The 230,686-nt window shown below is 59.3% G+C and carries 188 protein-coding genes and 3 tRNA genes (2 of these 191 cut by a window edge); 96 read left to right on the top strand and 95 right to left on the bottom strand.

Annotated features, from left to right (window positions below):
* The 7 genes from I2I05_RS03590 to I2I05_RS03560 form a co-directional block, all read left to right on the top strand.
* Positions 1 to 1,033 carry the 3' portion of a hypothetical protein gene (locus I2I05_RS03590; protein WP_196280811.1) on the top strand. 887 nt of this gene lie to the left of the window's left edge, so the window shows 1,033 of its 1,920 coding nt (coding positions 888–1,920); the start codon falls outside the window, past its left edge; it ends in the stop codon at positions 1,031 to 1,033.
* A 6-nt stretch (positions 1,034 to 1,039) separates the two neighbouring features.
* The gene (locus I2I05_RS03585) at positions 1,040 to 2,884 is read left to right on the top strand and encodes an ABC transporter ATP-binding protein (protein ID WP_196280810.1); all 1,845 of its coding nucleotides are present in this window, start codon (positions 1,040 to 1,042) and stop codon (positions 2,882 to 2,884) included.
* Between the two features lie 67 nt (positions 2,885 to 2,951).
* Entirely contained in the window at positions 2,952 to 3,182 is a 231-nt protein-coding gene (locus tag I2I05_RS03580; RefSeq protein ID WP_196280809.1) for a hypothetical protein, read from the top strand.
* A gap of 88 nt (positions 3,183 to 3,270) precedes the next feature.
* Positions 3,271 to 3,774: a hypothetical protein gene (locus I2I05_RS03575; RefSeq protein WP_196280808.1), complete on the top strand. Its 504-nt coding sequence runs from the start codon at positions 3,271 to 3,273 to the stop codon at positions 3,772 to 3,774.
* 46 nt (positions 3,775 to 3,820) lie between these two features.
* Positions 3,821 to 4,414, top strand: coding sequence for a D-sedoheptulose 7-phosphate isomerase (lpcA, locus tag I2I05_RS03570; RefSeq protein WP_317192312.1), 594 nt, complete (start codon positions 3,821 to 3,823; stop codon positions 4,412 to 4,414).
* A 242-nt stretch (positions 4,415 to 4,656) separates the two neighbouring features.
* Positions 4,657 to 6,192, top strand: coding sequence for a YifB family Mg chelatase-like AAA ATPase (locus tag I2I05_RS03565; RefSeq protein ID WP_196280807.1), 1,536 nt, complete (start codon positions 4,657 to 4,659; stop codon positions 6,190 to 6,192).
* A gap of 7 nt (positions 6,193 to 6,199) precedes the next feature.
* Positions 6,200 to 7,234, top strand: a complete 1,035-nt coding sequence (locus I2I05_RS03560; protein ID WP_196280806.1) for a quinone-dependent dihydroorotate dehydrogenase — start codon at positions 6,200 to 6,202, stop codon at positions 7,232 to 7,234.
* Between the two features lie 52 nt (positions 7,235 to 7,286).
* On the opposite strand, the gene I2I05_RS03555 is transcribed toward I2I05_RS03560, so the two are convergent.
* The gene (locus tag I2I05_RS03555; protein WP_196280805.1) at positions 7,287 to 8,414 is read right to left on the bottom strand and encodes an acyloxyacyl hydrolase; all 1,128 of its coding nucleotides are present in this window, start codon (positions 8,412 to 8,414) and stop codon (positions 7,287 to 7,289) included.
* 624 nt (positions 8,415 to 9,038) lie between these two features.
* Here I2I05_RS03555 and I2I05_RS03550 point away from each other — a divergent pair.
* From I2I05_RS03550 to I2I05_RS03535, 4 genes are all read left to right on the top strand, one after another.
* A complete protein-coding gene (locus tag I2I05_RS03550; protein ID WP_196280804.1) occupies positions 9,039 to 9,782 on the top strand; it encodes a porin family protein in 744 nt (247 codons plus the stop codon).
* A 281-nt stretch (positions 9,783 to 10,063) separates the two neighbouring features.
* Positions 10,064 to 10,642: a porin family protein gene (locus I2I05_RS03545; protein WP_196280803.1), complete on the top strand. Its 579-nt coding sequence runs from the start codon at positions 10,064 to 10,066 to the stop codon at positions 10,640 to 10,642.
* A 134-nt stretch (positions 10,643 to 10,776) separates the two neighbouring features.
* Positions 10,777 to 11,388 (top strand): porin family protein, encoded by a 612-nt coding sequence (locus tag I2I05_RS03540; RefSeq protein ID WP_196280802.1) that lies wholly within the window; start codon positions 10,777 to 10,779, stop codon positions 11,386 to 11,388.
* 111 nt (positions 11,389 to 11,499) lie between these two features.
* Positions 11,500 to 12,114 carry a porin family protein gene (locus I2I05_RS03535; RefSeq protein ID WP_196280801.1) on the top strand — a complete coding sequence of 205 codons (615 nt, stop codon included), beginning with the start codon at positions 11,500 to 11,502 and terminating at the stop codon, positions 12,112 to 12,114.
* 83 nt (positions 12,115 to 12,197) lie between these two features.
* On the opposite strand, the gene I2I05_RS03530 is transcribed toward I2I05_RS03535, so the two are convergent.
* The 4 genes from I2I05_RS03530 to I2I05_RS03515 form a co-directional block, all read right to left on the bottom strand.
* Positions 12,198 to 13,562 (bottom strand): dipeptidase, encoded by a 1,365-nt coding sequence (locus I2I05_RS03530; RefSeq protein WP_196280800.1) that lies wholly within the window; start codon positions 13,560 to 13,562, stop codon positions 12,198 to 12,200.
* Between the two features lie 77 nt (positions 13,563 to 13,639).
* Positions 13,640 to 14,221 (bottom strand): hypothetical protein, encoded by a 582-nt coding sequence (locus I2I05_RS03525; protein ID WP_196280799.1) that lies wholly within the window; start codon positions 14,219 to 14,221, stop codon positions 13,640 to 13,642.
* 57 nt (positions 14,222 to 14,278) lie between these two features.
* Positions 14,279 to 14,923, bottom strand: a complete 645-nt coding sequence (gene plsY, locus I2I05_RS03520) for a glycerol-3-phosphate 1-O-acyltransferase PlsY (RefSeq protein ID WP_196280798.1) — start codon at positions 14,921 to 14,923, stop codon at positions 14,279 to 14,281.
* Between the two features lie 191 nt (positions 14,924 to 15,114).
* Positions 15,115 to 20,604 carry a hypothetical protein gene (locus I2I05_RS03515; protein ID WP_196280797.1) on the bottom strand — a complete coding sequence of 1,830 codons (5,490 nt, stop codon included), beginning with the start codon at positions 20,602 to 20,604 and terminating at the stop codon, positions 15,115 to 15,117.
* A 404-nt stretch (positions 20,605 to 21,008) separates the two neighbouring features.
* Here I2I05_RS03515 and I2I05_RS03510 point away from each other — a divergent pair, with 404 nt between their 5' ends.
* On the top strand, positions 21,009 to 22,037 hold the full coding sequence (locus tag I2I05_RS03510; RefSeq protein ID WP_196280796.1) for a Gfo/Idh/MocA family oxidoreductase: 1,029 nt from the start codon (positions 21,009 to 21,011) through the stop codon (positions 22,035 to 22,037).
* Positions 22,038 to 22,068: 31 nt separating this feature from the next.
* Here the strand turns inward: I2I05_RS03510 and I2I05_RS22270 are convergent, their stop codons facing one another.
* Entirely contained in the window at positions 22,069 to 23,322 is a 1,254-nt protein-coding gene (locus tag I2I05_RS22270; RefSeq protein ID WP_196280795.1) for an O-antigen ligase family protein, read from the bottom strand.
* A 204-nt stretch (positions 23,323 to 23,526) separates the two neighbouring features.
* Between I2I05_RS22270 and I2I05_RS03500 the strand changes: the two genes are divergently transcribed.
* Positions 23,527 to 24,972: a hypothetical protein gene (locus tag I2I05_RS03500; protein ID WP_196280794.1), complete on the top strand. Its 1,446-nt coding sequence runs from the start codon at positions 23,527 to 23,529 to the stop codon at positions 24,970 to 24,972.
* A gap of 639 nt (positions 24,973 to 25,611) precedes the next feature.
* Here I2I05_RS03500 and I2I05_RS03495 read toward each other — a convergent pair.
* Positions 25,612 to 26,820, bottom strand: a complete 1,209-nt coding sequence (locus I2I05_RS03495; protein ID WP_196280793.1) for a porin — start codon at positions 26,818 to 26,820, stop codon at positions 25,612 to 25,614.
* 240 nt (positions 26,821 to 27,060) lie between these two features.
* Between I2I05_RS03495 and I2I05_RS03490 the strand changes: the two genes are divergently transcribed.
* Positions 27,061 to 28,566, top strand: coding sequence for a serine hydrolase (locus I2I05_RS03490; protein ID WP_196280792.1), 1,506 nt, complete (start codon positions 27,061 to 27,063; stop codon positions 28,564 to 28,566).
* A 57-nt stretch (positions 28,567 to 28,623) separates the two neighbouring features.
* Here I2I05_RS03490 and I2I05_RS03485 read toward each other — a convergent pair whose 3' ends face one another.
* From I2I05_RS03485 to prmA, 8 genes are all read right to left on the bottom strand, one after another.
* Positions 28,624 to 29,994, bottom strand: coding sequence for an MFS transporter (locus I2I05_RS03485; RefSeq protein ID WP_230688103.1), 1,371 nt, complete (start codon positions 29,992 to 29,994; stop codon positions 28,624 to 28,626).
* A gap of 30 nt (positions 29,995 to 30,024) precedes the next feature.
* The gene (locus I2I05_RS03480) at positions 30,025 to 30,681 is read right to left on the bottom strand and encodes a beta/alpha barrel domain-containing protein (RefSeq protein WP_196280791.1); all 657 of its coding nucleotides are present in this window, start codon (positions 30,679 to 30,681) and stop codon (positions 30,025 to 30,027) included.
* Between the two features lie 151 nt (positions 30,682 to 30,832).
* A complete protein-coding gene (locus tag I2I05_RS03475) occupies positions 30,833 to 31,843 on the bottom strand; it encodes a sugar kinase (RefSeq protein ID WP_196280790.1) in 1,011 nt (336 codons plus the stop codon).
* A 23-nt stretch (positions 31,844 to 31,866) separates the two neighbouring features.
* A complete protein-coding gene (gene uxaC / locus I2I05_RS03470; protein WP_196280789.1) occupies positions 31,867 to 33,300 on the bottom strand; it encodes a glucuronate isomerase in 1,434 nt (477 codons plus the stop codon).
* A 556-nt stretch (positions 33,301 to 33,856) separates the two neighbouring features.
* On the bottom strand, positions 33,857 to 34,711 hold the full coding sequence (locus I2I05_RS03465; protein ID WP_196280788.1) for a fumarylacetoacetate hydrolase family protein: 855 nt from the start codon (positions 34,709 to 34,711) through the stop codon (positions 33,857 to 33,859).
* An 87-nt stretch (positions 34,712 to 34,798) separates the two neighbouring features.
* The gene (locus I2I05_RS03460; protein ID WP_196280787.1) at positions 34,799 to 36,484 is read right to left on the bottom strand and encodes a sodium/sugar symporter; all 1,686 of its coding nucleotides are present in this window, start codon (positions 36,482 to 36,484) and stop codon (positions 34,799 to 34,801) included.
* Positions 36,485 to 36,898: 414 nt separating this feature from the next.
* A complete protein-coding gene (locus I2I05_RS03455; RefSeq protein ID WP_196280786.1) occupies positions 36,899 to 39,418 on the bottom strand; it encodes a TonB-dependent receptor in 2,520 nt (839 codons plus the stop codon).
* Between the two features lie 199 nt (positions 39,419 to 39,617).
* Positions 39,618 to 40,448 carry a 50S ribosomal protein L11 methyltransferase gene (prmA, locus tag I2I05_RS03450; protein WP_196280785.1) on the bottom strand — a complete coding sequence of 277 codons (831 nt, stop codon included), beginning with the start codon at positions 40,446 to 40,448 and terminating at the stop codon, positions 39,618 to 39,620.
* A gap of 433 nt (positions 40,449 to 40,881) precedes the next feature.
* Between prmA and I2I05_RS03445 the strand changes: the two genes are divergently transcribed.
* Positions 40,882 to 41,514 carry a hypothetical protein gene (locus tag I2I05_RS03445; RefSeq protein WP_196280784.1) on the top strand — a complete coding sequence of 211 codons (633 nt, stop codon included), beginning with the start codon at positions 40,882 to 40,884 and terminating at the stop codon, positions 41,512 to 41,514.
* Between the two features lie 68 nt (positions 41,515 to 41,582).
* Here the strand turns inward: I2I05_RS03445 and I2I05_RS03440 are convergent, their stop codons facing one another.
* The 4 genes from I2I05_RS03440 to uvrA form a co-directional block, all read right to left on the bottom strand.
* On the bottom strand, positions 41,583 to 41,966 hold the full coding sequence (locus I2I05_RS03440; protein WP_230688102.1) for a hypothetical protein: 384 nt from the start codon (positions 41,964 to 41,966) through the stop codon (positions 41,583 to 41,585).
* Positions 41,967 to 42,047: 81 nt separating this feature from the next.
* Positions 42,048 to 42,815 carry a triose-phosphate isomerase gene (gene tpiA / locus I2I05_RS03435; RefSeq protein WP_196280783.1) on the bottom strand — a complete coding sequence of 256 codons (768 nt, stop codon included), beginning with the start codon at positions 42,813 to 42,815 and terminating at the stop codon, positions 42,048 to 42,050.
* Positions 42,816 to 42,912: 97 nt separating this feature from the next.
* Positions 42,913 to 43,731, bottom strand: coding sequence for a hypothetical protein (locus I2I05_RS03430; protein ID WP_196280782.1), 819 nt, complete (start codon positions 43,729 to 43,731; stop codon positions 42,913 to 42,915).
* Positions 43,732 to 43,951: 220 nt separating this feature from the next.
* Complete coding sequence (gene uvrA, locus I2I05_RS03425; protein WP_196280781.1) at positions 43,952 to 46,792, bottom strand: excinuclease ABC subunit UvrA; 2,841 nt, start codon at positions 46,790 to 46,792, stop codon at positions 43,952 to 43,954.
* A 168-nt stretch (positions 46,793 to 46,960) separates the two neighbouring features.
* On the opposite strand from uvrA, the gene I2I05_RS21760 reads away from it, so the two are divergent.
* From I2I05_RS21760 to I2I05_RS03390, 7 genes are all read left to right on the top strand, one after another.
* Entirely contained in the window at positions 46,961 to 48,358 is a 1,398-nt protein-coding gene (locus I2I05_RS21760) for an alpha/beta hydrolase family protein (RefSeq protein WP_196280780.1), read from the top strand.
* Between the two features lie 341 nt (positions 48,359 to 48,699).
* Positions 48,700 to 50,109: an alpha/beta hydrolase family protein gene (locus tag I2I05_RS03415; RefSeq protein WP_196280779.1), complete on the top strand. Its 1,410-nt coding sequence runs from the start codon at positions 48,700 to 48,702 to the stop codon at positions 50,107 to 50,109.
* A gap of 152 nt (positions 50,110 to 50,261) precedes the next feature.
* On the top strand, positions 50,262 to 51,323 hold the full coding sequence (locus I2I05_RS03410; protein WP_196280778.1) for a ComEA family DNA-binding protein: 1,062 nt from the start codon (positions 50,262 to 50,264) through the stop codon (positions 51,321 to 51,323).
* A 169-nt stretch (positions 51,324 to 51,492) separates the two neighbouring features.
* Complete coding sequence (locus I2I05_RS03405) at positions 51,493 to 52,134, top strand: (2Fe-2S)-binding protein (RefSeq protein ID WP_196280777.1); 642 nt, start codon at positions 51,493 to 51,495, stop codon at positions 52,132 to 52,134.
* Between the two features lie 2 nt (positions 52,135 to 52,136).
* Positions 52,137 to 53,120 carry an FAD binding domain-containing protein gene (locus I2I05_RS03400; RefSeq protein WP_196280776.1) on the top strand — a complete coding sequence of 328 codons (984 nt, stop codon included), beginning with the start codon at positions 52,137 to 52,139 and terminating at the stop codon, positions 53,118 to 53,120.
* Positions 53,121 to 53,222: 102 nt separating this feature from the next.
* Positions 53,223 to 55,553 carry a xanthine dehydrogenase family protein molybdopterin-binding subunit gene (locus I2I05_RS03395; protein WP_196280775.1) on the top strand — a complete coding sequence of 777 codons (2,331 nt, stop codon included), beginning with the start codon at positions 53,223 to 53,225 and terminating at the stop codon, positions 55,551 to 55,553.
* Positions 55,554 to 56,198, top strand: a complete 645-nt coding sequence (locus I2I05_RS03390) for a nucleotidyltransferase family protein (protein WP_196280774.1) — start codon at positions 55,554 to 55,556, stop codon at positions 56,196 to 56,198. It abuts the gene before it with no gap.
* A gap of 22 nt (positions 56,199 to 56,220) precedes the next feature.
* Here I2I05_RS03390 and I2I05_RS03385 read toward each other — a convergent pair whose 3' ends face one another.
* On the bottom strand, positions 56,221 to 57,513 hold the full coding sequence (locus I2I05_RS03385) for an MFS transporter (RefSeq protein ID WP_196280773.1): 1,293 nt from the start codon (positions 57,511 to 57,513) through the stop codon (positions 56,221 to 56,223).
* A gap of 131 nt (positions 57,514 to 57,644) precedes the next feature.
* Between I2I05_RS03385 and I2I05_RS03380 the strand changes: the two genes are divergently transcribed.
* The 4 genes from I2I05_RS03380 to nth all read left to right on the top strand — a co-directional run bounded on the left by I2I05_RS03380 (position 57,645) and on the right by nth (position 59,976).
* A complete protein-coding gene (locus I2I05_RS03380) occupies positions 57,645 to 58,049 on the top strand; it encodes a hypothetical protein (protein WP_196280772.1) in 405 nt (134 codons plus the stop codon).
* Positions 58,050 to 58,335: 286 nt separating this feature from the next.
* Positions 58,336 to 58,971: an RNA polymerase sigma factor gene (locus I2I05_RS03375; RefSeq protein ID WP_196280771.1), complete on the top strand. Its 636-nt coding sequence runs from the start codon at positions 58,336 to 58,338 to the stop codon at positions 58,969 to 58,971.
* Positions 58,949 to 59,140, top strand: a complete 192-nt coding sequence (locus I2I05_RS03370) for a hypothetical protein (RefSeq protein WP_196280770.1) — start codon at positions 58,949 to 58,951, stop codon at positions 59,138 to 59,140. Before I2I05_RS03375 ends, I2I05_RS03370 begins: the two co-directional genes overlap by 23 nt.
* A gap of 158 nt (positions 59,141 to 59,298) precedes the next feature.
* A complete protein-coding gene (gene nth / locus I2I05_RS03365; protein ID WP_196280769.1) occupies positions 59,299 to 59,976 on the top strand; it encodes an endonuclease III in 678 nt (225 codons plus the stop codon).
* 119 nt (positions 59,977 to 60,095) lie between these two features.
* Here nth and I2I05_RS03360 read toward each other — a convergent pair whose 3' ends face one another.
* Both I2I05_RS03360 and I2I05_RS03355 read right to left on the bottom strand, forming a co-directional pair.
* Positions 60,096 to 61,304, bottom strand: coding sequence for a glycosyltransferase family 4 protein (locus tag I2I05_RS03360; protein ID WP_196280768.1), 1,209 nt, complete (start codon positions 61,302 to 61,304; stop codon positions 60,096 to 60,098).
* 12 nt (positions 61,305 to 61,316) lie between these two features.
* Entirely contained in the window at positions 61,317 to 62,342 is a 1,026-nt protein-coding gene (locus I2I05_RS03355) for a gliding motility protein GldB-related protein (RefSeq protein ID WP_196280767.1), read from the bottom strand.
* An 80-nt stretch (positions 62,343 to 62,422) separates the two neighbouring features.
* Here I2I05_RS03355 and I2I05_RS03350 point away from each other — a divergent pair, with 80 nt between their 5' ends.
* Positions 62,423 to 63,109, top strand: coding sequence for a porin family protein (locus tag I2I05_RS03350; RefSeq protein WP_196280766.1), 687 nt, complete (start codon positions 62,423 to 62,425; stop codon positions 63,107 to 63,109).
* A 90-nt stretch (positions 63,110 to 63,199) separates the two neighbouring features.
* Here the strand turns inward: I2I05_RS03350 and I2I05_RS03345 are convergent, their stop codons facing one another.
* From I2I05_RS03345 to I2I05_RS03335, 3 genes are all read right to left on the bottom strand, one after another.
* A complete protein-coding gene (locus tag I2I05_RS03345; protein WP_196280765.1) occupies positions 63,200 to 64,807 on the bottom strand; it encodes an Rne/Rng family ribonuclease in 1,608 nt (535 codons plus the stop codon).
* Between the two features lie 341 nt (positions 64,808 to 65,148).
* Entirely contained in the window at positions 65,149 to 66,111 is a 963-nt protein-coding gene (locus I2I05_RS03340; protein WP_196280764.1) for a tetratricopeptide repeat protein, read from the bottom strand.
* 186 nt (positions 66,112 to 66,297) lie between these two features.
* A complete protein-coding gene (locus I2I05_RS03335; RefSeq protein WP_046244842.1) occupies positions 66,298 to 66,606 on the bottom strand; it encodes an HU family DNA-binding protein in 309 nt (102 codons plus the stop codon).
* A gap of 187 nt (positions 66,607 to 66,793) precedes the next feature.
* Between I2I05_RS03335 and mutY the strand changes: the two genes are divergently transcribed.
* From mutY to recG, 4 genes are all read left to right on the top strand, one after another.
* The gene (mutY, locus tag I2I05_RS03330; RefSeq protein ID WP_196280763.1) at positions 66,794 to 67,876 is read left to right on the top strand and encodes an A/G-specific adenine glycosylase; all 1,083 of its coding nucleotides are present in this window, start codon (positions 66,794 to 66,796) and stop codon (positions 67,874 to 67,876) included.
* A 141-nt stretch (positions 67,877 to 68,017) separates the two neighbouring features.
* Positions 68,018 to 68,452, top strand: coding sequence for a single-stranded DNA-binding protein (locus I2I05_RS03325; protein ID WP_196280762.1), 435 nt, complete (start codon positions 68,018 to 68,020; stop codon positions 68,450 to 68,452).
* Positions 68,453 to 68,591: 139 nt separating this feature from the next.
* Positions 68,592 to 69,182 (top strand): gliding motility lipoprotein GldD, encoded by a 591-nt coding sequence (gene gldD / locus I2I05_RS03320; protein ID WP_317192310.1) that lies wholly within the window; start codon positions 68,592 to 68,594, stop codon positions 69,180 to 69,182.
* A gap of 10 nt (positions 69,183 to 69,192) precedes the next feature.
* Entirely contained in the window at positions 69,193 to 71,292 is a 2,100-nt protein-coding gene (recG, locus tag I2I05_RS03315) for an ATP-dependent DNA helicase RecG (protein ID WP_196280761.1), read from the top strand.
* Between the two features lie 35 nt (positions 71,293 to 71,327).
* On the opposite strand, the gene I2I05_RS03310 is transcribed toward recG, so the two are convergent.
* Positions 71,328 to 71,555, bottom strand: a complete 228-nt coding sequence (locus I2I05_RS03310) for a hypothetical protein (protein WP_196280760.1) — start codon at positions 71,553 to 71,555, stop codon at positions 71,328 to 71,330.
* Positions 71,556 to 72,087: 532 nt separating this feature from the next.
* On the opposite strand from I2I05_RS03310, the gene I2I05_RS03305 reads away from it, so the two are divergent.
* Positions 72,088 to 73,362 carry a hypothetical protein gene (locus tag I2I05_RS03305; protein ID WP_196280759.1) on the top strand — a complete coding sequence of 425 codons (1,275 nt, stop codon included), beginning with the start codon at positions 72,088 to 72,090 and terminating at the stop codon, positions 73,360 to 73,362.
* A gap of 80 nt (positions 73,363 to 73,442) precedes the next feature.
* On the opposite strand, the gene I2I05_RS03300 is transcribed toward I2I05_RS03305, so the two are convergent.
* The 5 genes from I2I05_RS03300 to I2I05_RS03280 all read right to left on the bottom strand — a co-directional run bounded on the left by I2I05_RS03300 (position 73,443) and on the right by I2I05_RS03280 (position 81,600).
* Positions 73,443 to 75,233: an acyl-CoA dehydrogenase family protein gene (locus I2I05_RS03300; RefSeq protein ID WP_196280758.1), complete on the bottom strand. Its 1,791-nt coding sequence runs from the start codon at positions 75,231 to 75,233 to the stop codon at positions 73,443 to 73,445.
* A 169-nt stretch (positions 75,234 to 75,402) separates the two neighbouring features.
* Complete coding sequence (locus tag I2I05_RS03295; RefSeq protein ID WP_196280757.1) at positions 75,403 to 76,587, bottom strand: acetyl-CoA C-acyltransferase; 1,185 nt, start codon at positions 76,585 to 76,587, stop codon at positions 75,403 to 75,405.
* 123 nt (positions 76,588 to 76,710) lie between these two features.
* Complete coding sequence (locus I2I05_RS03290) at positions 76,711 to 79,119, bottom strand: 3-hydroxyacyl-CoA dehydrogenase/enoyl-CoA hydratase family protein (protein WP_196280756.1); 2,409 nt, start codon at positions 79,117 to 79,119, stop codon at positions 76,711 to 76,713.
* Between the two features lie 58 nt (positions 79,120 to 79,177).
* Complete coding sequence (locus tag I2I05_RS03285; protein WP_092672544.1) at positions 79,178 to 79,654, bottom strand: MarR family winged helix-turn-helix transcriptional regulator; 477 nt, start codon at positions 79,652 to 79,654, stop codon at positions 79,178 to 79,180.
* Positions 79,655 to 79,821: 167 nt separating this feature from the next.
* Positions 79,822 to 81,600: an AMP-dependent synthetase/ligase gene (locus I2I05_RS03280; RefSeq protein ID WP_196280755.1), complete on the bottom strand. Its 1,779-nt coding sequence runs from the start codon at positions 81,598 to 81,600 to the stop codon at positions 79,822 to 79,824.
* 195 nt (positions 81,601 to 81,795) lie between these two features.
* On the opposite strand from I2I05_RS03280, the gene I2I05_RS03275 reads away from it, so the two are divergent.
* The 4 genes from I2I05_RS03275 to I2I05_RS03260 all read left to right on the top strand — a co-directional run bounded on the left by I2I05_RS03275 (position 81,796) and on the right by I2I05_RS03260 (position 84,737).
* Positions 81,796 to 82,953 carry an arginase family protein gene (locus I2I05_RS03275; RefSeq protein WP_196280754.1) on the top strand — a complete coding sequence of 386 codons (1,158 nt, stop codon included), beginning with the start codon at positions 81,796 to 81,798 and terminating at the stop codon, positions 82,951 to 82,953.
* A gap of 17 nt (positions 82,954 to 82,970) precedes the next feature.
* Positions 82,971 to 83,228, top strand: coding sequence for a cytochrome b5 domain-containing protein (locus tag I2I05_RS03270; protein WP_196280753.1), 258 nt, complete (start codon positions 82,971 to 82,973; stop codon positions 83,226 to 83,228).
* A gap of 10 nt (positions 83,229 to 83,238) precedes the next feature.
* Positions 83,239 to 84,033 (top strand): N-acetylmuramic acid 6-phosphate etherase, encoded by a 795-nt coding sequence (gene murQ, locus I2I05_RS03265; protein ID WP_196280752.1) that lies wholly within the window; start codon positions 83,239 to 83,241, stop codon positions 84,031 to 84,033.
* Positions 84,034 to 84,152: 119 nt separating this feature from the next.
* The gene (locus I2I05_RS03260) at positions 84,153 to 84,737 is read left to right on the top strand and encodes a hypothetical protein (RefSeq protein ID WP_196280751.1); all 585 of its coding nucleotides are present in this window, start codon (positions 84,153 to 84,155) and stop codon (positions 84,735 to 84,737) included.
* A gap of 57 nt (positions 84,738 to 84,794) precedes the next feature.
* Here I2I05_RS03260 and I2I05_RS03255 read toward each other — a convergent pair whose 3' ends face one another.
* The 3 genes from I2I05_RS03255 to era form a co-directional block, all read right to left on the bottom strand.
* On the bottom strand, positions 84,795 to 85,046 hold the full coding sequence (locus tag I2I05_RS03255) for a hypothetical protein (RefSeq protein WP_196280750.1): 252 nt from the start codon (positions 85,044 to 85,046) through the stop codon (positions 84,795 to 84,797).
* Positions 85,047 to 85,219: 173 nt separating this feature from the next.
* Complete coding sequence (der, locus tag I2I05_RS03250; protein WP_196280749.1) at positions 85,220 to 86,548, bottom strand: ribosome biogenesis GTPase Der; 1,329 nt, start codon at positions 86,546 to 86,548, stop codon at positions 85,220 to 85,222.
* Between the two features lie 147 nt (positions 86,549 to 86,695).
* Positions 86,696 to 87,592: a GTPase Era gene (era, locus tag I2I05_RS03245; RefSeq protein ID WP_196280748.1), complete on the bottom strand. Its 897-nt coding sequence runs from the start codon at positions 87,590 to 87,592 to the stop codon at positions 86,696 to 86,698.
* A 291-nt stretch (positions 87,593 to 87,883) separates the two neighbouring features.
* Between era and hemH the strand changes: the two genes are divergently transcribed.
* Positions 87,884 to 88,927, top strand: coding sequence for a ferrochelatase (hemH, locus tag I2I05_RS03240; protein WP_196280747.1), 1,044 nt, complete (start codon positions 87,884 to 87,886; stop codon positions 88,925 to 88,927).
* Here hemH and I2I05_RS03235 read toward each other — a convergent pair.
* The 3 genes from I2I05_RS03235 to I2I05_RS03225 are packed head-to-tail and all read right to left on the bottom strand — an operon-like array spanning position 88,924 to position 90,843.
* Positions 88,924 to 89,661 (bottom strand): hypothetical protein, encoded by a 738-nt coding sequence (locus tag I2I05_RS03235; protein ID WP_196280746.1) that lies wholly within the window; start codon positions 89,659 to 89,661, stop codon positions 88,924 to 88,926. The two genes, hemH and I2I05_RS03235, sit on opposite strands and share 4 nt — an antisense overlap.
* Before the next feature lie 42 nt (positions 89,662 to 89,703).
* Positions 89,704 to 90,153 carry a PRC-barrel domain-containing protein gene (locus I2I05_RS03230; RefSeq protein WP_196280745.1) on the bottom strand — a complete coding sequence of 150 codons (450 nt, stop codon included), beginning with the start codon at positions 90,151 to 90,153 and terminating at the stop codon, positions 89,704 to 89,706.
* Positions 90,154 to 90,174: 21 nt separating this feature from the next.
* Complete coding sequence (locus I2I05_RS03225) at positions 90,175 to 90,843, bottom strand: hypothetical protein (RefSeq protein ID WP_196280744.1); 669 nt, start codon at positions 90,841 to 90,843, stop codon at positions 90,175 to 90,177.
* A 245-nt stretch (positions 90,844 to 91,088) separates the two neighbouring features.
* Between I2I05_RS03225 and I2I05_RS03220 the strand changes: the two genes are divergently transcribed.
* Together I2I05_RS03220 and I2I05_RS03215 are read left to right on the top strand one after the other, a co-directional pair.
* Positions 91,089 to 92,129 carry a DUF2157 domain-containing protein gene (locus I2I05_RS03220; protein WP_196280743.1) on the top strand — a complete coding sequence of 347 codons (1,041 nt, stop codon included), beginning with the start codon at positions 91,089 to 91,091 and terminating at the stop codon, positions 92,127 to 92,129.
* A 251-nt stretch (positions 92,130 to 92,380) separates the two neighbouring features.
* Positions 92,381 to 93,322 carry a hypothetical protein gene (locus tag I2I05_RS03215; protein ID WP_196280742.1) on the top strand — a complete coding sequence of 314 codons (942 nt, stop codon included), beginning with the start codon at positions 92,381 to 92,383 and terminating at the stop codon, positions 93,320 to 93,322.
* A gap of 53 nt (positions 93,323 to 93,375) precedes the next feature.
* On the opposite strand, the gene I2I05_RS03210 is transcribed toward I2I05_RS03215, so the two are convergent.
* From I2I05_RS03210 to glmM, 3 genes are all read right to left on the bottom strand, one after another.
* The gene (locus I2I05_RS03210) at positions 93,376 to 94,056 is read right to left on the bottom strand and encodes a ferritin-like domain-containing protein (protein ID WP_196280741.1); all 681 of its coding nucleotides are present in this window, start codon (positions 94,054 to 94,056) and stop codon (positions 93,376 to 93,378) included.
* 136 nt (positions 94,057 to 94,192) lie between these two features.
* Positions 94,193 to 95,368 (bottom strand): cysteine desulfurase family protein, encoded by a 1,176-nt coding sequence (locus I2I05_RS03205; protein ID WP_196280740.1) that lies wholly within the window; start codon positions 95,366 to 95,368, stop codon positions 94,193 to 94,195.
* A 157-nt stretch (positions 95,369 to 95,525) separates the two neighbouring features.
* The gene (gene glmM / locus I2I05_RS03200) at positions 95,526 to 96,923 is read right to left on the bottom strand and encodes a phosphoglucosamine mutase (RefSeq protein ID WP_196280739.1); all 1,398 of its coding nucleotides are present in this window, start codon (positions 96,921 to 96,923) and stop codon (positions 95,526 to 95,528) included.
* Positions 96,924 to 96,996: 73 nt separating this feature from the next.
* Between glmM and mazG the strand changes: the two genes are divergently transcribed.
* The 8 genes from mazG (at position 96,997) to I2I05_RS03160 (ending at position 104,468) form a co-directional block, all read left to right on the top strand.
* Complete coding sequence (gene mazG, locus I2I05_RS03195; RefSeq protein WP_196280738.1) at positions 96,997 to 97,854, top strand: nucleoside triphosphate pyrophosphohydrolase; 858 nt, start codon at positions 96,997 to 96,999, stop codon at positions 97,852 to 97,854.
* 266 nt (positions 97,855 to 98,120) lie between these two features.
* Positions 98,121 to 99,014: a MotA/TolQ/ExbB proton channel family protein gene (locus tag I2I05_RS03190; RefSeq protein WP_230688101.1), complete on the top strand. Its 894-nt coding sequence runs from the start codon at positions 98,121 to 98,123 to the stop codon at positions 99,012 to 99,014.
* Between the two features lie 85 nt (positions 99,015 to 99,099).
* Complete coding sequence (locus I2I05_RS03185; RefSeq protein WP_196280737.1) at positions 99,100 to 99,732, top strand: ExbD/TolR family protein; 633 nt, start codon at positions 99,100 to 99,102, stop codon at positions 99,730 to 99,732.
* A gap of 54 nt (positions 99,733 to 99,786) precedes the next feature.
* Complete coding sequence (locus tag I2I05_RS03180; RefSeq protein WP_196280736.1) at positions 99,787 to 100,323, top strand: ExbD/TolR family protein; 537 nt, start codon at positions 99,787 to 99,789, stop codon at positions 100,321 to 100,323.
* Positions 100,320 to 101,147, top strand: coding sequence for an energy transducer TonB (locus tag I2I05_RS03175; protein ID WP_230688100.1), 828 nt, complete (start codon positions 100,320 to 100,322; stop codon positions 101,145 to 101,147). The genes I2I05_RS03180 and I2I05_RS03175 overlap by 4 nt, the downstream gene beginning before the upstream one ends.
* Positions 101,148 to 101,526: 379 nt before the next feature.
* The gene (locus I2I05_RS03170; protein WP_196280735.1) at positions 101,527 to 101,799 is read left to right on the top strand and encodes a hypothetical protein; all 273 of its coding nucleotides are present in this window, start codon (positions 101,527 to 101,529) and stop codon (positions 101,797 to 101,799) included.
* 13 nt (positions 101,800 to 101,812) lie between these two features.
* On the top strand, positions 101,813 to 102,781 hold the full coding sequence (locus tag I2I05_RS03165; RefSeq protein ID WP_196280734.1) for a PstS family phosphate ABC transporter substrate-binding protein: 969 nt from the start codon (positions 101,813 to 101,815) through the stop codon (positions 102,779 to 102,781).
* Between the two features lie 55 nt (positions 102,782 to 102,836).
* On the top strand, positions 102,837 to 104,468 hold the full coding sequence (locus I2I05_RS03160) for a tetratricopeptide repeat protein (RefSeq protein WP_196280733.1): 1,632 nt from the start codon (positions 102,837 to 102,839) through the stop codon (positions 104,466 to 104,468).
* Positions 104,469 to 104,535: 67 nt separating this feature from the next.
* Here I2I05_RS03160 and I2I05_RS03155 read toward each other — a convergent pair whose 3' ends face one another.
* The 14 genes from I2I05_RS03155 to I2I05_RS03090 form a co-directional block, all read right to left on the bottom strand.
* Positions 104,536 to 105,591 (bottom strand): RluA family pseudouridine synthase, encoded by a 1,056-nt coding sequence (locus I2I05_RS03155; protein WP_196280877.1) that lies wholly within the window; start codon positions 105,589 to 105,591, stop codon positions 104,536 to 104,538.
* Between the two features lie 77 nt (positions 105,592 to 105,668).
* Positions 105,669 to 106,310, bottom strand: a complete 642-nt coding sequence (locus I2I05_RS03150; protein ID WP_196280732.1) for an OmpH family outer membrane protein — start codon at positions 106,308 to 106,310, stop codon at positions 105,669 to 105,671.
* A 40-nt stretch (positions 106,311 to 106,350) separates the two neighbouring features.
* Complete coding sequence (locus I2I05_RS03145) at positions 106,351 to 107,034, bottom strand: OmpH family outer membrane protein (protein ID WP_196280731.1); 684 nt, start codon at positions 107,032 to 107,034, stop codon at positions 106,351 to 106,353.
* 38 nt (positions 107,035 to 107,072) lie between these two features.
* Positions 107,073 to 109,586, bottom strand: coding sequence for an outer membrane protein assembly factor BamA (gene bamA, locus I2I05_RS03140; protein ID WP_317192308.1), 2,514 nt, complete (start codon positions 109,584 to 109,586; stop codon positions 107,073 to 107,075).
* A gap of 18 nt (positions 109,587 to 109,604) precedes the next feature.
* Positions 109,605 to 110,351, bottom strand: coding sequence for an isoprenyl transferase (locus I2I05_RS03135; RefSeq protein WP_196280729.1), 747 nt, complete (start codon positions 110,349 to 110,351; stop codon positions 109,605 to 109,607).
* 133 nt (positions 110,352 to 110,484) lie between these two features.
* Positions 110,485 to 111,240: a type IX secretion system protein PorG gene (porG, locus tag I2I05_RS03130; RefSeq protein ID WP_196280728.1), complete on the bottom strand. Its 756-nt coding sequence runs from the start codon at positions 111,238 to 111,240 to the stop codon at positions 110,485 to 110,487.
* 41 nt (positions 111,241 to 111,281) lie between these two features.
* The gene (locus tag I2I05_RS03125) at positions 111,282 to 112,250 is read right to left on the bottom strand and encodes a DUF6089 family protein (protein ID WP_196280727.1); all 969 of its coding nucleotides are present in this window, start codon (positions 112,248 to 112,250) and stop codon (positions 111,282 to 111,284) included.
* Positions 112,251 to 112,389: 139 nt separating this feature from the next.
* On the bottom strand, positions 112,390 to 113,283 hold the full coding sequence (locus I2I05_RS03120) for an NAD kinase (RefSeq protein ID WP_196280726.1): 894 nt from the start codon (positions 113,281 to 113,283) through the stop codon (positions 112,390 to 112,392).
* Positions 113,284 to 113,361: 78 nt separating this feature from the next.
* Positions 113,362 to 114,822 carry a BamA/TamA family outer membrane protein gene (locus I2I05_RS03115; RefSeq protein ID WP_196280725.1) on the bottom strand — a complete coding sequence of 487 codons (1,461 nt, stop codon included), beginning with the start codon at positions 114,820 to 114,822 and terminating at the stop codon, positions 113,362 to 113,364.
* A gap of 6 nt (positions 114,823 to 114,828) precedes the next feature.
* Positions 114,829 to 115,503: a CBS domain-containing protein gene (locus tag I2I05_RS03110; RefSeq protein ID WP_196280724.1), complete on the bottom strand. Its 675-nt coding sequence runs from the start codon at positions 115,501 to 115,503 to the stop codon at positions 114,829 to 114,831.
* 135 nt (positions 115,504 to 115,638) lie between these two features.
* Complete coding sequence (locus tag I2I05_RS03105; RefSeq protein WP_196280723.1) at positions 115,639 to 116,421, bottom strand: alpha/beta fold hydrolase; 783 nt, start codon at positions 116,419 to 116,421, stop codon at positions 115,639 to 115,641.
* Positions 116,387 to 117,028 (bottom strand): anthranilate synthase component II, encoded by a 642-nt coding sequence (locus I2I05_RS03100; protein WP_196280722.1) that lies wholly within the window; start codon positions 117,026 to 117,028, stop codon positions 116,387 to 116,389. Before I2I05_RS03100 ends, I2I05_RS03105 begins: the two co-directional genes overlap by 35 nt.
* Before the next feature lie 95 nt (positions 117,029 to 117,123).
* The gene (locus I2I05_RS03095) at positions 117,124 to 117,657 is read right to left on the bottom strand and encodes a CvpA family protein (RefSeq protein WP_196280721.1); all 534 of its coding nucleotides are present in this window, start codon (positions 117,655 to 117,657) and stop codon (positions 117,124 to 117,126) included.
* 53 nt (positions 117,658 to 117,710) lie between these two features.
* Positions 117,711 to 118,172: a GatB/YqeY domain-containing protein gene (locus I2I05_RS03090; RefSeq protein ID WP_196280720.1), complete on the bottom strand. Its 462-nt coding sequence runs from the start codon at positions 118,170 to 118,172 to the stop codon at positions 117,711 to 117,713.
* A 453-nt stretch (positions 118,173 to 118,625) separates the two neighbouring features.
* Between I2I05_RS03090 and I2I05_RS03085 the strand changes: the two genes are divergently transcribed.
* The 3 genes from I2I05_RS03085 to I2I05_RS03075 all read left to right on the top strand — a co-directional run bounded on the left by I2I05_RS03085 (position 118,626) and on the right by I2I05_RS03075 (position 122,762).
* Complete coding sequence (locus I2I05_RS03085; protein ID WP_196280719.1) at positions 118,626 to 119,339, top strand: pyridoxine 5'-phosphate synthase; 714 nt, start codon at positions 118,626 to 118,628, stop codon at positions 119,337 to 119,339.
* An 87-nt stretch (positions 119,340 to 119,426) separates the two neighbouring features.
* Positions 119,427 to 120,458, top strand: a complete 1,032-nt coding sequence (gene mnmH, locus I2I05_RS03080; protein WP_196280718.1) for a tRNA 2-selenouridine(34) synthase MnmH — start codon at positions 119,427 to 119,429, stop codon at positions 120,456 to 120,458.
* A 189-nt stretch (positions 120,459 to 120,647) separates the two neighbouring features.
* Positions 120,648 to 122,762, top strand: a complete 2,115-nt coding sequence (locus I2I05_RS03075) for a T9SS type A sorting domain-containing protein (RefSeq protein ID WP_196280717.1) — start codon at positions 120,648 to 120,650, stop codon at positions 122,760 to 122,762.
* 88 nt (positions 122,763 to 122,850) lie between these two features.
* Here the strand turns inward: I2I05_RS03075 and I2I05_RS03070 are convergent, their stop codons facing one another.
* Complete coding sequence (locus I2I05_RS03070; protein WP_196280716.1) at positions 122,851 to 123,849, bottom strand: AAA family ATPase; 999 nt, start codon at positions 123,847 to 123,849, stop codon at positions 122,851 to 122,853.
* Positions 123,850 to 124,251: 402 nt separating this feature from the next.
* Here I2I05_RS03070 and I2I05_RS03065 point away from each other — a divergent pair, with 402 nt between their 5' ends.
* From I2I05_RS03065 to I2I05_RS03055, 3 genes are all read left to right on the top strand, one after another.
* The gene (locus tag I2I05_RS03065; protein WP_196280715.1) at positions 124,252 to 124,470 is read left to right on the top strand and encodes a PID-CTERM protein-sorting domain-containing protein; all 219 of its coding nucleotides are present in this window, start codon (positions 124,252 to 124,254) and stop codon (positions 124,468 to 124,470) included.
* Positions 124,471 to 124,555: 85 nt separating this feature from the next.
* Positions 124,556 to 125,113 carry an exosortase X gene (gene xrtX / locus I2I05_RS03060; RefSeq protein ID WP_196280714.1) on the top strand — a complete coding sequence of 186 codons (558 nt, stop codon included), beginning with the start codon at positions 124,556 to 124,558 and terminating at the stop codon, positions 125,111 to 125,113.
* A 15-nt stretch (positions 125,114 to 125,128) separates the two neighbouring features.
* Complete coding sequence (locus I2I05_RS03055) at positions 125,129 to 125,671, top strand: XrtX-associated membrane protein (RefSeq protein ID WP_196280713.1); 543 nt, start codon at positions 125,129 to 125,131, stop codon at positions 125,669 to 125,671.
* Positions 125,672 to 125,775: 104 nt separating this feature from the next.
* Here the strand turns inward: I2I05_RS03055 and I2I05_RS03050 are convergent.
* The 3 genes from I2I05_RS03050 to mutS form a co-directional block, all read right to left on the bottom strand.
* A tRNA-Leu gene (locus I2I05_RS03050) sits at positions 125,776 to 125,858 on the bottom strand.
* 67 nt (positions 125,859 to 125,925) lie between these two features.
* Positions 125,926 to 126,001 (bottom strand) — tRNA-Gly (locus tag I2I05_RS03045).
* 134 nt (positions 126,002 to 126,135) lie between these two features.
* Positions 126,136 to 128,820, bottom strand: a complete 2,685-nt coding sequence (gene mutS, locus I2I05_RS03040; protein ID WP_196280876.1) for a DNA mismatch repair protein MutS — start codon at positions 128,818 to 128,820, stop codon at positions 126,136 to 126,138.
* Positions 128,821 to 129,070: 250 nt separating this feature from the next.
* Here mutS and I2I05_RS03035 point away from each other — a divergent pair, with 250 nt between their 5' ends.
* The 5 genes from I2I05_RS03035 (at position 129,071) to I2I05_RS03015 (ending at position 132,072) form a co-directional block, all read left to right on the top strand.
* Positions 129,071 to 129,604 (top strand): RNA methyltransferase, encoded by a 534-nt coding sequence (locus I2I05_RS03035; RefSeq protein ID WP_196280712.1) that lies wholly within the window; start codon positions 129,071 to 129,073, stop codon positions 129,602 to 129,604.
* A gap of 47 nt (positions 129,605 to 129,651) precedes the next feature.
* Positions 129,652 to 130,089: a hypothetical protein gene (locus I2I05_RS03030; protein ID WP_196280711.1), complete on the top strand. Its 438-nt coding sequence runs from the start codon at positions 129,652 to 129,654 to the stop codon at positions 130,087 to 130,089.
* A gap of 18 nt (positions 130,090 to 130,107) precedes the next feature.
* Positions 130,108 to 130,905, top strand: coding sequence for a J domain-containing protein (locus tag I2I05_RS03025; RefSeq protein WP_196280710.1), 798 nt, complete (start codon positions 130,108 to 130,110; stop codon positions 130,903 to 130,905).
* A gap of 157 nt (positions 130,906 to 131,062) precedes the next feature.
* On the top strand, positions 131,063 to 131,278 hold the full coding sequence (locus tag I2I05_RS03020; RefSeq protein WP_196280709.1) for a hypothetical protein: 216 nt from the start codon (positions 131,063 to 131,065) through the stop codon (positions 131,276 to 131,278).
* 14 nt (positions 131,279 to 131,292) lie between these two features.
* The gene (locus tag I2I05_RS03015; protein WP_196280708.1) at positions 131,293 to 132,072 is read left to right on the top strand and encodes a J domain-containing protein; all 780 of its coding nucleotides are present in this window, start codon (positions 131,293 to 131,295) and stop codon (positions 132,070 to 132,072) included.
* A 22-nt stretch (positions 132,073 to 132,094) separates the two neighbouring features.
* Here the strand turns inward: I2I05_RS03015 and I2I05_RS03010 are convergent, their stop codons facing one another.
* Both I2I05_RS03010 and I2I05_RS03005 read right to left on the bottom strand, forming a co-directional pair.
* Positions 132,095 to 132,865 (bottom strand): TerC family protein, encoded by a 771-nt coding sequence (locus I2I05_RS03010; protein WP_196280707.1) that lies wholly within the window; start codon positions 132,863 to 132,865, stop codon positions 132,095 to 132,097.
* Between the two features lie 107 nt (positions 132,866 to 132,972).
* The gene (locus tag I2I05_RS03005) at positions 132,973 to 133,464 is read right to left on the bottom strand and encodes a YajQ family cyclic di-GMP-binding protein (protein WP_196280706.1); all 492 of its coding nucleotides are present in this window, start codon (positions 133,462 to 133,464) and stop codon (positions 132,973 to 132,975) included.
* Positions 133,465 to 133,570: 106 nt separating this feature from the next.
* Here I2I05_RS03005 and I2I05_RS03000 point away from each other — a divergent pair, with 106 nt between their 5' ends.
* Positions 133,571 to 134,029 carry a GNAT family N-acetyltransferase gene (locus I2I05_RS03000; RefSeq protein ID WP_196280705.1) on the top strand — a complete coding sequence of 153 codons (459 nt, stop codon included), beginning with the start codon at positions 133,571 to 133,573 and terminating at the stop codon, positions 134,027 to 134,029.
* Positions 134,030 to 134,042: 13 nt separating this feature from the next.
* Here the strand turns inward: I2I05_RS03000 and I2I05_RS02995 are convergent, their stop codons facing one another.
* Positions 134,043 to 134,348, bottom strand: coding sequence for an Mpo1-like protein (locus I2I05_RS02995; RefSeq protein ID WP_196280704.1), 306 nt, complete (start codon positions 134,346 to 134,348; stop codon positions 134,043 to 134,045).
* A 131-nt stretch (positions 134,349 to 134,479) separates the two neighbouring features.
* Here I2I05_RS02995 and I2I05_RS02990 point away from each other — a divergent pair, with 131 nt between their 5' ends.
* Complete coding sequence (locus I2I05_RS02990) at positions 134,480 to 134,968, top strand: PaaI family thioesterase (RefSeq protein WP_196280703.1); 489 nt, start codon at positions 134,480 to 134,482, stop codon at positions 134,966 to 134,968.
* A 182-nt stretch (positions 134,969 to 135,150) separates the two neighbouring features.
* Here the strand turns inward: I2I05_RS02990 and I2I05_RS02985 are convergent, their stop codons facing one another.
* Both I2I05_RS02985 and I2I05_RS02980 read right to left on the bottom strand, forming a co-directional pair.
* The gene (locus tag I2I05_RS02985; protein WP_317192306.1) at positions 135,151 to 136,152 is read right to left on the bottom strand and encodes an NYN domain-containing protein; all 1,002 of its coding nucleotides are present in this window, start codon (positions 136,150 to 136,152) and stop codon (positions 135,151 to 135,153) included.
* A 382-nt stretch (positions 136,153 to 136,534) separates the two neighbouring features.
* Complete coding sequence (locus I2I05_RS02980) at positions 136,535 to 137,275, bottom strand: metal-dependent hydrolase (RefSeq protein WP_196280701.1); 741 nt, start codon at positions 137,273 to 137,275, stop codon at positions 136,535 to 136,537.
* Positions 137,276 to 137,486: 211 nt separating this feature from the next.
* Here I2I05_RS02980 and mfd point away from each other — a divergent pair, with 211 nt between their 5' ends.
* The 3 genes from mfd to I2I05_RS02965 are packed head-to-tail and all read left to right on the top strand — an operon-like array spanning position 137,487 to position 142,085.
* Complete coding sequence (gene mfd, locus I2I05_RS02975) at positions 137,487 to 140,900, top strand: transcription-repair coupling factor (protein ID WP_196280700.1); 3,414 nt, start codon at positions 137,487 to 137,489, stop codon at positions 140,898 to 140,900.
* Positions 140,901 to 140,940: 40 nt separating this feature from the next.
* Positions 140,941 to 141,630: a DUF6624 domain-containing protein gene (locus tag I2I05_RS02970; protein ID WP_196280699.1), complete on the top strand. Its 690-nt coding sequence runs from the start codon at positions 140,941 to 140,943 to the stop codon at positions 141,628 to 141,630.
* Between the two features lie 5 nt (positions 141,631 to 141,635).
* A complete protein-coding gene (locus I2I05_RS02965) occupies positions 141,636 to 142,085 on the top strand; it encodes a GNAT family N-acetyltransferase (RefSeq protein WP_196280698.1) in 450 nt (149 codons plus the stop codon).
* A 160-nt stretch (positions 142,086 to 142,245) separates the two neighbouring features.
* On the opposite strand, the gene I2I05_RS02960 is transcribed toward I2I05_RS02965, so the two are convergent.
* Together I2I05_RS02960 and I2I05_RS02955 are read right to left on the bottom strand one after the other, a co-directional pair.
* Positions 142,246 to 142,950: a DsbA family oxidoreductase gene (locus tag I2I05_RS02960; protein WP_196280697.1), complete on the bottom strand. Its 705-nt coding sequence runs from the start codon at positions 142,948 to 142,950 to the stop codon at positions 142,246 to 142,248.
* 169 nt (positions 142,951 to 143,119) lie between these two features.
* Positions 143,120 to 143,614: a YciE/YciF ferroxidase family protein gene (locus I2I05_RS02955; protein ID WP_196280696.1), complete on the bottom strand. Its 495-nt coding sequence runs from the start codon at positions 143,612 to 143,614 to the stop codon at positions 143,120 to 143,122.
* 236 nt (positions 143,615 to 143,850) lie between these two features.
* On the opposite strand from I2I05_RS02955, the gene I2I05_RS02950 reads away from it, so the two are divergent.
* Both I2I05_RS02950 and I2I05_RS02945 read left to right on the top strand, forming a co-directional pair.
* Positions 143,851 to 144,849 (top strand): aldo/keto reductase, encoded by a 999-nt coding sequence (locus I2I05_RS02950; RefSeq protein ID WP_196280695.1) that lies wholly within the window; start codon positions 143,851 to 143,853, stop codon positions 144,847 to 144,849.
* A 33-nt stretch (positions 144,850 to 144,882) separates the two neighbouring features.
* Positions 144,883 to 145,368 carry a YdeI/OmpD-associated family protein gene (locus tag I2I05_RS02945; protein ID WP_196280694.1) on the top strand — a complete coding sequence of 162 codons (486 nt, stop codon included), beginning with the start codon at positions 144,883 to 144,885 and terminating at the stop codon, positions 145,366 to 145,368.
* A 91-nt stretch (positions 145,369 to 145,459) separates the two neighbouring features.
* Here I2I05_RS02945 and I2I05_RS02940 read toward each other — a convergent pair whose 3' ends face one another.
* Positions 145,460 to 145,906, bottom strand: coding sequence for a DUF2141 domain-containing protein (locus I2I05_RS02940; protein ID WP_196280693.1), 447 nt, complete (start codon positions 145,904 to 145,906; stop codon positions 145,460 to 145,462).
* A gap of 157 nt (positions 145,907 to 146,063) precedes the next feature.
* Here I2I05_RS02940 and I2I05_RS02935 point away from each other — a divergent pair, with 157 nt between their 5' ends.
* The 3 genes from I2I05_RS02935 to I2I05_RS02925 all read left to right on the top strand — a co-directional run bounded on the left by I2I05_RS02935 (position 146,064) and on the right by I2I05_RS02925 (position 148,551).
* Positions 146,064 to 146,498 carry an META domain-containing protein gene (locus I2I05_RS02935; protein ID WP_196280692.1) on the top strand — a complete coding sequence of 145 codons (435 nt, stop codon included), beginning with the start codon at positions 146,064 to 146,066 and terminating at the stop codon, positions 146,496 to 146,498.
* 76 nt (positions 146,499 to 146,574) lie between these two features.
* On the top strand, positions 146,575 to 147,906 hold the full coding sequence (locus I2I05_RS02930) for an NAD(P)/FAD-dependent oxidoreductase (protein WP_196280691.1): 1,332 nt from the start codon (positions 146,575 to 146,577) through the stop codon (positions 147,904 to 147,906).
* A 249-nt stretch (positions 147,907 to 148,155) separates the two neighbouring features.
* Positions 148,156 to 148,551 (top strand): hypothetical protein, encoded by a 396-nt coding sequence (locus tag I2I05_RS02925; RefSeq protein WP_196280690.1) that lies wholly within the window; start codon positions 148,156 to 148,158, stop codon positions 148,549 to 148,551.
* A gap of 82 nt (positions 148,552 to 148,633) precedes the next feature.
* Here I2I05_RS02925 and I2I05_RS02920 read toward each other — a convergent pair whose 3' ends face one another.
* Positions 148,634 to 149,230: a DUF4136 domain-containing protein gene (locus I2I05_RS02920; protein ID WP_196280689.1), complete on the bottom strand. Its 597-nt coding sequence runs from the start codon at positions 149,228 to 149,230 to the stop codon at positions 148,634 to 148,636.
* A gap of 111 nt (positions 149,231 to 149,341) precedes the next feature.
* A complete protein-coding gene (locus I2I05_RS02915; RefSeq protein WP_196280688.1) occupies positions 149,342 to 152,236 on the bottom strand; it encodes a TolB family protein in 2,895 nt (964 codons plus the stop codon).
* 218 nt (positions 152,237 to 152,454) lie between these two features.
* Between I2I05_RS02915 and I2I05_RS02910 the strand changes: the two genes are divergently transcribed.
* Complete coding sequence (locus I2I05_RS02910; RefSeq protein ID WP_196280687.1) at positions 152,455 to 153,006, top strand: YceI family protein; 552 nt, start codon at positions 152,455 to 152,457, stop codon at positions 153,004 to 153,006.
* 117 nt (positions 153,007 to 153,123) lie between these two features.
* Here I2I05_RS02910 and I2I05_RS02905 read toward each other — a convergent pair whose 3' ends face one another.
* Together I2I05_RS02905 and I2I05_RS02900 are read right to left on the bottom strand one after the other, a co-directional pair.
* Positions 153,124 to 155,619 carry a TonB-dependent receptor plug domain-containing protein gene (locus I2I05_RS02905; protein WP_196280686.1) on the bottom strand — a complete coding sequence of 832 codons (2,496 nt, stop codon included), beginning with the start codon at positions 155,617 to 155,619 and terminating at the stop codon, positions 153,124 to 153,126.
* A gap of 305 nt (positions 155,620 to 155,924) precedes the next feature.
* Complete coding sequence (locus I2I05_RS02900) at positions 155,925 to 156,323, bottom strand: hypothetical protein (RefSeq protein ID WP_196280685.1); 399 nt, start codon at positions 156,321 to 156,323, stop codon at positions 155,925 to 155,927.
* 168 nt (positions 156,324 to 156,491) lie between these two features.
* On the opposite strand from I2I05_RS02900, the gene I2I05_RS02895 reads away from it, so the two are divergent.
* From I2I05_RS02895 to I2I05_RS02875, 5 genes are all read left to right on the top strand, one after another.
* Positions 156,492 to 156,680, top strand: a complete 189-nt coding sequence (locus I2I05_RS02895) for a hypothetical protein (protein ID WP_196280684.1) — start codon at positions 156,492 to 156,494, stop codon at positions 156,678 to 156,680.
* Positions 156,652 to 157,326, top strand: a complete 675-nt coding sequence (msrA, locus tag I2I05_RS02890) for a peptide-methionine (S)-S-oxide reductase MsrA (RefSeq protein WP_196280683.1) — start codon at positions 156,652 to 156,654, stop codon at positions 157,324 to 157,326. The genes I2I05_RS02895 and msrA overlap by 29 nt, the downstream gene beginning before the upstream one ends.
* A gap of 154 nt (positions 157,327 to 157,480) precedes the next feature.
* On the top strand, positions 157,481 to 162,163 hold the full coding sequence (locus I2I05_RS02885; protein WP_196280682.1) for a PAS domain-containing sensor histidine kinase: 4,683 nt from the start codon (positions 157,481 to 157,483) through the stop codon (positions 162,161 to 162,163).
* A 96-nt stretch (positions 162,164 to 162,259) separates the two neighbouring features.
* Positions 162,260 to 163,411, top strand: coding sequence for a methionine aminotransferase (locus I2I05_RS02880; protein WP_196280681.1), 1,152 nt, complete (start codon positions 162,260 to 162,262; stop codon positions 163,409 to 163,411).
* A 100-nt stretch (positions 163,412 to 163,511) separates the two neighbouring features.
* Positions 163,512 to 164,294, top strand: coding sequence for an amidohydrolase (locus tag I2I05_RS02875; protein WP_196280680.1), 783 nt, complete (start codon positions 163,512 to 163,514; stop codon positions 164,292 to 164,294).
* Between the two features lie 10 nt (positions 164,295 to 164,304).
* Here the strand turns inward: I2I05_RS02875 and I2I05_RS02870 are convergent, their stop codons facing one another.
* A complete protein-coding gene (locus I2I05_RS02870) occupies positions 164,305 to 165,327 on the bottom strand; it encodes a hypothetical protein (protein ID WP_196280679.1) in 1,023 nt (340 codons plus the stop codon).
* Between the two features lie 215 nt (positions 165,328 to 165,542).
* On the bottom strand, positions 165,543 to 167,837 hold the full coding sequence (locus tag I2I05_RS02865; protein WP_196280678.1) for a T9SS type A sorting domain-containing protein: 2,295 nt from the start codon (positions 167,835 to 167,837) through the stop codon (positions 165,543 to 165,545).
* Between the two features lie 110 nt (positions 167,838 to 167,947).
* On the opposite strand from I2I05_RS02865, the gene I2I05_RS02860 reads away from it, so the two are divergent.
* Positions 167,948 to 169,243 carry a UDP-N-acetylmuramoyl-tripeptide--D-alanyl-D-alanine ligase gene (locus I2I05_RS02860; RefSeq protein ID WP_196280677.1) on the top strand — a complete coding sequence of 432 codons (1,296 nt, stop codon included), beginning with the start codon at positions 167,948 to 167,950 and terminating at the stop codon, positions 169,241 to 169,243.
* Between the two features lie 85 nt (positions 169,244 to 169,328).
* Here I2I05_RS02860 and rfbC read toward each other — a convergent pair whose 3' ends face one another.
* Both rfbC and I2I05_RS02850 read right to left on the bottom strand, forming a co-directional pair.
* On the bottom strand, positions 169,329 to 169,874 hold the full coding sequence (gene rfbC, locus I2I05_RS02855) for a dTDP-4-dehydrorhamnose 3,5-epimerase (RefSeq protein ID WP_196280676.1): 546 nt from the start codon (positions 169,872 to 169,874) through the stop codon (positions 169,329 to 169,331).
* An 83-nt stretch (positions 169,875 to 169,957) separates the two neighbouring features.
* Positions 169,958 to 171,070, bottom strand: coding sequence for a glycosyltransferase family 4 protein (locus I2I05_RS02850; protein WP_196280675.1), 1,113 nt, complete (start codon positions 171,068 to 171,070; stop codon positions 169,958 to 169,960).
* Between the two features lie 127 nt (positions 171,071 to 171,197).
* On the opposite strand from I2I05_RS02850, the gene I2I05_RS02845 reads away from it, so the two are divergent.
* The 3 genes from I2I05_RS02845 to I2I05_RS02835 all read left to right on the top strand — a co-directional run bounded on the left by I2I05_RS02845 (position 171,198) and on the right by I2I05_RS02835 (position 174,093).
* Positions 171,198 to 171,497: a c-type cytochrome gene (locus I2I05_RS02845; RefSeq protein ID WP_196280674.1), complete on the top strand. Its 300-nt coding sequence runs from the start codon at positions 171,198 to 171,200 to the stop codon at positions 171,495 to 171,497.
* A 61-nt stretch (positions 171,498 to 171,558) separates the two neighbouring features.
* Positions 171,559 to 172,878: a GTPase HflX gene (gene hflX / locus I2I05_RS02840; RefSeq protein ID WP_196280673.1), complete on the top strand. Its 1,320-nt coding sequence runs from the start codon at positions 171,559 to 171,561 to the stop codon at positions 172,876 to 172,878.
* Positions 172,879 to 173,007: 129 nt separating this feature from the next.
* On the top strand, positions 173,008 to 174,093 hold the full coding sequence (locus I2I05_RS02835) for a DUF6268 family outer membrane beta-barrel protein (protein WP_196280672.1): 1,086 nt from the start codon (positions 173,008 to 173,010) through the stop codon (positions 174,091 to 174,093).
* A 9-nt stretch (positions 174,094 to 174,102) separates the two neighbouring features.
* Here the strand turns inward: I2I05_RS02835 and I2I05_RS02830 are convergent, their stop codons facing one another.
* A complete protein-coding gene (locus I2I05_RS02830) occupies positions 174,103 to 174,726 on the bottom strand; it encodes a DUF6134 family protein (protein WP_230688098.1) in 624 nt (207 codons plus the stop codon).
* Positions 174,716 to 175,516, bottom strand: coding sequence for a DUF547 domain-containing protein (locus I2I05_RS02825; RefSeq protein WP_230688097.1), 801 nt, complete (start codon positions 175,514 to 175,516; stop codon positions 174,716 to 174,718). The genes I2I05_RS02830 and I2I05_RS02825 overlap by 11 nt, the downstream gene beginning before the upstream one ends.
* Positions 175,517 to 175,793: 277 nt before the next feature.
* Between I2I05_RS02825 and I2I05_RS02820 the strand changes: the two genes are divergently transcribed.
* From I2I05_RS02820 to arsS, 5 genes are read left to right on the top strand one after another with little or no spacing between them, the layout of a single operon-like run.
* Positions 175,794 to 176,486, top strand: coding sequence for a TIGR04283 family arsenosugar biosynthesis glycosyltransferase (locus I2I05_RS02820; RefSeq protein ID WP_196280671.1), 693 nt, complete (start codon positions 175,794 to 175,796; stop codon positions 176,484 to 176,486).
* Positions 176,486 to 177,490 carry an NAD-dependent epimerase/dehydratase family protein gene (locus I2I05_RS02815; RefSeq protein WP_196280670.1) on the top strand — a complete coding sequence of 335 codons (1,005 nt, stop codon included), beginning with the start codon at positions 176,486 to 176,488 and terminating at the stop codon, positions 177,488 to 177,490. The genes I2I05_RS02820 and I2I05_RS02815 overlap by 1 nt, the downstream gene beginning before the upstream one ends.
* A complete protein-coding gene (locus I2I05_RS02810) occupies positions 177,483 to 178,361 on the top strand; it encodes an SDR family oxidoreductase (RefSeq protein ID WP_196280669.1) in 879 nt (292 codons plus the stop codon). Before I2I05_RS02815 ends, I2I05_RS02810 begins: the two co-directional genes overlap by 8 nt.
* A 55-nt stretch (positions 178,362 to 178,416) precedes the next feature.
* On the top strand, positions 178,417 to 178,749 hold the full coding sequence (locus tag I2I05_RS02805; protein WP_196280668.1) for an arsenosugar biosynthesis-associated peroxidase-like protein: 333 nt from the start codon (positions 178,417 to 178,419) through the stop codon (positions 178,747 to 178,749).
* A 46-nt stretch (positions 178,750 to 178,795) separates the two neighbouring features.
* Positions 178,796 to 179,842: an arsenosugar biosynthesis radical SAM (seleno)protein ArsS gene (gene arsS, locus I2I05_RS02800; RefSeq protein ID WP_196280667.1), complete on the top strand. Its 1,047-nt coding sequence runs from the start codon at positions 178,796 to 178,798 to the stop codon at positions 179,840 to 179,842.
* Between the two features lie 134 nt (positions 179,843 to 179,976).
* Here arsS and ppk1 read toward each other — a convergent pair whose 3' ends face one another.
* The 5 genes from ppk1 to I2I05_RS02775 form a co-directional block, all read right to left on the bottom strand.
* Positions 179,977 to 182,064, bottom strand: coding sequence for a polyphosphate kinase 1 (ppk1, locus tag I2I05_RS02795; RefSeq protein ID WP_230688096.1), 2,088 nt, complete (start codon positions 182,062 to 182,064; stop codon positions 179,977 to 179,979).
* Positions 182,065 to 182,222: 158 nt separating this feature from the next.
* Positions 182,223 to 182,717: a SixA phosphatase family protein gene (locus tag I2I05_RS02790; RefSeq protein ID WP_196280666.1), complete on the bottom strand. Its 495-nt coding sequence runs from the start codon at positions 182,715 to 182,717 to the stop codon at positions 182,223 to 182,225.
* Positions 182,718 to 182,874: 157 nt separating this feature from the next.
* Complete coding sequence (locus I2I05_RS22265; protein WP_196280665.1) at positions 182,875 to 184,704, bottom strand: GEVED domain-containing protein; 1,830 nt, start codon at positions 184,702 to 184,704, stop codon at positions 182,875 to 182,877.
* Positions 184,705 to 184,991: 287 nt separating this feature from the next.
* Entirely contained in the window at positions 184,992 to 186,245 is a 1,254-nt protein-coding gene (locus I2I05_RS02780; protein WP_196280664.1) for a M43 family zinc metalloprotease, read from the bottom strand.
* Positions 186,246 to 186,666: 421 nt separating this feature from the next.
* Positions 186,667 to 190,656: a metallophosphoesterase gene (locus I2I05_RS02775; protein WP_196280663.1), complete on the bottom strand. Its 3,990-nt coding sequence runs from the start codon at positions 190,654 to 190,656 to the stop codon at positions 186,667 to 186,669.
* Positions 190,657 to 190,856: 200 nt separating this feature from the next.
* Here I2I05_RS02775 and I2I05_RS02770 point away from each other — a divergent pair, with 200 nt between their 5' ends.
* The 4 genes from I2I05_RS02770 to I2I05_RS02755 all read left to right on the top strand — a co-directional run bounded on the left by I2I05_RS02770 (position 190,857) and on the right by I2I05_RS02755 (position 195,394).
* A complete protein-coding gene (locus I2I05_RS02770) occupies positions 190,857 to 192,194 on the top strand; it encodes a Pycsar system effector family protein (protein ID WP_196280662.1) in 1,338 nt (445 codons plus the stop codon).
* A gap of 58 nt (positions 192,195 to 192,252) precedes the next feature.
* Positions 192,253 to 192,324: transfer RNA gene (locus I2I05_RS02765), tRNA-Arg, on the top strand.
* A 127-nt stretch (positions 192,325 to 192,451) separates the two neighbouring features.
* Positions 192,452 to 194,761 carry a GH92 family glycosyl hydrolase gene (locus I2I05_RS02760; RefSeq protein WP_196280661.1) on the top strand — a complete coding sequence of 770 codons (2,310 nt, stop codon included), beginning with the start codon at positions 192,452 to 192,454 and terminating at the stop codon, positions 194,759 to 194,761.
* Between the two features lie 15 nt (positions 194,762 to 194,776).
* Entirely contained in the window at positions 194,777 to 195,394 is a 618-nt protein-coding gene (locus I2I05_RS02755) for a hypothetical protein (protein ID WP_196280660.1), read from the top strand.
* Between the two features lie 172 nt (positions 195,395 to 195,566).
* Here I2I05_RS02755 and I2I05_RS02750 read toward each other — a convergent pair whose 3' ends face one another.
* A complete protein-coding gene (locus tag I2I05_RS02750; RefSeq protein WP_196280659.1) occupies positions 195,567 to 196,154 on the bottom strand; it encodes a YdeI/OmpD-associated family protein in 588 nt (195 codons plus the stop codon).
* A 746-nt stretch (positions 196,155 to 196,900) separates the two neighbouring features.
* Here I2I05_RS02750 and I2I05_RS02745 point away from each other — a divergent pair.
* Positions 196,901 to 198,451 (top strand): family 43 glycosylhydrolase, encoded by a 1,551-nt coding sequence (locus I2I05_RS02745; RefSeq protein WP_196280658.1) that lies wholly within the window; start codon positions 196,901 to 196,903, stop codon positions 198,449 to 198,451.
* 101 nt (positions 198,452 to 198,552) lie between these two features.
* Here the strand turns inward: I2I05_RS02745 and I2I05_RS02740 are convergent, their stop codons facing one another.
* The 3 genes from I2I05_RS02740 to I2I05_RS02730 all read right to left on the bottom strand — a co-directional run bounded on the left by I2I05_RS02740 (position 198,553) and on the right by I2I05_RS02730 (position 206,360).
* Positions 198,553 to 199,206 carry a hypothetical protein gene (locus I2I05_RS02740; RefSeq protein WP_196280657.1) on the bottom strand — a complete coding sequence of 218 codons (654 nt, stop codon included), beginning with the start codon at positions 199,204 to 199,206 and terminating at the stop codon, positions 198,553 to 198,555.
* Between the two features lie 109 nt (positions 199,207 to 199,315).
* The gene (locus tag I2I05_RS02735; protein WP_196280656.1) at positions 199,316 to 205,504 is read right to left on the bottom strand and encodes an alpha-2-macroglobulin family protein; all 6,189 of its coding nucleotides are present in this window, start codon (positions 205,502 to 205,504) and stop codon (positions 199,316 to 199,318) included.
* 259 nt (positions 205,505 to 205,763) lie between these two features.
* On the bottom strand, positions 205,764 to 206,360 hold the full coding sequence (locus tag I2I05_RS02730) for a DinB family protein (RefSeq protein WP_196280655.1): 597 nt from the start codon (positions 206,358 to 206,360) through the stop codon (positions 205,764 to 205,766).
* A gap of 385 nt (positions 206,361 to 206,745) precedes the next feature.
* Here I2I05_RS02730 and I2I05_RS02725 point away from each other — a divergent pair, with 385 nt between their 5' ends.
* Entirely contained in the window at positions 206,746 to 209,067 is a 2,322-nt protein-coding gene (locus I2I05_RS02725) for a M1 family metallopeptidase (RefSeq protein WP_394368722.1), read from the top strand.
* A gap of 72 nt (positions 209,068 to 209,139) precedes the next feature.
* Here the strand turns inward: I2I05_RS02725 and I2I05_RS02720 are convergent, their stop codons facing one another.
* Positions 209,140 to 210,465, bottom strand: a complete 1,326-nt coding sequence (locus tag I2I05_RS02720; protein WP_196280654.1) for a hypothetical protein — start codon at positions 210,463 to 210,465, stop codon at positions 209,140 to 209,142.
* Positions 210,466 to 210,707: 242 nt separating this feature from the next.
* Between I2I05_RS02720 and I2I05_RS02715 the strand changes: the two genes are divergently transcribed.
* On the top strand, positions 210,708 to 210,905 hold the full coding sequence (locus tag I2I05_RS02715) for a cold-shock protein (protein ID WP_196280653.1): 198 nt from the start codon (positions 210,708 to 210,710) through the stop codon (positions 210,903 to 210,905).
* A gap of 73 nt (positions 210,906 to 210,978) precedes the next feature.
* On the opposite strand, the gene I2I05_RS02710 is transcribed toward I2I05_RS02715, so the two are convergent.
* Positions 210,979 to 211,440: a gliding motility lipoprotein GldH gene (locus tag I2I05_RS02710; protein WP_230688094.1), complete on the bottom strand. Its 462-nt coding sequence runs from the start codon at positions 211,438 to 211,440 to the stop codon at positions 210,979 to 210,981.
* A gap of 137 nt (positions 211,441 to 211,577) precedes the next feature.
* A complete protein-coding gene (gene ricT, locus I2I05_RS02705; protein ID WP_196280651.1) occupies positions 211,578 to 213,347 on the bottom strand; it encodes a regulatory iron-sulfur-containing complex subunit RicT in 1,770 nt (589 codons plus the stop codon).
* A 379-nt stretch (positions 213,348 to 213,726) separates the two neighbouring features.
* Here ricT and I2I05_RS02700 point away from each other — a divergent pair, with 379 nt between their 5' ends.
* On the top strand, positions 213,727 to 214,545 hold the full coding sequence (locus I2I05_RS02700; RefSeq protein ID WP_196280650.1) for a M57 family metalloprotease: 819 nt from the start codon (positions 213,727 to 213,729) through the stop codon (positions 214,543 to 214,545).
* A 169-nt stretch (positions 214,546 to 214,714) separates the two neighbouring features.
* The gene (locus tag I2I05_RS02695) at positions 214,715 to 215,530 is read left to right on the top strand and encodes a M57 family metalloprotease (RefSeq protein WP_196280649.1); all 816 of its coding nucleotides are present in this window, start codon (positions 214,715 to 214,717) and stop codon (positions 215,528 to 215,530) included.
* Positions 215,531 to 215,668: 138 nt separating this feature from the next.
* Here I2I05_RS02695 and I2I05_RS02690 read toward each other — a convergent pair whose 3' ends face one another.
* The 7 genes from I2I05_RS02690 to rsfS all read right to left on the bottom strand — a co-directional run bounded on the left by I2I05_RS02690 (position 215,669) and on the right by rsfS (position 225,056).
* Positions 215,669 to 218,260 carry a S8 family serine peptidase gene (locus I2I05_RS02690; RefSeq protein ID WP_196280648.1) on the bottom strand — a complete coding sequence of 864 codons (2,592 nt, stop codon included), beginning with the start codon at positions 218,258 to 218,260 and terminating at the stop codon, positions 215,669 to 215,671.
* Between the two features lie 230 nt (positions 218,261 to 218,490).
* Complete coding sequence (locus I2I05_RS02685) at positions 218,491 to 219,657, bottom strand: zinc-dependent alcohol dehydrogenase (protein ID WP_196280647.1); 1,167 nt, start codon at positions 219,655 to 219,657, stop codon at positions 218,491 to 218,493.
* Positions 219,658 to 219,766: 109 nt separating this feature from the next.
* Complete coding sequence (locus I2I05_RS02680; RefSeq protein ID WP_196280646.1) at positions 219,767 to 220,714, bottom strand: hypothetical protein; 948 nt, start codon at positions 220,712 to 220,714, stop codon at positions 219,767 to 219,769.
* 154 nt (positions 220,715 to 220,868) lie between these two features.
* The gene (locus I2I05_RS02675; RefSeq protein WP_196280645.1) at positions 220,869 to 221,651 is read right to left on the bottom strand and encodes a UDP-2,3-diacylglucosamine diphosphatase; all 783 of its coding nucleotides are present in this window, start codon (positions 221,649 to 221,651) and stop codon (positions 220,869 to 220,871) included.
* A complete protein-coding gene (locus I2I05_RS02670; protein WP_196280644.1) occupies positions 221,648 to 222,307 on the bottom strand; it encodes a LutC/YkgG family protein in 660 nt (219 codons plus the stop codon). The genes I2I05_RS02675 and I2I05_RS02670 overlap by 4 nt, the downstream gene beginning before the upstream one ends.
* Before the next feature lie 128 nt (positions 222,308 to 222,435).
* On the bottom strand, positions 222,436 to 224,559 hold the full coding sequence (ftsH, locus tag I2I05_RS02665; protein WP_196280643.1) for an ATP-dependent zinc metalloprotease FtsH: 2,124 nt from the start codon (positions 224,557 to 224,559) through the stop codon (positions 222,436 to 222,438).
* 116 nt (positions 224,560 to 224,675) lie between these two features.
* Positions 224,676 to 225,056, bottom strand: a complete 381-nt coding sequence (gene rsfS / locus I2I05_RS02660; protein WP_196280642.1) for a ribosome silencing factor — start codon at positions 225,054 to 225,056, stop codon at positions 224,676 to 224,678.
* 67 nt (positions 225,057 to 225,123) lie between these two features.
* Between rsfS and I2I05_RS02655 the strand changes: the two genes are divergently transcribed.
* The 4 genes from I2I05_RS02655 to I2I05_RS02640 form a co-directional block, all read left to right on the top strand.
* The gene (locus tag I2I05_RS02655; RefSeq protein ID WP_196280641.1) at positions 225,124 to 225,882 is read left to right on the top strand and encodes a biotin--[acetyl-CoA-carboxylase] ligase; all 759 of its coding nucleotides are present in this window, start codon (positions 225,124 to 225,126) and stop codon (positions 225,880 to 225,882) included.
* Positions 225,883 to 226,153: 271 nt separating this feature from the next.
* Positions 226,154 to 226,615, top strand: coding sequence for a T9SS type A sorting domain-containing protein (locus I2I05_RS02650; RefSeq protein WP_196280640.1), 462 nt, complete (start codon positions 226,154 to 226,156; stop codon positions 226,613 to 226,615).
* 273 nt (positions 226,616 to 226,888) lie between these two features.
* The gene (locus I2I05_RS02645) at positions 226,889 to 229,900 is read left to right on the top strand and encodes a protein O-mannosyl-transferase family (protein ID WP_196280639.1); all 3,012 of its coding nucleotides are present in this window, start codon (positions 226,889 to 226,891) and stop codon (positions 229,898 to 229,900) included.
* Between the two features lie 260 nt (positions 229,901 to 230,160).
* Positions 230,161 to 230,686 carry the beginning of a GWxTD domain-containing protein gene (locus tag I2I05_RS02640; RefSeq protein WP_196280638.1) on the top strand. It continues 779 nt past the right edge of the window, so the window shows 526 of its 1,305 coding nt (coding positions 1–526); the start codon lies at positions 230,161 to 230,163; its stop codon lies beyond the right edge, outside the window.

Below are 230,686 nucleotides of genomic sequence, written 5' to 3'. Positions count from 1 at the left end.
CGGCAACGGCTACCGCTCGCTCATTCTCTCCGATTACAGCGCGCCTTATTTTTTCCTGAAGGTGAACACCCGTATCTGGAAGTTTAACTACCAGAACATTTTTGCCGAGCTGACTGCGCAAAAAGAAATTCAGGACCAAGTGTACCCCAAGAAGTACATGGCCATGCACCACCTGAGCTTCGATGTGACACCCAACCTGAACATTGGCGTGTTTGAAAACACCATTTTGGGTGGCCGCAATGCCGAACCGGACAGCGTGGTAGCGGGCGGCAAAATCGTACCAGGGCGCCGGGCCCGTGGCTTCGAGTTGCAATACCTGAACCCGATTATTTTCTACCGGGCGGTGGAGCAGAACGTCGGCTCGGCCGACAATGCCATTCTGGGCTTGGACTTCAAATGGAATTTCCTTCACACCGCGCAGCTTTATGGCCAAGTGGTACTAGACGAATTTAAAATCAGCGAAATACGCGCCGGCAATGGCTGGTGGGCCAACAAGCAAGCCTTCCAACTGGGCGGCAAATACGTTGACGTGGCGGGCCTGCGCAACCTCGATTTGCAGGTGGAATTCAACTATGTACGGCCTTTCACCTACCAGCACGAGGACATTTACACCAGCTACCAGCACTACCAGCAGCCGTTGGCCCACCCCATGGGTGCCAACCTGACCGAAGTGCTGGGCGTGCTCAGCTACCAGCCCCTACCCCGCCTGATGCTGGTGGGCAAGGCGTTCTACTCGCGCCAGGGCCTCGACGACCCCAGAGCGGACCCAGAAACTAACTATGGCGGCAACGTACTCAAATCCTACAACACCCGCGTGAGTGAATACGGCAACACCGTGGGCCAGGGCAACAAAAGCCGCTTGCTCCACGCCGATTTCACGGCCACGTACCAGCCGCGCCTGAACCTGTTCGTCGATGCCAAAGTCATTGCCCGCAACCAGACCTACTCCCTCACGCCGGAGCGCGACGGCAACCAAGTATTCGGCTCGCTGGCCCTGCGCTGGAACATCGCGCAGCGCCTCCACGAGTTTTAAGGGTTTATGAAAACCTACTTTCGCATCCTGCAGTATGCCCGGCCGTTTGCCAGCGTCCTGCCGCTGTACTTAGTGTATACGCTGCTGACCATTTTCTTCAGCATCGGCAACTTCACGCTCATCATTCCGCTGCTGGACGTGCTGTTTGACACGACCAAGGCTACCACCGCCGATGCCCCGACGGTGCTGCCCGATTTCGCCCTCAGCATTTCTTACATCACGGGCGCCTTCAAGTTCTATTTCGGACAGATTATCGCCGAGCACGGCCGCATTGGGGCGCTCACGTTTGTGTGCTCGGTGGTGGTGGCTTCGGTGTTTTTCAGCAATCTGTTTCGCTACCTCAGTCTGCGGCTCATTGCCAAGGTGCGGGCCCGCGTGATTCGCGGCCTGCGCCTCGATTTGTACCAGCGCATCCTGCAACTGCCGCTCAGCTTCTTCAGCGGCGAGCGCAAGGGCGACCTCATGTCGCGCTTCACCAGCGATGTGCAGGAGGTGGAAACCTCGGTGGTGAACACGCTCACCGGGGTCATCCGCGACCCGCTCTTCATCGTCTTCTACTTCGTGGTGCTGTTCACGATGTCGGCCAAGCTCACGCTGTTTTCGCTGATTTTGCTGCCGATTTCCGGCATCATCATCGCCACGGTTTCCAAGCGGTTGCGGCGGCAGGCCAAGCAAAGCCAGCAAACGCTGGGCACCATGCTATCGGTGATTGACGAAACGCTGGGCGGCGTGCGCGTCATCAAGGCGTTCAATGCCCAGAAGTACATTCTGGGCAAGTTCATGGACCAGAACGACCAGTATGCCCGCACGTCCCGCAACATCGACAACACCCGCGACCTGGCCTCGCCGTTTTCCGAATTCGCCGGGGTTTCGGTGGTAGCCGGCCTGCTTTTCTTCGGCGGTTCGCTGGTGCTCGGCGGGCAGTCGGACCTGACAGCGGCGAAGTTTATTGGCTACATCGTTCTTTTTTCGCAGGTCCTGACCCCGGCCAAGGCCTTGTCGTCGTCGTTTGGCAACATCCAGCGCGGCCTGGTGGCGGGCGAGCGGGTGCTGAGCATTATCGACATCGAGCCGGCTATCCGGGACCGGCCCAACGCGGCGGTGCTGCCGCCGTTCGAGCACGAAATCGAATTTCAAAACCTGCAGTTCAGTTACGGCGATACGCCGGTGCTGCACGACATTAACCTGAAAATCCGCAAGGGCAGCACGGTGGCGCTGGTGGGTTCCAGTGGCGGCGGCAAAAGCACGCTGGCCGACCTGCTGCCGCGCTTTTATGACCCTAGTGCCGGCCAAATCCTGATTGATGGCCACGACCTGCGCGGCTGCACGCTGCATTCGGTGCGCGACCAAATGGGCATCGTGACGCAGGAAAGCATTCTGTTCAACGACTCGATTTTTAACAACATCCGCTTCAATACCCAGGCCACGGAAGCCGAAGTAGTGGAAGCGGCCAAAATTGCCAATGCCCACGACTTCATCCTGGCCAGCCCCGAAGGCTACCAGACGGTGATTGGTGACCGGGGCTCGCGCCTTTCGGGCGGGCAGCGGCAGCGGCTGAGCATAGCCCGCGCCATTTTGCGCAACCCGCCGATTTTGATTTTGGACGAAGCCACTTCGGCCCTCGATACCGAAAGCGAAAAGCTGGTGCAGGAAGCCTTGCAACGCCTCATGCAAAACCGCACCTCGCTTGTCATTGCTCACCGCCTAAGCACCGTGCAGCACGCCGATGAAATTGTGGTGCTGCAGCACGGCCGCATTGTGGAGCGCGGCACCCACAACGACTTGGTGCAGCGCCCCGGCGGCGTGTACCAACGCCTGAGCTCGATGCAAACCAATGCCGCGCTGGTGTAATCTTCCTTTAGAAAAGTGCCTGATAATCATACCAAGCCGCTTTTCCTTGTTTAGCGATACCTAATTTATGCTTGGCAAAAATCCATTCCGCTGGTTTTTATTTCTAGTTGTGGCCATTGTAGTGGCGCGGCTTCTCTACAACCTGGGCTACCGGGCCGTCACTGAACGGCTCAATCCAACCACCGAAATGCCGGCCCCAACTCCCAAAGCCAGCCGCGAAGGCCAGGGGCTCCGGGGCATCATCCTCGACCCTGCCGACTCGGTCCAAATGGCCGATACAGCCACGCAGGCCCGATAGCTCGTTTAATAAGCGCTATTTTGCCGTCGTTTTCCCAAATCCGCTGCTTTCGGCGGTTGCGCTTCATCCACTTTATTCAATTCTAGCCATGCTCGCCCTCAAACGCATTGTTACCGTCGCAGTAATGGTTTACCTGCTGCTGGCGCTGTTGTTCATCCTCGCTCCGGCCGTGCGCACCTCCGTCATGGGCATGGGTACGGGCTTGTCTGAGTTAGCTCAGGAAAGCGCATTCTATCGCACCTTGTTCATCATAGGTGCCATCATTTTAGCCCTTCACTTGGTAACTGAAAATCTCGATAGCGTGATGCTGCGCCGCTCGGTGAGCCAGCATGAAATGAAAATCAACGAGCTCAAAGCCAAGCTTTACGACCAACAACAGCGGAATTCCGCAGGCACGCCCGTCGTAACGCAAACGAGCCGCACCATCGACGGGCGCAACCTGGATGCTCCCACCACTATAACTCAAAGCCAAGCCGCTGGCACCGTGAGCACCACCGAGCACCGGACCGCCGACCACCTCCCCCAGCCCACCTTTCCGCAGAGCGACCCCAGCCTGACCAACACCCCGCCGGCCGAACGGCCGCCGCTGTAGCCGTCCGGCCCTTCGCTCTTGCCTTCCTGAACCTGAATTCCTGTAAGTGCCCGACGCCCCCTTGCTCCCCGAACTCATCCGCGCCGAGCTGGCCGAAGCCCGCGACGTGCTCGACCGATTCCTGACCGACCCGGCCCACCTGGCCCGCATTGCCGAAGCCGCGGAGCTTTTTGCCCACAGCCTGCGCAACGGCGGCAAAGTCCTCACCTGCGGCAACGGCGGCAGCCTCTGCGATGCCCAGCACTTTGCCGAAGAGCTCAGCGGCCGCTACCGCAACGACCGTCGCGCCCTAGCCGCCATTGCCCTCACCGAAGCTTCGCACATGACCTGTGTGGCCAACGACTACGGCTTTGAATTCGTGTTTAGCCGCTTCGTGCAGGCCCTCGGCCGGCCCGGCGATGTGCTGCTGGCCATCAGCACCAGCGGCAACTCACCCAACATCCTCCGCGCCGCCGAAGCGGCCAAAGAAGCCGGTATGCTCGTCGTTTCCCTAACCGGCAAGGACGGTGGCCAACTGGCCAGCATCAGCGACGTGGAAATCCGGGTGCCGCATTTTGGCTACGCCGACCGGATTCAGGAGATTCACATCAAGGTGATTCACATCCTGATTCTGCTGATTGAGAAGCTGGTGATTGAATGATTTTTGCAAAAACCACAACGTCATGCTGAGCTTGTCGAAGCATCTCTACCGCGCAAGTAATTTATTTACTGCTGCGGTAGAGATGCTTCGACAAGCTCAGCATGACGTTTTAATAGCTTCATCATTACCATCCCGGAGTTCTTTTCGCTTGCAACTGATTCGGCATGAAGGCTTAGCAGGCAAACCTATCTAGCTTTGCAACTGCTTTTTGTTGTTTAGTTCGCTACCCGTCCAATACCACAATGCTCACCAAAACTTTCGGCTCGGCCGTACAGGGCGTCAATGCCTATACCATCACCATTGAAGTGGTGGTGACCGCCGGGACGAATTTCTTTGTGGTGGGCTTGCCGGATAATGCCATCAAGGAGAGCCAGCAGCGCATTGAGGCGGCGCTGAAGCTGCGGGGCTACCGCATGCCGCGCACCAAAGTGGTGGTAAACATGGCCCCGGCCGACATTCGCAAGGAAGGCGCGGCCTACGATTTGCCCATCGCGCTGGGCATTTTGCACGCTTCGCAACAGCTGAATACGGAGCGGCTATCGGATTACATCATCATGGGCGAAATGTCGCTTGATGGCAACCTGCGACCCATTCGCGGGGTGCTGCCCATTGCCATTCAGGCTCGCAAAGAAGGCTTCAAGGGCATCATCCTGCCTAAGGAAAACGCCGAAGAAGCTGCTATTGTGAATAACCTCGATGTCATTGCCGTCGGGAGCATGCAGGAAGCCATTGACTTTTTCGAGGGCCGCCTGGATATCACGCCGACGGTGGTGGACACGCGGGAATTATTCCAGCACTCGGTTAACAAATACACCGCTGATTTTGCCGATGTGCAAGGTCAGGAGAACATCAAGCGGGCCCTGGAAATAGCGGCAGCTGGCGGCCATAATGTGATTATGATAGGGCCACCCGGTGCGGGCAAGACCATGCTGGCCAAGCGCTTGCCCAGCATATTGCCACCCTTGAGCATGCAGGAGGCACTGGAGACTACCAAGATTCATTCGGTGGCGGGCAAGCTGGCGGGCGGCGGCTTGCTGAGTTCGCGGCCATTCCGGGCGCCGCACCATACCATTTCCGACGTGGCCTTGGTGGGTGGCGGCGGCAACCCGCAGCCGGGCGAAATCTCGCTTTCGCACAACGGAGTGCTGTTTTTGGATGAGTTGCCGGAGTTCAAGCGGACGGTGCTGGAGGTGATGCGCCAGCCGCTGGAAGAACGCCGCGTGACCATCTCGCGAGCCAAGGTCAGCATCGAATTTCCGGCCAACTTCATGCTCATTGCCAGCATGAACCCCTGCCCGTGCGGCTATTACAACCACCCCGAAAAGGAGTGTGTGTGCGGCCCCGGCGTGGTGCAGAAGTACCTGAACAAAGTATCGGGCCCGCTGCTTGACCGCATTGACTTGCACGTGGAAGTGACGCCCGTCACCTTCGACCAGATGACCGAAACGCGCAAGGCCGAAACCAGCGCCGACATCCAGCCCCGCGTAGACAAGGCCCGCCAGGTGCAGGAAACGCGGTTTCGGGACTATGCCGACATTCATTCCAACGCCATGATGCCGCCGCAAATGGTGAAGGACCTCTGCCAAATCAGCGAAGAAGGCCGCACGCTGCTGAAGACAGCCATGGAGCGCCTCGGCCTCTCGGCCCGCGCCTACGACCGGATTTTGAAAGTGGCCCGCACCATTGCGGACCTAGCCGGGACCGAGGAAATTCAGATTCAGCACTTGGCCGAAGCCATTCAATACCGCAGCCTCGACCGTGAAGGCTGGGCCGGATAAACTCTCCATGTACAAGGCATTCGTCAAACCCGCACTTTTCACCCTCGACGCTGAGCGCGCCCACCACTTCGTTTTCGATAACCTGCGCCGGGCGGCGCGCCTGCCAGGAGCCAAGGCCATGCTGCGGAGCCTTTATAATTTTCAGCACCCCAGCCTGGCCCGGGAGATATTCGGCCTGAAATTCCCGAACCCGGTGGGATTGGCGGCGGGATTTGACAAGAACGCAGCGCTCACTGATGAGCTGGCCACAATGGGCTTCGGCTTTGTGGAGATTGGCACGGTGACGCCCCGCCCGCAGTCCGGCAACCCGCAACCACGCCTGTTCCGGCTGCCGCAGGACGAAGCCTTGGTAAACCGCATGGGCTTCAACAACGATGGCGCGGCCGTGGTAGCCGCACGGCTGGCCCGGCGGCAGAACCGGCAGCTCATTATCGGCGGCAACATCGGTAAGAACAAGGACACACCCAACGAGCGGGCCGCCGAGGACTACGTAGCCTGTTTTGAGGCACTAGCGGAGGTGGTCGACTACTTTGTGGTCAATGTTTCTTCTCCCAATACGCCCAACCTGCGCCAACTTCAAGAGAAGAAGCCCCTAATTGACTTGCTCCAGCAAGTGCAGACTTGCAACCAGCGCCGCGCCAAACCGCGCCCGCTGCTCCTAAAAATCGCGCCTGACCTTACCGATTCGCAGCTCGACGACATCCTGGAAATAGCGCGTGAGACGCAGCTGAGCGGCTTAGTGGCCACGAATACTACCATAAGTCGTGACAATTTGGTGACCGATGCGGCTCAGGTAGCGGCGTTGGGTGCGGGCGGGCTGAGCGGCCGGCCGTTGCGGGCGCGGGCCACGGAGGTGATTCGCTACCTGCACCAGCGCAGCCAGGGTGAGCTTCCCATTATCGGCGCCGGCGGCATTCACTCCGCGGCCGATGCGCAGGAAAAGCTAGCAGCAGGAGCATCTCTGGTGCAGCTATATACCGGGTTTATTTACGAAGGGCCAGCCCTCGTAAGCCAGATAAATAAAGCCCTGGTGCGCGCTTAAATTGATTCGAGCCGAACGGGCAGTTTTAGCCTGTTTCGCCACGCTTGGCCCGCTACAGTTTCGCTCCTATTTTGAATTCAATTACATCGGCCGAGCCGCGGTGAATTTTTAGGTCGATGGCCCCGAAAAGCAGGTTGGTGAAGTGGTATTTCAAGCCCAGCCGCTCGTAATAAAACGTGCTTGACCGGTAGGGCTCGTACACGTAAATGCCCAGGTGGGAGACAAAAGACATGCGCCCAAAGAGCAATTCGTGGCCGACGAACACCCCTACCTTCTTCACGTCGGGCTGCTTGAGGCCGGCGCGGGTGGTGTCCTCCAGCATGGCTTCCAACGACCTGTCGTAGAAGCCTTCGGCCCCGGCCACCAAGGTGGATTTGCGGTTGATGCGCCGGCCCACGGCGGCCGTGATGGAATTGACCAAGTACTTCTGCCGGTCGCCCTGCGTGCGCTGCTTGTAGCCCAGGCTGGTGCTCACGTTGTAAAACGTGCGGCCCACATCGGCTGGGGTGGACGCGTTGGGGTTGCGTTGGGGCGGCGAGCGCTGCTCGTGGTAGTTGAGGCCCAGTACCACAGAAGGCAGGTTGACGCCCAAATTGGGCTTGGTGGTGGCGCCGTTGGAATAATGATTCAGGCCCAGGCCGGCTACCAGACCCAGGTGCGGCGTCAGGGCGTAGTCGTACTCAAACCGCAACTGGATGCTGGCGTTGAAAGCCGAGCTGGCAATGTTGTTTTTGTGGTTGGTGTCGCGGTTATAAGGATTGGTGAGATAGGCCAGCCCCGCACCCAGCCGAAAGCTAAAATCGTGCTTGGGACCCCGCCACAACGACTTGCTGAGGTAGGGGGTGGCCGCCACGGCATACCCCAGCACGGGGTTATGAAAATCGTAGTACGTGAGCGTGAGGCCCATCTTGGGGTACTTATACCACCCGTGCCAGGCTTCCGCCCCAGTGGTTTGCTGCTGGAAGTTCAGCTCAAACCCCGTAGGGTGCGACACCACCAAGTGCCGGAGCGCCGCAGTGTGCGACATGATGAAGCTGCCCTGGGCATACACGCCCACCGCGAGCGGCGCCCGCGGCGCCGCAACGGAGTCGGCCTGCGCGACCACGGCGTGCGGCAGCAAAGCGAGCAATAGCAAGGAGAGGCTGCTCAGCAGCAGCCGGGGTAGCACGTTAGGCCCCATACGTTAAGCACAAGCGGAAGCACTGATTTACAACTCAACCGTTGCATTTACAGTGCGTTACCGAAAAATAATTCCTGATTTTGGGCAACCCCGCCCCCTTAAAAGACGCTATAAGAACAATGTCCGAGAGCTAAATTCCGCGAATTAATCCATTTCCACGCTTTATTTTTTCGTTTGCTCTTCCCCTCCGCGCCAAGTAGCCGCTTGGGCAGGGCCTAACCACGGCGCGCGAGGTCCTTGGTATCGGCAATCAGTTCCCCTCCCCTGCATCAGGCGCGGGCCTCCCGCCAGCGCGGGTCCTCGCCCCCACACCACGCGCCCGCCACCGGCGGAATCCCGCAAATAACGCTCCTTGCGGCAGAGATTTTTTAAAGAAAAACGCCTCGCCAATCTGCTGTTCCGAACCGGCTGACCCCGTTCTATTTAGCCAGACCAGCTCTCCCGTCCGCTGGCCCGGGCACGCTGCCCAACCCAGGTCCAAAAGGCGGCGCGCCGCAACCTTCACCGCCGATTACACGCTAAGAGGCCCCAATTAACCTAAAGCACCGCATTTGACTATTGCTACTCTTATCTCATTCGTTCGTTCCCCATCCTTTTTCTAACCCTCAATAAGCACTATCTGTCATGAAAAAAATTGCAGTACTAGGCCTCTCCCTTCTGAGTGTTTCCGTGGCCCAAGCCCAAGATGCCGGCGGCCGCCGCATCGGCGTGAAAGTGGGCGCCACTTATTCCAGCATTTCCGGCGACAACGTGTCGCGCATCACCGGTCCTAACTTCGACAGCGACCTAGGCTCCTACAAGTTAGGCTACAACGTGGGCGTGGGCACCAGCTTTCCCATCAGCAGCGACGGCTTTTTCTCCATCGCACCCGAATTGCTCTACAACCGCAAGGGCTACGAAATTTCCTCGACCCGCACCACCGGCCTGCCCACGGGCGTGACGTCGATTGAGAGCGAGCAGCAGCGCGTGCTGCATTACCTCGACCTCCCGATTTTGGCCAAAATCAACGCCGGCGGCTTGTTCTTTGAGCTTGGCCCGCAGGTGAGCTACCTGTTTGGGTCGAAAAACAAGCAGCAAACCACCACCAAGTTCAGCAACGGCGACAAAGACAAGGTGGAGAACGACGGCAGCTTCCTGGACTACAGCGGCGTCTCGCGCGGCGAGCGCGACAAGTCCGACCTAGCCCAATTTGACATCTCCGGGGTGGCCGGCATCGGCTACCAGACCGAAGGAGGCCTCAGCTTGGGCCTGCGCTACGCCCGCGGCTTCAACTCACTGATTGATTCTAAGGATACGGATAACGAACCAAAGGCTTTCAACAACGCCTTCACCCTGCAGCTCGGCTACCTCCTGCCGCTGGGCCAATAAGGTGTTTGAGAAATAAAAAAGCGCTGGCTTCCCTCAGGAGTCAGCGCTTTTTTTATGCGTCAGCCGCCGCCCCCTTTATCCTAACCAGCCAGCAAACCCGCAGCAGGCCCTTATGGGCAATGGAAACCGTTCATTCCATCTAAAACAACTGCCGTCTGAAAAGAGAACTATAGGTTAATAAATACGCATGGTAATTACCAAGTATAAACGCCGGCCTATTCTTGAGCTTTTGCCCATATATTTGATGCGTCATTCCCTTTTCTCCCTTTTTTCTTCGCATTATGAAAAAAGTCCTTCTATCCCTTGGCCTGCTGATGAGCGTTGCAACCGCCGCCAGCGCCCAGGAAATCCGCTTCGGCGTGAAAGCCGGTGCTAACTACAGCTCCATAACCGCTAACAACACAGACGGGGTAGAAAGCAAAATCGGCTTGCATGCGGGCGCGCTGGCCAACTTCGCCCTCAGCGACCTGATTTCGATTCAGCCCGAAGTGCTATACTCGCAGAAAGGCTACCAGTCGGAAGAGTACAACGATATTAAATATAAAATTAACTACATCGACGTGCCTTTGCTGGTGAAAGTAAACGCCGGTGGTCTGTTCTTTGAAGGCGGTCCGCAGGTGGGGTTCCTCGCCGGAGCCAAGGTCACTAATGGCGACGCCGATACGGATATCAAGGGCCGTTATGATAGGGTTGATTTCGGCTATGTGGCCGGCCTGGGCTACCAAGCCACTAGCGGCCCAATGATTGGACTGCGCTACAATGGCGGCATCAGCACCATCAGCAAAGGTGATATTAATCCGAACAAAATCCGAAATAGCGTGTTCCAACTGTATGTGGGCTACGTGTTTGGCGGAAAATAACTAGACTCTGCGTTTCATACAAAAGCCCGGTTTCCGCTACGGAAGCCGGGCTTTTTTGGTGTTCCTACGCCGGATTATCGGCCCTGCCAAAACCCGAACTGTTGTAATTTGCGGCCGTATTTAAGTCGACCGCTATGAAAAAAAATATCCTTTGCCTTCTACTAATTGCCGGCCTGCACGGCGCGGCCCACGCCCAGCGCAACCGCAACCAAGTGTCCCTGGGCCTGAAAGCCGGTGGGTCCGTTTCCTCTTTCAGCGGGGCGCAAGCCCCGAACGACCGGGTTATCCCCGGTTTCCACGCGGGTGCCTTCGCCAATATTACCCTGTCGGACCTGTTTGCCTTTCAGCCCGAAATCCTGTACTCGCAAAAAGGCGCGGAGGTGCCCGACAACAACGTAACCACCCGCTTGGGCTACGTGGATGTGCCGCTGGCATTCCACGTGAACACCGGCGGTTTCTTTTTCGAGGCCGGCCCGCAGGTGGGCCTCCTCATCAGCGCAAAAAACAAAACCGGCACCACGTCAGTCGACCGCTCAAGCCGGTACAACACGGTTGACCTGGGCTACCTGGCCGGCCTGGGCTACCAGCGCAAACGAGGCCTGGGCGTGGGCTTGCGCTACAACGGGGGCATCACCAACATCGAGAAAGCCGCTACCAGCGGCACCACCACGGTCCAGCGCAACATCCGCAACAGCGTCTTTCAACTTTACCTGACCTACTCCTTCAGCAACGGTCGGCGGCGCTAAGGCTCCTCCTTTCATAGACCTAAAAAGCCCGGCTTCCTGCACAGGAAGCCGGGCTTTTTTGAGGGGGGCAGGCCATCAGTTGTTACTTGCAGGGTTATTTAAGTAGGCTGTATGAAAAAGGTAAAAATGACGATTCTCTGCTGCTTGCTGGTCGGCGGTTTCCAAAGCCTTGCCCAAGCACAAACCCGCGACGTTTCGCTAGGTTTGAAGGCAGGAGTCTCCTATTCTAAGCTGGTTGGGGCCGAAGCGGTGAATTACAGCAGCACCAGAGGATACCATGCTGGAATTTTTGCCACTATCGGTCTGCGGCAATGGTTGAGCTTTGGACCCGAACTGCTGTATTCGCAGAAGGGAGCCGCTGCCCAATCATCGGTCGGCGATTTTCAACTCCATTATATTGAGTTGCCGCTGCCTTTGCGGATGAACGTCAATGGTTTATTTCTTGAGGCCGGCCCCCAGTTTGCCTACTTAGCGAAAGTACAAGGAGAAAGTAGCAACCCTAATCCGCTTACCCGCAGCAACTTCAAGTCATTAGACATGGGCTATTTGGTTGGCTTTGGCTATCAGCGTCATACTGGCCTAGGCATTGGACTGCGCTATGTTGGCCAGTTTACCAAATGTCTGCTTAGCGTGAATTACGCTACGGCAGGTTACGTAGCTTCCCCACTTCAGGCACGCAATAGGGCTTTCCAAGCTTACCTCTCTTACACACCTAAGCTTCGATAGCGGGCTTATCCCCGGCAGAACCAAAAAGCCCGGCTTCCGCAATGGAAGCCGGGCTTTTTGCTGCCCCAAAGGGGGCACGACTTCTACTCCGCTGCCGCGTAGTTGCGGTAGAAGTACGGGATGGTTTCGATGCCTTTCAGGAAGTTGAACACCCCGAAATGCTCGTTAGGCGAGTGGATGGCATCGGAATCGAGCCCGAAGCCGAGCAGGACGGTATCGAGACCTAGCTCCGACTTGAACATGGCCACGATGGGGATGGAGCCGCCGCCGCGCGTGGGCACCGGGCGCTTGCCAAAGGTGGTTTCCATGGCATCGGCGGCCGCTTTATAGGCCACCGAGTTGGTGGGCGTCACCACGGGCTCGCCGCCGTGGTGGGGGCGCACCTCCACCGTCACGCCCTGGGGCGCAATGCTGGCGAAATGCTTATGGAAAAGCGCCGTGATTTCGGCCGAGGTTTGGTGGGGCACCAGGCGCATGGAAATTTTGGCGTGGGCCTGGGAGGCAATGACGGTTTTGGCGCCCTCGCCGGTGTAGCCGCCCCAGATGCCATTCACGTCGAGCGTGGGCCGGATGCTGGTGCGCTCCATGCTGCTATAGCCTTTTTCGCCGTAGCTGTCGGGCAGGCCGATGCTATTTTTGAATTCTTCTTCCGAGAACGGAGCTTTGGCCATTTCGGCGCGCTCGTCGGCGCTTAGCTCGTCCACGTTGTCGTAGAAACCGGGGATGGTGATGTGGCCGTTTTCGTCGTGCAGGCTGGCAATCATCTCGCACAGGGCGTTGATGGGGTTTTGCACGGCGCCACCGTAGAGGCCGGAGTGCAGGTCGCGGTTGGGGCCGGTCACCGTCACTTCGTGGTAGCTCAGGCCGCGTAGGCCCACTTCAATGCTGGGCACGTCATTGGCCAGCATGCCGGTGTCGGAAATGAGGATGACGTCGGCCTTGAGCTTCTCCTTGTTCGCTTTCACGAAGATTTCGAGGTTGTTGGAGCCAATTTCTTCCTCGCCCTCGAACATGAACTTGATGTTGCAGGGCACACCGCCCTGGCCGTCGCGCATCATCATCTCAAACGCCTTGACGTGCATGTACACCTGGCCTTTGTCGTCGCAGGCGCCGCGGGCGTAGATTTTCTCGTCCTTAATCACCGGCTCGAAGGGCGGCGAGGTCCAAAGCTCGTAGGGGTCGGCGGGCTGCACGTCGTAGTGGCCGTACACGAGCACCGTTTTGGCCTCGGGGCCGGCGATGTATTCGCCGTACACAATGGGATTGCCGGCCGTGGGGCAAATTTCTACGTTCTGCACGCCGGCTTCCTCGAGGCGGACTTTGAGGTAGTCGGCGGCCCGCAGTACGTCGTTGTGGAACTTGGGGTCGGCCGAAACCGAGGGGATGCGGAGCCAATCAATCAGCTCGTCGAGGAAGCGGGTTTGGTTATCGGACAGGTAATTGGCCATGCGGAGCGGGAGTTGGGATTGGGAATACGGGGGTAAAAGTAGCGGGCTGCGCCGGAACCCTCACTCCATACGTCCCGCTACTGCTTCGAATCGAGCACCAGCTCGCGCACCATCGTTTCCCCCAGCTGCCAGGCTTCGGCCCACTCCTTTTCGGGGCTTTCAAACACCATCATGTAGAAGGTGTCGGTTTTGGTGTTGGCAATGGCCCATTGGCAGATAATCTTGGGGCTGGCATCGGCCGGTGCGGCCCGGTAGCGCACCCGAAACAGGCGCAACGGTCCCAGCGCCTCCTCCTTCCGGTCGAGCACTTCCTGGGTGGGCGCCAGCCCGGCGCGGGCGCTGAAAGCCCGGGCGTAGTCGGCGGCCTTGCGGTTGGTTTTGGCCTGCACTTTTTGCACCACGTTCAGCGATAAGCCGGTTTGAAACTCGCCGCCTTCCACTATTTCTTCCTGCGTCAGGAAGTAGGCCTGGGTATCTTTTCCAAGCTCTGCCTTGTAGTACCAGCCGTCGGGCAGCAGCATGGCGGCCTTCACTTCGGGCAAGGGTTGCCAATGAAAGCCTGCCGGCGCAGTCGCCAGGGCACCATCAATCTTCTGGGCGGCAACTGGGCCGGCCAGCAGCAGGCAGCCCACCATCAGGGCAAATAGGGAACGGAACATGCGCTAAAAGTAACGTATGCTTAAGCCATGACTGATGGCAAGGCCCCTAGCACCTTTTTACTTCCGCCCAAACAGCGGCACGCGGCTCTCCGTGCCACTCCTTAACCGGCCGATGTTGGCGCGGTGGGTATAGATGAGCAGCACTGCCAGCACAAAGCCGACGTACACCATGAACGGCTGCGCCGGCCGGAACTGGGGCAGCAATTGCAGCAGCGCGAAGGTGAGGCCGGCCGTCATACTGGCCAAGGACACGTAGCGGAACAGCAGCAGCATCACAATAAACACGAGCATGCACACGCCCACCGTAGCGGGGGCCACGCCCAGCATCATGCCCAGCACGGTGGCTACGCCCTTGCCACCCCGAAACTGCGCGAACACAGGAAAAATATGGCCTACAATGGCCAACACCCCACACGCCAGCTTGAAATACAACTCGTGCTCGGGGGCAATGGCACCCTGCGCCACCAGCCACATGGGCAAGAAGTACGCGGCTACGAAGCCCTTCAAAGCATCAACTAGCAGCACGGCGGTGCCGGCTTTGGGACCGAGGACCCGGAAGGTATTGGTGGCGCCAGCGTTGCCGGAGCCGTGCTCGCGGATATCGGCCAAGCCAAAGAAGCGGCGGCCCACCCACAGAGCCGTGGGAATGGAGCCAAGGAGGTAGGCGGCCAGCAGTGCGAGGACAATGTAGAGATAGTTCATAGAGGGAATTGGGGATGATGCACAAAATAACAGCACGTGCTGCGGAGCGTCGAATAAAAGAACGTCATGCTGAGCGCCGCCGAAGCATCTCTATTGGGGCAGTAATTGATTTTACTACCACACGCGAGATGCTTCGGCGGCGCTCAGCATGACGTTCTTTTTTAATGAGTCACGCTGGTTTGGCCGGTAGCTTAGCTGTCGCCGAAGGGGTCTTCGGTGCCTTTTTTCTTGCGCTTCTCGGCTTCTTTTTTCTGTTTTTCTTCTTCCTTCTTGATGCGCTCCTCTTCTTTTTTGATGCGCTCTTCCTCCTTCTTGGCTTCGCGGTCGGCTGCTTTTTTGGCCTCGGCGGGGTCGGGAGCTGCATCAGGGGCGGGTGCGGCGGCTTTGTCCTTGGCCGCTTCCTTGGGGGCGGGCGTGGCCGGGGCGTTGGGGTCTTCCATCACGCCATCGCCGAAGGGGTCGTTGGCCTTGGCTTTCTTGCTCTTCTTTTTGGTGGGCTCGGCGGCGGCAGCGGCGGCTGGGTCGGCATTGGGGTCTTCGGTAAAGGCGTCGTCGTTCTTGCCTTTTTTCTTCTTCTTGCCGTCCAGGTTGTCGAAGTTTCCGGTCGAAACCGGCGCAGCCGGGCGGGCGGCCAGCTTACCGGACTTGCCCAGGTAGTCTTTCTGGAAATGCGCGCGGAAGGCGTCCACGTCCGAGAAGTCGCCCACGAAAGCGCCGTAGCTGGTGGCCGTGTTGTAGTCGTACTTGGCCTTGCCGCGGACTTCATTGTCGAAGTCCTCGCTTGACGACTTCGTCAGCAGCAGGTTGTTGGCGTATTTGAAGTAGTACCAAGTCTGGGCCTCGGGCTCAAGGTAGATTTCCACCACGTCGGTTTCGTTTTCACGACGAATCTCTACGTGGCCACTTACTAGGGCATTAAGCGGCTGCTTGCCCACGCCCGACAGGCCGAGTAGGCCCACCGAGTACCAAGCACGCCGCTTCTCGCTCCAGCGCAGGTTCACGCGGCTCAACAACAGGGTGTGCATCAGCTTAGGCGAGAGCTTCATGATGGATTCGGGGCTGCCCTTGCGCATGCTGTAGGCCTCCACGCCGCGGTCGCCGATGAACTGGCCCAGCTTGTAAAGCTCGTTGGTGGAGCCGTCCTGGGCTTCGGGCGAGCCCTTGGTCACCTTGGCCAACTCGGCGGCCATCACCTCCACGGCCTTGGGTGGCATCTCGATGTCAATGCCCAGCAGCGCGTCCACCGTGTAGCGGGCGCTGTCGGGGTTGGCCGTGCCCACGCCGCTGCCCACCATCTTGTAGTTTTTGTTGGAGTTGATGAACGTCATCGGGCCCCGGAAAGCCAGCGCGCTAGTGGAATCGGTGTAGGTGAGCACCGCGCCTTCGTAGGCGTTAATGTTGCTCAAGTCGTTGCGCGAGATGGTATAAATGCCTTTTTTATCGTCGTAGCGCAGGTCGCCATCCACTTTGAACAGGGTCACGTCGCTCTCGTTGGGCACGGTGGCGGCATACAAGGGGTACACCTTATTGGACTGGTCCGAAAGGAACAGGCCGGTAACCAGCGGCTTGCCGTTTTCAGACTTCACGTCGCGCAGGTTGAGGCTGAAATTCTTGGGGTCGATGGAGTCCTTGATGGCCACCCATTCGGCCAGGTTCCGCTCTTTGCCAAACTGCAGCTGCACCTGCCCGTCGAAGGCAAAGCCGCGGCGCTGCGAGTTCAGCTGCACGTTGCCGCGGTAGCCGATGCGGGGCGTGAGCTGAAACTTGGTGGCCGAGCTCACGGTGGCCGTGGCCACGGTGGCCGGGCCCGTGCCGCCGCTGCTGAACTCGTCTTTCTTGCCGCCAAGCAAGTTCCGGACGCTCCGGCCCTTGCCCGCCAGAATGGCGGCCGGGTCGGGCTCGAAGTTGGTGAAGCGCAGGGCCACCGAGTCGCGGGCCGTTTTGAAGGTGTACTCGGCGCTCCCGGTGAAGGCCAGCTTGGACAGCACTTCGATGCTGCCTTTGTTCAGGCGGTGGAACTTGCCCAACGAGTCCAGCTCCACGGTTGCGTTTTTGAAGCGCTGAATACGGCCGTTGGCCAGAATGTTGACCTTGCCCGAGTCGGGAATAATCCAGGCATCGGCGGCGGCAATATGGGGCACGCCGCCCACTTTCATCTGGTACTTTGCTAGGTCGTACACCGCACTCGAGGCCTTGAAGCGCAGGGCCTGCTCGGGGTTGGTGGAATAGAAATAGGAATTGGTGGAGTCCGCGTTGGCAGCTACGCGCAGCTGCACCTGTTTCTTTTTGAAGTCCCAACGGCCGCCGCTCAGGGTGGTTTTGAACTTGGAGTAGGGCAGGTCGATGCTGGCTTTGCTGCCTTCTTCGCGCTTGAAATCGGCGTAGCCCTTGGTCAGGTTGTAGTCAAAGGCCACCTCGTTGGCGGTGAGCGCCGGCTTGTTGACTTCGGCCGATTTGATGTTGACCGTGGCTTTGCTGCCCGAGTAGCTATCGGTTTTGAAGACAAACTCCGGCGACTTGATGAAGGACTGCGGCCCGTCGAGGGTGCCGCTGCCGCCCGTGGATTTGGGCGTGAGCAAGGCCGTGCCCTTGAAGGTGTAGGCCGACACCGTTTTGGTCTTGCGGTCGGCGGAGCTGTAGAGGCGAATGGGCTCGCCGGTGCGCGGCGTGGACAGGAACATGGAGTCCTGCTTCACGTTCCAGTTCATGAGGTAGCCCGGCGGCAGCGTCATCTTCGCAATGTCGACGCCTTCCCCCTTCTTGGCAGTAATCATGCCCGACCGGCCCACCGTCACCAACGAGTCGCGGTACATCACAAACTGATTGGACGTGAACGTGCCGGTTTGGTAGGTAATGGTGCCGTCGGCTTGCAAGCCCTTGGCGCTCATCTTCACCTTATTGAAGACGCGACCCCGGCCCTTGTAGAGCGGGAAGCCGTCTTTGGGCACGTCGTAGATGAAGCCCAGCGAGCCGTCTTCTTGCACGGTGAGCTTGGTTTTAATATCGGGAATGATGCCGCCGCTACGGAACGTGCCATCAAAACCCGACGCCGATTTGCTGATGCCGTTGAGCGAATCGAGCTTAAACGGCGGGATGTCGAATACCAGGGTCGAGTCGTAGGCACCGCCGAGCACGTCCTGCTTGCCGAAGTACACATTGGCGCCGCTCTTGGAGTCGAACGACGGGTACTGGCCCTTCTTTTTGCGGCCCGATTTGTTGTTGGGGTCGTTCAAATACAGGCGGCCGGTCGAAACCTTGCCCTTGTTGGTCAGGGCAAAGTCGGCGTGCTTGCCGGTGGGCTTGCCTTTGGAATCACGGGCCTCGCTGCGAATGACGATGGAGTCAATCTTGGCCATGTCGACGTAGAAGCCGTCGTAATCAAACTTGAAGTCGCGGCCCCGGAAGCGCATAGCCGACGCCACCACCGTGCCGCCGAAATCGATGTTCCGGTTTTTCTGAATGCGGATAATGGCACTGTCCGGCTGCACAAACACCGTGGCCGAGTCGTCGGAGAAATTGAAGCGCTCCACGCCCCGAACCAGCAGCTCGTTGGTGTTCAGATTGAGCGTGGCGTTGCGGCCCGTGCCCGATAGGGACTTAATAGCGATGTGGTCGTAGTCTTTGCGGTCGCGGGCGGAAGCCACGTAGTGCGAGCCCTTGGGCAGAATGGTCACCTCGCCGGTTTGGGGGTTCCACTGCACGTAGCCGTCGCGGGCCAGGCCGGCCATGGCGCTGCGCATGTTGGGCTCCGACGTTTTCAGGTCGGTGGCCAGGTCCTTTACATTGAGGATTTTGATGTTGTTGTGGCTCTGGCTGTAGCCCAGCAGCATTTGCAGCGGGTGCAGGCGGTTGATGCTCTTGAGCTGCTGGTAGCGGCTGTTTGTAAAGAACTCCTTGCTTTCAAAATCCGCCGACTGCTGGTTTTTGGACGACAGCACCGCGAAGTCGATGGTCGGCTCGCGCAGGTTCCAAGTCAGGGCCTCGGTGCGAATGTCCATCTGGTGGTAGGAGTCGCTGTACGGCGTGTTTTTGTACAAGCCTTCCTCGCGGGCCAGCTTGAGTTGCTGCTTGCCCTTCGAGAACTTGAGCTGCGCGCCCGGGTGCGTCACGGAATCCTTCGCCCCCTGATAAATGGTAACCGCCGCCCGACTGGCCGTAATCACGGAGTCGCCGAGCACGTAAGCCCGCGACGCCGCTTTGAATTTGGGCTTGCCGTCCAGGCTCACCGTGAGGTTGGAAAGCGAGCCGTCCAGCGCTGCGCTTAGCACCTTGCTGCCGGCCATCGACAAGCCGCCGCGGTACTGCAGGTTTTCGCCCAGGTTTTTGATGCGGGCATCGTTGGTGAGGGTGATGAAGCGCGGGTAGCCGGTTTCGGTGGCGCCGGGCTTGCGGCGCACACTCTTGTAGCTCAGGGCACCTTTCACGGGCGCTTCCAGCAGGGCCGGGTACGTCAGCGTTACCGGTTGGGCCGTGAACTCGGGCTTGGTCAGGTCGAAGTCGAACCCCGTCATATCCGCTGTCACCAGATTGGTTTTGATGGACCACACTAGCTGGCCGCCCGTGGCGATAAAGCGGTTGGAATTGGGCACGGCCGTGCCGCTTACTTTCTTCAGAAATATCGAGTCGCCGGCCGTGGCCATAAACAAGTCGGCGTCCTTCACCACTATCACCGCGCCGCGGGCGGGCGGCGCCATATAATCGTCGTAGGGCAAGGCCGACGGCGTAAATGATGCCGTGGGCGTCTCAAAATCGGCAGCGCTTACTACCGGCGCGGCTTCCTTGGCCGGCGCGGTCTTGGCGCTGCCCGCGGCGGGCTTGGCCGTGGTTTTGGCCACGGGCTTTTTGGCCGGCGCTTTCTTCACCGGTGCGCCCCAGCCATCGTCCGAGTCGCCCCAGCCCCCCCCCGAGGGCGACGACCACATGTCGGATGTATCCCAGCCGCTGCTGCTGGCTTTCTTTTTGGCCACGGGTTTCGAGGCGGCTTTGGCCGGCGCTTTCGCCACGGGCTTCGGGGCTACGGGCTTGGCGACGGGCAACGGTTCTTCTTTGGGGGCCGGCGTGGGCGCGCCAAAATCAAGGTTGGAAACGGGCGCCGCAATGGGCGAATACGCAAACGACACGGTGCCGTTGATGGCCCGCAGGGTGTTGTAGCCGGTGCGGTAGAGGTAGCCGCCGTTGAAAAAGCGGTTGGTCATGAAGATAAACTTCTCCGTTTCCTGGGGCGCTTCCTTTTCCAAGGTTTGGCCCAGCACGTCGAGGTACTGGTCCATCTGCTGGTCGCTGAGCTTAGCCGTAGTGGCGCCCCCCACAATGGCTCCAAACAAGTATTCGAAGTGCGGCCGGGGCCGGAAGCGCTTGGCCAGCATGGTTTGCGACAGCGCCACGATGCGCGCCTGCTGCGACGAGGTGAGGCGGTTGGAGCCCCACAGTTCCTTGAGGCGCGCCGCAACCGCGCGGGCGGCTGCATTGTTGGTGCTGGCCATCATGCTCTGCACATCAACCATGTACTGGGCGGGGTCAGTCGAGAGCTTGCCTACTTGGTAGCGCGGGGCCGTAGCCGCCGGGGCGTTGGCCGCTACCGGCGCGCCAGCGGGAACCGGCTTTTTGGTCTGGGCCTGGGCCGACGAATAACTACCCAGCAGTAGGCCCAGCCAGGCAGTAAGAATAACTAATTGCTTCATATCGTCTAGTTTTCGTCTGTAATACTGGTTTGCTTGGCAAACCGCGGGCCGCCCCCGATTTTGTAAATATTCCGGAAGTACCATCTACCGGTGCTGCACCGAAGAAATGACGCTTCCGCAAGCCGATGGGCTGCTTATTTTTAAGAGCAAACGCCTGACGGGAAGTATAGTGCCCAACGCTGCCTTAAAAAACCCGGTACAAGTTAGGCACAATCAAAAAAGCAATCTATCAAACGCAGTAGTTAAGGATTAATACCTGTTGATTATCAATAATTTTCTGAACAATGTCCTTTTTGCCGCTATTTAATTATTCCACTTTTGGGGTGATTGGTCAGTGGTGATTGGCAGGGGATGCGGTTCTGGAACCCGCCCGGTTTTGAGAAGGGGCGGTGTTACTTTGAGGCATGACCACTGCTCCCATTCGCACCGCCCTGCTGGCCTACGGCATGTCGGGCAAGCTATTTCACGCGCCGTTTCTTACCGCACACCCCGGATTCGACTTGCAGGCCGTGGCCGAGCGCAGCGAGCAGCGCATGCGCCTCAACTACCCCACCATCCGCAGCTACTCCAGCGTGACCGAGCTGCTGGCCGACCCGACCATTGAGCTGGTGGTGGTGAACACGCCCAGCAACACCCACTTCGAGCTGGCCCAGCAAGCCCTGCGCGCCGGCAAGCACGTGGTGCTGGAAAAACCCGTAGTGACTTCCGTGGCCGAAATGCAGGAATTATCGGCCCTCGCCCAGCAAATGGACCGCCACCTGCTGGCCTACCAAAACCGCCGCTGGGACAGTGACTTTGCGGCGGTGCGGCGCGTAGTAAACAGCGGACAGCTCGGCCACCTCATCGAAGCTCATTTCCGCTTCGACCGCTACAAACCGACGCTTAATATCAAGAAATTCAAGGAAGAACCCGTGCCGGGCAGCGGCTTGCTCTACGACCTGGGCCCGCACCTCATTGACCAAGCCCTCAGCCTGTTTGGTCAGCCCCTCAGCTTTCACAAATCGGTGGGCCAGCACCGGCCCGGCAGCCGGGTTACGGACTTTTTCTCACTGCACCTGCGCTACCCCCAGGGCCTGAATGTGTGGCTGACATCCAGCCTGCTCGTGGCCGCCCCGGGTCCGGCCTACGTGCTGCACGGCACCCTGGGCAGCTACCAAAAAGACCGCACCGACCCCCAGGAAGCCCAACTCCTGCACGGCATGTCGCCCCTAGTTGCCGAATACGGCCAGGAAACGCCCGGCCAGGAAGGCCGCCTCACCCTGGCCAGCCCCGACGGCACCCTCATTACAACGGCTGACCCCGCCGAACCTGGCGACTACTTGAGTCTATTCGAAGCCGTGTTCCAAACCATTCGCAACGGCGTGCCCTACCCCATTCGCGAAGAGCAGCTGCAGTGGCAGATGGAGCTACTGGAGAGCCCGGCTGCCGTGTAAATCGGCAGAGTTAAGACACAGGCCAGGGTCTCTATTGCCTAAGCGGCAGTTTGCGCTGCTCATCCGCCTCGCCGGCCACTACCAAGAAGCCATAGCCGAACACGAACATGTTGAGGCCGATTTGCAGGCTCAACGTGTCGGTGACCAGCATGGCCGTGGCTTGGATAAGAATAAAAAAGCAGACGTAAGGATTGCGCCGGGCCCAGCGACGGGTGAGGGGCCAAAACAGCACCGCGAGCCACAGCCCCAGCCCAATAAGGCCGCCGCCCAGTAGGGCGTTGAGGTACTGGTTGTGCACGTCAGCCTGGCTGGAGTCGCGCAGACCAAAATCTCGCCAGTCGTACTGCTCCCGCATGATGGCGTGCGCATCGGCCGGCCCAACGCCCAGCAGCCAGTGCTGCCGGATGATGACGTAAGCTGTTTCGGCCGCCGCCAGCCGTTTGGAAAGGGAATAGTTGTTGATGTCCTGGCCCATTTTGTACTGGTGCAGGTCCCAGAGCGTGGAATCGACGCGGTGTTGCACCGATTCAAGCGTGTGATAGGCAAGCACCGGCCCCAGGGCCAACAAAGCCAGCATTCCTAAGCCCCACAGTAGTCGTTTTTGAGTGAGCAGCCACCCCACGTAGGCGAGCAAGCCGGCGTAAAGCACCAGCAGGCCGGTACGGTAGGCCAGCACGTGCAGCGTGAGCACAGCCGCCGCCGCCGCGCCCAGCAGCGCGCCCCGCAACCACGGCGGCACTGCCATATGGCGCCGCAGCAGCAGGCCCCAAAAGAAGCTCAGCGCCAGCATCACGCCGAAATAAATATGGAACACGCGGGTGATGGACTGCATGTTCTGCCCGATGCGGATGGCGGCATTGGCACTGGCGGGGTCCAGCAGGTACTGGGCCAGGGTGGCCAGCCCCACGGCGGCCGTGCCCAGCACAAACAGCGAGCCCACTGCCAGCCGCTGCCGGCCGGACAGCGGCACCGCCAGCGTGAAGGCCAGCGGCACGCCCAGCCACGGCAAGCTGCGAAACACCTCGTGGCGCCACGTAGCCCACTCGCTGGTATACAAGCCACTTATTACCAAAAACACGAACAGCGCGGCGGCGCGCATGGCGGCTCCGTTGCGGAAATACCTGGGGCCCTCGCGCCGCAAATTCGGGTTGGCCAGCACGGCGCACACGCCCACCAACGGGGCCAGCGCCACCAACGCCCGCGAGGCCAGCAGGCCCGCCACGCCCGCCGCGCAGGCCAGCCACAATAAGTGCTGCGAAAGACGGCCAGAATAATAATACGGCACTGGAATCAGTCAGTATTGCGCGAATAGTCCTTCCTCACAATCTGGTCCACAAAGTACGCTTTCAAAAAACTTAGTGGGAAGGTGCACCAGCATACTCCTCGGCAGAAGCCTGTCCCCCGGTAGCGGATTCTGCCGAGGAGCTACTTTTGCCAAACGGCTTATGTTGTGCCGCCGGGCAATGAACTGCCGGTGACTTCCTGCTTTATGCGAACAATTATCTTCCCCCGCGGCGTCTACTATGCGGCCGTGGCGGTATTGGTGGCCTTACTCCTCAGCACCTTGCCACAGCGGGCGGCCCATTTCGACGATGCCTGGGGGGCCGAGCTGGCGTATTGGGTGGTGAAGGATGGCCACGCCCGCTCCGAGTTATTCCGGGGCATCGGCGATGGGTCGGAGCAGCACGCCTACGTGTTTCACAAGGCCTTCATTTACGTGGAGGCGGGCCTGATGAGTGTTTTTGGCTTCGGCCTGTACACGGTCAAAATGGTGGGCTTATTGTTCTCCCTGGTAGGCATGGGGCTGTTGCTGCGCTATTTCCGGGGGCAGGCCGAAGCCAGCTGGCTGGCAGTCTTTCTGTATCTAGGCTGCGGGGCGTTGGTGTCGGCGGCGTTTATTGGCCGGCCCGAACCTTTGGCCATGAGCGCCGGACTAGCGTCGTTTATGCTACTACGCGCGGCGCGGGGGCGTCCGGGCTTTCTGGCCTTGGCGGGGCTGCTGGGTGGCTTGGCCGGGCTGGCGCATTTGCACGCCCTCATCTACCTGATGGCGGGTGGCTTGTGGCTGCTTCTGCAGCGCACCCGCCTGCCGGGCGTGCTGGCCTTTGGCGCGGCCGGCACCGTCACCATGGCTTTGTATCCGCTCGATGCCGTGCTGAACCACGAGCTGCCGGTGCTGCTCTCCCAGTTTAGCAACGCCGCCGTTACGCAAGCCAACCAGGACGGCTGGGCCAAGCTGGCCATGCTGCTCAAGTACCAAGCGGTGTACTTCCACAGCGAGGGCGAAGCCGTGCTGACGGTGTTGCTGCTGGCGTTGGTGGCTCTCACGTGGCGGCGCGGGGCCGGGCGTCTCACCGGTCCCCAGCAGTATTTGCTGCTGCTGGTGCTCAGCTTCTGGATAATCTGCGCACGGGCCACGGGCTATTATTTTCTGTTGCTGATGCCGTTTTTCATCATTGTGGTGGTGGAGTTGGCGCTGGGAGCTTGGCCGCGCCTGGCGCCGTGGCGTCGCGTGGCGCTGCAGGTACTGCTAGTGGTGTACCCCGTTGGGGCCGGCGTGCGCGCCCACTACCTGTGGCGCACAAAGCAGGAAACGCCTTGGCCCGCCACCGAAAATGCCCAACTGGCGCGCTACATGCCAAAACGGGGCACGGTAGCGGTGGTGCCACTCGACTTTTTCTTCAACGAAGTGGGCAACTACCGCCTGCGGGGCCTCACGGGCTACGCCATGCGCAACACCCGGCACTACCACGACACGCTCTCGGTCCACGGGTTTTTCGCCCTGGTTGCCCGCGACTCGGCCGAATACGTCGTCACCGACCACAGTTACAACCAGGGTTTTCGGGTGCCGCCCACCGCGCCCAGCCGCATTGGGGCCTACGAGCGGGTCTTTCAGAACCCTTGGCACAGCGTGTACCGCCGCGTGGCGCACTGAGGGAACGTCTACCTTAATAGACGGTCAACGTTTATTTTGCTATTCATTTATCATTGATGCTGAAGGCACTGCCGATTCGCCCTTATGCCTTCGCCGCAATTTTCATGGTGTCGCTGGGAGCGTGTTTTTACGCGACGTTGCGCAGCCGGACAGGCCGGCGCCATCAACTGGAAATCTTGGCCCACGCCACGGTCGACAGGGTAAGCCATGTGGTACTCTACCCGTATAATCGGTCTCAGGCGTCACTCATTCGTGATTCGCTGGTCCTCCGCGACGGGCCTACAGTAGCGGCAATCATCGGTTCTTACCAACGCATGCAACCGCAGCAAGCAGGCGATGGGCGACCAACCGGCTCGTGGCAAGTAGAGGTCTGTTTCGTATTAAAAGACCACCACCGCATCCGGTCGTACGTGTGTCACACCGAGTACTCCGACCTAGTCTTTATCGTCACGCCCCAGCAACCGGATTTCTACGGCGTCGATGATTTTTTTTGCAAATCGCGACCTTTCAACTCTTTTGCAACAGGCAATTGGCCTTCTGCCACAGCCCCAACGCGTACCCGGTACCCGGTAGAAGAGCGCAAAGCTTAGGCTAGAATTCGCGCAAGCATTCCCACCCAATTATTTCTGCCGCAGGCTGCTAGAAGTTAATCTGAGCCTGGAGCCGTAGCAGGCCGCCGCGCTGCCGGTTGTCGGGCTTCTGAAAATCTTCGTAGCGCCTCGATGAAAGCGTGTACATGGCCACCAACTCAAAACTGCTGACGGGCTGCCATTCCACGCCCAGTTCGGCCTCGCGCACGCCGTAGCTGCGGGCGTCGCGCTCGTGCTTTTTGCCGCCTTCGTAGTACTGCGCCCGCAGGAAGGGGTAAAACTGCTGCTGCTGGTAGCGCAGGCGGTAGTTGAGCAGCAGGTAGCCGCCGTGCAGGCCCCGGGTTTCGATGCTGTCGGTGCGCGGGTTGAATTCGGGGCCGCGGCCCACGTTGAATTCCGCCTGCACGCCAAATGGCTGCGGGTACAGCACAAACGTAGCAGCCACGCGCTGGTCGAGGTAGCTACGGTCGGGGCGCACCTTCACGCCGGCCGACAGTTGGTCGGCCGCCATCACATAATCGCCGGAATACGCCTGGAGGCCAGGCTCGATAATGTGCCGGCCCACTGCCATCGGGTACGTGAAGCGGGCGACCACGTGCTGTTTGTCGTTCAGCTCCGGGCGATTGGCCGTTTGGCCGTTAAAGACGCCCAGGCCCACCATGCCGTAGTCGCCCGAGCCTTTCAGGCCCTCTTTCACCAGCGCGGCGAAGCGCTGGCGTACCGCCGTGGGCGCCCAATAGAAGAAGGCGCCCAGGTCCCGCTCGTTAGAGAAGGCACTGTTCAGGGCGTCGTTGCGGTCGAGGGTAAGCCGGTTTTGGCTCGACTGCATGTTCTCGAAGCCAAAAGGAATTTTGCTCTGGCCCAGGCGAATACGGAATTGGCTGGCCTTGTCGAGGCCCAGGTCGAAGTAGGCATCGCGCAACTGGCCGAACTGCAGCGAGGTGCTACCACTTGGCGTGCTGGCAAAATCGGGTTGGATGTAGAAATACACCCGCTCGTGCAGCTGCCCGAAAAAGATAATTCGCACCCGGCGCAGCGAAATCCCCCCGTTTTTTCCCCACGACCGGTCGCACTGCTCGCAGCCGAGGTCCGGGTTGGTTTCGAGCAGGCGGTTATAGCGGGCCTGTGCATACCCCCGAATGGCAAATGTTTCATACCACTTTTTAGTGGCGGGTGGCGCTTGAAATACAGAGTCAGCTGCCTGACTGTAAGCTCGTCCGGCAATCAGCAGGAGGAGGACTATTAATAGTTTATTCATCAAATGATAATGCTGGCACAAAGGGCGGGTTTTAGTATTACTTCCTCGTGTCCTTCATATGATGGGAATGTTACGAATTGGTTAGAGGCAGGAGTGAGCGCCGCCAAATTGCTCAGCCTTGGCACCACTTATTAAAATTGATATTATAATATTTGTGCAACCATTTACCGGCCCAACGCATCTGTCCGACTTGAGCGGCCCCCGGCACCCGCGCCTCATCCCTCACCCCATATCTGCAAGATGAACACCCAAACCCACCCCCTGCCCTTCCCAAAACTCACGGCCTGCATTCGCGGCTGGGCGCTGCTGTTGCTGTTCTTCAGCAGCGCTTTTCAGGCATCGGCCGCTACTCCCGCCGACAGCCTGGACCTGTTTCTTACCAGCAAAATGCGGCAGCTGCGCATTCCGGGACTGCAGCTGGCCGTGATTCGACACGGCCAAGTGGTGAAGTCGGCGCAGTATGGGCTGGCCAATGTGCAGGATTCGGTGCCGGTTAGCCGCCACACGCGTTTTTCCATCAACTCCATCACGAAGGCCTTTGTGGGCGTCGCCGTGATGCAGCTGGTAGAGGCCGGCAAGTTGGAGCTCACGGCGCCCGTGTCGCGCTACCTCACGAGCCTGCCCGCCGCGTGGCAGCCCGTCACGGTGCGGCAGCTGCTGACGCACACCTCCGGCCTGCCCGAAATTATGCCCGACGACGAAATGGTAACGGAAGGCAACGAAAACGCCGCCTGGGCGAAGGTGCAAACCCAACCGATGGACTTTCCGATTGGCGAAAAATTCGCCTACAACCAAACCAATTACCTGTTGCTCGGCAAAATCATCGACCAACTCAGCGGGCAGCCGTTCGGGCGGTTCATTCAGGAGCGGCAGCTCAACGTGGTGGGCATGCCCCGGACCACGTCGGGCGACGCCCACAATGTGCTGCCCAACGGTGCCCGGAGCTATACTTTTTACCACTTCGCCAACGGGCAAATGAGCCGCAGCAGCCAGCTGCGCAACGTTTTCGAGACCTTTCCGCCCTCGCTGCGCACGGCCGCGGGCATGAGCACAACGGCCGAGGAACTGGCCCAGTGGCTGCTGGCCCTGCAGCAGGGCAAACTACTGCGCGACCCCGGCAGCATCCCAACGATGTGGACGCCGGGCCGCCTCAACAACGGCACACAGCGGGGCTTCAGCAAACAACTGAACGGGTACGCCTTGGGCTGGCCCACCATCAGCCGCCCCGAGCACCCGGCCGTAGCGCCCGTGGGCGGAGGCCGCTCCGCAGTGTTCCTGTACCCCAAAGACGACCTGGCCATCGTGGTGCTGACCAACCTGCAAGGGGCAAACCCCGACACATTCGTGGACGAGATAGCCGGCTACTACCTACCCGACATGAAGGCGTCCAGCGGTTTTGGGCTGCCGCCCACCATCCGGGCGCTGCAGGCGGAATTGCGCAAGCGCGGCTTTGACCAGGCCCAGGCCTTCACGAAGAAGGAAAAGAAGAAAAACCCCGCCTACCAACTGCCCGAAGACGAAGTGAATGCCTGGGGCTACACGCTGCTGAAACAAGCGCAACCCAAAGAAGCGCTGGAGGTATTCAAGCTAAACGTGAGCCTGTACCCGCAAAGCGCAAACGCCTACGACAGCCTGGGAGAAATGTATGATGCACTGGGCAACAAGCCGCTGGCCCGCCAGAACTACAAACGCTCCCTCGAACTGAATCCCCAAAACACCGGCGCGGCCAAGTACCTGAAGCAATAACGGTTCACTTGGCAGCTGCACAATGCTTTTTACGACAGGGAGCCCAGCGCCATCGCACTAGGCTGCGGGTGGAGTGGTGGCGTCTAAGTCGATGGGCTTCATGTTGGCCGCCAGAAAGTGCATCAGCACCCAGGCCAGCAGGTAGGCCCCGCCGCAAATCAGAAACATGATGAAGTAGGCCTTGTCGAGCTGATTGATGCTTTCGTAGTACACAAACATGCGCTTCTGCACCAGCGCCGTGAGCAGGATGCCGCCCAGACCGCCGGCCATGCCCCCGATGCCCGTGACCGACGCCACGGCCCGCTTCGGGAACATATCCGATACCGTGGTGAAAATATTGGCGCTCCACGCCTGGTGCGCCGCCGCCGCAATGCCGATGACCAGCACCGCCAGCCACATGTTCAGCTGCCCCAAATACTGCGCAAATACAATTGGGAAAACGCACAGCGCAATGACCAACATCGACAGCTTCCGGGCCCGAAAAGCTGGCATGCCGCCGCGCATGAAACGCAGCGGAATGTAGCCGCCGCCCACGCTCCCGATGCTGGACAAAATGTATACGGCCGCTACCGGGAACGCCACTTGAGTGCCCTTCAGCCCGTATTGCTTGTTGAGAAAATCAGGCAGCCAGAACAAGTAAAACCACCACACCGGGTCGGTGATAAACTTGCCCAGTACGAAAGACCAGGTCTGGCGATACGTGAGCAGCTTAAACCAGGAAACCCTGGGTTCTGAACCCACGGCCACGGCCGCCAAGTCGTCCACATCGCTGTGGATGTAGTCGAATTCGGCTTTGCTCAGGCGCACCTGCCGGGCCGGGATTTCATAGAAGACAAACCACAGAAGCAACCACACAAACCCCAGCGCGCCAGTGATGACAAAGGCCCATTTCCAGCCAATGGTTTCGGCGATGAGCGGCACGGTGAGCGGCGCGATAATGGCGCCCACATTGGAACCCGAATTGAAAATGCCGGTGGCCAGCGCCCGCTCCCGCTGCGGAAACCATTCGGCGATGGTTTTGATGGCCGCCGGAAAGTTGCCGGCCTCCGTGACGCCCAGAAAGGCGCGGGCCACGCTAAAGCCCAGGGTGCTGCTCACGAAAGCGTGCCCGATGGCCGCCAAGCTCCACAGAAAAGTAGAAAGCGCGTACCCGATTTTGGTCCCCAGTTTGTCGATGATGCGGCCCACGCCGAGCATGCCCAGTGAGTAGGCCAGCTTGAAGGCAATTTCGATGTTGGCGTAGTCGCCCGAATTCCACTTGAATTCGGTTTCCAGGTAGGGCTTGAGCAGGGAAATAACGGCGCGGTCGAGATAATTGACCGTGGTGGCAAAAAACACCAGCGAGCAAATGGTCCACCGATATTTTCCAACCTGCGCGGCCATCATGGCGGCGGAAATGTCCGGAGTAAGTGGCTGGGAAGGCATCATGACGGGTGGGATTTGAAGGCAGGAGAGCGGCTATTTGCCCAGTTGGGCAACCAGGTGCATTAGCTCGCCGATGCGGGCGGCCAGGACGTCGGCATCGGCGGCATTTTTGAAGAGCTGCGAGCCCATGCCCACGGCATCGACGCCCGCCCCAAACCAAGCGCTGAGGCTCTCGGCGGTGGGCTCCACGCCGCCCGTCACCATGAGCTTGATGTGGGGCATGGGGCCGCGCAAGGCGTTCACATACTCGGGCCCGACGACGTTGCCGGGGAAGATTTTGACCACCGCCGCGCCCTGCTGGCTGGCGTTGTAGATTTCGGTGGGCGTGAGGGCGCCGGGCAGCCACGGTACGTCGTGCGCGCGGCACACTTCGGCCACCTCGGCAGTGGCCAGCGGCTGCACCACAAACTCGGCCCCGGCAGCAATAAACTGCTCGGCTTCGTCGGCCTTGTAAATGGTACCAATGCCGAGAACCATCTCGGGGCAGTGCTGCTGCACAAACGCCTGCAACTGCCTGAAAACGGCCAGGGCTTCGTCGCCCCGGTTCACAAACTCAAACACCCGAATACCGCCCGTGTAGCACGCCTGCACCATGCGTTGCGCGTGGGCCACATCGGCGTGGTAAAATACGGGCACCACCGGGTAGCGGAGCAGCGTAGCAAGTGTTTCGGCGGGCGTGTGGCGGGGCATTTGTTGGGTTTTGAGAGTAAGAGCTTGGACACAGCCCGTCATGCAGAGTGGAGCGCAGCAGCTCGCGTGGGGTAGTAATTCAATCGTTACTGATTAGTAGCTGCACGCGAGATGCTTCGGCTGCGCTCTGCATGACGTTCTTTTTTGTGTTTCATCGCAGCAAGCGGCCGCTGGTATTGCCGCGCATAATGTCTTCTACTTCGGCCACCGTCACCCGATTAATGTCACCGTGAATGGTGTGTTTCAAGGCCGACGCGGCCACGCCAAACGTCAGTGCCTGCTGCGGGCTGTCGTAGGCCAACGAGCCGTAGATGAAGCCGGCCATAAACGCGTCGCCCCCGCCGATGCGGTCCACAATGGGGTTGAGGTCGTAGGTGATGGTTTCGAGGAATTGCGTGCCGTCGTAGAACAAGCCCTTCAGGCCGTTGTGCGAGGCGCTGTGGGTTTTGCGGCGCGTAGTAACGACCTGCTTGATTTGGGGAAAGCGCTGCATCACCTGCTGGGCCACTGAGACAAACTTGCTGTCGGTGCCGGGCAGCGGGCGAATGCCGAACAGGTCGTCGGCGTCGTTTTCGGAGCACACCACCACGTCGCAGCCTTCCACCAGTTCCGACATCACGGCCTGGGCCGTTTGGCCGTACTGCCACAGGTTGCGGCGGTAGTTCACATCGGCCGATACGGTGAGGCCCAGGCGGCGCGCAGCGGCAATGGCCTGGCGCGTGGCCTCGGCCGCGCTGGCCGAAATGGCAGGCGTGATGCCCGTCCAGTGCAGCCAGCCGGCGCTTTTCAGAATTTCATCCCAGTCGAAAGCCCCCGCTTCAAGGTGCGCAAAAGCCGAGTTGGCGCGGTCGTACACCACCTTGCTGGAGCGCATCCCAGCCCCCACTTCCAGGAAATACAGCCCCAGCCGGTCGCCTTGGAATACGGTGGCCTCCATGTTCACGCCCAAGGCGCGAAAGTGCTGGGCTGCGGCCTGGCCCAGGTCGTTGTTGGGGAAGCACGTGACGTGGGCGGCGGGCACGCCAAAGCCCGCCAGCGAAGCGCCCACGTTGGCGTCGCCGCCGCCGTAGGTGATTTCCAGGCTCGGGGTTTGCGCGAACCGGTAGTTCAGCGGCGGCGCCAGCCGCATCATGATTTCACCAAACGTGACGACTTGCTTCATTCCTGACGTCCTTTTAGAATTAATTAGGCGGTTACTAGTGCCACGGCAGGCACTTTGTCGAAACCGAAATACTCCTTTGCGTTGCCGTAGCAGATATTTTGGACGGTGCGGCCCAGCAATTCCATGTCGGCGGGCAGCTCGCCGTTTTCCACGTCGTTGCCGAGCAGGTTGCAGAGCACGCGGCGGAAATATTCGTGGCGCGGATACGAGAGGAAGCTGCGCGAATCGGTGAGCATGCCCACGAAGCGCGGCAACAGGCCCATGTTCGAGAGCGAGTTGAGCTGCTTTTCCATGCCGTCCTTTTGGTCGAGAAACCACCAGCCGGAGCCGAACTGCATTTTGCCCGCCACCGAGCCGTCGTTGAAGTTGCCAATCATCGTGGCAATCAAATCATTGTCGGCCGGATTGAGGTTGTAAATGATGGTTTTAGCCAGCTTGTTCTGCCCGTCCAACCGGTCAAAAAACGTCGACATCGCGCGGCCCTGCGGAAAGTCGCCGATGGAATCCCAACCGGTATCGGGCCCGAGGGCGCGGAGCTGGCGCGAGTTGTTGTTGCGCAGCGCGCCGAGGTGAAATTGCTGGGTCCAGCCCTTCTCCCAGTCCAGCTCGGCCAGCAGCACCAGCACCGCCGATTTGAACTGCAGATTTTCCGTACTGGTCAGCTCGTTGCCGCCGCGAATTTTGCTGAAAATGGCTTCGATTTCCGCCGCCGTGTAGTCGGCTGCATACAGCTGCTCCAAACCGTGGTCCGACAAGCGGCAGCCCACGCTGGCAAAGAAGTCGTGCCGGCGACGCAGCGCCGTTTCCAGCGCCGCAAACGTGTGGATTTCCACATCGGCCGCCGCGCCCAATCGGTCGAGGTAGGCGTTGTAGCTGGCGGCCTCGTCCACGGCCATGGCCTTATCGGCGCGGAAGGTGGGCAGCACGCGCACCGCACAATCCGAAGCGGCGATGGCCTGGTGGTGCGCCAGCGAATCAGCGGGGTCGTCGGTGGTGCACAAGGTTTCCACGTTCATCCTGCGCAGCAGGCCCTGCACCGAATATTCGGGCGTCTGCAGTTGGGCATTGCACGCGTCGTAGATGCGGCGGGCGCTGCCCGGGTTCAGCAGCTCCGTGATGCCGAAGTAGCGCTGCAATTCCAGGTGCGTCCAGTGGTAGAGCGGGTTGCGCAGGGTGTAGGGCACGGTTTCGGCCCACTTTTCAAACTTCTCCCAGTCCGATGCGTCGCCGGTGATGTAACGTTCAGCAATGCCGTTGGCCCGCATGGCGCGCCACTTATAATGGTCGCCGTAGAGCCAGAGTTGGGTGATGTTTTCGAACTGCTGGTCCTCCGCAATCTGGTCGGGCGGCAGGTGGTTGTGGTAGTCGATAATGGGCATCGGCTTCGCAAACTCGTGGTAGAGCGTGCGGGCCGTGGCCGTTCGGAGCAGAAACTCGTCGTTCAGGAAAGGCTTCATAAATAACGCGGATGACAAGGCGAAAACCGGATATTATAATCAGCGGCGCGTTGCCGAAGATAACGGCAAAAACAGCCTGTAACGTTATCAGAAAAGGGTTTTGAACGGGTTTTATTTACGTAAACGATTGTGATAGGTAAGCGGGAACGGTTGTGATAGGTGGGGCGAGATTTTGGCGTGCGAGACGTCGGCAGCGCGGACGTGCCACAAGCCCGACACTCGGGTCAAAGTCCGGCATCGATACCCCACATTTCCCCGGAATAAAATCGGTTTTATGGCGGTGCGCGACGGCTAATTCCTCGCCTCTGCCCCCGCCGGATTACGTAGTCTATTGCCCGGCAACGAATTCATTTCGTACCGCCATGGCGCGCGGTCCACACGCTCTCATCAGGCTTCGGAACCGCTTAGCAATGGGCTGGCCCACGGCAATGTTCACCACAGTGTATGCTCCACGACGTAGCGTCCCGGAAATTCGGCCAGAATAATGGAAATGCGGGCACGTGGCAGGCCTAGTTGCGGCGTCTAAAAACACCCAAAAAAAGGCAGCAGGAGAGCATTAACCGGCGTACGCCTTCAACACTTGGCGGGACGAGCCCAGGTTGTCGATACCCAGTTCCAGTACGTCGCCGGGCTTGAGGTACGTGGGTGGCTTGAGGCCCGAGCCAACCCCGGCGGGCGAACCAGTGGAGATGATATCGCCGGGCAGCAGCGTCATGAACTGGCTGACGTAAGCGATGATGAATGGAATATCAAAAATGAGGTTGGCGGTGTGGCCGTCCTGCATTTGTTCGCCATTCACGGTCAGCCAGAGGCGCAGGTTGTTGACATCGCCAACTTCGTCGGGCGTAGCCAGGAACGGGCCCAATGGGGCAAAGGTGTCGCAGCTTTTGCCCTTGGTCCAGGTGCCGCCGCGCTCCATCTGAAACTCGCGCTCCGAAACGTCGTTGTGCAGCAGATAGCCCGCAATGTAGTCGGCAGCGTCGGCCTCCTTCACGTAGGAAGCGCGCTTGCCGATAACCAACGCCAGTTCTACTTCCCAGTCGGTTTTCACCGAGTTTTTGGGAATGACAATGTCATCAAAAGGGCCAGCCATTGCGGTGGTCGCTTTCAGAAAAATCACCGGCTCGGTGGGCGGCGTCAGGCCCATTTCGCGGGCGTGGTCGGTGTAGTTGAGGCCGATGCAGATGATTTTGGAAGGCCGGGCCACGGGTGGACCCAGGCGCTCGGTAGCGGCCACCACGGGCAGGTTGCCAGCGTTGGCGGCCACAAACTCCGCCAGTCGTTCCAGTCCGTCATTCTCAAAAAAGGCTTCGTTGTAGTCCTCGCCGAAGGTGGCAACATCGTAGCGCTGGTCGCCCTGCAGAATGCCGGGTTTTTCGTGGCCGGCCGGGCCGTGGCGGAATAGTTTCATAGCGTTAAACAGACAGGAACAAAAAGACCGTCATGCTTCGACTACGCTCAGCATGACGGTCAATTGGTTAAACAGACAAGGGGTTGCTTACCAGTAAACTGTGTAAAGCGTGGTGAGAATCACCATGATAGTCATGGCGCCGATAGCGAAACTGCGCGTGGTTTTAAACATGCTGCGGTCTACTTCCAGGCCGTTGGTTTTTACGCCGCGGCTGGTTTCATACAGACTGATGATGACCATGGCGGCCACGCAGATGACGAACACGAAGCCCATGCGGTCGAGGAAGGGAATCTCGTACACCCCTTCCGCATTTGGCACCGCAAAGCCGAAGGGCGCCAGAAAGGAAAGGTCGGCGTAATTGGGCAGGAACTTGAACATTACCGACAGCAGGAAGCCGCCGATGGTGGCAAACAGCGCCGCCGTGGAGGTCGTCTTTTTCCAGAAGAAGCCCAGAATGAACATGGCAAAAATGCCCGGCGACACGAAGCCAGTGTATTCCTGAATGTACTGGAAGCCGCCTTTCTTGTCGATGCCGAGGTGCGGGGCAATGAGCACACCCATAATCATGGCCACGATAACGGCGATTTTACCCACATTCACGAGGGTCTTTTCCGAAGCCTCGGGGTTGATGACTTTCTTGTAAACGTCGAGCGTGAAGATGGTGGCAATGCTGTTGGCTTTGCCAGCCAGCGAGGCCACCACGGCCGCCGTGAGCGCGGCAAAGGACAAGCCCTTCAGGCCGGGAGGCAGGATATTCAGCAGTACTGGGTAGGCACGGTCGGGGTTCAGGTCGGCGCCTTGGCCAAACTCGGCCGCACCAAACACGTCCTGCTTGTAGAGCACGTAGGCGGCAATGCCGGGCAGCACCACAATCACGGGCATGAGCAACTTCAGAAATGCCGCGAACAGGATGCCAGCGCGAGCCGTGGGCAGGTCGGCGCCGAGGGCGCGCTGGGTGATGTATTGGTTACAACCCCAGTAGTTCAGGTTCACTATCCACATGCCGCCGAGCAGCACGGTGAGGCCGGGCAGGTCGATGAAGTTGGGATTCTTCTGGTCAAAAATCATTTCGAAGTGGTCGCCGGCCTGAGACGTCATCAGATTGAAGCCGTTGAGTACGCCGGTCTGGCCGGAGTTTTCAGCCACCAGGTTCAGGGCGAGGTAGGTGGTGGCGAGGCCGCCGAGAATCAGGAAGAACACCTGAATAACGTCGGTGAAGCCAATCACCTTCATGCCGCCCAGGGTGATGAGGATGGCAAAAGCGGCCAGCGCATACAGGCAGAACTCCAGGTTGAGGCCGGCGATGCTGCTGATGGCAATAGCGCCGAGGTAAAGAATCGACGTCAGGTTGACGACAATGTAGAGCGCCAGCCAGAAAATGGCCATAATCATGGCCACGGTGCCGTTGTAGCGCTGGCTCAGGAACTGCGGCATCGTGAAAATGTGGTTCTTCAGGTACACCGGAATGAAAAACACCGCCACCACAATGAGCGTGATGGCCGCCATCCATTCGTAGGTGGCAATGGCCAAACCCATCTTGAAACCCGAACCCGACATGCCCACAAACTGCTCGGCCGAGATATTGGAGGCGATGAGCGACGAGCCGATGGCCCACCACGTCAACGAACCTTCGGCCAGGAAGTAGTCTTTGGAATCGCCCTCAATGGTACCATCGTGACCCGTCTTGCGGCGGTAAATCCAGATGCCGTAACCGGATACGATGATGAAGTAGACGAAGAAAACGATGTAATCAATCGTGTCGAGCTTGTTCATTGAGCAGAATGGGAATTGAGGCGCCAAGCCCTACCAAAGTGCGAAATGACGCAGTGGCGGCTAAGCTATGGGAAAGTAATGTTCCGCTAAAAAAACCGCTTCTGAAAGAAAAACTTTGGTTTTTTCCCAGAATTATCGTCGGCAACGTTTCCGATAGTACTGAACTTGCCAGTGGCCACCACCCTAACTACTTTTTGTTCAGCAGCCCTTTAGCCTAATCTTTTCCCGCCCAAAAGGTCTCCTATCCCCTCGCGGAAAGGCCCCTGCGCTTCACGCAAATACTGCCGGCGAACCAAGCCCAATCCTTAGTGCCGCCAATGGTGACCCGAGCTGTTGGTAGCTAATAAAAAGCCCCGTTGGAATACCAGCGGGGCTTTTCTACCATTCAAACCCTCTTTGGGGCAAGCCAGGCCGCTACTTTTCCCTGACCACCACCGTGCCCGTGCCTTTAGCGGGCTGGCCGGTGACGGTCACGCCCTCGGCCACGGCCTGGAAGCTGCCGCTGCCGTCGGCGGTAAAGAAGTGCAGTTCGGCCTCGCCGCGAGCGTTGGTGCGCACGCTGGGGTTCCAGTACAGGGTACTGGTGCGCGGGTCAGCGGGCGGGTTGGTGAGCAGGGCGTTGTAGCGGGGCTGGTAAAACTCGCGGGCTTGGTAGTAGCCCGGCAACTTCACCGTGGCAATGCCGGGTGCCGGGCCGGTGTCGGGGGCTTTGTAGTTGGGGTCGGCCCGCTTGGTGTAGACGGCAATTGCGCCCCCACTACCCCCAAAAATGGCTGCTTCAACTCCTTTAAACACTTCCACGGATTCCACTTCTGAAGAAGGAATATTGCTTATAGCCTGAATATCAACCCGCTGACCATCCAGAATAAAGAGTGGCGTTCCCGCTCCTCGAATTTGCACCGACATATTGGGCGGATTGCCACTCACCGTCAAGCCGGCAACACGCCCTTGTAACAACTGCAATACAGTCATGCCGGACTGGGCAGCAGGCATGTTGGCAAAATCAACGATGGTGCCGCCCGTAGCCCCATAAAGACGTCGGGGGTCGTCGGCAGGCACTTTCACACGTTTGGCGGTCACAGCCACGTTTTCGAGCCGGATGTTACGAATGGCTTTCTCGGGGTTCAGTTCCAAGTCGGCGGCCTGGGCTTGGCGGCTGCGGCGAACGAAAGCGGCCACGCCGGCTGGCGCGGCGTTCAGCGGCGGTAGCACGGGCAGGGGCTGCGCACTGGGCACGGGCCCGTCATCGGGCCGAATAATGACGTTGGAACCGCCCTGCGCCCGCCGGGCCTGCAGGCTGATAATGGCGGTATCGCGCAACGGAAAACCCGCAAATGTGAACCTTCCCTCGGCATTGGTGGTGCCCGTGGCCACGTTCCGCGACGGCCGGATTTGCATGAACGTCAGTTGGCTGTTGGCGATGGGCTGGTTGCCCTGCGCGCTCACCACCTGCCCGGTGAGGGTGATGCCCTGTTCGGGCAAAAAGCGCACCACCGGCGGTTGGCCGGCCAGCACCTGCTTCCACACAAAGCGCCGCCAGCCCTGGGTAAGCAGCAGGTCGTCGAGGGCCTGCGCGGTGGCCGCCGTTTGGTTGCGGAAATAGTAGCCCGGGTTTTCGACGTAGCCCACCAAATCCGAAGTCAGCAGCAGGTTGGAGGCAATGGTTTCGGCATTGGGGTCGAGGGCAGCCAGCCCGGCGTCGCTCACGGCCACCGAGAGGTTGGTGGCCACGGGCTGGCCGGCGGCATCGGCCACGCGCAGCGTGAGCTGCACCGGCGCGTGGACGCCGTAGCTGGGCTGGTCGGCCGTGATGGTGACGTTCAGCGCGGCAGGGCCGTTCTGCACGAAGGCCAGCCGCTCACATTTCGGGCTGCCCTCCGCATCGAACAGCGTGAAATGGATAATGCCATTGGGATAGTTCTTCTTGGGCATTTGCCATACGGCGGGCGAACTGCCCGTGGGGGTGCGGGCACCCGGGTACGCCACCACACCGCGCACCTGCGTGAGCAATTGCACCGGGCCGGGCGCGGGCGCCTCGGCCGGCCCGCGGTAGCGCACTTCCACCAGGAAGTTATCGGCCGTTTCTACCACGTGCAGGCTGTAGCCGGTGGGCTGCACGGCCGGCAGCGGGTAATCGGCGGTGCTGCCATTAGGTAGCGTGAGACGGGCGTGGTAGCGCTGCCCGCTGCCGGGCACGAAGGCAAACCGCCCCATGCCCGCGTGCCGGCTGGCAAACCCCGACACTACCACGGCGTTTTGGGCGTTCAGAATCTGGCCGCGCACGGCCAGGCTCCGGCCGCTGGCATCGGTGGCCTTGCAGGCCACCACGGCGGGCAGGCCTTCGACGAGGTACCCACCTTCAGGGAAAAACTGAACATCGGGCTTGGCGGCCGCGGCGGCCGCACTTTTGGTTTTAGCGGAAGCGGCGCCGGGAGCGGCAGCGGGGCTTTCCTGAGGCCCCAGCGGCGACGCCAGCCAGATGCTCAGGCGGCGGCTGTACACGTAGTTATCGCCCGCGTTGCGCATCCAGTTGGTATAGGCGCGCAGCACGTAGGTGCCGGCGGCCAACGAATCGGCAATGGCGAGGTCGCCGCTGGCTCGGCCACCTTGCAAGTGCAGGGTGCGGCGGGCCACTACTTTGCGGTCAGCAGAAACCAAGTCGACGTGCAGCACCTGGCTGAGCGAGTCGAGTCGGTGCTGCGACGCATCCACCTGGTACGCGCTGAACCAGATGGTTTCGCCGGTGGCGTACACAGGGCGGTCGAGGTGCAGGTACACTTTTTCGCCCCGGGCCGCCGCGTAGAATTCGCCCAGTTGGCGGGCAATGCGTTGCATCAATCCCTCTTCGGTAGGCAGCGGCCGAAAAGCCGAAAGCATCAACCCACTGACCAGCAAAAATGCCAGCATTTCTTTTTGCACGCGCACTCGTTTCATGTTTGCAAGTCTGTCGTAGACGGGTGGTTTACATCCTGCAACCACCCGGGATATTACTGCACAAAGATGGCGAAGCCGTGCAGGCCGCGCCGTGGCCATCCCGGACTTTGGCGGAAAGTCGCGGGGCAATTGGTGAAACAACAACGCTTCAGGCGCCTAGATTTCGATTGTGCTCCTGCTTAATGAAGCGGTGCGTGGCTTATTCTTTCTCGAACAGGGCCGATACCCAGCTGCGCAGCGTGCGGTGGCGCTGGTAGCGCAAGCCGTGCTTGGCCGCTTCGGCCGTGATTTTGGCCAAGTCTTCCTCGTAGAAGCCGCTAAACAAGATGGGCCGGCCGCTGGGCAGCAACCGAGCGTACTCGTGCATGTCTTCGAGCAGCACGTTGCGGTTGATATTGGCCAGAATTAAGTCAAAGGGTGCCTCATCGGCCAGGGTTTCGACCCCGCCCAAGCGGCACTCGATGGTGCGGCACTGGTTTTCGGCGGCGTTGTCGCGGGCATTTTCCACGGTCCAGGGCTCAGTGTCGACGGCCAGGATTTGGCGGGCGCCCAGCATTTCGGCCATGATGGCGAGGATGCCCGTACCGGTGCCCATGTCCAGCACGCGCAGGCCTTTGTGGTCCACATCAAGCTGGTTCTCAATCATCAGGGCCGTGGTTTCGTGGTGGCCGGTGCCAAAGGACATGCGCGGCATGATGACGATGTCGTAGTCCACGCCGGCCGGTTCGGGGTGAAACGGGGCCCGCACCGACACCCGCTCGGCAATGATGAGCGGCTGGAAGTTCTTCTCCCACTCGGCGTTCCAGTTTTGGCGGGTGATGACGCGGTGCGAGTGGTTGAGTTCGCCGATGCCGGAGTAACGGCTCATGATTTCGGCCACGGCGTCGGGGTTGAAAACATCTTCCGTGGTGTAGGCCCGAAAGCCGTCGTCGGTGTCTTCAAAGGTGTCGAAGCCTACTTCAGCCAGCTCAGCCACCAGAATGTCGGCCAGCTCGCGCGGCGCTTCAACAGTCAGTTCAATAAAATCCATGGGATGCAAAAAACGACGACTAGAAGGAGCCGCCGGGGAAACGATGCCGCAAAGGTCGCGGTAAATCCTCAGGTGCGGGAGTTGCGCCGTAAGCGCCGGCGCAGGGCGCCGTCGTGGCGCGGCTGATGGGCAAGTCGGCGCTGAGTGACGGGACAGCACCCAACATTGGCACCCGCCCGAAATCAATTGCCTTTCTTTGCGGCCTGAAACATATCTCTCATTCAGTATTTGAATGCAATAATCAATTGGAGTAAGTATAGAACGAGCTGAACCCTGATTATCAGCCAGCATTTCGCTCTACCTCCTGCCACTGCGTGACCACAAATAGTCCTTCAGGTTCCTCTACTTCAGCGGCACCGCCGAGTTTCAGTCATTCAAAAGCCATTTTCGCCCCCCTTCACCCTCGCTATTTTTCATTCTGCTTGCCTTTTTTATGAAGCAAATCCACTTGTCCCTGCTGGCCGCCGCTCTGGTTTTTAGCGCCTGCGAATCGCAGAGTTCCACCAAAACCACTACCGAAAACGCTACTGAAATTGCCGAAGAGCCGGCCAAGGAAGCCAGCGCCAAAACCGGCCTGACTGCCCTCGACCAAGCGATGGAGAAAATGGATGCCCTCAAAGTGCTCCAGCCGCTTGGCAACGACGAGATGACCAAGCAGCTGCCTGCGGAACTGGCCGGGCTCAAGCGCGGCGAAGTGTCGCTTTCCGAGACGATGGGCAAAATTGTGCAGGCCAGCTACGCCAAGCAGCCGGATGGCGCGGGGTTCAACGTTGCCATCACCGACTGCGCGGGCGAGCTGGGCGCCGGCAAATACCTCATGGCCTACGTGACGCCGATGTCTGCCGAAGACAGTCCAGCTGCCACCCCAGAAAACGAAAAACTCACAACCCAGAAAAAAGTGCCTTTCGCAGGCCAACAAGCTCTCAGCCGCCACGACCCAGTGAATGATGTTTACAGCGTAGTGTTTATGAGCAAGGAACGGTTGTTCGTCGATGTGGCCGGCGCAGGCGGCACGTCCTTGGCTGAAGTACTGAATTTTGCGGACAAGCTCAACGCCCAGCTTTAAGCTCTCATAAGTCCTAAAAAAAGAGGCCACTCCTTGCGGGGTGGCCTCTTTTCTTTGGGGGTGACTGGCTACTGCTTGCAGCCAGCAAACGAGCGCACCTTGGTGTAGTGAATGGCAAAATCGGCCCGGCTGCGGTCGGTGGTTACCAGCAGCACATAGTCGGCAAAGTCGCGGGCGGGAGCGTCGGCCCAGAGCCCAGTTTTGTCGGCAAATAGCTTGTTGGATTCCTTGAACACAATGAGGTCGGCAAAGGCCTCTTCGGACTCCACGTACACCGTGCCGAAGCAGTAGCTGCGCCGACTGGGGTCGGTTTCGAGGTACACCGAACCGTAGATTTTGCACGGCTCCAGCGGGCCCGCGGCTCGGGAGCGAGCCGGAAGTGGCGCACTGGCCGCCGAGTGGGGTGCGGGCGCCAGCGCTAGCAAAGCCGAAAGCACAAAGGAAAAAAACATAGCGGAAGCAACAAGTTTGCGCGCAGGATTACGCAGGCCAGGGAGTTTGCCGACTCTTCAACAACGGTGCCAGCCGCTGCCTTAAAACGACTGGATGATGGTGGTGAAGTCCGCGGCTTTCAGCGAAGCGCCGCCAATGAGCCCCCCGTCAACGTCGGGCTGCGCAAAAAGCTCCCGCGCGTTCTGCGCATTGGCCGAGCCGCCGTAAAGGATGGTGGTGTTCAGGGCCGCGTCGGCGTCGTAGGCGCGGGCAATTCGCTCGCGGATGAAGGAGTGTACTTCTTGGGCCTGTGCGCTGGTGGCCGTGCGCCCTGTGCCAATGGCCCAAATGGGCTCGTAGGCAATGGTCACTTGGACAAATTCTTCGTTGCTCAGGTGGAACAAGCCATCGGTCAGCTGCTTGCCAATGAAGTCGAAGGTTTCGTCAGCCTCCCGCGTATCAAGCGACTCGCCCACGCAAAAAATCGGTTTCAGGCCCGCAGCCAGGGCGGCTTTCAGCTTCTGGCTCAGCAGGGCGTCGTCTTCGCGGAAGTACTGGCGGCGTTCGGAATGGCCCAGAATCACGTATTCACAGCCTACCGAAGCCAGCAGCTTGGCCGACACTTCGCCGGTGAAGGCGCCGCTTTCCTGCTGGTGGCAGTTTTGGGCGCCCAGGTGAAACTTGCCGCCTTGCGGCAGGGCTTGCCCCACGCCGTGCAGCAACGGAAAGGGAGGGCAGATGACGATTTCGGGGGCGTTGGCGCCGGCCGCGGCGGCACTGGCCTGGCTGGTGATGTCTGCTACCAAAGCCAAGGCTTCGGGGTAAGTCAGGTTCATTTTCCAATTGCCGGCAACGAGGTTTTTGCGCATAAGCTGAAGGTGCAGTAAACAGTTAGTTCAATTGCACAAAGCTAACAGACCCCGCCGGGCAATGCCGGGTTGGGTCGCAATTAGTGGCGCAAATCGCCTACTCGCTTACGTTCATGGCCCGGGAAGCCGCAATTTCGGCTTCGGCGGCGGCGGCGGCTTCGTCGCGCAGCTGCCACGGCTGCTTGCGGCCTCCCTGGCGGGACATTACGATGCCCAGCACCGCCGCAACGACCGCACCGGCCATCGCGGCCCAGCCCAACTCGGCTACTTCGCGCAACCGTACCACCCAAATGGCGACCAGCGCCCAGGCAATCACCAACGGAAAAACCATGTCGCGAAAGGCCCGGCTGATGAGCAAGGCCAGGGCCACAATCACCAGTAGCAGCCCCAGCGCGAGCGTTACGGAAGCGCCTTGGGCCGTTTGCCAGCCCAACTCGCGCAGGCCAATGGTGATGTTGATGACCGAAGCCACCGAAATCCATCCCAAGTACAGGGAGAACGGAACGCCCACCCAAACGGGCGCAGCCCCGACAAAAATCCGCCGGCGCACCCGGCCATACGCCATTATCAAACTCCCTAGAATCAGCAGCATCACGCCCACACTGGGCAATATCATTTCGTAGGCAAACAACACCACCCAGCCGCCCGTGGCCACGCTGGCCACCGTGAGGGGTTTGGCCACGGCATCGGGCAGCGACAACTGCCGCGCCACGGGCAGTAGCTGCCACACGGCGTACGCCACCAACCCCAAAAATATTACTCCCCAGATACTGAAAGCATAGCCCGCCGGCGTGAGCAGCGTTGGATACTGCGCCGACACTTCGCCCATGGTTTGCCCGGCAAAGGGGTGGGTATTCGAATAATAGTTAAGGAAAATATTGCCAGCTATGGCGAAGGCCGTTAGCCAGCGCCACATTCTCCCCGTAAACGAGCGGTTGGGAGCAGCGTACTTATCTGGATGTGATGACGTTGCAGTCATGATTGGGTTTTCTGGAACAAAACCTACGTAATGATAACGGGCTTTGGATTAGGAAGGAAGGCAGCGGCAACCAATGGCAAAGCCACCGCTCACATCCCTTTCGTAACCGGCCAAAACGCACTACGAGTAGCCACAACAGTAGTTGCGGGTCGCAACGTTACACCTTCTCCGCTAAAAAACGCGCCGTGTGGTTTGTTTCTTTGAGTTTTACCATCTCTTCCGGGGTTCCCTCGAAGAGGAGGTGCCCGCCGTTGAGGCCGCCTTCCGGCCCCAAATCAATTAGCCAGTCGGCACACTTGATGATATCAACGTTGTGCTCGATGATGAGGACCGAGTTGCCTTGTTCCACTAGGGCATTCAGGGCCGTGAGCAGTTTGCTGATGTCGTGAAAATGCAGACCGGTGCTCGGCTCATCGAAGATGAACAGAATTTTATCCTGCTGCAGCGTAGCGCCTTTGGTGAGAAATGAGGCCAGCTTTACGCGCTGGGCCTCGCCGCCGCTCAGCGTGTTGGCTGATTGCCCGAGGCGGATGTAGCCCAGGCCCACGTCTTCCAGCGGCTTGAGCCGCTCGGCCACTTTGGGCTGGCCTTTAAAGAACTGTACCGCGTCGGTCACCGTCAATCCCAGTACGTCGTCGATGCCTTTGTCCTGGAATTTAATATCCAGAATGTCCTGCTTGAATTTGCGGCCGCCGCAGCCTTCGCAGGTCAGGTAGATGTCGGCCATGAACTGCATTTCGATTTTTACCTGGCCTTCGCCCTGGCACACCTCGCAGCGGCCGCCGTCGATGTTGAAGGAGAAGTGCGAGGGCTTGAGGCCCCGCGCCTTGGCCAGCGGCTGCTCCGAAAAGAGCGTCCGGATGGCGTCGTAGGCCTTCACGTAGGTCACGGGGTTGGAGCGCGACGACTTGCCAATGGGGTTTTGGTCCACGAACTCAACGTGCGACACCTGCCCGTTCACGCCGGTGAGGCGGTCGAATTTGCCAGTACTTTCGCCGGCACCGCCGCCCAGCATTTTCATCAGCGCCGGCGCCAGAATACGCTTGATGAGCGTGGACTTGCCCGAGCCGGACACGCCCGTTACCACCGTCATCACGCCGAGTGGAATCTTCACACTCACGTTTTTAAGGTTGTTTTCGCGGGCACCGGTTAGCTCCAACGCATTGCGCCAGGGGCGGCGCACTTTGGGCACCGGCACTTCCATTTTGCCACTCAAATACCTACCGGTGTATGTTTCGGTGTCCTGCAGCAATTGCGCCATGGTGCCCTGGAACATAAGGTTGCCGCCGCCGCTGCCGGCTTCGGGGCCGATGTCGATAATCTGGTCGGCAGCTTCCATCATCTTCTCCTCGTGTTCCACCACCACCACGGTGTTGCCGAGTTGCTGCAGAGAGCGCAGCACGCCAATGAGTTGCTCCGCATCCTTGGGATGCAGACCGATACTGGGTTCATCCAGCACATACATGGAACCCACCAGGGCCGACCCCAGCGACGTAGCCAACGAAATGCGCTGGCTTTCGCCGCCGCTCAAGGTGTTGCTCAAGCGGTTCAGTGTCAGGTAGCCCAGGCCCACGCGGTTGAGGTAACCCAAGCGGTTGGTGATTTCCGTCACGAGGCGCTCGGCCACTTTGGCGTCGTGCTCGTTCAGGCTCAGGTTCTGGAAGAAATTTAGCGCATCCGAGATGGGCAGCAGCACGATGTCGGCGATGTTGCGGCCATCAATTTTGACGTACTGCGCATCTTTCCGCAGGCGGGTGCCACGGCAATCGGGACAAGTAGTGCGGCCCCGGTAGCGGCTCTGCAACACCCGGTACTGAATTTTGTGGGTTTGCTCGCTCACCCACTTAAAGTACTTGTCCAGCCCGTCGAAAAACTTGTTGCCGGTCCAGAGCAGGCGCTGCTCGGCTTGGCTGAGCTCGTTGTAGGGGCGGTGAATGGGGAAATCGAAGCGGATGCCGTTTTTCAGCAGCGGCTTCAACCACTCGCCCTGCTTTTCGGTGCGCCACGGGGCGATGGCGCCCTCGTACACGGTCATGCTCTTGTCGGGGATGACCAAGTCTTCGTCGATGCCCAGTACCGAGCCGAAGCCCTCGCAGGTTTGGCAAGCGCCATAGGGGTTGTTGAAGGAGAAGAAGTTGACGCTCGGCTCTTCAAAGACGATGTCGTCGAGTTCAAACTTGTCGGAGAAGGTGCGGGTCTCGTCCTCGTTCAAGCGCAGCACGCAGGTGCCGTGGCCCTCAAAAAAGGCCGTTTGCACAGAATCAGACAGCCGGAATAGCAGGTCTTCGTCGTTGGGCCGCAGCACGGCGCGGTCCACCATGATGTACACGTCGCCCTTCACTTCGGGTTGGCCTTCCCCTATCAGGTCTTCAATCTGCGAGGTCACGCCATCTACCACTACCCGGCTGTAGCCTTTTTGGAGCAGCAAATCCAGCTCCTTGCTCATGGGCCGGGTGGCGTCGGCCCGGTACAGCGGGGCCAGAATCATGGCTTTGGTGCCATCGGGCTGAGTGGCCAGGAAATCGACCACATCGGCCACATTATCCTTGCGCACCTGCTCGCCGCTGACGGGTGAAAACGTGCGGCCCACCCGCGCAAACAGCAGCTTGAGGTAGTCGTAAATCTCGGTGCTGGTGCCCACCGTGGAGCGGTTGTTCTTAATACTGACCTTCTGCTCGATGGCAATGGCCGGCGAAATGCCGCGGATGTAGTCCACGTCGGGCTTGTCCATGCGGCCCAAAAACTGGCGGGCGTAGCTGCTCAGGCTCTCCACGTACATGCGCTGGCCTTCAGCGTACAACGTATCGAAAGCCAAGCTCGATTTGCCCGAACCCGAAAGGCCCGTGATGACGATAAACTGGTTGCGCGGCAAGGCTACGCTGAGGTTTTTGAGGTTGTGAACCCGGGCATTCTTGATGAGGATGAATTCGCGCGGGTCGAGGTTGTCAATGGCGTTATCGGCAGGGGCCGAAACTTGCAACGAGTCTTTTTTGGGCATAAACGAACTAACAGCGGGAAGGGGCCAGAAGGTTTCGGCCCACAGCAGTGGCTTGCGGCCGCAAAGGTACGGCCGGTACCCTGCCATGGATAAATTGATTTTTAATAATCAGAAACCGGCTTCTTTGGCTTCGTAGTATTGCGCGTCTTTTCACGCCACCTGCTTTCCGTGCAAATCCCTACCCGTTTCCTCCTTATTGCGGCCGCCGCCTTGGCCACGGTGGCCGCCCACGCCCAAACCACTCGCCCTAGCCTCACGGGCAAGTGGTTGGGCACCGTGGCGGGCACCGATTTCATCCTTCACCTGACCGACCCGGCCACCGGAACCCGCACCGCGGCGCTGGATATTCCCGAGCAAAAGGTGCAGGGCATTCCTATGCAGGTTGCCACTCCCGGCGACAGCGTGTACCTGCGCATCACGCAGCCGGTCGCGCAGTTTGCCGGCCGTCGCTCCGCCGACGGGCACCAGCTAGTGGGCGAGTGGCAGCAAGGCATGCGGGCGTTTGCCTTCACCCTCACCCGCGAAGGCAGCACCACCAAGCCGGCCGGCCCGCCCCGCCCCCAAACGCCGCAGCCGCCTTTTCCCTATCAGTCGGCCGATATCACTTTCAGGAATGAAAAAGCCGGCGTGACCTTGGCCGGCACTTACACCGTGCCCGCCGATATGGGCCCGTTTCCGGCAGTGGTGCTGCTCACCGGCTCGGGGCCGGAAGACCGCAACTCCACCGTTTTTGGCCACCAGCCCTTCGCGGTACTCGCCGACTACCTCACCCGCCACGGCATTGCCGTGTTGCGCTTCGACGACCGGGGCGTGGGCCAATCCAGCGGCAGCCAAGCCGGCATGACCAGCGCCGACTATACCACCGACGCGCAGGCGGCCCTGGCCTGGCTGCGCGCCCAGCCCGGCATCATCAAAACCAAAGTGGGCCTAGTGGGCCACAGCCAAGGCGGCACTGCGGCCACCAGGGCTGCCATGTTGCCCCAAGGCCCGGATTTTTTGGTGCTTCTGGCGTCGCCCAGCCTGTCCGGCGATGAGTTGATAGTGCAACAGTCGCTGGCCCTGACCCGCCTGCAAACCACCGATGCCACGCTGCTGGCGGCGGTGGAAAAACAACAGCGGACCATGACGCAAATCGTCCAAAAAACCGCCGACAATGCCCAGGCCCGCGCCCAGCTTTCGACGTTATACAACCCCACCAATTCTACCAATGCGCAACTGTTGGCGCAGTTGGAGCCCCAGCTCGCGGCGCTGCTCTCCGTAACCTACCGCGACCTGCTGGCCGACCGCCCGGCCCAAACCCTGGCCAAAGTGCGCTGCCCGGTGCTGGCTATCGGCGGCAGCAAAGACGTGCAGGTGCCGGTGAAAGAAAATTTGGCCGCGACTGCCGCCGGGCTAAAAGCGGCCGGGAACCGCGACGTTACCCTCAAGGAGCTGCCCGGCCTCAATCACCTCTTTCAAACTGCCACCACTGGCGCTCCTGCCGAATACAAGGCTATTGAGGAGACGTTTTCCCCGGCAGCGCTGCAGGTTATCGGCGACTGGATAACCCAACGCACCCAGAAATAAGGCATCCCTCCTGCTTGATTCGACCTCATCAGTAGCTCACCCGCAAAGTGAGCTATTTGCACTTTAGGCAGTCATTGCAAGTCTTAAACCTATTGATAATACTTTACGTTTGTTGTACTTTTCAGGCCAGATTTCTATTTGAGACCAGCAGCAATCGTTTTACATAGGCTGATTCCATGATTAAATTTTTACCCGCCGCACTGCTTTCATTCGTTGTGTTAGCACAATCACCTTGTAGTGGCCAAACGCGCCGTTCTGCGCAAAGTGCATCCAAAGGGCACCCTGCTGCGAAGTCGGTTGCTGCCTCAAAGTCCAAGACCGCAGCCAAACCAAGCACTTCAGTGAAGCCACTGGCGCCCCTCAACGGCCAGTGGAAAGGCCCGCTGAAATTGCTGGGCGGCCAAATCACCGTCATCATCACCATGGTGCCCCTCACCAATGGCACTTACTACGCCGCCCTCGATGCGCCCCAGCAGCGCATCAGCCGCATGCCGGTGGAGGTTGAATTAAAGGGCAATGACATCAAGCTTCGCATTGAGCAGGCCGGCAGCAGCTTTGTGGGCAAGGTGCTGGAAGGCGGCGCCAAGCTCAGCGGTACCTGGACGCAGCCCGGCGTGAAAGCACCCATGCTGCTGCAGCGGGCCGTGGGCAGCCAGCCCACGGCCGCCGCTCCATTCCGCCCCGCCCCGCCCTACCGCGTCACCGAAGTAAGTTTCCAAAACCCAACGTCGAAGCAGCACCTGGGCGGCACGCTGACGGTGCCCGCCGGCGAAGGGCCTTTCCCGGCCGTGGCGCTGCTCTCCGACCTGGGCCCCCAAGGCCGCGAGGTGGAAGTAGCCGGCTACCGGATGTTTGGCCAGCTCGCCGACTACCTCACCCGCCACGGCATTGCCGTGCTCCGGTTTGATGACCGGGGCGTGGGCCAATCCAGCGGCACCTACGCCAACGCCACCACCGCCGATCTGGTGACGGATGCCCAGGCGGCGCTGGCCTTTTTGCGCAAGCGCCCGCTCATTGCCCCGCAGCGCGTGGGCTTGCTGGGCCACGGCGAGGGCGGCAACGTGGCTTTGCTGGCCGCCATGGCTTCGCGGCAAGCGCCCAATTTTGTAGTTTCCTTGGCCGGCTATGGTCAGCCGGGCTTCGATGTGCTGCTGCGCCAGCAGGGCGAAATCATGCGCCTGATTGGGTCCGACGCCGCCGAGATAAAAGCGGCGCAGGATGCCTACCAGCGCTTGGTTGCCATCGTTCGGCAAACCCCTAATAATGAACTGGCCCGGGCCAAGCTGGCTACGGTGCTGAGCAGCACCAACACGGGCATCACGGTGGCCATGGCCCACGCCCGGGCAGTGCAGCTCACCACGCCGTGGTCGCGTTATTTCTTTGATTTCAACCCCCTGAACCAGTTGAGCAAAGTGGACTGCCCCGTGCTGCTGCTCAATGGCACGTCCGATTTGCAGGTGTCGGCCAAGCGCAACATGACGTCGCTGCGCCGGGGCCTGCACAGCGCCAACGGCTCCGTTACGGCCTACCGTCTCGATGGCGTCAACCACTTGTTTCAGCCCGCGCCCGCGCAGTGGCCCTTGGTGAATGGCGTGCAGCAACCGACTTTCTCGCCCGATGCGCTGAAGAAAATCAACGAGTGGGTGGCCGTTAAAACCAAAACCACTACCGCCCGTTCGCCCCTGAAAGCCAAGCAGCCAGCCCCCACCAAAAGCCCCAAGCTGCTGAGCATGGCCTGGCTGCGCGGGTAAAGCCCAAAGGGCGGGCCCAGCACTCAAACCCGCTCATTGTCGGGGTTTTTGGCTATACTTGCTTCCGGCGAAAGTCCGCCCGGCGGTGGTCCTTTTGTTCACGCCCTCTTTCCTTTCTACCAATTTCCGGCCCCGCGCTGGAGCTTCCTCCCATGGCCGCTACGCCACCCCCACCGCGGCCCCGCTGGTCGTGGGAAAACTCTGGCCCGATGCGCTGGATACGGCGCCACATGGGCTATTCGCGGGGCGAGGCCAAGGGCATGGTCGGGTTGTTGGTGGTGATGCTGGCGGCCATCGTCGCACCTATTCTGCTGCGTCCGGCGGCGCCCGTTTACCTGCCAGCGGCCGACCAAAAAGGTCTCGACGAACTAGCGGCCCAGCTGAAAGAGCACCGCACTGCCGAGCAAGGTTACGCCAGCCGGTTTCCCAAGCGCAATTTTGAGAAGTATCCGGCCGGTAATTCCCGCTACCCCAAAGTAGCGCAAGTCCGGCTAGCGCCCTTCGACCCCAACTCGCTCACTGCCGAAGGTTGGGAAGCCCGCGGCGTGCCGCACTTCGTGGCCGCTCGCATTGTGAAGTACCGCGAAGCCGCTGGCGGTTTTGAAGCCAAAACCCAGGTGCAAAAGATGTACGGGTTGGAAGACTCCGTTTTCCAGCGGCTCGCGCCGTTTATGCAGTTGCCCGATGCGGCCCCTAGGCGCGGCGAGCGGCCGGATTATGCCACCACTAAGCCCGGCCCCGACGGCAAGTATCCACCTTTTGCCGCCGCCACGCCCGGCAAATACCCCAGCAAGCCGCGCAACCTCCAGCCCTTCGACCTGAACACCGCCGATACCACGCAGCTGATGCAGATACGCGGCATTGGCGCGGGGCGCGCCAAGTGGGTGGTGCGATACCGCAACCAGCTGGGCGGCTACCTCCGCGAAGACCAGTTGGACGAGGTGTTTGTGCTGCGCGATGCCCCCGACTTGCGCGATAGCCTCAAGAAATACACCTTCGTGGCAGCCAGTTTTGCGCCGAAGCTGGTGAACGTGAACACCGCGTCCTTCGACGAACTGTACCTGCACCCTTACATTGGCAAACCGCGGGCGCGCATTATTGTGGCGTATCGGCAGCAGCACGGCCCCTACAAGCAAGTTGAGGATTTGAAGCAGATTCCCATTCTGAAAGCCGAGGACTGGGAGAAAATGCGGCCCTACGTCCGGTGCGAGTAAGGCCACAGCGCTGGCTGAAGCACGTACAAGATTAGGGGAATTAATAACTCTGACGGGCTGCAAAAACGTACTAACGAGTTATTTTTAGAGTGAGCGCGCCTTGGTGCTGGCGCGGCTTAACCATTGCCCGTGCCCCGCGGTTAGGTTTCTACTTCTGTATTTCTTTGCCATGACTGACCACTTCCCGCCCGATTCGGCCGCTCAGCCCGACAGCCCGGTGCCCAACGACGGCCGCCGTTCGTTTATCAAGCAAGCCACCGGCTTCCTGGGGCTGGCCTTGGCTCCGCCGCTCATCAGCCAGGCCGAGCGCCTCACGGCCATCTCCAAAAAGGTGGAAGGCGTGACGGAAATGCGCCTGAAGGTGAACGGCACCGTGCGCACCATCAGCGCCGAGCCGCGGGTGACATTGCTCGACGCCCTGCGCGAAAAACTGGACCTGACGGGCTCCAAGAAAGGGTGCGACCACGGCCAGTGTGGTGCCTGCACCGTACTGGTCGACGGCCGCCGCATCAACAGCTGCCTCACGCTGGCCGTGATGAACCAGGGCAAGGAAATCACCACCGTCGAAGGATTGGCCAAGGGCGAAGAGTTGCATCCGCTGCAGGCGGCGTTCATCGAGCACGACGGCTTCCAGTGCGGCTATTGCACGCCGGGGCAACTCATGTCGGGCGTGGCATGCCTGAAGGAAGGTCACGCCACTACCGACGGTGACGTGCGCGAGTGGATGAGCGGCAACCTCTGCCGCTGCGGCGCCTACCCCAACATTGTGGCAGCCATTCGGCAGGTCGAAAAAAGCGGTTTCAAGTCTTAGCCATGAACAACTTCTCCTACCTCCAGGCCACGCAGCCCAAGGAAGCCACCGGCGCCGTGCGCGACAACAAGCAGGCGGCTTTCATTGCCGGCGGCACCACCCTGCTCGACCTGATGAAGCTGAACGTGGAAAACCACGACCAGTTGGTGGACATCAATATGCTCGCCTTCAAAGGCATTGAGCAAACGGGTGACGGCCTGCGCATCGGCGCGCTGGAGCGCATGAGCGACGTGGGCGAAAACCCGCTCGTGATGCAGCAGTACCCAATGATTTCGCAGTCGCTGCTGCAAGCGGCTTCGCCGCAGCTGCGCAACATGGCCAGCATCGGCGGCAACCTGCTGCAGCGCACCCGTTGCGGCTACTTCCGCGACACGGCATTTCCGTGCAACAAGCGCCAACCCGGCTCCGGCTGCCCGGCGCAGGAAGGCGAAAACCGCGGCCTGGCGATTCTGGGCGGCAGCAAGTCCTGTATTGCCACCTTTCCCGGCGACCTCGCCGTGGCCCTGGTGGCGCTGGATGCCGTGCTCCTGCTCGAAAACGCCAAAGGCAAGCAGCGCCGCGTGCCATTGGTCGACTTTCACCTTGTGCCCGGCAATACGCCCCAGCGCGAAACCGTGCTCGAGCCCGGCGAGCTGATTGTGTCGGTAACAGTACCAGCCGCCGCGCACACCCGCAAATCCATGTACCTGAAAGTGCGCGAGCGGACTTCCTACGCCTACGCGCTGGCTTCGGCCGCTGTGGGGCTCGATGTGCAGGGCGGCCAGATTCGTTCGGCCCGCGTGGCGCTGGGCGGGGTAGGTACCAAGCCTTGGCGCTCGCGCGAAGCCGAAAAAGTCCTGACCGGTGCGCCCGCCACGGAAGCCACCTTCCGGGCCGCCGCGGCCGCCGCGCTGCGCGAGGCCCAGCCCCGCGAACACAACCGCTTCAAAGTAGAACTGGCTCAAAGCACGCTGGTGCGGGCCCTCACGGAATTGACGGCGGCATAGGCAAGCAGCATTTCGGTTTCCCGCTCGGCGAAACTCTCTTTTCCTCAATCTGACCCCGTGCGAAACAACCCCGGCGGTCTCTTGAAAGCATCATTACTCCCCATGGAAACCGAACCCTCCTTTTTCGAAACTTCCCCTACGCCCAACGTGGTGGGCAAACCGCTAAACCGCGTGGACGGGCGCGATAAAGTGATGGGCCGGGCCAAGTATTCGGCCGAATATCCGATTCCCGGCCTTACCTACGGCGTGCTGAAAACCAGCGATATCGCCAAAGGCAAAATTCAGAATATCGACACCAGTGCCGCCGCTAAAGCACCGGGCGTGCTGGCCATCTATACCCACCTCAACATTCCGAAGCTGGCCGTGACGCCCAACGACGCGGAGGGCAAAAAAGCCATCGGTGCTCCCATGGGCTTCATGCCGCTCACGTCGGATGTAATTCACTACGCTGGTCAGCCCGTGGCCGTGGTAGTGGCCGATACTTTCGAGCGGGCCACTCACGCCGCTGATTTGGTTCGGGTTACTTACCTCACCGAGCAGCCCATCGCGGCCTACACCGACCCGAAGGCCAAAATCTTCGACCCGCAAAAAATTCAGGACGGCAAAACCGATGGCAAAACCCGCCGCGGCGATGCCCGCGCCGCACTGGCCAGCGCGCCCGTGCAACTAACCGGCGTATTTACCCACGCCATCAACCACCACAATCCGATGGAGCCCGGCGCCACCACGGCCGTGTGGGAAGCACCCGACCGCCTCACGGTGTACGAATCGACGCAGGGCGTGACCCGCACGCAAAAAGCCTTATCCACCATGCTGGGCCTGCCCCAAGACCAAGTGCGCGTTATTACGAAGTACTTGGGCGGGGGCTTCGGCTGCAAAGGCTCTTGCTGGCCCCACACGGTGCTCACAGTACTGGCGGCCAAAGGCGTAGGCCGGCCCGTGAAGCTGTCGCTGACCCGCAAGCAGCAGTTCACCAGCATGGGCCACCGCGAAGACCAGACCCAGACCCTTACGCTGGGCGCGACCAAGGAAGGCAAACTCACGGCCCTTATCCACGAGAAAACCTCCACCACTTCGCCCTGGGATAATTACGCCGAATCGAACAGCAAAATCATCAACATGCTGTACGACTGCCCCAATTTCGAAGCCAGCTACCAGTTGGCGCGGGGAAATGTGATGACCTCCACCTTTACCCGCGCGCCCGGCGAGGCGCCCGGCTCCTTCGCGTTGGAAAGCTTAATGGACGATTTGGCTTACAAGCTGAACATCGACCCTATCCAAATTCGGCTGCTGAACCACGCCGACAAAGACCCTACTAACGGCCAGCCCTGGTCGAGCAAGTCCCTGAAAGAGTGCTACGCCCGCGGCGCCGAGCTTTTTGGCTGGAGCAAGCGGAATCCCAAGGCCGGTGCCACCCGCAATGGCCGCCTGCTGGTGGGCATGGGCATGGCCACCGCCAGCTACCCCGTACACAACTCCCAAGGTATGGCCCGGGTGCGCTTGTACGCCGACGGCCACGCCGTGGTGCAGAGCGGCGCCACCGACCTCGGCACCGGCACCTACACTGTCATGACGCAGGTAGCCGCTGATTCGCTGGGCCTGCCGCCCGAAAAAATCCGTTTCGAACTGGGTGACACCAAGCTCCCCACCGCGCCCAACTCGGGCGGTTCGGTAGCGGCGGGCACCGTGTCTTCCTCCGTTTACATGGCGGCCCAGGACGTGTGGGAACGGCTAACCAAACTGGCTATTAAGGACAAAAAATCTCCTTTGTTTGGCGCCAAGGCTGAAGAGGTAGCCATCGAAAATGGTCGTCTTCAACTCAAGAAGAACAAGGCCAAAGGCGAAGATTACATGGCCTTGATGAAGCGAGCGGGCCTTGATGACATTGAAGGCAGCGGCAACGGCAAGTATGGCGCGGGCTACGAAACCGGCCAATCGGCCAGCCCCGCCGATTCGGGCTACAAAGAACCGCCGGCAGCGCATTCCATGCACTCCTTCGGCGCGCACTTCTGCGAAGTGCAGGTAGACCCCGACTTGGGCACCGTGCGCGTGACCCGCTGGGTGAGCGTGCACGGCGCAGGCCGCATCCTCAACGCCAAAACGGCCCGCAGCCAGATTATCGGCGGCTCCATTTTCGGCATTGGCGCGGCGCTGATGGAAGCCACGCACCGCGACAACCAGTTTGCCCGCTACGTCAACGCCGATTTGGCTGACTATCACATTCCCGTCAACGCCGACATTCCGGATATGACGGTGGAGTTTATCGACGAGCGGGACCCTTACATCAACGCCATGGGTGTGAAAGGCATCGGTGAGATTTCCATGGTGGGCGTTTCGGCGGCGGTGGGCAATGCTATCTTCCACGCCACCGGCAAGCGCGTACGCGACCTGCCCATGACCCCCGATAAAATCCTGGCTACGAAGCCCGTTTAGATGGCTTCGCGGCCCTTACCGCCCACATTCAGCGCCACCGCGCCGGCTTCGTCCGGTTCGGTAGCGCTGCTGTTGCTGGCGGCCGGGGCCTCCAGTCGCATGGGCCAGCCCAAGCAGTTGCTGCCCTATCGCGGCCGCACTTTGCTTCGCCACGCCGCCGAAACGGCCGTGGCAACTGGTTGCACACCGTTGGTGCTGGTGACCGGAGCCATTCACGCGTCGTTAGCAGCTGAAGTGGCGGATTTGCCATTCCAGGTCGTTCACAATCCCGATTGGCAGACCGGCATGGCATCTTCCATTCAAGCTGGCTTGGCCGCCGCGGCCAGTTCCAAGCCTAGTGCCTACCTCGTTATGTTGAGCGACCAGCCACTCGTGACGCCCGAATTGCTGCACCAGCTAATCGAAAAACAGCAGTACACCCACGCCCCCGTTGTGGCCGCAGCCTACGGTGACACCTTGGGTGTCCCAGCTGTTTTCGACCAGTCGGCGCTTCCTGCGCTCCATAGTTTGCAAGGCGCTCAGGGTGCCAACCGCCTCATTGCCAGTTGGGGCAAAGCAGCCGGCCGCATCACCTTTCCGGAGGGATTGCTGGATGTGGACACGCCGGAGCAATACGCTTCTCTACTGGCCAAAGGCGAAGAATAACACAACTCCTGCCACCGGCTTGCTACGCAACCGGCTGATTTTTGCCCATTTCTAACTCGCGCAGTTTATCGGCCCGCCAAGCGGTGACGGCTACGACCAACAGCGTCATCACGCCCCCAAATACCACCGACCTCACGGTTCCCATCAGCCGCGCGGCCACGCCGCTCTCAAAAGCACCAATCTCATTGCTGGAGCCGATGAAAATATTATTCACCGCCGAAACCCGGCCCTTCATGTACTCCGGGGTGAAGGTGTGAATCAAAGTGGAGCGCACAATGACCGAAACGGAATCAAATACCCCCGTCAAGAACAAGAGGCCTAGCGACAGGTAAAAGTTTTTGGACAACGCAAACCCGATGGTGGCCGCGCCAAATCCCGCCACAGCCCAGAGTAGCTTGCGGCCCGCGTGCCGCCGCAACGGAAAGTAGGTCAGGAACACTGCCATCAGCACCGAGCCAACCGCGGGTGCGGCTTCGAGGTGCCCAAACCCGGTGGGGCCCACTTTGAGAATATCGGCCGCAAACACGGGCAGCAAGGCCACCGCGCCTCCAAAAAGCACCGCAAACATATCCAACGACAGGGCCGCGAGCACCAGTTGGTTGCTAAAAATGAATCGCAGGCCGCTGAGCACGCTGTCTTTCAAATTGAGCCGCTCGCCCTCGGTTGGAGGCAGGGGCCGGCCGGCAATGCGCGCGAACTGGAACAGCGCCAGCCCCAGCAGCACCGTCGTGACGACGTAAGAATTGGCCACGCCCAAGTGCGCAATCAGGTACCCGCCAATGGCCGGGCCCAGTACCGACGACCCTTGGTATGTGGTGCTGTTCCAGGTAATGGCATTGGGCAAAAAAGCACGGTCGGGCAGCAGTTGGGGCATAAACGAGAACAGCGCGGGCCCCATAAAGCCGCGCGCAATGCCGCTGACAAAAATCACCCCATAGAGCGGAATGGTGTAGAGTGAGTCCTTCGCCAGAAAGCCGATGCCATACGGGCTGGCAAATCCTGCCAGGGCCGCCGCGCACAGCAGCAACACGGCCATGGCCGCCACCACAATGTTTTTGCGCCGCATCGAATCGGCCACGTACCCGGCATAGAGCGATACCACAATGCTCGGCACGGCCTCTGACAACCCTATCAGGCCCAGGGCGAGCGGGTTGTTGGTGAGCTTGAATATCTGCCAGCTCACTACTAACCCCTGCACTCGCGTGGCCACCGTCAGCAGGGTTCTGGCCGACACCAAGCGGCGGAAATCAGGCAGTCGCAGCGCGGCGTAGGGGTCGTGGGGAGCAGAGGAAGTAACCGGGTCGGAAGGAAGCATAGCGCACGAAAAGACGCCTTTACGACGACGGCACGCAAAGGTAGGACCAACGGCGGCTGGCGGTTAGGTCAGCAGGCAGCTTTCGCCTACATTGCAACCCGATACCCATCGTCCCTTTCACTTTCCGGCTTATGGTAGCTTTTGGCCTGGAAATTACGCCCCGCCCAGACCTGCCCGCCATCGTGGCGCGGTGGCAGCGCGAAATCACTGCGCAAGAACTTAAAGACGGGTACTTCGCAGTCCTCGACGCGGCCGATGAGCACCACTGCTGGCGCTGGCTGCTCGACCTGCGCCGCCGCGAGGAATTAACCAGCCCTGAGCTTGACGCTTGGCTCGAAACGGATTTTTTCGTCAAACTCCCCCACCGCTACACCGAACCGGTACGCCTCGCCTTTCTGGTTTCGCCGCTGCGGGCACTGCAAGCGCGGGCGGCCAGTTCCGTGGCCACCATCAGCAGCAACCAACGGCCCAATCAAGGCTACTACACGGCCTTGTTCACGGATGAAGCGGCCGCTTACCAGTGGTTGGCCCAATAGCGTATCAGACAGGAAGCTTGACGAATTGCATCTTTTATGGAAATATTTTATTTGCTCAATCTTTAAAAACAGGCAATGCAGCTGTTTTTTAAGAATGTTGCACGGACAGAGCAAAAAGATTTTGTCATTTCTGATTCTCGTCTATTGCGCATGTGCATTCTGCTTCTCTACATTTGGTCCGATTCTAGTGGGAAATAATCCCGACTAGCCGTCGCTCTCTCATTTTTTTCAGGTAACTGCATACTATTGGTCTAAAGCTCTACGTTCTCCCATTCCGTAGCCCTTTATGGACCTCTTGCAACCTAGCGACTCCGCGCTTATCTCGCTCTACCTGGCCGGCCAGGAATCCGCTTTCGCCCTTCTGTTAGAGCGTCATCGGAGCCGTGCTTACACCACCATTCTGCTCATCGTGCGCGATGAGGACTTGGCGGAGGACCTGTTGCAGGACACGTTCATCAAGGCCATCCACACCCTCAAGAGTGGCCGCTACAACGAAGAAGGCAAGTTCGCGCCCTGGATTTGCCGCATTGCTCACAACCTGGCCATCGATTCGTTCCGGCGCGGCAAACGGGTTCCGCACATCAGCCTCACCGACAACGAACGGCTGGCCAGTACGCTCACCATTGCCGACGACGGCCCGGACGATATTCTGGCCCGGGAAGAAACCCACACCCGCCTCCGGGCGTTAATCCAAGAACTTCCTGCCGCCCAGAAAGAAGTGCTGCTGATGCGCCATTACGGCGACATGAGCTTTCAGGAGATTGCCGACGCAACCGGCGTTAGCATCAACACGGCACTGGGGCGGATGCGCTACGCGCTGATAAACCTGCGGAAGAAGATGACCGCCAACTCTCTCCATTATGATTCAAACCTTACCCCATTCGACACTACTCCAGTATGTGTACAACGAATTGCCTCCTGAAAGGCAGCGCGAGGTAGAGGAGGCGTTGCAGCACGACCCGGATTTGGCTTCCACGTGCGCCGACCTCCTTTTGGCCCAGCGAGCTCTCGACGGCGTCCGTTGCGAGCCCCGGTCCCACACCTCCGAGGCCATTTTGCGCTACTCGCGCACCTTCTTAGCCACGTCTTAAACCCTTTCGGTTTCCTGTTCCTGTCATTCCGGGCGCAGCGAAGAACCTGAGATAGCCGGTCCAAACGGCGCAATTCCTGCAATTGCGTTTCTTTGGCCGCTATTCCCGGCCTTCGCTGCGCTTGGGATGACAGTTGTTTTTTGCTGCTACCCTTCGCCATGCGCCGCGCCGACCGTTTTCAATACTTTCTCGATTATTTCACCACCAACTTTCCGGAGCCCAAGACCGAGTTGGCCTACGGCAACCCCTATGAGTTAATCGTGGCCGTGGTGCTGAGCGCGCAGTGTACCGATAAGCGCGTGAACCAAGTGATGCCCGCCTTGCTCGAGCAGTTCCCCACCGCAGCCCACCTGGGTGCCGCCGCCGCCGAGGACATTTTTCCCTTCATCCGCAGCGTCTCCTACCCCAACAACAAAGCCAAGCACTTGGCTGGCCTGGGCCGGATGCTCACCCAGGACTTTGGCGGCGAAGTTCCCAGCCAGATAGACGAGTTGCAGCGCCTGCCGGGCGTAGGCCGCAAAACGGCCAATGTGGTGGCCTCGGTCATCTACAACCAGCCCGCCATGGCCGTGGATACGCACGTGTTCCGGGTTTCGCACCGCATCGGCCTCGTGCCCAAAACCGCCACCACCCCGCTCGCCGTGGAGAAGGCGCTGGTTCGGCACATCCCGCAGGCAGCCATTGCCAAGGCCCATCATTGGCTGATTCTGCACGGCCGCTACATCTGCGTGGCGCGCACGCCCAAATGCAACATTTGTCCCTTGGCGCCCAGCTGCGCTTATTTCGAGAAAACCTTCGGGAAAGCCTTGGCCTACGAGCCCATTCCGACTGCGTAAACAATGCCTGCTTACCGCGTTACACCTGCGTTCAAACCAGAACTAGCACAACGCGGCATAACCTCAGCAATATCGGGTATAAAACGTTGCATGTTACACTGTAACATGCACTCCCGTCTTTATACTTTGCCAGCCGCTGCTTCTAATAATTGCTGCACCTGCTGGGCCATCTGCTGGCGGTCAAATGCTTCCACTGCCAGCGCTTTGCCTTTGGCACCTGCCACTGCGCCAGTTGCAGGTTCAGCCAACAGCTGGCGCAGCTTGGCAGCTAATGCTAGAGCGTCGCCGGCTGGCACGTACCAGCCGCAGCTGTGCTGCTCAACCAGCGATTTGGTCCATCCTTGGTTGGTCACGATTACCGGCGTTCCAACCGCCAGTGAATCATATAGCTTGGCCGGCGAGTTGGAATCCAACACCGGCAAGCCTAAAAACGATACCACCGAAACTTCCGCGAGCGCAAACCAGCGGAACACCTCGTGCCGCGCCTGCCCGCCTACCAGCCGAATGCGCCCCGGCCAACGGGCCGCCGCCGCCGCAACCAACGGTTCATAAAATCCATGCCCCAAAAACAGCCACACCGAATCAGCAGCGTCCGATGCCATATTTTCGGCGGCCGCGACCAGCGTGGGGATATCATTAGCTCGGCCGAACGTGCCGGCGTACAGAATAACCCGTTTCCCTTCTAAGTTTTGCTCCCGACGTAGTGCCGCTACTGCTCCAGGCGTGGCAAGCGCCGCCAACGCCAAATCGGTGCCGTTGAGTACCGTCGTGACTTTACCCGGTTCAATGCCCAAATCAATTATATAGCGCGACATATCGGGCGACAGCGGCAGGATATGTTGAGCACTTTTATAGAGGCGCTTCTCCATCTGGTAGAGTTGCTGCCGCGCCAGCGCCGTGGGCACCGCTCCCATGGCAATGGGAAACGAGGGCCACAAATCCTGCACCTCGAACACCCACGGAACGTTGCGCCAGCGCGCCACCTGCGCCGCCGCCCACGCCGCCGTCAGCGGCGTGCTGATGCCCCAGATGACGTCCGGCTTGTCAATTTTCAGGCCTTCGCGCACGGCCCAGGCCGCGTAATGCGCAAAGGCCAAAGCACGCCGGGCGGCGCCCATCTTGTTGTGGTAGGGCACCGGCGCTTCGCGGATTTCCACGCCAGCTGGCACCCAAGGAAATTCCTGCGTGAGCTGCTGTCCTTTCCAAGCCGGCGTAGTAAGGAGCGTTACGCGGTGCGTTTTGGCAATGTGAGCCAGCAGCGTGTAGTGCCTGCTCGTGGCCGGGCAGTCGGGGTTGGTGTGGTATTGACTGAAAACGGCGATGTGCATGCTCTAGCTACCTCAGTCATGCTTGGGCCGGTAGTGCGATTCGTTGAGAATACGCTGGGCATTCTTCTCCGCCATCAGCCGGCCCAGGCTCACATCGGGGTGCGTGGCCACGTACTTGCGCACGATTTGCAGGCCCACCCACTGCCCCACCCGACCGGGGCATGTCTTGTCAATTTCGGGCACGTTTGGCCGCTCGCCTACGTACTTCTGCAACAGAAAGGGTGTGGTGGAATAAAGCAGATTCTTTTCCAAGAAATGCCCCCAAACCCGTGGCTCGTTGGCTTCCAGCCCGTCCATTTCGCGGCTGGTGTAGCCCAGCAACAGCGAATCGGGCGTGCATGGCAGCACTAGGCTGGCAAAATACAGGGACTTGCCAGCGTGCACCATTGCATCGAGCATGGTGTTGGCCGTCAGTTCGTGGCGGTTGTATTTGGTTGATACATTCTGGGCCAGCAGGGGCATCAGGCCAGCGGGTGTGTAGCGGCGTAGCATGTACTGCGGCAGGTCGGGGCGCTTGCTGGCTTTGGGTCCCGCAAACCAATCCATGCTGAGCACCAGCAAGCTGTCGTTCACATAAATGTCCTTGCTCAGAAACCCGCTCACGTACGTCACGGCCGGCGGCGCGTTGAAATCGGGAAAATAGTGATGCACCCGGCGAAACATCTCGCCCAATTCACGGGAAAGCGCCGCGCTGTCCGGAAAGGCGGCGGCCGTTTCGCGGCCCAACTGCTGCAACGCTCCATTGGTGGCCAGTTGCACCAAGCCCGTAGCCAATTGCTGCTCCGTTGCCGGCTGCCGCTGCAAATAGTAGCGCGCAAAGGACGGATTACTCGCCATAAACTGCCGCGCATCAGCCGGCGATTTTATGGCGAAGAAAGCTGTTTCCAAACGCTTTATGCGCACCGGCACAGCCGGCGCGTCGGCAGCGGCATCGGTCCGGCAGCCGTCGGCGGGGCCGCTCTTGCAGGCCCCTAGCCCGAGACTCAGTCCGAAAAACAAGGGCAGCCAGCGCCGCCAGGCAAAATTATTCTTCTTCACGCGCGTTACTTTGGGGTAAAATTAGCCAAAACCCATTGTCCGTCGGTAGTTACCGGCCGCAGGGAGTTCATCTGCCTTTTATGAAAAAAATATTCCTTGCCCTGCTGGTATTCGCGGCCTCCATCACCACTGCTGCTGCTCAGGTTGAAATCGGCTTGAAAGTCTCGCCCTCCCTCAACAATCTCCGAGCCGAGTCGCCCAGCGATAAGGCCTTCAAAAACGATGGCAGCCAGTTTGGCTTCGGCGGCGGCCTGGTGGTCGATTACTTTTTTGGTGAAAACTACGCTTTCAGCACCGGCCTGCTGCTGGCGGGCAAAGGCGGCACCATCAGCTACCGGGATATTTCTGCTCCTTCCAGCAGCACTATGACTACTGCAACGCAAAAATTCAATATGCAGTACTTGCAAGTACCCCTCACAGTGAAGCTTTTCACCAATGAGATTGCACCAGATACGCGTCTCTACTTCCAGGTGGGTGGTTCGCTGAACGTGCCCATCGGCACGCGCATCAACAGCAGCAAATTTTACACCGACCCAGCCACCAACGGCGAAACCAAAGCCAGCGACCACGTTTTGTTTTTCGATGCCGATGCCCTCGCTGCTTTTGGTGTTGAATTTCAGCTAGCGAAAAGCACCAAGGTCTTCGGCGGCATCAGCTACAACCGGGGCTTGGTCAATATTGACCGTTACTTTGAAAAGAGCCGTGACTTCAACGACATTACCATCAAAAATAGCACCGTGGCACTGGACTTGGGCATTAAGTTCTAAGGCTTAATACTCTCGAAAGTCCGGCTACGAGAAGGGCCCCGCCGATTGCAGCATTGCAATCGGCGGGGCCCTTCTTTTTATCACAATCGTCTAATCGACAATCTCAACTTCGCGGTCCTGCAACCGGCTCATCGCCGCTGCCGAAGAGCGAAGCTGTATTTCCTCGCCTCGCTCGTCTTCAATGCGGTAGTCAGTTAGGCCCAAGCTGCTGTCCTTCACTACTTTTACCCATTTGTAGTACTTGAGGTACCACTTCATCTGGCGCGAAACCAGACCCTTGGTGTAGTAGGCGTGCAAGAATGGGTGCACCGACAGCGTAATGCCCGACTGGTTTTGATTTACCAGCAAGTCATCAATGCTGTTGTCGATATCGTCCGTCACTTGGATGGAAGCCGAAATCTTACCCGTACCGCCGCAAGTGGGGCACACCTCGCCGGTAATAATATTCTCGGCTGGCCGCACCCGCTGCCGGGTGATTTGCATCAGCCCGAACTTGGTAATGGGCAGCACCGTGTACTTGGCCTTGTCGAGTTTCATCACGTCGCGCACCGTGTCCTCCACCTTCTTACGGCTTTCAGCCGAGCGCATGTCGATGAAGTCGATAACGATGATGCCGCCCATGTCCCGCAGGCGCAACTGCCGGGCTACTTCTTTCGCCGCCAGCAGATTAATCATGAGGGCCGTAGCCTCCTGGTCGTTCTCCTGGTTGCTCTTGCTGCCCGAGTTCACGTCGATAACGTGCAGGGCTTCGGTATGCTCAATCACGAGGTAGCCGCCGCCTGGCACGGTCACGGTCTTGCCAAACAGCGTTTTGAGCTGTTTCTCAATGCCGGTTTGCTCGAAGATTTTGATTTTCGAGTTGTGTAGCTTCAACAAGCCGAGCTTATCGGGCGCGATTTTCTGCAGGTAGTCGCGCATCTCGTCGTACATCGTCGGAGCGTCCACCATGATGCTGTCGAACGACTCGTTCAACATATCGCGGAGCATCGACGACGTGCGGCCCAGTTCCCCTAGGACTTTGTCGTTCGGCTTGGCCGTGCGGAGCGTGCTGTGCAGCTGCTCCCACTTGGCCACCATGTCTTGCATGTCCTTGTCCAGCTCGGCCACTTCGCGCCCTTCCGCCACGGTGCGGATGATAACGCCGAAGTTAAGGGGCTTGATGCTGGCGATGAGCCGTTTGAGGCGGTCCCGCTCGGCTTTGCTTACAATTTTCTTGCTGACGCTGATGGTATTCGAAAACGGCATCAGCACGAGGTAGCGCCCGGCCATCGAAATGTCGGTGCTCACGCGGGGGCCTTTGGTCGAAATCGGCTCCTTGATGATTTGGACAACGATTTGCTGCCCTTTTTTAAACACGCTCTCCGCCTTGCCTACTTTTTCAAGCGGGGGCTCAAACGTGAAGTTTTCTAGTCCAGCCGTTGCGGCCCGGCCACTTTGAACCGTTCGTACCCACTTCGTAAAGGAGTTGTATTGTTCGCCGAGGTCGCCGTAGTGCAAAAACGCGTCTTTTTCGTAGCCGATGTCCACGAAAGCAGCATTTAGGCCGGGCATCACCTTTTTCACGGTGCCCAGGAAGATGTCGCCTACTGAGTAGTTGGTGTCGTTGCGGTCGAAGTGGTATTCAATCAACCGCTTGTCTTGCAACAACGCAATCCGCTCGCCTTCCTGAGTAGAATTAATGACTAATTCATTACTCAAAGCGTTGGTTTAGTTAAAGTAACCTGCCAGCTAGCCGCCGAAGCACTACCCTGAAACCGGCAAAGGGAAGCCAGAACCATAAGTTCTGGCTTCCCTCGCGAGCCACGGGAAAAGCACCCAGCGCGGCCACACCCAGGAGGCTACGTGAGAGATAGGCGGCTGGCTCCCTTCCCGTTAGGAAAACTGCCGGCCGCCGCTACGCCCCGTGAGGCTTACTTCTTCTTGTGGCGGTTCTTGCGCAGGCGCTTCTTGCGCTTGTGAGTGGCAATCTTATGACGCTTTCTTTTTTTACCGCAGGGCATGATGCTTGGGGGTTAAGTTGGTGGTTGAATGAATTGTAGCTATTTCAGTTTGGCAATTTCCTCGTCAACCGAAGCCGCCAAGGCCGGGTCGGCGCTGAGGCTTTTGGCGGTGAGGAACGCCGCTTTGGCGGCTTCCTTGGCACCGGTGCGGGCCAAGGTAACGCCGAGGTAAAACTGCCCGTTGACGTTCTTCGGATTGACTTTAACCAAGTCTTGGAAACGCTTCACGGCTTTGTCGAACTGGTTGCTTTGCACCGCCAGAATGCCCATGTTGTAAATGGCCTTTTCGTTGCGGGGGTCTGCTTCCAGAACTTCGCGCAAGATAGTAACACCCTGCACAGGGTTTTCGGAGGCCATGTAGGCCATGCCAAGGTTGGTTTTTGCGTCGAGGTTGCCTGGCTCTTTCTGCAGCACTTTCGCGTAAAGCTCCCGGGACTTGCCGCCCAGTAGCTTCACCCGCTCATCCGACGCCGCAAAGCTAAACGCTTGGAAGTAGGCATCCGCAGCCCGTTGCCAATTTTGGCTGGTGGGGCTGGCCAACGCTACTTGCTCCAAGTAATAGCCAGCGCTGTCGAACCGCTCCACGCTCTCGTAGCGGCGGGCCAAGGTAATGGCCACCGCCGATTGCGCTTCTGCATTTGGCGCTGCTTTGTACTGGGCCAGCAACCGCGCCAGTTCCTGCCGTTGGGCAGCAGTGGCCGTGGTGTGCGGAGCGGCAGCCGGAGCCGAGGGGCCGTGGTCGTGTCCGTCGTCGTCGGAGTGGGCACCGCCGTTATCCGTGGCGGTAGCCGGTACCGGTCCCGAAGAAGCCTCGGTTTTGGAGCCGTTGGTTTTGGAGCCGCCGCCGTCCCGGTTGGCAGTTTTGGCGGCGTCACTGTTCAGTTCGGAGCGGCTTTCTTTTGGCTTCAGAATGCCCTTGGGCAACACGTATAAGCCCCCGACCAGCGCAAGTGCGGCGGCGAGGACAACCAATTGATGAGAAGCAGAACTAGTAGTGGCCATGGCTGAAAAAAACCGGCCGCCGGGCTTTCCCTTGCGGAAAAGACACCGGCGGCGCGGCCGGTAATTCATTATCTGATAGTCGAAGGAGCGGCTTCCGGTCGGTTGCCCGATTGCGTAACAGTGGAAACCTGATTAAGTGTTCAGTAGTGGATTACTGCGCACATTTTTTCGACTATGGACGATAATTTAGGCTTTAGCAGCAACGGCTTTCACCTTCTTGCTGTTCTTGATTTTTGCCACGAAGGTCTTCGACGGCTTGAAGCTCGGGATGTAGTGCTCCTCGATGATGAGCGACGTGTTTTTCGAGATGTTGCGGGCTACTTTACGGGCGCGCTTCTTGTTTACGAACGAGCCAAAGCCACGTACATAAATGTTGTTGCCTTCCGTCATTGAATCTTTCACGACTTTGAAGAAAGCCTCAACAGTCATCAATACATCTGCTTTCTCGATGCCGGTCTTCGTAGAGATTTCGGCGATTACCTCAGCTTTAGTCACGTTGGTATGTTCCTTAGGTGGTTAAAAAAATACGTTTTTAGGCAAAAAATCCCGAATTCCAGCGTAAGCCCTTGCCCGGTAGGCGGTTCGCCCTTGAATTGGGGCCACAAAGGTAGCCCTCTTTTTTTGTTTTACCAACCCAGACCATGAAACAAGGTTTGGGCCCAAATTATTCGCTTTCAAAATTTTGACCAACGCAACTCCTCGGCCTTCCTTTCTGGCGGCCGCACTTCTGGCCTGGTATCCGCGGCACCATCGCGACTTGCCTTGGCGCCACACCCGCGACCCTTACGCCATTTGGCTGTCGGAAGTCATCCTCCAGCAAACCCGTGTAGCGCAGGGCCTTCCTTACTACGAAACCTTCTTGGCGGCATACCCAACAGTACAAGCGTTGGCGGCCGCTCCCGAAGCAGAGGTGCTACGCTATTGGCAAGGCTTGGGTTACTACTCTCGAGCTCGCAACATGCACCTTACCGCTCAGCAAGTTGTGGCCGAATACGGTGGCTTATTTCCCAGCACCTACGCGGGGCTGCTTCAGTTGCGGGGAGTAGGGCCTTACACAGCTGCTGCCATTGCGTCTTTTGCGTTCGATGAGGCCGTGGCCGTGCTCGATGGCAACGTATACCGGGTGCTGGCCCGCGTTTTTGGCTTGCACTCGGATATTGCGGCGCCCAGTTCGCGCAAGGAGTTCCAAGCCTTGGCCGACCAGCACATTCCCAGTAGCACCCCGGCCGATTTCAACCAAGCCATTATGGAGTTTGGGGCTATTCAGTGCACTCCTGTGAAGCCGGACTGCCTGTTTTGCCCATTGCAGAGCCAGTGCTGGGCTTTTCAGCACGGGCAGGTGGCCTTGCTGCCGGTGAAGAGCAAGGCCAAAGCGTCGCGCACCCGGTACTTCCACTACTTTGTGCTGCGCCACGGCGAACGAACCTACCTGCGCGAACGGCGCGAGAAAGACATCTGGCAGGGCCTTTACGACTTTGCGATGACGGAAACGACCGTCCCGGAATTGCCACCCGCTGAACTCCTGCGCCACCTCGACGCCTTAGGCGTGCAACTCGATACCAGCCAGGCCGCAGAACCCTCGTCGGCCTACCGCCACGTGCTCAGCCACCAAAAGTTGGAGGCGCGGTTTCACCCCATGGCGTTGTCGCATCCGTTGCCGGATACCACCTTGCGTGATTTGGGGCTGCGGGCTTACTCGGCCGATGAAATTGAGGCACTGCCTAAGCCTAAGCTGATTGTGAATTATTGCAATCAAAATATCTGACCTGCTGCCCTCCCACTCAAATTAGTTTTTCTTGCTCTTTACTTTAGCAAATGATTGGTTAATTTCAATTTAACTTCTTATATTTGAGGCAAGAAAAGCCGAGTGGCTCTTTTGATTCTGTATTTCCTAACGTGCATTAATATGGCCGGAGTGAACAAAGTAATTTTGGTAGGCAATCTGGGCAAAGACCCCGAAGTGCGGCATTTGGAAGGCGGCGTGAGCGTGGCTCACTTCACCCTCGCTACCAATGAGTATTACAAGGACAAGCAAGGCACCCGCGTGGAACGCACCGAGTGGCACAACATCTCGGCGTGGCGCGGCTTGGCCGACATGGCTGATAAATTCCTGAAAAAGGGGCAGCAAGTATACATCGAAGGCAAACTGCGCACCCGCCAGTACCAGGACAAGGACCAACAGACCCGTTACATCACGGAAATCATCGCCGATGAAATTTCGATGCTGGGCGGGCGCCCACACGGTGCCGCTGGCGCCACAACTGACGCCAACGGCCAAGCCGTGGCCGAACCGCAGCAAACGTTCCGGCAGGAACCGGAGCTGGACCAGTTGCCCTTTTAGTTGTTGACTGACGTTTTTTACGAAAAGCCCCGGCACTAGCCCGGGGCTTTTTTCGTTGCGACTGGCACAAGCCAACGGTTACCTTTGAAGCCTGGCCCGCTGACTGCAAGGCTGGCGGCGCATTCTTAGTAGAAATTCTGTGGTATTACTCCTGAAAAAAATCTCCGTAGTGGTGGGGGCGCTGGCATTGCTGACCGGCTGCTCGTCGGCTCCGGATTTCACGCCCAAGCCCAAAGGCTACAACCGCATCGACTTGCCGCCGCACAGCTACCAGCAGCTGCCCGGCGACCACCCGTATTCGTTTGAATACTCCAAGGAAGCCGTAATCAAGCGGGATTCGTCCTACATGGCCCAGCCCCACTGGCTGAACGTGTATTATCCCAAGCTGAACGCCAACGTGCAGATTACTTATATGGACGTGCAGCGCGACCGCCGCCTCTATAATAAGATGATGGAGGACGCGCGCAAGCTTACTGGCAAGCACGAAATCAAGGCTACGGCAATTGATGAGCGTATTCTTAAGACGCCCAGCGGCATTCGCGCGTCGGTATTTGAACTGCAGGGCGAGGTGCCAAGTCAGTTTCAGTTTTACACCACGGACAGCGCCAAGCATTTTCTGCGCGGCGCCCTGTATTTTCGAACGGCAACTGCCAACGACTCGTTGGCGCCCGTGATTGAGTACGTGAAGGAAGACATGGTGCGGATGCTCAACACGTTGAAGTATAAATAGGGATAGAAGAATGAGTAATTTCTTCAACACCCGGCTTGAGTTTCTGCGCACGGTGGGCAGCACGCAGCGGGCCCAATTGCTGGGGAAGGAGTTGGGCTTGTTTACCTACGGCGACCTGATTCAGCGTTACCCCTTCCGGTACCTGGACCGGACGCAGGTGTACAACGTGGCCGATTTGCACGACGACTTGCCTTACGTGCAGGTGAAGGGCATGCTCCGCAACAAAGAGTTGATTGGCGAAGGCCCCAAGCAGCGGCTGACGGCCAAAGTAGGCGATGGCACCGGCGAACTGGAATTGGTTTGGTTCAAGGGAGTGAAGTGGGTGCAGCAGTACACCAAAAACAACCAGGAATACATCGTCTTCGGTAAGCCGACGATGTTCAACGGCCGGCCGCAGATGGCGCATCCGGAGTTGGAAGAGGTGACCGAAGCCAAGCCCGGGCAGAGCTTTTTGCAGCCGGTGTACAACACGTCGGAAAAGCTTAAAAACTACCACCGAATTGACAGCAAGGCCATCATGCGGATGGTGGCCGAGATGCTTAAGCTGGCGCAATCGCACATTGTAGAGTCGCTCTCCCCGGCCTTGATTGAGCAATACGGCCTCATGAGCAAGCCGCAGGCGCTGCAGCAAATCCACTTCCCGCAAAGCCCGGAGCTGCTGGCCGCGGCCAAGTTCCGGCTCAAGTTTGAAGAGCTGTTCTACGTGCAGCTCAAGCTGCTGCGGCAGCGCGACCAGCGCAAGGTGACCCTAGCCGGCCAGATTTTTAATCAGGTGCCCACGCTGGTGGATTTCTACAAAAACCACCTTTCATTTGACCTGACGGGTGCCCAAAAACGCGTTATCCACGACATTTACAAGGACTTTTGCGCCGGGCAGCAAATGAACCGCCTGCTGCAAGGCGACGTGGGCTCGGGCAAAACCATCGTGGCCTTCATTGCGATGCTGATGGCCGCCGACAACGGGGCGCAAAGCTGCATCATGGCCCCAACCGAAATTCTGGCCGACCAGCACTATACCGGCCTGAAGGTGTACGCCGATGCGCTGGGCATTCACATTGGCAAACTCACGGGCAGCACCCGCACCGCCGAGCGGCGCGTGCTGCACGAGGCCTTGCGCAACGGCACCATGCACATGCTGGTGGGCACCCACGCCCTGCTCGAAGACGTGGTGCAATTCCGGAACTTGGGCCTGACCATCATGGACGAGCAGCACCGCTTTGGCGTGGCGCAGCGCTCCAAGCTGTGGCAGAAAAACCCCCACGTGATTCCCCACGTGCTGGTGATGACGGCCACGCCCATTCCGCGCACACTGGCCATGACGTTGTATGGCGACCTGGACGTGAGCGTGATTGACGAGTTGCCGGCCGGGCGCAAGCCCATTGTGACGGTGCACCGCTACGATGCCAACCGCCTGAAAGTATTCGAGTTCATTCGCGACCAGGTGAAGATTGGCCGGCAGGTATACATCGTGTATCCGCTGATTGAGGAGTCGGAAACGATGGACTACAAGGACCTGACGGATGGCTACGAGAGCGTATCGCGGGCCTTCCCGGAGTTTCAAATCAGCATCGTGCACGGGCGCATGAAGGCCGAGGAGAAGGACTTCGAGATGCAGCGCTTCATCAAAAAAGAAACCCAGATAATGGTGGCGACCACCGTAATCGAAGTAGGCGTGAACGTGCCCAATGCTTCGGTGATGGTGATAGAATCGGCGGAGCGGTTCGGGCTTTCGCAACTGCACCAGTTGCGCGGCCGCGTGGGCCGCGGGGCCGACCAGAGCTATTGCATCCTGATGTCGGGCTTCAAGCTGAGCAAAGACGCCCGCACCCGCCTTGAAACAATGGTTCGGACCAACAACGGCTTCGAAATTGCCGACATTGACTTGAAACTGCGCGGCCCCGGCGACCTGATGGGCACGCAGCAAAGCGGGGTACTCGACCTACTGATTGCCGACTTGGCCAAAGACGGCCGCATTCTCAGCGAAAGCAGGGCCGCGGCTCAAGCCTTGCTTACGGAAGACCCCAATCTGGAGCACCCGGCTAATGGCAACATCCGTCGTCACATCGAGAGCTTGCCCGCTACTGCCGTGAACTGGAGTAGGATTAGCTAAACGGAGTTTGGGATAATAGTAAAAGAATATATCGTCTAAAATAGATTGGCTAAAAGACCGATACCGTTTTGTTGTGAGTTGTCTTTTGTCTGATTCTGCTTGGCGGGGTCAGACGGAGTAACTTGATTTACGAAAACGACCGATGTATCGGGTAAAGCAGCAGGCTGAAGGGTTTGGGCAACGGCAGTGGTAGTGGGTTGCTTGGAAATTTTACCACCAATAATGAGGGCAGATAAGAGGGTAAATTTGAGAAGTGATTTCATAGTATAGTAGTGTATTGCCGGACAAAGGTACGTCTGAACCGGCTATCGGTAAAAAAACAGGTTAAAATGATGAAAATACTTCATCAAATGCACAATAAAAGCCATTGAGTGGGTATTCTCATAGGCAAGAATTGGGCCTTCTTTGTCAGCTGAACCTGACACGAAGTAAACGGCCTTCCTCTACGAATGTGACGGCAGCAGTGTTATGGTTAGAATACCTTTTTTTTAATCTCTTCCATTGGCGTTACCAGAAGGACGGTCAGGCAAGGTCACCAACGCTTCTAAATCGATACTTTTGAGCGATAACAGATTCTGGAATTTATTTTTTGAAGTTCAAATACACTTGCATTTTATGTTGCATCGCGCATTATTGGTTGGATTGATTGGCTGGGCAATAGGGGGATGCGCCATCCCGAGTATAGCCCAAAAAGTAAAATCGGTTCCCTTCAGCTATTTGCCCGAGCATGGCCCAGACCGCTACGACATGAGGGTGCCGCAGAAGACGCTCCCGTTGGCTGACGGTTCGAGCTTTGTGATTTTGGCTCATCAAAGCGCGGGCGGCTATGCCGTTGAACGCTACGATGCGGAACTCAAGAAACTGTGGAGCACCACCATTCCAGTAGGACCCGGCGAAACGCTGGAAGCATTCGGGCGCGGGCCACAGCAGGCGCTGGTTGTCCTTCATCAAAAGGGCGAAAGCAGCCAAACCCTGAACGCAATTACCGTCAACTTGGAAAGCGGCCAGAAAGGACCGGCCAAAGTGGTGATGACTGCCCCGGCCCGTGACCGCCGGTTGGGGGTTTCCATCTCGCCCGACGGCAACCGACTATTGGCCTTCCGGTATTTCACGCAGGGTGCACAAGTGAAAAGCATCGCTGCCACGCTGTTTGACCAAGGCCTAGCCAAGTTGCAGGAAAAAACCTATGATTTCCGCGACCAAGGCGACTTCTTCTCTCCCGCGGTGCACGTTGCCAACGACGGCACGCAGTACGTCACGATGGTAAGTGATAAAATGAAAAAGCTGACCGTTCGGCGCTACCCCGCCGATAAGTCACCGGAAATTAAAGTATTGGGGGTTCCCGTGGGAGGCACATTTGGGGGCCGGCCCGTCACCATTCGCGACGCCAAATTCAAGGTATTGAACGACGGCAGCCTGTACGCTGCCGCGCTGTGCGCCGACTACCAAACCGGCGAATATTACAGCCTGAAGGTGGTAAAATACGATTTTAGCGGCACCGGCGACATGAAGTTTTCGCCGGAATTCCGCTTTACGCCCACTTACCTGGCCGAAGTGAGCAAGGCCAGTGGCGTTGATGTGAAGCGCTTGGAAGACGTGTACCTGGGCGAACTGCTGCTGACTGCCGAGAAGCAGTTAGTAGTAGTGGCCGAAAAGCATTACGAAGAAGGCGGCGAGGCTTCCCCCGTGCACGCCCGCGAACTGCACGTGTTCGGCTACAACGAGTTCGGCCAACCTCTGTGGCACAGCATTGTAGCTAAGAATCAAATTGCCCCGGCTGTGGATGCCTATACCGGCATTGGCTTCCGGGCCGCAATTTTCGGCAACACCGTGCAGGTGCTCACCCTGGAAACTATCAATAAAAAGTCGGACCTCTACCTGCGGCGTATCAATGCCCAAACCGGTGTGGTGAGCCAGCCCGAGCGGCTGAAACTGAACGTTGCGGCAGACCAGCAGCTTGCTTACGTGAAAGACTTCACCACGTGGCTGGGTGAGAAAACCATCATCGGCGTGAGCCGGCCCAGCAAGAAGTCAGCCGCTTTACAACTCGAGAAAATACTGGTCAAATAAACCAGCAAGACTCCATATCAACCACAAAAAAAGGCCGCTCCTGAATTCAGGAGCGGCCTTTTTGCTTTGCAGAGAGAAGGCTAGAAGATGTATTCGTTGGCTTCAATCAGCTTGGCGGCCACGCGGCGGCGGGCTTCCTTCACGTTCAGCAACTCCGTTTTGGTGAAGCGCTTCAGGCCCATGAGCAGCAGGCGCTGCTCGTCGCCCTCGGCCATGCTACCGATGGCGTCTTTGGCAGCTTTCTCCACAATGTCCACGGCATCAGCCAGGTAGATGCGGGCGATGTCGGCTTCGGCGGCCAGGGCTTCTTCGCCTTTGGCAGCGGCTTCCTTCTCCACGCGCAGCAGCGTGCTTTCGGCGATGTACACTTTAATGGACATGTCGGCGATGTTCATCAGCAGTTCCTGCTCCTTGGCCAAGGTGGCCGTGAACTTCTGCACAGCTGAGCCAGCGACCATCAACACCGCTTTTTTCAGGTTGGCAATGGTTTTGAACTCCTTGCTGAACAAGCCGGTTTCCTCGTCTTGGCTCAGGCTCGGAATGCTCAGCAGTTCCTGTTGCACGGCCTGAGCAGGGCCCATCAGGTCGATTTCGCCTTTCAGGCCTTTCTTCAGAATCATGTCAACAGCCAGGAGGCGGTTGATTTCGTTTGTGCCCTCAAAAATGCGGTTGATGCGCGAATCCCGGTACGCGCGGTCCATGGGGTAATCGGCCGAAAAGCCGTAGCCGCCATAAATCTGCACGCCTTCGTCCACCACATAATCAAGCACTTCCGAACCTTCCACTTTCAGAATAGCGCACTCCACGGCAAACTCGCGAGCGGCACCGAGCAAGGCTTCGTTGGCGCCTTTGCCTTCGGCCATGAGTTGCTGCTCCATGCGATAGATGTCGGAGCCAGCGCGGTAAATAGCCGATTCTACGGCGTAAATACGCACCGCCTGCTGAGCCAGCTTGTAGCGAATGGCACCGAACTTCGAAATCGGCAGCTTGAACTGCACCCGCTCGTTGGCGTATTTTACGCTTAGGGTAGCGGCCATTTTGGTAGCGCCCAGGCAAGCGGCAGCCAGCTTGATGCGGCCAATGTTCAGCACGTTGAAGGCAATGAGGTGGCCTTTGCCAATCTCACCCAACACGTTTTCTTTCGGCACCAAGGCATCGGCGAAGAACACCTGACGGGTGCTACTGCCCCGGATGCCCATCTTATGCTCCTCGTTGCCGAGGCTCAGGCCGGGCGTATCCTTCTCCACGATGAAGCCAGTAAACTTGTCGCCGTCAATCTGGGCAAAGACAATGAACACATCGGCAAAGCCGGCGTTCGTAATCCACATTTTCTGGCCGTTCAGCACGTAATGCGTGCCTTCGGCGTTAAGCACGGCTTTGGTTTTGGCCCCCAAAGCGTCGGAACCGGAGCCGGGCTCGGTGAGGCAATACGCCCCCATCAGCTCGCCGCTGGTAAGGCCGGGCAGGTATTTGGCTTTCTGCTCATCGTTGCCGAAGTACAGAATGGGCAGCAACGCAATGCCCGTGTGGGCCGCAAACGCTACCGGGAACGAGTGGCCGCCGCCCACGCCTTCCGTCACGCGCAGGGCCGTGGGGAAGTCCATGTCCAAGCCCCCAAACTGCTCGGGCACGCTCACACCGAACAGACCCAACTGGCCCGCCTTTTCCATCAGGCCGCGCATGAGGCCTTCCTCGTGGTTGTCAAGGCGCTCAAGCACCGGCTGTACCTCAGCCGTCACGAAGTCCAGACAGGTCTGGTGCATGTAGTTCTGCTCCTCGGTAAAATCGGCCGGCGTGAAGACATCCTGTGCCTCAGTCGGTTTGATAATGAATTCTCCGCCTTTGAGGGGCGCGTGCTGCGTTACTTCCATGACGTTGGCTAGGTTAGAGGTGGGGTTGTAAAGTTAAGCGAATTGAGGCGAATTTGTTAGGCACGCCTACTACTTTGGGGAAAGAAAACCCCGAATGAGCGGGGCTTTCCGTTTTATTCAAAACGATTTGAAACTGTTGCCAGTTCGCAGGCAATCAGTCCAATTGGCTTTATTTCAACAGTTCATAAATACCGGCTACGCCCTGGCCGCCGCCCACGCAGGCCGTCACCATGCCGTACTTTTTGCCGCGCTCGCGCAACTCGTCGAAGAGCTGGATGCTGAGCTTGGCGCCGGAGCAGCCCAGCGGGTGGCCCAGCGCAATGGCGCCGCCGTTCACGTTCAGCTTCTCGGGGTCGATGCCGAGTTCGCGTACCACGGCCAGCGACTGCGAAGCAAAGGCTTCGTTCAACTCAATCAGGTCGATGTCTTCGAGTTTCAAGCCGGCTTGCTTCAGCACTTTCGGAACAGCTTTGATGGGGCCCATGCCCATGATGCGCGGGTCTACGCCTTCGGAAGCGTAATTCACCATGCGGGCAATGGGCTCCAGGTTCAGCTCCTTCACCATGCGCTCCGACATTACGAGCACAAAGGCCGCGCCATCAGAGGTTTGGGAAGAGTTACCGGCCGTGACGGTGCCGTTGGCCGCGAATACGGGGCGCAACTTGCCCAGGGCTTCTACCGAAGTATCGGCGCGGGGGCCTTCGTCGGTATCCACCACGTAGGAGCGGTTTTTCTTCTTGCCGGTGGCCTGGTCCACGTAGGTTTCCTCCACGGTCACGGGCACAATGCTTTTGGCAAACTTGCCGCCCTGAATGGCTTTGATGGCCTTCTGGTGCGAGTTGTAAGAGAATTCGTCCTGGTCCTGGCGGGTGATTTTGTAGTCGTTGGCCACGGCTTCGGCCGTGAGGCCCATGCCCATGTAGTAATCGGGGTGCTTGGTGGCCAAGTTGTAGTTGGGCACCGTTTTCCAGCCCACGGTGGGCACCATGCTCATGCTTTCGGTACCGCCCGCGATGATGCAGTCGGCCATACCGGCCGTGATTTTGCCCACGGCCATGGCAATGGTTTCCACGCCGGAACCGCAGTAGCGGTTCACGATGAGGCCGGGAACGTTGATGGGCAGCGCCAGCAGCGAAATCAGCCGGCCCATTTGCAGGCCTTGCTCGGCCTCGGGCACGGCGTTGCCGACGATGACGTCGTCAATGCGCGTGGGGTCCAGCGCGGGCACCTGCGCCACCAAATGCTTGATAACCGTGGCCGCGAGGTCGTCGGGCCGGGTGAAACGGAAGCCACCCCGCGGGGCTTTGCCCACGGCGGTGCGGTAACCTGCTACGATATATGCGGTGTTAGACATGTTGTTGTTGATTGTCATCCTGAGCGCAACGGAGGACCTTATCACGCCTGCGCTGCTGAGGTTTAAAACGCTAACAAAGGCTGCCGTGATAAGATGCCTCCTTCGTCAGCATGACAAATTGAGTTAGTTGCGTAGCGGCTTGCCCGTCGTCAGGATGCTCTGAATGCGCTCCAGCGTCTTCCGCTCGCCGCAGAGGCTGAGGAAGGCTTCGCGCTCCAAATCCAGCAGGTACTGCTCGCTCACTTCGGTCGGCGATGACAGGTCGCCACCGCACATCACGTAAGCCAGTTTATCGGCGATTAGCTGGTCGTGGGTCGAGATGTAGTTGCCCTGCTGCATGGCGTACACGCCGGTTTTGAACATGGCCAGCGCGCCCTTGCCGTGCACTTTGATGTTAGTTTTTGGCACGGGCTGGGTATAGCCGGCATCGGCCAGGTCGAGGGCGGCGGCTTTGGCAGCAGCGATGACGCGGTTGCTGTTCACCACAATTTCATCGCCCCGGCGCATGAAGCCCAGGTCAAACGCTTCAGCGGCGGAAGTCGAAACCTTGGCCGTGCTGATGGTCATGTACGTGTTGCGCAGCAAGTTGAATTCGGGCTCGCCCTCTTCGTACTTGGCCGCCGTGCGCAAGGTCATTTCCTTGGTGCCGCCACCGGCCGGAATCAGGCCCACGCCGAATTCCACGAGGCCCATGTAAGTTTCGGCTGCGGCCACCACCCGGTCGCAGTGCAGGTTGATTTCGCAGCCGCCGCCCAGCGCCAGACCGTGCGGCGCGCCCACCACCGGAATGCTGCTGTAGCGCATCCGCATCATGGCGTTCTGGAACTGCGCAATCATCATGTTCAACTCGTCGAACTCCTGCTCCAGCGCCTGCATGTACACCAAACCCAGGTTAGCGCCAGCCGAGAACTGCGCCCCGTCGTTGCCAATCACTAAGCCGCGGTAGCCGGCTTCAGCCATGTCGATGCCCTTCAGCAAGCCCTGGATAACGTCCTGGCCCAGCGAATTCATCTTGGAATGGAACTCCACGTTCAGGATGCCGTCGCCGAGGTCAATAATCGAAGCCCCGGCATTCTTCCACAGCACCTTGCCAGTGGTACGCAGATTGTCGAGAATGATGAAATTCTCCACGCCACGAATGGGCTGGTAGCTCTTGGTTTCAGCGTCGTAATACTCCTTGCTGCCAGCCGAGTTCACCTTGTAGAAAGTGGTATGACCCGCGGCCAGCATTTCGGTGACCCAAGCGGCAGGCTGCTTGCCCTCGGCCTGCATCAGCTCGATGCCTTTTTGCACCCCCATGGCGTCCCAAGTTTCAAACGGGCCCATTTCCCAGCCGAAACCGGCGCGAAGGGCATCGTCAATTTTGTAGAGCGCGTCGGTGATTTCGGGTACGCGGTTGGTCACGTAGGCGAACAGGCTGCCGAAGCTTTTGCGGTAGAATTCACCGGCTTTGTCCTTACCCGTCACCAGCACCGCAAAGCGCGGCGCCAGGGTTTCCATGGTTTTGGTCAGCTCCAGCGTGGCGAATTTCACCTTGCTGCTGGGCTTGTACTCCAGCGTGTTAAGGTCCAGCGCCTGGATTTCGGACTTGCCGCCTTCGCCTTTTACTTTCTTGTAGAAGCCCTGGCCGGTTTTGTCGCCCAGCCACTTGTTCTCGCCCATTTTCTTGAGGAACTCGGGCAGTTGGAACACGTCTTTGGCTTCGTCGTTCGGCAAGCCCTGGGCCAGGCCGTTGGCCACGTTCATCAGGGTATCGAGGCCCACCACGTCCGAGGTGCGGAAGGTGGCCGACTTGGCATGGCCAATAACCGGACCGGTGAGTTTGTCCACTTCTTCCACCGTCAGGCCCAGCTCCTGCATGATGCGCAGCACGTCCATAATGGCGAACACGCCCACGCGGTTGGCAATGAACGCCGGGGTGTCTTTGGCCAGCACCGTGGTTTTACCCAAGAACAAGTCGCCGTAATGCAGCAGGAAATCCACGATGGCTGGGTCAGTGTCCGGCGTCGGGATGATTTCGAGCAGTTTCAGGTAGCGCGGCGGGTTGAAGAAGTGCGTGCCGCAAAAATGCTTCTTGAAATCGTCGGAGCGGCCCTCCGTCATCAAATGAATCGGGATGCCGCTGGTGTTGCTGGTGATGAGCGTGCCGGGCTTGCGGAATTGCTCTACGCGCTCAAACAGGCCTTTTTTAATATCGAGGCGCTCCACGACCACCTCAATGGTCCAGTCGCAGCCGGCAATTTCCTTGAGGTTGTCGTCGAAGTTGCCGGTCTTGATGCGGCTGGCGTCGGCCTTGCGGTAGAGGGGCGAGGGATTTGAAACGATTGCGGCTTGCAGCGCGGCGTTCACAATGCGGTTGCGCACCGCTGGGGCCTCCATTTTCAAGCCTTTCTTCTCCTCGTCGGGCAGCAGTTCCTTGGGGGCAATGTCGAGCAGCAGCACCTGCACGCCGATGTTGGCGAAGTGGCAGGCAATGCGCGAGCCCATGACGCCGGAGCCCAATACGGCAACTTTCTTGATGGTTCTATTCATCCTCGGGTGGGGTGATTTGGTGGGGAAGTGATGGAATGGGGTAAGGAAAGCCGGCGGCCTACGCCGACGCTTCGTGCCGCAACGGTTTCAACTCAAAGCCCTCAAACAGGCCCTTGCTCTCAATCATGCTCGTAATCTGAGCCGTGACTTTGAAGAAAGTATCGAGCTGGCTCTGCGGTATTTTCTCGCGGATTTTCAGGTTGAAGTGCCGCACCGTTTGGCGCGAAACCTCTTTCTTCTCCAGCCCCAGCGGCGTCAAAAAAATGCGCACCGAGCGTTTATCCACGGAATCGGCCTGTTTATAAATCAGCCCTTTTTCCTCCATGCTGCGCAAAATCCGGGTCAGGCTGCGGGTTTCGAGGCCCAGCAGCGGCGCAATTTTGGTAGCCGGCGTGCCCTTCTCCTGGTCAATGTTCAACAGCACAAACCCAATGCTGGTCGTGATGTCGTTTTGCGCCGCCTGCGTGTTATACATCCGCGAAATGGCGTGCCAGGCCACTTTAATGTTGTAATCAACGGTTTCTTCGGGTTTCATATGCGAGGACTAAGAGCGGTAAACTTACGAAAAATTTGTTAGGCTTGCATACTAGTTTGGAATTAAAAAAGTTGGAAAACCCGGGCAAGTGCCGGATTCCCCAACTTTTAATTTGTGCACCCAAATTGCTTTCGCTGAGCGCTAGGCAACCTTGGTAATTGTGGCAACTACCGCTTCTCCGTTTGGCGGTACAGGCTTTCGATAATTTCCTTGTTATTCTCGGTAATGACCTTGCGCTTCACCTTCATGGTAGGCGTCATTTCGCCACTTTCTACCGTCCAGAGTTCGGGCAGCAGCACCGTGCGCTTCACCTGCTCCCACTGGGCGAAGCTTTGGTTGTACTTCTTCACCAAGCCTTCGAAGTGTGCCACCACCTTTTCGTTCTTGATTAGTTCTTCGTTGGAAGCCTCGGGCACGCCGTTGCGCTTGCACCAGCCGCGCAGGTCGGCAAACGAAGGGACGATGAGGGCGGAAGGGAATTTCTGGTCGGCGCCCACCACCATGGCCTGCTCGATGAGCGGGTCTTCTTTCAGCTTGCCTTCAATTACCTGCGGGGCTATGTATTTACCGCCCGAAGTCTTGAACATCTCCTTCTTGCGGTCGGTGATTTTCAGAAACTTGCCATTCACCAACTCGCCGATATCGCCGGTGTGGAACCAGCCTTCCTCGTCGAATTCCTTGGCCGTGAGGTCCGGCTTGTTGTAGTAACCCTTCATCACGGAGGCCGATTTGGTGAGAATCTCGCCATCGGGGGCAATTTTCACCTGCACCCCTTCCACCACCGGGCCCACGGTACCAATCATGTTATTCTCTTTCTGGTAGCCACCCACAGCAATTACCGGCGAGGTTTCAGTAAGGCCGTAGCCCTCCATCACGGGAATGCCAGCTGCCCAGAACACGCGAGCCAGACGCGGCTGCAAAGCGCCACCACCCGAAACAATGCACCGCAACTGGCCGCCCAAGGCTTCGCGCCACTTATTAAAGATAAGCTTATTAGCCAAGGCGAGCTGCGTATTATAGAAGAAGCCTTGGTCTTTCTGGGTGTCGTATTTCAGGCCCAAATCCAGGGCCCAGAAGAACAGGTTTTTCTTCACGCCTTCCAGCTCGTGGCCTTTGGCAACAATTTTATCATACACCTTCTCAAGCAGGCGCGGCACGGTGGTGAAAATCTGCGGCTTCACTTCGCGCAGGTTGTCGGCGATGACTTCCATGCTCTCGGCGTAGTAAATGCTCACGCCGTTAATCATATAGAGGTAGGTCACCATGCGCTCGAAAATGTGGCAGAGCGGCAGGAAGCTCAGGGCGCGGTCTTCTTTGGAAACGGGCACGGCCGGCTGCGAGCTGCGGCAGTTACTCAGGATGTTGTCGTGAGTGAGCATCACGCCCTTGGGGCTGCCGGTGGTGCCGCTGGTATAAATGAGGGTGAGCAGGTCACTGGGCTGCACGGCGGCCTTGAGCGGCTCCAGGTCGGCCACGTTGCCTTTTTTACCCATATTCAGCAATTCGCTAAAATGACGGGTACCGGGCAAATGATTAAAGGAGAAGATGTTTTCGGCTGGAATGTCGAGGCCAACCGTGGCCTGCTTCACTTTCTCCAACAGCGCACTATCCGCCACAAACACGGCGCGCACGCCAGCATCGGCAAAGATGTACTTGTAGTCTTCGACGGTGATGCTGGGGTACATGGGCACGCTCACAGCGCCGATTTGGGCGATGCCGAAGTCCGCCAGCATCCACTCGGGGCGGTTCATGCTGATGATGGCCACTTTGTCGCCGTGCTTCAGGCCGAGCGACACCAAGCCCAGGCTCACAAGGTTGGCTTGGTCCAGCACTTGCTGGGTGCTGGTGGGCACCCACTGGCCGTCAATTTTGGCGGCAAATGCGTCCGATTTGGGCGAATTGGCTAATTGATGGGGCAGTATATCAAAGGTGCGACGAACGTCCATGGGTGGGTTTTATTAGGCGGGCAGGTGAAATTCAGCTTAAATAAAGAGCTTTTTTTTTCGTCGTGCTATAGTTTGGTAAACGAATGTATAGGACCACGCTACCGGCAAAAACCAATTCGACAGTCAAAACGCCCAAAAAGCCGGCGCATACGGGGTTTTCGTGCGTAATTTTGGGCACTTGCCTTTCCGTCCCCAATGAACCTGGCCCTGTTTTTTGACCCGCTGCCGGAAACGCTGACTGCTGCTGTGCCCGCGCCCACCACGCTAGCCGCCTACGCCACCCGCTTCACCGAAACCTTCCCCGACTGGCGCAATGCCGACCTCGCCCTCATCGGCCTCGATGAATGGCGCGGCAGCGCCGCTGGCCCCCCCGCCCCTGACCGCCACGGCGCCAACGAAGTGCGCCAGCGCTTCTACCAACTCCAAAAAGGCACCGGCACCGTGCGCTTCGTGGACCTCGGCAACCTGCGCCCCGGACTTACACTGGAAGACACCTACCAGCGCCTGCGCGAAATCATTGGGGCTTTACTAGAAGAAAATACCGTACCCGTGCTGCTGGGCGGCAGCCACGACCTCGACTACGGCCAGTTTTTGGCCTATGAAACCCAGGACCGCGCCATCAGCTTCGCGGTAGTAGATGCCCGGCCCGACATGGCCGAACCCGGCCCCGGCACTCCACCCGAAGAAAGCCACCTGCGCCGCCTGTTGGTGCACGAGCCCAACTTCGTGTTCAGCCTGGCCCACCTGGGTCACCAGCAATACCTCACGCCGCCCGAGGTACTGGTAGCACTCGAAAAGCTGCACTTTGAAACCATGAGCGTGGGCGAAGTGCGAGCAGACCGCCGCTTGGCCGAGCCGCTCATCCGGCAGGCCGAATTCATGAGCGTGGACATTGCCGCCCTCCGCTGGCAAGATGCGCCGGGCTACTTCCCGGCCAACCCCTTCGGCCTCGGCAACGAGGAAGCCACCCAGCTCTGCTGGTACGCTGGGCATAATGAACAGCTGAGTTCCTTCGGTCTCTATGGCTACCGCGCCGACCAAGACCCGCACGGCTTGGCCGCCGCCACCGTGGCCACCATGCTGTGGTATTTTGTGGAAGGGTTCTACCATCGCCGCCCGGAAACCGGTTTTGGCACGTTCCGCTTCCTGACTTACACAGTGGTGCTGCCCGGCAACCCCGACAAGCTAGTGTTCTACAAATCGCGCCGCGCCGACAAGTGGTGGATGGAAGTAGAGCGCCTAGGTGACAACGTGGTAAAGCGCGTGGTGCCGTGCACCTACGAAGATTACCTGAACGCTTCCCAGGGCGACTTGCCGCAACGCTGGATTCGTCTACAGGCGCTTCTTGGTTAGGGTTAACGTCTTACAGCATGACCGTTCAAGAAAATCTGGTTGACCTCCCCTCCTACACCCGCAACCAGCTTGCGCTGCGCAATGGCCAGGACCGCGACGAAATCTGGGTGGCATACCAAGGCCAGATTTACGACGTGAGCCGCTCGCGCCTGTGGCGCCGCGGCAACCATTACGAACACTGGGCCGGCCAAGACCTGACCGCGGAGCTAGACAAGGACGCTCCGCACACGGCCAATGTATTTGACAATTTCCCGGTTATAGGTTTGTTGAAATAATCTTCTACGCATGACTACCGAATCCCCCTCCGAGTACAACCACCTCGAAACGCTTTCGACCGCCGAATTGCTGGCCGGTATGAACCAACTCGACCAGACCGTGCCCCAGACCGTGGCCAAGGCATTGCCGCAGATTGAGTTGCTGGTAGAGGCCATTGTGGCCCGGCTGGCGGCGGGCGGGCGGTTGTTCTACATCGGTGCCGGTACCAGCGGGCGCCTGGGCGTGGTTGATGCGTCGGAATGCCCGCCCACCTTTGGCGTGCCGGCCGGGTTGGTAGTCGGCATTATTGCGGGCGGCGACTCGGCAATCCGTCAGGCGGTGGAAGGTGCGGAAGACGACGCCGAGCAAGCCTGGAAGGACCTGCAGGCCTACAATGTCAATGCCAAGGATGTGCTGGTGGGCATCGCGGCCTCGGGCCGCACGCCTTACGTTATCGGCGGGTTGCAGCAGGCCCGCGCCGCAGGGTTGGCCACAGGTTGCGTGGTGTGCAATGCCGACTCCGGCGTGGCAGCGGCAGCCGAATTCCCCGTGGAAGTGGTGACCGGGCCCGAGTTTGTGACGGGCAGCACGCGCCTCAAAGCCGGCACGGCGCAAAAACTGGTACTCAACATGCTCACCACGGCGGCTTTCATCCGGCTGGGCCATGTGAAAGGGAATAAGATGGTCGACATGCAGCTCTCCAACATCAAACTGGTGGAGCGCGGCGAACGCATGCTGATGGAAGAGCTCGGCATTGATGCCGCCGAAGCGGCTCAGCTACTGAAGCAACACGGCAGCGTGCGGGCCGCGTTGATGGCGCGCTAACCCCGGGCAGGAACGTGCTACGGCCTATTCGGCGTTAAAGAAGTCCAACCATTTTTGTTGTTGGGTTCGAAACAGAGCGCGCCGTGGTGCGTTCTTATCCAAACGCCTTCTGCCGCCTTATGCACACCATCGAGCCTCATTACAACTGGATTGACCAGTATTCTGCCTCCGAAGACCCGCGCTCGCCGCTCTTCGAGGCGGAAAACAGCCTGGAAGCTTATACCAACACGATTTACGGCTACTACATTCACCCCCAATGGGATAGCCTGGGCTCGGACACCTTATTCCTGAAAATCCTGTTTGTGGATTACGAAGACGGCATTGCCGTGCTCGAATTTATCGGGGAGTGGAACGATGCCATCGAAAACGACATAATGGAGCTGAAGCGCAACATCGTTGATGTGCTTGTGCATGAAGGCGTTCGCAAGTTTATTCTGGTGGGCGAAAACGTATTTAACTTCCACGGTTCCGACGACGACTATTACGAGGAATGGTTTGAGGACGTGGAAGACGGCTGGATTGCCGGCGTCAATTTCCAGGAGCACGTGCAGCGCGAAATGAAGCAATACAACGTCGACAACTACGTCAACTTCGGCGGCCAGCTCGACGACTTGCCGTGGCGCACCTACGAGCCGCGCCGCCTCTTCGAAGTAGTGGACGGGCTGCTCAACCGCCGGCTGGGCGCACCCGAAACCACACTATAAGGACACAAAAAAAGCCCCACCGTTTCCGGCGGGGCTTTTTTTGTGATGGGCTAAGAATTACTTCTTAACTTCTTCAGCAGGAGTCTCGGTAGCAGGAGCCATTTTGTCGGCGTTGTCTTCCATTACGTCAGCCTTAGCGTCAGCCGAGTCACGAACGGCATCAGCCTGGTTCTCCATAGCGTCAGCTTTGGCTTCGCCAGCTGCTTCTACGTTGTCAGCAGACTGCTCAACAGCCTCCTCTTTCTTGCTTTCGCAAGCGGTGAACGAGAAGGAAGCAGCAGCCAGGGCGAGGAACAATACTTTTTTCATCTTGATGTTGTGTTAAGTGTGGGGTTGAAATTCAGTTTTAATCAACGGTAAGCACGAAGCGAATCGTCAAATTCGAGGCTTTATACCTCAACCGAAAGAAGGTAACCCACCGGTATAAACTTTTTTTTCGTGAGGTAGTGGGAACGGAGCGGTGCTCCAGTTGCCACAACGCCCTACTTCTTGCGGAACACAATGCCAATCGGCACGCCCGTGAAGTCGAAATGTTCGCGCATCCGGTTTTCGAGGTAGCGCGTGTAGTTGGCTTGCACATACTGCGGCAGGTTGCAGAAGAAGGCAAACACCGGGTTGTGCGTGGGCAGCTGCGTGGCGTACTTGATGCGAATCATCTTGCCTTTGAGCGCGGGCGGGCCGTACTTCTCAATCTCCTTCAGCATGATGTCGTTCAGCTGCGAGGTTGGGATTTTGCGGCGCTTGTTGTGGTACACTTCAATGGCCGTTTCGATGGCCTTGTGCACCCGCTGCTTGTTGAGCACCGAGATGAAAATGACGGGGATGTACGCAATGGGCGCAATCTTTTCCATGATTTTTGCCTCGAAGTCCTTGGCAGTATTGGTCTGTTTGTCCTCCACCAAGTCCCACTTATTCACCAGGATGACAATGCCTTTGCGGTTTTTGTCGGCCAGGGTGATGATGTTCACGTCCTGGGCCTCGATGCCGCGGCTGGCGTCGAGCATCACGATGCAGACGTCGCACTCTTCCAGCGCGCGCAGGCTGCGCATGTTGGCGTAGAATTCGATGTCCTCGCTCACCTTGGCCTTGCGGCGCAAACCGGCCGTGTCGACTAGGATAAACTCGTTGCCGAAGGCGTTGTAGCGAGCGGAAATGGAGTCGCGGGTGGTGCCGGCAATGTCCGTTACAATGCTGCGGTCTTCACCCAACAGCAGGTTCACCAGGCTGGACTTGCCCACGTTGGGGCGGCCCACCACGGCGATGCGCGGGATTTCCGACTCCGGCTCTTCCACGCCGGGCTCGTCGAAGTGGCTCACCACGGCGTCGAGCAATTCGCCGGTGCCGTGGCCGTTCTGGCTGCTGATGGCGAAGATTTCGTCATCGCCCAGGCCCAGCGAGTAAAACTCGCCCACGCCGTTGGCGCGCAGGTTGGTGTCGGCCTTGTTGGCCACCATGTAAATGGGCTTTTTGCCCATGTAGCGGCGCAATACGTGCGCAAACTCCTCGTCGAGGCCATGCACGCCGGCTTCGGCGTCCACCATGAAGAGGACAACGTCGGCCTCTTCAATGGCCAGCTTTACCTGCTTGTTGATTTCGCCTTCGAAGATGTCTTCCGAATTGTGAACGTAGCCACCGGTATCAATCACGGTGAAGTTCTTGCCAATCCAGTCGCCGTAGCCGTAGTGGCGGTCGCGGGTAACGCCGCTCTCGTTGTCCATGATGGCCTTGCGCTGGCCCACGAGGCGGTTGAATAGCGTGGATTTGCCCACATTGGGCCGCCCCACGATGGCGATGGTGTTTTGCTTTGACATGTTGTGTGGCCCCAGCCGCCGACCCGACCTAGATTCGGCAGTGCCCGGGGTTATTTAAATAAAAGATGGTCGGAAATAATGTAGCGTGGACTTTTAGTCCGCGAGTAGAAGTACTTGTTGGTTCGCGGACTAAAAGTCCGCGCTACTTTATTGGTAGCCGAAGCGGCTCAGCGCTTTGGGGTCGGTGCGCCAGTTTTCGTTGACTTTAACGTAGAGCTCCAGGAACACCTTTTTCTGGAAGAATTTCTCCATTTCCTCGCGGGCCCAAGTGCCGACTTTTTTCAGTGCCTCGCCGCCCTGGCCAATGATGATGCCCTTTTGGCTGTTGCGCTCCACGTAGATAATGCCGCGGATGCGGATAATGGTTTCCTCTTCCTTAAACTCTTCAATAACGACCTCGCAGCTGTAGGGAATCTCCTTTTTATAAAGCTTGAAGATTTTCTCGCGCACCATTTCAGCGGCAAAGAAGCGCTCGGGTTTGTCGGTTAGCTCGTCTTTGGCGTAGTAGCCGGGGTGGATGGGCAGGCGCTCGAGCACCATGGCCAGCACGCCGTCGGTACCGAAGGCGTTGAGGGCGGAGATGGGCAGCACCTCGGCGGCGTTCGGGAGCTGCTCTCTCCAATAAGCCAGCTTGGCTTCGACCTCGGCCTGGTCGGCCTGGTCGATTTTGTTGACCAGGAGAATGATGGGCGTGTCCACCATTTTGCGCAGGCGCTCAACCACCGGCTCCTCGTCGTGCTTCTCGTAGATATCGGTCACGAAGAGCACCACGTCGGCGTCTTCCAAGGACGAGTACACGAACGACATCATGGCGTTGTGCAGCTCGTATTTGGGCTGAATGATGCCGGGCGTGTCGGAGTAAATCAGCTGAAAATCTTCGCCGTTGAGAATTCCGAGAATGCGGTGGCGGGTGGTTTGGGCCTTGCTGGTGACGATGCTGAGCCGCTCGCCCACCAGCGCGTTCATGAGCGTGGACTTGCCCACATTGGGCTTGCCAATGATGCTCACGAAGCCGGCGCGGTGGGGTTTAGTTTCGGGGTTCACGATGGATGGGTTTGATAATCAGGGCCGCAAAGGTACGAAATTTGGAGGGCAAAAGCTACGGTGCCCCACAATAACCCTTTCCGGAGGGCGGGCAATGCTACGCTGCGCCGGCGGGTTTGGGCTGCTGAAAACCCGGGAAGCTACCTGCACGCAGAGTTGAACATTCCTTTTTCGGATAACCTCTCAAACTCAGGGCTGCAAGTGGCTGTTTGCTTGCCGAGCTGGCTAACGGGTGGGGTACTTTATCAATTCCCTTCCAGAGTCTGCCCCTTGCTTTAGACCTTTGCGTTAATGAATTCTTCTGCTCCTGCTACTCCCGCCCGCCGCATCGGCGTTTTGCTCGTTAATCTTGGCACGCCCGATTCGCCCAAAACGCCGGACGTGCGTCGCTACCTCAACGAATTCCTGACCGATGTGCGGGTGATTGACAACCTGCCGGCTGTGGTGCACTACCCGCTGTTCCAAGGCATTGTCATTCCGCTGCGAGCGCCCAAATCTGCCAAAATCTACCAGCAGCTCTGGACCGAGCGGGGTTCTCCCCTGCTGTTCCACGGGCTCGATTTGCAGAAAAAGGTGCAGGCTGCGCTGGGCGAGGAATACGTGGTGGCGTTTGGGATGCGCTACCAAAACCCGAGCATTGCCAGTGCGCTAGAGGAGTTGCGCGAAGCCGCCGTGGACCGCATTATCGTGTTGCCGCTGTTTCCGCAGTACGCCTCGGCCAGCACCGGCTCGGTGCAGGAGAAGGTGATGGAGATTGTGGGCAAGTGGTGGATTGTGCCCAGCATCAGCTTTATCAGCGCGTTCTCGGATGACCCGGGCTTTATCGGGACCATTGTGGAGCTGGGCAAGCGCGAGATGGCCAAGCACAAGTACGACCACATTGTGTTTAGCTACCACGGCATTCCGGAGCGGCACATCACCAAGGGCAGCTTCCACAACTACTGCCAGTTTGGAAGCTGCTGCGACACCCTGAACGAGAAAAACCGCTACTGCTACCGCGCCCAATGCTTCGATACCTCGCGCCGCGTGGCCGAAGGCCTGGGCATCACTCCGGACCAGTACACGGTGGCTTTCCAGAGCCGCCTCGGCCGCGACCCGTGGCTGAAGCCCTACACCGACCTCGCGCTAAAGGAGTTTCCGGCCAAAGGCATCAAAAACGTGTTGGCGTTCAGCCCTGCCTTCGTGGCCGACTGCCTGGAAACGACCATTGAAGTCGGCGATGAATTCAAGGAGCTATTTGAGGAAGCCGGCGGCGAGCATTGGCAGCTGGTGCCGTCGCTGAACTCCGAACCCATGTGGGTGGACGCCGTGACGGCAATGATTCGGCGGAATTAAGGTTGGGTAATGCTTCGCTTGTTGATGGTGAAGTGTAACCCTACTTGCCCGATAAACGGGTTCATGTCCCCAATTGCCTGCGGTTTATTTAGGAAACCTTGGACGCCGAAAGAAGTCGAAGCACTCAACCAAGGCATCACCTGGTAGCTGTACTGAAAAGCTAGCTGCACAAAAGCGGCTTGGCGGCCTTGGTAGTTTACGGTAGCAAGGGGGCCGCCCAAAGTGTCGGCCCGTAGCTGTGCGAAACGATGGTAGTAGGCCCGGGCCACCCGTAGCCCTACGCCCCACACCTGATTGCCTTGCAAGTGGATAATAGTGGGCTGGAGGTAGCCATAAGTGTAACGCACCTTATAGTGTGAGCCCGGCGTTGGACTTAGGTTTTCAAACTCCTCCGAACCATTTGAAGTACCGCCACCATAGGCGGCACCTCCATGCATTCCCAACCGCCAAAATCCGTTGGGAGAATTGTAGTAATACCCCAGCCCAAGGTCTGCAGAACGGAATTTATTTGTTCTTCTGGATTGCCCAAAATCGAGCAAAGCAGCATGCACCAGCAGTTTATCGGTGAGCTGATAGCCGCCCTTCAGCTCACTCCCATTGACTCCCGTGGCAACGGCAAGCTCGGTTTGGCCCTTGTCACGAATAACGGGTATGTAGGGCGTATGCGGGGCAAGCGTAACGGCGCATCCGCTCAGGACACCAGCGCTGCAGCTCAGTAGTAGAAGTTGTTTCATAATACGTAGAGCGGCTTGGCTTACAAGGAGTGGCGTGGTGTGCTATTGATGCCCGCGCCGGTAAAACGCTCCGGCATCGTAGGAATCCCGCTCGTAGAACTGGGCACCGGCAGTTCCAGCATCCAGCCCGAGCGCCCGCAGCATGGCTTCCTCGTAGTCGCGGGTGATTTGAATTTCACTGTAAGGTGGGTACTGCAACACCGTTTCAGCATTCAGGGCGGGCACGAAGACGTTGTCGTCGTCGGCATCGAGCGAGGCCACGCCGATGGGTAGTAGGATGTGGTTCTCGTGCGGGCCGCGTTGGAAGCGGGCATCCAGCTCCACGTCCAGATAGCGCACTTTCAAGGCTTCGGGCTCTACTATCAGTTCGTACACCGTGCCCAATGCGCGGCCATCGCCGCCGCGCACGGCCCAGCCGCGCACGTCGGGGTTGCCATCGGCCACTTCAAAATCGGTTAAATCGCGCAGACGGCGCAGCACGGGGGTTGCCATGGTTTCTTGCAGTTGAGGGGGTTATTGAGCGGGCTCGCTCAGCACGCGCACGGCGGCGGCGGCCTGGGTCAGGAATTGTTTGTTTTGCTGCTGCTCGGCGGCCGTGGCGCTACGGCCCGACAGCTCGGCGGCCAGGCGCACCAGGTCGTTGGCGGCTCCCTCCAACTCGGGGTAGGCTTTTTGCTGCATGGTCCGGATGAGGCCGGCAGCGGCCACAAAACCCGGCCGCAGGCTGGCGTTGGCTTCGCCGAGGCGGTTGGTGGCGCTGGTCAGGTTGTCGCGCTGCTCCATCACGGCGGGGTCGCGGAATTCGGTACGGTCGGTGAGGGCTACCAGGATGCCGGCCAGTTTTTGCAAGCCATTCAGAGCATAGTTGGGGGCGCTGGGGTCGGTGGCGGCCTGCGCGGCCAACGTGGCGGGGCTGTAGTCGGTGGCGTCCTGCGTGAGGCCTACCGAGTCGGCCGCCCCCGTAGCAGGGTCGCCCAGGGGCGTGGCGGCACGCAGCGAATCGACGGAAATGGAGTCAGCCGAAGTGGCTTCTATGCCCGTCGTGTTGGCCGGGATGGGCTCATCGGCAGGCTCCTGGCGCAGAAAGAAGTAAGCGGCGATGGCCAGCACAGCGGCGGCGAGCAGCACCAGAATCCAAGGACTAGGTGCCGTTTTTTTACGTTGAATGTTGATGTCAGCCATAATAGCAAAGCGGTGGATGCTTCGCCTTACGAAGCAGGGCGAAAAATAGCCGATTTGAATTGGCTTTCGGAGTTGTCAGGGAATGCACTGCTTATTCATTTGATAGTCGGCTCTGGAATTAGACATTGATGTTCAGACACATTCGCCACCGTTCGGGCCACATACCTCAATAGTCAAATGCCCTTATGCTACTGATTAGGGAATTGCCGTACTTGCGCTGGAGCCGATAAGCTCACGTCTGCCCTATGCCATATCCTCCGCCCCCCGACCATCACCTCGCCGATTTGGCGGCGCGCGGCCTGCTGCTCCCCGAGCAAGTCGCCGCCATTGCCGCCGATGCAAAACGCCCGTTTTCGGTGCATTATGAGTTGCGAGCGCTGCTCTACCTGGGCATAACGCTGCTGGCTGGCGGCTTGGGCGTGCTCGTTTACCAGCACATCGACAGCATTGGGCACGGCATCATCATCGCATTTATCACGGCACTGATGGCTGCATGCTTTGCCTATGCGGTGCGGCACCGCGCGCCGTTTACTTGGGGCATGGCGCCCAAAACCTCCATCGGCGCCGATTACCTACTGCTGCTAAGCTGCCTGCTGTTTGTGGTACTGGAAGGCTACTTGCAGTACCAATATGGGCTTTTTGGCAACCGCTACGGCTTGGCTACGGCAGTGCCGGCCTTGGTTTTCCTGCCCCTGGCCTACTGGTTCGACCATCGCGGGGTGCTGGCCATGGGCATTACGGCGCTGGCGTCGTGGGTGGGCCTCACGGTAGCGCCCTTGTCGGTTCTCACGGAAAACAGCTTCTGGACGGATAGCATTCGCACCGCAGCCATTGCCCTCGGTTTGGCGCTGATGGCGGCGGGTTTCTACTCAGAACACCAAGGACGCAAGGCGCATTTTGCCTTCACGTACCTGCTGCTGGGCAGCAATCTGGCGTTGGCTTCGTTGAGCACGGTGCTCTTAGACGGCGTTTTGCACGAGCGGCTACTGGTCGGAACCGGAACGGCGCTGTTGATGCTGGGACTATGTGCCGGGTTGTTCTGGTACGCGCGGCGCACGCATTCCTATTGGTTTCTAGTGCTGGCGGCAGTCTACGCCTACTTTGTGGCCACCTATCTTTTTGTGCAGTTTATACTATTAATAGGTGATGGGTTTATAGTAGTAGGCGGATTCCTGTTTTTTCCAGCTTCGGCGCTGGCAGTGGTTTTGTTCTTAGTCAATTTGAAAAAGATACTGCATGGCTCATCAGAAGCCGCTGCTTCTTCTGCTCCGCCTTCTGCCCGCTAGCCATGCCATATCAAGCCTATAATCCAGACTGGTCTTTTCGCTTAGCCTTAAGAAAAAAGGCGGCGCGTTGGCAGCAGCAGTCTTTACTCAGTTCCACCCAGTTATCAACCATCGAGTTGGCCTATCCGCTGGATTACTACCGGCCGGCTTGGCCATTGCGAGTGGGGGTATTTCTGTTTGCTTGGCTAGGTCTTAGCCTGGGCGGCAGCTTTTCGTTTCTGCTTGTCAACGAATCTCCTTTTGCAGCTGGTTTGCTCTATTGTCTGCTCAGTTTTGGGGCACTTGAGCTGATGATAAAGCAGTACCGATTTTACCACTGCGGGGCCGACAACGCACTGCTCTATTCTGGGTTAGGCGCGGCCATTGCCCTGATTTTCTACGTCTTTTATCAAGTCAGCCATCGGTATAATGACTTTAGCCTGGGCAATGGCTCTTTATTTTTCCCGCTGCTGCTGGTGCTAGCCCTCTTGGTGGTCGCCGTGCTGCGATACGCCGATGCGTTTGTAACAATTGCCGCCTTTTTCATCCTGGTGCTGCTGGTGGTTATTGGCAGCGCACAAAGTGCCCTCGGGCTAGCCTTGCTGCCGTTTCTGGTGATGGGCACCGCTGCAGCTTGTTTGGCGCTGTACCGTGCGCTAGCCCGCCGGGTGGCAGGCACTGCATTGGCCGATTATTACGCCACGAGCCTGCTCACCCTCAAATTACTGGCACTCCTGGGCATCTACTTTGGCGGCAACTACCTCATCGTGCGCGAAGGCAATGCGGCGTTGTATCACCTACCCGCTTCGCAGCAGATACCGTTTGCCCCAATCTTCTATGCGTTCACGGCCGGCATTCCACTGCTTTACGTGGTACTGGGCCTGCGCCGTGCCGACCGCCCCACCTTGTTGATAGGTTTCCTGACACTGGCTTTTTCTCTCTACACCGTCCGGTACTACCGCTCGCTGCTGCCGCCCGAAGTAGCGGCCACACTAGCGGGCTTGGTCCTCACCGTAGTGGCCGGGGCTCTGCTCCGAGTCCTGAGGCCCGCTCGCTTCGGCCTCACCTCGCTGCCCGATGATGAGCCCCGCCACTTCAACCTCGAAAACTTAATTCAAGCCCAAACTGCCCACGCGCCCGCGGCTCCAGCGGGAGGCGGATTCGCGTTTGGCGGTGGGCAATCTGGCGGCGGCGGCGCCACCGGACATTTTTAAGTGCCCGCAAAACAGCCTCCCGGCACGCCGGGAGGCTTTTGGCTTAGCTGGAATTACCGGTTGGCTTTCTTGTTTTTGAGTTCCTGGTAAGTCCGCTGCGATATTTCGTATTGGTGCTCAACCGACCGGCGCAGGGGGCCGGTCAGCGTTTTGTCATCGAGCGCCTCTTGGTAAGCTTTCAGCGCCCACTCTTCGCCGTAAATATTGGAGTCGAGAATGGCTTGCTCGTCGAACCCGGTTACCGCCGCTTTGGCGTCCATCCAAGCCCGGTACAGCTTTCCCTTGAAGGTGGTGCTGGTCTGACGGCCACCGCCTTCCTGACTTAGAAAGGCATTCAGCTGATTGGCAAATTGCTGGCTCTGGCTCACCAGTTGCTTGTAGTAACTGCGCAGTTGGATGTCCTGGGTTTCGTCGGCAGCGCGCTGGTAGCCCTCCACCCGGTCGTTCACGAAGTAGAGCAGCTCATTGAGCGTTGCGGCCTGGCCATTGCCTCTGCGGCTCCGCGTAGTGAGGTAGCCAGCGCCCAAAGCCAACAGGGCACCGCCTACTACCTTTTGGGTGGTGCTAAGCTTGTTGAACCTTGTTAGCGTTGAGTTGCCAACATTTTTCAGTGACGCAGGCAACTTGGCCAGCATCTGAGACATGTTGCCTTGGCCCAACCACTGCTCTGCTTGGCTGGTAAAGCTACTTGACGTGCCCGAAGTAGGGCTGGAAGGTGATTGAAACTGGTTCATTGGTGTAGAAGGAACATGGTGGAATATGTCCTTCCTCTACGGCCAGCAGTTCCGATGCGTTAGGCTGAGGTTGCCTTAATCACTCTCTTTGAAGGCACAAACCGCCGTTTTCCGGCCGTCAGATTCCGCCCCTATTTTAAGCTTTTACCGCCACGGGACGGTACAACTTAGCCAGTTGCGCCACCGCATAGTCCACCTCGGCAGCTGTGTTCATTTTGCTCATCGAAAACCGCACCGTTGCCCGGTTGGGGTCGCATTCCAAGGCTTCGAGAACGTGCGAGCCGGCCTGCGCCCCGCTGGTACACGCCGAGCCGCCCGATGCCGCCACCTTGCTGATGTCGAGGTTGAACAACAGCATTTCGTTGATGGCAGACTGCGGCAGGCTCACACTCAGTATGGTATACAAGCTTTGGTCGGCCTGCGCCGAAAGGCCATTGAACTGCACGTCTTCAATCTCAGCGCGCAAACTGGTAATAAACCGGTCTTTCAGTCCCTGCACGTGGGCTTGATGCGCGGCCAAGTCCCGCACGGCAATTTCCAGGGCTTTGGCTAAGCCCACGATGCCGTACACATTCTCGGTGCCCGAGCGCACGTTGCGCTCCTGCGAACCGCCGTGAATGAGCGGACTCACCTGCAACCCGCTGCGGGTATACAGGAAGCCCACGCCCTTTGGCCCGTGGAATTTATGTGCTGAGCCCACCAGGAAATGGTTTTTAAGCTGCTGCACGTCGTGCCGGTAGTGGCCCATCGTCTGCACCGTATCGGTATGAAACACGGCATCGTGCCGAGCACAGATGTCCCCAATAGTGCTGATGTCGTTGAGGTTGCCAATCTCATTGTTGGCGTGCATCAGGCTCACAAACGTGCGCGACTGCGAAGCCAGCAATTCTTCTAAATGGCTTAAGTCGAACTGGCCCTGCGCATCGTGGCGCAAGTAGTGTAGCTCTATTTCACCGGTTTTAGCAAGGGCCTGCAGCGGGTGCAGCACCGCATGATGCTCCAGCCGCGAGGTGATGGCATGCTTTAGCCCCAACGTGCGGATGCTGCCAAACGCGGCGTAGTTGTCGGCCTCGGTCCCACCACTGGTGAAACTGATTTCCGCTGGCGCGGCATTTATCAGATGCGCTACGGTTTTGCGGGCATTCTCAATGGCGGCGCGCACCTGCCGGCCAGGCCCGTGCAGGCTGCTGGGGTTGCCGTAGTGCTGGCTAAGGAAGGGCATCATGGCGTCCAGCACCTCGGGGTCGAGGGGCGTGGTGGCAGCATTATCAAAATAAACAGAGGTGGGTGCAGAAGGAACGGGGATTGTCATATAATGGGAAGGATAACAGAACCCGCTGGGCGTGGGTGCGCCCAGCGGTTCTACAGTGTCGTTTATGCAAACGTCGGACATTTAGCCGAAACCAACCCGCCACCATCTTTCAGCGGCCAGTAATGCCTTTTGCGTCCCGTCCTTTTGCGCGCCGGCGTTAGGCCTTCACCGCAATAATTTCCTTGATATCGCCGATGATTTTCTGGGCCAGATAATCCGCTGTCGCGTTAGAATCGGATTCGGCGTAGATGCGGATGATGGGCTCGGTATTGGACTTGCGCAGGTGCACCCACTCCTTGTCAAACTCGATTTTCACCCCGTCAATCGTGTTCACCGGCTGCTTGGCGTAGCGCTGCTCCATCTTCACCAGCACGTCGTCGGTGTCGATTTCTGCGGTAAGCTCGATTTTATTCTTGGAGATGAAATAGCTCGGGTACGAGTTACGCAAGCGGCTCATATTTAGCCCCGACTTAGCCAAGTGCGTCAAAAACAGCGCAATACCCACCAAGGCATCGCGTCCGTAGTGCAGCTCGGGGTAAATAATACCGCCGTTGCCCTCGCCGCCAATTACGGCGTTGGTTTCCTTCATCTTGGTCACCACGTTCACCTCGCCCACGGCAGCGGCCGAGTATTGCCCACCGGCTTTCTCGGTCACGTCGCGCAGGGCGCGGGTGCTGCTCAGGTTGCTCACCGTGTTGCCACCACCAAGCTGCTTCAGCACGTAGTCGGCCACCGCTACCAGCGTGTATTCTTCGCCGAACATTTCGCCGTTCTCGCTCACCAGCGCCAAGCGGTCGACGTCGGGGTCTACCACAATGCCGAGGTCGAAGCCACCTTTCTCCAGCACCTTGGCAATGTCGCGCAGGTGCTCGGGCAGAGGCTCGGGGTTGTGGGCAAAATCGCCGGTGGGCTCGCAATGCAGCTTCTCAATTGTGGTCACGCCGAGCGCCTCCAGCAGTTGAGGCACGGCAAAGCCGCCCGACGAATTCACGGCATCCACCACCACTCGGAAATTACGAGCCCGAATGGCTTCTACATCCACCAGCGGCAAGGCCAGAATGGCTTTGATGTGTTTCTTAAGGAAGGTAGCGTCGGTGGTATACTGACCTAGTTTCGTAACGGCAGCAAACTCGAAGTCTTCGCTTTCGGCCGATGCCAGCACCTGCTGCCCATCCGTCTCGGAAATGAATTCCCCTTGCGCATTGAGCAGTTTCAGCGCGTTCCACTGCTTGGGGTTGTGCGAGGCAGTTAGGATAATGCCCCCGGCGGCTTTCTTGGCGGGCACGGCCATCTCCACCGTTGGGGTGGTGCTCAAACCGAGGTCGCACACGTCGAGGCCAAGCCCCTGGAGCGTAGCAGCCACGAGCCGGCTCACCATTTCGCCCGAAATCCGGGCATCGCGGCCAATAATGATAAGCTTGCTGTCGGTAGCCTGGGTTTTCACCCAAGTGCCATAGGCGGCAGCGTACTTCACCACGTCAAGAGGAGTCAGGCCCTGCCCAACTGGCCCGCCGATGGTGCCGCGGATGCCGGAAATTGATTTTATAAGAGTCACGTGGTAGCTGTTTGAAAGCACGAATTTAGGGACTAACCGCCGGTTGACGGTATCAATATTTATCTTTGGAACAATGGAAAAGACTGATTCAGCCCCTAGTGTTCTGCTTACCAGCGCCCGCCGCCCCGAACAGCTAGCAGCCTTTGGCCGCCTGCTCGACGTGCTGGACCGCCTGCGAACCGAATGCCCGTGGGATAAAAAACAAACCCTGCAAACCCTGCGGCACCTCACCATCGAGGAAACCTACGAAATCAGCGACGCCATTCTGCGCGATGACTTGCCCGACCTGAAGAAGGAGTTAGGGGATGTTATGCTGCACCTGATTTTTTACGCCCGCATCGCCGCCGAAAGGGGCGCCTTCGACATTGCCGACGTACTCAACGCCCAATGCGAAAAGCTGATTTACCGCCATCCGCATATTTACGGCGATGTGCAGGCCGATGACGAAGAGACTGTCAAGCGCAATTGGGAGCAGCTTAAGCTCAAGGAAAAAGGCAATACCACCGGCGTGCTGGGCGGCGTGCCCACTTCGCTACCGGCTTTGGTGAAAGCCATGCGCATCCAGGAAAAAGCCCGGGGCGCGGGCTTCGATTGGGAGCAACCCGAGCAAGTGTGGGAAAAAGTAAAGGAAGAATTAGGAGAATTTGGCGACGAGTACAGCCACGGGCAGGCCGAGAAAATGAACGCCGAGAAAGCCGCCGATGAGTTTGGCGATTTATTATTTTCCTTGGTCAATTTTGCTCGGTTCGCCGGCATTAACCCCGAAGAAGCGCTGGAACGCACCAACCGCAAGTTTATCAGCCGCTTTCAGTTCCTGGAATCGGCCGCTACAGCCAACGGGGAACGACTGGCCGACCTCACTTTGGCCCAAATGGACGTGTATTGGGAGCAAGCCAAACGACGCGCACCCCAACCCCCCGCTACAAATTAGCGTTGTCGTGTTTCCAGCGTTTGCTTGGACCTTTTCTGCTGGCATCGGCCAAGTTTTCTTTGGACAGGCCGTGCTTTTTGGTTAGGTTTGCCCAGCTAAGGCAGCCTGGTGAGCAGATTGGTCTTCGGTAAGTGCTATTTTAGTCCTTTCAAAGTGGGATTATCGATTGTATTTTTGTCGCAGCCTGGTTTCTAACCAAGTTTTAGCATTTTCTTTACCCACTCAATTCAACTACTTCACACAACAAACCCAAACACTCCAGAACAATGGAACAGAAAAATGCCATGAATACGAGCCCACGGCCCGCCGCACCGGCCGCCAAAGCCGAAGCCCAAAGCAGCGGTGGTGCCTCGCTGTTCTCCGTCCTGGTTATTATCCTGGCGTTTATCGTCAGCGTACTCGTTTACAAATTTGTCTTAGGTGACGGCAGCCACTTCCAAGGCGGCGACAACAAAAACAACCCCCTGCCCGGCGACTACCTCGGTATAGTTTACAAGGGGGGCTTCGTAGTGCCCGTCCTGATGACCATGCTGCTCTGCGTAATCACCTTCTCCATCGAGCGGATGCTCACCATTGGCAAAGCCAAAGGCAGCAAGAGCATTGAGTCTTTCGTACGCACGGTTCGTCAGAAACTGAATGCCAACGACATCAACGGTGCCCTCGTTGCTTGCGACCAGCAGAAAGGTTCGGTAGCCAACGTAGTGAAAGCCGGCCTGATGAAATACAACGAAATGTCGCGTGAAACCGGCATGGCCACGGACCAGCGCATCCTTGCCATCCAGAAAGAAATCGAAGAAAGCACTGCGCTCGAATTGCCAATGCTGGAGAAGAACCTGGTTATCATTTCGACCTTGGCTTCTATTGCTACCCTTACGGGTCTGCTCGGCACCGTATTCGGTATGATTAACGCCTTCGCCGCTCTGGCGCAGGCCGGTAGCCCCGACGCAGTAGCCCTGGCAAACGGTATTTCGGAAGCTCTGATTAACACGGCTCTCGGTATCGGTACTTCGGCCCTGGCCATCGTAGCCTACAACTACTTCACCAGCAAAATTGACGAACTGACGTACAGCATCGACGAAGCTGGTTTCAGCATCATCCAGACCTTTGCTGGTCAGCATGGCAACAATGCGAACACGGGTCAGCCGGTTCGGACGGTTTAATTCCGTCTTTCACTGATGCACTAAAATGCGGGGCGATTCGTTCAGGTGAACAGAACGAATTGCCCCCTTTTAATCCCACCTCGCAATGCCTAAAGTAAAACCGCACCGTACCTCGCCGTCGCTTGATATGACGCCGATGGTGGACCTGGCCTTCTTGCTGGTGACGTTCTTCATGCTCACCACCAAATTTGCTCCGGAAGAGACGGTGGTAGTGGACACGCCATCGTCTATCTCGGAGATTAAATTGCCCGAGAGCAATGTAATTACGCTGACTATTGACTCTAAAAAGCGAGTGTTTTTTGGCGTTGATGACTCGAAAACCAAAGTACAAATGCTGCAGAAAGTTGGCGCCAAATATGGTGTAAACTTCACCGCAGCTCAGGCGAAGGAATTCAGCAATTTGCCCAATTTTGGTCTTCCCATTAACCAGTTGGGTTCTTATCTCAACGTTGAAAAGGAAGAACGTAAGCAGTTGAACGCTCAGCAGCCCGGTGTTCCCATCGATTCGCTGAACAATCAGTTGATTGACTGGGTGCTGGAAGCCCGCCGAGCCAATCAGGCCCTCTTTAAGAAACCTACCTACATTGCCATCAAAGGCGACGGCAATGCCGACGTACCGACGGTGCAGCAGGTAATCAAGCTTCTGCAGGAACGCGACATCAACCGTTTCAACCTCATTACGGACCTGGAGAATAAGCCCGTAGCCGCTGCTCGATAAACCCGAGCGGACCGTGCGAACTCATTCTCCAGTCCATTCACTTCATTAAATCCCATGGCAGAAATTCAAGGAAAAGCCGATTCCGGTGGGAAAGGTGGGAAGAAGCGGGCCAAAAAAATGTCGACCAAAATCGACATGACACCGATGGTGGACTTGGCCTTTTTGTTGCTTACTTTTTTCATGCTGACCACCACCTTCGCTAAGCCGAACGTGATGCAGCTCACGATGCCGGTGAAAAAGACCGACGACGTAGAGGATACCAAAATCAAGAATTCGCAGGCCATGACTATCCTTCTTGGCAAGGATAACAAGGCATACTACTACTTCGGCATGAATACGCCGAACGACCCAACGGTACCGAAGCCGGAGTTGAAGGTGACCGATTATTCGGCCAACGGCATCCGTCAAGTCATTATGACTCGCCAGCGCCAGCAGCCGGAGCCTATCATTCTTATCAAGCCTACTGAAGACGCCAAGTATAAAAACATGGTGGATATTCTGGACGAGATGAACATCACGAACCAGAAGAAGTACGCGCTGGTGAAGGTTCCGAAAGAGGATGTGGACCTTATTAAAGACTCAGCGTTATGATGGATAACACGCAAATTGCCAAGGCCAGCTTAAACGACATCGTTTTTGAAGGCCGCAACAAGGCATACGGAGCGTACGTGCTGCGCCGCTTGTATCAGCGGCATGTCACGCGAGCTCTGATTATTGCTACGGCGGTGTTCCTGCTATTGATTGCTTTCCCGCTCATTTCGCAGTACCTGAAAGCCCGGGCTCCGAAAGAGGCTCCGAAAAATCTGCAGGAAAACGTGCTGATGGAGGCGCCCCCCTTGGACGAGACCAAGCCGCCGCCCCCCCCTCCTCCCCCCGAGGCGCCACCACCCCCGCCCCCCAAACTCACCACCATCAAGTTCACGCCTCCGGTAGTGAAAAAAGATGAAGAGGTGAAAAAGGAGGAGGTACCCGACCAAGAAGAACTCAAGGAAAAGACTGTTGCCACCGTTACTGTTCAGGGTAACACGGATGCACCTGACCTGAGTGAGCTTTCGGGTGAAGGTGACAAAGTGGTTGAAGAGGTAGTAGAAAACAAAGTCTACACTTACGTTGAACAGATGCCTTCCCTGCCTGGCGGTGGTGGCAACGCTGCTATCGTAGCAGCCATTCAGCGAGCCACCAAATACCCTTCGCTGGCCCTTCGCAACCAAGTGGAAGGCCGCATTTTCGTAAGCTTCACGGTGAATGCCCAGGGCGACGTTTCCGATGTGAAAGTGGTGAAGGGTCTGGGCTCCGGCTTGGACGAGGAGACAATTCGGGCAGTGAAAACCTTGCCTAAATTTATTCCTGGTAAGCAGAACGGCCGCGCTGTAAGCGTATCCTTTACTGTTCCAATTACCTTTAAGATTCAATAATACCTACCGTTCGGCGCAAGCTTGAGCGAAGAAAAAAACCCCGGATTGAGCCTCACGGCTTGGTCCGGGGTTTTTCATTAGCATTAATATCCCATTTCAGCTTTATCTATTTAAAGACTGAGCACAATTAAGTATTTCTCATTCGTTCTATGGCAGCCAAGTGACATGGCATGCAGCAAGAAAGAATATCTCAAATAGATAGGCAATGTCATGACTTATACAATGACATACCAGTAGCACAAAGATTAGCCGTAGCTATGAAAAACGGCTAATATTCGGCTTTTTTGTGGCTCCATTAAGCCACAGGCCCTGACGCACCCGAACCTTTAGGTGATTTTTTTTGGTTTTATAACATCTTCATTCTTGCATTCTTCTCTTTATGCTCAACATTCCCACAACTGAGGAACGGCTCGGCAAATCGCCCCAGCGGTTGGTGCGTTACTTTGTGCTGGCCATGTCTCTCATCTACATGGGCCTGGGTGCTTGGCTGTGGTGGTCGGCCGACCAGCCGACGGGTGAGAGTGTGGTTCAACTAGGGCGAACGGCCCGCCGGGTACTCGGCTCGGTTTTTATCCTGTACGGGCTGATTCGGTTTATCCGGGCTTACATCGTTCATTTTCGCAAAAAAAATCCTTCGGAAGACCATGAATAAGCGCCCCTACTTTATGACCACTGCTGCCCTGCTGGCTGGAGTCATCGCCGTTATTTCCTGCAATGGGCCCGGCACGCCAGGCGCTCAGGATACCCCAACGAGCGGCACCGTAGCAGTAAGTGTAGACGAAACCTTCGCGCCTATTTTACAGGCGCAGATAGACACTTTCTCGAAGCTTTATCCGAACGCTCACGTTCAGACCAGTTTTCAGCCAGAAGAGAAAGTGATGCTAGACCTCATCAACGGCAAGGTGAAGCTTGCGGTGGTATCGCGGGAGCTAAATGCGGAAGAGAAAGCTGATTTTGTCAAGCAGAATATTGTAACGCGGTCGACTCACATTGGCATTGATGGTCTCGCCATTGTGCTGAATCGTTCCAACCCTGATACACTGCTGACCATGGCCCAATTGGGTGATATTTTCACGGGCAAGACCAAAACCTGGAGTCAGGTAAGTGGAAAAAAGGGCCTTTCCGATATCAATGTGGTTTTTGATGCGAACCGTAGCAGTACTGCTCGCTTCGTGCGTGACTCGGTGACCGGCGGCGCGCCCCTGACTACCCGGGTGTTTGCAGCAACATCGAACCCTGCGCTGCTCGATTATGTTGCTACCCATCCCAATGCTATTGGAATAGTGGGGGTAAACTGGATTTCTGACCAAGACGACCCGGCTGCCATGAAATTCCTGAATAAGGTGCGTGTAGCCAGTATTACAGCGCGACCCAATCCAAAACCCAGCGATTTCATTCAGCCTTACCAAGTATACCTCGCGGAAAAATCGCCGGCACAGCTCGCTGAATACCCTGATTTGCAGAATTACCCACTTCGTCGCAACCTTTACATCATCAGCCGCGAGGCGCGCGCAGGGTTGGGCACGGGGTTTGCATCTTTCGTTGCTGGTAAGAACGGGCAGTTGATATTTCAAAAATCAGGCTTAATGCCGGCACAGATGCAGGCTCGTATCGTGACCACCCCTAAACTGTAAGCGTACTTCGCGCGTACTCATTTTCAATCCGCTTTTTAATCCTTTTTCTCTTCCTATGAGTTTCAAGCCCTGGAATCAGCCGCTGCTCGTTGCTATCGCAATGGTAGCCGGCACTACGGCGGCCACCGCCCAAAACGTGCAATCAGCCCAACGAGCCATTGAATTGGGTCGTTACAACGAAGCCCGTGCCATTCTGCGCCCCGGCTCTACTCCCGAATCTGCTTTCGAGCTCGGCCGTCTGTACCAGATGCGCAACATGCCTGACTCGGCTGCTTTCTACTTCAATCGTGCTTCTGGTACCACTCCTTTTGGCAAAGTAGCCGCTGGCCGTGCCTTATTGGTTAAAGGCGAGGTAGCTCCTGCTGAATCTCAGTTCGAAGCAGCAGCGAAGGCAACCAAGAACAAAGACGCCAAGGTGCTGACCATGATTGCTCAGGCTTATGGCGAAACTGACGTAAAAGACGCTAGCAAAGCCCAGACCTATTTGGCCGCTGCACAAGCAGTAAACAAAAAGGACGACCCGGCGCTGATGGTAGCTCGTGGCGATATTTTCCTGCACTCTGACCAAGGAGGTGGAGAAGCCATGACCAGCTTCGACCGCGCCATTACGGCTAACCCTAGCTATGCGCAAGCTTATTACAAAAAAGGGGTTTTGAATGTGCGTTCGCGCAATTTCAATGCTGCCCGTGAGAGCTTGAGCAAAGCCATTGAGCTTGACCCCAGCTACGCGCCGGCATACCGTGAACTGGCCGATATGTATTACTACGCTGGCCAGTATGACCTCGCACTGAGCACGTTCCAGAAGTACATTGGATTGGCCGAGAAATCGCCAGCGACGGACGCGCAGTATGCGTCGTTCTTGTACCTGACCAAGAAGTACCCAGAAGCACTCGCTGAAGTGAACAAGGTGCTACAAGCTGACCCCACGAACCTGACGATGAATCGTCTGCGGCCCTATTTGCTGTATGAAACCGGTGACTTTGCGGGTGCTGCTACGGCCATGGAAACGTATATGAAAACCGTACCAGCCGACAAGCTGATTCCGGAAGACTATTCTTACCAAGGCCGCATCTTGGCCCGGGCGGGCCGAGCCGATGAGGGTATTGCCATCCTGAACAAAGCAATTGCCACTTCCACTGACCCCGAGAAAACGGCGGAGCTTCAGAACGACTTGGCTACCGCTTACATGGCCAAGAAAGACTACAAATCGGCTATTTCGGTTTATAAGAAAAAACTGGCTGCCGGCAAGGGCGACCTCACCGACCAGTTCCGTTTGGCAGTGGCTTTCAGCAACAGCAAACAGTATGCGCAAGCTGACAGTGTATACGGCATCATCACCACGGCGCGTCCTACGTATGGCCCAGCCCATTTAGCTCGTGCCAAGGTCAATGCCAACCTCGACCCTGAGGCAAAGCAAGGCTTGGCCAAGTCGCACTACGAAAAGTACATTGAGCTTTCGAAAGCTGAAGGTGCTGATGCAACCAAGTTTCGCGAAGGGTTGGTAGAAGCTTATGGCTATCTGGGGGTTTATAATTTCCAGAAAGGCGACAAGACTGCTGCCCTCAGCAATTTTGAGCAAGTGCTTGCTCTCGACCCCAGCAACAAAGGGGCCGCGAATAACATCAATATTCTGAAAGCAAAGCCCAAGGCAGCAACGTCTAAATCGACGGCTCCCAAGAAGAAATAAACTTTCTTTAGGCACAGAAAAAAAGCCCCGGCGTATGTGCGCCGGGGCTTTTTCATTATTAACGCTCTTACGAAACATTAGCCCAAGCTCGCCATTTTTCCAGCACGGCAGCAAAGTCATCCGGCAATTCTGCTTCAAAAAATACTTGCGCAGCCGAAGTAGGGTGCACAAAGCCGAGCGAACGAGCATGTAAGGCCTGACGTGGCATTAGTTGAAAGGCACTTTCTACAAAAGCCTTGTAGGCCCCCGTATTCTGCCCTACTCGAATGCGGTCGCCCCCATAAGTGGCATCGGAGAAAAGCGGGTGACCCAGGTACTGCATGTGCGCTCTAATCTGGTGGGTGCGGCCGGTTTCGAGCACGCAACGAACCAAGGTTACGGGGCCAAAGCTTTCCAGTACCTCATAATGTGTCACAGCGGGCTTGCCTTGCTCCCCAGCGGGATACACGGCCTGGACTTTGCGGTCGCGCAGGCTGCGGCCGATATGGCCCCGAATGGTACCCGTAGGGCCGGGTGGAGTTCCCCACACCAACGCCAGATAGCTACGCTGAATGGTATGATGGAAAAATTGCAGCGACAGGTGTGTCATGGCAAACTCTGTTTTGCCAATAACCAGCAATCCCGAAGTGTCCTTATCAATCCGATGTACTAGGCCAGGGCGGATTTCTCCATTGCGTCCGGTGGGTAGGTTGGCCAAGTGATGAGCCAAGCCGTTGACCAGCGTGCCCTGCCAATGGCCGTACGCCGGGTGTACCACGAGGCCAGCAGGCTTGTTTACGATGAGTAGCTCAGAGTCTTCGTAGCGAATATCCAAACTCATTTCTTCGGGCACGACCCGGTCTTCGCGCGGGGGCTCAGGCAGCGTTATGGTGATGGTATCCTGTGGCTTTACCCGGTAATTGGGCTTCACAGTCACCCCGTTTACTTCCACGGCCGCCGCTCGAATAGCTTCTTGCACTTTATTGCGCGAGGTGTTGCGCAGCCGGCCTAATAAAAACTTGTCAATGCGCAACAGTTCCTGGCCGCGGTCTACCACGATGCGATGGTGCTCGTAAAGCTCGTCGCCCTCACCAGCATCCAGGTCATCCTCTTCAAATTCTTCAGCCTCCAACTCGTTCGTCATCATTCTAGCTCATTTGTGCATGAAAAAAGCCGGAGCAAATGCTCCGGCTTTTCCGCTTCTGGGCGGCAGGTTTCCGCTTATTTCTTGGTTTTGGTTTTGGTCTTGCTATTTACCGGAGCGGCTGGAGCAGCGGCAGCGGGAGCAGCGGGGCCCGATTTGATTGGAGCCGCGGCGCCGGGCGTAATGCCCATTTTCTTCAGCACCAAGTCCGAGATGTCGCCCTCTTTGGGAGCATGCAACAGCAGGGGGCTGCCGCCGCCATCGGAATTGAACACGTAAGTAAAGCCGTTTTCTTCGGCTACTACGTCGATGTTTTTCTGCAATTTGTCCAAGGCTGGCTTCAGCAGGGTCTGCTGTTTTTGCTGCAACGACTGCTCAGCACTACGCTGAAACTCCTGGATGGATTGCTGCATGTTCTGCATTTCCTTCTGCTTGTCGGCCTTCACGATGTCGGTCATGGTGGCTTCGCCCTGCTGGTAAGCTTTGTACTTTGCCTCCAACTCACCCGACTTGCTGCGCAGTTGGCCTTCCAGCTGGCTGTTGTAGGCTTTCAGGTCAGATTCGATTTGCTTGCTTTCAGGCATCTGGGCCAACACGTACTGTACGTCGGTGTAGCCAATTTTCAGGGGGGCCTGGGCCTGCGCGGAAGTGGCGGCCAGGGTTCCGGCGGTCAACAGAGCGGCGGCGAGCGTCAGACGAAAGATTTTCACGAGATTCATCAAAGGAAAAAAGGTCAGAAAAATATTGGAACAAAGGTAATTACTTCGAGCTCTTCTTGGTCGTTGTCTTCTTGGCAGGCCGGGTGGGCTTGGTGGTTGAGGCTGGTTCTGCAGCTCCCGAATCCGTTTCAAAGTTCGCATCGGCTGGTGTTTTGGGCGGGGCTACTGTTTTCACCGTGCCCCGAGGGCCGGGCTGGTTGCGGTCTTCGGCACCCAAGCCCAATTCCTCTAACACAAATTCGGTGTAATCATGTGCCGGATTGGTGTAGAGCATGGTCAAATCGCCCGATTTGTCGAAGAGCACGGCCAATTGCTTCTTTTTAGCAACTTTTTCTACGGCCTCAAACACCTTGTCCTGCACCGGCTTGTTGAGTTCCTGCCGCTTCTTGAATATCTGTCCTTCGTAGCCGAACTGCTTGTTCTGATACGTTTTAATGTCTTGCTCTTTCTTTAGTATTTCATCCTGCCGCTTCTTTTTCATGGGCTCGGTCAGCACCACTTCCTCGGCAGCATAATTACGGTAGAGCTTGTCAAGGTCCTTTTTCTGGGCCTCGATTTCCTTCTGCCAAGTATCCGAATACGTATTCAATTCGAGCTGAGCTTTGGCATACTCAGGCATTTTGGCCATGATAAATTCCGTATCAACCCAACCAAATTTCTGGGCCTGAGCCCCATACGCTACCGTTAGCAACAATAAGGCCAGCAGGCCACGGATGTTCTTCATACCTGAGGAAACGTGAAATCGCGCCCGCTAGTGCCCGACTAGCGAATTTGCTGGCCGATAATAAAGTGGAAGTGATTGGGGTCTTGGCGGGTATTGGCCGGCGTGCCCACGGGCGGCACCACCGAATCGAACCCGTGCCCGTAGTCAAACCCTAGCAAACCAAATGCCGACATGAAAATTCGAGCTCCTACCCCGGCCGAACGATACAGCTTGTAGGGGTTGTAGTTTTTGTAGGAGTCGTACGCATTGCCGGCTTCCGCAAATGCCAGCACATAAACCGTGGCCGCGGGGTTGAGGCTAACCGGGTAGCGCATTTCCAATACATACTTGTTGAAGGCAATTCCTCCAGACTGACCACTCTGGGCGGTCGGAATGGCAAAAGAGCTGTTCGGGTCGTCGTAACCACGTAAGCCCACAAAGTCCGTTCCCGCCAGAAAATTACCTGCGCCGTTGAAGCCCAATCCCGCGCCACCCATCTTGAATCGCTCAAAAGCCCCAATTGAGCGGTCGGAGCTGTAATTCCCCAGGTAGCCAAAGTGTGCTCGCGTGTTCAATACCAGTTTGCCCACGATGGGCGTGAACCACGAGGCGTCAAACATCCACTTGTGAAATTCTATCCACTTGTTGGTATCGGGGTGGTTCGGATTCAGCAGCGAATAAGGAGGCGTTAAGTTCACGCTCAAACTCAGCGAAGAGCCCCGACGAGTGTAAGTCGGGTTGTCAATGCTGTTGCGAGCGAGGGTTGTGTTGAAGGAAATATTGTTAAATGTACCCGTTGCCGCATCGGGAATGAGGGCATAGTTCTGGGTCTGATATTGGCTATACGACAGCGAGTTACTCAACGTGAAGTAGTCATCCGGAACCCGCAACTGACGGCCCAGACCAATCGTGGCACTGCTCACTTTGATAAAGCTGCTGGTCGAAGCATCCAATGCCTGGCCCGCCCGCTGAATGCTGTGATTGAGGCTGAAGGAGAAGGAATTAGGACGCCGGCCGCCCAACCACGGCTCTGTAAATGACAGGGAATAGGCTTGGTACTGCACGCCATTCGCTTGAACGTTCAGTGCCAAGCGCTGGCCGTCGCCTGAGGGCACGGGCGTCCAGTTGCGCAGCGTACCCGCCTTGCGGAGCGAGAAGTTATTGAATACAAGCCCAACCGTGCCGATAAAGCCAGCAAAACCACCCCAGCCGCCCGAAAGGGTTACCTGGTCAGAAGGCTTTTCCTCAACCGTGTAATTGATATCAACCGTGCCATCAACCGGGTTTGGAACGGGGTTGATGCCGATTTTCTCCGGGTCGAAATAGCCCAGCGTTGCAATTTCCCGCTGCGAACGAATCAGCAACTCCCGGTTGAATTTATCGCCCGGCAGCGTACGCAGCGTCCGCCGCAATACATGGTCGCTGGTCTTGGTATTGCCCGCAATGTTGATGTCTTTGATGTGGGCCTGCACGCCTTCGCTAAGGCGCATTTCGATGTCAATCGAGTCGCCTTCAATCTTGGTTTCTACGGCATCAATCGTGAAAAACAGGTAACCATCATTCAAATAAAGCGAGGAAATATCCTGGCCGGTAGGATTATAATTCAGGCGCTTATCAAGAATTTCCTTGCTATACGGGCTACCGGGCTTGATGCCCAGCACATTAGCCAACGTCTTATCGTCGTAGAGGTAGTTGCCGTTCCACGTGATATTGCGGAAATAGTACTTAGGGCCTTCGTCTACCTTTATGCGCAACGCAAGTCCTTCACTGTCACGCGTTAAAGTATCGGATACGATGGTGGCATCGCGATAGCCTTCGGCGTTGTAAAACTCCAGCAGTTTCTTCTTGTCTTCTTCGTATTCGCTGCGCTGGAACTTGCCCGCAGTCAGCAGTTTATAGGGCTTGCGCTCCTTGGTCTTTTTAAATTTGCCCTTCAGCTTGCGGTCCGAAAATGCCTGGTTGCCCTCAAACGCAATGTCATGAATGCGCACTTTCGAACCTTTATCCACATCGATGCGCAACGCCACACTGTTGGACAGCGACGAATCCGCAACCTGCATAATGTTCACCTTGGCGTCGAGGTAACCTTTGTTGACGAAGAACTTGCGCACCTGCGTCCGCGTGTTGTTCAGCAAAGCATCGGTTACCACTTTGCCCCGAATCAGGGTTATTTTCTTGGTGAGGTCCTCCGTTTGGCCCTTCTTAATCCCCGTGAACGTGAACTTCGACAAGCGGGGCCGTTCCTTCAGGTTGTAATCCAGGAAAATCTTGTTGCCCTCAATGCGGCCAATGGTCACGCTCACATCACCCAGAATGCCTTGGGCCCAAAGCTTCCGGATGGATTTCCCAATCTCCTCGCCCGGAATACTGATGGCATCCCCTACCCGCAGGCCCGTCAAGCCAATGAGCGTATTCGGGTCAAGGTAGCGGGCGCCACTCACGGTAATTCCTCCCAACTCGTACCGCTTGGGTTCATCGGCTCCGCTCCCAGCCTGTTGAGCCAGCACCGGGTGAGCCAATAAGCCACCTAGTACCGCCAGTACCAGCACACATCTCACAAAAAAATCACGCACAATAATCATTGCAAAAATTTAAGATACAGCGAGTTGCTCACTGGTTTTGCCAAATCGCCGTTCCCGGGTTTGGTAGGCCCGAATGGCCTCCTGAAAGTGCTGCTTCCGAAAATCCGGCCACAGCAAATCGGTGATGTATAATTCTGTATAGGCCAGTTGCCACAGCAAAAAGTTGCTGATGCGTTGCTCACCACTAGTCCGAATGAGCAGTTCTGGGTCGGGCATGCCAGCCGTCACCAAGTAGCTCGCTACGGTTGCTTCGGTCACGTTCGTAGGCTGGAGCTGACCGCTGGCAACGTCGGCGGCCATTCGTTTGGCGGCTTGGGTCAAATCCCAGCGCCCGCTATAACTCAGTGCCAGCACCAAGGTCATGCGGTTGCCCGCTTTGGTTAGCTCCATGGCCTCTGCCAGTTCCCGCCGACAATTGGCCGGTAGCGTGCTGATGTCACCAATTGCTTCCAACCGAATGCTGTTTTTGAGCAAGGTGGCCGTTTCCTGGCGAATGGTATGAACCAGCAACTGCATCAGGGCCATTACCTCGAGCGCCGGCCTGTTCCAGTTCTCTGTGGAAAACGCGTACAGCGTCAGGTACCGCACGCCGAGCTCAGCCGCTTCCTCCACGGTCTCGCGCACGGCCGTTATGGCGCTTTGGTGCCCGAACACACGTAAGCCCCCCCGCTGCTTGGCCCAGCGCCCATTGCCATCCATGATGACGGCCACGTGGCTGGGAATATTTTGAGTATCAATTTCGGCCTTGCCGGTCATCTTTGCGGTTTCGCTAAAAGAGGACGCAAGTTACGGAAATGGTTGCATTTAGCGGCCGCATACTTCCCTTTGCCTTCCCAAAGCCAGTACTTGGCTTCTTAGTTGTCCAGTTATTTTACCAAAGCGCTAAAGACTACTTTAACAGCTCTTTATTGTCTTTGTATTGGTCCGGACAAAGGATTTTATAGAACGTATACGATAAGCTCACGCCACTATAATAATACCAATCCTGGGTATGCGGGTTCACCAAGAGCGGGTCTTGGGTGGCCAAATGGTCCAGTTCGTCAGTGAAAGCCTTGCGAACGCCCGCTTCTAAACCCAAATTAATATGCTTCGATAAGGCATATTTAATTCCTACCCCCGCCGGAATAGCAAAACCCAACATTGAGCCTCGTCGGTTAAATCGAGCTTCGAGGGCCGCGTTGTTGGTAGTGGTGGTGGTATTGGCGTAAAATGCTGCTACACCCACAAAAAGATATGGCGTGAAGTGGACCTTGTTTGTCCGAAAATGGTAATCCAGAAAGTTATACTCCATCACGGCAGATGCTTCAAGCAAGCCGCCTTTGGTGTTTGCCTGGCGGTAGCCCTGCAAAGGCGGCACTTCACCGTCTACCCCGACTACATTGTCGTCAGCGGCCCGCAGAAAGCCGGCTGTGATTCCTCCGCGTAGCGTGATGGGCACCGATATGTCCTTCCGATAGAACGCCGTGACAGCGGGCCGGTTGTTATTGAACTGGTACTTGGGGGCAATTTCTCCCCTGTAATTAGTAGCCCCAAGGCCGATTCCAATTTCGCTGGTGGTTTGTGCACTAGCGCTAGAGCAAAAAAACGCACTCCCCGCTTGCGTAAGGCAAACGAGGAGTGCGCTGTAAAAACCAGAATTTGTCATCCAAACTGACTGTAGGGTATGTAATCAGCCAGCAAGTTAGGCTAGCGGAATTTGGGGTTCTTGATGCGGGGCGTCAAGATGTAATTCAACGAGACACCGGTAACGATGTACCAGTCCGTTCTATTGCGACTGTCGCCACGAATTTCGCCGGGCGTGTCAAAACCACGGAATTCGGTGGTACGGTCACGGGTCAAACCACCACCGTCGGCAAAGTTGCCGCCTCTAGGAGTCAATCTAGAAGAAGCATCGGGGTTACCACCACCAAAATACGCCTGTGCGGCCGTGGTGAAGCTTCCAGCAGGAGCATACTTTCCTCCTACGTCGTCAAGATAGTCGGTGAACGTTTTGCGCCAGCCAATTTCCAGGCTTGCATCAAAGTTGCGGTTGATGCGGTAGCGGATACCACCACCAAAAGGAATGGCAAACTGGGTTTTGCCGTAGGCGCTAGCTTGTCCTTCGGTTTTCAACTCAGCCAGCGAAACGTAGGTGCCAGGCCGCAGGCCTTCGGGAGCTTTATCGCCAACTTTGCCTTTGGGGTTATGATAGAAACCGGCAACACCAGCGAAGACATACGGCACAAAGTCCGGGCGCTTCAGGTAATTGTTACGGTTTTCAATCAGGTCGAAGATTGCGACTGCCGAAGCTTCTACCATATCATTCCGAAAACTCATGTTCCGGTTATAACGGTAGCGGGCATCGGGGTCGTTCTGGTCAGCAGCCAAGTTGTCGTCACCCGAGATACGGCCGTAGGAAAGACCAAACCGTCCGGAAAGGCGTGGGTAGAAGCGACGGGTGATGGAGACACCGGCACCAACACGGGTGGCACCTAAGCGGAAGCTGGTAAAGTTGGTAACCGGGGTAACGTCCCCAAAATAATTCACAGCGTTTAGGCTGAAGCCCACTGAGTTATATTGTTTCCGCTTACTAAACTGCTGGGCTTCTGCTTCGGGGGTAGCCACCAAGGCTAATCCGAGCGCAAAGGCCGTAGAATACGTGAAAATATTTTTCATAAGGCAGCAAAAATGATGAGGCGATGTTCAGGTATGGAGGGGCAGCACGGAAAGTGCGCAGTTTCAGACAGTGACAAAAGTAGGCGTTATCTGGAACTAAAAAAACTTTCCAGTATATTTTCAACAAGTAATAGTCTAGTTACGACTGAATACCAGCCGGGTTTCGCCGGTCTAGCCCCCAGTTTAACTTGCTTCGCAACGTGCTGAGAAAGTTTACATGGTTGAGTTTAACCAAGCGGGCATTGAACGCTTCGCGGCGAACCGCAATTTGCACAGATGCCTCTACCGGCAGGGAGCGAGAGTCGAGCGCCAGCATGTAGCTGGTGCTGCGCCCCTCAATTTCGAAGGAAATCACACTTTGGTCTGACACAACCAGCGGGCGCACATTCAAATTGTGGGGGCATACGGGCGCAATGATAAAATTGTTGGTTTGAGGCAGCATCACTGGTCCCCCACAACTGAGCGAATACCCCGTGGAGCCCGTTGGGGTTGCAACTACCAACCCATCGGCCCAATAAGAGTTGAGGTATTCGCCATCAATGTACGTATGCACGACAATCATGGACGAAGTGTCGCGCTTAAGGACGCTGAATTCGTTGAGACCGAAGTTGAGGCTGCCAAACACATCGGGGTCGGTATCGACGCGAATAAGGCTGCGTTCCTCAATGTTAAAATGGCCTTTATACAACGAGTCGATGGCTTGGGCAATCCGGTCGGGGGTGATGGTGGCCAAGAAGCCAAGCCGGCCGGTGTGAATGCCCAAAATCGGGATTTGCAGGCTGCCAACGTAGGTTACGGTATCGAGCAAGGTGCCATCGCCGCCAATGCTGAGGACAAATTGAACGCCGCGCAGGGAGTCGCCGCGGCGGAATTCGGTGGTGCCTTCGGGGAGGCGGATGCGGTTGTTGAGGAAAGTGCGGAAAGCTTCGCCGATGCGCACTTCGGCACGCCGGGCGGCTAGGTCATCGAATAATGCCTGAATGGCCGGGGCGGCTTCATCGTCGAAAGGCTTGCCAAGGATGGCGATTTTCATGCGGAGTGGGGCAACAGCTTGCGCAACCGAAGCGGGGTTACGTAACAAATAAATAACCAGATGAGCCGGCCGATATTGTTAAATCGGGAAATCGGCGCGAAAAAAATACCCTGTTTGGCCCAAGCCGTTCAACGTGTACTCAGCGGTAAACACCCGGTCGTAGTAAGTAACTAAGTGCACCCCGAGGCCTATTGCCCGCAGCATATGATTGGGAAGGCGGTTTTGGGGTATGGTAGTGCCTGCCGCTACATAGCCGGCATCGGCAAAGATATTGAGGTAGAGGGCTAACGGAATGGTGTTGATTTTATCGTTGCCGATGGCCTTCAGCTTAATTGGGTCGGGATGGAGCAGCCGGTAAGACACCCCTTGCTGCACCAAGCCGTAATGCCGGCCGTCAATTACGTACTCATCGTAGCCCCGCACCAAGTCTTCGTAGCCCAGGGCCCGGGTGTCGGCATAGGCGAGGCGACGAGCAAGGCGGGCCTGTCCGCTAAAGCCGCCGGTGTAATAAAACCCGTGACCTAGGGAGAGGTAACGTGCATACTTCAAGCGCAGGGTGGTGATGCTAGGCGTGGTTCCGTCTAAGAAAATGCGGTGCGTGAGCCGGGCTTGTGCGTATTGCCCGGTGAGTGGGTACGCAAACGTATTGCGCTGATTGCGGGTGCTGGTCAGCGTTAGCTCCAAGTACTCGCGCTGGGTGCGGCCGAGGTAATAGTCAGGGTTGTAATAATTGGTGGAATCACTGATGCGCTCGCGGCGGTAAGCTACATCGAACGCGGTGAGAGACTGCACGGTTTGGCGAAAGCGCAGCCCCGCCGTGGCATACAACCGTTGGATGGGAAACCCTTCATCGGTCCGCAGGGGCACCAATCGGTCGGCCTGCGTGGCGTAATCAACCGTTCGGCTTTGGTTGAATGACGCCCCTAAGCCGAGCCCAATCCGGCGGTAAGCGCCCAAGCCAGGCGCTTCGTAAAACAACTCGTATTTGCGATTGAAGCCGAGTTGAAGGTTGGCCCGAACTTGCTCGTTACGGCCGCGAAAATTGTATCGGCTGATGTGAATACCGTAATCGACGCGGCGCCACCGGTCTGCTCGCTCGCTCCAGGAGCGCAGGTTGCGGTCGGCCAACGACAGAATGGGCACTGGAAAGGTATACCACCGCTCCTGTACGCCGAAAACGATAAGCAGTCTGCCCCCGGCGCAACTGGACTGCACCACCACCGAATGAAACAGCTGGAGGTTGAATAAGCGGCTGCGGTTGGTTTCGAGCCGGGCAGGCAAGTCGGCCAGAGTCAAGGTATCCCCTTCACGAAAGTCAAGCTCCGCGCGCAAAATGCGTTCCTTGGTAACGGAATTGCCCGCGAACAGAACGGTGCCAACCGCAGCCCGCACAACACCCGGACAAGGCACAACGCGCACCAGCGTATCGGAGGGCGCCACTACGGGTACCAGTGAGCGGGGCAACGTGTCGGCCGGTTGGCTCAGGCCAAGCCCAATGCCGGCCACCAGCGCGCGCAACGTCAGCAGCACTCCTACCACCCGGCTCTAGACATTCAGGTACCGCAGGAGGGCATCGTAGCGCTCCTGCTCGTCTTCGCTGGTCACGGCATTGCCGTTGAACTGCGCGGTGACTACGTAGCCAAACCGCTCCAGCGTGGCCGTGATGCGAGCCAAATTATCAGTGTTAAGCTTCAGCGTAAGCCGTATGCGGTAAGGGTCAACTTCGTCCTGAGCCACCAAAGCACTGATGATTTTGGCATTATTTTCCTCAACGTAGCGGCTGATTTGGGTGAGGGAATAATCCCGCTCTTCCATGGTGAGGACAATGATGCCCCCTTGCCCACCGGCCGGCTGCTGGCCGAAAGCCGCCAGCGCATCGGCAATGGTCACCACTCCCGCGTACTCGTGACGCTCGTCGACGACGGGCACGAGCTGAATTTTATTTTCAATGGCCAGCTCCATCACCCGGTAAAAGTGTTGGTCGGGGCGCACATAAGCTTCGGCATAGCCCAGCGGCAACTCCGACAGGAGCCGTTCGGGGTCGTCGAAATCGGCCAGGTCAGCTTCGGTAACAAGGCCCCGGTAGAGGCGGTTGTCGAGCACGGGCAGTTGTGCCACGTGGAACTCATCGAGCCAGCGCGCTGCTTTGCCCGCCGAATCGGTGCCCTTCAGAGGCGGAATCATTTCGTTGAGTAAGTCTTCGGCGAGCAGGGCGGGCATATGCTAGGTAATTATGAGCGTCGGAGAAATAGATAGGTAATAGCTTGGTGGAAAGGATAGTGGAACACAAACGAATGGTAGCCTTCTGTGCCAGCACAGAGAGCAACAATTGAGCCGGCAAAAGGATAACCGGCGTTAGGCTGCGGCAGCGGGGGCTGTTTCGGTAGTACGCAAAAACCGGCGCAGGTAGGCGTTGAAGCCGGCGGGGCGCTCCATCATGGGCGCGTGGCAGCAATGGTCGAGAAAGCGCAGTTCGGCGTGGGGCAGCAGCCGGGCAAATTCGTGGGCGACGGGCGGTGGGGTGATGGTATCGTTCAGGCCCCACACCAGCAGCACTGGCACGGTAATTTTAGTTAATTCCTTGCTCAGATTGTGCCGCTGTGCCGAGCGGGCAATGGCAATGATGCGCAAGCACTTGGAGTTGGAATTGGTGACATTGAAGACTTCGTCAACCAATTCCCGGGTTGCCACCTTGGGGTCGTAGAAAGTAAAGCCAACCCGCTCTTCCACGTAGGCGTAATTGCCGCGCTTGGGGAACGACGCACCCATGCTGTTTTCGAACAGGCCGCTGCTGCCCGTGAGCACGAGCCGGTTGACGCGTTCGGCGTTTTTCAGGGTGTAAACAAGGGCCACGTGGCCACCCAGCGAATTGCCGAGCACGGTGAAATCAGCAGGCAGGCCCAAGGTGGCCACAAAGCCTTCGACGTAGGCCACCAAGCCGGGCACACCGGCCTGCGAAAGAGGCATTTCGTAGATGGGGAGCAGCGGAATGATGACCCGGTGGTCGGGCGCAAACTCCTGTACCACGTCTTCCCAGTTGCTCAGGGCACCGAACAGGCCGTGCAACAGCAGCAGCACCGGGCCTTGGCCTTCGTCTACGTATTCATACCCTTGCTGGTGCTGGCGGCGCAATTCCATCTCGTTTCTCGTCAATTCCCGGCGTTTTGGCAATGATACAACACCGGAGCCAATTGGCCAAAATTGCCAGACCGTGGGGCGTGAGCAAGGCCTCGGGATGAAACTGCACGCCATAGAGCGGGAGCGTGCGGTGGCGCAAGGCCATAAGCTCGGGGGGCGAGCCGGTGGTATAAGCCAGGGAAACCAGTTCCGCCGGCAGGGGTTCGCTGAGAATGAGCGAATGGTAGCGCGTTACCAACTGCGTTACGGGTAAGCCGGCAAAAAGTGCCTCGCCCGTAGCGCAGCGAACTTCGGCCACTTTGCCGTGCATGGGCCGAGCCGCCCGCCCAACCGTGGCCCCGAAGAATTCGCCCAAGGCTTGGTGGCCCAGGCAAACGCCGAGCATGGGCTTTTGCTGATAATAGGCTTTAATGACGGCGGGCATCACGCCGGCCTGGGCAGGAGTGCCGGGACCGGGCGAAAGGACAATGCCGTCAAACTCCAGCCCTTGAATCTCCCGCAGGGGCACGTCGTTACGGCGCACCAAGACCTCGGCTCCTAGCTGGCGCAGGTAGTCGGCCAGGGTGAAGGTGAAGGAATCGAAATTATCGAGCAGCAACAGGCGCATTACGGTAGTACAATAGCAAGCAGCCGTAGAAAACGGGCAGTAGCGGTGAGCGGTAAACCTCAGTTGCCTGCTGTTCCATTCCCGAACGCGGTTTTTTAGCTCCGGCTCACGAATGCGGTTTTGATTTTCACCAGCAAATCCTGGGCGAAAGGCAGCACGTAGCCGGTGAGTTGCAGCGCCAGCGGCGTGGCCTGCTGCACAATGGGCAGCACCTGGGACTCGGCCACCAGAGCTGGCGAGAGCAGGTGCAGGCCCGCCAACCGGGTGCCGTGCAGCAGCAGGCTCAGGCCCAGTATCCATTTGATAACGCCGGCCGCACCGCCGAGCAGGTTATCCAGCATGCCCAGCGGGGTGAGGTGCACGGCGGTTTTGAGCAGGCCCCCGAGCATGTGCACGCCCCACATGATGGCCACAAACACCAGCGCAAACGACACCAGGGGCAGCATGCCAAAGGCGCTGCCCACGTAGTGCCGCACCAGCGGCACCGCCGCCGAAAGCAGACTCAACCCGCCCACCACGGCCAAGACAAACGCCAGCAGCGAAACAACTTCGAGCACCAGCCCGCGTCGAAAACCTTTTACGGCCCCAATGCCGAGCGGAAGCAGGAGCAGAATATCGAGGGCCGTCATGGCAGGCAATAAGACGCTGAGGGACAGCGGCGCCATCCCTCAGCGCGCATGATTTACAGGTTGGTGTTGTTCAACAAGTGGTTGATGACGTCGGAGATGCGCTTGCCATCGGCCTGGCCTGAGAGCTCGCGCGCGGCCACGCCCATCACCTTGCCCAAGTCGGAAGGGCCCTGCGCCCCAACGCGCTGGATGATGTGCACGAGGCGCTCCACCAAATCGGCCTCGGAGAGCTGAGCGGGCAGAAATTCCTCGATGATGGCCAGTTCAGCCAGCTCGTTTTCCTCCAAATCGGAGCGAAACTGCTCTTTGTAAATGGCGGCGGCATCGCGGCGCTGCTTGGCCGCTTTGTTGAGCATCTTCAACTCGGCTTCGGGGGTAAGGGCGCCACCGGTGGCGCCCTCGGCGGTTTCGGCCAGCATAATCTGGGATTTGATGCTGCGCAGAGTGGTGAGGCGTACTTTGTCTTTGGCCAGCATGGCTTGCTTGATGGCAGCGTCGATGGTGTCTTTTAGCATGGGGAAGGGTATTGGCGGGTTAGTGCGTGGGAGGATGGGAAAAGCCGATGATAGCCCCAAACCGGGGCGGGTGGCCGAGGGTATAGGGCGATGCGGCGCGGGGCGCGGGTTGGGACAGACTGGCCACGGGTAAGCTTGAGTTTAGCAAAGGTCAGCACGAAGCAGCAGTCACCTTCATTCGAGTGCAAGTGGTAATGGCCCCAATTCATTGGCGTCAACTAATGCCGAATTTTAAGATGACGCGTGAACAGTGGATTGAGTGAAGTAAAGGAACGTGAGAGCATCAGACAAGGCCCAGCGGCCCGGCATGAGGACGACGAAGGGCGTAATTTCGGCCCGAAGCTACGGCAACAGGCCCGCAAGCCGGCTCCATTACGGCACTCAGTACAAATCAACCTACGCAAATGGGCTGTTGTGCTTTGCCAACCACCTTCACTCCTTCCCAACTTCTCCGTGACCAAGCTCAGCGTCAACATCAACAAACTGGCCACCCTGCGCAACGCCCGGGGCCACAACCGGCCCGACATTCTGCAAGCCGCCCGCGACATTGAGCGGTTTGGGGCCGAAGGCATCACCGTGCACCCACGGCCCGACGAGCGCCACATCCGCTACCAAGACGTGCGCGACCTGAAGTCCGTTGTGACCACGGAGCTGAACGTGGAGGGCAACCCCACGCCTGATTTTCTGGCCCTGTGCCGCCAGGTGCGCCCCGAGCAGGTAACGCTGGTGCCCGACGCCCCCGAGGCCATTACGTCCAACGCCGGCTGGGACGTTATCCGGCACCAGGCCTATTTATGCGACGTGGTGGCCGAGCTCAAGAGCCTGGGGTGCCGCGTCAGCATTTTCCTCGACCCCGACCTAGCGTTGGTGGAAGCTGCCGTCACCACCGGCACCGACCGCATCGAGCTCTATACGGAAGCCTATGCCGTGCACTACCTCGCCGACCGCGAACGGGCCGTGGCCCCCTACCGCGCCGCCGCCGCCCGCGCCGGGCAGATGGGCCTGGGCGTGAATGCCGGCCACGACCTGGACCTGGATAACCTAGCCTGGCTGAAACAGCAGCTGCCCGAACTAGCCGAAGTCAGCATTGGCCACGCGCTGGTGTGCGACGCCCTATACCTGGGCCTAGAAAATACAGTGCAGCTCTACAAAAGGCAGCTCAAGTAACTCCTCCGTTCGGAAATCATAGAAGGCGACTCCCTCACCGGTTCGCTTTTGTTACCGCTTTTCTCTCCCCACTCTCTCAGTAGTTCCATGCCCCGTCATTCGTTAGCCGAGTTTGAGGCCCTCCCCTACCCGATTCTCGACGTGCGCGCGCCCATTGAGTTTGCGCAAGGCCACGTGCCGGGCGCCCTCAACCTGCCGCTGTTCACCGACGAAGAGCGGGCCCGCATCGGCACGACTTACAAGCAGGTGAGCCAGGAGCGTGCCGTGCACCTGGGGCTGGAGTTTTTCGGGCCGAAGATGTCGGAAATGGTAAAAAAGGCGCAAAAGCTGGCCCAGGGCAAAGAAGTACGGCTGCACTGCTGGCGTGGCGGCATGCGCAGCGGGGCGGTGCTGTGGCTGCTGGAGCTGGCCGGTTTCAAAGTGCACCTATTGGACAAGGGCTACAAGGACTACCGCCGCGCCGTGCTGGCCTCGTTCGAAACGCCGCGCAACTGGCGCGTACTGGGTGGCCTCACTGGCAGCGGCAAAACCGATGTGCTGCACGCCTTGGCCGCCGCATCCCATTCGCAGCCCGTGCTCGACTTAGAGGGGCTGGCTAGTCACAAAGGCTCGGCTTTTGGGGCCATTGGCCAGCCCGTTCAGCCCACCCAGGAGCAGTTCGAGAACAACTTGGCCGCCACTCTGGCCGCCTTGCCCACCGATGCACCGATTTGGGTAGAAGACGAAAGCCGGCAAATTGGCCGGCTCACTATTCCACCGGCCTTGTTTGCGCAGCTGCGTACTGCCCCGCGCTGGGTGCTGGAGGTGCCCCGCGCCGCCCGCGTGGCCAAGCTGGCCGCCGAATACGGAGCCGAAGACCCCACGGAACTGGCTGCCGCCATCGAGCGGCTCCACAAGCGCCTGGGCGGCCTAGCCACGCAGCAGGCCCTGGCCGCTGTGGAGGCCGGCGATTTTAACTTAATGGTGGAGCTAGTACTCGATTACTACGACAAGACCTACACCTACGGCTTGGCCCAGCGGCCGGGCGAGCCCGCGCGCACCTTCGTTCCCGTGTCCGGTTGCGCTCCCGATGACAACGCCGCCGCCTTGCTGCAAGCGCTTGCAACGGGCATTAGCTAGCCTTTGTCCTTCATTGCCAACTGGTTTCGGGCGGTATGCTTACGTTTACGGAGTTGCCCACTTATGTGGTAATTTGCCTGTCGGCTTTGCCTGTCGGCTTTGCCTATTCCCGTGCGCTTCCCGATTCGTTGGTTCGTAACCCAACAACATGCCTTCCACTTTCCTATTCGTCCTTTTTTCCTCTGTTCTATGTTTACATCCTTACAAGCCCGGCTGAAAAAAGCCAGCCGGTGGCTACCGGTGGCGTTGCTGCCCTTCGGCGCCTACGCCCAAAACCTGAACTACTTCGCCTCCAATGCCGTGAACGTGGCTGGCACTTACGCCGACCTGGGCGCCGCAGGTACACTTATTACCACCGCCAATACCGACGACGCAAACTCGGCGGCCCAGAATATTGGGTTCACGTTTACGTACAATGGCACTGCCTTCACGCAGTTCATTCTCAACACCAACGGCCTGATTAAGCTCGGCAGCACGGCACCCGCCACCGCCGCTTTGTTTTTCGAGAACTTTAACGGGGGCGTAGGCATCGACCCGCTTACTGCCGCCGGCGCCGCCGAAACCAATCTGCTGATGCCCTTCAACTTCGATTTGCAACAGGGAACGGCGGCAGCGGAGTACCGGGTAGCCACCACGGGCACGGCGCCCAACCGGGTGTGCACCATTCAGTGGAAAAACGTGAGCGACAAGTCGGAGGCCGGAACCGGCGCGAAGTCCCAATTCGCCAACTTCAGCTTTCAGGCCAAGCTGTACGAAAGCGGAAACATCGAATTTGTGTATGGCCCGGCCACTGCCTCGGCCAATGCAGTAGACACCCGCTTTCCAAACGTGGGCCTTAAGGGCGCAAGCACCGCCAGCAACCAGCTGGTGCTAGCTCTTAAGCTCGACCCCGCTACCGCTTGGAGCACCACCACCTTCATCAGTCAGAACTATGGCCAACAGGCCCACAACGTAAGCCGGGCGGGGATGCCCGATGCCGGCCGCACCTACCGCTTTGTGCCCGGTGCCGATACGGCACCTGCGCTAGTCAATGACGAACCCGGCGCTGCTGTAAACCTGCCCTTGGCTACGACGTGTACCCCAGTTACGGGCACCACCGTGGGCGCTTCCACCACCACGGCCACGGGCTACGTCAACCCGGGCTGCGGCATTGCCCTCACCCCCAAGGATGTGTGGTTTAAGTTCACTACGGCGGCTTCCGGAGTGGGCAGCACCGATATTGGGCTGCAGGTAACGGGCTCAGCGGCCGGGCAGGTGCGCGTGTTTTCGGCCGCCAGCAGCGCGGGGCCCTTCACCGAATTAGCCTGCGCCACGGCCAGCACCAACAACACCGTGGCGGGTCCCATCCGGTTGTCGTTTCTTGCTCCCAATACCACGTATTATGTGTTCGTTTCGGGCTTTGGCTCGAACGACACGCAAGGCCCGTTCACCATTTGTGCCACCGCCCTGGCCACTCCGCCGCCCGCCGTTTACACCGCGCTGCCTTATAACGAGAGCTTTGAAGGCCCTTGGGTGAATGAATTGGCCACCCGCGATGTGCCCACCAACAACTGGCGCAACTATCCGGCCCTCGGCGACAACTCGTGGCGCCGCGAGGACGACGGCTTTGCCTCGGCCGGCTGGCGGTATGCGGACAACGAATCGCCCACCACAAACTTCCCGACTCCGCCGTATGTCACGCGGGCCAGTACGGGCGCCCATTCGGCCCGGTTTCACACCTTCGGCTCCGCGGCCGGTCAGCAAGGCAAACTCGACCTATTCGTGAACATGACCGGCGCCGGCAGCACCACCCTCAGCTTCGATTACATCAACCCCAGCGGCACGGATAAGCTCGACGTATTCCTGAGCACCGATGGCGGCAACACCTTTGGCGCCACGCCGATACTGACGGCAACCACCAACACCACGTTCACGACCAAAACGGTGGCCATTGCCAGTACGTCGGCCACCACCGTAATCCGGTTCCAGGCCACCTCCGACTTTGGCGACGATGACATTGGCATGGACAACCTGCAGCTGCGGGTGCTGACCGCCACCCGCAACGATGCCCTGGCCGCCACCGTGGGCCTGTACCCCAACCCGGCGCGCGGCAGCTTCACGCTCAGCGTGCCCGCCGGCCGCCTCCACACGGCCTCGGCCACGCTCGTAAATGCCCTGGGCCAGGCCGTACAGCAGCGCCAACTGAACCTGTCGCCAGCCGGCGGCAACCTTAATTTCGACACCAGCAACCTGGCGCCGGGCGTGTACATGCTACAGCTGAAAACCAGCGCTGACTTGGTGGTAAAACAGGTGGTTATTCAATAGCTTTTTTTCGCTTAGATTAATTGCACACCAAAAAAGGGCTGACCATATGGTCAGCCCTTTTTTGGTGGCATTCACCCTGAAGCCGCAGCTAGCTAATGGGCACTTTCCGCAGGATGGCCTCTATCAGGTCCTGCGTGCGGATGCCGTCGGCTTCGGCTTCGTAGGTGAGCAGAATGCGGTGGTTGAGCACATCGGCGGCCACTTCTTTAATGTCTTCGGGCAACACATAATCACGTCCTTCGAGGTAAGCCACGGCCTTGGAAGCGCGGTGCAAGGCAATGCTCGCCCGCGGGCTGGCCCCAAACTGCACGGCCTGCGCAAACTCGACTAGGTCGTAATCGGCGGGCCGGCGGGTCGCAAACACCAGTTCGATGAGGTATTTTTCCAGGGTCTCCGATATCTGCACTTGGTTGATTTGCTGGCGAATGCCGAAAATATCGGCCTGGGTAAGCACCGGTTGCACGTCTTCTACAAAGCTCAGGTTGGCCATGCGGCGCATCACCTCCAGTTCGTCGGCCTTTTTGAGGTAATCGACGTGCACCTTCAGCATAAAGCGGTCTACCTGCGCCTCCGGCAATGGGTAGGTACCTTCCTGCTCCACTGGGTTTTGCGTGGCCAGCACCAGAAAAGGCAGGTCGAGGGGGTACGTGGTTTCGCCGATGGTCACTTGCTTCTCCTGCATGGCTTCGAGCAAGGCGCTTTGCACTTTCGCCGGAGAGCGGTTGATTTCGTCAGCCAGGACGAGGTTGGCAAAAATTGGCCCCTTCTTCACCTCAAAAACCGACTGATTCTGGTTGTAAATCATGGTGCCCACCAAGTCGGAAGGCAGCAAATCGGGAGTGAACTGCACGCGCTGAAAATGCAAATGCAACACCTTGGCCAGCGTGGAAATAGTGAGGGTTTTGGCAAGTCCGGGCACCCCCTCCAGCAGAATATGCCCCCCGGTAAACAATCCGATGAGGAGGCGGGTCAACAGTTGCTGTTGCCCCACCACCACTTTGCCCATTTCGGCAAATACCTGGCGAATGAGGGGATGGTAATCGACGGGAGCGGCCGGTGGCGCGGCGGGGTCAGGAGCAGGCAGCATGGTTGAAAACGGGCAAAACGACAAGTGCAAGGTAGGCATAAGCCCCGTGAGCACAGCCCCAAGCAATTCGGTAATGGGCCGGACGATGGCCCAAACGCGGCCCCTGCAACGAGCAGAATGCTGTTAACAATCTATCGCGTCAGGGCAACAATAAAAATATTCTGTGCCTGCGAATGGCCACAATACAACTATTCGTATCCTGCCACCGGTATTTTCGGATTTTTCCAATAATTAAAAAACCGAATATGCTGGAACCCCGTACTTGCTGAATTGGTAGCTACGGCAGCGGTTGCTGCGCCAAAGCCCAATACCCGGAACCGTTCAGGTTTATAGTCAATTGGTTCCTATATTTGTTTCCGCCTCGCCACGCACAATCAATTTTAAACCTCTCCATCTTTTCGCATGAAATCATTTTTGCTCAAAAAATTATTGCCGAGCCTATTAATGGTAGCGGCAACAACGGTTTTCGCATTTGCCCAAGGCAGTTCTGACGACCCGGACACTGGAGGTCCCGTGCCAGCACCAGTAAATGTTCCCATTGATGGAGGTGTTTCGTTGCTGCTTGCTGGTGGTGTTGCTTTTGGCGTGAAGCAATTGCGCAACCGTCGGCGCAAGGCTTAATTTATTGAATCGAATAAAAAAGCGGCTCTTCCGAAAGGTAGAGCCGCTTTTTTGTTGAAATTTTCGGGTACTTAATTGTTAATTTATGCCTGCCATTGCCTCAACCAACGCCTTGCCCACTAGCAACCGGGTGCTGTATCGCTTTATATTCACAGCTTCCGTACTGTTCCTGATTTGGTTTTTTGGCTACGACCAATGGCTGAAGCAGGACGGCCGGCTCGATGCGGTACTTTGCGGCCACATTGCCGCGTCTGGCGCATCATTTCTCCGGCTGTTGGGCTTCGACTCCACCGTCAATGCCCAGCAATCAAATTTAATCTTGCTGAACAACCAGCCCGCCGTGTCAGTTGGCGCACCATGCAACGGCTTGGTTTTATATGCTTTGTTCGCCGGGTTTGTAGCGGCGTTTCCCGGCCCTTGGCAGCGCAAGCTTTGGTACATTCCCGCCGGCATCATCGTCATTTGGTTTCTGAACGTGTTGCGGGTAGCGGCCTTGGCCATCAACCAACACTACTATCAGCGGTCTGCGGATTTCAACCACCATTACACGTTCACCTTCATCGTGTACGGCTTTATTTTCGCGTTGTGGATGCTGTGGGCCCGCCGCTTAGCAGTGCCCGCCTCCCAATCGACTTCCAGCTAATCCTTCATTTATCAAGTGGCCGACGTTATTATTGGTACTGACTCCTCATCCAAAAGATTGATTCGTTGGGCAGTAATCGGCACGTTGGTCTTGGCCTTGGTGCTGGTGGATGTGTACGACGAAGCAATCCTTCTACTGCTCACAACGTTGTGGAAGAAGGCGCTGTCGGCACTGGGGCTGGGCCAGCAAGCGCAAGCCTTGCAGAGTGGCATTAATAGTGGCATCACCAAGCGCTTTCTGCCGGCGGTGGCTACGTACGCAGCCCTCTATCTGGCCCTCTGTTTACTGTTGCTGCGTGCGCTCCTATCCTCTTCCGCCCAGTGGCTGCTGGCACTGCGCTTGTACTTCATGGTACTGGTTGTTTACGCGGCGCTACTGCTACTGGCAAAGGCTGCTAACGCGGTTTGGGCGTACAAGCTTAGTCGCGACATTCTTGATTTTGTGGTGAGCCCGGTTCCCGTTGTTGGGCTCTACCTGTTTTTCCGAACCAGCTTCGGTCTTGCAAGTGCAGGCCCCCGCAAAGCGCCTACTACGGGCGCTAATCCTGATGCGCAGTGATGTAACCATCCGCAAGCAGCCCGTCAGCTGGCTTTTTTTGAGCTGCTGAGCGCTGCTTTTCCAACAAAAAAGGCCTTCACAATCTTGTGAAGGCCTTTTTTTAGTACCAGAGACGGGACTCGAACCCGTACGTCCGTGAAGACAAGGGATTTTAAGTCCCTCGTGGCTACCATTACACCACTCTGGCGTTTGCCCGCCGATGCGGGTTCAAACAAAAAAGACGTTGCGGTAAAGCAACGTCTTTTTTAACTATTTGGAGCGGGAGACGAGGTTCGAACTCGCGACCTCGACCTTGGCAAGGTCGCGCTCTACCAACTGAGCTACTCTCGCGGGAGGTTCATTGCTACTTTCATAGCGCTGAATGGTTCGACAAAGGTAAGGGGCTTTTTTGGCGAAGCAAGGGGTAGGTATGGAAATTTTTACCTGAAGGGGCTTTTGCGTTCATTTTCAGGCCTAAAAATTTATCATTTGCCTAAGGTTAGCTTCAGTTCGTTCAACTTCATCAGGGCTTCAATTGGGGTCAGGGTGTTAATGTCGAGGTGTTGCAGCAGCTCGCGGATGCGTTCCAAGGCGGGGTCCAACGGCTCGAACATGCTGAGCTGCACCGTGGGCCGTGGCGCCGTGGCCACCGCAGTGGTGGTGCGGGGCTTGGGAATGGTGGCCTGCGCGGGATGCACCACCACAAGCTGGTCCATTCCGGCGTCCAAACCGGCCAACAACTCATCAAATTCGGTGGGCTGGCCGTCGTCAACGCCGGCGCTGGTGCGCTCCACTTCGAGGTGGTGCATGATTTCATTGGCCCGCAGCACCACCGAAGTGGGCATGCCGGCTAAGCGCGCCACGTGGATGCCGAAGCTGTGCTCGGAGCCGCCGGGCTGCAGCTTGCGCAGAAACAGAATGCGGCCGTCGGCCTCCTTCACGGCAACGTTGTAGTTGCGCACCCGCGGGCAGTCGTCGGCCAGCTGGTTGAGCTCGTGATAGTGGGTGGCGAAGAGGGTTTTAGCCTTGGCTTTGGGGTTGTTGTGCAGGTGCTCCACAATGGCCCAGGCAATGCTGATGCCGTCGTAAGTGCTGGTGCCGCGTCCGATTTCGTCCATCAGCACGAGGCTGCGGTCGGAGAGGTTGTTGAGGATGGAGGCCGTTTCAGTCATCTCCACCATGAAGGTGCTTTCGCCCTTGCTCAGATTGTCGGAGGCGCCCACGCGGGTGAAAATCTTGTCGATTATGCCCACGGTAGCGGCATCGGCGGGCACGAAAGAGCCGATTTGAGCCAGCAGTACGATGAGGGCCGTCTGGCGCAGCAGCGCGGATTTGCCGGCCATGTTGGGGCCGGTTATCACCACAATCTGCTGCTCGTCCTGGTTGAGGCAAATGTCGTTCGGAATGTAGCTTTCGCCGGGCGGCAGTTGCCGCTCAATCACGGGGTGGCGGCCGGCGCGGATGTCGAGCACGGTACCGTCGTTCACCACGGGCTGCACGTAGCGCTGCTGTCGGGCCGTGAGGGCGAAGCTGGCCAAGCAGTCCATCACGCCGATGGCGCGGGCATTTTGCTGAATGTGGGGAACAAAATCCAGCGCCGCCAGCACCAAATCGGTGTAGATGCGCTGCTCGATGGCAAAGAGCTGCTCCTCGGCGTTGAGGATTTTCTCCTCGTAGGTTTTCAGCTCCTCAGTTACGTAGCGCTCGGCGTTCACCAGCGTTTGCTTGCGAATCCAGGACGCGGGCACCTTATCTTTGTGGGCATTGGTGACTTCGAGGTAGTAACCGAACACCTTGTTGTACGCCACTTTGAGCGACGAAATGCCGGTGTTGCGCTGCTCCCGCACCTGAAGTTGCAGCAGGTAGTCTTTGCCGGAAAAAGCCAGCGCCCGCAACTCATCCAACTCAGGGTCGATGCCGGTATTCAGTACACCGCCTTGGTTGGTGAGCAGCGGCGCATCGGGCTTGATTTTGGCCAGGATTTCCTGGCGGAGGTTGGCGCAGGGGTTGAGCTGGTCGGCTAGTTTCACCAAGGCTTTGACGCCGGAACTGGCCAGCCGCTCGCGCATGGGCGCAATGGCCTCCAAGGCCCGGGCCAGTTGCAATAATTCGCGCGGGTTCACGCGGCGCACTGCTACTTTGCTGATGAGGCGCTCCAGGTCGTTTATCTGGCGCAGGTGCATGGTGAGGTCGGCCAGCAGTTCTTCGTCGGCCACGAGGGCGGCCACGGTGTCCAAGCGGCGCTGAATCTGACTTACCTCTTTGAGGGGCAACACAATCCACTTGCGCAGCAGGCGGGCGCCCATGGGCGTCAGGGTCTGGTCGAGCACGTCGATGAGGGGCACGCCGCCGGGGTGCTGGGCGTGCACCAACTCCAGGTTGCGCACCGTGAAGCGGTCGAGCCACACGTATTTATCCTCCTCCAAACGGCCCAGGGCGGCCACGTGACCGAGGTCGGAATGCTTGGTTTCGGCGAGGTAGTGCAGGATGCAGCCGGCGGCCACAATGCCTTCCTTGAGGCCATCCACGCCAAAGCCTTTCAGCGACGTGGTTTTGAAATGGCGGGTGAGCGTGTCGTGGGCGTAATCGTTGCCAAAAACCCATTCATCCAGCGCGTAGGTGCAGAAATCGGGGCCAAAATGCTGCTCGAACTCGCTCCGGCTTTTCTTGCAAAACAGCACTTCGGCCGGGCTGAAATTCTGGAGCAGCTTGCCCAGGTAATCCAGCGTGCCTTGCGCTACCAGAAACTCGCCGGTGCTGATATCGAGGAAAGAAATGCCGGCTTCGGCTTTGCCGAAGTGAATGGCGGCGAGGTAGTTGTTTGAGCGGCGCTCAAGCACGTTGTCGTGCATGCTCACGCCGGGCGTCACCAGTTCGGTGATGCCGCGCTTGACGAGGCCTTTGGCCAATTTGGGGTCTTCGAGCTGGTCGCAGATGGCCACGCGCTGGCCGGCGCGCACCAGCTTGGGCAGGTAGTTGTCGAGGGCGTGATGGGGGAAGCCGGCCAGGGCAATTTCGTTGGGGGTGCCGCCGCCGCGCTTGGTGAGCGTGATGTCGAGAATGCGGCTGGCCGTGACGGCGTCCTCGCCAAAGGTTTCGTAGAAGTCGCCCACCCGAAACAAGAGCACCGCGCCGGGGTGCTGCTGCTTGAGCAGGTAATACTGCTTCATCAGGGGCGTGTCGACGGGCGAGCCGGGGGTGATGTGGTCGGGCCCGACGGACTTGATAACGAATTCTTTCTTAGGTGCAGACAAAGCAAAGTAGCGCGAACTTTGTAGTTCGCGTTTGTAGTGATGAATAATCCGCGCAAAGCCGAAATAAGCGCCGAACGCGGGCGGGCTGGCTATAATCGGCCGCTGCGTGCAATCGGGCCAACCCCTTAAACCAACGACGCGAACCACAAAGTTCGCGCTACTGACCATGCGAAAACTGACGATGGCGGAACTGAACCGCGCCACGGTGGCCGACTTCAAAAGTACGCCCAAAAGCCCCGTAGTACTAGTGCTGGACAACGTGCGCAGCATGCACAACGTGGGGGCTATCTTCCGCACCGCCGACGCCTTTGCGCTGGAGAAAATCTGGCTCTGCGGCATCACGCCGCGCCCCCCGCACCGCGAAATCACCAAAACCGCGCTCGGGAGCGAAGAATCTATGGCCTGGGAATACGCCGCCGAAACGGTGGCCGCGGTGGCCGCACTAAAAGCCGCCGGCTACCAGGTAGTGGCCGTGGAGCAAACCACCGGCAGCGTGGTCCTGCCCCAGTTCCAACCCGAGCCGGGCCGGCCGCTAGCGCTGGTGTTGGGCAACGAAGTATTTGGGGTGGAAGACGCCGTTCTGGCTTTGTGCGACTTGGCCGTGGAAATCCCCCAGTTCGGCACCAAGCATTCGCTTAATGTGGGCGTGGCGGCCGGCGTGGTGCTCTGGGATTCGCTGGTGAAGCTGGGGGTGGTATAAAAAACCATTCAGCAGCGGCCAAAGCGGCAGTTGTTTGTTATCACCGCATGACTTCTAACTCCTCCCCTGCCACTCGTCCCGATGCTGCGCTTCTGGCACTTCGGCCCGATATCGTAACCGACCAAACCACCACCAACCCTACCGGCAGCGTGGGCGAGTTCCTGCACTCCACGCTGCGCCCCGTGCTGAAGCTGCAAAACAGCTTGCTACTAGCCGTAGTGGTCGACTTTGTGCTCGACCACCACATGCTGCTGAGCAAAGCCAGCCCAACTGACCAGCAACGCCAGCTCAGCGAGCTACTGGCGCGCAATACCAAATTGCGCTACACGGTAATTGGTCTGATAACCGCCTGTTTTACGCAGGAAGAGCACACTTACTACCGGCAGCAGCGCCCCGAGTTGAACCGCCGCTTGTTGGAGCTGGCCCAGCGCCGCGTACTCGACCAAACGGAGCAGGTAGTGGCCTTGGCGGCGGCCAGGGAATAGCTGCTTTCTTCGTGGTCGATGAAACACTACGAAGCGTTGGAATTAACGAATACTGCCTCGGCCGCGGATATCCGGAGTGCCTATCGGCGGCTGGTGCTACTCACGCACCCTGACCGTACCTCCGACCCGGCCGCGCATGCCCGGTATTTGGACGTTAATGCGGCGTACGAGGTGCTGAGCGACCCAACCCGGCGGGCAGCTTACGATGATTTGGGCCACTTTACGGCGTCAACTCTGGCAACGTCTACTCCTGCACCCAATGCTGGAGATAGACGCAGGCGTTCCGCTTCCAGCACCCGCCATCATCCTAGAGGGAAGACAGAAGCATATCCGCACGAAGCCGCTTATTTGCGATACGCTCCATTAGGCAAGGCTATTTGTAAAGCGCTGCTTGTGTTTAGCTTATTGCTTGGCATCGATAGGGTATGGGTACTCAACTATCCGCGTGAAGAAGTGCAAAGCTGCACGCTCCACAGCAGCAAAAAAGGGGGGTCTTACTGCGTCATCAGAACGCAAAATTCTACTTTCCGAGGGCCTTGCATGAATGCTGGCGAAGTTTTGGACATGCGACGCACGGCTTTGTTTGGCCAAGTTCTAGCGTATAAAGTCATCGAAACACGTCAGTATGGTCTTCCTTCTCGGTACTGGGATGAAAATTTCATTTATGCCGGCGCAGGGCTAATTTTTGTTGTTGCAATGGTGCTTACAGCATCAGTCGGCGCATGGCCCGGACCGGCCGGGAAGCGGCAAGTAGAATGTGCTGCAACAGCCGCTATTTTGGCGATAATTGTGCTTTGGTTTTTAGCGACAAGCTAATCGCACTGCTAACCGCGCAGCACCACCAACTTGGGCCTTTTGCGCCGGCCCAGGGCTGGCCAATTATTGCTGAAATTCGTCAACCATCGACCTATTATTTGGTTGAATTCCCGCTTATTTTACTGCTTGCTATTTACCTTACTCCTACTCAACACGTATGATTTCAGGCTTTGACGCCCGCTCCGATACGGCTCCGCTGACATTGCGGCCGCCTGTGCCCAGCACGTTGAGTACGGTTCACGCGTTTCTGCATGCCACGCTGCGCCCGGCCCTGAAGTTGTCGAATGAGCAACCGTTCGAACTGGCGCTGCAGGGCGTAGTGGCCCACGCCCGCACGGCGCTGAACTTAACGGCTCTTGTTTCCATTCCTTAGCCTCGCTGCGATCGATGACCCATTATCAGGTTTTGGAGGTGCCCACTACTGCTAAGCTGGCGGATATCCGGCGCGCCTACCGCCGCCTGGTATTCCTCACCCACCCCGACCGGACGCCCGACCCCGAGGCGCACGCCCGGTACTACGCGGTGACGGCAGCCTACGAGGTGCTGAGCAACCCCAGCCGACGCGTGGCCTACGATGCCGGCATCCGGCCGCCGGCCGTCACGCACATCACCCCATCGGGCCGCGCGCGCGATGCAGCGCACCGCGCCTTTTGGTCGTCCCGGCCCAAGCCGGCGGCGGTGCCACCCACGGTGCGCTACGCCGCCCAGTATGCCCAAGCCCTGCGCCTGGCCCGCCCGCTGCTGGTGGCCTGCCTGCTGCTGTGCGGCACGCTGGCGGTGGACTACTTCCTGGCCACGGAGCAGCAGGAAAAGGTACTGCGCACCGAAACCACCTTTTACTCTACCCGCCGGGGCTCCTACCAAAAAACCCTGCACCAAACCGACCGTGGCACTTTTACCCTGTACAATGACCTGCCGGTGGGGGCGCGGGTGCCCGTGCGCCGCACGCCGCTGTGGGGCACGCCCATTTCCGTGCGCTCGTCCCCGCAACAGCTGCCGTTTGCCATTTCCTCCATTTATGAAGGGGCGCGCAACGTGTTCTGGCTGGGCCTGCTGGCCACGGCCACGCTGGGCTTGCTGCCGCGCTTAAACAAGGACTACCGGCTGGGAGCGTGCATGCTGGCCGCGGTTTTTCTGGCGCTCACGCTCCTGAAAATGCTCCTGTAATCCGTTCGCTCGGGGCCTTGTGTTAGTCGTATTGCGAGTCGCGCAATTGCACGGGCTTGGTTTTTTTGCGCAGCCGCAGGTTGAGCAGCTCCACGGTCAGGGAGAAGGCCATGGCAAAGTAGAGGTAGCCTTTTTCCACTTCCTTGTGCGCCGCTTCCATCACCAGCATGAAGCCAATCATGATGAGGAACGACAAGGCAAGCATCTTGATGGTGGGGTTATTGTTAACAAATCCGGCAATTATCCCGCTGAAGGCCAGCATAATGCCCATGGCCACTACCACGGCTGCAATCATCACCAGCACGTTGTCGACCAAGCCCACGGCCGTCAGAATTGAGTCGAAGCTGAAAACAATGTCGATGATGATGATTTGGAGGATGATGCTCGCCATGGTGGCGCGGGCGCCGCCGGCGCCGTTCTCGTGCTCTTCTTCGCCCTGCAGCTTGTTGTGGATTTCGGTGGTGCTCTTGTAAATCAGAAACAAACCGCCCGCCAGCAGAATCAGGTCGCGCCCGGCCACCCCGAAGGGCTGGTCCTGCCACGGCAGCACAATTTCGAACAGGGAAGCGCGCAGGCCCACAATCCAAGAAATGCTCAGCAGCAGCCCCACCCGGAACACCAGCGCCAGCAGCAAGCCAATGGTGCGGCCCCGCGCTTGCTCGCTGGCAGGCAAGCGGTTCACCACAATAGAGATGAAGATGATATTGTCAATTCCCAGCACTACTTCCATGAAAGTGAGGGTTAATAAACTAACCCAGGTAGCGGCTTGGGCAAAGGCTCCGAAATCGTACATCTCGAGATGTGGCAGTTAAATAATAGTGAGGATTGAATGCGCAACGGGCTCCCGGCTTTCGCATGGTAGCGATGCCCGCGCATCAGCTGGAATGTTTCCGTGGTGCATTAGCTTTTCATGTTCACAAACTGCAGCGGCAGGCCGATGTCGGATTTGCGCAACACGGCAATGGCCGCCTGCAAATCGTCGATTTTCTTGGCCGTCACGCGCACTTGGTCGTCCTGCATCTGGGCTTCCACCTTCACCTTGGCGTCTTTAATGGCCTTGATGATTTTGCGCCCAAACTCCTTGTCGACGCCGGCGCGCACCTTGATGGTTTTCTTAATCAGGTTGCCGCTGGGCTGCTCGTCGGCCGAGAAATCGAGGCTGGTGCCGTCGATGCCCTGCTTCACCACCCGGCCCAGCAAAATATCTTCCAGCGCCTTGATGCGCATGGAGTTTTCGGACGACAGCAAAATGGTGTTTTCCTTTTTATTGAGTTCGATGCCGCCTTTGGTATCGCGCAGGTCGTAGCGGGTTTGCAGTTCTTTTTGGGCCGTGTTCACCGCGTTTTCCAGGGTTTGCGGGTCTACTTTGCTCACGATGTCGAAGGATGCCATAGCGGGGTGGGGCGTAGTTTTGAAATGAGTACCCGGCCGGAGCCGGGGCGCAAAGGTAACGGCCCAACTCTGCCGTGGTTGCTTCATCTTGCTAACAGTTTTGCATATGGCTTTCCCAGCCGTCCGTTCGCCCCGCACCCCCGCCGAGTGGGACGCCTATTACCAGTTGCGCTACGCCGTGCTGCGCCAGCCCTGGCAGCAGCCCCCGGGCTCGGAGCGCAGCCCCGCCGACGCGGAGCCCGGCACCGTGCACGCCCTGCTCCTGGCCTCGGAATTTGAACACCCGCCGGTGGCACTGGCCGTGGGCATGCTGCAGCCCACTACGGCCCACGAGGGCCAGGTCCGGTTTATGGCCGTGGCACCGGAGGCGGCGGGCACGGGCCTGGGCCGCCAGATTATGGCGTATCTGGAAGCCCAGGCGCGGGCCGCGGGCTTATCGGAACTGGTGCTGCACTCTCGTGAGTCGGCGGTGGGCTTCTACCAGCGGCTGGGCTACGAGGTGGTGGAACCCTCCCACACCTTGTTCGGGGTAATTCCGCACTTTCTGATGCGGAAGCGGCCCTGAACGAAACCAGCTGTTAGAATTTCTGCCGGCCGGTCCATAATTCGGCATACAGGCGGAAATCGCCGAGCAGCGAGAACCAGGGGTGTTGAAAAGTGGCTGGCCGGTTGCGCTCCACAAAAAAGTGCCCCATCCAGGCAAACCCGTACGCGGAAACGATGCCCACGAGCAGCCAAGTCCAGTCTCCGGTGATGCCCAACAGCACCAAGCAAACCAAGAAAAGCGTGGTGCCGATAAAATGAAGGACCCGCGTTCCGCGCCGGCTATGCTCGCGCAGGTAGCGCGGATAAAATTCAGCAAACGTGAGCGGTAGCGCAGACATGGCATTAACCAGGTTAGAAGTAACCCAGCTCAGGGACGGCCACCGGGCGTCGCCCCCACCACCGGTTCAGTAAATCAAGCCGATTTTTGCCAAACTTGCTACTGCAACCCGGCTTATTATTATTCATCTCCATGTCCGAAACCCACTCGCCCACCCGCCGCATCCCCGAAATTGCAGCTATGGTTCTGGCTTACAACCAAATGAACAGTTACGGCCAAGCCAACGGCATGGTGCTGAGCGTGCCCGTGGCGGGGCAGGCCGAATACCGCATGACCATTCGGGAAGAGCACCTGTCCTCCCCCAATACCTGCCACGGCGGCGTGCTCGCCGGCCTCATGGATGCGGCGTTGGGCGCTGCCGCGCTATCGCTGGCCTTCACCAGCCTGGAATTTGTCTCGACGGTGGAATTCAAGATGAATTACCTGCATGCCGTGCATTTGCACGATGTGCTGGTGGCCAAAGGCACCGTTGACCACGCCGGCAACAAGCTGGTGGTGAGCAGCTGCGTGATTTACCGCTTGGTGGAGGGCCAAGAAGACGTAGCCGTAGCGCGCGGCCTGGGCACGTTCAACCGCTACCCGGCCAACAAGCGCGACTTTGCGAAACTGGTGATGGAATAGGCGGGCACCGGCGGCGGCAATTACCATTTGTAAGAAGCTTGTTTTCAATCAGCAACCGTTTTCGCGCCACGCTTTTGGGCTAACGTTAAAAAGCCCCGACTCTAGCAGAGTCGGGGCTTTTTAACGTTAGTAATTCCAGGTCTGAGTCCTGAGCGGACCAGCTCCGAAGGGGTGTAGCAGTGTTACAGCTCGGCGGTGGCGGCGTGTGCGCTCACGGGCTCGTACTCGTCCTCCATGTCGCTCAGCTGCGGGGCAGCCACTTTGCGCACGTTGCGGGCACAATCTTCGTCGCGGTGGTTGCGGCCCACGGTGAACTCAACCCAGTCGCCTTCGCGCAGGTCGTTGAAGTCGCCTTCGGTAAGGTCGGCGTAGCTGAAGAACAGGTTGTTGGGGGGCATCACCACGAAACCAAAGCCATTCTTCAGGTTTTTGATGGTGCTCATGCCCAGGGTGCCCACGGGGCCGGCGGCCGTGGGGCCGGTGGGGCGCACGGCCTTGGGGGCCAGGGCCGCGCTGGGCGCAAACGCCGCGGGCTCCGACTGGTTCACGAACAGCGCCTCTACCACTTCGTCCTGGGTTTGCAGGCCGCGGTCGATGACGTCGTGCATGGCTATCGGATAGGTTACCTGCTCCAACAGCTGCTGCGAAGCGCGCGTAACGCGGGTTTCGCCCTTGAAATCTTCGTACTTGAAGTCCCAGTTCAGCAGCATCACGCGGGTGCCCACGGTGTTGAGCTTGCGGATGAGGGGTACGTAGTCGCTGTCGCCGGCGATGAGCACCACCACGTCGAGGGTTTTGTGCAGGGCCAGTTCCAGGGCTTCGAGGGAGAGCCACACGTCGATGCCTTTTTCCTGGAGGCGGCCGTCGCGGGTTTTTAGGGCCATGTAGTGCGTTTGCACGCCCAGGTTCATCAGAATATCGTCGAGCAAACGGTCGTGAAACAGCCGGTCTTTGTCGCGGGCTTCGGTGGCGGAAAGGCGGCCCCGAAAAAAGTGAGCGTCGGTAATTTGTGCTAGTCGCACGTCTACGTCTTCTTCCTCAGCTACTTGATGGCGAATATATTCATGTAATCCCTCCAAGCTAATGCGCGCCTTTCGCTCGTGTTGGAAATAGTAATAATCACTGATTTTTAAGAAATAGTTGCCGTCATAGAAGACACCAACCCGAATCAAGGGGCTGTTCATCTGGTTCATGGTAATGATTTGTATTTAGGATTAGAAAAGTGTTTTAGGTGAGACAGTGTATGGAGTTGGTAGAATCGCCACGAACAGCAAGGCACAATTGCACCCGCCGCAAGTTCCTGACAATCGGTATAGCCCTATTTTTTTCGGTAGCCGCACCCGGTGCGCAGTACTCCCCGAATTGGTGTTATGTTAATTGTTGACTTGATAGAATGCCGGACGGCTAAATTGATTGAAAACGCTGGATAGTAGCACGAATCAATACAAACACTGTCTTAATAAAGGGGCATATCTGCTGCGAAGCTAATGGTATTGGCTGACTTATGCAACAGTAGGCCTCAGCAGGGAGGAGTACAATACGTGCCTACGGGCCGCTGCCCAAAGGCTAAAAGCCCATGCGACCGATTACCAAGCCCAAAACCAGCAGCCCGTAGCCCGCGCAAATGGCGATTTCGAGCATGTTGCCGGTGGCAGAGCCGGTGCTGATAAGAGGGATTTTAAACGAATAATTCCCCAAGGGCAAAAACCATCTAACCCCGGCCTTAGTCAACGTATCAGCTAACAAATGAGAGATATAGCCCGCACCCGCAAACAGCGCCACGCCGCGCCAACCCAGGTGCTGGTCGGCTAGGTAGCCGATGTACGTCCACAGGGCGGTGGCCCAAATGGTATGCGTCCAGGAGCGGTGCGAGGTGAAGGGCGCCAGCGCCACAAACGTTCCCAATAAACTTAGCCACAATTGCTCGGTGTACAGGCCCGCCACCACCGTGCCCAAGCCGGTGAAAAGAAGCGCCAATCGGCGCGCCGAGCCGCCCTGCATGCCCACCCCAATTAAGCCGAAAGCCAGCGCGGCCGTGTAGTACAACCGCTGCTCGGAGCCCGGTGCCAGGCGCAGGTAGGCGTAGGCGGCCAGAGCCAACGCGCCGGCGGCAAAAGCCCAGCGCACGTAATTCTGGGTAAAGCCCAGGCGCTTGCTCAGGCGGCTATCGGGGTGGTCGAGGTCGGGCGCGAGGCTGGAAAAGCCAGCCAGCGCAATGCCGGGCAACGAAAACGGAATGCCGGGCACCAGCCCCGCAATGGCCACGCCGGTGATGAGGCCGATGGCCAAATGAGAAGAGCCGCGCATGAAGGGGTTAGTCGGTGAGGAGTGGTTGGGGGGCCGAAAGCCGTGCTGCCCGCTGCCACGGGGCAAAAACGCTGCTCAACCCGCACCTGCCCACGAAGCTACGGGTGGGCTTCGGAAACCTTACCTTCGGCTACGCTGTATCCTAAGCCGCTGCCCGACCGGATTTCCTCCGGCCGGGCTACTGTATTTATTGTTCGCAAGCCGTTTCTCTGTGCAAGTAGCTGATTTTCTTCGCCTCTATCGTCTTTCTCCGGAGCTGCAAACCTTGGCGGCGCGCCTGCGCGCGGCCGCCAAGCCCGACCCCAGCAGCGTGCGCCTGCACCTGCGCGGCCTGGTGGGCAGCCAGGATGCCGTGGTAGCGGCCGCCGTGGCGCATGCCCAGCACCCGCACGTATTCATTCTGCACGATAAGGACGAAGCGGCTTATTTCCTGTCTGACCTGCAGCATTTGCTGCCCGAGGGACCCGAGGCGCTGCTGTTTCCCAGCTCTTACAAGCGCCCGTACCAGTTCGACGAGACCGAAAACGCCAACGTGCTGATGCGCGCCGAGGCGCTGAACCGCCTGAATACCACGCGCGCGGCCACCACGGGCAACAGCGTGTTCATCGTGACTTATCCAGAGGCACTGACGGAGAAGGTTATCAACCGGCAGAGCTTGGTAAAGAATACTTTCAACGCCAAGGTGGGCGACAAGCTGGACGTGAATTTCCTAGGCGAGCTGCTGGGCGAATACGACTTCGAGAAGACGGATTTTGTGTACGAAGCGGGCCAATACGCCGTGCGTGGCGGCATCGTGGACGTGTTCAGCTACGCCAACGAGTTGCCGTTCCGACTGGAGCTATTCGGCGATGAAATCGAGAGCATCCGCACGTTCAATCCCGAGACGCAGCTTTCGGTGGAGCCGCGGCCCAGCATCAGCATCATCCCGAACGTGCAGACCAAGATGCTGACGGAAACGCGCGAGGCGTTCTTCGATTTCCTGCCGCGCACGGCCTGCATTTGGGCCAAAGACGTGCGCCAGACGCTGGACGTGGTGACAGAGCTGTTCGAGAAAGCCGAGGCCAACTTCCAGCAGATGCTGAGCGAGGCCGGCGGCATGCAAATCGTGAGCAAGCCGGCCGATTTATTTGAATCGGGCAAGAACTTTAAGAAGCTGCTTGATGAATTCGCGGTGGTGGAATTCGGCAAGCGCTTTCACTTCAAGAATGCCGAGACGTTTCAATTTTCAGCCAAGCCGCAGCCCAGCTTCAACAAGGAGTTTGAGCGGATGGTAAAGAATCTGAAAGAGAATCAGCTTCGGAATTTCACCACCATTATTACCGCCGATACGGTGCGCCAGGCCGACCGGCTGCGAACGATTTTTGACGAACTGGACAACAACGTGAAGTTTCAGCACTTGCTGCTGGCTTTGCGCGAAGGGTTTATCGACGAGCAATTGGAACTGGCCGTGTACACCGACCACCAGCTGTTTGAGCGCTACTACCGGGCCCAGGAAACCAAGAAATTCTCGAAGAAAAAGGCCCTCACGCTGCGCGAGCTGAAGACGCTGCAGCCCGGCGACTACGTGACGCACCAGGACTACGGCATTGCGCGCTTTGCGGGCCTGACGCAGGTCGAAATCAACGGGCAGATACAGGAGGCTATTCGCCTCGTTTATCGCGACGACGATTTGCTGACGGTGAGCATTCACTCGCTGCACAAGATTGCAAAGTACAGCGGCGCCGAGGGCTCGCCACCGACCATGAGCAAGCTGGGCTCGCCGGAGTGGGAAAACAAGAAACGGTCGGTCAAGAAGAAGGTGAAGGACATTGCGGCCGACCTGATTCGACTGTATGCCAAGCGAAAAACCGCACCGGGCTTCGCGTTTTCACCGGATGGCTTTATGCAGGCCGAGTTGGAATCGAGCTTCATTTACGAGGACACGCCCGACCAGGCCAAGGCCACCGAAGACGTGAAGCAGGACATGCAGCAGCCCCACCCGATGGACCGGCTCATCTGCGGCGACGTGGGTTTTGGCAAAACGGAAATTGCCATCCGGGCGGCCTTCAAGGCGGTGGCCGATGGCAAGCAGGCAGCCGTGCTGGTGCCGACGACCATTCTGGCCATGCAGCATTACAAGACCTTCCGCGACCGGCTGGCCACGCTGCCCGTGACGGTGGAATACATCAACCGGTTCAAGTCCACCAAGCAGATTAAGGAGACGTTGGGGCGCGTGGCGGAGGGCAAAACTGACATTCTGATTGGTACGCACCGGCTCACCAACAAGGACATCAAGTTCAAGGATTTGGGTTTGCTCATCATTGACGAAGAGCAGAAATTTGGCGTGAAAACCAAGGACAAGCTCAAGGAACTGAAGGTGAACGTGGACACGCTTACGCTGTCGGCCACGCCGATTCCGCGCACCTTGCACTTCTCGCTGATGGGCGCCCGCGACTTGAGCGTGATTGCTACGCCGCCGCCCAACCGGCAGCCGGTGAGCACCGAGCTGCACGTGTTCGACGAAATCCTGATTCGCGATGCCGTTTCGCGGGAGCTGAAGCGCGGCGGGCAGGTATTTTTCGTGCACAACCGCGTGAAGGACATTGAGGAAATGGCCAACACAATTCTGCGCCTCGTGCCCGACGCCAAAATCACCTACGCCCACGGGCAGATGGACGGTGAGATGCTGGAAAAGCGCATGATGAAGTTCGTGGAGGGCGAATACGACGTGCTGGTGAGCACCAACATCATCGAAAGCGGCTTGGATATTCCTAACGCCAACACCATCATCATCAACCGCGCCCACTTGGCTGGCCTTTCGGATTTGCACCAGATGCGGGGCCGCGTGGGCCGCTCCAACCGCAAGGCATACTGCTACCTGCTCACGCCACCGGTGGCCAACCTGCCGGCCGACGCCCGCAAGCGCCTGAGCACGCTGGAAGAGTTTTCGGACTTGGGCGCGGGCTTCAACGTGGCCATGCGCGACCTGGATATTCGCGGCGCCGGCAACCTGCTGGGCGGCGAGCAGTCGGGCTTCATCAACGACTTGGGCTACGAGACCTATCACCAGATTCTGGACGAGGCGGTGCAGGAGCTCAAGGAAACCGAGTTCCGCGACCTGTTCCTGGGTGACTCCAACCAGCGGCTGCAGCAGGCGGCCGGCGCGGGCCGCATTCAGGAATGCAACGTGGAAACCGACCAGCAAGTCCTGATTCCCGAGAAGTACGTGAGCAACGTCTCGGAGCGCCTGCAGCTCTACGCCAAGCTCGACCGCGCCCAGAAGCCAGAAGATTTGAAGAAGCTGCTCACCAGCATGGTGGACCGTTTTGGGCCGCTGCCTCCCGAAGTGGAGCAGCTGGCCGACATCGTGCGGCTGCGCTGGCAGGCCTGCCACGTGGGCTTCACCAAAATCACGCTCAAGCGCGACACGCTGAAAGGCTTCTTGCCCGCCGACGACGACCACAAAGCCTATTTCCAGGGCGAGCAGTTCGGCACCATTCTCAACTATGTGCAGACGCACCCGCGCACGGCCAACCTGAAAGAGAAAAAGGAGCAGCTCATCGTGACGTTTGAGGAAGTGCGCTCCATTCAGCAGGCCAAGCGCGTGCTCAGTGAGCTGGGCAGTGAGGAAACCGTGGCGGCATAAGCTGAAGTGCTAAGCTATTTTATTGATTTTTTTGCCGCGTATGAAAGGTATAATAATGGTATTGCTGCTCCTGTCCGCAGCCTTTGCGGCCGTGGGACAAATTCGTTTTAACCCAGCTTTGAAGCGGGAACTGGATAGCATTCATGCCGTCGACCAGAAGTGGCGGAGCATGCTGTTTGACCCGCGAACTAACCGCCAACCAGATTCGCTGGCTGCTGCGCTCGGGGTGAGGAAAGAGGAATTGGGCAGCTACATTTCCCGCCGGATGCTGCAAACCGACTCGTCTAATCAAGTGCGGGTGCGGGCCATTCTGAAGCAGTACGGCTACCCGGGCAAGTCGCTGGTGGGAACCCCTACCAACGAGGCCGCTTGGTACGTACTGCAGCATTCGCAGGACATCAAGACCTATCTGCCGCTCATCAAAACGGCCGCCAATCGCGGAGAACTGCCGTTTTACTTGTACGGGCAGATGCTGGACCGCCAGCTCATGCGCGAAGGCAAGGCCCAGATTTACGGGACCCAGGCCATGGGCTACAGCATCACCAACCCCGCTACGGGCAAGCGCGAAGGCCAGCCCCCGTTTATCTGGCCCATTAAAGATGCCGCCAAGGTGAATGAACTCCGGAAGAAGGCCGGTTTCCCGACCACCGTGGAGCAAGTTGCCGCTTCTTTGGGCATCCCCTACCGCGTGGTGACGCTGGAAGAAGTGGCACGCATGCCCAAAAACTAATCTGTATGACCCTCGACTGGACCGCCAAACCCTACGACGAACTGACCCTGACCGAGCTCTACGAGTTGCTGCGCCTGCGCGTGGAAGTCTTCATCGTGGAGCAAAACTGCCCCTTTCAGGACCTAGACCGGCAAGACGACAAAGCCTATCACCTACTGGGCTACGCCGAAGGCGGTGAGCTGGCCGCCTACGCGCGCCTCTTCGATGCCGGCATCAGCTACGAAGAGGTGGCCATTGGCCGCGTCATTGTGGCGCCCGCATACCGGCGTTTCGGCTTGGGCCAGGAACTAATGCGCCAGGCCATCACCTACTGCGAGGTGCTGTACGGCGCCCAACCCATCAAAATTGGCGCGCAGCAATACCTGGCGCAGTTTTATCAAGGCTTTGGCTTTGCACAATGCGGCGAAGGGTACTTGGAGGATGGCATCCCGCACATTCCCATGCGGCGGGAATAGAGGCGGGAGTAGCGGCGAAATCAAAAACGTCATGCTGAGCGCAGCCGAAGCATCTCGCGTGTGGTAGTAAACCAATCGTAAGGATTAGTGACTGCACGCGAGATGCTTCGGCTGCGCTCAGCATGACGGTCTTTTTGTATTGCTGGAAACCAGCTTTGGCTTACACTTCGCAGCCATCGGGCCCGCAGGCGGGGCCATCAGCCAGCATCACCGGCGCGGGTTTAGCGGGTTGGGATTCGTCCCACACCTTGTCCAGCACTTCGGCAAAAAGCTCGGTGGGCTGGGCACCGGACACCGCGTACTTGTCTTCAAAGACGAAGAAGGGCACGCCGCGCACGTTGATTTGCTGGGCCTGGTACTCGTCGTAGCGCACGGCTTCGGCGTAGGTGCCATTGGCGAGAGCGGTGCCCGCTTCTTCGGCATCGAGGCCAATTTCAGTGGCCAGTTTGGCCAGCGTGTCGATTTCGTTCAGGTTTTCGCCCTGCAAGTAGTACGCGGCCATCAGCCGCTCTTTGGCTTCGGCCTGCTTCCCGTGCTTGGCTGCTAAATGAATGAGTTGGTGCCCCAGGAAGGTGTTGGTCGGCACGGCGTGTTCGAAGTCGTAGTCCAAGCCTACTTCCTTGGCCATGGTGGCCATGTAATCGTTCATTTTGCGGCCTTCGGCAGCCGAAACGCCTTTCTTCTTGGCCAGCGACTCGTGGATGCTTTCGCCGGGGATGGGCCGGAAGTCCGGGGTTAGCTCGAAGCTGCGCCACACCACTTCCACTTGGTCGGCGTGCGGGAATTTCTCGAGGGCGTGCTCAAAGCGGCGCTTGCCAATGTAACAGAAAGGGCAAACGATGTCGGACCAGATTTCAACTTTCATAATAAGGGAGCCAAATTAATTGATGTAGGTACAACAATTTTGACTCCCTAAAAAGTTTGCGGCGGCCATAAGCAGCACCAGCGGCGGCGCACCAGCCTTTCGGCCTGAGCACTTACGCTCCGCCCGCCGCCTACGGCGCCAGAGAATCCCGCCGGGCCTTACGCCAGCCTCACTCCGCCAAGGGATTCACCAAGTTTTTGGCCAAGCTGTTGAGAATTTCGTTCGCAATTTTCTCTTCGTCCAAACTGCTGCTGAGCAGCACGGCGGCGTGCTCGAACCCCAGTTCCTGCGCCAGGTACACCGCCGTGCCGTAGCAGGCAATTTCGTAGTGCTCCACCTTTTGCGCGCAGCAAATGAGGGCGGCGTCCATGGCTTCGGGACTGGCTTCTTTGTGCATCACGCGTTCGCCATCGGCCAAAATGCCGGCGATGCCGCTGTTGCGGTCGCCCCGGGCGTCGATTTCGAGTAGGTCGGCTACTTTTTCCAGGCGCTCAATCTGGTGTCTGGTTTCGAAGAGGTGCGTTTGGAAAGCTTCCTTCAGGTCGGGGTTGGTGGCGTGGTCAATCAGGCGCGGCAAGCCAGTGACAATGAGCTTTTCGGCGCTGTATAGGGCCTGCACTTCGTGCACAAGCAGGTCGCGCAGATTTATGATTTTATCGGCCATAATAATTTGTGCGTTAGTGGAATACCTTTTTGAGTACGCCAAAACGCCCGGGAAGTTGAAACGGCTTTTCTTACGCGTTGGCAATCAGTTTTTTTTCCTTTCCTCGGTTCGGCTTGGCCGCCCATAGCCGGCGCTAGGCGGCGGCTTGCCGCAACATTGCGCTCCCAACCGGAGTTAGCTGCCCGGCCTTCTCCCCTACCCGAGCGGCCCATTTTTCCCTTGCATCACTTCTCTTTATGGAATACCAAGCATTAGGCACCTCCGGAGTCACCGTTTCGCGCATCACCTTTGGCAGCTGGGCGGCCGGCGGCTGGATGTGGGGCGGCACCGAGCAAAACGACGCCGTGGGCGCCATCCACGCCAGCTACGACCTGGGCGTGACCAGCATCGACACGGCGCCCGTGTATGGCATGGGCCTGAGCGAGCAAATCGTGGGCGAAGCCATCAAAAGCCTACCCCGCGACAAGGTCCAAATCCTCACCAAATTCGGCATGCGCTGGGACCTGGCCCAGGGCGATTTTGCCATGAAAACCAAGGACAACAACGGCCACGGCCTCGACGTGTACAAGTACGCCGGCCGCGCCAGCATCATCAAGGAATGCGAGGACAGCCTGCGCCGCCTCGGCACCGATTACATCGACCTCTACCAGCAGCACTGGCCCGATACCACCACCCCGATTGATGAAACGATGGAGGCCGTGGCGCGCCTCATCGAGCAGGGCAAAGTGCGCGCCGCCGGCGTGAGCAACTACTCGGTGGCCCAAATGCAGGAAGCCGAAAAAACGCTGAACCTGGTTTCGAACCAAGTGCCCTACAGCATGGTACGGCGCGACATTGAGGCCGATGTGGTGCCGTACTGCATCGAGCACCACAAGGCCATTTTAGTATACAGCCCACTACAGCTGGGCTTACTGACCGGTAAAATCAAGCCCGGGCAGGAGTTCGGCGCGGGCGACTTGCGCACCGGCCATCGCCTGTTCACGCCCGAAAGCGTGACCCGCGTGAATGCCATGCTCAACAAAATCCGCCCCTTGGCCGAAACCAAAAACGCCACCCTCGGCCAGCTGGTGCTGCGCTGGACGCTGGCGCAGCCCGGCATTACGGTGGCGCTGGTGGGCGCCCGCAACCCCGAGCAAGCCGTGCAAAACGCCCGGGCTATGGATTTCAAGCTCACGTTTGAAGAGCTGGACTTTATCAACAAGCAGCTGGCAGCCCTGCAAGCCACCACGGCGTAGGAGCGCGCCGCGGCGCGTCCCTACTTTTGGGCCATGCCTACCCCCATCACCTTTCACGCCTTGCTGGAACCCGGCGGCCCCAGCTTCATGCCCACCCAAACCATTGTGGTACCGGCGGAGGTGCTTGAAGCGCTGGGCGGCAAAGCGGCCAAACGCGTGGTGTGCACCATTCGCGGCCACGCGCTGCGGCTGGGGCTGCTGCCGCTGGAAGGCGGCGGCCGCTACCTCATGCTGAACAAGGACGTGTGCCGCACCGTGGGCCTCGCGCTGGGCGATGAGGCAACCATCGAAATCGCGCCCGACCCCAACCCCGACCACGTAGACCTGCCCGCGGAGTTGGCTGAAGCCCTGGGCGCCTGGCCCGAAGCCGAAACCGCGTTTCTCTCCTACAGCGGGGCGCACCGCCGCGCCATGGCCCGCCTGGTAGACGAGGCCAAGCAGCGCGAAACCCGCGTGCGCCGCGCCGTGCAGTTGGTGGAGCGTCTGGGCCGCGGGCTCCATCCGTTTCGAGGCGACTGACAATAGTCAGTCTGCTTAAAACAGAACGTCCTGCTGAGGCTTCACTCAGCAGGACGTTCTGTTTTGGATTTATTCGGATTTGGCCACTGTGCTAATCCTTCAGCACGATGCTGACAACTTTGCCCGGGCCATCCACCGTGAACTTGCATTCGTCGAACCCGGGCGCGGCCACGGTGGGCCGGATGTTGTTCGAGAAGGCATAAGGCTCGGTGGGAATCCCGATGAAGTTCTTGTCGACTTTATCGTTGTTGTTGAGGTCCTGGGTGATGGCCACGGCCCACTCGCCTTTGGGCAACTCCACGGGCAGCGTAAATTCCCGCTTGCCTTCTGGCTTCACGGCTTTGGAAAACGCCCATTTGCCGCTCTTCAGAAATCCTTCGCGGGTGTTATAGAAGTACAGCTTGACGGTAGAAGTGGTAGACACCAGCGCCGACACCACCACCGTAATGGACTGATTTTCGGCAGCCCGGGGCGCCGGGGCGGCGGCCCCCAACAGGCAAGTACCCACCAACAGGGAGACGGAAGACAGCAGATTCATAAGCGGAAAATGAAAACGTGGAAGTAGCGACCCAACACCCGGCTCTACGGAAAGAGTTCGAAAACAGCTGGTTTCAGCATCCTCAACGAAGCAAGAGCCCACGCACTGGCTTCAATTTTTCGCTATTATTGCAGCTCATCCCGCAGCCCGAAATCCCATGCAAACCCGGCCCCTCTATTCACTGGCCTGCCTGACCGCACTGGCCCTTTGCGGCTGCGCGAAAGACTCCACCTCGGTGCTCACCGATAAGCGCTGGATGCTGGTTCAAATTGACGATTTTCCGCTTACGCTCTCCAGCTACAGCCCAACCACGCAGTCCTACCTCAAATTCGCGGCGGATGGCAAGCGCACGGTGGGGCTCGGGCCGTGCAACAGCTTTAGCGGCCAGTACAGCCTGGGCGGGAGTGGGCAGCAGCTCAGCATCAGCGCGCAGGCGGCTACCAAAGCCACCTGCGGCGGCCAGAACATTGAGGACAAATACCTCACTATTCTGCCCCTTACGGCCCGTTTTGAAATCGTGGGCCAGGAGCTGCGGCTTTATGATGCGAGTGCGGCCCAGCCCCGGCTGCTATTTAAGCAGGCCCCGCAGTAGCCGGCGGCAACCCGCTGCCGCCAAACACGGTAAGCAGCACCATTGCCGGCCACTGGCCGGCCTCGAGATTTACTGCATGGAAGGCTTAACCAAAATTGATGACCTCGGCAAGCCGCGCGTGGTAATAGTGGGCGGCGGCTTTGGTGGCTTGGAGCTGGCCAAGGCCCTGGCCGAGGCCCCGGTGCAGGTGGTACTCATCGACAAGCAGAACTACCACACCTTTCAGCCGCTGCTCTACCAAGTGGCCTCGGCCGGGATTGACGAAGGCCAAATCGTGTCGCCGTTTCGCAAAATCCTGAGCGAGCAGCACAACTTCTACTTCCGCCTGGCCGAAGTGCAGGCCGTGGACGCTGTGGCCCAGGTAGTAGAAACCAGCATCGGGCGCGTGCGCTACGACTACCTGGTGCTGGCCACCGGCGCCACCACCAACTACTTCGGCGACGAGCAAATGGCCCAAAATGCCATTGCCATCAAAAGCATCGACGACGCCATCGAGCTGCGCAACACCGTGCTCTCGAACTTCGAGCAGGCCCTGCAGCTCGGCGATATCGAGCAAATCAACAGCCTGCTCGACTTCGTGATTGTGGGCGGTGGCCCTACCGGCGTCGAAATTGCTGGGGCCCTGAGCGAGCTGCGCACCCACGTATTTCCCAAGGACTACCGCGAGCTGGACTTCAAGCAAATGGACATTCACTTGGTGCAAAGCGGGCCGGCGCTGCTCAAGGGCATGTCGGCCAACGCCTCGCAGCAGGCCCTGGCAGCGCTGAAGAAGTTTGGGGTGCAGGTGTGGCTCGATGCCCGCGTGAAATCCTACGACGGCTACACCGTGACCTTGAGCACCGGCCAGCAGCTCATCACCCGCACCCTGATTTGGGCGGCCGGCGTCACGGGGGCGCCCATTGCCGGCCTGCGCTCCGACTGCCTGCTGCCCGGCAACCGCTACGCCGTGGACGAATGCAGCCGCGTGCTGGGCTACGAGCACGTCTTTGCCATCGGCGACATTGCCGCCATGCGCACCGCCGCGCACCCCGACGGCCACCCCATGGTGGCGCAGCCCGCCCTGCAGCAAGGCCGCCTGCTGGGCGAAAACATTGCCCGCCTGCTGGCGGGCCAGCCGCTCCAGCCGTTCCATTACCAGGACAAGGGCGCCATGGCCACCATTGGCCGCAACCACGCCGTGGCCGACGTTAAGCTCTTCGGCCGCGAGTACCACCTGCAGGGCTTTCTGGCTTGGTTGGCCTGGGGCGTGGTGCACGTGGCCTCCCTCATCGGCTTCCGCAACCGCCTGATGGTGCTGCTGCACTGGACCTGGAGCTACCTCAGCTACGACAAGGGCCTGCGCTACATCATCGGCAAAACCAAGGCCCCGGTGGTGGAAGTGGACGTGGAGGGCAAGGCGATAGTGTGAGGGGGTTGAAAACACTCCAATAGTCATGCAGAGCGGCGCGAAGCATCTCGCTTACCGCCACTAATCAGCAACGATTGAGTTGCTACCACACGCGAGATGCTTCGCGCCGCTCTGCATGGCAGTGGGTTTGCCTCATCAGCCCCGTTCGTTGTAGCAAAATTCCGCCGCTCGCGCAACTCGTGCAACCTTGTGCCGCCGCCGCCGGTCATGGGCTTTGAAACCGATTGCCGTACCCCAACCCGCCCCATTATGCGTCTTCTCTCTACGCTCAGCCTGGCGTTGTTCTCGCTCACGGTGGTGAGCTGCAACCACGAAAAGTGCCGGGAGCCGCAGCCCCAGGCCCAATGCGTTTCCGGCACCGTAGTGGGCGATGCCTGCCTCGACGGGGTTTTGATTGACGTGGACGCGACTTTCCCGATTGGCAAGCCCGTGGGCAACCACCCCAACGTCATCGCCGCCGTCAACTTTGCTGATTTGGCCAGCTTCAACCAAGTAGGCCAGCGCGTGTATTTCACCTACCGCAACGACCCCAACCAGCAGTCTGCCAACCGTGTCTGCACTGCCAACACGGTACCGCTCCTCGTGCCGCACCTGCTGCTGAGCAACCTGTCGGCCACCAGCTGCCCAACCAACGGCGCGCTCTAAAGCATTCTCCTTTTCACCTGCAAAACCCAGCGCCCGGCCACTAGTGGCCGGGCGTTGTCGGGTGTATACATCCCGCGTTAGGTCAGGAGGCAGGCTTCGCTTTGGGAAACTTCTCCAGAATGTCGCGGGCAGCTTTGGCAAACTGGCGGCCCAGGCGAGCGGGGTTGTTAATGGGGTTGGCCACGGAACCGCGCCACACCAAGTTGTTGGTTTTGGCGTCGATGATGTCAATTACCAGTGTGCCTTCGCGGTAGCGCTCGGTGCGGTAGCCGGTGTCCAGGGGCCGGTACCAGTAGCTGTAGTTCACGGGCAGCAGTAGGCCGCGGTAGCGCACCAAGTAAGGGTAGGTGACGAGCATGGGCGGGCCGGGCGGGTTGGCCACCGTGCGCTCGGCTTCTTCCACGTAGAAGTGCGTGGTGAGGAAGAAATCGGGGTTGCTTTCGGCTCTTTGCAAGCCCCGCAAGAGCATTTCCCGCTCAATAGCCTCCCGAATGGTGGTCTGCGCCAGGGGGCTGGCCAACAGCGGGTTTGGATTCTCAGTTTTTACCTCCGTTTCGGCCCAGGCAAAGGTGCGGTACTGACTAAAATCGGTGCCGGGCCGCTGCTCTACGGCCACCGTGGGAGCACACGCGCCGAGCCACACCAGCAGCAGCACGCACCAAAGCAACATCCGGTTCATGGCGCACCTGAATAAGGAGAGAGGAGTGTTCGGATTTACCCAAACAACCACTCAAAGGTTATCGCCCAGCTTGGGATGTGATTCTAGCAATTAACGCCCTAGCAACCTTTCTCACAGCCGAATATCAAACGCCAGCGGTTCCACCACCCACTGCCCCACCACCGGGTTGTACACCACCCGCACCCCGGCCTCGAAGGGCGTGCGCAGGCGCAGCACATTGAATTGTACCAGCGCATCGAAGCCCACGTTACGGTAGTTGCGATAAATGCGCTCACCCGTGTTGAGGCGGTTGACACCGCGCCCTACATCGCCAAACACAGCGGCCCGCAGGCGCTGCACATACAGCCAGCGGCCCACTTCCCAGTGCGTGAAGGCCAGCGGCAGGCTGTAGTCGAAGCTGGCCACGCGCAGGTGGTCGAAGCTGGTGTAGCCCTGGCCGCGCGGAAACGAAACGGCCGGAGCAAACTGGTACTGCGCCCGGTCCTGCCACTGGTAGCCTCCCCGCAGCCGAATGGCATGGTGCCGGCCCAGCCCCGGCAGAAACACGCTGCCCTGCCCCGCCAGCTGCCGGGCATCCAGCCCTTGCCCAAACGGCGTGGTGCGCCACGTACCCAGGAAACTGCTGCCCCAGCGCGGAGCTACGTCGCGGGCGCTGCGCTTTAGCTGCGAAGCGTAGCTGACGGTGGTTTGCACGGCGTTCAGCGGCCGATTGGGGCCGGTTTCAGCACGGCTAAGGCGCACCGGCAAATCATAGTCATACACTTCCTCGTGCAGGTAATAAGTCCCGATAGTCAGCCCCTGCAAATACTTGGAACGGGTGAGGTTGAGCGGCAGCCGCAGCCCGGCCGACAAGCGTGTGTAGCGCCACTGGTCGCGCAATGTCTGGCCCTGGAAAATAATGGCCACATCGCGCCCGCCGTGGGTCATGTCCACGTCCAGCACCGGGTAGAGCGCCTGGTAGCTGAGTGCGCCAATCACGCTGGCCGTGCGCTCCACCTGGTCGTAGCCCACCCCGGCAAAAAGCTGGGTGGTATTGAGCAAGTCCTGCGAGCGCAGGCCCAGGCTCACGGCATTGCCCGTGGGGCTTTGCACCACGCCGTAGCTGAACACATTGAAGGCGTGCCGCAGGGGCGAATACCGCCGCACGCCGTAGCCCGACGCCCCAGAATCGGCCCTTGGCACCGGTCGCGATACCAACTGCCCGGCCGGCTCCCGAGCCGAAAGCGCCTCGGCGTAAGGCCCGGGCAGGTCGGCAGTGGCCACCGGAATCCGCACCCAAGCGGTGGTGTCGAGTGGTATTTCGACCACCCGCGCGCCGGTGGCCCGGAAATCGTGGAAAGCCAGCGAGCGGCCATCCGGCGACACGGCCGCGTGGTAAGCGCCCACCGGCCGCGACGTGACCCGGTAGGTCTGGCCGGTGCGGGCACTTACGGCATACAGGTTGTCAATGCCCGATTGCGAGGAGTTGTAGAGCACGAAATCTCCCCAGGGTTGGGGATTGGCCAAGTTCACGTTGGCCACGGGCAGCAGCGGCTGCGCAGTGCCCGTGGCTGGGCCCTGCCCGGTAGGGTCCATCACCACAATGGTTTTGCCGGCGGCGCTCAGCGTCACGGCCACGAGGCGGCGGCCGTCGGGGTGCCAGCGCGGCTGCTGGTAGAAATCGTTGTGCGGGTTGGGCAGGGTTTGCAGTTCGGCGCCGGTTTGGGCATCCACCAGCACCAGCGCGTGGCGGTAGCCGGCATCGGTGCGCACGGCCACTAGGCGCCGGCCGTCGGGCGACAGAGCCGCCGCGCTGTAGCGCGCGCCTTTGCCAATGCGGGTGAGCTGGCCCGTGGCTAGGTTCAGCACCTTCAGCTCGGATGCTATGCGCTGGCCCCAGCGGGCGTCCTGCTGGAACTCCGGCCACACGGCCTTGCCGCCGTTCACCGACAGCATTTCGGGCATGTTCAGCTGGCCGGGCACGAACACTTTGCGCTCGGCACCGCGCCGGCTCAGCAGCACGAATTGCGCAATATTGTCGAGCCCGGTTTTCAGAGCCAGCACCGTGCTATCGGTCACGTATTGCGGGTATTCGTACTGGGTAAAAACTTTTTCGGAGGCCGACGCCGCCAGCTCCCGCACTGGCGTGATGGCCGGCGCGGCCGCTTGCTGCACCCGCCAGGTCGAGTCGATTTCCGTCATGGTCCGGTCGTAGAGCTGCTCCACGGTAAGGCCGGCGCTGCGGCGAATGCCGTTTGAGAACGAGAAGGGATAAAACGGAAACCGGTAGTACTTGTCGAGCGCTTTGGCCCACGCATCGGCGCCGTGGTGGGTTTTCAGGTACGACGTCATGAAATAGCCCAGCACGTACCAGTCGGGCACTTGGTCGCGCAGGGAGCCGTTCACGGCCTTCTGGTAGCTGTAGCGGCGGCCGGCCAGCAGGTTGGCCCGCAGCCCGGCGTTGAAGTTGGGAATGCGGCCCCGGCCGCTGCGCGTGAGAGCGGTTTCGGTGCCCACGGCATCGCCTTCAAAAAACCACTGCGGCACGCCCACGGCCGCAATGCCCAGGGCGCCGTCACCCAGCAGCGGGTTCAGCAGCCGGCCAATGCCCTGCCGGGCTTTGTCGAACTGGCCCACGTGCCGGAACTCGTGCACGGCCAAGCCATCGAGCCAGTCCACGGTGCCCAGGCCCAGGCCTTGCTGCGGCGTGGTAAAAAACTCGGCGTGCCGGGGCAAAAACGTCACGAACCCATTACTAACCGTGGTTTGGTTCTGCATCACCACCCCGATGGGGCGCGGCACCACGCCCAGCGTGGCCACGCTGGGGCCGTGCAGCTGCTCCAGCCGCGCCGCCGTGCGCTGGGCGGCCGAGTCCAGGGGGCCGTTGTAAATCACCCGAAAATGCGGGGTGCGCACCTCCTGCCAGCGCAGCGACGGCGGGTTTTGAGACAAAACAGGCAGGCTCTGGGCTTGAACCCGGCCCAGCCCCGGCAGGCCCAGCAGCCCGCATAGCAACAAACGACGCATGAAATCCACCTGAAGTAAAAGGCTACCCGCTAAACGGAACGCTAAGAACGACACGGCAGCCTTGAAGTGGCTACGGCCAGGGCTGCCGACGATTGCCGGCAGCCTGGCCCGGAAAGCAGACGGCCGAAAACTTTTGAAAAAATAATTGATGTAGCAACATTTTATGTACCGACATCTATTACCTTTGTGTCCTTACTTCACTTCATTACTCCAACACCATGTCTGAAACCGCCACCGCCGCCACTACGTCTTGGGTACTTGACCCCACGCACTCCGAAGTACAGTTCAAAATCAAGCACTTGGTTATCTCTACGGTAACGGGCGCGTTCAAAAAATTCCAGGGCTCGATGCAGTCCGACGGCGAAAATTTTGAAAACGCGCAGGTTGAGTTTTCCCTCGACGTTGACAGCGTGGACACCAACCAGGAGCAACGCGACGCGCACCTGAAAAGCGAAGAATTCTTCGACGCGGCCCAGTTCCCCCACATCAAATTCGTCTCGACTTCCTTCGTGAAAGAGAGCGGCGACACCTACAAGCTGACCGGCAACCTCACGATGAAAGACGTGACCAAGCCCGTGACCTTGGAGGCAGAGTTCGGCGGTTCGGCCGTCGATTTCTATGGCAACCACAAGGCCGGCTTCGAAGTAACCGGCAAAATCAACCGCAAAGAGTTCGGCCTCACCTGGGGTGCCGTCACCGAAGCCGGTTCCATCGTGCTGGGCGACGACGTGAAGCTGTTCATCAACGTGCAGTTCGTGAAACAGGCGTAATCCTGCCGACTTGGCACCACATACGAGCCACGCAAAAGGCGGCTGCTTCGAATGAAGCAGCCGCCTTTTGCGTATTTCTGATATTATGGGAACGGCAATCGGCTCTTTTGCCCGAGCCTATTTCACTTGCAAGCTCCCGTTGCCCAAGGCCGCTTGCCCTTCTCCGGACAAACCCTCGGCGCTGAGTTGGAAGGTGCCTTTGGCATCGGAGGTAAAGAATGTTACTTCGGCTTTTCCCGACGCGTCGGTGCGCACCGTGGGGTTCCAGTAGAGCGTGGCGCGGCGGGTATCGGGAAAGTCTCGGTTGGTTTGCGGGGCATCGTAGCGGGGCACGTAAAACTCGCGGCCGCAGTGGTAGCCCGGCAAGTTCAGCACAATCACTCCCGGCGCCGACTCGCTGGACGGTTTATAAGCCGGACTGCCGCGGCGGGTGTACACGGCGATTACGCCATTCGCAGCGCGGCTGCCGTAGACGGCGGCCCCGGGCCCTTTCAGCACCTCTATACTTTCTACTTCAGATGCCTGGAAAGCAACTATGTCTTGAAAATCAACGGGCAATCCATCGAGAAGGTAAAGAGGGCTGGCATTGCCGTTGATGGTGCTGCCCCCCCGAATGACCACACTCGGGTTGCGAACATCGCCGGACACGCTTACCCCCGCTATGCGCCCGCGCAGGTAGTCGAGCACCGTGAGATTGGACTTGGGCAAATCCGCCATGTTAATCACCGCAGCATCGTTGGGCGAGTGCAAGTGGCGCGAGTCAACGGGCTGGGCTTTGGCACCTCGCACGTTGACGCCGTCGAGCAGGATGAACTTGGTTGTGTCGAGGCGGAACTGGCGCTCGGCGGCGCGCTGCTGCTGGCTCCGGCTTAGGGCCTCTTTCAAAGCTACCGGGGCCTGCAGGGGCAGCGGAGGCAGCGGGCGAGTGGCCACGGGCGGGCCCGCGTCGAGGCGCAGCACCACGGCACGGGCGTCTTTCGCACGGGCTTGCAAGGTTACCCGGGTGGTATCGCAGCCGCCGAAGCCGGTGAACAGGAAGTGGCCTTCGCTGTTTGCCACCGTCGAGAGCACCTGCTTGATGGGCGAGGACTGCAGGAACGTGAGCTTGCTATTGGGCACGGGCTTGCCGTTGGGCTGCGTGACCTGCCCCAAAATCCCCAACGAGCGTTCGACGCCGTAGTCGCGCACGGGCGCTTGCCCGGCCAGCACGGCCTTCCACACAAACCGCCGCCAGCCCTGCGTGAGCAGCAGCGCATCGAGGTGCTGCGCCGTTTCGGGGGTAGGGTTCTGAAAATAATAGCTGGGGGTTTCCACGTAGCCGGCCAAGTCGGAAGTGAGCAGCAGGTGCGAGGCGATGTTTTCGGCGCTGGAGCCGGCGCCTTCGCTGTCGGTAATTGCCAGCGAAAGGTTAGCCGCTATGGGCTGCCCCTTGGCATCGGCCACGGCCACCCGCACCCGTACGGGCTGGCGGGAATGGTAACTGGCTTGGTCCGGGGTAAGCGTCACGCGCAGGGCCGACTGATTTTGAGCAAAGGCCAGCCGCTCGGCCAGCGGTGTGCCCTGGCCGTCGAACAAGGTGAAATGCACAATACCACCCGGAAATTTGCTCTTGGGAATGTGCATCGTAAACGCCTCAGCGCCCGACATCTGGCTGCGGGCCACGTAAGCCACGGTGCCCCGCACCTGCCCCACCAGCAGCACCGGCCCGCCACTGCCGCCTTGCTTCTGAATAGCTACCAGAAAATCGTTGGGCAGCGTCACCACGTGCAGGATGTAGCCCGTTGCCTGCACTGCCGGCAAGGGCACCGTAGTGGGTGCGGCGGCCGGAGCCACCACGGCGTGGTAGCGCTGGCCCGCTACCGGTGTAAACGTGAAGGTGCCCATGCCCAGGTGGCTGCTGCGAAAAGAGGCCACCGCGCGGTTTTCCGCATCAAACACCTGGCCCTGCATATCGAGGCCGTGGGCGTCGTGGTTGGTGGCTTTGAAGGCCACTGTATTTTCCAGGCCTGCAATTAGGTTGCCGCCTTCGGGAAAAAACTGGACGTCGGGCGGGGCTGCCACGGCAGCAGCGGCGCGAAAAGCGGCCGCCGCCCGCGCCCGAACGGCCACCGGATTCGAATCCGGGGCATCAACCGGAGCGGCTGGCCACACGGCCAAACGACGGGAAAAGAAGAAATCGGGGCCGGCATTTCGCATCCAGCCGGTGTAGGCGCGGAGGGTGTAGTTGCCGGGGGTAAGGGTGTCGGGCAGGGCTATATCGCCGGGCGCCAGGCCTCCTGCCAGTAGCAGGTTGCGGCGGGCCACTACTTGGTTGTTGGCATTTAGCAGGTCCACGTGCAGCACCTTGCTCAACGTATCGGGCCGGTGCAGGCGGGCGTCTACCACGTAGGCTTTTAGCCAAATGGTCTCGCCAGCGGTATACCAAGCCTTGTCGAGGTGCAGGTAGGCTTTCTCGGGCAAGGCCGCGCCGTAATACCGCTGAACGCCCTCCACAATTCGCCGCACCACCTCATCGTCGGGCGGCAGGCGGAACGCAGCAGCGCCTGCCAGTAGCGCCACCATGGCTAATAGAGACAAAAGCCGGCGCGAACGCAAACGGGTGGAAAGCAGCATGACGTATTGGGTAGAGGACTCAGAGCAGCAACGCACCCATCTGGCGAATTGGGGTGGCCCGGTTAGTACTGGGCAGCCAAATATAGCCGTGCTCAACCAGTTCGGTCAGGCGCATCTGAGAAGCCTCCCCCTTGCGTGTGGCGTTCGTTCCCACCCAAGTCCTGGTGCAGTATGCGCTGGTCTTTAAGCGTAGCGGTGCCGCGCTCTTCCGCTATGATGCGGAAGAGCGCGGCGGCTGCCTTGGTCGGACAGGCGTTTGGTTCAGCAAAATCTACCGCGAATAAATTCGCCCGGTGGGGCATTCTTTACAGTTGCTTGAGCCACGCCTGGGCCGTTGCAATGTCGTCGAACGTGCCCACCACCGGGGCATCGGGGGTGAATTGCAGGGTGAGGTCGGTTGAGAGCCGGCTGTAGACGTTGGGCGAGTATATCCAGGCGAAAAACTTCAGGCCGGCGTCCGTCATGGCCGGAAACCACTCGGTGCCGCCCCATTCGGCGGCCTCGCTCCACATGCTGGTCACCCGGGTGTTGTCGTTCAGCACTTTGCTGCTGCGGCACTCCACCATAAACCGAAGCATTTCCCGGCAGCCGTGCTGCACGCTTGCCAAATCCTGATTCCCGTGCCAGTCAGCATAAATCCATTCGTTCAGGTGGTCGTAGGAAATAGTAACGTGGGGGTTGTCGAGTAAAGTTTGCAAGTACATAGCAACAGGTTGGAGCAGTGCGCCATGCTACGGCAAATACGTAGCACGGGATACAATACCGACGCTAATTTAAAAAAATAGTGGTTTCAAAGATGCTTAAAGGGCATTTATTCGGAATTTATAAATACGTATCACCGCTCCAACGCGCGCCTTCCAACAACATTTGCCTTGGCCGAAGCTGAACTTTGCCGCGCTTTTTCGGCTTGTTTCACCGTGCGCAGTGCCGGCGCGGCCGGCGCGGATTTCGCCGCCAAAAAAACTTTATTGGATTCGGGCGCTTCCTTTCCAGATTCACTGGTTCCGGCACCATTTCTGTCTTCTCTTTTCCATGAAAAACCGATTGAAATCCCTGGCTAGCCTGAGCTTCCTGGCTTTCCTCTTTGCCTGCGGTACCCAGCAGTCCGCCGATGCGCAGAACCCACCGCGCTCCACGGCCGGCTTCGCCCCCGCCAACCTAAACGGCTTGGCCATGGCCACCTTTGCGGGCGGCTGCTTCTGGGCGCAAGAAGAAGCCTTTGAGCAGCTCAAAGGCGTGAAGCAAGTGGTAAGCGGCTACGCTGGCGGCACCAAGGCCAACCCTACCTATGAGGAAGTGGCCGACAAAACCACTGGCCACACCGAAACGGTGCAGATTTACTACGACCCCAAAGTCATCAGCTACCAGAAGCTGGCCGATATTTTCTTCACCGCCTCGCACGACCCCACCCAACGCAACGGCCAAGGCAACGACATCGGCCCTGAGTACCGCTCGGCGGCTTTTTACCGCACGCCGCAGGAAAAGAAGGTGCTGGAGGCCACCATCGCCCGCGTCAACGCCTCGAAGGTGTACGGCGGCAAAATCGTGACCGAAGTGGTTCCGTTCAAAAAGTTCTGGCCCGCCGAGGACTACCACCAGGGCTACTACCGCCTGCACCCCGAAAACCCTTACATCAGCAACGTATCGGCGCGCAAAGTAGAACACGTGCAAAAAGCGTTTGCCAAAGATTTGAAGTCGCCGCTTTAAGGCCCCCAATACCGCAATGCCGGCATTGGCAAAGCAGCCCCGACCACCTTGGCCGGGGCTTTTTTGGCGAATCACGCAAGCGCCGTGCTCGCCGCCTATCTTTGAATAAAGCAAGCCGTTTGCCACCGGCCGCGTTTCGCTGTCCTCGTCCTATATGCTCCCACCTGCCGTTCCTGCTCTGGATTTTGAGCTGTTGTTTGCCGCGCTGCCCGCGCCTTTTGCCGCGCTGGCCCCCGATGGCACCGTGCTGGCACTAAATACCGCAATGGCGGCGCTGCTGCGCCCAGACGGGCAGCCCATCATTGGCCAACCGGCTGCAGCCCTGCACAGTGCCCTGGCCGCGGCGGGCCAGCAGTTGGCGGCTCCGCAAGCGTGGGACGGCGCACTGCACGAAGCCCGGGCGGGCGCCACCCGGGTGCTCAAGCCCGACTGGAATTCGGCCGCCCGGCCCGGCACCGCGGCCACAGCAGCCGCCCCTAACTACTGGGAAACCACCTTGCAACCGGTGCCCCCCCCGGGGCCAGAGGCCGGCCCGCCGCGCTTCCTGCTGCTGCGCCTGCTGAACGTGAACGACCACCAACGCAACGAGCAGCTGCTGGTGGCCCAACAACAGCGCACCCAGCGCATTCTAGACCAATTGCCGCTCACCGTCACCACCATGGAAGGCGACGACCTGCAGTTTACCTTCCTATCGGCCCGGGCCCGCGAAGCCATGGGCACCCGCGCGGCGGTAGGGCGGCCTGTGGCCGAAAGCCTGCCGGAAGTCAGCGCGCAGGGCTACGTGCAGCTGCTGCAGAAAGTGCGCGACAGCGGCCAGCCCGTTTTTGGCTACGAGGAACGCACCGAACTGGTGGACCCCACCACGGGCGAGCTACAGGAGCGGTTCAACAACTTCGGGTATTTGCCCCTCTATGGCGAACAGGGCACGGGCGTGCTCGCCTACGGCCTCGACGTGACCGAGCAGGTGCAGGCCCGTCTGCGCAACGAAGCGCTGGCCGCCAAAGCCCAGGCCGCCGACCAGCGCCTGCACCGCGTCACCGAAAACCTGCCTTCCATCACCTTCATCAGCAACCAGGAAGGGGCTGTGCTGTACCTGAGTCCCCAGTGGTACGCCTACACCGGCAGCAGTCCGGCCGATGACCTGGACCAGATATGGGAGGCGCGGGTGCACCCCGACGACCAGGCGCTGGCGAAGCAGCACTACGCCACGGCCCTGGCCAACGGCACGCCCTGGCGCTACGAACTGCGCCTGCGCCGCCACGACGACGAGTACCGCTGGTTTCTGAGCCAAGGAATGCCCGAACCGCTGGAAGACGCCCAGGCCGCCGGCCGCTCGCGGCAGTGGTTCGGCTCCGACCTCGACATCCACGAGTTGCGCGAAACCCAGGCCCGCCTGGAGGCCAAAGACCAGCAGCTCAGCCAGATTCTGGGCCAGGCACCGGCCCTGATTGCCACCGTGGCCGGCCCCGACCACCGCTTCACCTTCACCAACGCCGCCTACGACGAGCTAATGCTGCACCGGCCCCGCCTGGGCCAGCCCGCGGGCCAGTGCCTGCCCGAAATAGCGGAGCAGGGCTTTGTGATGCTGCTCGACAGTGTGTACCAATCAAACAAAACCTTTGAGGGCCGGGCCATGCCCCTTGAGGTACTGTCCGGGACGGGCGACGAGCGCCGGCTGCTGTACCTCGACTTCACCTACCAGCTGCTGCGCGACGAGCAGGGCAAGGCCACCGGCATCATGGCGTTTGGGGTCGATGTGACGCAGCAAGTGCTGGCCCGCCGGGAAACCGAAGTGCTGCAGGGCGAAGTGCGGGCCGCCGACCAGCGCCTGCGCCGCCAAGCCGAAGTGCTGCCCATCATCACCTTCACCACCGATAACGTAGGCCGCACCACCTACATGAGCCCGCAGTGGTACACCTTCACGGGCCAGCAACCCGGCGGCGCCTGGGCCGAAGTGGATGCCGAATGGGCCGACCGCCTGCACCCCGACGACCGGGCAAAGGCCGAGCGGCTCATTCAGCAAAGCATCAACTACGCCCAGCTGGGCCGGGTAGAGGTGCGCCTGCGCGGGGCCAACGGCCAGTACCGCTGGTTCCTGACCGAGGCCGTACCCGAATTGAATATTGACGGCCAGCTCCGCCAGCGCTACGGCTACATGCTGGACGTGCACGAGCTACGCCAAACCCAGCGCCAACTGGAAGCCAAGGACCGCCAGCTCAGCTTGATTTTGGACCAGGCGCCGGCCCTGGTGGCCACGCTGCAAGGCCCCGACCACCGCTACTCGTTCTTCAACTTGCGGTATCAGGAAATGGCCGGGCGGCGCATTCAGTTGGGCCATCCGGTGGCCGAAGTATTGCCGGAGGTAGTGAAACAGGGGTTTGTCGAATTGCTGGACAAGGTGTACCAAACCGGAGAAACCTACATCGGGCAGGAAGTACGCATTCAGTTGGGCAGCTCAACGGCATCCAATCCGCAGATGCTGTACGTGGACCACACCTACATTCCGCTGCGCGACGAGCGGGACCAGGTGACTGGCATTCTGAGCTTTGCCCTCGATGTAACCGAGCGGGTGCACATTCGCCAGCGGGCCGAAGCCGCGCAGGCCGAAGCCCAGGCCGCCGACCAGCGCTTGCGCCTGCTGACCGAAAGCCTGCCCCTCATCTCGTACCAGTCCGCCGCCGATGGCAGCCCGGAGTACGTTTCTCCCCAATGGTTTGCGTATACCGGGCAGGCGCCGGTTGCGTTTGACCCCGTCAGGAGCTGGGCGGCGGCCATTCACCCGGACGACCTGCCGGCCTTGAGCCAGTCGTTTGCGCAGCAACTCAACGCCCGGCAAACCTGGCAAGACGAATTTCGCTTGCGCCGCCACGACGGGCAGTACCGCCGCCACTTGTCGCGCTCGACTCCGGAGCTTGACCCGGCCACGGGCGAAGTAGTGCGCTGGTTTGGTACCACGCTCGACATTGAGGAGCTGCACGAGCGCACCGAAGAGCTGGCCCGCAGCCGGGCCGATTTTGCGGCCCTGGCCAACAACATTTCCCAACTGGCCTGGATTGCCGACCCCACAGGCAATATTTTTTGGTACAACCAGCAGTGGTACGACTACACGGGCACTTCCGTGGAGGAAGTGCAGAGCGGGGGCTGGAAACAGGCGTACGACCCGGCGTTGGCGAAAGGCATCTCGGAACGCTTCCTGGCCAGCATTGCCAGCGGCGAGCCGTGGGAAGACACGTTCCCGCTACGGCGCCACGACGGGCAGTACCGCTGGTTTTTAAGCCGGGCCCGGCCCATTCGCGACGAGGCCACCGGGGAAGTGCTGCGCTGGTTTGGCACCAACACCGACGTAACGGAACTGCGCCAGCTGCAAAACCGCCTCGGGGCCAGCGAAGAAGAGCTGCGCATTCAGGCCGAGAGCATTCCGCAGCAGGTGTGGACGGCCCAGCCCGACGGCACCGTCGACTTTTTCAACCACCGCACCGCGGCCTACGTGGGCGAGTCGATGGAGAAGAACGGCGCCGCGCACTGGCTCCACTTCGTGCACCCCGACGACCACGCCCCCATGCAGGCGCGCTGGGACCACGCCATTGCTACCCAACGCTACTACGAGGCCGAGTTCCGCCTGCGCCGCTACGACGGCGAGTACCGCTGGTTTCTGGGCCAGGCCCAGGCGCGCCGGGCCCCCGGCGGCCAGGTGCTGAAATGGTACGGCACCAACACCGACGTGCACCAGCAGCGCGTGCTGCAGGAGCAGCTGCTGTCGAGCCAGGCCCGCTTCCAGCAGCTGCTCGAAACCCTGCCCCAGATGACCTGGACCGCCCGACCCGATGGCATCCCAACGTACTTCAGCCAACGCTGGTACGATTTCACCGGCGCCGGCGCCGACGAGTTGCAGGACTGGGGATGGGAGGACTTTGTGCATCCCGACGACCTGGGCACCACCGTGCGCAACTGGCGCCACAGCCTGGCAACCGGCGAACCCTACATGGACGAAAACCGGTGGCGCGACCACGCCGGCAACTACCGGTGGTTTCTGGTCCGGGCCGAAGCCATTCGGGACAACACCGGTGCAATCACCTTGTGGGTGGGCGCCCACACCGACGTGCACGAAGTAAAGGAAGTGCAACAACAGCTCGAGGCCCAAAACGCCCGCTTGGTGCGCACCAACGAGGACTTGGACAACTTTGTGTACACCGCCTCGCACGACCTCAAGCAGCCCATCAACAACATGGCCGGCATTTTTGAAGAACTGACGCGCACGGCCTACTTCCGCGACCCCGACGCCATCAAGCTTATTACTTATTTTGAGCGGGCGCTGGGGCAGATTTTTGGCACCATCGATTCCCTTAGTGCGATTGTGCGCGGGCAGCGGCAAGAGCAAGAAGTACCCGCCGAAAGCGTGGAAATGGACCCGTTGGTAGCCGAAATCGTGGCCAGCCTGCAAGACCAGGTGACGCAGACCGGTGCCAGATTTGAGCTGGACTTTGCCACCTGCCCCGTGGTCACCTTCGTGCGTCCCAACCTGCAAAGCCTGCTCTTCAACCTCATCAGCAACTCGCTGAAATACGCCGACCCTGCCCGGCCGGCCCTCATCCGCATCAGCTGCACGCCCAATGCGGCCACGGGCGGCCCCGTGCTCACGGTGCAGGACAACGGCATTGGTATCGATATGGAGCGGTTCGGCCCGCAGTTGTTTCAGCTATTCCGCCGGTTTCACACCCACGTTGATGGGACGGGCATGGGGCTGTACCTGGTCAATCGCATCGTGAAAAACCACGGCGGCCGGCTGGAAGTCAGCAGCACCGTGGGCGAAGGCACCACGTTTCAGATTTATTTGTAGCCATTCGGAAGAAACAGACAACTCCCTGCCTTGGTAAGGCGGGGAGTTGTCTGTTTCTTCGTCTGCCTTCTTCCGCATTACCCAACCCTTACCACCTTGCTTCAGTCCAAGCTTCCCGACATTGGTGTCAGCATCTTCACCCAAATGACCCTGCTGGCCCAGGAAACGGGCGCCATCAACCTCGCCCAGGGCTTTCCCGACTACGACCCGCCGCAGGAGTTGCTCGAAGCCCTGGCCCGCCACGCCCGCACGCCGGGCCACCACCAGTACGCTCCCATGCCGGGCCTGCCGCGGCTGCGCGAAGCCATTGCCGCCCAGGTAGCGCGCCTGCACGCCGATGCCCCCGCCCCCGACCCGGCCACCGAAATCACCGTCACGGCCGGCGCCACCGAAGCGCTGTACGCTGTACTGGCCGCCGTAGTCCGGCCCGGCGATGAAGTGCTGGTGTTTGAGCCCGCGTACGACCTATACGGACCGGCCATCCGGCTGCAGGGCGGGGTGCCGCGTTACGTGCGCTTGCCCGCCCCGCACTTCCGGCCCGACTGGGAAGCCGTGCGCCGGGTGGTATCGCCCCGCACCCGCCTGGTAATGGTGAACACGCCCCACAACCCCAGCGGCGCCGTTTTCACGGCCGACGACTGGAACCAGCTGGCCCGCCTGCTGTCCGGCACCGACGCGCTGGTGCTGAGCGACGAAGTGTACGAGCACCTCGTGTTCGACGACACCCCGTGCATGAGCGCCCGCCAGCACCCCGAGCTGCGCGAGCGCAGCTTCGTGCTCTCTTCCTTTGGCAAAACCTACCACGCCACGGGCTGGAAAGTGGGCTACTGCATTGCCCCGCCTGCCCTCACGGCGGAGGTACGCCGGGTGCACCAGTTCGTCACGTTTGCCGTGAGCACGCCCACCCAACACGCCCTGGCCGATGTGCTGGCTGCCGATACTGCCGACGCCCATGCCCGCGGCCTGGCTGGCTTTTACCAACAGAAGCGCGACGAATTCCGCGCCCTGCTGGCTGGGGCCGGGTGGGAATTGCTGCCCGTGCCCGGCGGGTATTTTCAGCTGGCGCGCTACGATGCCTTCTCCCCAGCCACCGACGTGGCTTTTGCCCACTACCTGGCCCGCGAAAAAGGCGTGGCCGTGGTTCCCGTTTCGGCCTTCTACCACGACGGGTTTGACGACGGGCTGATTCGGTTTTGCTTCGCGAAAGAAGCCGCCACGCTGGCCGCCGCGGCCGAACGGCTGCGGTAGAAAAGGATGCATTTCCACCTCTAATGAAAAGGCCGTCATGCTTCGACTGCGCGCAACATGACGGCCTATTACATTCGATTAATTCTGACCCATAATCCGCATGGCTGACCTCACCGTTTCTTTTCTTCAAACCGAACTGCACTGGCACGATGCGGTGGCCAACCGGGCGAGCATCGCGCAGCATCTCAGCCATATCACCGGCCCCACCGACCTGATTGTGCTGCCCGAAATGTTCACCACGGGTTTCAGCATGGAGGCGCCGGAGCAAGCCGAAACCATGGACGGCCCCACGGTGGCGTGGCTGCGCGAGCAAGCCGCGCAGCACAACGCCGTGGTCACGGGCAGCGTCATCATCAAAGAGCGGGATGCTTATTTCAACCGCCTGCTGTGGGTGCGGCCCGATGGCAGCCTGCGCAGCTACGACAAGCGCCACCTGTTTACATTGGCCGGCGAGCAGCACACCTACACGCCCGGCAGCGCTCGCCTCGTGGAGGAGTGGCGCGGTTGGCGCATCTGCCCGCTGGTGTGCTACGACCTGCGCTTCCCCGTTTGGAGCCGCAACCAGCCCACCGAACCCTACGACCTGCTGCTGTACGTGGCCAATTGGCCCGCCGTGCGCCGCACCGCCTGGGCGACCCTGTTGCGCGCCCGCGCCATCGAGAACGTGGCCTGCGCCTTGGGCGTGAACCGCATCGGCCGCGATGCCTTGGGCCACGACTATTCGGGCGACTCGGCCCTGCTGGATGCCCGCGGCAACTATTTGGTTGAAGCCAACGACCGCGCCGGCGTATTCACGCACACCCTGCGCCGGGCGGAGCTTGACGAGTTTCGGACCAAGTTTACGGCCCTGAACGATGGGGACGCCTTTGAGCTGCTGGGGTAAGAGCCGACGCTTAGGATTGTTGCAAACTGCTGACCCTTCTTTTCAGCCCCCGCCGGGTGTAGTAAAGCAGCACCCGAATGAACTGTGTGTCGCCGGGCTTTTTAAGTAAGTAGCGCCATGCCAGCTGGTAGCCGGTCTTGAAGTGTTGGCCGTGTAGCGCAGCAATGGCTTGGTCGCGCAGCTCAATTTCGGGGTGGGCGTGCAAATAATCGCGGATGCGGGCGGGGAGCTGCCGGGTGAACTGGCGCATAACCGTTCTTTTTTTCTCCAGCGGCGAGGCTGCGAAGGAATCCGTCAGCACCGCGGCAAGCAGCGCATCAACGGCCAGCTTTTCGCGGCCCTGCCAGTAATGATACACCACTTGGTCGCTGGCGCGGAGGCTGGACCGAGTTTGCAGCACCAGGCAGAAAGCCAGTTGTTCGCTGATGTGAGATTCCGAGCCGGCATAAAACGCATCGGTTAGCACCAAAACGTCTGCCATGTAGGCGGCGGCCGAAGCCGACAGCCCGAGCACCCCCGCGTTCCACGAATGGTGGGAAGGCAAGAATTGCTCTTCGCCCCGGGAAGTTTGGAAGGTTTCGTGCGCCAGCAACTGGAGCAGTTGCGCCCGCTCCTTCCCGCCTTCGCCACTGGGGCTGTCCAGCGGATACTCCAGTGCGTGCATCAAGCTGGTGGTGGGCGAAATCTGCGCCACCAGTGGCCGGGGGTCCGCGAAAACGAACGTATCGGCATCGAGGTAGAGCAGATTGTCTTCCGGATAGCGGCGCAGCACTTCATCAATCACCGCCACCTTCAGGCGATGCACAAAAGCAGCAGGCCCCTGGTAGGTGCGAATATCTTCCGGCGTCAGTTCCCGAAACGTTACCTGCAAGCCGGTGAAAAAGGGGCGGAAGTACGCTGCGTTATCAGTAAAAACCAGCACCTGGCCCGTTTCGGCTGCTTCCGACGCCCACGCACAGTAACTAAGCACGGCCAGAATGCCCCGTTTGTACTCTGTTTCACTACCGTAAGTAAGAATAACCAAGTTGGTCATATTGGCAATGAAACAGTTGATTTTATTCCGTATTCATCAATAATACAGGATAAAAATCTCTTGTACGCCAATACCAGCTCACCGTTGACTTTGCCGTTACGCCCAGACAAGTGCGTTTCTTAATTTTGCCGCAATGCGTAGGAATGGGGCGTAGCGTGGCCCAACCGCGCTGGTTCTCGGTGAAAGCGAAACGGCAATACGCGCGCTTGGTGGCGCTACCGCACCAGCAGCCGCTGCACGGCGGCCGAGCCGTTGGTTCCGGTCGCGCGCACGAGGTACACGCCGGGCGTCAGCCCACTCAGGTTCAGGAGGTGCCGACGCTGGGCCTGGGCTCCGGTTTGCACCACGCGGCCGGTGAGGTCGAGCACGGTGAGGCGGGTGGGAGCTGCGGTTTCGACCGTGACGCTGGCAGTGGCCGGGTTCGGGTAGATGGTGAGGGCCAAGGTGCGGGCCGCTTCGCCCCGGGTGGGGGTGATGGTACGGTTGCGGGTGCCGTAGCTCAGCAAGCCGCCTGCCTGCGTGCCCACGAGGAGTTCGGGCGCTCCGTCGCCGTTCAGGTCGGCGGCAGCCAGGGCGTAGCGGGCGTTGGCACTCTGCCCCAGGCGGGTGGGCTCGTATTGGCCGGTTAATGGATTGTGCAGTAAATCGGTGCGTTCCGAAAAGAGGATGCTCTGGGCACGGTAATTGGGGAAGAAGCGTAGCACGCCCGCCGCGTCGACGGTGAGCAAGTCGGGTAAGCCGTCGCCATCGAAGTCGGCCACGGTTGGGCTCAGGTTGGCTGGGCGGCTTCCGCTGGCCGTCCGGATGCGACCGAAATCATTGTCGACCAGCACGAAAGCACTATCCAACGGGCCGCGGCCGCGGTTGCGGAAATATCGCAGGCTCATGCCCGCCTCACGGGTTTCGTTGGTGCCGATGAGCAGGTCCACATACCCGTCATTGTCAACATCAGCAAAGCTGGGTACGTCGCCCAGAGCATGGGGCAGCACGCCCGTACCGGCGGCCCCCTGCGGCTTGAACGCAACGGCCGTGGCCGTGCTAAACGCCACGGGCTGGCCCCCCGCAGCGGTATTCAGGATATAATAAAGGCTGTTGGTGCTACCGTTCCAGGCGCTATAGGCCAGGTCCAGGGCGCCGTCACGGTTCAGGTCCACCAGCACGGGCTTGAGGCCTAGCAGGCGTTGCGCGGCCAGGCCCAGGTAATCGGCCGTGACGAAGCTGAACACCGGCCGCGCGCGGGTGCCCACGTTGCGGTACTGCGTCAGGTTGGCGCGGTACACGCCGCCCACGCGGTCGGCGTGGTTGCCGATGAGCATATCCGGCAGCCCGTCCCCGTCGAGGTCGCCAAAGGTGGGCGCAGCGCCTTCGCTCACGTCAATCACCTCGTTGGCCAGGAAGCCCGCGGCGCGATACGCAAGCGCCGGCGCCCCGCTGGCGGCCGTATTTTCGAAGAGCTGCACGTTGTTGCGCAGGCTCACCTGGTCTTCGAGGTTGGTAAACATGTTGGGCGCCACCACCAAATCGGGACGGCTGTCGAAGTTGGCATCGAAGTAGTAGCCCGACGGAAACACCGGCACCCGCACCGGCGTGGCAGCCGAGGGAAAGCTGGCGCTGACGCTGGCTTGCGTGAGCACCGGCGCCAGGGCCGTGCCCTGGTTGAGCAGGCTCACCAGCTCCGGGCAATTGTCGCGGCCGTCGAGCAGGTCTTGGTCGCCGTCGCCGTCCAGGTCAACCAGCAGCAGGCTGTGGCCGCCGGTGTGCAGCGGCCGGGCCGTGAAGCACGGCTGGCCATTGAACTTGTAGCTGGCGCAGTCGTGGCAGGTTTGAATGCCGCCCCAGTTGTCGGTTTTGAGCGTGAAGGTGAGGGCGTTGCCGCAGGTACCGGGGCTGGTGTTGAGGTAAAGCTCAATAAACGATGCGCTGACAAAATCATAACTCATGATGTCGAGCTTGCCGTCGCCGTTCACGTCCTGAATCGCCGGCATGTTGTAGCCGCCCAGGGTGAGGTTGGCGGTGCCCGTGAACCCGCCGAAAAACCGAATCTGGTTGGTGGTGAGCTGAAAGCTGGGGCGCCCGTTGGCCAGCACGTTGCGGAACACCCGGATTTCGCCGTTGTTGAAATAGGTAAACAAGTCGGGGCGGCTGTCGCAGTCGTAGTCGCGCAGCAGGGCCCAGCCTTGCAGGTCGGCCGGGAAGAGCGACTCGTACTGTGGGGCATAGGCCCAGCGGCGGCCCGCCGCCGTGCCCGGCGCGGCCACGCTCAGAAACGTATAGGCCCGGCTGGTTTCGCGGTCGAAGGCAAACAAGTCGTCCTGGCCGTCATCGTTCAGGTCGAGGGTGCTGAACTGGGGCGTGTTCAAGCCGCCCGTCCAGGCATTGCGCAAGGTGTCGGCCCCGTGCACGACTGCTGCCGCCGGCCGGAATTCAAACCCAAACCCTGTTCCTGATTGTGCGGCGGCCGCGAAAGAAAATGCCAGCATCGCCAGCAAAAAAACGTAGGAGCGATGCATAAGCACGAATCAGCAGTAGAATTGAGAGAGCAGAATGAGAGTGGGTACAAAAATCACGCCCACCTTTGCAGCAATTTACACTTGGTTTGCCCTTTCAGTTCACCTGCACCATGTTGCTCTACACCCACTATCTGGCCGCGGGGGGCCATGTCAGCACCGATTCGCGCCAGCCGCAACCCGGCACACTGTTTTTTGCCCTGAACGGCCCCAGTTTTCGCGCCGCCGAGTTTGCGCCCCAAGCCCTGGAAAAAGGCGCCCGCCACGCCGTGGTGGACGATGCCGACTTGGCCGCCAGCGACCCGGCGCGCTACACCTTCGCCCCCGACCCGCTCGTGGCCCTGCAGCAACTGGCCCGGCACCATCGGCAGCAGTTCAACATGCCCGTGCTCGCCGTAACAGGCTCGAATGGCAAAACCACCACCAAAGAACTGCTTACGGCTGTGCTGGCGCAGAAATTCCGGGTGTTGGCCACCATTGGCAACCTCAACAACCACATTGGCGTGCCGCTTACGCTGCTGCGCCTGCGGGCGGGCGAACACGACTTCGCCGTGATTGAAATGGGTGCCAACCACCGCGGCGAAATTGCGGAACTGTGCGAACTGGCACAACCCAGCCATGGCCTCATCACCAACATTGGCAAGGCCCACCTCGAAGGCTTTGGCGGAGCCGAGGGCGTGGCCCTCGGCAAAGGCGAGCTGTTTGACTACCTGGCCCGGACAGGCGGCACGGCCTTCGTCAACACCCTCGATGCCAAGCTGCCCGCGCTGGCCGCTGCCGTGCCCACACGCCTCACCTACCCCGGCCCGACTGACACTTACCCCGCCACGCTGCTGGCCGCCGACCATGCCGTGGCCCTACGCCTGGCCGATGGCACCGACGTAGCCGCTCAGCTCACCGGCGACTACAATTTTCCCAACCTGGCCGCCGCCGCCGCGGTGGGCCTGCACTTCGGCGTTTCCACCGATAAGGTGGCTACTGCCCTGGCGCACTACAACCCGCAGAATAACCGCTCGCAGCTGCTGCGCACGGCCCACAACGACTTGCTGCTGGATGCCTACAACGCCAACCCCAGCAGCATGGCCGCCGCCTTGCGCAGCTTTGCCGCGCGCCCGACCGCGCCCGGGCAAAGCAAGCTAGCAATCCTCGGCGACATGTTTGAGTTGGGCAACGACAGCGCTGCCGAACACCGCCAACTCGGCCAGCTGCTGGCCGAACTGAACTTACCTGCCGTGTTCCTAATCGGGCAGGAAATGCGCGCGGCCGCCGGAGCGAGTGAGCACGTGCAGCATTTCCCCACCAAAGCCGAAGCCGCCGAGTGGCTGACGCAGCACCCGGTGCGCGGCCAGCAAGTGCTGGTGAAAGGCAGCCGCGGCATGGCGCTGGAAACTCTGGTGGAGCTGCTGTAACGAAGCAAAAACAGGCCGCTGCACTTATGCAACGGCCTGTTGTTAGTGAAGCTGGTTAGGGATTTAGAATATCCTGGCGCACTTGCTAGAACGGACTCACAAAATCCTTGAGACCGGGCAACTCCTCGTCTTTGCCAGACACCAGAGGTGCCACTTCGGTGCCCCAGTTGATGTTCAACTCGGCGTCGTCCCAACGCAGGCCGCCTTCGGCGCTGGGCGCGTAGTAGTCGCTGCATTTGTAGAGGAAAATAGTATTGTCCTCTAGGGCCATAAAGCCGTGCGCGAAACCGGCGGGAATGTAGAACATGTTGCCGCGCTCGGCCGTCAGCTCCACCAGTTGATGCTGGCCGTAGGTAGGCGAGTCGCGGCGCAAATCAACGGCCACATCGAGGGCGCGGCCCTGGCCGACGCGCACCAGTTTGGCTTGGGCATGGGGCGGGCGCTGGAAGTGCAGGCCGCGCAGGACGCCTTTTTTGGAATTCGACTGGTTGTCCTGCACCCATTGGGCATCGGCGCCGGCCTCGGCCATGAGACGGGCGCTGAAGGTTTCAAAAAAATACCCCCGGTCATCGGCAAACAAACGGGGAACGAACTCGACAAGCCCAGATATGGGAAAATGCTTTACTTCCATCGGAACAAAGTTAGAAAGGCCAAAAAGTGCGCGTCGCCTCTCTGTTAAATTATGAAGGAGAATTCACTGCTAATTGAGACGGGCTACCCCTGCACTTCAGCTACGGCCATCAAGTACTTGTCCAGCACCAGTTTTTCGTCGAATTTGGTTTCGGCCAGGTAACGGCTGTTTTGGCCCATTCCTTTCAGGTCGGCTTCGGAAAGCTGGAGGACCTGGAGCATTTTGGCGGCCAAATCGGGGCCGCTGCGCACTTGGCAGAGGTAGCCGTTGCGGCCATCGACCACGGTTTCGCGGCAGCCGGGCACGTCGGTAGTCACGAGGGGTTTGCCCACGGCGGCGGCTTCCAGCAGGGTTTTGGGGGTGCCTTCGCGGTAGCTGGGCAGCACCACGCAGTCGGCGCGGTGCAGGTGGGCGGCCACGTCGTCGGAACGGCCCAAGTATTCGATGTCGCCGCTTTTGAGCCATTCCTCGAACGTGGCGCGGGGCACCCCCACGCCGCCGGCCTCGTCGAGGCCGCCCAGCAGCTGAATGCGCGTGCCAGGCACGGCTTGGCGGATGATTTTGGCCGCTTCAAAATATTCGACCACGCCTTTTTCGTAGAGCACGCGCGCCACCATCAGAAACACAAACGGGGACTGGCGGGTGAACTGCGCGGCGGGTCGAAACTTGTCGGTGTCCACACCCGAGCCGGGCAGCAAGCCGGTGATTTCGCGGCGCACCAGGCCGTTGTCCAGGAACAGCTGCCGGTCGTCGCCGTTCTGAAAAAACACTTTGTGCGGGAACCGGAACGCAAGGCGGTAGAGCCCCAGGGCCACTTTGCTCACGAAATTCTTGATGATGAACACCGTGCCTAGGCCGCTCACGTTGTTGATGCTGGGCACCCCGGCCAGCTTGGCCGCGAGGCTGCCGTAGATGTTGGGCTTAATGGTGTAGTGCAGCACCACATCGGGCTTTTCGCGCTTGTAAATCTTGTAAAAGCGCAGCGTCAGGGCGGCGTCCTTGACCGGATTGGTGCCCTTGTTCTCCATCAAAATGGGCACAAATCGGCAGCCTAGCTCGGTTTCGAGGCGCGCGGAGTAGTCATCGGGCGGGGCAATGGCCAGTACTTCGTGGCCAGCCGCCTGCAAGGCCCGCACAAGGCTGGCGCGGAAATTCCAAATATTCCAACTGGTGTTGATGACGAGGGCGACGCGCACGAAGGAGACGGTATGAGGGAGGAAAATGAGCCACAAAGGTCGGGCTTGCGCCCGGCAATGCGAGGCCTTACGGAATATTCGTGCGCTGGGCCGGTACTTTGTGGGCTCATTGTGTGTTGTGCTGGCTATGAATCTACGCGTTGCGGCAGCGGTGCTGCTCTTTCCCCTTTTCAATGTCCCGGCGGCGTGCGCCGGGCCGCCGGTGCTGCCGGGCCAGCTGCTGTACCAAAAAAACTGCGTGCGCTGCCACGGCACCAACGGCAAAAAAGGCGCTAGCGGTGCCCACGACCTCACCAAGAGCAACCTCAACGCTTTCGGCCGTAGCTATTTGGTCACCAATGGTATGGGCAAAATGCCGGCTTTCGGCAAGACGCTTACCGCCGCTCAGGTGCAGCAGGTGGTGGCCTACTCCCTTACCTTGCGCTAATAGCGCCGAGGCACCGTTTTACCCCTGCGTTGCGTAGGGCTTTTGAATAGATAACGACCCCATGGCAAATAAATCTTCCGGCGGCCGCAAGCCCGCGGCCAGCACCCGGCACTTCACCACCGACAACGCCAAAGCGAGCTACGTGGCCACCAAAACCGGCGGCGCCTACGACACCGCCAAGGAGCAGGAAACTGCCGTGCTGGTGAGCGTGCCCCCGCGCCGCCAATCCGAAGCGCAAACCACCGAATACCTCGACGAGCTGGCCTTTCTGATTGAAACCGCTGGCGCCACCGCCACCAAGCGCTTCGTGCAGCGCCTCGAAAAGCCCGACATCCGGACCTATGTGGGCGAGGGCAAGCTGGCCGAAATCAAAGCCTGGGTGCAGCACGAAGGCACCAGCATGGTGGTGTTCGATGACGACCTGTCGCCTTCCCAACTCCGCAACCTGGAAGCCGAGTTGCTGGTAAAAATAGTGGACCGCTCGCTGCTGATTCTGGACATTTTCGCGTTGCGCGCCAAGTCGGCCACTTCGCGCACCCAAGTAGAACTGGCGCAGTATCAATACTTATTGCCTCGCCTCACCGGCCTCTGGACTCACTTGGACAAGCAGCGCGGCGGCGTGGGCATGAAAGGCCCGGGCGAAACCGAAATCGAAACCGACCGACGCATTGTGCGCGACCGGATTGCTTTCCTCAAGGAGAAGCTCGAAGACCTCGACCGGCAGAGCCACACCCAGCGCAAGGCCCGTGGTGGCTCGGTGCGCGTGGCCCTGGTGGGCTACACCAACGTGGGCAAAAGCACGCTGATGAACGTGCTGGGTAAATCCGACGTGTTTGCCGAAAACAAGCTGTTTGCCACCGTAGACGCTACCACCCGCAAAGTGGTACTCGACCAAACCCCGTTTCTGCTTTCCGATACGGTTGGGTTTATCCGCAAGCTGCCCACCAAGCTGATTGAGAGCTTTAAGAGCACGCTCGACGAGATTCGCGAAGCCGATTTGCTGCTGCACGTGGTGGACATTTCGCACCCCGGTTTCGAGGAGCAGATTCAGGTGGTGAACGACACACTTAACGACATTGGTGCGGCCGACAAGCCGGTGCTATTGGTGTTCAACAAGATAGACCAATACAAGCAGGACGATGCCGAGCTGGACCCCTTCGGCGAGGTGCTGGACGCGGAGGACGATGGCACGGCGCCCCGCCCGCCGCTGGCGCAGCTGCAAGCCACCTACATGGCTAAGCTGCACGACCCGGTGGTGTTCATCTCGGCCCAGGAACGCACCAATCTGGAGGAGTTGCGTGAGCTGCTGGGCAAGCGCGTGGCCGCCCTGCACCAGCAGCGCTACCCTTACCAGACAATGAACCAATACTCCGGCGAGTAGGCCAATTAGAGACTTCCAATCCGTGAAATTAGCCATTGGTGCAATGTTTCGCGTAAGGGCAGCATCCGCCTTTTCCAACCAAGGCGTTTCTCTATGAATCGGCTTTTTGCTCTTCGTTCCGGCCTCTGCTTGGCCGCTTTTCTAGGTACCGGCCGCGTGGTGCTGGCCCAAATCCCCCGGGTGTACCCGCCGGCGGCGCCCATCGTGCGCGACACTCTCCCCGACCAGCAGGTATTTGCCAACCCGTCGGTCATCGGCATGGGTCCGAGCAAGGGGCTGATAGTGCGCTACGAGCGCATGCCCCGGTTTGGGGTGAAGTCGGAAGCCCAGGTAGTGGGCATCAGCAATTATGCCGGGAAAATCGACAAAAATGCCCGCCTGTCCATCAAAGGCTACATTCCGGCCTGGAACCGGCCGCACCTGAAGGTAGTGGTGGGCTTGAGCTACGAGCGGGAGGAGTTCCAGTTCGATGGCCCTGCTACCACCGATTACGAGCTGTACCGCAACATCGAAGACAAGGGCCTGAAAAGCACGGCGGCTCAGGTGGTGGTGCTGCGGCCCATCGACGAGGTACACTGGTACCTGGCCCGCGTGAAAGGAGAGCTGAGCGGCGACTACAACTCCAGCACGGAGTTGACCCGCTCCGACTATTTCCGCTTTTCGGCCGAGGCCGTGTACGGGTGGAAGCGCAGCCCACAGTTTTCGTGGGGCGTGGGCTTGCAGTACGGCTACACGTTTGGGCGGCTGAGCGTGTACCCGGCCGTGCTTTACAACCGCACGTTCAATGAGCGCTGGGGCATTGAAGCCCTGTTTCCGGCCCGGGTAACGGCGCGCTACAACATATCGGAGTCGTCCATTCTGTACGGGGGCTATACCGTCGACGGCTACAACTACATCATTAAGCTGCGCGATGAACTGGCTCGCGTTGGCCCCAACGGCGCGCCCATTGCCGACAAAAAACCGCTCCGCACCCTGGAGTTGCGCGAAACCGAGGTCAAATTCCGCCTGCGCTGGGAGCGCGAGCTGCTGAGCTTCTTGTGGATGGGCGCCGAGGCCGGCTACCGCTACAACTACGCCTTCGACGCCTTCGACCGCACCAACGACGACCGCGAAAAAATCATCGACTCCAAGTTCAACGGCTCCCCGTACGCCAGCCTCGAGCTGTTCATCACGCCGCCGCGCAAGCTGCTGGAAAAAGCCGGCGTGCGGCGCTAGCGGCCACGCCTACGGCAGCAGGCGAATGACAAAATTCTTGAGCGGGTTCTTTTTGATGATGGTTACCAACTGGCCGTTGGCGTACTGATATTCGTCTTCGCGGCCATCGCGCAGGGCACGGCGGGTGTGGGCCGCCGCCCGGCTGAGGCTGAAATAATCGCCAAAGTATTCGGCAAACGCCTTGGTTTGGTTGGTCGGCTCGCCAAAGAATAGGTTCGTTACGGCGTAGGCAATCGGCTGCTTTTCGGTGGCGCGGTAGCTGTGCTTGTATTGCTCGGCCACGATGTCGTAGTGGTCGCCCATCCACTCGGCGCGGGACATAAAATCGCCTTGGTTGGTGTGCGCCTCCACCGTGGATAACTGCAGTTGGCCGTTGCGGAAACGGTTGTTGACCTGGTAATAAATTTTCAGGTTGTAGAACAAAAACTTCACCTGCACGTCGCTCACCAGCGTGTAAAGCACGTCGGTGCCGGCCTGCAGCTGCCGGGTCGCCGTCATGGTTCCCACCCGAATGCCTGCCACTTCAATGCCATAGCGACGGGTTTCTTTCGGCGTCTGCGCTTTGGCAGTTGGCGCGAGGCTCAGGCAGGCCAAGACCAGCCAGCCGCCGCTCAGCCGCCGCTTACTGCTCATTCAGATTCCAGTTGTATTCCAGATAAGTAACCTTGTCGGGATTGACTAGCTTGGTTTTGGCGTATTTGTCCACCCATTTGGCCACCGACTGGCCGTTGGCAGTCCAGTCGCCCTTGTACCAGTCGAAGTACTTGGAGAGTTGCGCGGCACCGGGCTTGTTTTTGGTCGGGTCGTTCAGGAAATCCCGGCCCTGGTCATCCAACTGACGGTCTAGCTTTTCGGCCGTGAACGCCTCATTGCGCAGCCGCGGACAGGAAACCGAGGCGCACACCAGCGCAAAATGAATGCGCGGGTCGTTGTAGTTCTTGCGCAGGATGCCGTGCTCGATGTTATCCAAGCTCATCTTCTCGCCGCCGATGCTGAAAAACTTAGAAGCCCAGGGCGTGGTCACGAAGGGAATCTTGATTTTCGAGCCAATGTCCTTGATGCTCTGCACCGGATAATGATTGAGGATGAGCCGGATGGTGTAGGCGTTATAAGCGTTTATCCAGTAGGCCATCTGCTCCTGCTTACTCCAGCTTTTGGCCGGCGGGTTTTTGCTCAGCAGGGCCAGGTATTGGTCGAATTCTTTTTGGTCGGCTTTGAAGCCTTTGTAGTTCACCTGCCCTTTTTCGTTGACGTGCTTTTTCAGCAGCCGGTCGTAGGCGCTGTGGTCTACCGGCGCGGCGGCGCGGCGCATGACGTAGCTTTCCGTTCCGGCCAACGATGCTTCCGGTGCGCTAAACGCGGCCAGGGCCATTACCGAAAAGCTGAGTCCCACCAGCGCGGGCAAGTGTGTTAGTTTTATCATCTTGTTCATAAACAGAATATACGAGCCCTGGTTGGGGCAAAGATTGGACCAGGGGCCAAACTCTCCCCGGCCGCAGTTCCGTAAGCATTCCGTTCGCTCTCCTTTTCTGTTGCATTTGACGGTTGCGTTGCCGGGCCTGGCGCCCCTCTCCAACGCCATTACCAAGTAGTTCGGCCTTGTTTTCGTTACCGCGCAGCAGCTTCTTTGCCACTGAGTAGCCACGCTGGAAAACGGTCGCGAAAAACAAGGAATTTGTGCTTCTTTCAAGCTCTACCTTATGATTCTTAGCGTTATCATCCCCACCTACAACGAAGCGGCAAATATTGGCCGGCTGGTGCAGGACCTACGCCGTTTTGCGGCAGGCCAAGCGGTGGAAGTGCTGGTGATTGACGCCCACAGCCCCGACGGCACCGCCGAGGCCGCTCGCCAAGCCGGGGCCACGGTGCTGCTGGCCCCCCAGCCCGGCCGCGCCGCCCAAATGAATTTTGGCGTCCGGCACGCTACCGGCAATATTCTCTATTTCGTGCACGCCGACGTGGGCATCCATCCCGATTACGTGGCCACCATCCAGGCAGCCGTGGCGCAGGGGCACGCGGCCGGGTGCTACCGGTTTCGGTTCGATTCGACCCATCCGCTACTGCGCCTCAACAGCTACGGCACGCGCTTTCCGGGCATCATGAGCCGCGGCGGCGACCAGACCCTGTTCGTTACCCAGGCACTGTTTCAGCAACTGGGTGGGTTCGATGAGCGGTTTGTTATCATGGAGGACTTCGAAATCATTATCCGTATTCGGAAAGTCGCCTCCTTTTTCATTGTGCCGCAAGACGTCCGCGTGTCGGCCCGGAAATATGAAACCAACAGCTGGCTGCGGGTGCAAGTCGCCAACCTGACGGCCTTCTCCCTGTTTTTCCTGAAGGTGTCGCCCGTCCGCATTGCCCGCACCTACAAGGCCATGCTCAACTACCGCTGATGCCGCCCACTGTCCTCGTCACCGGCGCCAACGGCTTTTTGGGCCGCCACCTCGTGGCCGAATTGCTGCGGCGCAACTACGGCGTACGGGCGCTGGTGCGGCCCCCACACCGCCTGGCAGCCTCTCCCCTGCCGCCCTTGCAAAACATGCCCATAGAGTGTTTTGAGGGCGACATTGGCCAGCCGGCCACGGTAGCCGGCGCGGCGGATGGCTGCACGGCCATCATCCATGCGGCGGCTTTGGCGCAAGTCAACCCGGCCCGCAACCCGGCCGTGTGGGCCGTGAACGACGCCGGCACGGCCACCGTGCTTCGCCTAGCGCGGCAGGCCCAAGTGGAGCGGTTTGTATACGTGGGCACAGCCAACGTCTTTGGCTTTGGTACCCTGGCCAACCCCGGCGACGAAACCCGCCCCTACGCCGGCGCTCAGTATCGCCTCGACTACATGGACAGCAAGCGCGCCGCCACCGGCCGTGTGCTGCAAGCCGTAGCCGACTGGCAGCTGCCCGCCGTGCTGGTGCACCCCACCTTCATGCTGGGGCCGGGCGATGCCAAACCCACCTCCAACGCCCTGCTGCTGGAGCTGTACCGGGGCCGGCTGCTGGGCTACCCGCCCGGCGGCAAAAACTACGTGCACGTGCGCGATGTGGCCGTAGCTACCGTCAACGCCCTAAATCTGGGGCGGGTGGGAGAATCGTACATCCTGGGCAATCAGAACCTGAGCTACTGCGATGCATTTCACCTCATGGCCCGCGTAATGGGCAGCCCGCCGCCGCGGTGGCCGATTCCGGCGGCCGTAGCCCAGTTGTTTGGGGCCGCCTGCGACTGGAAGTACCGCCTAACCGGGCAGCCCGCGCAGGTCAACCCCGCGATGGTAGCTGTGGCCAATGATGGCCATTACTTTAGCGTTCAAAAAGCTACTGCCGAACTTAGCCTACCCCAAACAGCTTTAGAAGAAGCTATTCGGGAAGCTTTCGCTTGGTTTAAGGAACACCACTATGTTTGACGCGAACCCCGCTACGGCCACCAGCCCAACGCTGCCCCGGCCGCCCCTGGCGGTCCGGAAGGGGCCGTTTGCGGGCAAGGTGGCCGTCATCACCGGTTCGGAGTCGGGCATTGGCCGGGAAACGGCGCGGGCGTTTTGCGAGCAAGGCGGGGCCGTGGTCCTCAACGGCCGCAACGCCGAGCGTCTGGAGCACACCCGCCGGCAGTTTGTCGCCGCCGGGTTTGCGGTGGCCAGCTGCCAGGCCGACGTCACGGATTACGCCGACTGCGAGCGGCTGATAGAAACCGCCATTCAGGAATTTGGCCAGTTGGATGTGCTGGTTACCAACGCCAGCATTTCGATGCGCTGCTACTTTGCCGACATGCAACCCGAGGTGTTCCGTCAGGTGCTCGACAGCAACGTGTACGGCACGGTGTATCCGCTCAAAGCCGCGCTGCCGCACCTCACCCAATCGCAAGGGAGTGTCACATTTATCTCGTCCATTTCGGCCCTCAATGGCATGCCCAGCGGCTCGGCCTACTGCGCGGGAAAAGCGGCGGTGGCCAATCTCGCCCACACCCTGCGGCTGGAGTTGGCCCACACCGGTATTCACTTCGGCGTGGTGCACATCGGCTTCACGCAAAACGATGCGGAGAAGCGCGTGCTCGCGGCCGACGGGCAGCCCGTGCCTATTGCGCACCGGCCACCGCGCTGGCAAAAAACGCAGGTCGAAGTAGCCAGCATCATTCTTGGCCACATTCGGCGCCGACGCCAGCGCACCGTAATTTCGGCACTAGGCCGGCTCATCGTGCTGCTCCACACTTATTTCCCGCGGCTTGGCGATTGGATAGTCCTCACAACAATTCGACGCCTGCGGCATTTCTACGAATAACACCGCTTGCCAACCCGCAGCTTACTTCTATTCCGTACGTCTTTTCAAAATCCCCATGGATACCTACTACAATCCTTCCGACCTGAAGAAATTCAGCGGCATCGCCGAATTCCAACCCGAGTTTGCGGAGAAATTCTTCTCCTATTACGGGGCGGTATTTGCCGAAGGCGCACTTACGGCGCGCGAAAAGTCGCTTATTGCCCTGGCCGTGGCGCACGCTGTGCAGTGCCCATATTGCATTGACGCCTACACGTCGGACACCATGGAAAAAGGGTGCACCGAGCCGGAAATGATGGAAGCGGTACACGTAGCAGCGGCCATTCGGGGCGGCGCCACGCTGGTGCACAGCGTGCAGATGATGAACAAGGTGAAAGACCTCTCCATGTAATATCCCTGAGCCGCTGGCCTCAGTTGTTATTCACTCCCTCTCAAACATGAAGTCACTCAAGGCCACGGGCCACCAACTGGCTGATTCGGCTTTTCAGCTCACCGTTCTGCGCCAGGAAGTAGCCGAAACGCTGCATTTGCCGCTGTTTCACGAAAAGCTGCGCGGCGCCGGGCTGTTTCCGCTCGCGACGGTGGCACCCGCAGTGCTGCAAATTAACGTGGGCAAGATGTGCAACCAGGTGTGCAAGCACTGCCACGTCGACGCGGGGCCGGACCGCAAGGAAATCATGACCCGCGAAACGATGCAATACTGCCTCGACGCACTGGCTCAGAGCGACATCCAAACCGTGGACCTGACCGGCGGCGCACCCGAGATGAACCCTGATTTCCGGTGGTTTGTGGAGGAAATCAGCCAGCTGGGCCGCAAGGTGCTGGTGCGTTGCAACCTCACCATCATCGTGGCCAACAAGAAGTACCACGACCTGCCCGAGTTCTTCAAGCAGCACGGCGTGGAAGTGGTCAGTTCGCTGCCGTCCTACAGCGCCGGCCAAACCGACCGCCAGCGCGGCGACGGCGTATTTGCTGATTCCATTAAAGCGCTGAATATGCTCAACGCCGTGGGCTATGGCGTGGAAGGCTCGGGCCTGGTGCTGAACTTGGTGTACAACCCCAGCGGCGCCTTCCTGCCCGGGCCCCAGAAGGGCCTGCAAGACCAGTTCAAGCGTGCCTTGGCAAAGGATTTTGGCATCGTTTTCAACGAGCTGTTTGCCATCACCAACATTCCCGTCAGCCGCTACCTCGACTACCTCATCGAGTCCGGCAACTACGCCGGCTACATGGAGAAGCTGGTAAATGCCTTCAACCCCGTCGCCGCTGCGGGCGTGATGTGCCGCACCACCATTTCCGTGGGCTGGGACGGTGGCTTGTACGACTGCGATTTCAACCAGATGCTGGATTTGCACGTGGCCAGCACTGCGCAACACATCCGCAATTTTGATGCAGTGGTGCTGAGCAAACGCAGCGTGGTGGTGAACCAGCACTGCTACGGCTGCACAGCTGGCAGCGGCTCGAGTTGCGGCGGAGCCGTAGCGTAGGCGAACGGCCTGAAGGACACAAAGAAACTCCACCCGTCATGCAGAGCGCAGCGAAGCATCTCGCATGTGGTAGTAACTCAATCGATTGGATTACTGACCCGAGCGAGATGCTTCGCTGCGCTCTGCATGACGTTTTAAATGCGCTTCAAACCAGTAATTTCTGTTTTTCGTTGCCGCCGCTTTAGGCCTTTTAGCCACGTGTAGGTGGCTTCCTGCGCTTGCATTGGTTTTTTCCCAGCATCGGCCAAGATGTAGCTGTTTTCAAAGTCGCGGGCTTTCACCGTGTCGTTCCGTTGCAAATCGAGCAAGTGGCGCACTTCGGCGCGCAGGCTCTCATCCAGAATGGGAAAGGCCACTTCCACGCGGCGGTCGAGGTTGCGGGTCATCCAGTCGGCAGAGGACACGTAGACCTTTTCTTCGCCGCCGTGGCCGAAAACGTACACCCGGCTGTGCTCCAGAAAACGGTCCACGAGGCCGTGTTGGGTGATGTTTTCGCTAAAGTCCGGCTGCCCTGGCACCAGACAGCCAATGCCGCGCACAATAAGCTCCACCCGCACACCGGCCGCGCTGGCGTGGTAGAGCTTGGCAATCATGCCTCGGTCCTCCACCGAGTTCACTTTGAGGATGATATATGCCTCTTTGCCTTTCTGCGCCTGCTTGGTTTCGTAGTCAATGAGGGCATTAAGCCCCGGACGCAGGCCAAACGGCGCCACCAACAGTTGCTCCAGCTTGGGCACCACGCTTTGGTCGCGTAGGTACTCAAACACGGCCGCGGCTTCGCGGGTCAGCCGCTCATCGGCCGTAAACAGACCGTGGTCCGTGTAGAGTTGGCTGGTGCTTTCGTTGAAGTTGCCGGTGCTGAAATACGCGTATTGCCGCGTGGTTTCGTCGGCCTCGCGGCGCGTGAGCAGCAGCATTTTGCTATGCACCTTCAGTTCGGGCGGGGTAAAAATGACGTTGGCCCCAGCCCGCTTGAGTTTATCGGACCAAAAGAGGTTGGATTCTTCGTCAAACCTCGCTTTCAGCTCCACCACCACCGTCACCTGCTTGCCGTGTTTGGCGGCTTTCAGTAGGGCTTTTACCACGGCGCTCTTGCTGGCCACGCGGTAAAGCGTGATGCTGACGGCCGACACGCGCGGGTCGGTGGCGGCTTCGCGCAGCAGGCGCGTCACGTAATCGAACGACTGGTAGGGCGGGTGCAGCAGGTGGTCGCGCTGCGCGATGGCGGCCAGCAGGCTGCCCGTGCGCGGCAGCGTGGGGTGCGGCAGAGCCGGGCGGGCGGGGTAATTAAAGCCGGGGTCGCTGAATTCTGGAAAACCGAAAAAGTCGCGGAAGTTGTGGTAGCGGCTGCCCTCTACCAATTCCTCGTCGGTGATGCCGGTTTTCTGCTTGATGGCCCGGAGCGTCTCCTTGGGCATTTGGGGGTCGTAGAGTAGGCGGGCCGGAAAGCCGGTGGCGCGCTTGCTCAGGCTGTTGCGGATTTTCTCCATCAGGTCGCCCGATACCTCTTCTTCGATGTCCAGCTCGGCATCGCGGGAGAGCTTGATGGCGTTCACCTCCACGCGCTGGTAGGCCGGAAACAGCTCGGCTGCGCCCACGCGAATCACGTCGTCCAGAAACAGCACGTACCGCTCCTCGCCTTCGTCGGGCAGGCGCACGAAACGGCCACCGTGGCGCTTGGTGGGCAGCTCCATCAGCAGCACCCGCTCGGGCTCGATGCCCGCTTTGGGGTTGCGGGGCTCGCGGAGGTAGAAGGCGAGGTACACGGTCTGGTCCTTCAGAAAGAGGTGGTGCATGGCGTCGTCCAGCACCACGGGCGAAAGCAAGTCGCGCACCTTTTCCTCGAAATAGCGCGCCGTCCACTCCCGTTGCGTTTCGCTCAGTTCGGCTTCGTTTAGCAGGTGAATGTGGTGGCGGTTGAGTTCGGGCAGCAGCTGCTCCCGAAACGTGACGCCGAATTCCTCCTGCTGGCGCCCCACTTCTTCCAGCACCTTGCGCAGCTCCCGCTTGGGGTTGTCGGCGAGCTGGGCGCGGGTCTTTTTCTTCAGCTTCACCAGCCGCCGCAGCGTGGCCACCCGCACCTTAAAAAACTCATCCAGGTTGCTGCTGAAAATGGCCAAAAATTTCAGGCGTTCCAGCAGCGGCACGGTGGGGCACTGAGCTTCTTGCAGCACGCGGGCATTGAACCGCAGCCAGCTTAAGTCACGCGAAAGAGTTTTCAATTGGGTGGAGGCGTAATGAGGTAATGAAGAAATGAGGCTGCGCAGGATGCAAACCTTACGGCCGAGGTTTCTCTACGATTTTCCGGAAAGGAAAGCCACTTCCGGGCTTTATCCTTTTGCTCGGTCACCGCTCACGTCCTGCGCCTCACCGCGAGGCACTAGCTCGCATTCCGGGGGAAGTCGTAGAAATAAAATTCGGCGTTGGCTTTGCCCACTTCGCTCCACTGGTCGCAGGCAAAACGCAGGCACACCACGGCCGCCGTGGGCATGTCGTTGATGGGATTCGGCGACAACGCATTGGCCGTTTCGGTGATGGTGGGGTTGTGGCCCACCAGCAGCACAATGTTTGCCGTATCGGGCAAGTCGCGGATAATGGCCAGCAGCTCGTCCACATCGGCGCCGTAAATGCCGGACTCCACCACAATTTTATCGTGCGGGTACTGCATTTCGCGGGCCACCAGCACGGCGGTGCTCATGGCGCGCACGGCCGGCGAGCTCACCACCAAATCGGGGCAGATGCGGCGCTTGGCCAGTGCCTGGCCCATTGCCGGGGCATCGTCGCGGCCCCGGTCGTTGAGGGGACGTTCCTGGTCGCTGAGCTCGTCGAAGCTCCAGCTGGATTTGGCATGGCGAAGGAGATAGAGGGTTTTCATAAGGGCGAAGCTAGGGGGTGCTCCGCTTACCTCGTGCATTGTGAAAAGGTTATGCATTTTGTCTTTTGCATGGGCTGCTCGATTATGGAAAACAAAAAAGAGGCCCGGCTTCACAGCCAGGCCTCTTTTCAAAGAAAGCGCAGGTAGTTTATTCCGGCTACTCCTTCACAAAGCGCTGGTGCGTGGTGGCCGCGCCGTCGCTCAGCGTGAGCAAATAGATGCCGGGGCTCAGCTTCGACACGTTCAGTTCGCCGTCTGCGAAGCTCAGGCCGCGGACCTCGCTGCCGCGCAGGTCGTGCACGCGCACGCTGAAGGGCTGGGCCGGGTCGGCACTGGCCGGGCGGGCAATGCGCAGCACGTTGGTGGCGGGGTTCGGGAACAAGCTGTAGGGCTCGCTGGCCGTGCTCAAGCGGGCCGTGCTGCTGCCGTCGGTGCGGGCCACGCCGCCGCCCACGTTCAGGGTATAGTCTTCGGTTTCGCCGTAGCTGTAGCTGTTGCAGCTGGTGGTGGCGGAGTTATCGCTGGCGATGATGCGCAGGCGGGTGCTGCCGTTTTTGGCCCCTGCGGGCACCGTGAAGCTGGCCGAGCGGGTAGCTGCCGAGGTGCTGCCAGCCGCCGAAACAACCAGCTCGCCGGCGTCGGTAAACACGCCGTTCTGGTTCCAGTCGGCGTACACTTTCACGTACTCCGTGTAAGCCGTGCCGGCAAAGCCCACCGAGAAGTTGATGGTATAAGCCGCGCCGGCGGTTACGCTGGTGCTCAGGGCCGTGCCGTTGTAGTAGCCAGCGTCCTGGCCCGACGTGCGGTTGATGCTGCCCAACTGCACCAAGTCAAGCCATTCGTAGGCCACGCTCGTGCCCTTGCTGGCGCAATAGGTAGGCGTGCCAGTGGGGGGAGGCGTGGTGCCGCCGGGGGCCGTGCCGCCCAGCGAAGTTTTGAGCGAAACGCGGGCACCGCCCGTAGCAAACAGCGCGTTCATGCGGCTGCTCTGGCCGGTCGAGAACATGTACATGCAGGCGTCGTTGGTGTAGTCCATGTAGTTCATGAACATGTCGCCGTTGGTGGTGTTGCCGCAGGTGCGCTTGGGGAAGGTGGGGCAGCCGGTGTTGCTGGTTTGCTGGGTGGGCGTGTCGCTCACCAAGTCGTTGCCGCAGGAGGCATCGCCCCAGATGTGGCGCAGGTTCAGCCAGTGGCCCACTTCGTGCGTGGCTGTGCGGCCTAGGTTGAAGGGCGCTGCGGCCGAGCCGTTGCGGCCGAAGCCCGTGGTCAGAATAACCACACCGTCGGTAGCGGCCGCACCGCCGGGAAACTGGGCGTAGCCCAACACGCCGCCGCTCAGGTTGCACACCCAGATGTTGAGGTACTGGCTGGTGTTCCAAGCCGTAGTACCGCCCGTGCTGGAGCTTTTCATGCGGTCGTCGGTGCCCCACGACGTCTGGGTTACCTGCTTGCGGGTGATGCCCGTGGTGGCGTTGCCGCTGGGGTCGCGTTTGGCCAGCGTGAAACCGATGTTGACGTTGGCGGCCAATCCGGCAAATGCCGATGGCGTCTTGCTCACGTCAGCGTTCAGCTTCTGGAAGTCTTCGTTCAAAACCGCAATCTGCGACGCAATCTGCGCGTCGCTTACGTTTTGGGCTGAGGTGTTATACAGCACGTGCACCACCACCGGAATGGTAAGCGTCACGGCCGTGGTCCGTTCCAATGCGTTGCTGGGCTGGCTGGCATACCGCGCGCTCTGCTTTTCAATGTCGGACAGGCGCCGGGCCATGGCGGGGTCGGCGGCTATCTGAGCGGCCAGGGCTTCCATGCTGGCGCAGGTCCGGTTGGGGCCCTCGCCTACTATCACCGGTCGGATGCTGCCCTGCCGATTAATGGCTTCCGACAGGGTGTTGCCGCCATTCGATTTAGAGTCCTGGGCATGGGCCGCCACAGGGAGTAAGACCGAGCCGAGCAGGCACAACGTCAGTGCGTAATGGGTTATTTTCATGCGGTAACGAGAGGTTTTTGGGGGTGATTAAAATTTTTCTCAGATATCAAACCTACTGGTTTGTTTGCGAAAAACGCAATTTTGTATTGATAATGCCAAAATATTCATCATCAACAGCTTTTTTTAGCACGAATATTTCAATTTTTATCAAAATATTCAAACAGCCTTCTACTATGTTGAGGGCTTAAAAAGAAAAAAGAGCTGCCCTGTAAGACAGCTCTTTTTCATCGTGGGTGGGTTGTTTAGCACCGGCCATAACCGGCGGCTACTGGCCCAGTCCCATTCGTTTATTCTTTCTCGAAGCGCTGGTGGGTTACGGTACCGCCGCTCGAAGTGCGGATGTAGTAGAGGCCCTTGGGCAGCTCCGATACTTGTACCTGGCCGTTGCCGTTGTAGCGAGCTTGGCTCATTACGTGGCCGCTCAGGTCGTACACGCTTACCGAAACACCACGGCCTTGCGCGGCGCTTACGTTCACAACGTCGGTGGCGGGGTTAGGATACAGCGTCGAAGTGCTGGCAACCTGGCGCAGTGCCGTGCCGCCCAACGAAGTAGCGAGGGTAGCGCGCGAACCGGCAAGCACAGCATCCATACGCTCGGACTGACCGGTCGTGAACATGTACATGCAACGGTCGTAGGTGTAGTCCATGTAGTTCATGCTCATATCGCCCTGGTTGTTGCAGGTGATTTTGGGGAACACGGGGCAGCCACCGTTGCTGGTTTGCTGGGTAGGGGTGTCGGCCACGAGGTCGTTGCCGCAGGAAGCATCGCCCCAAATGTGGCGCAGGTTCAGCCAGTGGCCCACTTCGTGCGTAGCCGTCCGGCCCAGGTTGTAGCTGGCTGCCGTGCCGCCGGGTACCGACGAGTACAAGCACACCACACCGTCGGTAGCCGCCGGGCCGCCGGGGAACTGAGCGTAGCCCAACAAGCCTTGGCCGAGGTTACAGAGCCACAGGTTCAGGTATTGGTCGCGGGGCCAGGCGGTGCTGCCGCCTTTGTTCGAATACTTCACAAAGTCGTTGCTGCTGAACGAGCGGGTTTTGGTTGACACCCGCACCACACCCGTGGTAGCACCACCGGTTGGCGTACGCTTGGCCAATACAAACCGCACGTTGGTACCAGCGGCAACGCCGGCATACAGCGAAGGCACGCTGCCAGCATCGGCATTCATTTTAGCAAAGTCGTCGTTCAGCACTTTAATCTGGGCATCAATTTGAGCCTGCGATACGTTCTGAGCGGCCGTGTTGTATACCACGTGCACTACCACCGGAATAGTAACAATAGCGCCAGCGGTGCTACGGTTCAACATCTTGTTGGCCACAAACTGACGCGTCTGGGATTCAATGGCGTCCATGCGCTTGGCCATAGCGGGGTCAGCCGCCAGCTGGCTTTCGTACACTTCCATGGTGGCGCAGGCGCGACCGTTGATGGCAGTTTCGAGGCGGGGTCCGCCGTTTGGCAACTGGCGGTTCTGCGTGGTCTGCGCGAACACCGAGGTTGCGCCGCCCAAAATGGCCAGCGCGGAGAGATAAACTTTCTTCATGTAACGGTTTGGAAATAAGGAGGGGAAAAGGTTTTGGAAAGAGGAATTATTTGCCAAGCTAGATAAAATTTCCAGCAATTCGTGGTTTAAACGTTGCGAAATAATTAAATGTTAGGCCGAAATACTGGTTTTAATTGCAATAAAACTGCCTTAAATTGATTTAGTCATCAAAGAACCTTGTTTTCAGCAAATTTTCCACACTAATGGATTGTTTATCGAAAAATAGAAAAGCCCAAATTTTATACACCTGCGGTTTACCACTCACTAAGCGCTTGTTACTTACCACCACCTTAAAGACCTTTTACACTGTTACTGGTTAACACAGTAATGGCGTTATTAAACGACAGCAGCCCCGGCAAAACACGGTTTACTGTGCTTTGCCGGGGCTGCTGTCGTTGGCCACAAGGACCTATTGGCTACCCTAGAACAGGAAGTCGAAACCCAGGAAAATCAACTTCTCCTCGCCCACCGAATACGTAGTGTTGATGACGACTTGCTTGAGGATATCGGCATAAACGCCGCCACCGAAGCCGCTGTGGAACGCCGCCAAGCCCGTACGTACGTCGTTGTCGGAGTAAACCCGGCCAAAATCGGCCAGGCCTAGCACGCCGAACTTGCCGGGAAACAGGTAGGCGTTGAAGGAAAATAGCTGCAGGCGTGCCTCGAAATTGCCGTAGAGGCTGGTGCGGCCCGCGTAGCGCGTGCGGCGGTAGCCGCGCAGGTTGGTGGTGCCGCCCAATGTGTTGGCTTGGTAAAAGCGGTAGTCGCCAAGGTTGTGGGCTACGCCGAGGCGGCCAGCGTAGGTAATCTGCACGGGCAGGTTGGGCGTTACGTACGCCCGGATTTCCGAGGTCAGACGGCCAAACTGCAGCTGTTCGCCGTTGAGCTGGAAGTTGTACTGCGCTTCGTTGTACCAGCGGATGCCGATGCGCGGGTTTTTGGGCGAGGAGCTCGCGTCGAGGTTGAAGTAAAGCAGACCGCCGAGGTACTGGTTGGCCTGAAAATCGGAAGCCCGAATGCCAAAGCGCCGGTTTTCGAAATCCTCGCCGATGCTGTCGGCGATAATGGAGCCGATAGGCGCCTGCTCCACCCGAAACCGGTCGTATTGCGGGCCAAAGCCCATTTTCAGGAAGCTGAACAAGTTGCGCTCCAGCGTGGGCGCAATGGTGATGCGGTCGAACCGAACCCGGTAGGCGCTGTTCACGGTGCGAGCCGTGACGCGGCCGCGGTTGGCATCGGCGGTGGCGAAGTTGGCCGTGTTGTTGCCGAGGCCAAAGAAGTTGTAGAGCAACTGCGGGCCGTAGTACTGGGCCACCACGCGCAGGTCGTGCTCGCCCAGGAGCCGAGTGAACTGGCCGGTGTAGCGGAAGTTGTACGCCTGCCGGGCCGGAGCAAAATTGCCCACCAGGGTTTGCTCCGATGCAAAAGGCTCGCGGCGGAAGCCGTAGCGGCGGTGGGTGATGCCGCCGCCCAGCAGCAAGCCGTCGTCGATATTATAGCCAAAAAACAGGGCCGGGCCGGTGTAGTTAAGGCGATAGTCTTTGAGGTCGAAGCGCCGGGGGTGGTCGTAGCGGCTCACGTCGACGCCGGGTTCTAGGCGCAGGCGTGCTTCCTTCCCCACGTTGATGACATTGCCGGTATCGGCGTCGTACACCTGCGTTTTGTGGCGCGCGCCGGCCACGCTGCTCACGTCCGAAATCGAGTCACGGCCGGTGCCCGCCACTAGGCGCATCTTAATGCCCTTGTCGGCGTTGCCTTTCACCTCGTACACGTCGGTGCCGCTGATGCCGTAGAGGCGCAGCTCTTCCGTCACGTCGTGCCGCACCACCCGGTCGAACAGCACTTTGCTTAGCTGGCCCTCCTTCGTGATTTTGCGCACCGTCACGTGGCTGTCGCCGTTGGGCAGGCGCTCCACCACAAACTTCTCGTTCTTTTCGCTGCCGCGCACTTCCACGATTTCGGCCACTACGTCGGCGTATTTGGCGGCGAGGTCGGGCAGCAAGTCGCGCCGGCTTTTCAGCTTGGCAATGATTTCGGCGCCGTGCAGGTCGTAGATTTCTTTGGGCCACTTGTCGCGGAAAGCCTTTTCAATGACTTCATTGGTCAGGTTTTCCTTCATATAAGTAGCCTCCGCCACCCACTGCTCGCGGGTGACGCTGCTGAGGAAGGTGCGGTCGTTGGCCAGGGCGGTTTGGTTCAGGCCCTTGTAGTCGGCGTAGTCGTAGCCAAAGTTCTGGAAGTTGCGCACCGCAAACTTGCGGCTAATGAGGTAAGGCAGTACGCCGTCGCCCTTGAAGAAGGCAATGTCGCGGTCCTCGGGCACGGCCGTGAAGGTGCGGTCGCCATCCTTGGTTTTCTCTTCGGCCCAGCGCCACTGGTCCTCGTGCCGGTCCCAGTCACCAATCCACATATCAAACAGGCGCGAGCGGGCAAATGCCACCTCGTTCACCTTGTTGTCGTTGTCTTCGAGCACGCGCTCAAGCACTTTTTCGGTGCCCACCAGGTTTTTGGCAAAGCCGAGGCTGGCTACGTTGCTTTGGTCGTCTTTGGCGTCTTCCTCCAGGGCCGCGGGCTTATTAGAGAACGTGCTGTAGTACTGGCCAAGCAAGGGGTCTTGCGGAATGTAAACCGGCTCAGGGTTGGTGTGAAGAATACCGGCCGCCGTGCCCAGCGGCGGCAGCACAAACGAAGCATAGGGGTGCTGGGCCGAAATCTGGTCCTGCAGAATGTCCTTGGCGAAGCCCGTGCGCAGGGCTTCGGGCAGCACGGCGGCGGGGTCTTTGTCGATGCCCCGCAGCGAGTAGTTGTGGCCGGCTTCGTTGCGCAGCTTCAACGAAACGGTTTGCTTGCCGCCGCCGGTTTTGTAGGGCACTAGGCCCCCGCGGTTATTCGCCAGGTCCAGCACCGGAAATTTCACGGGCGTGGCCCATTCTTTCCGGTAGTGTTCGCCCAGCAGCCAGTTGTGAAACTTGCCGTGCTTGTCGTAGCCGGGATTTACGGCCACCACCACCGCGGAGTCGCGGAAATCGGGGCGGGCCATGGGCAGCGCGGGCGTAATTCGTGCGGCGAGTTCCCGCTCAGCAGCCAGCTTTTCCTTTTCTTTCTGCTTTTCCTCAGGCGTGACCGGGGCCGCGGACACCGTGGCGACGGCCGCCGTGGCCTTGGCGTAGAGCGGCGTGCGAAACACGACGCGGGCGGTTTCGCCTTTGCCCTCGGGCACCAGGTATTCGGTCCAGACCTGACCGTCGTTGTAATAATTGACCCGCGCGAAGCCCTTTTCCTTATCTGAAAACAACGCCGTGCCGCCATCGCCGGGCTTCACGTGCTGGGTTTTGCACCCCGAGCCGCTCACGATAAAGTGCGAAGCCCCTTCCTTAAAGTATTGCAGGTTGTGCTCGTGCCCGGCCGCGTAGATAATGTTGGGGTACTTATTAAAGATGTTCATCAGGCCTTCTTTATAGGCCTGGTACGCGGGGTGGGCAATGTCCTGGCTGATGCCGCCGTATTTGCGGGCAAACGGGTAGATGGAGCCAATGATGGGCAGTGGCACAAACGCGTACTTGTACACGATGCTGAGCGGGAAGAAGTGGTCGGCCAGCGTGAAGTAGCCGCCGTGTACGCCGTCGCTGAACAGCGGGTGATGCCCCACCACCATGATGTTCTTGTCCTTGTTGCGCTCGATAATGTCCTCCAACTGGGCCATGAAGTCGGTTTCATCGTCCACGCCGCAGTTGCCGGCCCCGCCATACGGCCGCTCGCTTTGGTCGGTCAGAAACCACTGGGAGTTGATGGTAATCAGCACCAGGTCGTCCTGCAAGCGGATTTCGTAGGGGCCGGGGCAGCCGTTGGCCGGCGTCACAAAATCGCCGGTGTAGGAAAAGGACGTCGAATCCGTGCCCATGTATGTTTCGGCGTACCGCTGCTCGCGCAGCACCTGCTCCAGGCCGCCGTCCAGGCCCTGCTTCCAGTCGTGGTTGCCCGGAATCATGTATTTCTCGCCCTGGTAGCCGCGCAGCACGTCAATCTGGTCGCGCAGGCGGCGCTCCGACTCTTTGCGGTCATAAGCGCCCTCCTCGGGCATGCCGTATTCGTAGATGTTGTCGCCGAGGTAAATGGTGGTGCTTTTGGACCCCGCCGCCATTATCTGCTTTCGCATAAAATTCAGCGACGGCTCGCCGCCTTTATCCGCGTCGATGGGCTTGCCCACGTCGCCAATTAAAAAAACGGTGTACCGAATGCGGCTGCTATCGGGGGGCAAGTTTTTTTCCCAACCCAGGCCGCCGCGCCGGTAATTGGGTTTGGAATTGACCGGGTTCTCGCTGGACTCGCCTTGGGCCAGCGCACTGAAAGGGAACGCCAAAACCGCGCAGAACGTAAGCAGCGCGGGTCGAAAGCGGAAAAGTAAGGGCATAAAGCAGAAAATAAACAGGGCATCAAGGCCCCGTCGCAGGGTGCTGATGTAAACGTACGACGGCTGCGGGAGCGGCCGGCCTTGGCCCGTTACGCAAAGCGCAGCGGTGCGGTTAGGCTGGGTTTTTTTAACTTCCGTCCGACGCTTCGCGTTCAAAGCCGGCAAGCCCGCCGGATGAACCGGCCGTAGCTTCGCCTGTCATGGAAGAACTTACCCCCGATACTGTCGAAACTCCCCCCGCTGCCACCCCGGCCGAACCCACCGATTTCCCTCCTCAAAACGCCGCTTCCCGGCCCGCAGCTCCCGCCACCGAAACTGCTGAACAGCCTACCAAAGCGAAGGCTTCGCCCTTGGTGAAAGCCGCGCAGGCCTACGTTACGGAGCTGTTTGCGCAGGAATTGCCGGCCAAACTCACCTACCACTCGCTGCGCCACACCGAAACCGTGGTGAAGGAATGCCGGGCCTTGGCGCCCGCCGCTGGCCTGAGCCCCGAGGAAACCGAAGCCCTGCTCCTAGCCGCCTGGTTTCACGACACCGGCTACCTCGACGTGTACGACGGCCACGAGTTTCGCAGCATGGAACGGGCGCGGGCCTGGCTCACCGAGCGCGGAGCCGACGCCAAACTGATTGAGCAGGTGTCGGAATTAATCAACGCCACGCACCGCGACTCGGCGTCGGAAACCAAGCTGCAGAAGCTGCTCACCGATGCCGACATGAGCAACTTGGCGCGCGATGATTTTCGCTCCAATGCCGAGCTGCTGCGCACGGAGTGGGAGTTGGTGCTGGGCAAAACTTACTCCAACACGGAATGGGCCGAGCTTCAGCTCAATTTTATGCTGGAGCACAAGTACGAGTCCGAGGCCGGGAAGGACCGCTACGGAAAAGACTTTAAGGAGAACGTAGCGGCCCAGCGCGAGCAACTCAAGAAGACCGAGAAAAAGAAGAAGAAGAAGTCCAAGGAGCAGAACGACACCTTTGCCGACCCCAAGCGCGGCGTCGAAACCATGTTCCGGACCATGTACAACAACCACATCAAGCTCTCGGACATGGCCGATAAGAAGGCCAGCATGATGATTTCGCTCAATGCCGTGCTGCTGTCGGTTATTATTACTTACCTGGGTGCCAAGAGTTCGGCCCTGGGCCCGGCCTTCACCCGCAACCCGGTGCTGGCCATTCCGATGAGCATCTTGCTGCTTACTTCGCTGGCGTCGGTGGTCACGGCCATTCTTTCGGCCCAGCCCGATGTTACCAGCTTCAAGTGGCTCAAGAAAAGCCCCGAAGTCGCCACCAACCGGCGCGTCAACCTGCTGTTTTTCGGCAACTTCACCAAGCTCAGCCTCGACAATTTCCAGGACGGCATCCGCGAGCTGATGCGCCAGAAAGAAGGCCTCTACACCAACATGGTCACCGACGTGTACTACCTCGGCGAGGTGCTTTCCCGCAAATACAACCTGCTGCGCACCAGCTACTCCGTCTTCATGGTCGGCCTCATCCTCACGGTGCTTTCCTTCATCATCGTGTTGATGTATAAATCGTAAGCGCAGATTTCAGAACCGACTGCCCCCGCATGGGAGTCGGTTCTTACCTTTGTGCCCTGGCTGCGTAGTTCAACGGATAGAATAGGCGTTTCCTAAACGCTAGATATGAGTTCGATTCTCGTCGCGGCTACTTAAAAGGTCGTTTCCTCGCCGGAAACGACCTTTTGCTTTTAGCCCCCGCGAGGAAAATAAGCAGAAGCTTTTGCACGGTGTTCACGTCATTGCAGCCGCTAAGCCTGCTTAACGCTCCCCGCCGCATGAAGAAACTCCTGCCCCTGCTGCTCCTTGTAGGAGCCGCCGCCCTTGCCCAAAAGCGCCCCACCCCCGCCCCCGAAAACCTCGTCCAGTACGCGCACCCCATCGTGGGCACCCAGAAGATGGGCCACACCTACCCCGGCGCGACCGTGCCCTTCGGCATGGTGCAGCTCTCGCCCGATACCGACACGCTCAGCTACGAGCTGAACGGCAAGTACAACCCCGACATCTACAAGTACTGCGCGGGCTACAACTACGACGACCGTACCATCGTCGGCTTCAGCCACACGCATTTCAGCGGCACGGGGCACTCCGATTTGGGCGACTTCCTGCTCATGCCCACCACCGGCCCGCTCCAGCTCAACCCCGGCACCGCCGACCGGCCCCAAAGCGGCTATCGCTCCGCCTTCTCGCATCAGAATGAGGTGGCCGAACCGGCCTACTACCGGGTGAAGCTCGACGACCACAACATCCTCGCCGAGCTCACGGCCACCACCCGCGTGGGCTTCCACCAGTACACGTTTCCGGGCACCGAGCCGGCGCACATCATCCTGGACATGATGGCCGGCATCTACAACTACCCCGATAAGAACGTGTGGAGCTACGTGCGCATCGAAAACGACTCGCTCGTGACCGGCTACCGCCAAACTACCGGCTGGGGCCGCACCCGCACCGAGTACTTCGCCATGCAGTTCTCGAAGCCCTTCAAAACCTACGGCGCCCGCAAATACGACCCCAATGAAGCCTACCGCGGCTTCTGGGGCCGCTTCGACCAGACGAAAAACTGGCCCGAGCAAGCTGGCCGCCAGCTGCGCCTCTACTTCGGTTTCAGCACCGTGGCCGGCGAGAAAATCAAGGTCAAATTCGCCCTCTCGTCCGTGAGCGCGGCCGGGGCGCTGGCCAACATGCGCGCCGAGCTGCCCGGCTGGAACTTTGACCAAACCCGCCGCGCCGGCCAGCAGCTCTGGCAGCAGGAGTTAAGCAAAATCGCCATCCAAACGCCCAACCGGGCCGATAAGGAGAATTTCTACACGGCCCTCTACCACACCTGCCTCAGCCCCACCGTGTACCAGGACGCCGACGGCCAGTACCGCGGCCTCGACCAGCAAACCCACCGCGCCGAGGGCTTCGTGAACTACACCACCTTCTCGCTCTGGGATACCTTCCGGGCCCTGCACCCGCTCTTCAACCTCCTCCAGCCCGTGCGCAATGCCGACATGGTGCAGAGCATGCTGGCCCACTACGACCAAAGCCCCGAGCACATGCTGCCCGTGTGGAGCCACCACGCCAACGAAAACTGGTGCATGAGCGGCTACCACAGCGTGTCCGTCGTGGCCGATGCGGTTATCAACGGCGCCGTGCCGCCCGCCCAGGCCGAGCGCGCCCTGGCCGCCTGCGTGGCCACCGCCCGCCACCGCTGGTACGACGGCCTGGCCGAGTACCTCGACCTCGGCTATGTGCCCAGCGAGCGCAGCGGCACCTCCGTTTCCACCACCCTCGAATATGCCTACGACGACTGGTGCATTGCCCAACTGGCCCGCAAGCTCGGCCACGCCGACCTCGACCACGAGTTCAGCAAGCGGGCCGGCTTCTGGCAAAACGTGTTCGACCCGCGCGCCAACGCCATGCGCCCGCGCCTGGCCGACGGCAGCTTCCGCCCCAAATTCGACGTGCTGAGTACCAACGGCCAGGGCTTCATCGAGGGCAACGCCTGGAACTACACCCTCGCCGTGCCCCACGCCCCCGCCGGCCTCATTGCCCGCATGGGGGGCAACCGCCGCTTCGTGCCCCACCTCGATTCGCTCTTCACCATGCACCTGCCCGACTCGTTCTTCGCCGAAACCGAGGACATCACCCGCGAGGGCATCATCGGGGGCTACGTGCACGGCAACGAGCCCGCCCACCACGCCGCCTACCTCTACAACTACACCGACCAGCCCTGGAAAACCCAGGCCCAGGTCCGCAACATCCTCGCTCGCCAGTACCACCCCACCCCCGACGGCCTCGGCGGCAACGACGACTGCGGCCAGATGAGCGCCTGGTACCTCTTCTCGGCCCTCGGCTTCTACCCCGTCGCCCCCGGTTCGGGCCAGTACGCCCTCGGCAGCCCCCTCGTGCACGGGGCCGTGCTGCACCTCGAAAACGGCCAGTCCTTCACCATCCAGGTCAAAAACCAAAGCGCCAAAAACGTCTACGTGCAGCAAGTTACCCTCAACGGGCAACAGCTGACGCAGCCGTTTCTGGCGCAGCAGGACGTGGCCAAAGGCGGGGTGTTGGTGTTTGTGATGGGAACGCGGCCGGCGCGGAAATAAAACTTAAACGAAATCATGCCTAGCCTAGAACTACCAAAAACAACTCGTTTTGCTGAAGAGCAAGAGGTGCCGCGTTCCTATTGGGATAAGATTGCAGCGCGTCGGGAAGCGCATTTTGTCGAGGGCTTTGTGCTGACAGAAGTTGAAGACCCGGAACAACTATTTCGATTTTACGCCGAAGTAAACATTAATAATTCACGCTTATGGGAGGTGTTTGTACACCTAGCAGCCATGCTGCCGGATGTATGCGCTTGCCTTTTTTGTCCGTATGAAGGCGACGTAACTTATGGTGAGTATCAGGAGAAGGAACTCATACTAGCCATCTTGGGCTCTTTGCAAAAAGAGCTGACCGAAGACTGCCGCCTGGAGTTCGGTCTCATTTACAATGACGAGTCAACCCTTACAGAAATCTATGTGGCGGAGTCAAAGTATGTGAAAATATGGGGTGTTGACCGGCAGCACTTCGAAAAACTTATGGCTCAACACGACATTCCATATTTTGAGGAAATGCAGTTTGTAGATGGATTCCCTAAAGTGGTAGTTCCCTTGACTACTCTGGATGAAGAAGCCAAATCAACCGAGGAAACACTCGATTTGCTAGAAAATGTATTTGCACTTAATAATCAGCAGTAGGCAGCAAAGAGCAGAGGCCCCGTAGCCTTTTCTGTTGTAGTAGAACGCAGCCGCCCGCTCCCCAACGGGAAGCGGGCGGCTTCATTTCCAACCTCACCGGAACTTACGCCGCGGCCGGTTTCTCCTGGCTGCCCCCGCCGGAGTTGATAACCTTGCGGGCCTAGCAGCGCGGCTAATCATCTAACCCTTTCCCGCTGAGAATTTGCGGCAGCCATTTGTCAACCCTTGCCTCGCGGGTTTTGGCCTGCTTGGCGGCCGAAAAACAAATTAGATAAGCGCGTTGCCGGCCCGGCGTCAGGGCCGCGAAAGCCGTTTTCAGAGCCGGCATCTCCGCTAGTTTCTGTCGAAACTCCGCCGGAACGGCAAATTCCGTATTCGCTTTAAAGCCCACTTTCAACCCGCTCTTTTCTATTGCAATGGCTTCCTGAACGTAGGCTTTCACCACGACCTCCCGCTCCACGATTTCCCGCACATTAGTGAACCGAAGCTGACGCGCCGCCTGCGTGTTCTCCGTTTGTTGGACCAGCAGGCCCTGGGCATCCTTCAACAAAGCCCCTTTCACGAACAGCAGCGCGCAGTATTCCTTGAATACGTGCAACAAACAGACATTCTTTTGCTGAAGCGTGTAGCACGGCACCCCCCACTTCAATTCTTCGCTCAGTCCACAGTCCAGAACGAATGTTCTCAATTTCTCCAGCTCTTCCAGCCATTGCTTGTTTTTACTGAAATAGAAATAGACGGCAGGGTTCGTGCTATTCATGTGTTAAGCAACTGAAATGGGGGTTCTAACCGCACGCAGAGCGCAACCCTTCCGGCTCATGCAATTACCAAATAAAAGGCCGCCCGCTCCACTCCGGAAGCGGGCGGTTTCATTTCCAACCCTATCCGTCCTTATGCCCCCGGCCTCACGGCCGGTTTCACCTGCGCGGTGCTAGTCCCGCCGTCCGAGTTACCCTTTTGCGAACCTTACGCATTGCGTGTGCCTGCTCATTTGCAAAGCTCCACGGGGTTTGACTACTCTACCCAGAGCGCCCACTCTCAACAAAAGCGGCCAGTAGCAGCGCGCGGCCCTAAACTTTTTCTTCCGCCGCAATCTGTCTGGTCAATCATTACTATAGCACCACCACTGATTCCAGTCGGAATGGCTAGCGGCACTGCTGGCCTCTTTAGCCACCCATTTAACGGCATAGTTCAATTTTTAGAACCATAAATACCCCGGACGTAATAAGCATGGCACTAAATATGCTTCCGTATTTATCGGCTTCGCGCAATTCTAGATATAGGAAAATAAGCTTGTTGATAGCGCTTTACGCAAGCAAATACTACGTATTTATCACAGCATTTTTTGCTCGGCGCAAATTTCACCACAAAAATTACTTTAGGAAACCGGCTCAAAAAAATCACACTTTCCCATTGGTATTGATTTTGATTCATTACCTTTCAAATATGGTAAGCTGAACCGCTCCACGGTCGGCGTGCCTTTCTATCCTCCTTGCACCTCCCACCGTGTCAATCGAACTAGAACTGGCGGCCCTTGAGGCTCCCATCGCCGCGGGCTTTTCGCCCCAATCGTTTCCGGCCTCTGCCCGCGTCTCCTACGACCATGTGGTGCTGCCCGGCGACTTCCCGGACCCCACCGTTACCAAAATCGGCGATACGTACTGGGCCAGCGCCACCTCGGCCGAATGGGGCGCCGTGTTCCCCATCTTCTCGTCCAAAAACCTACTGGACTGGGAATTGGTGAACTACGTCTTCCCCGACAAGCTGCCCGACTGGGCCGGGTCCAACTTCTGGGCGCCCGAGTTTCACCACGAAAACGGCCGCACCTACATGTACTACACCGCCCGCCAAAAAGGGGGCGTGCTGAGCGTGGCCGTGGCCAGCGCCGACCATCCCGCCGGCCCCTACACCGACCACGGCCCCCTGGTGAGCCAGGAAGCCGGCTCCATCGACGGCTTCGCCATGCCCGACGAGCACGGCAACCTCTACCTCATCTGGAAAGAAGACGGCAACTCCTGCCACCAAGACACGCCCATCTGGGCCCAGCGCCTCAACGACGACCGCACCGCCCTCATCGGCGAAGCCACCGAGCTGTTTGGGAACGACGTGCGGTGGGAAGGCCCGCTGGTGGAAGGCTCGGCCCTGGTGCACCACAACGGCTACTTCTACATGTTCTACGCCGGCAACAGCTGCTGCGGCAAGGGCTGCAACTACGCCACCGGCGTGGCGCGCTCCCGGGCGCTACTCGGCCCCTGGGAGAAGTACGACCAGAACCCCATTCTCGACCGCAACCTGGTTTGGAAATGCCCCGGCCACGGCACCGTGACCCAACTGGACGGCCGCTGGTTTCTGCTGCACCACGCCTACCTCGCCGATAGCCACGAATTTGTGGGCCGCCAGGGCTTGCTCAGCGAGTTTACCTGGAACGACGAAGGCTGGCCGCAGTTCGAGCACCGCAGCCCGCAGGCCGCCCCCCTCACCGACGTGGCCCGGCTCAACATTGCCGACGAATTTGCCGGCGACCGGCTGGGCCTGGAATGGCAGTGGCCCATCGGCCAGCGGCCCGGCGCTACCGTGCGCGCGGGCCAGCTGCGCCTCGAAGCCGGAGAGTCGCGCCTGGGGGCCTTGGTGGCCCGGCGCACCAACGTGGCCACTTACAAAGCCGCCACCACCTTGGATTTCGGCAGCTTACCCGCCGATACCTTCGCGGGCCTGGCCGCCGTCGGCGACCCTTACAACGCCCTGGCCTTGATGGCCGGCAACGGCCAAGTGCAAATCTGGCACGTGAAGAGCGGCAAGCAGCAGTCGTTGGTGCAGGTATTTGTGGAGCCCGCAGCCACCATCACCCTGCGCCTGGAAGTGTGGGGCGGCCAGCGCTACCGGTTTGCCTACAGCACCGACGGCGCCACGTGGCAGGCGCTGCCCACCGAGAATTTCACCCTAAACGGCACTTACCTGCCGCCTTGGGACCGAGGCGTGCGCGTGGCCCTGGTGGCCCAGGGCCAAGAAGGCAGCGCGGCCACCTTCAACAACTTCATCATCCGCAACAAGCGCTAGCCCGCTTCGGCGCCTGCATCCAGGCGAATAGCACCAAACACAACGGCCCGGCACTACTTGTGCCGGGCCGTTGTGTTTGGTGCTATTCGCCAGTTTGTGTACTAGCGCCGCTTGCTTTTGCTTTTAGAAGTGGACTTGGCAGGCGTTTTCTTGGTTGATTTCTTAGCGGACGAGCTGGATTTTTTAGCTGTCGATTTTTTGGCACTGCTTTTCTTGGCGCTGCTCTTCTTGGAAGAGGATTTTTTGGCGGAGCTCTTTTTGGAGCTGCTGCCTTTTTTCGCCTTGCTGCTGCTGCTCTTTTTCTTGCTTTTGCTGGACTTGGCGTGCGCCGCCTTGGATTTCGACTTGGACTTGCTGCTATGCGCTTTGGATTTGCTGCGGCTGGTAGCCCGGCGGGCTTCCGCCCGGGCTTCGGCGCGGGCCTCCGCCCGGCGGGCGGCCAGGCGCTCCGAGTTGCGAGCCTCGTAGCTGCGGGTGGTGCGGGCCGGAACGGCGGTGGCTTCTTCGGCCGATTCGGTGTAGTGGGCGGTGGCGTCCGATTCCGGCGCGGCGGTGTTCTCTTCGGCGCTGGCTTTGGGGGCCTCAACCACCACTTTTTTGCGGCGGACCGGCATCAGGAAATCCCGCTCGGCACGTTCGCGCACGCTCAGGTTTTCTTCGCCTGGCAGCTTGGTAACGGGGGTCTGCTTCTCGTTTTGAGCTTGAGCGCCGCTCCAGGTCAGGAGCAGCAAAAGAAAGACAAATAGATGCTTCATAGATGATTAAAATAAACCCGACAGAAGACAAAACTACAGTCTGCCCCGGCGAAATGCAAGGCCAAAGTGGTTTTAAACGCTAAAAACGGCTTTCCACCACTCCAATGGCCTATTTTTCCCGTTCGCCCGCTCGCGGAGCAACCTGGAGCCTCGAGCCCGCCGAATGCGCCCCAAACTCGGGGGCATATAGGCACTGCACCTGGCTCAGGCCACCCGAGAAATTGCCGGCCTGCGCGGCCCGCAGCCGGTACTCAAACACGTGCGTGCCGCGGGGCACGGCGCTCAAGAAGAAGTTGGTGGCCGCGTCGCGCGGCGACTCATAATACCCCAGGCCATTCTGGTAGCGGTAGCCGCTGGTTTGGGCAATGGGCTCGAGGCCGGCAGCGCGCTGGTCCTTCAGGTGCACGTATTCGAGGGCGCGGTCGGTGCGCAGCACGAGGCGCACCACCAGCGCCTCCCCTATCCTAATCGGCGTGGCGGCGCTGATTTTTTCCAGTACCGGGCCACCGGCGGTCCGGGTTTCGCGGTAGAGCTGACGTTCCAGGCTGAGCGGGGTGGCGGCGGGCGTCACCTTATCCAAGTCCTCAAAATATTGCCAGTAAAGGGCGCCCCACGCCACGCCCGCGTCGGGCTTGCTGATGCTGACCTTGCCTTGGGCGGGCTGCACCTCGGCGGCGGGCCAGCTGGTTTTGAAGTAGCCGGTGCCCGCCTGGGCCGCTTCGGGTTTCACGCTCTGGCCGCCCACGGTGACTTGCAGCGGCTGCGTGGGCGCCAGCCAGTCGGAACCACGCAGTAGCAGGGCGTAGCAGGCATCGGCGGTGGCGCGGGTGCTTTCCCAGTGCTGGGTTTGCTTTTGCTTGAGCAGCCAGAGCTTCATCTCGTCCACCGATTTTTGGTCGCTTTTGACTTCGTGGTAGGCTTCGATGAGCGTGGCCTGGGTTTCGGTAGGGGCTTCGCGCCAGTAATAGCCGCCGCGCACTTCTTTCCAATACATGCCCAATTCAAGCGAATGCAAGGCGTTTTCGGAAAGGGCGCGCAGGATTTCCTGGGCAGCGGGGGCGCTTTTGGTTTCGCGAAACAAAGCCAGCGCCACCTGAGCTTGCAGGTAGCGCGTTTGGGCGGGCCAATAGCGGGCAGCTTGCTGGCGGTAATAGGTGGCAGCGACTTTGGCGTCGCCCGCTATTGCCAGCTGCGGCCAGAAGCTGCGGGCGTACAAAGCCTGAATGTGCAGGTCACCAAGGTGGTTCTCGTTCAGTTTCACGCCTTTTTGGCGGCGCAGCTCTGCGTAGTCACGCGTCAGGCCGGCATCCAGAAAGCGAAGGGCATTTTCCAGAATCTGGCGCGCCACGGGGTCGGTGCTGGCGTCGAAGGCTGCCAGCTTCTTCAGCTTGCCAAAACCCGCCACGATGAGCTGGGTGATGTAGCGGTCCTCGGGCATTTTCTCAAACCACGGAAACGCGCCGCTGGGCAACTGCAATTGCTGCAACTTGAGCAGGGCGCGGGTGGTTTCGCCTTGCAGCCGGGGAGCGTCGAACAACTCCGTGAGCCGGGCCAGTCGCTCGGTTTCGCCCTGGGCGTCGCGCACCCAGGGGGTTTCCTGCAGGAGCAAATTTTTCAGGTCCTGGTTTTGGGCCAGCTTGCTGACGAGGGCATTTTTCTGACTAGCCGTTCCACTCTGCGCCTGGCGCGTCCACTCGGCCAAAATGGTTTTGAAGCGCGGGTTCGATTTCAGAATCTGGGCCACCAGGAGGTTGGCGTAGAGGCGGCTGAATACCTGCTCCGAGCACTCGTAGGGATACTCCATCAGGTAAGGCAGGCTCTGTACGGCGTACCAGGCGGGGTTGGCCGTCATTTCCAGCGTGAGGCTGTAGTTGCGGCGCGTGGGGCTGCTGGTGCTGGTCAGCTTGCTTAGCTCGAAGGTGCGGGTGCCGGGGCCGACGATGGGCAGCGGCAGACTTTCGGTGATGAGCAGGCGGTTGGGCAGCACGGGCAAGGTATTTTCCTCGCCGTCGGAGAACGTCGTTGCGGTTTGGTCAGCTGCGGCTTTCTTGTTGCGCTTCCTTTTGCCTTCCTTTTCCGATGCCTTCTCCCCTACCTGCGCCACCACCCGGTAGGTCACGGCCACCGGTGCAAAATCAGCGGGCAGGCTGATTTCCCAGCCCAACGCAGCGCTCTGGTTGGCTTCGGCCGCGGCGAGCTGCTGGGCATTGCCTTTCAGCAGCTGGCTGGTGAGGTCCTGGCCGGTAGCGGCATCGAGCAGGGTGAGTTGCGCGGTGCCGCTCACATTTTGCGCGGTCAGATTCGAGAATTTGGCGGTGAAGGTGAACGTGTCGCCCTGCCGGAAAAAGCGCGGCGCGTTGGGCGTAATCTGGATTTCCTTTTGGGTGACGAGTTGCCGGGCCAACTGGCCGCTGTTCAGGTTTTTGTCGTGGGCCAGGGCCAGCAGCTGCCAGCGCGTCACAGCTTCTGGCATCTGGAATTCAAGCACGATGTCGCCGTTTTTGTCCGTGTGCAGCGCGGGCTGCCAGAATGCCGTTTCGCGGAAGTCGGTGCGGGCCTGCACTGCCGAGAGGTCCACGGCCGGACGGGTGGTAGTCATAGCGCCAGTCATGTTGCTCCGCATTTGGTTGCCAACGCCCATTCCCGTTACCACCACCTCGTTCATCTGCTTCGATTCCGCGGCATCCTGCGCCATTACAGGCGCAGTTGCCCGCGCAGCAACGCCTCGGATTCGTACTCCCGCAACCTTGCCTGAAAGCTGCTGCCGCACCGGGCCACCAAAGGCGCCCCAGGTGTTTAGCTCGGGGTACTCCAGCGGAACACCGTCGGCGTTATCCGAGCTTTGCCCCGTGGTGCCCATCCAGGCAGCATTTACAAAATACCCCTGCCATCCAAACTTTGGTTCATCGTAGCTGGCATCAAAAGCCAGCCCCATAAAGCTGTGCGGCCGGAAAATATCCAGGCTCTGGTCATAAAGGGTAGCCAGCAGCTCCGCATCGGCCGGCCGGCCGTTGGCTTGCCGGATGGCCACTCGCCAAGTTTCTTTTTGGCCGGGCTGCAGCTTGTCGCGGAATGTGCTGATGGACAGATTCAGCGCCTGTCGCTCCTCCACCACCTGCACCGCGGCTTCGTGGCGGTACAGATGATTGTCGCGCACTTGCAAGGTGTTGATGTGCAGCGGGCCCGCCGCCGTAGCCGAACCGCTGGCCAACACCACGCGGCGCTGCTCGCCGGCTTTCAGCTGCAGCCATTCCTGATACAGGAGCTTGCCGCCGCGCTCGGCTTGCACCAGAATGCGCGCATCGGCGTCGCTGCTGCCCACTAATACTGTGGCCGGCTGGCCCGGCGCCACGGTATCGGCCAGCACCGCAAACCAATCGGGCGTGGCAAACGGGATGGTCGCAGCCCCCGAATCGAAGAGCGTAAACTCGTGGCGGGCCCGGGCCGAGTCGGCCCCAGCGGCTTGGGCTTCGAGTAGGTAGCGGCCCGTGGGTAAGGCGGCCAGCGCCGCGTTCAGATTAAGTATTGAACTGCTTTTCGTGTCGAATGGAACCGTGTTGACCAGCTCCGGCGTGGCTTCGTTCTCGGGCGTTTCGGGCACTGGCCCGGGCACGCCGGGCGGGTTGGGGCGGTAGCGCCGTGCCAGCAGCCGCACCGTGCCGGCGGCAGCCAGAGGCTCGCCGGTGGCGTTGGTGCCGAGCAGCTTGAAAATGGGCAGGCGCTGCTTGTCGGCTTCTTCGGGTGCCACAAGCTGCAAGCTGAGCGGGTTGCGGCCAATGACGAAGCCCCGGGTGCCGGTCCGGGTTTCGCCGGCGGCATCGGTCACGTCGGCTTCCACGCGAAACCAGTAGCCCGGTTCCCAGCCCCGCGGGTTGGGCTGCTTCGGCACCAGTGGCGGCGTGAAGGTGATGGCAAAGCGCCCGTCGGCGTCGGTGGTGGCGGTGCCGTGGGCAATTTCGCGGGTGTCGCCGCCCCGGTTGGGCGGGTAGCTTCCGCCCCGGAAATCGCCGTAAAACATGGGCCACAGCGCGCGGCGCGTCACGCGGTAGCTCACCGAAGCACCATCCGTGGCTTGGCCAGAATAGGCGCGGGCCCGGCCGCCCACCGTCACGGGCTGGCCCAGTTGCGGCCGGCCCGGCACCGAATCGAGCTGCACGTAGAAGGTCGGACGCTTGTAATCTTCTACCGCAAAACGCAGTTCGCCGTCGTCGGCCTGCAGGGTAAATTCCCCGTTGAGCAAGCCGGCCGGCAGCACAAACGAGCCGTGAAACGACCCGAACTCATTGGTGACAAAGGTTTGCGACTGCACGCTTTGCCCGTTCACGTCGTTGAGCTCCACTTCCTGCTCTTCCTTGGCCAGCAAACGGGTTTTGCTCCCCTCCCGCTCCACCACAATGCCCTTGAAATACACCGTCTGGCCCGGCCGGTAAATGGCGCGGTCCGTGAACAGGAAGCACTTGGTATCGGTGTCGCGCTGCCCTCCATTATAATAGCCGCCCACATTATCTACCACCAGCGTATCGGCCCCGCGCCACACGCTAATGAAAATCAGCCGTTCGTTAGCCACATTATCCTGCTTTGCTGGAGTGGGGATTTCCACTTCCCCCGAGGCAGACGTTGAACGCGGTGGGCTCAAGCGCCTGACTTGCGTCCGCCGCTCCGGGTCGTAGCGGTCATAAACGGCTTGCGCTTGCACGCCCGCGAGCGGAACGCCGCTCTGGCGCTGCAACAGCAGCAGCTGAGGCGCCCCCGTTTCGCGGTTGAACCGGTGCACGGCGCTAAGCTCGCTGGCTCCTACCAGGGCGTAGCATGTGGCGCCAGCAGCGGCTGCTTTGGTGGCGCCTGCCGGAGTGTCATTGATTACCACCAAGTAATAGCCCACAGGCAAGGCGGCTCCGGCAGCAGCTATTTTTTGCTGTTTGTAGTCCTGGGGGCGTGGGGCCACCGGCATACTCCAGGTGGCGACTGGCTTGCCTTTCTTAATAATAGTGTTGTATTTATCAACGTCTTCCGGGCGGCCGTAACGGTTGCCTTTCAATGCTTCCCACTGCTTCCGGCTCACCCGGTAGGCGCGGGCATGGAGCGCGGTTACGTTGCGCGCCGTCAAATTGAGACGCCAGGGTTGGTTGGGGACGACGATTTCCGTGGCCGAAAATTCCAGCTCCGGCCGTTCAATTTGCTCGCGCAGCTGCCGCGCCCGCGCCGCGCCGCGCGACTTGGGAAACCGCGCTTCGGCCTCTTTGGTCAGGGCCACGGCGGCTACCGGGTCGGTTTCGCGGCGAAACTCGGCCCGTAGGTAAAGAAACTCGCTGCTGACGGGCAGGGCCTGGTAAGTGGTGGCCATGCGGACCAAAGCGGGGTCGTACTGGCCAGCGAGGTCCGTGTTTTGGGTGATGCGGCGCAGGTAATTGATGCGAATCAAGTCCACATCGGCCAAAGCGGCCAGAGTTTGCGGCGTGCCGGGCTGGGCCAGTTGCTGGCGCGAGGCCGTGAGACGCTGCAAAATGTGCAGGGCGTGCAGCTGGCCGTTGAGCGAATCGGCGTCGGGCGCTAGCAGGCGCAGGGCGGCAAACTCGGGGGCCGTCCCGAAGGCCTTGGGGTCGGTGAGCTGAAACTGCTGCTCGGGCCGGGTCACGTACAGCTCCTGGTTTTGGAGGCCCTCGATGGCGCGATGGGCCAGCAGGTCGTAGAGCGTGGGGCGCAGGGCGCGGCCTTCGGCATCGCCACCGATGACCAGGTCGCCCAACGCCGCCAGGGCAGTTTGCAGCTGCTTCTGCGGCTCGTCTTCCACCGACTGGTAGTAGTGGCGGACGATGGACGCGCCCAGCTTGCCCATGTCCCAGGTGGCGAGGCCGGTGCCGCCGTCTGCGGTGGCGTCGGGGCCGGCGGTGGGCGTGGCGCCGGTGGTGCGCTGGTAGAGGCGGTAGCGGTTCTGGTTGAGGTAGTTGGTGTATAGCTCGGCCAGCAATGAGTGCACGATGGGCCGGGCCGGGAAAGTGGCCGTTTTCAGCTCCTGCTCCAGCAGGGCAATGGCTTTCTCGGTTTCATCTTCTTCCTTGGCTTGCAGCAGGCGGATTTTGTAGAGCAGCGCCCGCACATAAGCCGGGGAGTTCTGCTCTTTGCGGGCTTGCCGGTAAATGGCTTCTACCAGCGGCGCCGCCGTGGCGGTTTGGCTTTTGGCCAGCAAGGCGTCGATTTTCTTCCACTGGGCCGCATACGGGTTGGGAGGAACAGGGGCTGCCGAATCGGTACTGAAAATCATGGTCATCAGCAGGCAGGCAAACAGGAAAAGGCGCATAGGAAGGCAGAGCAGCGTTAGGGCGGCGCCTTAAAGATGCCAGCGCCGCTTTTATTGCACACCCCGGGTTCTATTTTTATTCAACTTGCCACCGTCGCGCTTACCAGAAAAGCGCCCGGCGCGGATACGGGTGCAACGCACTGGTCCGAAACAAAAAAGCCGCCCCGGCGGCTCCGGCACGGTTCTGCACCGTCCAATTCTTATCTAATTCTATACGTCGCCCGGCTTGATGGCACGACTGGGAGCACCCGAAGCGGCCCTACGCCGCCGACAATTTAGAATTCACCTGGTTGCCCGCAAGCACGGCTTCGGCCTGGGCAATGTGCCGCTGAATGTGCACCACCAGAAACTCCAGCTGGTCGGCGAGGCGGAGCAGGAGCAGCGGAAACACGGCGTTGGGAATGAGCACGGCGTTGGCGTTCACTTGCCGGGCCAGCAGCACTAGGCGCAGCAGCTCGTCGAGCTGGCGGCTGAATACTTCCGCTACCGTGCGGGGCAGGCGGTTGCCGGTGGGAGCGTAGCGCTGGGGCGTGGTATAGGTTTTTTCGCTGGCCGGCGTGCGCATGGCGTTGATGAGGCGCCCGCCGAAAAAGCCTTGCTTCACGGTGGCCGTGGGCTTGGAGCCCCGGGCCTGGGCTTTGGCGATGCGGCGCGCGATGCTGGGCAGGTAATAGCCGCCCACAATGTTGAGGTGCTCCAGGCATTGGCCCGCGCTCCAGCGGCTGGGGCTGGGCCGGCGGTTCAGTTCCTCGGTGCTCAACGTACGGAAGCGCTGCTGGGCCACCACCCGCAACGTCAGCAGGTCGTTGGTCAGCTGGTCAAAAAAATCGGGGGTGGCGCGGACGACAGCGGACATAGGCGCGGGGGCTAACAAGCCATAAACATACAATTCAGGGGCCGATTCCGAAACCTTAACCGCTTAAAAATGCAGCGTTGACCCCGTCAAACGGTTGCGGTTCGGCATCTTGTCTCGGCTTCAAAACAACACTACTAGCACGGCCAGACACTGGTCTTTTTGCTATAAACGGTATTTCAACCCATTTTGGTGCCTGTTATTCCGAAGTCTGGGTGGCGGAGAGAGCACAGGCCTTCCTCCAAAAGCGCCAGTGCTTCAGCTTGGGTCTTGCCGTTTGGTCGCTACTAAACCACAACCGACGACTTGTAGTTTTGGATAACTTTGTAGTTCCGGCTGCCTCCCTTTTGCGGCTTTTTCACGCCTAATCCATATTCTCTTGTTGACCTTGAAAACCCTGCGCCATTGCATCGCCCTGCTGGGGCTCGGGCTGCTGCCCACGCTGGCCCTGCAAGCCCAAACCACCAACTCGGGCACCGACAAATTTGCGCAACTCGAAACGCTGCTGCCAACGCCCAACTCCTACCGCACGGCCAGCGGCGCCCCCGGCAAAGACTACTGGCAGCAGCGGGCCGACTACGACATCAAAGTCACGCTCGACGACGCCAAGCAGGCCATCACGGGCCGCGAAACCATCACCTACACCAACCTCTCGCCCGACGTGCTGCCCTACCTCTGGGTCCAGCTCGACCAGAATCTGTACGACCAGAATTCGATAACGAAATCGACCCAAGTCAGCCAGCTTCAGGACCGGATGCCGTTTCAGGCGCTGGAAGGCCTGGTGTCCGACTTCGACGGCGGCTTCAAGATTGAGAGCGTGACGGGCAAGGACGGCAAGGCGCTGAAAACGGTGACCAACCACACCATGATGCGCGTGGATTTGCCCACGCCCCTGCGCCCCGGCCAGGCGTTCGCCTTCAACGTGAAGTGGCGCTACAACATCAACGACCAAATAAAACTGGGCGGACGCAGCGGCTACGAATACTTTGCCGAAGACAAGAACTACCTCTACGAAATTGCGCAGTTCTACCCGCGCATGGCCGTGTATTCCGACAACCAGGGCTGGCAGCACAAGCAATTTCTGGGAAATGGCGAATTCACGTTGCCTTTCGGCGACTACAAGGTGAGCATCACCGCGCCGGCCGACCACGTGGTGGGCGCCACCGGCACCTTGCAGAATGCTTCTCAGGTCCTGACGTCGACGCAGCAAAAGCGCCTGGCCCAGGCCAAGAACGCGAAGAAGCCGGTGCTCATCGTCAGCCAGCCCGAGGCCGTGGCCGCCGAAGCCAAGCGCGCGACCGGCACCAAAACCTGGACCTTCGCCGCCAAGAACGTGCGCGACTTTGCCTGGGCCAGCTCGCGCAAGTTCATCTGGGACGCGATGGAAATCAAGCAGAGCGGCAAGCCCGTGATGTGCATGAGCTACTACCCGAAAGAAGGCAACCCGCTCTGGGGCCAGTACTCCACCGAAGTGGTGGCCCACACCATCAAGACGTACTCGAAATTCACTATTCCCTACCAATACCCCGTCGCCATTTCGGTGCACGGCCCCATCTTCGGTATGGAGTACCCGATGATTAGCTTCAACGGCGGCCGGCCCGAGAAGGATGGCACGTACTCGTCGCAGACGAAGTATGCCATGATTGGGGTGATAACCCACGAGGTGGGGCACAACTTCTTCCCCATGATTGTGAACTCCGACGAGCGGCAGTGGTCGTGGATGGACGAGGGACTGAACAGCTTCGTGCAGTACCTCACCGAGCAGGAATGGGAGCGCAACTACCCCTCACGCCGCGGCGAGCCGAAGAACATAGTGGAGTATATGCGGACCGATAAGAGCCTGCAAACCCCGATTATGACCAACTCGGAATCCGTGTTGCAGTTCGGCAACAACGCCTACGCCAAACCGGCGACGGCCCTGAACATCCTGCGCGAGACAGTGATGGGCCGCGAGCTGTTCGACCACGCCTTCAAGACCTACGCCACGCGCTGGGCCTACAAGCACCCCACCCCGGCCGACTTCTTCCGCACCATGGAGGACGCCTCGGCCGTGGACCTGGACTGGTTCTGGCGCGGCTGGTTCTACACCACCGACCGCACCGACCTGGCGCTCGAGTCGGTCAAGGCCTACTCCCCGAGCACCGGCGACCCGGCCGTAGAAAAGGCCCGCTTGCAGCAGCTGCAGGCCGCCCAGGTGCCCTCGATTTCGGCCCAGCGCAACGCCCAGGAAGTAAAAAGCACGCTGGTGGACGAGAAGCCCGAACTCAAGGACTTCTACAACGCCTACAACCCCTTGGCCGTCACGGCCGCCGACCAGCAGCGCTACCAGGCCTACCTGGCTGGCCTGAGCCCGGAGCAAAAGCAGCGCCTGGGCCAGCAGCAGCACTTCTACGAACTGAGCTTGCGCAACGTCGGCGGGCTGGTCATGCCCGTCGTGCTCCAGCTCACCTACGCCGACAACTCGAAGGAAATCCAGACCATCCCGGCCGAAATCTGGCGCAAGAACAACGAGAAAGTGACCAAGGTGCTCGTGACCAAGCAGCCGGTTATTTCCTTCGTCATCGACCCGTTCCAGCAGACGGCCGACACCGATTTGAGCAACAACGCCTTCCCCCGCCAGCCCGCCGCTTCCCGCTTCGAGCTCTTCCAGCAGCAGCAGCAGGCGCCGGCCAATCCCATGCAGCAGGCCGCACAGAGTGGCACGAAATAGCGGGTTAACCTTTTTAACAAAAAAGCCCGCCAGATAACTGGCGGGCTTTTTTGTTTATTTATGACGGGGTTTCTACTCGTCCGCTTCGCCGTCGCGGCCGGCGTTGCGGCGGGGGGCGCCGTGGTCGGCAGCGTTGTCATCGCCTTCGGCGCTGCGGTTTTCCTGGCGGGCGGCTTGGCCGTAGTTCTGGGCCCGGTCTTCGGTGCGCTGGTCGCCTTGGGCAGGCGAGCCGGCTTTGCTGCCGGGCTGGCTGTCGTCATAAGCATCGTTGTACGAGCCGCCTTTCGAGCCCAGGCCCTGGGACGTGTCGCCGCCACGGCCCTGCACGTAGCCGGTGCGGTCGTCGCCGGTGCCAAAATCCGGGTTGCGACGCGGCTCTTCCCGGCCACGGTCAGCGTAGCCCATGCTGCTGGCCGGGCGCTGGCCGCGCTGGTCGGCTAGCTCCGGGTCGTTGGTTGAGTAGCCGGGGTGTTGCTCTTCGCGGTGGCCCTGCTTATCGGCACCACTTTGGCTTGGGCGGTAATCCTCGGTTTGGTTGCGGTGCTCCGAAACGGCTTCCTGGTTGCCTTGCGTGGTGGTTGCACCGCCGGTGCCGGGGGCTTCGCGCCGGAGCGAGGTGTGGCCGTAATCATCGGCATATCCCCTATCAACGGTGGGCGCAGAACCGTTGTCTACCTGAAATGCGCTGTTCGCGTCGGCGCGGTCGGGCTGGTTCCGGTTGTCGCCGTTGGGGCCGTCGAAGTCCGTTCCCTGTCTTTGGCCAGCATCGGCCGCGCGGCCCGAGGTATTGGCAATTGGAGTTCCCGGCTCGAAGCCGTAGTCAGTACGGGAGTCAGTGCGCTCATTGCCGCCGTCGTAGGCCCGGTAAGAGTTGTCCTGCGGCCCGGGGCGGCCAGCACCGCCGTAGTATCGGTCCTCGGCAGTGCCGTGGGGCTCGTAGCTGGCCAGGCGGTTCTGGTTGCCGTAGCCGCCGTGGGTGGTTCCGCCCAAATCCTGGGCCCCGAATTCGCCGCGACTGGGGTCACTGTCCTGGTTTTCGCGGCGCTCCCGGTCGTTGTAGCTTCCTTGGGTGCTGTTGCCAAAATTGCCACCGTAGTTTTCGGTCGGCCGGAGGTCGTCGGGGTTGGCTTCTTTGTTTTCCTGCTCGTCGTTTTCCACGTCCACGGCCCCCGCTCCCACGCTCGTCTCCGACTCAGCCAAATCCTCGCTGGAAGCCGGCGCAACGGGCTGTCCGCCGTCGGGGCTGCCTGCAGCACTCTGGGTTGGCGGTCCACCGGGCAGGCCCGTGCCGGTGCCGGGCCGTGTGGGCCGCGCCGCAGTGTTCCCAATCGGACCATTAATGCGGTTGCCCGCGATGTCGTTGGATTCGGTGTTCAGGTTTGTTTCCTCGTTTTCCATGGCAGGCGGGGGAGTTGCAGTCGGTGAAAAGTTGTGCTGTTCATCTATACGCGCGCCCTATCCCGTTGTTCGCCTCAGTGGCGGCCCGGCGCCAGTCGCCACGTTAAAACGCGGCGGTTCGGCGTCGGAATTTTACCTTTGTGCCACGGCGTACTCGTGCCCTCCGTTTCGCGCCGCCAACCCACAGCCAGCCGGGCGCGTTAGTTCCAGGCCACCTTCATTTTTACCCCCTCCACACGCTTATGCTCACCGGCACCGTTAAGTTTTTCGACGACACCAAAGGTTTTGGCTTTATTGTCGCTGACGATAACCAGGAAGAAATCTTCGTTCATCAAACCGGCCTTATCCACGAAATTCAGGAAGGCGACCGGGTTCAATTCAACATCAAAGCCGGAAAAAAGGGCCCCAATGCGGTCGATGTAACCCGCCTGCCGGAATAGTCCCGCATTGACCGAGAACCAAAAAGCCGGTTCTGCACCATGCAGAACCGGCTTTTTTACGGAGTTGCAGCCCTTACTTCTTTTCCTCGTGCTTGGCCACCCGCACGCCCATGGCCATGAGGCCGGGCAGTTGGTCTTGGCGCATGTACTGCTCCAGGGTCAGGGTGTAGCTGCCAGGTTTGGCAAAGCGCTGCTTGGGCAGTGCTAGTATCTGAATGTCGTAGATATCGCCGGTGCCACTGCCTTTGGGCTCCCCGGTTTTGGGGTCCATCAGCAGCATTTGGTGCAGCAACGGCGGGCCCACCCGGCCGGCTGGCCCAACAAGCGTGTGCTTGACATACAGGTTGTAAAACCCATAAGCCGAAGCGTGGCGAACGTTGAAATACACGTCGTACGTGGCCGTCGTATCCTCAATGGCGAAGGTGAAAGCAGGCTTTTGCTGTACATCCCAGGACGAATCAGGAAAGTCAATATTCTGCTCAAACACCCGGTTAGGGTCGCAGGCCGTGAGCATGCACAGGAGCCCGGCAACCATAGTCAAGCGAAGGGCAAAGCGGAAGTACATATGTGATAATCAGAGTTAGACAAGCTGGTTGACAGCGAAGGAGAACTAGTGCAACTCCTTCGCTGCCAACCAGCTTATTCTTTAGTGGTTGAGAGTAAAGGCGGGGCTTAAGCGCCGGTTGGCGCGGGACCGGCCGCCGCACCGCCTTCCCCGGCAGGGCCCCGGCCGCCGCGCCGGTTGTTGCGTCCACCGCGGCCTTCGCGGGGTTCCCCACCTTCCCGGCGCGGGGGGCGCGGCTCACCACCACCTTCCGCCGCGGGGCGCGGGGCGCCGGCAGGGTTGGCATCGGTCCGCCGCGAACCTTCGACGCGCCGGTTGCGGCCGCCGGAGTTGCCTTGGCTTGCGCCGTCCTTCGAGTCGGGCCGGGGCTCGGTAGCGGGGTTGGAGGCGGTGCCGTCTTTGGCCTCGTTGCGGGGAGAATCGCCTCGGTTGCGGCCACCACGGCGGTTGAGTGGGCGCGCAGCGGCACCGCGGCGGCCGCGCTGCTCCGGCACATCACCCAAAGCGGGCACGGGGTTGTCAATGTCGCCGGGGCCGGGGCTGGTCATTTGCTCGGGAGGGCGCGGGCCACCGGGCGCAGCACCCGCCGGGCGGCGGCCGTCGCGCGGAACCCGGCCCTCGCGGCCTTCCCGCAGCTCACGGGGCGGCCGGGCCTCGCGGGGTTCGGTGGCGTTTTCGCTAGTGGCGCGGGGCTCACGGGGTTCGCGGCCTTCGCGGGGGGCGCGGGCTTCGGTCGCCTCGCCTTCGCCGCGGGGCTTCTTGCGTTTTGAGCGCTTGCTGCTCGACTTGATTTTGTCGTCGAGGCGGTCGAGCGAGCCTTCCACGATGGCCGAAACCTCGGGTTCAGGCGCTTCCTCGCGGGGCGGCAGCAGGCTTTCGATTTTCTCGCCGCGCTTGTTCATCTCCAGCAGTTCCCGCACGCGGGCCGTGTCCAGCATCACCCAGTTGTTATCGCCTTTGAAGGCAAACCACATGCGGCGACGGAAAATGTCGGTTTTCTGCAGAAAGGCTTCGCCCCGAGCGGTTTGCAACGGACGCTGCACCTGCGGAATATCCTTGAGCGCGTCGAGGTAGGCGTCGAGCTCGTAGTTAAGGCAGCACTTGAGGCGGCCGCACTGGCCGGCCAGTTTTTGCGGGTTGAGGCTCAGGTTTTGGTAGCGAGCGGCCGTGGTGCTCACGGTTTTGAAGTCCTGCAGCCACGTAGAGCAGCACAGCTCACGGCCGCACACGCCGATGCCGCCGATGCGGCCGGCTTCCTGGCGCAGCGATATCTGGCGCATTTCCACGCGCACCCGGAATTCGTCGGCCAGGCGCCGAATCAGTTCGCGGAAGTCGACCCGGTCTTCGGCCGAGTAATAGAACAAGGCGCGGGTGCGGTCGGCCTGGTATTCCACGTCGCTCAGCTTCATGCGCAGGCGCAGCTCGCCCACCATGGCCCGGGCCCGGAACATGGTGCCGTTTTCCAGGTCGCGCACGGCTTCCCAGCGCTCCACGTCGTCGGGGGTGGCAATGCGCAAGATGTTGCGGATTTCCTTGGAATCGGTGGGCACTTTCTTCTTGCGCATTTGCAAGCGCACCAGCTCGCCCTTCAGGCTCACGTGCCCCAGGTGCCAGCCGCTGCCGGCGGCATCGACCACCACGGCATCGCCGGTCACGAGGGGCAGGCGCTCGGCGTTGCGCATAAATTCTTTCCGGCCGCCTTTGAAGCGTACTTCTACGATATCGAAGCCCGCGAAAGAGTCCGGGACTTCAACGTCCTGCAGCCAGTCGAATACGTTGAGGCGGTTGCAGCCCCCGGTGCTACAGCCCCCGTTGGATTTGCAGCCACCCGGCTTGGTGCCGCAGCCCCCGCCGGAAGAACATGATGAACAAGCCACTAGTAAGAAATTATATAGTTGAGGGAAAATAAATTTTCCACGAAAATTCGGTTCCTAGCAAAGATACGAAATTCGGCTAGGGGGCTTCCGGCCATTTGAGGCCCCGCTAAGTAAGGCACTGGCGCCTTGATTAAGGAAACAATATCCAACCTTAAACAGATTACACAAGCCCATCAGTAGCACTTTCGTGCGAATCGTATAAGATTATGGCAATTGATGGGTATTAATAAAATGATAAACACCCTCTGAAGCCAGTATTGGCTATATTTTTGAAATATTCATAACGTTTGGCTTATTTACCATTGTTGGTTACAATTATTCTCCTCTAATTGCGTCCATCCTTTAACCAAATAACCACCTACCAAACCCCAACCACCGTATGAAAATCAAAAATGTACTGTCCGCCGCCCTGCTGTGCTCTGCCTCGGCATTGACACTTTTCTCCTGTTCGAAAGAGAAGGAGACCGTTGCTCCAGTTGCGCAGGAAGTTGGCATCTCTCAAGCCGTAATCGCTCAAATCAAGGACATGGGCCTCACCACCGAGGGCATGAAGCGGGTTGCAGGCGGATACCTTGTTGAAGGTGACATTGTCATCAGCGACGAAAATCTGGCCGCCAAGCCTGCGTACCAACTGCTGCGCGTAGGCGACCAAGAGCAGTACCGCACCAGCAACTTGGTGAGCGTAGGCTCGGGCCGTACGGTTACCATTCGGGTATCTACCACCCTGCCATCGGCCTACGTAACGGCTACCGACGAACTTATCCGTCGCTACAATGCTCAGGGCTTGCTCATCCGCTTTAGCCGGGTTACTTCGGGCGGCAACATCGTGCTGACGGCTGCTCCTTCGGGTTCTGGCTACCTGGCTTCGGCCGGTTTCCCATCGGGCGGCAATCCTTACGGTTCGGTTCAAGTGAACTCGGCCGCTATCGGCACGGCCAATGCCACTACCTACATCGCTACCATTCTGGCGCACGAAGTGGGCCATTGCATTGGCTTCCGCCACACCGACTACATGGACCGCTCCTACAGCTGCGGCGGTGCTTACACCAACGAAGGTGCCAGCACCGTGGGCGCTATCCACATCCCCGGCACCCCCACCACCGCCAGCGCTGGCTCGTGGATGCTGGCTTGCGTAGGCAGCGGCCAAAACCGTCCGTTTACGTCGAGCGACGTAACTGCTTTGCGTTACGTGTACTAAGCGAAAATTTCGCTTACTTGTCGTTTCAAATCTTCACAAGGCCTCAGCTCCTAACAGCTGGGGCCTTCGTGCTGAAAGGCAAAAATTTAGTAATTCAAATTATTGAATTACATAAATATCCATCTTCTTTACAACAAGGTTTCTCACCACCATTTTTTAACCAATTCCCATGAAAAAAAGAAGTCTGTTTTCCGCTTGCTTGTGCCTCGCTTCGGCGCTTGTATTTTCGTCGTGCAGCAAAAAAGAAGAGGCTGCTGTTGCCCCAACGGCCATTACAAAAGAAGTATTAAGCCAGGTTAAAGCCATGGGCTTTGGCACTGATGACATCCGTGCGGTAGATGGCGGCTTCGTGGTAGAAGGCGACATGTTGCTGACCAATGAAATGCTGGCCAGCGCGCCAGGCTACGGCACCCTGCGCGTGGGCGACGAGGAACAGTACCGCACCACCAACTTGGTGAACGCGGGCACGGGCCGCACGCTGACCGTGAGCCTATCGAGCCAGTTCCCGGCGGCGTACTCGGCGGCCATTGATGAAGCCATTCTCCGCTATAATGCGGCCAACCTGACATTGAAATTCAGCCGCATCGCCAATGACGCTGCTGCTAACCTGCCCGTTAAGTATTCGGCTAGCCTCGGCGCTGGCGTACTGGGCCAATCGGGCGGCTTCCCAACTGGCGGCAACCCCGCACCGGGTTTCACGCTGGTTCCCAGCGTGATTAACAGCACGAACACCAATTACATTGCCACCATCATGGCCCACGAAATGGGACATTGCATCGGCATGCGCCACACCGACTACTACAACCGTCAGTACAGCTGCGGCGGTCGTAAGGCCAACGAAGGTGCCAGCACCGTGGGCGCTATCCTGATTCCTGGCACGCCGTCGCTTGCCGAACCCAATTCCTGGATGTTGGCTTGCGTGGGCAACGGCGTTAACCGCCCTTTCACCGCCAACGACCTCACGGCTCTGTCTTACATCTACTAGTAGCTTCGGCTGCTCGTAGACTATAAGTAAGTAGTACGACAACAAAAAGCCCCGGCTCATCTGAGCCGGGGCTTTTTGTTGTGCCTTGCAATCCTGAAGATTGTGGCGAATACTTGGCCATTGGCTACCTGCCCTGCTCTATTGAATGACCACCCGAATAGTTTGTTCGGCTTGGCTGTCCAGGGTCACCCGGAGCAAATACAGCCCCGGCTTCAGGCCGTTGGTATCGAGTTGGTTGATAACGCCTTCGACAGTGGTCTCGCGTTGGAGCTTGCCCAGCATGTCGTAAAGGCGAATGCTCACCGGGCTGCTTGTACCGGCAATTAGGCGCAGGTCTTCGCCAGCCAACACCGGGTTGGGAAATACTTGAGCTGCCCCAGTCTGGAGATAATAGGTCTCTTCAACCTGGCTGTAAAACTGTTGCCCAGCCAAGTTCTCCAGCCGCACGCGGTAGAGGTAGCGGGCAGCAGCCGGCGGCAAGTCGGTGAAAGTAAATTTGGTCGTTGTAAGTGGCGCGATGGTTTGCACGGCTTCGTAACCAGCAGCTCCCAGACGCTCCAACGTGGCCGACTGCAGGCGATACAAGCTGCCCAATTCAACGTTGAACTGGATGGTATTATCGACCAGCTGGCGCGGCATGAACGAGCGAAAATAGCACACCGTGCCCTGCGTCGTGTAGTCGATGGTGCCGCCCGGGTCGGCCACTTTGCCTTGCAACACGGGCGCCATGGCATAATAGCGGCTGGCCATTTGTGTGCGATTAAGCACTACTATGGTATCGGCAGTCCGTAACAAGGGCTCTAAAGTGGTGGCTCCGAGTTGATACACCTGGTACTGGGTTGCACCGGGTACACGGGCCCACTGCAGCAGGGTTTCGTCGGGGCAGGTGTAGCCTACTTGCAGGGGAGGCACCCGCACAATGGCAAACTCGCCGGAAGTAAATGATTGGCTGCCCGTCACCAGCCGCAATTGCGCCAGAGTGGTAGTATCAGGCACAGTCCAGGTATAGCGGTTATCGGCCAGTGCCACCGCACCGTTGACAACGCGCCATTGGGCGTTGCCCACCGGGCGGTATTCCAGGCGGGCCGTGGTGGGCGGGCCACTCCAGTGCCAGCGCAGGGTGGTGGCGGCATTTGGTGGCACATTGCCCGGGCTTTGGGGGCTGAGCCACTCCAGTCCCACTGGGCTTACTTCATACGCCAGGCTGAATGCCTGGGGGCCTTGGGGTACGCTAAAGCCGCGCACACGCAATTCGTAAGTACCGGCAGCGGGCACGGCCAGGGTTATTTGCTCGATGTTGTTTACATGGTCGGCGCGGCGGCGGGCGGGCAGAGCCAGGGAGTCGGCGTGGGGGTAGGCGCTGAGTGCCCAGGGCTGCCAGCGTTGGCCCGTGGTGCGCGATACCAGCTCCAGGTCCAGGTCGTTGACGAGGGCGCGGGCGGCGCCGGCGGGCGCGTCCGGGTCGTTCCAAACCAGGCTGGCCTTGAGCTGCTGCTGGCCTGCGGGCACCGTAATGGTCAGCACTTGCTCAGTGCCCTGCGCCACTGTTTCGTTAAAAAACCGCCGGTCGCGCATCGTATTAATGGCGCCCAACGCATCGGCTTGGCCAAAACCGCTGACGAAATCAACTTCCGGACGGCCCAGGTCGTTGGCGCTGTTGACGAGCACGGCTTTAACCAGCGCGGCGGGGGGCAAGGTGCCGCTGTGTTGGTCGCGGTGCACCTGCTGCAACAGCAAGCTAATGCCCGACACCAGCGCGGCCGACTCAGAAGAACCGCCTTCGCCGTAGGCCACGAGCTCGGGTTTCACGCGGCCGTCGTAAGCCGGGCCGCGGGAGCTCAGCGCAGACACTTGCCCCGACGGGTCGGTGGCGCCCACGGTCAGCGTGTTTTTCGACATTTTGAACTGCCCCGTGACGTTCGCCACGGCGGCAATGCCCGTGTAGGGGCCTTCGGCACTGGTTAGCGCGCCGGAGTTGCCCGATGAAAAAACGTGCAGCAGCGACGGAAACTGCTGTACCTGCCGGTCATATTCCTGGGTTTCCAGGCCGTAATAATTCTCGATGGCGACCCCGTAGGAGTGGTTTTGCACCGATATTCCGTCCTGGGCCAACTGCGAGCCGTCGTCGGGCAGCAGGCGGGCAAAATCCGAGGTGGCCAGGCGCACTTCCCGCGCTACGCCACGGCCCTTGGGGTGGGAATTGCCGGCCCCGCCGATGAGCGTGGCCATGTCGGTGGCGTGGGGCGACGGCGGGCCGGGAAAATTCTCCACGTTCACCACCCGCCCCTTGAAGTCAATGTCGTTGGGGTCAAACGGCCCTTCCTTCACCGACACCGTGAGCCCCTGCCCGTTGAGCTGGGAAAACTGCGCCTGAACCGCCGCAATGGCATTAATCGACAGGTCCGAGTTGTTCAGCCGGCGCTCGGTGCGCGCCTGGCGGTCGGCCACATCGATGAAGGACACCACCGGGCAAGCCACCAGCTTGGGCACGGCCGCTGCCGTGAGGCCCGTCACATCAAGGATAGAGGCGGAAGCCGTGGGCTGCGATACCCGCGCGGCTGGCAGCTGCTGCCGTACCCACTGCTCGAAGGCCGCTTTGTCGGTCACGCGCACGCGCACGGTGCGCAACGTTTTTTGGGCAGTAGCAGCTTGCAGCGTGGGAGCTAGCTTGGCGGTGGGCGCGGGGCGCACCGGGGCTTGAGCCTGAACAGTGCCAACAGCAGTCAGCAATATCACCGCTGTTCTTCTCCACCCTTGCAACGACTGCCTCGACAACTTGTAAAAGCTGGAGGGCTCCCCTTTTTTTAACCCCATGTATGGAAATTCATTGGTAGAAATTCAGCAGCGTGTGCTTCTCCCAAAGATACTTTAAACAGAACGTTGAAGCGAACGATGGACCAGCTACTAAAAAAGGAGCCTGCGCGGCGCAGGCTCCTTTTCAAATTTCAATACCAAACGGCTTAGGCGCCGGGTTTGAGCACCACTTTGGTGCAGTTGTCCTTCTTGTTGCGGAAGATGTCGTAGCCGTGGGCAGCTTCGCTCAGCGGCAGGCGGTGCGAAATGATGTCGTCGAGGCGCACGTCGCCGTTGGATACGTGTTTCAACAGGCGGTCGATGTGCTTATGAGCAGGGGCCTGGCCGCCTTTCAGGGTGATGCCTTTGTCGAAGAACTGGTGGATGGGGAAATTGTCGAAGGGAGACGAATACACGCCCAGTACCGACACAAAGCCGCCCCGGCGCACGGCGCTCATGCAGGCCAGCAGCACCTTGTCGGAGCCTTTTTCGAGGTTGATAACAGCCTTGGCGCGGTCGACGAGGCTGCGGTCGGGCTCGAAGCCGACGGCTTCCACGCACACGTCGGCGCCGTAGCCGCGGCTCATGCTCCGGATTTCGTCCACCACCTGCTTCTGGCTTTCCCAGAGAATGCCCTCGGCATTGGCGGTTTGCTTGGCCTTGTCGAGGCGGTATTGCTGGGTATCGATGATGATGACGCGGCTGGCGCCGCGCAGCCACGCCGATTTGGCGGCCATGATGCCCACCGGACCGGCCCCGAAAATGGCGATGACTTCGCCGCCCTTCACCCCGGCCCAGTCGATGCCGGTGTAGCCGGTGGGGAAGATGTCGGTCAGGAAAAGCACCTGCTCGTCGGTGAGGTTATCGGGCACTTTGCGGGGGCCGAAGTCGGCGTAGGGCACGCGTACGTACTCGGCTTGGCCGCCGTCGTAGCCGCCGTACAAATCGGTGTAGCCGAATAATGCGCCGCCTTTTTCGGTCATCAGGCCGCCTTCGGGGCCGTAGTGCTCGGGGTTGGAGTTTTCGCAGTGGCCGGGCAGTTCGTGGTTGCAGAACAGGCAATGGCCGCAGGCAATGGGGAAGGGCACCACCACCCGGTCGCCGCGCCGGAGGTTGCCCACGCCTTTGCCCACCTCCTCCACGATGCCCATGAATTCGTGGCCCAGGGTCATGGGCCGGGGCTGCGGAATGCTGCCGTTGTAAATGTGCAGGTCGGACCCGCAAATGGCCGTGCTCGTAACGCGGATAATGGCGTCGCGGGAATCCAGGATTTCGGGGTCGTCTACCGTGTCAACGCGCACGTCGCGCATGCCGTGAATTCGGAGTGCTTTCATGGAAAAGGGGTTAGCTGTGGAAAGAAAGACTTCCCAGGCTAACGAGCCACTTTTCCAGAGGTTACTGCTATTCAATGATGCCGGGCGCTAAGCACGGCCGTATTTACCCCTACTTCCACTGATAAACAGCGACTCCTGTCGCCGTGAAAATGTAGGCGTATGATTCGCCCAGCAGCACCTGCTGCACGTCGGCGGGCGCTACGCCCGCAGGCAATGCCACCCGGCGCTCGGTCAGGTTGTAGAGGTGGAAGTAGTGGATGGCGCCGGCATCGAAGTAATACAGCTCATCGCCCCGAAACCCCACGGTATTCAGCCCCACCACCGGGATTTTCTTCTTGTAGTTGCCCAAGTTGTCGAACACGTACACGCCCGTGACCTTGTCGACCAGATACAGGTTGTTTTGGTAGTGGCGCAGGAACCGGAAGTCCGGCCGGGTGCGGCCAATAATCAGGTCCAGCGGCGTGTTTTTCACCAGCCGCAGGGTGTTGGGGTCGAATTCGCGCAGCACCAGGCTGCTTTCGTCGAGCAGCCAGATGCGGTTGTCGGGCGCCAGGGTAGCCGCCCGAATCATGCCATCGAGAAAGTCGCCCAGCCGCACCTCGGTGATGAGTGCCAGAAACCGGTCGAGCAACACGAGTTGCTGGCGGTCGTCGTTGAAAACCATCACCGTGGTCACGTTCCAGGCTTCTACCTGCGCCGCGTGGCCGGGCTGGGTGGGCGCAAACGTGTTCAGTGGCAGGCCTTCGGGGCCGTACTGCCGCAGGTTGTTGTCGGCATCGGCTACGTACAGCGCCCCGCGCCGGTCGAGCGAAGCCGCGCCGGGGTTGGGCAGTTTGATGAGGCGCACGAACTTCCAGGGGACCAGCCCTGCCGTGGCGGCAGAATCAATCGTTGATTTTGGCGGGCTCTGCACCGGTGCCACCACCACTTTGGACGGCGGCGCAACCGAAGCGGCCGAGGGGACAGTGACTTGGGCGTGGGCGGTGCTGATAAGGAACAGGAAGCATAAACCGCCGAACACCCCAATACGCCCGTCATGCAGAGCGGAGCGAAGCATCTCGCGTGGCGTAGTAAAATAAATGGATGCAGAGGCGGCACGCGAGATGCTTCGCTCCACTCTGCATGACGGCCTTATTGCGAGAGGTTTCGACCAGTTTAACAGCAAATTCTTGGTAACCGATGAAAACCCAAGAGGCAACGAGCGCCAGGATTTACTTCTCAAAATGCCGCAGAGCCAGTTCGTTGCCATCATACACGCCATAAGAGCAATAATTGACCCATTCGCCGAGGTTAATGTAGCGGCTGCCCGGCCCCACGGCCACATCCAGGGGCAGGTGGCGGTGGCCAAACACGTAGTAGTCGTGGTGCAACTGCGTCTCGACCTCGCGGCAGTATTGCAGCAGCCATTCCTCGTCGCCGTAGAAAGTCGCATCGTCCTTGCCGGTTTGCATGCGGCTGCGGCGGCTCCACTTATTGGCCATGCCAATGCCAAAGTTGGGGTGCAGCCGGGCAAACAGCCACTGCGCCAGCGGAGAGGCAAAAATCCGCTTCAGCACCTTGTATTGATGGTCTTTCGGCCCCAGGCCGTCGCCGTGGCCGATGTGGAACAGCTGGTTGCCAATACGCTGCGATACCTCGTGGCGCAGCACCGGAATGCCCATTTCCTGAGTAAAGTAACCGAACATCCACATGTCGTGGTTGCCGGTAAAAATGGTGATGGGCAGGCCCCGGTCGGTCAGCTCCGCCAGTTTCCCTTGCAGGCGGCTGAAGCCCCGCGGAATGGCGTGCTTGTACTCAAACCAGAAATCGAAGATGTCGCCCAGCAAATAAATGGCCGCGGCATCCTGGGACACCTCATCGAGCCAGCGCACAATGCGCCGCTCCCGAGCCAGCGACGAGGCCGCATCGGGCACGCCGAGGTGAAAGTCGGAGGCGAAATACACCCGGCGGCCGGGCGCCAGGGCCAGGTCGGGCAACGTGCGGGTGGGCTTCATAAGGGCAGGTTTTCGGCGTCTTCCTCTAAAAGAAAAAGTGCCAGACGGCGGGGTCCATGCGCCCCGAGCACCAAGGTTTTTTCGATATCGGCGGTGCGGCTGGGGCCGCTAGTGAGCGACACCATGGACGACATTTTTTCGCCAAACCGGGCCTGTATCACGCGCAGGGCCTCCCGTATCTCGGCCACTACTTGGCTGGGGCGGGCCAGCACTAGGTGTTGGTCGGGGTAGATGCTCAGGCGGCGCCCGCTGGCCGTGGCCGCCGAAATCAGCACGCTGCCCGTGCGCGCCACCAAGGCTTCGCAGGAAGTCAGGCTCAAATCAGCTTGCTCAATAAATCCGGTTTCATCGGCGCGGAACGCAATGCCCGCCGTTTGCAGCAACGCTTGCAGCTGGGGCTCCCACACGTAGGGCGCCCCCACCTGCTGGCGTTGCTGATAGCTGGCCACCTGCTCTGCCAAATGCGCCAGCGACTCGCAATAGTAGAACTCGCCCCCCACGCGCTGGAAGCTTTCGGCAAAGGCCACCACCGCGTCTCTGTTGCTCAGCGGCGGGTGCACGGGCGCGGTAAAGTCGGGCCGGGGCGGCAGCGGCGCAGGCTGCGCCAGGCTTTGGCGGATGCGGGCAAGCACGGCATCGCGAGAACTTTCTGCCATGGATTAAAGAGTACCGGGTTGAAGCTTCAAAGGTAACCGGCCGGCCTGTAGTGCAAAGGTTGGCCCGGCCAGTCCACAAAAAAAGCCAGCCCTCGCGGACTGGCTTTTTTGAAATGACGCAGCAGGTATTACACACCGGCCACCGCGTTGCCGCTGGGGGTCGAGGTTTCGTTGTTGCGGTCGTTGTCCATGCCGGGCAGGTTCAGTTCGGGCAGGTCGTTGCCGAGTTTACCACCGGCGGCTTGCTCGCCTTTCACCTCGCTGGCGGTTTCGCTGCGGTCGGTGCCGGCCATGTGGGCCTGGTAGTTAGTCTGGCTGTCGAAGGGACGCGGGCCCACCAAGCGGGTCAGGTCTTCCTGCTGGAGAACTTCTTTTTCCAGCAACTCCTTGGCCACCACTTCCAACTCGTGGCGGCGCTCGGTGAGAAGCTCCTTGGTGCGGGTGTAGGCATTCTCGATGATGGTGCGCACTTCCTCGTCAATCATCTGCGAAGTGGCTTCCGAGTAAGGCTTTGAGAAACCGTACTCGTTCTGCCCCTTCGAGTCGTAGAACGACACGTTGCCGAGTTTGGCGTTCATGCCGTACATCGTTACAATGGAATAGGCCATTTTGGTGATGCGCTCCAAGTCGCTCAGCGCGCCGGTGGAGATTTTACCAAACACCAATTCCTCGGCAGCGCGGCCACCCAAGGCCATGCACATTTCGTCAATCAGCTGCTCGGTATTGTACAGAAACTGCTCTTTTGGCAGGTACTGCGCATAGCCCAGCGCGGCAACGCCACGGGGTACAATGCTCACTTTCACCAAGGGGTCGACGTGCTCTAAGAACCAGCCCGCAATGGCGTGGCCGGCTTCGTGGTAGGCCACGATGCGCTTTTCGCCGGGCGAAATGATTTTGTTCTTCTTCTCCAAACCACCAATCACGCGGTCGATGGCATCAGTGAAGTCCTGGTCAGTGATGAACTTCTTGTCGCGGCGGGCTGCAATCAGCGCAGCCTCGTTGCAGACGTTGGCAATTTCAGCGCCGGCAAAGCCCGGCGTCTGAGCCGACAGCCGGCGCGCATCCACGTCCGGGCCCAAGGTCAAGGGCTTCAGGTGCACCTGGAAAATCTCAGTGCGGCCGTTGATGTCCGGCTTGTCGATGCTGATTTGGCGGTCGAAACGGCCGGGACGGAGCAGCGCCGAATCCAAGGTATCGGGCCGGTTGGTAGCAGCCAGGATAATGACGCCAGAATCGGTGCCGAATCCGTCCATTTCCACCAGCAGCGAGTTCAGGGTGTTTTCGCGCTCGTCGTTGCCGCCGGGCGTGCTGCCTTTGCTGCGGCTGCGGCCCACGGCGTCAATCTCATCAATGAAGATGATGCAGGGCGCTTTGGCCTTGGCTTGCTTAAACAAGTCGCGCACCCGGGCAGCCCCCACGCCCACGAACATTTCCACGAAGTCGGAGCCCGAAAGCGAGAAGAACGGCACATCGGCTTCGCCCGCTACGGCTTTCGCCAGCAAGGTTTTGCCGGTGCCGGGAGGGCCTACCAACAAGGCCCCTTTCGGAATCTTACCGCCGAGGATGGTGAACTTGCTGGGGTTCTTGAGGAACTCCACAATCTCCTGCACTTCCTCTTTGGCTTCTTCGAGGCCGGCGACGTCTTTGAAGGTGATTTTTACTTTGTCGCCACCTTCAAACAAGGCCGCCCGGCTCTTGCCGATGCTGAAAATCTGGCCGCCGGGACCGTTGGCACTGCTCATGCGGCGCATCAGGAACCAGAAGCCCACAATCATTAGAATGATGAGGCCATAGCCGCCAATGAAATCCATGGCGCTCTGCCGGGAATCAATGTTGAGGGGCAATTGCTGCGCCACCGGCAAGGTCTTCTGAAGGCGGTCCAAGTCTTCTTTGAAAAGCTTGGCGTCTACTACCGGGAAATAGAACTGCGCGCCCGTGCTGGCCATGCCAATGGGGCTGCGGCGGGCGAGTTCCTGCTTGTAGTCGCTCTTGCGCAACGCTTCCGGCTTGAGGCTAACCTCCACCATCTTCTCGTTGATGAGCGTAATGTCCTTTACATCACCGACCGCGAGCATTTGCTCGAAGCGCTGCTGGTTGATTTTGGCAGGCGAATTGGAGTTGTTCACCCACATCACTCCCACCAAAAACAACAGCAAGCCGGCCAGCACCCATAACTGCACGCCCGGCCGTGGATTGGGCGCGGGCATCAGGGGCTTCTTCTTTTTATTGTTATTAGGATTTTTATCCGACATGAAAATAGCTAGTTAAATCAGGTATAACCACGAGCAAAACACCGCGCCGAAAACAAATGTTCGGCTCCGATAAGACGTATTCCCAGCGTATATATTTTATCCGGTCGGCCCGTTTTTTATGCCGGTTCGGCTTCGATGTAGCTGATTTTAGCATCGCCCCACAGCTCTTCGAGGGCGTAGAACTTGCGGCGGTCACGCAGGAACACGTGTACCACCACGTCAACGTAGTCCAGCAGCACCCACTCGCGGTTGGTGCGGCCTTCGGTTTGCCAGGGGCTTTCGCCGGTTACTTTTTCAATTTCTTCTTCTACCGAACGGGCCACAGCTTCCAGCTGCGTGTCGGAATTGGCCGAGCAGATGATAAAATAATCCGCCACCGCGTTTTTGAGCTCCTTCAAATTCAGCACCACGATGTCAGACGCCTTCTTGTCTTGCATGCCGCGTACTACCAATTCTGCCAATGTGTCTGAATCCTGACGGACCAACGTGCTTTTCATATTCTGTTATTAGGGTTGAGCTTTGCAGCCGAAAGTCTACGAAGTTAACGAAACGCGAAAGAAGGCCGTGGTTCTCACCCCTCAAACCTTATTCACGGGCCAGCAACTGATTTGGTTGCCGACTTGTGCCTCCACCAATACGGAGGCCCAGGCCTTGATTGTCCAAAACCGGGCCAGCGACGGCTGCACCATAATTACGGACTTTCAGACCGCTGGCCGAGGCCAGCGTGGCAACCAGTGGGAAGCCGCACCCGCCGAAAACCTCATGCTGTCGGTGGTGTGGCAGCCCACGTTTTTGGCCGCCGCCCAACAGTTCCGCCTCAGCCAGGCCGTGGCGTTGGGCGTGCACGACTGGGCGGCTGCCCTGCTGGGCCCCACCCCCAAACTGAAGCTGAAGTGGCCCAACGATTTGTATTACGGAGACCAGAAGCTAGGGGGTGTGCTGATTGAAAACAGCCTGAGCGGCACAAAGATTCAACACAGCGTCATTGGCATTGGCCTGAATATCAACCAACAAGACTTTACTACCGCCACCGCCACCTCCATTGGCCAGCTCACGGGCCGCGCTTATGCCCGCGAAGCGCTAGCAGCACGCCTGCTCGAGTGCCTGGAGCGGCGCTACCTGAAGTTGCGGGCCGGGCAAGTGGGCAAGCTGCGGCAGGAATACCTGCAGGCGCTGTACCGCTACCAGGAAACCCATTTGTTCCTAGTAGATGGCAAGCAGGTGAGTGGCCAGATTGTCGGGGTGGAAGACGATGGGCGGCTGGCCGTGGCCATCGGCAACGAGCTGCGGCGCTTCGGCATGCAGGAAATTAGGCACCTGTAGCAACCTTTGCGGCCATTTTGGCATCAGGAGTGGGAACCCGAAATTTTCAAGTAAAATTTTTCAAAAGTCCGCTGACCTGATGGGCACGACTGCCGAGTTGTTTTTGTTGATTACAAACAACTTTCCGCAGTTTCATTGGTCTATGAATTCGGAACTCCTCGCACTACGTCGGTGAGGCCCAATACCCTAGCCAACTCGGCACGGTGCTTGTCTTCTACCGGCCAGACCAACGGCGCTTTTTCTTCCCTCTGCTTTTTCTGCATCTTTTATCATGAAACTCTTTACTCGCTGCACCGTCCTGCTGACGGTGCTGATTATGCCCCTGGCACCTGTGCTTGCCAACATTGTACATGTGGCCATGGGCAAGAATTTTTACGCGCCCATGGCGGTGACGGCTCATTCCGGCATCCAACAGAACGCAGGGTGGCAGGACGTCGGCCAACCTACAGTCTCGGCGGCTACTCACTCCGCCCTGACCAGTGAACTGAATGTTTACCCCAACCCCAGCCGCGGCCAGATAACCGTGCAGCTGACTCAAAAGTCGGGCATTGACTACAAGCTGCGCCTGAGCAACATCATCGGCCAAGAGTTGCGCATTATTGCCCTGAAGCCAGAGCTGACCAGTGCCGGCCTGCCGGTGGACATAAGCGACCTGCGCGCGGGCATGTACTTCTACAGCCTGCTGGCCGACGGCAAGGTGGTGGCCACGAAGCGCCTCGTGCTGCAGGACTAACCCGGAATTTTCTGATTTGCGAATCGAAAAGCAGCTTTTAGCTGCTTTTCGTGTTTGTGGGCCATACCAGATGGGGCATTTCTGGCTCCAGGGTGGGATTGCAACCAGCCGACCTAAGCGCCGGCAGGAATTTGCCACTGTCCTACGGCCAGAACTTGATGCGACTGCAACGTTGCAATGCCTACTTTTGACCTTTAACCGCTTTCCTACCTTTCGTTTCCTGACCCTCTGCCTGCTGCGTTGGCCACTGGGGCCTGCGCTCTTCTCGATTCTATGCGTTCCTTCAAAAGCCTGAATAACCTCGTTGGCTGGCTCGTTTTTGCCATTGCTGCCGTCACCTACCTGCTCACCCTGGAGCCCACGGCTTCGTTCTGGGACTGCGGCGAGTTCATTGCCTGCTCCTACAAGCTGCTGGTGCCGCACCCGCCCGGGGCGCCCACCTTCCTGCTGCTGGGCCGTCTGATGTCGCTGTTTGCGTTTGGCGACGTGACCAAAGTGGCGGTACTCATCAACGCATTATCGGGCTTGAGCAGCGCGTTCACGGTGCTGTTTCTGTTTTGGATTATCACCCGCATGGCCCGCAAGCTGGTGCTGCGCCACGATGCGGTGGCCAACGCCGTAGCCGCCGAGTCCATTGAGCCCACAAGCGCGCAATCCTTTCTCATTCTGAGTGCGGGCGCAGTGGGCGCGCTGGCCTTTGCCTTTTCCGATTCGTTCTGGTTCAACGCCGTGGAGGGCGAGGTATACGCCATGTCGGCGCTGTGCACGGCCGCTGTGGTTTGGATAATGCTGAAATGGGAAGCCCGGGCCCACGAGCCCGACTCCGACAAGTGGCTCATCCTCATTGCCTACGTTATTGGCCTGAGCATCGGCGTTCACTTGCTGAACCTGCTCACCCTCCCCGCGTTGGGCTTCATCTACTACTACCGCCGCACCGCCAACCCCACCACCAAAGGCGCCATCATCGTGATGGTGGTGAGCATGATAATCGTGGGCTCCATCATGGTCGGCATCATTCCCGGCCTGCCCACGCTGGCCGGCAACTTTGAGGTATTCTTCGTGAATACCATTGGGCTGCCCTTCAACTCCGGCCTGATAATCTTCCTGGCGCTGTTCATCGGCTTGATTTATTTCGGTTTCCGGCAGTCGTTTCAGCGCCGCAGCCAGCTGCTGAACACGGCCATGCTGTGCTTCGTGTTCATCCTGATTGGGTACTCGAGCTACCTCATCGTGCCGATTCGCAGCTCGTTCAAGCCAACCATCAACGAAAACGCGCCTGAGGATGTGCTCTCGTTCGTGAGCTACCTCAAGCGCGAGCAGTACGGCTCGCGGCCCCTGCTCTACGGCCCGCACCTATTTTCGCAACCCGACCACTACGAGGAAGGCGCCCCCCGCTACGCCCGCGACCCGCAAACCGGCACCTACAAGGAAATACTGCCCCGCCAGCAGGAAGCCGGCTACCCCGAGGGCGACAAAATGCTGCTCCCGCGCCTCTACAACTACGAGCCCGACCAGATTGCCAATTACAAGAAATGGGTGGACATTCAGGACGGCGTGAAGCCCACGATGGGCCAAAACCTGGGCTTCATGCTCCGCTACCAGATGGGCCACATGTTCTGGCGCTACTTTATGTGGAACTACGTGGGGCGCGAATCCGACATTCAGCAGGCAGGCGTGGTTACACCGTTTAGCCCCGGCGCGAGTGCGTTGCCGCCCCGCATCGGCGAGAGTCCGGCGCATAACAACTTCCTGGCCCTGCCCCTCATCCTGGGTCTGATTGGCTTGTTTTTCCAGAGCCGCCGCAACAGCAAAGACGCCTGGGTAACGGGCCTGCTGTTTCTGATGACGGGCTTGGCCATTGTGTTCTACCTCAACCAGCCGCCGCGCGAGCCGCGCGAGCGGGACTACACCTTCACCGGCGCCACGTTTGCCTTTGCTATTTGGATAGGCCTCGGAGTATTGGGGCTGGCCGAGCTATTTGGCAAGGTGGTAAAGAATGACGGCCTACGCGCCGGCCTAGCCCTGGCTGCCGGCCTGCTCATCCCCGGCATCATGGTGGCCCAGGGCTGGGACGACCACAACCGTTCGGACCGCTACAACTCGGTGGACTCGGCCAAAAACCTGCTCAACAGCTGCGCGCCGAATGCCATTCTGTTCACCAACGGCGACAACGACACCTTCCCGCTCTGGTACGCACAGGAAGTGGAAGGTGTGCGCACCGATGTGCGCGTGGCCGTGCTTAGCTACCTGAACACCGATTGGTACATTGCTCAGATGAAGCGCCGCTCCTACAAGTCGGCGCCGTTCCCCATCAGCATGGGCGCCGACCGCTACGCGCAGGGCACCAACGACATGCTGCCCTTCGCCGCCAATCCGTCGGTGCCCAGCGTGAACCTGAAGGAATTCCTGCAACTGGTGGCCGACAACAACCCGCTGCTGCAAGTGCAGTACCAAGAAGGTGGCCCGGGCATGATGTCGTTCCCCACGCCCAATTTCTACCTGCCCATCGATACGGCAGCGGTGCAGAAGCTGGGCATCATCCCCAAAGGGCGGGAGAAGCAGCTCGTTTCGCGCATGGAATGGAGCATGGGCAAGCGCGCCATCGAGAAGAAAAACCTGGTGATTCTCGACATGATTGCCACCAACAACTGGGAGCGGCCCATCTACTTCAGCAGCACCGTGGCCCCGAGCGACTACATGAACCTGCAGCCTTACTTTCAAATGGAAGGCATGGCCTACCGCCTGCTGCCGCTGAAGGACCCGAACTACGACCCGCGCAGCGGCGAAGAAGGATACGTGGAGCGCGACATCACGTACCAGCACTTACTGAAAGACTTCAGCTACCGCGGCCTGCAGGACCCCACCATTTTCTACGACGAAAACCACCTGCGCTTCCCGGCCAACTACCGCGACAAGTTTGCCCGCCTGGCGTCAGCTTACCTCGCCGACGGCAACGTGGCCAAGGCCCGGGAAGTCGCCACCAAGTGCCTGGAGCTGATGCCCGACAACACCGTCCCTTATGACTACTACTCGCCGCAGCTGGTGCCGGCCCTGGTAGCCGGCGGCGAGAAGAAAAAGGCCGACCACATTCTCGACACCATGACGCGCCGCTCGGAGCAGATGCTGTCGTACTACGCCACCAAGCCCGATGCCAGCCTGTTCGAAGACGACCAGCGGGGCTACTTGCTGGGCCTGCAAAGCGTGTATCAGGCGGCCGAGCGCAGCGGCGACCAGGCCCGCGGCACCAAAGCCCGCAGCCTGATGGAGCAGTTTTATCCGCGGTAAATTGGCCGTTATTGACAAGTGAAAAGGCCGGTCCGCAGTGTGGGCCGGCCTTTTTACTTGTTAAAACCGATGACGATAACTCCACCTTCCGTTTTCAGCCACAAAATTCAGACTACGCTCACCCAAATGGCGTTCGGTGAAAGCAGCGTGCCCGGAATCGATAAAACCAACAGCTGCTTTACTTGCCGACAGCCTGATTTACGTACATGTACCAGGCTTCTGTTGGAAAGAAGACGTCACCCTCAAAAACGATTCAAGCAATGAGACGCTTAGCCAATTGGGGCGTGTTGAGCAGCGTTTGGCTGCTGTTGGTGGCTTCGGGCGGCTTTGGCTTCAAAGGAGCAGGCCGCGCACCCCTGGTCCCGCGCCCCGACTTTGCCGGCCTGTACCGGCCCGGAGCACGCCTGGAAGTAGACACCCGCCGCGAGGGCGACAGCCTGCGCCTGTATTTGCGGCTGCCCGCGCCGGCCCGCCTCGGCCCCGGTTATTCGCTTCACATCACGGCGTGGCCCAGCTACGAAGCCAAGCAACCGCTCTGGCAGGACAGCATTCCGCGCCGCCGCCAGCAGCCGCGCCCCGAAGCAGACGGTAGCCGGCGCCTGAGTTTTTGCCTAGCGGCGGCGCGGGTGCCGGCGGGCACGGTGCTCCAGCTCCACACCGGCACCCCGGATGCTAAAGACGACTACCAGGAGCTCAAGACTACGGCCTGGCTGCGCCTGACGCCCGCCCACCTGGCCCGCTCGTTTGTGCTCACCGATTCGGTGGGACTGCCGCTGCTGCGGCGCT

Origin of the sequence: Hymenobacter jeongseonensis (genome assembly GCF_015694725.1) — a bacterium.
In the GTDB taxonomy this organism is placed as follows: Bacteria; Bacteroidota; Bacteroidia; order Cytophagales; family Hymenobacteraceae; genus Hymenobacter; species Hymenobacter jeongseonensis.
The sequence above is the reverse complement of the archived record's forward strand: the minus strand, read 5'-3'. Positions and strand labels throughout refer to the sequence as shown.

Bases quoted from the DNA above. Each gene is read 5' to 3' on its own strand.
- I2I05_RS03585 (WP_196280810.1), top strand. From the start codon at position 1,040: ATGAAAACCTACTTTCGCATCCTGCAGTATGCCCGGCCGTTTGCCAGC.
- I2I05_RS03580 (WP_196280809.1), top strand. From the start codon at position 2,952: ATGCTTGGCAAAAATCCATTCCGCTGGTTTTTATTTCTAGTTGTGGCC.
- I2I05_RS03575 (WP_196280808.1), top strand. From the start codon at position 3,271: ATGCTCGCCCTCAAACGCATTGTTACCGTCGCAGTAATGGTTTACCTG.
- I2I05_RS03565 (WP_196280807.1), top strand. From the start codon at position 4,657: ATGCTCACCAAAACTTTCGGCTCGGCCGTACAGGGCGTCAATGCCTAT.
- I2I05_RS03560 (WP_196280806.1), top strand. From the start codon at position 6,200: ATGTACAAGGCATTCGTCAAACCCGCACTTTTCACCCTCGACGCTGAG.
- I2I05_RS03555 (WP_196280805.1), bottom strand. From the start codon at position 8,414: ATGGGGCCTAACGTGCTACCCCGGCTGCTGCTGAGCAGCCTCTCCTTG.
- I2I05_RS03550 (WP_196280804.1), top strand. From the start codon at position 9,039: ATGAAAAAAATTGCAGTACTAGGCCTCTCCCTTCTGAGTGTTTCCGTG.
- I2I05_RS03545 (WP_196280803.1), top strand. From the start codon at position 10,064: ATGAAAAAAGTCCTTCTATCCCTTGGCCTGCTGATGAGCGTTGCAACC.
- I2I05_RS03540 (WP_196280802.1), top strand. From the start codon at position 10,777: ATGAAAAAAAATATCCTTTGCCTTCTACTAATTGCCGGCCTGCACGGC.
- I2I05_RS03535 (WP_196280801.1), top strand. From the start codon at position 11,500: ATGAAAAAGGTAAAAATGACGATTCTCTGCTGCTTGCTGGTCGGCGGT.
- I2I05_RS03530 (WP_196280800.1), bottom strand. From the start codon at position 13,562: ATGGCCAATTACCTGTCCGATAACCAAACCCGCTTCCTCGACGAGCTG.
- I2I05_RS03525 (WP_196280799.1), bottom strand. From the start codon at position 14,221: ATGTTCCGTTCCCTATTTGCCCTGATGGTGGGCTGCCTGCTGCTGGCC.
- plsY (WP_196280798.1), bottom strand. From the start codon at position 14,923: ATGAACTATCTCTACATTGTCCTCGCACTGCTGGCCGCCTACCTCCTT.
- I2I05_RS03515 (WP_196280797.1), bottom strand. From the start codon at position 20,604: ATGAAGCAATTAGTTATTCTTACTGCCTGGCTGGGCCTACTGCTGGGT.
- I2I05_RS03510 (WP_196280796.1), top strand. From the start codon at position 21,009: ATGACCACTGCTCCCATTCGCACCGCCCTGCTGGCCTACGGCATGTCG.
- I2I05_RS03500 (WP_196280794.1), top strand. From the start codon at position 23,527: ATGCGAACAATTATCTTCCCCCGCGGCGTCTACTATGCGGCCGTGGCG.
- I2I05_RS03495 (WP_196280793.1), bottom strand. From the start codon at position 26,820: ATGAATAAACTATTAATAGTCCTCCTCCTGCTGATTGCCGGACGAGCT.
- I2I05_RS03490 (WP_196280792.1), top strand. From the start codon at position 27,061: ATGAACACCCAAACCCACCCCCTGCCCTTCCCAAAACTCACGGCCTGC.
- I2I05_RS03485 (WP_230688103.1), bottom strand. From the start codon at position 29,994: ATGATGCCTTCCCAGCCACTTACTCCGGACATTTCCGCCGCCATGATG.
- I2I05_RS03480 (WP_196280791.1), bottom strand. From the start codon at position 30,681: ATGCCCCGCCACACGCCCGCCGAAACACTTGCTACGCTGCTCCGCTAC.
- I2I05_RS03475 (WP_196280790.1), bottom strand. From the start codon at position 31,843: ATGAAGCAAGTCGTCACGTTTGGTGAAATCATGATGCGGCTGGCGCCG.
- uxaC (WP_196280789.1), bottom strand. From the start codon at position 33,300: ATGAAGCCTTTCCTGAACGACGAGTTTCTGCTCCGAACGGCCACGGCC.
- I2I05_RS03465 (WP_196280788.1), bottom strand. From the start codon at position 34,711: ATGAAACTATTCCGCCACGGCCCGGCCGGCCACGAAAAACCCGGCATT.
- I2I05_RS03460 (WP_196280787.1), bottom strand. From the start codon at position 36,484: ATGAACAAGCTCGACACGATTGATTACATCGTTTTCTTCGTCTACTTC.
- I2I05_RS03455 (WP_196280786.1), bottom strand. From the start codon at position 39,418: ATGAAACGAGTGCGCGTGCAAAAAGAAATGCTGGCATTTTTGCTGGTC.
- prmA (WP_196280785.1), bottom strand. From the start codon at position 40,448: ATGGATTTTATTGAACTGACTGTTGAAGCGCCGCGCGAGCTGGCCGAC.
- I2I05_RS03445 (WP_196280784.1), top strand. From the start codon at position 40,882: ATGAAGCAAATCCACTTGTCCCTGCTGGCCGCCGCTCTGGTTTTTAGC.
- I2I05_RS03440 (WP_230688102.1), bottom strand. From the start codon at position 41,966: ATGTTTTTTTCCTTTGTGCTTTCGGCTTTGCTAGCGCTGGCGCCCGCA.
- tpiA (WP_196280783.1), bottom strand. From the start codon at position 42,815: ATGCGCAAAAACCTCGTTGCCGGCAATTGGAAAATGAACCTGACTTAC.
- I2I05_RS03430 (WP_196280782.1), bottom strand. From the start codon at position 43,731: ATGTGGCGCTGGCTAACGGCCTTCGCCATAGCTGGCAATATTTTCCTT.
- uvrA (WP_196280781.1), bottom strand. From the start codon at position 46,792: ATGCCCAAAAAAGACTCGTTGCAAGTTTCGGCCCCTGCCGATAACGCC.
- I2I05_RS03410 (WP_196280778.1), top strand. From the start codon at position 50,262: ATGGCCGCTACGCCACCCCCACCGCGGCCCCGCTGGTCGTGGGAAAAC.
- I2I05_RS03405 (WP_196280777.1), top strand. From the start codon at position 51,493: ATGACTGACCACTTCCCGCCCGATTCGGCCGCTCAGCCCGACAGCCCG.
- I2I05_RS03400 (WP_196280776.1), top strand. From the start codon at position 52,137: ATGAACAACTTCTCCTACCTCCAGGCCACGCAGCCCAAGGAAGCCACC.
- I2I05_RS03395 (WP_196280775.1), top strand. From the start codon at position 53,223: ATGGAAACCGAACCCTCCTTTTTCGAAACTTCCCCTACGCCCAACGTG.
- I2I05_RS03390 (WP_196280774.1), top strand. From the start codon at position 55,554: ATGGCTTCGCGGCCCTTACCGCCCACATTCAGCGCCACCGCGCCGGCT.
- I2I05_RS03385 (WP_196280773.1), bottom strand. From the start codon at position 57,513: ATGCTTCCTTCCGACCCGGTTACTTCCTCTGCTCCCCACGACCCCTAC.
- I2I05_RS03380 (WP_196280772.1), top strand. From the start codon at position 57,645: ATGGTAGCTTTTGGCCTGGAAATTACGCCCCGCCCAGACCTGCCCGCC.
- I2I05_RS03375 (WP_196280771.1), top strand. From the start codon at position 58,336: ATGGACCTCTTGCAACCTAGCGACTCCGCGCTTATCTCGCTCTACCTG.
- nth (WP_196280769.1), top strand. From the start codon at position 59,299: ATGCGCCGCGCCGACCGTTTTCAATACTTTCTCGATTATTTCACCACC.
- I2I05_RS03360 (WP_196280768.1), bottom strand. From the start codon at position 61,304: ATGCACATCGCCGTTTTCAGTCAATACCACACCAACCCCGACTGCCCG.
- I2I05_RS03350 (WP_196280766.1), top strand. From the start codon at position 62,423: ATGAAAAAAATATTCCTTGCCCTGCTGGTATTCGCGGCCTCCATCACC.
- I2I05_RS03340 (WP_196280764.1), bottom strand. From the start codon at position 66,111: ATGGCCACTACTAGTTCTGCTTCTCATCAATTGGTTGTCCTCGCCGCC.
- I2I05_RS03325 (WP_196280762.1), top strand. From the start codon at position 68,018: ATGGCCGGAGTGAACAAAGTAATTTTGGTAGGCAATCTGGGCAAAGAC.
- recG (WP_196280761.1), top strand. From the start codon at position 69,193: ATGAGTAATTTCTTCAACACCCGGCTTGAGTTTCTGCGCACGGTGGGC.
- I2I05_RS03310 (WP_196280760.1), bottom strand. From the start codon at position 71,555: ATGAAATCACTTCTCAAATTTACCCTCTTATCTGCCCTCATTATTGGT.
- I2I05_RS03300 (WP_196280758.1), bottom strand. From the start codon at position 75,233: ATGGAAGTAACGCAGCACGCGCCCCTCAAAGGCGGAGAATTCATTATC.
- I2I05_RS03295 (WP_196280757.1), bottom strand. From the start codon at position 76,587: ATGTCTAACACCGCATATATCGTAGCAGGTTACCGCACCGCCGTGGGC.
- I2I05_RS03290 (WP_196280756.1), bottom strand. From the start codon at position 79,119: ATGAATAGAACCATCAAGAAAGTTGCCGTATTGGGCTCCGGCGTCATG.
- I2I05_RS03285 (WP_092672544.1), bottom strand. From the start codon at position 79,654: ATGAAACCCGAAGAAACCGTTGATTACAACATTAAAGTGGCCTGGCAC.
- I2I05_RS03280 (WP_196280755.1), bottom strand. From the start codon at position 81,600: ATGGACGTTCGTCGCACCTTTGATATACTGCCCCATCAATTAGCCAAT.
- I2I05_RS03275 (WP_196280754.1), top strand. From the start codon at position 81,796: ATGAACCTGGCCCTGTTTTTTGACCCGCTGCCGGAAACGCTGACTGCT.
- I2I05_RS03270 (WP_196280753.1), top strand. From the start codon at position 82,971: ATGACCGTTCAAGAAAATCTGGTTGACCTCCCCTCCTACACCCGCAAC.
- murQ (WP_196280752.1), top strand. From the start codon at position 83,239: ATGACTACCGAATCCCCCTCCGAGTACAACCACCTCGAAACGCTTTCG.
- I2I05_RS03260 (WP_196280751.1), top strand. From the start codon at position 84,153: ATGCACACCATCGAGCCTCATTACAACTGGATTGACCAGTATTCTGCC.
- I2I05_RS03255 (WP_196280750.1), bottom strand. From the start codon at position 85,046: ATGAAAAAAGTATTGTTCCTCGCCCTGGCTGCTGCTTCCTTCTCGTTC.
- der (WP_196280749.1), bottom strand. From the start codon at position 86,548: ATGTCAAAGCAAAACACCATCGCCATCGTGGGGCGGCCCAATGTGGGC.
- hemH (WP_196280747.1), top strand. From the start codon at position 87,884: ATGAATTCTTCTGCTCCTGCTACTCCCGCCCGCCGCATCGGCGTTTTG.
- I2I05_RS03235 (WP_196280746.1), bottom strand. From the start codon at position 89,661: ATGAAACAACTTCTACTACTGAGCTGCAGCGCTGGTGTCCTGAGCGGA.
- I2I05_RS03230 (WP_196280745.1), bottom strand. From the start codon at position 90,153: ATGGCAACCCCCGTGCTGCGCCGTCTGCGCGATTTAACCGATTTTGAA.
- I2I05_RS03225 (WP_196280744.1), bottom strand. From the start codon at position 90,843: ATGGCTGACATCAACATTCAACGTAAAAAAACGGCACCTAGTCCTTGG.
- I2I05_RS03220 (WP_196280743.1), top strand. From the start codon at position 91,089: ATGCCATATCCTCCGCCCCCCGACCATCACCTCGCCGATTTGGCGGCG.
- I2I05_RS03210 (WP_196280741.1), bottom strand. From the start codon at position 94,056: ATGAACCAGTTTCAATCACCTTCCAGCCCTACTTCGGGCACGTCAAGT.
- I2I05_RS03205 (WP_196280740.1), bottom strand. From the start codon at position 95,368: ATGACAATCCCCGTTCCTTCTGCACCCACCTCTGTTTATTTTGATAAT.
- mazG (WP_196280738.1), top strand. From the start codon at position 96,997: ATGGAAAAGACTGATTCAGCCCCTAGTGTTCTGCTTACCAGCGCCCGC.
- I2I05_RS03190 (WP_230688101.1), top strand. From the start codon at position 98,121: ATGGAACAGAAAAATGCCATGAATACGAGCCCACGGCCCGCCGCACCG.
- I2I05_RS03185 (WP_196280737.1), top strand. From the start codon at position 99,100: ATGCCTAAAGTAAAACCGCACCGTACCTCGCCGTCGCTTGATATGACG.
- I2I05_RS03180 (WP_196280736.1), top strand. From the start codon at position 99,787: ATGGCAGAAATTCAAGGAAAAGCCGATTCCGGTGGGAAAGGTGGGAAG.
- I2I05_RS03175 (WP_230688100.1), top strand. From the start codon at position 100,320: ATGATGGATAACACGCAAATTGCCAAGGCCAGCTTAAACGACATCGTT.
- I2I05_RS03170 (WP_196280735.1), top strand. From the start codon at position 101,527: ATGCTCAACATTCCCACAACTGAGGAACGGCTCGGCAAATCGCCCCAG.
- I2I05_RS03165 (WP_196280734.1), top strand. From the start codon at position 101,813: ATGACCACTGCTGCCCTGCTGGCTGGAGTCATCGCCGTTATTTCCTGC.
- I2I05_RS03160 (WP_196280733.1), top strand. From the start codon at position 102,837: ATGAGTTTCAAGCCCTGGAATCAGCCGCTGCTCGTTGCTATCGCAATG.
- I2I05_RS03155 (WP_196280877.1), bottom strand. From the start codon at position 105,591: ATGACGAACGAGTTGGAGGCTGAAGAATTTGAAGAGGATGACCTGGAT.
- I2I05_RS03150 (WP_196280732.1), bottom strand. From the start codon at position 106,310: ATGAATCTCGTGAAAATCTTTCGTCTGACGCTCGCCGCCGCTCTGTTG.
- I2I05_RS03145 (WP_196280731.1), bottom strand. From the start codon at position 107,034: ATGAAGAACATCCGTGGCCTGCTGGCCTTATTGTTGCTAACGGTAGCG.
- I2I05_RS03135 (WP_196280729.1), bottom strand. From the start codon at position 110,351: ATGACCGGCAAGGCCGAAATTGATACTCAAAATATTCCCAGCCACGTG.
- porG (WP_196280728.1), bottom strand. From the start codon at position 111,240: ATGACAAATTCTGGTTTTTACAGCGCACTCCTCGTTTGCCTTACGCAA.
- I2I05_RS03125 (WP_196280727.1), bottom strand. From the start codon at position 112,250: ATGAAAAATATTTTCACGTATTCTACGGCCTTTGCGCTCGGATTAGCC.
- I2I05_RS03120 (WP_196280726.1), bottom strand. From the start codon at position 113,283: ATGAAAATCGCCATCCTTGGCAAGCCTTTCGACGATGAAGCCGCCCCG.
- I2I05_RS03110 (WP_196280724.1), bottom strand. From the start codon at position 115,503: ATGCCCGCCCTGCTCGCCGAAGACTTACTCAACGAAATGATTCCGCCT.
- I2I05_RS03105 (WP_196280723.1), bottom strand. From the start codon at position 116,421: ATGGAATTGCGCCGCCAGCACCAGCAAGGGTATGAATACGTAGACGAA.
- I2I05_RS03100 (WP_196280722.1), bottom strand. From the start codon at position 117,028: ATGCGCCTGTTGCTGCTCGATAATTTCGATTCCTTCACCTTCACCCTG.
- I2I05_RS03095 (WP_196280721.1), bottom strand. From the start codon at position 117,657: ATGACGGCCCTCGATATTCTGCTCCTGCTTCCGCTCGGCATTGGGGCC.
- I2I05_RS03090 (WP_196280720.1), bottom strand. From the start codon at position 118,172: ATGCTAAAAGACACCATCGACGCTGCCATCAAGCAAGCCATGCTGGCC.
- mnmH (WP_196280718.1), top strand. From the start codon at position 119,427: ATGCCCCGTCATTCGTTAGCCGAGTTTGAGGCCCTCCCCTACCCGATT.
- I2I05_RS03075 (WP_196280717.1), top strand. From the start codon at position 120,648: ATGTTTACATCCTTACAAGCCCGGCTGAAAAAAGCCAGCCGGTGGCTA.
- I2I05_RS03070 (WP_196280716.1), bottom strand. From the start codon at position 123,849: ATGCTGCCTGCTCCTGACCCCGCCGCGCCACCGGCCGCTCCCGTCGAT.
- I2I05_RS03065 (WP_196280715.1), top strand. From the start codon at position 124,252: ATGAAATCATTTTTGCTCAAAAAATTATTGCCGAGCCTATTAATGGTA.
- xrtX (WP_196280714.1), top strand. From the start codon at position 124,556: ATGCCTGCCATTGCCTCAACCAACGCCTTGCCCACTAGCAACCGGGTG.
- mutS (WP_196280876.1), bottom strand. From the start codon at position 128,820: ATGAAGCAGTATTACCTGCTCAAGCAGCAGCACCCCGGCGCGGTGCTC.
- I2I05_RS03035 (WP_196280712.1), top strand. From the start codon at position 129,071: ATGCGAAAACTGACGATGGCGGAACTGAACCGCGCCACGGTGGCCGAC.
- I2I05_RS03030 (WP_196280711.1), top strand. From the start codon at position 129,652: ATGACTTCTAACTCCTCCCCTGCCACTCGTCCCGATGCTGCGCTTCTG.
- I2I05_RS03025 (WP_196280710.1), top strand. From the start codon at position 130,108: ATGAAACACTACGAAGCGTTGGAATTAACGAATACTGCCTCGGCCGCG.
- I2I05_RS03020 (WP_196280709.1), top strand. From the start codon at position 131,063: ATGATTTCAGGCTTTGACGCCCGCTCCGATACGGCTCCGCTGACATTG.
- I2I05_RS03015 (WP_196280708.1), top strand. From the start codon at position 131,293: ATGACCCATTATCAGGTTTTGGAGGTGCCCACTACTGCTAAGCTGGCG.
- I2I05_RS03010 (WP_196280707.1), bottom strand. From the start codon at position 132,865: ATGTACGATTTCGGAGCCTTTGCCCAAGCCGCTACCTGGGTTAGTTTA.
- I2I05_RS03005 (WP_196280706.1), bottom strand. From the start codon at position 133,464: ATGGCATCCTTCGACATCGTGAGCAAAGTAGACCCGCAAACCCTGGAA.
- I2I05_RS03000 (WP_196280705.1), top strand. From the start codon at position 133,571: ATGGCTTTCCCAGCCGTCCGTTCGCCCCGCACCCCCGCCGAGTGGGAC.
- I2I05_RS02995 (WP_196280704.1), bottom strand. From the start codon at position 134,348: ATGTCTGCGCTACCGCTCACGTTTGCTGAATTTTATCCGCGCTACCTG.
- I2I05_RS02990 (WP_196280703.1), top strand. From the start codon at position 134,480: ATGTCCGAAACCCACTCGCCCACCCGCCGCATCCCCGAAATTGCAGCT.
- I2I05_RS02985 (WP_317192306.1), bottom strand. From the start codon at position 136,152: ATGAACAGCCCCTTGATTCGGGTTGGTGTCTTCTATGACGGCAACTAT.
- I2I05_RS02980 (WP_196280701.1), bottom strand. From the start codon at position 137,275: ATGCGCGGCTCTTCTCATTTGGCCATCGGCCTCATCACCGGCGTGGCC.
- I2I05_RS02970 (WP_196280699.1), top strand. From the start codon at position 140,941: ATGAAAGGTATAATAATGGTATTGCTGCTCCTGTCCGCAGCCTTTGCG.
- I2I05_RS02965 (WP_196280698.1), top strand. From the start codon at position 141,636: ATGACCCTCGACTGGACCGCCAAACCCTACGACGAACTGACCCTGACC.
- I2I05_RS02960 (WP_196280697.1), bottom strand. From the start codon at position 142,950: ATGAAAGTTGAAATCTGGTCCGACATCGTTTGCCCTTTCTGTTACATT.
- I2I05_RS02955 (WP_196280696.1), bottom strand. From the start codon at position 143,614: ATGGCCGATAAAATCATAAATCTGCGCGACCTGCTTGTGCACGAAGTG.
- I2I05_RS02950 (WP_196280695.1), top strand. From the start codon at position 143,851: ATGGAATACCAAGCATTAGGCACCTCCGGAGTCACCGTTTCGCGCATC.
- I2I05_RS02945 (WP_196280694.1), top strand. From the start codon at position 144,883: ATGCCTACCCCCATCACCTTTCACGCCTTGCTGGAACCCGGCGGCCCC.
- I2I05_RS02940 (WP_196280693.1), bottom strand. From the start codon at position 145,906: ATGAATCTGCTGTCTTCCGTCTCCCTGTTGGTGGGTACTTGCCTGTTG.
- I2I05_RS02935 (WP_196280692.1), top strand. From the start codon at position 146,064: ATGCAAACCCGGCCCCTCTATTCACTGGCCTGCCTGACCGCACTGGCC.
- I2I05_RS02930 (WP_196280691.1), top strand. From the start codon at position 146,575: ATGGAAGGCTTAACCAAAATTGATGACCTCGGCAAGCCGCGCGTGGTA.
- I2I05_RS02925 (WP_196280690.1), top strand. From the start codon at position 148,156: ATGCGTCTTCTCTCTACGCTCAGCCTGGCGTTGTTCTCGCTCACGGTG.
- I2I05_RS02920 (WP_196280689.1), bottom strand. From the start codon at position 149,230: ATGAACCGGATGTTGCTTTGGTGCGTGCTGCTGCTGGTGTGGCTCGGC.
- I2I05_RS02915 (WP_196280688.1), bottom strand. From the start codon at position 152,236: ATGCGTCGTTTGTTGCTATGCGGGCTGCTGGGCCTGCCGGGGCTGGGC.
- I2I05_RS02910 (WP_196280687.1), top strand. From the start codon at position 152,455: ATGTCTGAAACCGCCACCGCCGCCACTACGTCTTGGGTACTTGACCCC.
- I2I05_RS02905 (WP_196280686.1), bottom strand. From the start codon at position 155,619: ATGCTGCTTTCCACCCGTTTGCGTTCGCGCCGGCTTTTGTCTCTATTA.
- I2I05_RS02900 (WP_196280685.1), bottom strand. From the start codon at position 156,323: ATGTACTTGCAAACTTTACTCGACAACCCCCACGTTACTATTTCCTAC.
- msrA (WP_196280683.1), top strand. From the start codon at position 156,652: ATGAAAAACCGATTGAAATCCCTGGCTAGCCTGAGCTTCCTGGCTTTC.
- I2I05_RS02885 (WP_196280682.1), top strand. From the start codon at position 157,481: ATGCTCCCACCTGCCGTTCCTGCTCTGGATTTTGAGCTGTTGTTTGCC.
- I2I05_RS02875 (WP_196280680.1), top strand. From the start codon at position 163,512: ATGGCTGACCTCACCGTTTCTTTTCTTCAAACCGAACTGCACTGGCAC.
- I2I05_RS02870 (WP_196280679.1), bottom strand. From the start codon at position 165,327: ATGACCAACTTGGTTATTCTTACTTACGGTAGTGAAACAGAGTACAAA.
- I2I05_RS02865 (WP_196280678.1), bottom strand. From the start codon at position 167,837: ATGCATCGCTCCTACGTTTTTTTGCTGGCGATGCTGGCATTTTCTTTC.
- I2I05_RS02860 (WP_196280677.1), top strand. From the start codon at position 167,948: ATGTTGCTCTACACCCACTATCTGGCCGCGGGGGGCCATGTCAGCACC.
- rfbC (WP_196280676.1), bottom strand. From the start codon at position 169,874: ATGGAAGTAAAGCATTTTCCCATATCTGGGCTTGTCGAGTTCGTTCCC.
- I2I05_RS02845 (WP_196280674.1), top strand. From the start codon at position 171,198: ATGAATCTACGCGTTGCGGCAGCGGTGCTGCTCTTTCCCCTTTTCAAT.
- hflX (WP_196280673.1), top strand. From the start codon at position 171,559: ATGGCAAATAAATCTTCCGGCGGCCGCAAGCCCGCGGCCAGCACCCGG.
- I2I05_RS02830 (WP_230688098.1), bottom strand. From the start codon at position 174,726: ATGAGCAGTAAGCGGCGGCTGAGCGGCGGCTGGCTGGTCTTGGCCTGC.
- I2I05_RS02825 (WP_230688097.1), bottom strand. From the start codon at position 175,516: ATGATAAAACTAACACACTTGCCCGCGCTGGTGGGACTCAGCTTTTCG.
- I2I05_RS02820 (WP_196280671.1), top strand. From the start codon at position 175,794: ATGATTCTTAGCGTTATCATCCCCACCTACAACGAAGCGGCAAATATT.
- I2I05_RS02815 (WP_196280670.1), top strand. From the start codon at position 176,486: ATGCCGCCCACTGTCCTCGTCACCGGCGCCAACGGCTTTTTGGGCCGC.
- I2I05_RS02810 (WP_196280669.1), top strand. From the start codon at position 177,483: ATGTTTGACGCGAACCCCGCTACGGCCACCAGCCCAACGCTGCCCCGG.
- I2I05_RS02805 (WP_196280668.1), top strand. From the start codon at position 178,417: ATGGATACCTACTACAATCCTTCCGACCTGAAGAAATTCAGCGGCATC.
- arsS (WP_196280667.1), top strand. From the start codon at position 178,796: ATGAAGTCACTCAAGGCCACGGGCCACCAACTGGCTGATTCGGCTTTT.
- I2I05_RS02790 (WP_196280666.1), bottom strand. From the start codon at position 182,717: ATGAAAACCCTCTATCTCCTTCGCCATGCCAAATCCAGCTGGAGCTTC.
- I2I05_RS22265 (WP_196280665.1), bottom strand. From the start codon at position 184,704: ATGAAAATAACCCATTACGCACTGACGTTGTGCCTGCTCGGCTCGGTC.
- I2I05_RS02780 (WP_196280664.1), bottom strand. From the start codon at position 186,245: ATGAAGAAAGTTTATCTCTCCGCGCTGGCCATTTTGGGCGGCGCAACC.
- I2I05_RS02775 (WP_196280663.1), bottom strand. From the start codon at position 190,656: ATGCCCTTACTTTTCCGCTTTCGACCCGCGCTGCTTACGTTCTGCGCG.
- I2I05_RS02770 (WP_196280662.1), top strand. From the start codon at position 190,857: ATGGAAGAACTTACCCCCGATACTGTCGAAACTCCCCCCGCTGCCACC.
- I2I05_RS02760 (WP_196280661.1), top strand. From the start codon at position 192,452: ATGAAGAAACTCCTGCCCCTGCTGCTCCTTGTAGGAGCCGCCGCCCTT.
- I2I05_RS02755 (WP_196280660.1), top strand. From the start codon at position 194,777: ATGCCTAGCCTAGAACTACCAAAAACAACTCGTTTTGCTGAAGAGCAA.
- I2I05_RS02750 (WP_196280659.1), bottom strand. From the start codon at position 196,154: ATGAATAGCACGAACCCTGCCGTCTATTTCTATTTCAGTAAAAACAAG.
- I2I05_RS02740 (WP_196280657.1), bottom strand. From the start codon at position 199,206: ATGAAGCATCTATTTGTCTTTCTTTTGCTGCTCCTGACCTGGAGCGGC.
- I2I05_RS02735 (WP_196280656.1), bottom strand. From the start codon at position 205,504: ATGCGCCTTTTCCTGTTTGCCTGCCTGCTGATGACCATGATTTTCAGT.
- I2I05_RS02730 (WP_196280655.1), bottom strand. From the start codon at position 206,360: ATGTCCGCTGTCGTCCGCGCCACCCCCGATTTTTTTGACCAGCTGACC.
- I2I05_RS02720 (WP_196280654.1), bottom strand. From the start codon at position 210,465: ATGGAAAACGAGGAAACAAACCTGAACACCGAATCCAACGACATCGCG.
- I2I05_RS02715 (WP_196280653.1), top strand. From the start codon at position 210,708: ATGCTCACCGGCACCGTTAAGTTTTTCGACGACACCAAAGGTTTTGGC.
- I2I05_RS02710 (WP_230688094.1), bottom strand. From the start codon at position 211,440: ATGGTTGCCGGGCTCCTGTGCATGCTCACGGCCTGCGACCCTAACCGG.
- I2I05_RS02700 (WP_196280650.1), top strand. From the start codon at position 213,727: ATGAAAATCAAAAATGTACTGTCCGCCGCCCTGCTGTGCTCTGCCTCG.
- I2I05_RS02695 (WP_196280649.1), top strand. From the start codon at position 214,715: ATGAAAAAAAGAAGTCTGTTTTCCGCTTGCTTGTGCCTCGCTTCGGCG.
- I2I05_RS02685 (WP_196280647.1), bottom strand. From the start codon at position 219,657: ATGAAAGCACTCCGAATTCACGGCATGCGCGACGTGCGCGTTGACACG.
- I2I05_RS02680 (WP_196280646.1), bottom strand. From the start codon at position 220,714: ATGCTTCGCTCCGCTCTGCATGACGGGCGTATTGGGGTGTTCGGCGGT.
- I2I05_RS02675 (WP_196280645.1), bottom strand. From the start codon at position 221,651: ATGAAGCCCACCCGCACGTTGCCCGACCTGGCCCTGGCGCCCGGCCGC.
- I2I05_RS02670 (WP_196280644.1), bottom strand. From the start codon at position 222,307: ATGGCAGAAAGTTCTCGCGATGCCGTGCTTGCCCGCATCCGCCAAAGC.
- ftsH (WP_196280643.1), bottom strand. From the start codon at position 224,559: ATGTCGGATAAAAATCCTAATAACAATAAAAAGAAGAAGCCCCTGATG.
- rsfS (WP_196280642.1), bottom strand. From the start codon at position 225,056: ATGAAAAGCACGTTGGTCCGTCAGGATTCAGACACATTGGCAGAATTG.
- I2I05_RS02650 (WP_196280640.1), top strand. From the start codon at position 226,154: ATGAAACTCTTTACTCGCTGCACCGTCCTGCTGACGGTGCTGATTATG.
- I2I05_RS02645 (WP_196280639.1), top strand. From the start codon at position 226,889: ATGCGTTCCTTCAAAAGCCTGAATAACCTCGTTGGCTGGCTCGTTTTT.